Annotated in this window: 200 protein-coding genes, 2 tRNA genes, 4 pseudogenes and 1 riboswitch (1 of these 207 only partly in view); of the genes and pseudogenes, 97 read left to right on the top strand and 109 right to left on the bottom strand. The window is 72.9% G+C overall.

What is annotated here, in order from left to right; genetic code table 11:
- The 6 genes from ACIOD1_RS07100 to ACIOD1_RS07075 form a co-directional block, all read left to right on the top strand.
- Positions 1–393: the end of a GspE/PulE family protein gene (locus ACIOD1_RS07100; protein ID WP_401900756.1), read on the top strand. 1,254 nt of this gene lie to the left of the window's left edge; the window shows 393 of its 1,647 coding nt (coding positions 1,255–1,647); the start codon falls outside the window, past its left edge; it ends in the stop codon at positions 391–393.
- A 104-nt stretch (positions 394–497) separates the two neighbouring features.
- Positions 498–1,709 carry a type II secretion system F family protein gene (locus ACIOD1_RS07095; RefSeq protein ID WP_365619472.1) on the top strand — a complete coding sequence of 404 codons (1,212 nt, stop codon included), beginning with the start codon at positions 498–500 and terminating at the stop codon, positions 1,707–1,709.
- Positions 1,710–1,777: 68 nt separating this feature from the next.
- A complete protein-coding gene (locus tag ACIOD1_RS07090) occupies positions 1,778–2,143 on the top strand; it encodes a type II secretion system protein (protein WP_401900753.1) in 366 nt (121 codons plus the stop codon).
- Positions 2,140–2,664, top strand: coding sequence for a type II secretion system protein (locus tag ACIOD1_RS07085; protein ID WP_365619478.1), 525 nt, complete (start codon positions 2,140–2,142; stop codon positions 2,662–2,664). Before ACIOD1_RS07090 ends, ACIOD1_RS07085 begins: the two co-directional genes overlap by 4 nt.
- The gene (locus tag ACIOD1_RS07080) at positions 2,661–6,566 is read left to right on the top strand and encodes a hypothetical protein (RefSeq protein WP_401900751.1); all 3,906 of its coding nucleotides are present in this window, start codon (positions 2,661–2,663) and stop codon (positions 6,564–6,566) included. The genes ACIOD1_RS07085 and ACIOD1_RS07080 overlap by 4 nt, the downstream gene beginning before the upstream one ends.
- A complete protein-coding gene (locus ACIOD1_RS07075) occupies positions 6,563–7,675 on the top strand; it encodes a type IV pilus twitching motility protein PilT (protein WP_365619484.1) in 1,113 nt (370 codons plus the stop codon). The genes ACIOD1_RS07080 and ACIOD1_RS07075 overlap by 4 nt, the downstream gene beginning before the upstream one ends.
- Before the next feature lie 117 nt (positions 7,676–7,792).
- Here ACIOD1_RS07075 and ACIOD1_RS07070 read toward each other — a convergent pair whose 3' ends face one another.
- The 3 genes from ACIOD1_RS07070 to ACIOD1_RS07060 all read right to left on the bottom strand — a co-directional run bounded on the left by ACIOD1_RS07070 (position 7,793) and on the right by ACIOD1_RS07060 (position 11,122).
- Positions 7,793–8,317: a peptidylprolyl isomerase gene (locus ACIOD1_RS07070; protein WP_365619487.1), complete on the bottom strand. Its 525-nt coding sequence runs from the start codon at positions 8,315–8,317 to the stop codon at positions 7,793–7,795.
- 623 nt (positions 8,318–8,940) lie between these two features.
- Entirely contained in the window at positions 8,941–10,059 is a 1,119-nt protein-coding gene (locus tag ACIOD1_RS07065; RefSeq protein ID WP_365619489.1) for an acyl-CoA desaturase, read from the bottom strand.
- A 7-nt stretch (positions 10,060–10,066) separates the two neighbouring features.
- On the bottom strand, positions 10,067–11,122 hold the full coding sequence (locus ACIOD1_RS07060; protein WP_365619492.1) for a ferredoxin reductase: 1,056 nt from the start codon (positions 11,120–11,122) through the stop codon (positions 10,067–10,069).
- A gap of 86 nt (positions 11,123–11,208) precedes the next feature.
- Here ACIOD1_RS07060 and ACIOD1_RS07055 point away from each other — a divergent pair, with 86 nt between their 5' ends.
- Entirely contained in the window at positions 11,209–12,348 is a 1,140-nt protein-coding gene (locus tag ACIOD1_RS07055) for a helix-turn-helix domain-containing protein (RefSeq protein ID WP_365619494.1), read from the top strand.
- A gap of 301 nt (positions 12,349–12,649) precedes the next feature.
- On the opposite strand, the gene ACIOD1_RS07050 is transcribed toward ACIOD1_RS07055, so the two are convergent.
- A complete protein-coding gene (locus ACIOD1_RS07050; protein ID WP_401900747.1) occupies positions 12,650–13,615 on the bottom strand; it encodes a pirin family protein in 966 nt (321 codons plus the stop codon).
- A 173-nt stretch (positions 13,616–13,788) separates the two neighbouring features.
- Between ACIOD1_RS07050 and ACIOD1_RS07045 the strand changes: the two genes are divergently transcribed.
- The 3 genes from ACIOD1_RS07045 (at position 13,789) to ACIOD1_RS07035 (ending at position 16,162) form a co-directional block, all read left to right on the top strand.
- The gene (locus ACIOD1_RS07045) at positions 13,789–14,151 is read left to right on the top strand and encodes a tetratricopeptide repeat protein (protein WP_365619500.1); all 363 of its coding nucleotides are present in this window, start codon (positions 13,789–13,791) and stop codon (positions 14,149–14,151) included.
- A 186-nt stretch (positions 14,152–14,337) separates the two neighbouring features.
- A complete protein-coding gene (locus ACIOD1_RS07040; protein ID WP_401901382.1) occupies positions 14,338–15,534 on the top strand; it encodes a methyltransferase in 1,197 nt (398 codons plus the stop codon).
- A 28-nt stretch (positions 15,535–15,562) separates the two neighbouring features.
- Positions 15,563–16,162, top strand: a complete 600-nt coding sequence (locus ACIOD1_RS07035) for a MerR family transcriptional regulator (protein ID WP_401900745.1) — start codon at positions 15,563–15,565, stop codon at positions 16,160–16,162.
- A 43-nt stretch (positions 16,163–16,205) separates the two neighbouring features.
- Here ACIOD1_RS07035 and ACIOD1_RS07030 read toward each other — a convergent pair whose 3' ends face one another.
- Complete coding sequence (locus ACIOD1_RS07030; RefSeq protein ID WP_401901412.1) at positions 16,206–16,361, bottom strand: hypothetical protein; 156 nt, start codon at positions 16,359–16,361, stop codon at positions 16,206–16,208.
- On the opposite strand from ACIOD1_RS07030, the pseudogene ACIOD1_RS07025 reads away from it, so the two are divergent.
- The 5 genes and pseudogenes from ACIOD1_RS07025 to ACIOD1_RS07005 all read left to right on the top strand — a co-directional run.
- Positions 16,303–16,678: pseudogene (locus tag ACIOD1_RS07025) on the top strand (DUF6230 family protein); the annotation flags it as partial. The gene ACIOD1_RS07030 and the pseudogene ACIOD1_RS07025 overlap by 59 nt on opposite strands.
- Positions 16,669–17,097: a DUF6114 domain-containing protein gene (locus ACIOD1_RS07020; protein ID WP_401900744.1), complete on the top strand. Its 429-nt coding sequence runs from the start codon at positions 16,669–16,671 to the stop codon at positions 17,095–17,097. The pseudogene ACIOD1_RS07025 and the gene ACIOD1_RS07020, both read left to right, overlap by 10 nt.
- Positions 17,094–17,744: a hypothetical protein gene (locus ACIOD1_RS07015; RefSeq protein ID WP_365619508.1), complete on the top strand. Its 651-nt coding sequence runs from the start codon at positions 17,094–17,096 to the stop codon at positions 17,742–17,744. Before ACIOD1_RS07020 ends, ACIOD1_RS07015 begins: the two co-directional genes overlap by 4 nt.
- Before the next feature lie 71 nt (positions 17,745–17,815).
- Positions 17,816–19,357, top strand: a complete 1,542-nt coding sequence (locus ACIOD1_RS07010; protein WP_401900741.1) for a S1 RNA-binding domain-containing protein — start codon at positions 17,816–17,818, stop codon at positions 19,355–19,357.
- Between the two features lie 44 nt (positions 19,358–19,401).
- Entirely contained in the window at positions 19,402–19,713 is a 312-nt protein-coding gene (locus ACIOD1_RS07005; protein ID WP_365619513.1) for a DUF2087 domain-containing protein, read from the top strand.
- Here ACIOD1_RS07005 and ACIOD1_RS07000 read toward each other — a convergent pair.
- The 8 genes from ACIOD1_RS07000 to ACIOD1_RS06965 form a co-directional block, all read right to left on the bottom strand.
- On the bottom strand, positions 19,686–20,450 hold the full coding sequence (locus ACIOD1_RS07000; RefSeq protein WP_401900738.1) for a metallophosphoesterase: 765 nt from the start codon (positions 20,448–20,450) through the stop codon (positions 19,686–19,688). The genes ACIOD1_RS07005 and ACIOD1_RS07000 overlap by 28 nt on opposite strands.
- 213 nt (positions 20,451–20,663) lie before the next feature.
- Positions 20,664–21,200 (bottom strand): LPXTG cell wall anchor domain-containing protein, encoded by a 537-nt coding sequence (locus tag ACIOD1_RS06995; protein WP_401900735.1) that lies wholly within the window; start codon positions 21,198–21,200, stop codon positions 20,664–20,666.
- Positions 21,201–21,291: 91 nt separating this feature from the next.
- Positions 21,292–21,693 carry a hypothetical protein gene (locus tag ACIOD1_RS06990; protein ID WP_365619520.1) on the bottom strand — a complete coding sequence of 134 codons (402 nt, stop codon included), beginning with the start codon at positions 21,691–21,693 and terminating at the stop codon, positions 21,292–21,294.
- A 162-nt stretch (positions 21,694–21,855) separates the two neighbouring features.
- Positions 21,856–23,292 (bottom strand): dihydrolipoyl dehydrogenase family protein, encoded by a 1,437-nt coding sequence (locus ACIOD1_RS06985; protein ID WP_401900733.1) that lies wholly within the window; start codon positions 23,290–23,292, stop codon positions 21,856–21,858.
- Between the two features lie 42 nt (positions 23,293–23,334).
- Positions 23,335–23,736: a thioredoxin family protein gene (locus tag ACIOD1_RS06980; protein WP_365619524.1), complete on the bottom strand. Its 402-nt coding sequence runs from the start codon at positions 23,734–23,736 to the stop codon at positions 23,335–23,337.
- Positions 23,737–23,863: 127 nt separating this feature from the next.
- The gene (locus tag ACIOD1_RS06975; protein ID WP_401900731.1) at positions 23,864–25,303 is read right to left on the bottom strand and encodes an aldehyde dehydrogenase family protein; all 1,440 of its coding nucleotides are present in this window, start codon (positions 25,301–25,303) and stop codon (positions 23,864–23,866) included.
- Between the two features lie 184 nt (positions 25,304–25,487).
- Entirely contained in the window at positions 25,488–26,696 is a 1,209-nt protein-coding gene (locus ACIOD1_RS06970; protein ID WP_365619530.1) for a thiolase family protein, read from the bottom strand.
- Between the two features lie 234 nt (positions 26,697–26,930).
- A complete protein-coding gene (locus tag ACIOD1_RS06965) occupies positions 26,931–27,908 on the bottom strand; it encodes a LacI family DNA-binding transcriptional regulator (protein ID WP_365619532.1) in 978 nt (325 codons plus the stop codon).
- 367 nt (positions 27,909–28,275) lie between these two features.
- Between ACIOD1_RS06965 and ACIOD1_RS06960 the strand changes: the two genes are divergently transcribed.
- The 3 genes from ACIOD1_RS06960 (at position 28,276) to ACIOD1_RS06950 (ending at position 31,216) form a co-directional block, all read left to right on the top strand.
- Positions 28,276–29,589, top strand: a complete 1,314-nt coding sequence (locus ACIOD1_RS06960) for an MFS transporter (protein WP_401900727.1) — start codon at positions 28,276–28,278, stop codon at positions 29,587–29,589.
- 75 nt (positions 29,590–29,664) lie between these two features.
- Entirely contained in the window at positions 29,665–30,360 is a 696-nt protein-coding gene (locus ACIOD1_RS06955) for an alpha/beta fold hydrolase (RefSeq protein WP_365619538.1), read from the top strand.
- A 157-nt stretch (positions 30,361–30,517) separates the two neighbouring features.
- Complete coding sequence (locus tag ACIOD1_RS06950) at positions 30,518–31,216, top strand: DUF4328 domain-containing protein (protein WP_401900725.1); 699 nt, start codon at positions 30,518–30,520, stop codon at positions 31,214–31,216.
- 12 nt (positions 31,217–31,228) lie between these two features.
- Here the strand turns inward: ACIOD1_RS06950 and ACIOD1_RS06945 are convergent, their stop codons facing one another.
- The 12 genes from ACIOD1_RS06945 to ACIOD1_RS06890 all read right to left on the bottom strand — a co-directional run bounded on the left by ACIOD1_RS06945 (position 31,229) and on the right by ACIOD1_RS06890 (position 46,265).
- Positions 31,229–32,203: an endo alpha-1,4 polygalactosaminidase gene (locus ACIOD1_RS06945; protein WP_401900724.1), complete on the bottom strand. Its 975-nt coding sequence runs from the start codon at positions 32,201–32,203 to the stop codon at positions 31,229–31,231.
- Positions 32,200–32,862: a spherulation-specific family 4 protein gene (locus tag ACIOD1_RS06940; RefSeq protein ID WP_365619547.1), complete on the bottom strand. Its 663-nt coding sequence runs from the start codon at positions 32,860–32,862 to the stop codon at positions 32,200–32,202. Before ACIOD1_RS06940 ends, ACIOD1_RS06945 begins: the two co-directional genes overlap by 4 nt.
- Positions 32,859–33,767 (bottom strand): NAD-dependent epimerase/dehydratase family protein, encoded by a 909-nt coding sequence (locus ACIOD1_RS06935; protein WP_401900722.1) that lies wholly within the window; start codon positions 33,765–33,767, stop codon positions 32,859–32,861. The genes ACIOD1_RS06940 and ACIOD1_RS06935 overlap by 4 nt, the downstream gene beginning before the upstream one ends.
- 7 nt (positions 33,768–33,774) lie before the next feature.
- Entirely contained in the window at positions 33,775–34,488 is a 714-nt protein-coding gene (locus ACIOD1_RS06930) for a sugar phosphate nucleotidyltransferase (RefSeq protein WP_365619553.1), read from the bottom strand.
- 82 nt (positions 34,489–34,570) lie between these two features.
- On the bottom strand, positions 34,571–35,572 hold the full coding sequence (locus ACIOD1_RS06925) for a GDP-mannose 4,6-dehydratase (RefSeq protein WP_365619556.1): 1,002 nt from the start codon (positions 35,570–35,572) through the stop codon (positions 34,571–34,573).
- Positions 35,573–35,660: 88 nt separating this feature from the next.
- The gene (locus ACIOD1_RS06920; protein ID WP_365619559.1) at positions 35,661–37,067 is read right to left on the bottom strand and encodes a hypothetical protein; all 1,407 of its coding nucleotides are present in this window, start codon (positions 37,065–37,067) and stop codon (positions 35,661–35,663) included.
- Entirely contained in the window at positions 37,064–38,761 is a 1,698-nt protein-coding gene (gene pelF, locus ACIOD1_RS06915; RefSeq protein WP_401900721.1) for a GT4 family glycosyltransferase PelF, read from the bottom strand. Before pelF ends, ACIOD1_RS06920 begins: the two co-directional genes overlap by 4 nt.
- Before the next feature lie 83 nt (positions 38,762–38,844).
- Positions 38,845–40,980 carry a hypothetical protein gene (locus tag ACIOD1_RS06910; protein ID WP_401900719.1) on the bottom strand — a complete coding sequence of 712 codons (2,136 nt, stop codon included), beginning with the start codon at positions 40,978–40,980 and terminating at the stop codon, positions 38,845–38,847.
- 423 nt (positions 40,981–41,403) lie between these two features.
- Positions 41,404–41,928, bottom strand: coding sequence for a hypothetical protein (locus ACIOD1_RS06905; RefSeq protein ID WP_401900717.1), 525 nt, complete (start codon positions 41,926–41,928; stop codon positions 41,404–41,406).
- A 296-nt stretch (positions 41,929–42,224) separates the two neighbouring features.
- Positions 42,225–43,508, bottom strand: coding sequence for a VWA-like domain-containing protein (locus ACIOD1_RS06900; protein WP_401900715.1), 1,284 nt, complete (start codon positions 43,506–43,508; stop codon positions 42,225–42,227).
- Positions 43,505–44,791: an AAA family ATPase gene (locus ACIOD1_RS06895; protein WP_401901380.1), complete on the bottom strand. Its 1,287-nt coding sequence runs from the start codon at positions 44,789–44,791 to the stop codon at positions 43,505–43,507. The genes ACIOD1_RS06900 and ACIOD1_RS06895 overlap by 4 nt, the downstream gene beginning before the upstream one ends.
- A gap of 88 nt (positions 44,792–44,879) precedes the next feature.
- Entirely contained in the window at positions 44,880–46,265 is a 1,386-nt protein-coding gene (locus ACIOD1_RS06890) for a hypothetical protein (RefSeq protein WP_401900713.1), read from the bottom strand.
- Between the two features lie 202 nt (positions 46,266–46,467).
- On the opposite strand from ACIOD1_RS06890, the gene ACIOD1_RS06885 reads away from it, so the two are divergent.
- Entirely contained in the window at positions 46,468–47,937 is a 1,470-nt protein-coding gene (locus tag ACIOD1_RS06885; RefSeq protein ID WP_401900711.1) for an amidase, read from the top strand.
- Positions 47,938–47,998: 61 nt separating this feature from the next.
- On the opposite strand, the gene ACIOD1_RS06880 is transcribed toward ACIOD1_RS06885, so the two are convergent.
- From ACIOD1_RS06880 to ACIOD1_RS06865, 4 genes are all read right to left on the bottom strand, one after another.
- Positions 47,999–48,595: a hypothetical protein gene (locus ACIOD1_RS06880; RefSeq protein ID WP_365619579.1), complete on the bottom strand. Its 597-nt coding sequence runs from the start codon at positions 48,593–48,595 to the stop codon at positions 47,999–48,001.
- Entirely contained in the window at positions 48,592–49,794 is a 1,203-nt protein-coding gene (locus ACIOD1_RS06875; protein ID WP_401901378.1) for an MAB_1171c family putative transporter, read from the bottom strand. The genes ACIOD1_RS06880 and ACIOD1_RS06875 overlap by 4 nt, the downstream gene beginning before the upstream one ends.
- A gap of 31 nt (positions 49,795–49,825) precedes the next feature.
- The gene (locus ACIOD1_RS06870) at positions 49,826–50,536 is read right to left on the bottom strand and encodes a hypothetical protein (protein ID WP_365619582.1); all 711 of its coding nucleotides are present in this window, start codon (positions 50,534–50,536) and stop codon (positions 49,826–49,828) included.
- Positions 50,537–50,708: 172 nt separating this feature from the next.
- Entirely contained in the window at positions 50,709–51,227 is a 519-nt protein-coding gene (locus tag ACIOD1_RS06865) for an XRE family transcriptional regulator (RefSeq protein ID WP_365619585.1), read from the bottom strand.
- 359 nt (positions 51,228–51,586) lie between these two features.
- Here ACIOD1_RS06865 and ACIOD1_RS06860 point away from each other — a divergent pair, with 359 nt between their 5' ends.
- Positions 51,587–52,051 (top strand): type II toxin-antitoxin system PemK/MazF family toxin, encoded by a 465-nt coding sequence (locus ACIOD1_RS06860; protein WP_365619588.1) that lies wholly within the window; start codon positions 51,587–51,589, stop codon positions 52,049–52,051.
- Positions 52,052–52,203: 152 nt separating this feature from the next.
- Here the strand turns inward: ACIOD1_RS06860 and ACIOD1_RS06855 are convergent, their stop codons facing one another.
- Positions 52,204–53,016, bottom strand: a complete 813-nt coding sequence (locus ACIOD1_RS06855; protein WP_365619591.1) for a TIGR02452 family protein — start codon at positions 53,014–53,016, stop codon at positions 52,204–52,206.
- A gap of 108 nt (positions 53,017–53,124) precedes the next feature.
- Between ACIOD1_RS06855 and egtA the strand changes: the two genes are divergently transcribed.
- Genes egtA through egtD form a run of 4 tightly spaced genes read left to right on the top strand, consistent with a single transcriptional unit; the run spans position 53,125 to position 57,516 of the window.
- Entirely contained in the window at positions 53,125–54,441 is a 1,317-nt protein-coding gene (gene egtA / locus ACIOD1_RS06850; protein ID WP_401900709.1) for an ergothioneine biosynthesis glutamate--cysteine ligase EgtA, read from the top strand.
- Complete coding sequence (gene egtB / locus ACIOD1_RS06845; protein ID WP_401900707.1) at positions 54,438–55,769, top strand: ergothioneine biosynthesis protein EgtB; 1,332 nt, start codon at positions 54,438–54,440, stop codon at positions 55,767–55,769. Before egtA ends, egtB begins: the two co-directional genes overlap by 4 nt.
- Positions 55,769–56,527 (top strand): ergothioneine biosynthesis protein EgtC, encoded by a 759-nt coding sequence (egtC, locus tag ACIOD1_RS06840; protein ID WP_401900705.1) that lies wholly within the window; start codon positions 55,769–55,771, stop codon positions 56,525–56,527. Before egtB ends, egtC begins: the two co-directional genes overlap by 1 nt.
- Positions 56,524–57,516, top strand: a complete 993-nt coding sequence (egtD, locus tag ACIOD1_RS06835) for an L-histidine N(alpha)-methyltransferase (protein WP_365619602.1) — start codon at positions 56,524–56,526, stop codon at positions 57,514–57,516. Before egtC ends, egtD begins: the two co-directional genes overlap by 4 nt.
- Before the next feature lie 332 nt (positions 57,517–57,848).
- On the opposite strand, the pseudogene ACIOD1_RS06830 reads toward egtD, so the two are convergent.
- From ACIOD1_RS06830 to ACIOD1_RS06820, 3 genes and pseudogenes are all read right to left on the bottom strand, one after another.
- Positions 57,849–58,379: pseudogene (locus ACIOD1_RS06830) on the bottom strand (lysophospholipid acyltransferase family protein); the annotation flags it as partial.
- The gene (locus ACIOD1_RS06825; RefSeq protein ID WP_401900702.1) at positions 58,376–59,209 is read right to left on the bottom strand and encodes a GNAT family N-acetyltransferase; all 834 of its coding nucleotides are present in this window, start codon (positions 59,207–59,209) and stop codon (positions 58,376–58,378) included. The pseudogene ACIOD1_RS06830 and the gene ACIOD1_RS06825, both read right to left, overlap by 4 nt.
- 248 nt (positions 59,210–59,457) lie before the next feature.
- Complete coding sequence (locus ACIOD1_RS06820; RefSeq protein ID WP_401900700.1) at positions 59,458–60,723, bottom strand: extracellular solute-binding protein; 1,266 nt, start codon at positions 60,721–60,723, stop codon at positions 59,458–59,460.
- A gap of 198 nt (positions 60,724–60,921) precedes the next feature.
- Here ACIOD1_RS06820 and ACIOD1_RS06815 point away from each other — a divergent pair, with 198 nt between their 5' ends.
- The gene (locus tag ACIOD1_RS06815) at positions 60,922–61,137 is read left to right on the top strand and encodes a dodecin (RefSeq protein WP_365619607.1); all 216 of its coding nucleotides are present in this window, start codon (positions 60,922–60,924) and stop codon (positions 61,135–61,137) included.
- A gap of 47 nt (positions 61,138–61,184) precedes the next feature.
- Here ACIOD1_RS06815 and ACIOD1_RS06810 read toward each other — a convergent pair whose 3' ends face one another.
- Positions 61,185–61,679, bottom strand: a complete 495-nt coding sequence (locus ACIOD1_RS06810; protein ID WP_401900698.1) for a hypothetical protein — start codon at positions 61,677–61,679, stop codon at positions 61,185–61,187.
- 182 nt (positions 61,680–61,861) lie between these two features.
- Here ACIOD1_RS06810 and ACIOD1_RS06805 point away from each other — a divergent pair, with 182 nt between their 5' ends.
- Complete coding sequence (locus ACIOD1_RS06805) at positions 61,862–62,854, top strand: MsnO8 family LLM class oxidoreductase (RefSeq protein ID WP_401900696.1); 993 nt, start codon at positions 61,862–61,864, stop codon at positions 62,852–62,854.
- Between the two features lie 68 nt (positions 62,855–62,922).
- The gene (locus ACIOD1_RS06800; protein WP_401900694.1) at positions 62,923–65,424 is read left to right on the top strand and encodes an ABC transporter; all 2,502 of its coding nucleotides are present in this window, start codon (positions 62,923–62,925) and stop codon (positions 65,422–65,424) included.
- Here the strand turns inward: ACIOD1_RS06800 and ACIOD1_RS06795 are convergent.
- The 4 genes from ACIOD1_RS06795 to ACIOD1_RS06780 form a co-directional block, all read right to left on the bottom strand.
- Entirely contained in the window at positions 65,384–66,034 is a 651-nt protein-coding gene (locus tag ACIOD1_RS06795; protein ID WP_401900692.1) for a hypothetical protein, read from the bottom strand. The two genes, ACIOD1_RS06800 and ACIOD1_RS06795, sit on opposite strands and share 41 nt — an antisense overlap.
- 169 nt (positions 66,035–66,203) lie before the next feature.
- On the bottom strand, positions 66,204–66,944 hold the full coding sequence (locus ACIOD1_RS06790) for a succinate dehydrogenase/fumarate reductase iron-sulfur subunit (RefSeq protein WP_401900690.1): 741 nt from the start codon (positions 66,942–66,944) through the stop codon (positions 66,204–66,206).
- Entirely contained in the window at positions 66,941–68,992 is a 2,052-nt protein-coding gene (locus ACIOD1_RS06785) for a fumarate reductase/succinate dehydrogenase flavoprotein subunit (RefSeq protein ID WP_401900688.1), read from the bottom strand. Before ACIOD1_RS06785 ends, ACIOD1_RS06790 begins: the two co-directional genes overlap by 4 nt.
- A gap of 2 nt (positions 68,993–68,994) precedes the next feature.
- Positions 68,995–69,699, bottom strand: coding sequence for a succinate dehydrogenase cytochrome b subunit (locus ACIOD1_RS06780; protein ID WP_365619627.1), 705 nt, complete (start codon positions 69,697–69,699; stop codon positions 68,995–68,997).
- Positions 69,700–69,793: 94 nt separating this feature from the next.
- Between ACIOD1_RS06780 and ACIOD1_RS06775 the strand changes: the two genes are divergently transcribed.
- A complete protein-coding gene (locus ACIOD1_RS06775; RefSeq protein ID WP_401900686.1) occupies positions 69,794–70,672 on the top strand; it encodes a LysR family transcriptional regulator in 879 nt (292 codons plus the stop codon).
- A 65-nt stretch (positions 70,673–70,737) separates the two neighbouring features.
- Here the strand turns inward: ACIOD1_RS06775 and ACIOD1_RS06770 are convergent, their stop codons facing one another.
- Positions 70,738–71,382, bottom strand: a complete 645-nt coding sequence (locus ACIOD1_RS06770; protein WP_365619633.1) for a TetR family transcriptional regulator — start codon at positions 71,380–71,382, stop codon at positions 70,738–70,740.
- Between the two features lie 106 nt (positions 71,383–71,488).
- Here ACIOD1_RS06770 and ACIOD1_RS06765 point away from each other — a divergent pair, with 106 nt between their 5' ends.
- The gene (locus ACIOD1_RS06765; protein WP_401900684.1) at positions 71,489–72,613 is read left to right on the top strand and encodes an FAD-dependent monooxygenase; all 1,125 of its coding nucleotides are present in this window, start codon (positions 71,489–71,491) and stop codon (positions 72,611–72,613) included.
- 103 nt (positions 72,614–72,716) lie between these two features.
- Here the strand turns inward: ACIOD1_RS06765 and ACIOD1_RS06760 are convergent, their stop codons facing one another.
- Both ACIOD1_RS06760 and ACIOD1_RS06755 read right to left on the bottom strand, forming a co-directional pair.
- Positions 72,717–74,894: an EAL domain-containing protein gene (locus tag ACIOD1_RS06760; RefSeq protein WP_365620031.1), complete on the bottom strand. Its 2,178-nt coding sequence runs from the start codon at positions 74,892–74,894 to the stop codon at positions 72,717–72,719.
- 158 nt (positions 74,895–75,052) lie between these two features.
- Positions 75,053–75,883, bottom strand: a complete 831-nt coding sequence (locus ACIOD1_RS06755; RefSeq protein WP_365619638.1) for an SAM-dependent methyltransferase — start codon at positions 75,881–75,883, stop codon at positions 75,053–75,055.
- A gap of 913 nt (positions 75,884–76,796) precedes the next feature.
- Here ACIOD1_RS06755 and ACIOD1_RS06750 point away from each other — a divergent pair.
- The 3 genes from ACIOD1_RS06750 to ACIOD1_RS06740 all read left to right on the top strand — a co-directional run bounded on the left by ACIOD1_RS06750 (position 76,797) and on the right by ACIOD1_RS06740 (position 78,638).
- Positions 76,797–76,922 carry a hypothetical protein gene (locus ACIOD1_RS06750; RefSeq protein ID WP_401900681.1) on the top strand — a complete coding sequence of 42 codons (126 nt, stop codon included), beginning with the start codon at positions 76,797–76,799 and terminating at the stop codon, positions 76,920–76,922.
- Positions 76,923–76,975: 53 nt separating this feature from the next.
- Positions 76,976–77,746 carry a hypothetical protein gene (locus ACIOD1_RS06745; RefSeq protein ID WP_365619644.1) on the top strand — a complete coding sequence of 257 codons (771 nt, stop codon included), beginning with the start codon at positions 76,976–76,978 and terminating at the stop codon, positions 77,744–77,746.
- A 181-nt stretch (positions 77,747–77,927) separates the two neighbouring features.
- Positions 77,928–78,638, top strand: coding sequence for a hypothetical protein (locus tag ACIOD1_RS06740; protein ID WP_401900679.1), 711 nt, complete (start codon positions 77,928–77,930; stop codon positions 78,636–78,638).
- A gap of 86 nt (positions 78,639–78,724) precedes the next feature.
- On the opposite strand, the gene ACIOD1_RS06735 is transcribed toward ACIOD1_RS06740, so the two are convergent.
- Positions 78,725–79,225, bottom strand: a complete 501-nt coding sequence (locus ACIOD1_RS06735) for a hypothetical protein (RefSeq protein ID WP_365619650.1) — start codon at positions 79,223–79,225, stop codon at positions 78,725–78,727.
- A gap of 351 nt (positions 79,226–79,576) precedes the next feature.
- On the opposite strand from ACIOD1_RS06735, the gene ACIOD1_RS06730 reads away from it, so the two are divergent.
- On the top strand, positions 79,577–80,245 hold the full coding sequence (locus ACIOD1_RS06730) for a class F sortase (RefSeq protein ID WP_365619653.1): 669 nt from the start codon (positions 79,577–79,579) through the stop codon (positions 80,243–80,245).
- A 122-nt stretch (positions 80,246–80,367) separates the two neighbouring features.
- On the opposite strand, the gene ACIOD1_RS06725 is transcribed toward ACIOD1_RS06730, so the two are convergent.
- The 3 genes from ACIOD1_RS06725 to lysX all read right to left on the bottom strand — a co-directional run bounded on the left by ACIOD1_RS06725 (position 80,368) and on the right by lysX (position 85,325).
- Entirely contained in the window at positions 80,368–80,940 is a 573-nt protein-coding gene (locus tag ACIOD1_RS06725; RefSeq protein ID WP_401900677.1) for a hypothetical protein, read from the bottom strand.
- A 97-nt stretch (positions 80,941–81,037) separates the two neighbouring features.
- Complete coding sequence (locus ACIOD1_RS06720) at positions 81,038–81,940, bottom strand: polysaccharide deacetylase family protein (RefSeq protein ID WP_401900675.1); 903 nt, start codon at positions 81,938–81,940, stop codon at positions 81,038–81,040.
- Positions 81,941–82,022: 82 nt separating this feature from the next.
- Complete coding sequence (gene lysX, locus ACIOD1_RS06715) at positions 82,023–85,325, bottom strand: bifunctional lysylphosphatidylglycerol synthetase/lysine--tRNA ligase LysX (protein WP_401900673.1); 3,303 nt, start codon at positions 85,323–85,325, stop codon at positions 82,023–82,025.
- A 60-nt stretch (positions 85,326–85,385) separates the two neighbouring features.
- Between lysX and ACIOD1_RS06710 the strand changes: the two genes are divergently transcribed.
- A complete protein-coding gene (locus ACIOD1_RS06710; RefSeq protein WP_365619665.1) occupies positions 85,386–85,847 on the top strand; it encodes a universal stress protein in 462 nt (153 codons plus the stop codon).
- A 42-nt stretch (positions 85,848–85,889) separates the two neighbouring features.
- Here the strand turns inward: ACIOD1_RS06710 and ACIOD1_RS06705 are convergent, their stop codons facing one another.
- Together ACIOD1_RS06705 and ACIOD1_RS06700 are read right to left on the bottom strand one after the other, a co-directional pair.
- Positions 85,890–86,564, bottom strand: a complete 675-nt coding sequence (locus ACIOD1_RS06705) for a hypothetical protein (RefSeq protein WP_365619667.1) — start codon at positions 86,562–86,564, stop codon at positions 85,890–85,892.
- Between the two features lie 236 nt (positions 86,565–86,800).
- On the bottom strand, positions 86,801–87,997 hold the full coding sequence (locus ACIOD1_RS06700; RefSeq protein ID WP_365619670.1) for a CapA family protein: 1,197 nt from the start codon (positions 87,995–87,997) through the stop codon (positions 86,801–86,803).
- Positions 87,998–88,291: 294 nt separating this feature from the next.
- Between ACIOD1_RS06700 and ACIOD1_RS06695 the strand changes: the two genes are divergently transcribed.
- Both ACIOD1_RS06695 and ACIOD1_RS06690 read left to right on the top strand, forming a co-directional pair.
- The gene (locus ACIOD1_RS06695) at positions 88,292–88,825 is read left to right on the top strand and encodes a sigma-70 family RNA polymerase sigma factor (protein WP_401900670.1); all 534 of its coding nucleotides are present in this window, start codon (positions 88,292–88,294) and stop codon (positions 88,823–88,825) included.
- Positions 88,826–89,084: 259 nt separating this feature from the next.
- Positions 89,085–89,549, top strand: coding sequence for a hypothetical protein (locus ACIOD1_RS06690; protein ID WP_365620034.1), 465 nt, complete (start codon positions 89,085–89,087; stop codon positions 89,547–89,549).
- Between the two features lie 44 nt (positions 89,550–89,593).
- On the opposite strand, the gene ACIOD1_RS06685 is transcribed toward ACIOD1_RS06690, so the two are convergent.
- The 4 genes from ACIOD1_RS06685 to ACIOD1_RS06670 form a co-directional block, all read right to left on the bottom strand.
- On the bottom strand, positions 89,594–90,004 hold the full coding sequence (locus ACIOD1_RS06685) for a hypothetical protein (RefSeq protein ID WP_365619676.1): 411 nt from the start codon (positions 90,002–90,004) through the stop codon (positions 89,594–89,596).
- A 26-nt stretch (positions 90,005–90,030) separates the two neighbouring features.
- Positions 90,031–90,891 (bottom strand): DNA-formamidopyrimidine glycosylase family protein, encoded by an 861-nt coding sequence (locus tag ACIOD1_RS06680; protein WP_365619679.1) that lies wholly within the window; start codon positions 90,889–90,891, stop codon positions 90,031–90,033.
- A 71-nt stretch (positions 90,892–90,962) separates the two neighbouring features.
- Positions 90,963–93,029: a SpoIIE family protein phosphatase gene (locus ACIOD1_RS06675; protein ID WP_365620037.1), complete on the bottom strand. Its 2,067-nt coding sequence runs from the start codon at positions 93,027–93,029 to the stop codon at positions 90,963–90,965.
- Positions 93,030–93,036: 7 nt separating this feature from the next.
- Complete coding sequence (locus ACIOD1_RS06670; RefSeq protein ID WP_401900666.1) at positions 93,037–94,662, bottom strand: DUF6777 domain-containing protein; 1,626 nt, start codon at positions 94,660–94,662, stop codon at positions 93,037–93,039.
- 263 nt (positions 94,663–94,925) lie between these two features.
- Here ACIOD1_RS06670 and ACIOD1_RS06665 point away from each other — a divergent pair, with 263 nt between their 5' ends.
- From ACIOD1_RS06665 to ACIOD1_RS06655, 3 genes are read left to right on the top strand one after another with little or no spacing between them, the layout of a single operon-like run.
- The gene (locus ACIOD1_RS06665) at positions 94,926–95,795 is read left to right on the top strand and encodes a YndJ family protein (RefSeq protein ID WP_401900663.1); all 870 of its coding nucleotides are present in this window, start codon (positions 94,926–94,928) and stop codon (positions 95,793–95,795) included.
- 33 nt (positions 95,796–95,828) lie between these two features.
- Entirely contained in the window at positions 95,829–96,359 is a 531-nt protein-coding gene (locus tag ACIOD1_RS06660) for a DUF1990 family protein (protein ID WP_401900660.1), read from the top strand.
- Positions 96,360–96,370: 11 nt separating this feature from the next.
- Positions 96,371–97,855: a lipase maturation factor family protein gene (locus ACIOD1_RS06655; RefSeq protein WP_401900658.1), complete on the top strand. Its 1,485-nt coding sequence runs from the start codon at positions 96,371–96,373 to the stop codon at positions 97,853–97,855.
- On the opposite strand, the gene ACIOD1_RS06650 is transcribed toward ACIOD1_RS06655, so the two are convergent.
- Both ACIOD1_RS06650 and ACIOD1_RS06645 read right to left on the bottom strand, forming a co-directional pair.
- Positions 97,841–98,824 (bottom strand): NAD-dependent epimerase/dehydratase family protein, encoded by a 984-nt coding sequence (locus tag ACIOD1_RS06650; RefSeq protein ID WP_365619694.1) that lies wholly within the window; start codon positions 98,822–98,824, stop codon positions 97,841–97,843. The two genes, ACIOD1_RS06655 and ACIOD1_RS06650, sit on opposite strands and share 15 nt — an antisense overlap.
- A 197-nt stretch (positions 98,825–99,021) precedes the next feature.
- Positions 99,022–99,192 carry a hypothetical protein gene (locus ACIOD1_RS06645; protein ID WP_365620070.1) on the bottom strand — a complete coding sequence of 57 codons (171 nt, stop codon included), beginning with the start codon at positions 99,190–99,192 and terminating at the stop codon, positions 99,022–99,024.
- A gap of 332 nt (positions 99,193–99,524) precedes the next feature.
- Here ACIOD1_RS06645 and ACIOD1_RS06640 point away from each other — a divergent pair, with 332 nt between their 5' ends.
- On the top strand, positions 99,525–99,869 hold the full coding sequence (locus ACIOD1_RS06640) for a hypothetical protein (RefSeq protein WP_401901377.1): 345 nt from the start codon (positions 99,525–99,527) through the stop codon (positions 99,867–99,869).
- A 71-nt stretch (positions 99,870–99,940) separates the two neighbouring features.
- Here ACIOD1_RS06640 and ACIOD1_RS06635 read toward each other — a convergent pair whose 3' ends face one another.
- A complete protein-coding gene (locus ACIOD1_RS06635; protein WP_401900655.1) occupies positions 99,941–101,404 on the bottom strand; it encodes an SDR family NAD(P)-dependent oxidoreductase in 1,464 nt (487 codons plus the stop codon).
- Between ACIOD1_RS06635 and ACIOD1_RS06630 the strand changes: the two are divergent.
- Positions 101,364–102,485 (top strand): annotated as a pseudogene (locus tag ACIOD1_RS06630) (DMT family transporter); the annotation flags it as partial. The gene ACIOD1_RS06635 and the pseudogene ACIOD1_RS06630 overlap by 41 nt on opposite strands.
- 114 nt (positions 102,486–102,599) lie before the next feature.
- Here the strand turns inward: ACIOD1_RS06630 and ACIOD1_RS06625 are convergent.
- From ACIOD1_RS06625 to panD, 5 genes are all read right to left on the bottom strand, one after another.
- A complete protein-coding gene (locus ACIOD1_RS06625) occupies positions 102,600–103,961 on the bottom strand; it encodes a transglycosylase family protein (protein ID WP_365620043.1) in 1,362 nt (453 codons plus the stop codon).
- A gap of 137 nt (positions 103,962–104,098) precedes the next feature.
- Entirely contained in the window at positions 104,099–104,287 is a 189-nt protein-coding gene (locus ACIOD1_RS06620; protein WP_365619700.1) for a hypothetical protein, read from the bottom strand.
- A gap of 146 nt (positions 104,288–104,433) precedes the next feature.
- Complete coding sequence (locus ACIOD1_RS06615; RefSeq protein ID WP_401900652.1) at positions 104,434–106,617, bottom strand: DNRLRE domain-containing protein; 2,184 nt, start codon at positions 106,615–106,617, stop codon at positions 104,434–104,436.
- Between the two features lie 145 nt (positions 106,618–106,762).
- Entirely contained in the window at positions 106,763–107,104 is a 342-nt protein-coding gene (locus tag ACIOD1_RS06610) for a GNAT family N-acetyltransferase (protein WP_365619706.1), read from the bottom strand.
- 14 nt (positions 107,105–107,118) lie between these two features.
- On the bottom strand, positions 107,119–107,538 hold the full coding sequence (gene panD, locus ACIOD1_RS06605; RefSeq protein ID WP_365619709.1) for an aspartate 1-decarboxylase: 420 nt from the start codon (positions 107,536–107,538) through the stop codon (positions 107,119–107,121).
- A 451-nt stretch (positions 107,539–107,989) separates the two neighbouring features.
- Here panD and ACIOD1_RS06600 point away from each other — a divergent pair, with 451 nt between their 5' ends.
- The 4 genes from ACIOD1_RS06600 to ACIOD1_RS06585 all read left to right on the top strand — a co-directional run bounded on the left by ACIOD1_RS06600 (position 107,990) and on the right by ACIOD1_RS06585 (position 110,248).
- Entirely contained in the window at positions 107,990–108,442 is a 453-nt protein-coding gene (locus ACIOD1_RS06600) for a hypothetical protein (RefSeq protein ID WP_401900650.1), read from the top strand.
- A complete protein-coding gene (locus ACIOD1_RS06595) occupies positions 108,331–109,650 on the top strand; it encodes a sulfatase/phosphatase domain-containing protein (protein ID WP_401900648.1) in 1,320 nt (439 codons plus the stop codon). Before ACIOD1_RS06600 ends, ACIOD1_RS06595 begins: the two co-directional genes overlap by 112 nt.
- A gap of 124 nt (positions 109,651–109,774) precedes the next feature.
- Positions 109,775–109,999: a hypothetical protein gene (locus tag ACIOD1_RS06590; protein WP_401900646.1), complete on the top strand. Its 225-nt coding sequence runs from the start codon at positions 109,775–109,777 to the stop codon at positions 109,997–109,999.
- A gap of 93 nt (positions 110,000–110,092) precedes the next feature.
- Positions 110,093–110,248, top strand: coding sequence for a hypothetical protein (locus tag ACIOD1_RS06585; RefSeq protein WP_401900644.1), 156 nt, complete (start codon positions 110,093–110,095; stop codon positions 110,246–110,248).
- 180 nt (positions 110,249–110,428) lie between these two features.
- On the opposite strand, the gene ACIOD1_RS06580 is transcribed toward ACIOD1_RS06585, so the two are convergent.
- Both ACIOD1_RS06580 and ACIOD1_RS06575 read right to left on the bottom strand, forming a co-directional pair.
- Complete coding sequence (locus ACIOD1_RS06580; protein WP_401900642.1) at positions 110,429–111,130, bottom strand: hypothetical protein; 702 nt, start codon at positions 111,128–111,130, stop codon at positions 110,429–110,431.
- Between the two features lie 384 nt (positions 111,131–111,514).
- On the bottom strand, positions 111,515–112,468 hold the full coding sequence (locus tag ACIOD1_RS06575) for a DUF389 domain-containing protein (RefSeq protein WP_401900640.1): 954 nt from the start codon (positions 112,466–112,468) through the stop codon (positions 111,515–111,517).
- Positions 112,469–112,689: 221 nt separating this feature from the next.
- Here ACIOD1_RS06575 and ACIOD1_RS06570 point away from each other — a divergent pair, with 221 nt between their 5' ends.
- Both ACIOD1_RS06570 and ACIOD1_RS06565 read left to right on the top strand, forming a co-directional pair.
- Positions 112,690–114,510, top strand: a complete 1,821-nt coding sequence (locus tag ACIOD1_RS06570) for a glycoside hydrolase family 15 protein (RefSeq protein ID WP_401900637.1) — start codon at positions 112,690–112,692, stop codon at positions 114,508–114,510.
- A gap of 201 nt (positions 114,511–114,711) precedes the next feature.
- Complete coding sequence (locus tag ACIOD1_RS06565; RefSeq protein ID WP_401900635.1) at positions 114,712–116,292, top strand: GMC oxidoreductase; 1,581 nt, start codon at positions 114,712–114,714, stop codon at positions 116,290–116,292.
- Between the two features lie 102 nt (positions 116,293–116,394).
- Here the strand turns inward: ACIOD1_RS06565 and ACIOD1_RS06560 are convergent, their stop codons facing one another.
- The 5 genes from ACIOD1_RS06560 to ACIOD1_RS06540 all read right to left on the bottom strand — a co-directional run bounded on the left by ACIOD1_RS06560 (position 116,395) and on the right by ACIOD1_RS06540 (position 122,920).
- The gene (locus ACIOD1_RS06560; RefSeq protein ID WP_401900633.1) at positions 116,395–118,161 is read right to left on the bottom strand and encodes a cation:proton antiporter; all 1,767 of its coding nucleotides are present in this window, start codon (positions 118,159–118,161) and stop codon (positions 116,395–116,397) included.
- 107 nt (positions 118,162–118,268) lie between these two features.
- Positions 118,269–119,288, bottom strand: coding sequence for a cytochrome d ubiquinol oxidase subunit II (locus ACIOD1_RS06555; protein ID WP_401900631.1), 1,020 nt, complete (start codon positions 119,286–119,288; stop codon positions 118,269–118,271).
- Positions 119,285–120,748, bottom strand: a complete 1,464-nt coding sequence (locus tag ACIOD1_RS06550) for a cytochrome ubiquinol oxidase subunit I (protein ID WP_401900629.1) — start codon at positions 120,746–120,748, stop codon at positions 119,285–119,287. Before ACIOD1_RS06550 ends, ACIOD1_RS06555 begins: the two co-directional genes overlap by 4 nt.
- Positions 120,745–122,118: an NAD(P)/FAD-dependent oxidoreductase gene (locus ACIOD1_RS06545; protein WP_401900627.1), complete on the bottom strand. Its 1,374-nt coding sequence runs from the start codon at positions 122,116–122,118 to the stop codon at positions 120,745–120,747. The genes ACIOD1_RS06550 and ACIOD1_RS06545 overlap by 4 nt, the downstream gene beginning before the upstream one ends.
- 7 nt (positions 122,119–122,125) lie before the next feature.
- A complete protein-coding gene (locus tag ACIOD1_RS06540) occupies positions 122,126–122,920 on the bottom strand; it encodes an SDR family oxidoreductase (protein WP_401901375.1) in 795 nt (264 codons plus the stop codon).
- 744 nt (positions 122,921–123,664) lie between these two features.
- Between ACIOD1_RS06540 and ACIOD1_RS06535 the strand changes: the two genes are divergently transcribed.
- From ACIOD1_RS06535 to ACIOD1_RS06525, 3 genes are all read left to right on the top strand, one after another.
- Positions 123,665–125,023 (top strand): chloride channel protein, encoded by a 1,359-nt coding sequence (locus ACIOD1_RS06535; RefSeq protein ID WP_401900625.1) that lies wholly within the window; start codon positions 123,665–123,667, stop codon positions 125,021–125,023.
- Positions 125,024–125,226: 203 nt separating this feature from the next.
- Positions 125,227–126,321, top strand: coding sequence for a glutamate--cysteine ligase (locus tag ACIOD1_RS06530; RefSeq protein WP_401900623.1), 1,095 nt, complete (start codon positions 125,227–125,229; stop codon positions 126,319–126,321).
- A gap of 462 nt (positions 126,322–126,783) precedes the next feature.
- Positions 126,784–128,214, top strand: coding sequence for a DUF2252 domain-containing protein (locus ACIOD1_RS06525; protein WP_401900621.1), 1,431 nt, complete (start codon positions 126,784–126,786; stop codon positions 128,212–128,214).
- Positions 128,215–129,097: 883 nt separating this feature from the next.
- Here the strand turns inward: ACIOD1_RS06525 and ACIOD1_RS06520 are convergent.
- Entirely contained in the window at positions 129,098–132,784 is a 3,687-nt protein-coding gene (locus ACIOD1_RS06520) for a BTAD domain-containing putative transcriptional regulator (protein WP_401900620.1), read from the bottom strand.
- Positions 132,785–132,904: 120 nt separating this feature from the next.
- Here ACIOD1_RS06520 and ACIOD1_RS06515 point away from each other — a divergent pair, with 120 nt between their 5' ends.
- The 4 genes from ACIOD1_RS06515 to ACIOD1_RS06500 all read left to right on the top strand — a co-directional run bounded on the left by ACIOD1_RS06515 (position 132,905) and on the right by ACIOD1_RS06500 (position 135,885).
- Complete coding sequence (locus ACIOD1_RS06515) at positions 132,905–133,612, top strand: hemerythrin domain-containing protein (RefSeq protein WP_401900619.1); 708 nt, start codon at positions 132,905–132,907, stop codon at positions 133,610–133,612.
- A 47-nt stretch (positions 133,613–133,659) separates the two neighbouring features.
- Positions 133,660–134,094 carry a DUF4267 domain-containing protein gene (locus ACIOD1_RS06510; protein WP_401900617.1) on the top strand — a complete coding sequence of 145 codons (435 nt, stop codon included), beginning with the start codon at positions 133,660–133,662 and terminating at the stop codon, positions 134,092–134,094.
- Between the two features lie 46 nt (positions 134,095–134,140).
- Entirely contained in the window at positions 134,141–134,641 is a 501-nt protein-coding gene (locus tag ACIOD1_RS06505) for a cupin domain-containing protein (protein WP_401900615.1), read from the top strand.
- A 65-nt stretch (positions 134,642–134,706) separates the two neighbouring features.
- Entirely contained in the window at positions 134,707–135,885 is a 1,179-nt protein-coding gene (locus ACIOD1_RS06500; RefSeq protein WP_401900613.1) for a barstar family protein, read from the top strand.
- A gap of 87 nt (positions 135,886–135,972) precedes the next feature.
- On the opposite strand, the gene ACIOD1_RS06495 is transcribed toward ACIOD1_RS06500, so the two are convergent.
- Positions 135,973–138,138 carry a SpoIIE family protein phosphatase gene (locus ACIOD1_RS06495; RefSeq protein ID WP_401900611.1) on the bottom strand — a complete coding sequence of 722 codons (2,166 nt, stop codon included), beginning with the start codon at positions 138,136–138,138 and terminating at the stop codon, positions 135,973–135,975.
- Positions 138,139–138,468: 330 nt separating this feature from the next.
- On the opposite strand from ACIOD1_RS06495, the gene ACIOD1_RS06490 reads away from it, so the two are divergent.
- Positions 138,469–139,176, top strand: a complete 708-nt coding sequence (locus ACIOD1_RS06490) for a tRNA-dependent cyclodipeptide synthase (RefSeq protein ID WP_365619729.1) — start codon at positions 138,469–138,471, stop codon at positions 139,174–139,176.
- Positions 139,166–140,350: a cytochrome P450 gene (locus ACIOD1_RS06485; protein ID WP_365619732.1), complete on the top strand. Its 1,185-nt coding sequence runs from the start codon at positions 139,166–139,168 to the stop codon at positions 140,348–140,350. Before ACIOD1_RS06490 ends, ACIOD1_RS06485 begins: the two co-directional genes overlap by 11 nt.
- 126 nt (positions 140,351–140,476) lie before the next feature.
- On the opposite strand, the gene ACIOD1_RS06480 is transcribed toward ACIOD1_RS06485, so the two are convergent.
- Entirely contained in the window at positions 140,477–141,922 is a 1,446-nt protein-coding gene (locus ACIOD1_RS06480; protein WP_365619734.1) for a glyceraldehyde-3-phosphate dehydrogenase, read from the bottom strand.
- Between the two features lie 403 nt (positions 141,923–142,325).
- Here ACIOD1_RS06480 and ACIOD1_RS06475 point away from each other — a divergent pair, with 403 nt between their 5' ends.
- Complete coding sequence (locus ACIOD1_RS06475; protein WP_401900607.1) at positions 142,326–144,014, top strand: carbohydrate binding domain-containing protein; 1,689 nt, start codon at positions 142,326–142,328, stop codon at positions 144,012–144,014.
- A gap of 109 nt (positions 144,015–144,123) precedes the next feature.
- Here the strand turns inward: ACIOD1_RS06475 and ACIOD1_RS06470 are convergent, their stop codons facing one another.
- Positions 144,124–144,699 (bottom strand): dihydrofolate reductase family protein, encoded by a 576-nt coding sequence (locus ACIOD1_RS06470; RefSeq protein ID WP_365619737.1) that lies wholly within the window; start codon positions 144,697–144,699, stop codon positions 144,124–144,126.
- A gap of 317 nt (positions 144,700–145,016) precedes the next feature.
- On the opposite strand from ACIOD1_RS06470, the gene ACIOD1_RS06465 reads away from it, so the two are divergent.
- The 3 genes from ACIOD1_RS06465 (at position 145,017) to ACIOD1_RS06455 (ending at position 149,195) form a co-directional block, all read left to right on the top strand.
- The gene (locus tag ACIOD1_RS06465; protein ID WP_401900604.1) at positions 145,017–146,795 is read left to right on the top strand and encodes a DUF4173 domain-containing protein; all 1,779 of its coding nucleotides are present in this window, start codon (positions 145,017–145,019) and stop codon (positions 146,793–146,795) included.
- Between the two features lie 258 nt (positions 146,796–147,053).
- Complete coding sequence (locus ACIOD1_RS06460; RefSeq protein WP_365619743.1) at positions 147,054–147,806, top strand: DUF4142 domain-containing protein; 753 nt, start codon at positions 147,054–147,056, stop codon at positions 147,804–147,806.
- Between the two features lie 9 nt (positions 147,807–147,815).
- Positions 147,816–149,195: a DUF1996 domain-containing protein gene (locus tag ACIOD1_RS06455; RefSeq protein WP_401900602.1), complete on the top strand. Its 1,380-nt coding sequence runs from the start codon at positions 147,816–147,818 to the stop codon at positions 149,193–149,195.
- 101 nt (positions 149,196–149,296) lie between these two features.
- Here ACIOD1_RS06455 and ACIOD1_RS06450 read toward each other — a convergent pair whose 3' ends face one another.
- Entirely contained in the window at positions 149,297–150,562 is a 1,266-nt protein-coding gene (locus ACIOD1_RS06450) for a PucR family transcriptional regulator (RefSeq protein WP_401900599.1), read from the bottom strand.
- A 467-nt stretch (positions 150,563–151,029) separates the two neighbouring features.
- Here ACIOD1_RS06450 and ACIOD1_RS06445 point away from each other — a divergent pair, with 467 nt between their 5' ends.
- From ACIOD1_RS06445 to ACIOD1_RS06425, 5 genes are all read left to right on the top strand, one after another.
- On the top strand, positions 151,030–151,890 hold the full coding sequence (locus ACIOD1_RS06445) for a hypothetical protein (RefSeq protein ID WP_365619752.1): 861 nt from the start codon (positions 151,030–151,032) through the stop codon (positions 151,888–151,890).
- Positions 151,887–153,341, top strand: a complete 1,455-nt coding sequence (locus ACIOD1_RS06440) for an NADH-ubiquinone oxidoreductase-F iron-sulfur binding region domain-containing protein (RefSeq protein ID WP_365619755.1) — start codon at positions 151,887–151,889, stop codon at positions 153,339–153,341. The genes ACIOD1_RS06445 and ACIOD1_RS06440 overlap by 4 nt, the downstream gene beginning before the upstream one ends.
- A gap of 201 nt (positions 153,342–153,542) precedes the next feature.
- The gene (locus ACIOD1_RS06435) at positions 153,543–154,622 is read left to right on the top strand and encodes an SCO0930 family lipoprotein (protein WP_401900596.1); all 1,080 of its coding nucleotides are present in this window, start codon (positions 153,543–153,545) and stop codon (positions 154,620–154,622) included.
- A 106-nt stretch (positions 154,623–154,728) separates the two neighbouring features.
- Positions 154,729–155,343, top strand: coding sequence for a hypothetical protein (locus tag ACIOD1_RS06430; protein WP_401900594.1), 615 nt, complete (start codon positions 154,729–154,731; stop codon positions 155,341–155,343).
- 169 nt (positions 155,344–155,512) lie between these two features.
- The gene (locus ACIOD1_RS06425; protein ID WP_365619761.1) at positions 155,513–157,150 is read left to right on the top strand and encodes an alpha/beta hydrolase; all 1,638 of its coding nucleotides are present in this window, start codon (positions 155,513–155,515) and stop codon (positions 157,148–157,150) included.
- An 18-nt stretch (positions 157,151–157,168) separates the two neighbouring features.
- Here ACIOD1_RS06425 and ACIOD1_RS06420 read toward each other — a convergent pair whose 3' ends face one another.
- The 5 genes from ACIOD1_RS06420 to ACIOD1_RS06400 all read right to left on the bottom strand — a co-directional run bounded on the left by ACIOD1_RS06420 (position 157,169) and on the right by ACIOD1_RS06400 (position 161,255).
- Positions 157,169–157,621, bottom strand: coding sequence for an SRPBCC family protein (locus ACIOD1_RS06420; RefSeq protein ID WP_365619764.1), 453 nt, complete (start codon positions 157,619–157,621; stop codon positions 157,169–157,171).
- A gap of 53 nt (positions 157,622–157,674) precedes the next feature.
- Positions 157,675–158,049: a hypothetical protein gene (locus tag ACIOD1_RS06415; RefSeq protein WP_401900590.1), complete on the bottom strand. Its 375-nt coding sequence runs from the start codon at positions 158,047–158,049 to the stop codon at positions 157,675–157,677.
- Positions 158,040–158,726, bottom strand: coding sequence for an MFS transporter (locus tag ACIOD1_RS06410; protein WP_401900587.1), 687 nt, complete (start codon positions 158,724–158,726; stop codon positions 158,040–158,042). Before ACIOD1_RS06410 ends, ACIOD1_RS06415 begins: the two co-directional genes overlap by 10 nt.
- Complete coding sequence (locus tag ACIOD1_RS06405) at positions 158,723–159,136, bottom strand: PaaI family thioesterase (RefSeq protein WP_365619770.1); 414 nt, start codon at positions 159,134–159,136, stop codon at positions 158,723–158,725. Before ACIOD1_RS06405 ends, ACIOD1_RS06410 begins: the two co-directional genes overlap by 4 nt.
- Positions 159,137–159,212: 76 nt before the next feature.
- On the bottom strand, positions 159,213–161,255 hold the full coding sequence (locus tag ACIOD1_RS06400) for an NADPH-dependent 2,4-dienoyl-CoA reductase (RefSeq protein ID WP_365619773.1): 2,043 nt from the start codon (positions 161,253–161,255) through the stop codon (positions 159,213–159,215).
- A gap of 226 nt (positions 161,256–161,481) precedes the next feature.
- Between ACIOD1_RS06400 and ACIOD1_RS06395 the strand changes: the two genes are divergently transcribed.
- Positions 161,482–162,162, top strand: a complete 681-nt coding sequence (locus ACIOD1_RS06395) for an alpha/beta fold hydrolase (RefSeq protein WP_365619776.1) — start codon at positions 161,482–161,484, stop codon at positions 162,160–162,162.
- Positions 162,163–162,221: 59 nt separating this feature from the next.
- Here the strand turns inward: ACIOD1_RS06395 and ACIOD1_RS06390 are convergent, their stop codons facing one another.
- The 4 genes from ACIOD1_RS06390 to ACIOD1_RS06375 all read right to left on the bottom strand — a co-directional run bounded on the left by ACIOD1_RS06390 (position 162,222) and on the right by ACIOD1_RS06375 (position 168,541).
- Positions 162,222–165,254 carry a glycoside hydrolase family 38 C-terminal domain-containing protein gene (locus tag ACIOD1_RS06390; RefSeq protein ID WP_365619779.1) on the bottom strand — a complete coding sequence of 1,011 codons (3,033 nt, stop codon included), beginning with the start codon at positions 165,252–165,254 and terminating at the stop codon, positions 162,222–162,224.
- A gap of 55 nt (positions 165,255–165,309) precedes the next feature.
- Complete coding sequence (locus tag ACIOD1_RS06385; protein ID WP_365619782.1) at positions 165,310–166,167, bottom strand: carbohydrate ABC transporter permease; 858 nt, start codon at positions 166,165–166,167, stop codon at positions 165,310–165,312.
- Positions 166,164–167,057: a carbohydrate ABC transporter permease gene (locus tag ACIOD1_RS06380; RefSeq protein ID WP_401900581.1), complete on the bottom strand. Its 894-nt coding sequence runs from the start codon at positions 167,055–167,057 to the stop codon at positions 166,164–166,166. The genes ACIOD1_RS06385 and ACIOD1_RS06380 overlap by 4 nt, the downstream gene beginning before the upstream one ends.
- A 149-nt stretch (positions 167,058–167,206) precedes the next feature.
- Entirely contained in the window at positions 167,207–168,541 is a 1,335-nt protein-coding gene (locus tag ACIOD1_RS06375; RefSeq protein WP_365619785.1) for a sugar ABC transporter substrate-binding protein, read from the bottom strand.
- Positions 168,542–168,944: 403 nt separating this feature from the next.
- On the opposite strand from ACIOD1_RS06375, the gene ACIOD1_RS06370 reads away from it, so the two are divergent.
- A tRNA-Ala gene (locus ACIOD1_RS06370) sits at positions 168,945–169,019 on the top strand.
- Positions 169,019–171,343, top strand: a complete 2,325-nt coding sequence (locus ACIOD1_RS06365; protein ID WP_365619787.1) for a hypothetical protein — start codon at positions 169,019–169,021, stop codon at positions 171,341–171,343. The genes ACIOD1_RS06370 and ACIOD1_RS06365 overlap by 1 nt, the downstream gene beginning before the upstream one ends.
- Positions 171,344–171,361: 18 nt before the next feature.
- On the opposite strand, the gene ACIOD1_RS06360 is transcribed toward ACIOD1_RS06365, so the two are convergent.
- Positions 171,362–171,721, bottom strand: coding sequence for a hypothetical protein (locus tag ACIOD1_RS06360; protein WP_365619790.1), 360 nt, complete (start codon positions 171,719–171,721; stop codon positions 171,362–171,364).
- A gap of 184 nt (positions 171,722–171,905) precedes the next feature.
- Here ACIOD1_RS06360 and ACIOD1_RS06355 point away from each other — a divergent pair, with 184 nt between their 5' ends.
- Positions 171,906–172,361 carry a universal stress protein gene (locus tag ACIOD1_RS06355; protein ID WP_365619793.1) on the top strand — a complete coding sequence of 152 codons (456 nt, stop codon included), beginning with the start codon at positions 171,906–171,908 and terminating at the stop codon, positions 172,359–172,361.
- 43 nt (positions 172,362–172,404) lie between these two features.
- Here ACIOD1_RS06355 and ACIOD1_RS06350 read toward each other — a convergent pair whose 3' ends face one another.
- Positions 172,405–173,325: a serine/threonine dehydratase gene (locus ACIOD1_RS06350; protein WP_401900578.1), complete on the bottom strand. Its 921-nt coding sequence runs from the start codon at positions 173,323–173,325 to the stop codon at positions 172,405–172,407.
- A gap of 72 nt (positions 173,326–173,397) precedes the next feature.
- On the bottom strand, positions 173,398–174,078 hold the full coding sequence (locus ACIOD1_RS06345; RefSeq protein WP_401900577.1) for a TetR/AcrR family transcriptional regulator: 681 nt from the start codon (positions 174,076–174,078) through the stop codon (positions 173,398–173,400).
- Positions 174,079–174,268: 190 nt separating this feature from the next.
- Here ACIOD1_RS06345 and ACIOD1_RS06340 point away from each other — a divergent pair, with 190 nt between their 5' ends.
- The 7 genes from ACIOD1_RS06340 to ACIOD1_RS06310 all read left to right on the top strand — a co-directional run bounded on the left by ACIOD1_RS06340 (position 174,269) and on the right by ACIOD1_RS06310 (position 181,414).
- A complete protein-coding gene (locus ACIOD1_RS06340) occupies positions 174,269–175,954 on the top strand; it encodes a ricin-type beta-trefoil lectin domain protein (protein ID WP_401900575.1) in 1,686 nt (561 codons plus the stop codon).
- 301 nt (positions 175,955–176,255) lie between these two features.
- On the top strand, positions 176,256–176,477 hold the full coding sequence (locus ACIOD1_RS06335; RefSeq protein ID WP_401900573.1) for a hypothetical protein: 222 nt from the start codon (positions 176,256–176,258) through the stop codon (positions 176,475–176,477).
- Between the two features lie 141 nt (positions 176,478–176,618).
- Positions 176,619–177,191: an ECF RNA polymerase sigma factor SigK gene (gene sigK, locus ACIOD1_RS06330; RefSeq protein WP_401900570.1), complete on the top strand. Its 573-nt coding sequence runs from the start codon at positions 176,619–176,621 to the stop codon at positions 177,189–177,191.
- Positions 177,188–177,922 carry an anti-sigma factor domain-containing protein gene (locus ACIOD1_RS06325; RefSeq protein ID WP_401900568.1) on the top strand — a complete coding sequence of 245 codons (735 nt, stop codon included), beginning with the start codon at positions 177,188–177,190 and terminating at the stop codon, positions 177,920–177,922. Before sigK ends, ACIOD1_RS06325 begins: the two co-directional genes overlap by 4 nt.
- Positions 177,923–177,969: 47 nt before the next feature.
- Positions 177,970–179,586, top strand: a complete 1,617-nt coding sequence (locus ACIOD1_RS06320) for a molybdopterin-dependent oxidoreductase (protein ID WP_401900567.1) — start codon at positions 177,970–177,972, stop codon at positions 179,584–179,586.
- A gap of 141 nt (positions 179,587–179,727) precedes the next feature.
- Positions 179,728–180,810: an alpha/beta hydrolase gene (locus ACIOD1_RS06315; protein ID WP_401900566.1), complete on the top strand. Its 1,083-nt coding sequence runs from the start codon at positions 179,728–179,730 to the stop codon at positions 180,808–180,810.
- Between the two features lie 73 nt (positions 180,811–180,883).
- A complete protein-coding gene (locus ACIOD1_RS06310; RefSeq protein WP_401900564.1) occupies positions 180,884–181,414 on the top strand; it encodes a GNAT family N-acetyltransferase in 531 nt (176 codons plus the stop codon).
- Between the two features lie 53 nt (positions 181,415–181,467).
- On the opposite strand, the gene ACIOD1_RS06305 is transcribed toward ACIOD1_RS06310, so the two are convergent.
- The gene (locus tag ACIOD1_RS06305) at positions 181,468–182,736 is read right to left on the bottom strand and encodes a cytochrome P450 (RefSeq protein WP_401900562.1); all 1,269 of its coding nucleotides are present in this window, start codon (positions 182,734–182,736) and stop codon (positions 181,468–181,470) included.
- A gap of 130 nt (positions 182,737–182,866) precedes the next feature.
- Here ACIOD1_RS06305 and ACIOD1_RS06300 point away from each other — a divergent pair, with 130 nt between their 5' ends.
- Positions 182,867–183,796 (top strand): SDR family oxidoreductase, encoded by a 930-nt coding sequence (locus ACIOD1_RS06300; RefSeq protein WP_401900561.1) that lies wholly within the window; start codon positions 182,867–182,869, stop codon positions 183,794–183,796.
- 15 nt (positions 183,797–183,811) lie between these two features.
- Here ACIOD1_RS06300 and ACIOD1_RS06295 read toward each other — a convergent pair whose 3' ends face one another.
- Both ACIOD1_RS06295 and ACIOD1_RS06290 read right to left on the bottom strand, forming a co-directional pair.
- Positions 183,812–184,555, bottom strand: coding sequence for a class I SAM-dependent methyltransferase (locus ACIOD1_RS06295; RefSeq protein WP_401900559.1), 744 nt, complete (start codon positions 184,553–184,555; stop codon positions 183,812–183,814).
- A gap of 271 nt (positions 184,556–184,826) precedes the next feature.
- Positions 184,827–185,876 carry an enoyl-CoA hydratase/isomerase family protein gene (locus tag ACIOD1_RS06290; RefSeq protein WP_365619830.1) on the bottom strand — a complete coding sequence of 350 codons (1,050 nt, stop codon included), beginning with the start codon at positions 185,874–185,876 and terminating at the stop codon, positions 184,827–184,829.
- 111 nt (positions 185,877–185,987) lie between these two features.
- Here ACIOD1_RS06290 and ACIOD1_RS06285 point away from each other — a divergent pair, with 111 nt between their 5' ends.
- Both ACIOD1_RS06285 and ACIOD1_RS06280 read left to right on the top strand, forming a co-directional pair.
- Positions 185,988–186,419 (top strand): MarR family transcriptional regulator, encoded by a 432-nt coding sequence (locus tag ACIOD1_RS06285; RefSeq protein WP_365619832.1) that lies wholly within the window; start codon positions 185,988–185,990, stop codon positions 186,417–186,419.
- A gap of 67 nt (positions 186,420–186,486) precedes the next feature.
- Positions 186,487–187,083: a hydrolase gene (locus ACIOD1_RS06280; RefSeq protein ID WP_365619835.1), complete on the top strand. Its 597-nt coding sequence runs from the start codon at positions 186,487–186,489 to the stop codon at positions 187,081–187,083.
- Between the two features lie 88 nt (positions 187,084–187,171).
- On the opposite strand, the gene ACIOD1_RS06275 is transcribed toward ACIOD1_RS06280, so the two are convergent.
- Complete coding sequence (locus ACIOD1_RS06275; RefSeq protein WP_401900556.1) at positions 187,172–187,762, bottom strand: hypothetical protein; 591 nt, start codon at positions 187,760–187,762, stop codon at positions 187,172–187,174.
- A 333-nt stretch (positions 187,763–188,095) separates the two neighbouring features.
- Positions 188,096–188,169, bottom strand: a tRNA-Pro gene (locus tag ACIOD1_RS06270).
- A gap of 126 nt (positions 188,170–188,295) precedes the next feature.
- Between ACIOD1_RS06270 and ACIOD1_RS06265 the strand changes: the two genes are divergently transcribed.
- A complete protein-coding gene (locus ACIOD1_RS06265) occupies positions 188,296–188,772 on the top strand; it encodes a DUF309 domain-containing protein (protein ID WP_365619841.1) in 477 nt (158 codons plus the stop codon).
- On the opposite strand, the gene ACIOD1_RS06260 is transcribed toward ACIOD1_RS06265, so the two are convergent.
- The 4 genes from ACIOD1_RS06260 to ACIOD1_RS06245 are packed head-to-tail and all read right to left on the bottom strand — an operon-like array spanning position 188,752 to position 192,011.
- Complete coding sequence (locus tag ACIOD1_RS06260; RefSeq protein WP_365619844.1) at positions 188,752–189,147, bottom strand: VOC family protein; 396 nt, start codon at positions 189,145–189,147, stop codon at positions 188,752–188,754. The two genes, ACIOD1_RS06265 and ACIOD1_RS06260, sit on opposite strands and share 21 nt — an antisense overlap.
- 4 nt (positions 189,148–189,151) lie before the next feature.
- Positions 189,152–189,784, bottom strand: coding sequence for an LUD domain-containing protein (locus tag ACIOD1_RS06255; RefSeq protein ID WP_365619847.1), 633 nt, complete (start codon positions 189,782–189,784; stop codon positions 189,152–189,154).
- Entirely contained in the window at positions 189,781–191,259 is a 1,479-nt protein-coding gene (locus ACIOD1_RS06250; RefSeq protein ID WP_401900553.1) for a lactate utilization protein B, read from the bottom strand. The genes ACIOD1_RS06255 and ACIOD1_RS06250 overlap by 4 nt, the downstream gene beginning before the upstream one ends.
- Positions 191,256–192,011, bottom strand: coding sequence for a (Fe-S)-binding protein (locus ACIOD1_RS06245; protein ID WP_365619853.1), 756 nt, complete (start codon positions 192,009–192,011; stop codon positions 191,256–191,258). Before ACIOD1_RS06245 ends, ACIOD1_RS06250 begins: the two co-directional genes overlap by 4 nt.
- An 18-nt stretch (positions 192,012–192,029) precedes the next feature.
- On the opposite strand from ACIOD1_RS06245, the gene cobF reads away from it, so the two are divergent.
- On the top strand, positions 192,030–192,782 hold the full coding sequence (cobF, locus tag ACIOD1_RS06240) for a precorrin-6A synthase (deacetylating) (RefSeq protein WP_401900550.1): 753 nt from the start codon (positions 192,030–192,032) through the stop codon (positions 192,780–192,782).
- Here the strand turns inward: cobF and ACIOD1_RS06235 are convergent.
- The 5 genes and pseudogenes from ACIOD1_RS06235 to ACIOD1_RS06215 all read right to left on the bottom strand — a co-directional run bounded on the left by ACIOD1_RS06235 (position 192,769) and on the right by ACIOD1_RS06215 (position 199,853).
- Positions 192,769–193,926, bottom strand: coding sequence for an aminotransferase class V-fold PLP-dependent enzyme (locus ACIOD1_RS06235; protein WP_401900548.1), 1,158 nt, complete (start codon positions 193,924–193,926; stop codon positions 192,769–192,771). The two genes, cobF and ACIOD1_RS06235, sit on opposite strands and share 14 nt — an antisense overlap.
- 173 nt (positions 193,927–194,099) lie before the next feature.
- Positions 194,100–194,696 carry an anaerobic ribonucleoside-triphosphate reductase activating protein gene (locus ACIOD1_RS06230; RefSeq protein ID WP_365619862.1) on the bottom strand — a complete coding sequence of 199 codons (597 nt, stop codon included), beginning with the start codon at positions 194,694–194,696 and terminating at the stop codon, positions 194,100–194,102.
- Positions 194,693–196,453, bottom strand: a pseudogene (locus tag ACIOD1_RS06225) (ribonucleoside triphosphate reductase). The gene ACIOD1_RS06230 and the pseudogene ACIOD1_RS06225 overlap by 4 nt, the downstream one beginning before the upstream one ends.
- An 87-nt stretch (positions 196,454–196,540) precedes the next feature.
- A riboswitch (cobalamin riboswitch) is annotated at positions 196,541–196,694 on the bottom strand.
- Between the two features lie 64 nt (positions 196,695–196,758).
- A complete protein-coding gene (locus ACIOD1_RS06220; protein WP_365619868.1) occupies positions 196,759–198,486 on the bottom strand; it encodes an endo-1,3-alpha-glucanase family glycosylhydrolase in 1,728 nt (575 codons plus the stop codon).
- Between the two features lie 425 nt (positions 198,487–198,911).
- A complete protein-coding gene (locus ACIOD1_RS06215) occupies positions 198,912–199,853 on the bottom strand; it encodes a cation diffusion facilitator family transporter (RefSeq protein WP_401900545.1) in 942 nt (313 codons plus the stop codon).
- A 222-nt stretch (positions 199,854–200,075) separates the two neighbouring features.
- On the opposite strand from ACIOD1_RS06215, the gene ACIOD1_RS06210 reads away from it, so the two are divergent.
- The 3 genes from ACIOD1_RS06210 (at position 200,076) to ACIOD1_RS06200 (ending at position 203,155) form a co-directional block, all read left to right on the top strand.
- Positions 200,076–200,552 (top strand): hypothetical protein, encoded by a 477-nt coding sequence (locus ACIOD1_RS06210; protein ID WP_365619874.1) that lies wholly within the window; start codon positions 200,076–200,078, stop codon positions 200,550–200,552.
- A 225-nt stretch (positions 200,553–200,777) separates the two neighbouring features.
- Positions 200,778–202,199: a sulfatase gene (locus ACIOD1_RS06205; RefSeq protein ID WP_365619877.1), complete on the top strand. Its 1,422-nt coding sequence runs from the start codon at positions 200,778–200,780 to the stop codon at positions 202,197–202,199.
- Between the two features lie 29 nt (positions 202,200–202,228).
- Complete coding sequence (locus tag ACIOD1_RS06200) at positions 202,229–203,155, top strand: formylglycine-generating enzyme family protein (RefSeq protein ID WP_401900542.1); 927 nt, start codon at positions 202,229–202,231, stop codon at positions 203,153–203,155.
- Positions 203,156–203,200: 45 nt separating this feature from the next.
- On the opposite strand, the gene ACIOD1_RS06195 is transcribed toward ACIOD1_RS06200, so the two are convergent.
- The 3 genes from ACIOD1_RS06195 to ACIOD1_RS06185 form a co-directional block, all read right to left on the bottom strand.
- Positions 203,201–203,743: a GNAT family protein gene (locus ACIOD1_RS06195; RefSeq protein WP_365619883.1), complete on the bottom strand. Its 543-nt coding sequence runs from the start codon at positions 203,741–203,743 to the stop codon at positions 203,201–203,203.
- Between the two features lie 200 nt (positions 203,744–203,943).
- The gene (locus ACIOD1_RS06190; RefSeq protein ID WP_401900540.1) at positions 203,944–206,163 is read right to left on the bottom strand and encodes an NADP-dependent isocitrate dehydrogenase; all 2,220 of its coding nucleotides are present in this window, start codon (positions 206,161–206,163) and stop codon (positions 203,944–203,946) included.
- 199 nt (positions 206,164–206,362) lie between these two features.
- On the bottom strand, positions 206,363–206,719 hold the full coding sequence (locus ACIOD1_RS06185) for a DUF805 domain-containing protein (RefSeq protein ID WP_365619889.1): 357 nt from the start codon (positions 206,717–206,719) through the stop codon (positions 206,363–206,365).
- A 262-nt stretch (positions 206,720–206,981) separates the two neighbouring features.
- Between ACIOD1_RS06185 and ACIOD1_RS06180 the strand changes: the two genes are divergently transcribed.
- A complete protein-coding gene (locus tag ACIOD1_RS06180; RefSeq protein ID WP_401900538.1) occupies positions 206,982–208,103 on the top strand; it encodes an NAD-dependent epimerase/dehydratase family protein in 1,122 nt (373 codons plus the stop codon).
- 78 nt (positions 208,104–208,181) lie between these two features.
- On the opposite strand, the gene ACIOD1_RS06175 is transcribed toward ACIOD1_RS06180, so the two are convergent.
- Together ACIOD1_RS06175 and ACIOD1_RS06170 are read right to left on the bottom strand one after the other, a co-directional pair.
- A complete protein-coding gene (locus ACIOD1_RS06175; protein ID WP_365619895.1) occupies positions 208,182–209,306 on the bottom strand; it encodes a HAMP domain-containing sensor histidine kinase in 1,125 nt (374 codons plus the stop codon).
- Positions 209,303–210,103: a response regulator transcription factor gene (locus tag ACIOD1_RS06170; protein WP_401900535.1), complete on the bottom strand. Its 801-nt coding sequence runs from the start codon at positions 210,101–210,103 to the stop codon at positions 209,303–209,305. The genes ACIOD1_RS06175 and ACIOD1_RS06170 overlap by 4 nt, the downstream gene beginning before the upstream one ends.
- Before the next feature lie 130 nt (positions 210,104–210,233).
- On the opposite strand from ACIOD1_RS06170, the gene ACIOD1_RS06165 reads away from it, so the two are divergent.
- The 3 genes from ACIOD1_RS06165 to ACIOD1_RS06155 are packed head-to-tail and all read left to right on the top strand — an operon-like array spanning position 210,234 to position 212,367.
- A complete protein-coding gene (locus ACIOD1_RS06165) occupies positions 210,234–211,049 on the top strand; it encodes a glycosyltransferase family 2 protein (protein ID WP_401901374.1) in 816 nt (271 codons plus the stop codon).
- Positions 211,046–211,669, top strand: a complete 624-nt coding sequence (locus ACIOD1_RS06160; RefSeq protein ID WP_365619898.1) for a DUF2064 domain-containing protein — start codon at positions 211,046–211,048, stop codon at positions 211,667–211,669. The genes ACIOD1_RS06165 and ACIOD1_RS06160 overlap by 4 nt, the downstream gene beginning before the upstream one ends.
- Positions 211,666–212,367: a class I SAM-dependent methyltransferase gene (locus ACIOD1_RS06155; protein ID WP_401900533.1), complete on the top strand. Its 702-nt coding sequence runs from the start codon at positions 211,666–211,668 to the stop codon at positions 212,365–212,367. Before ACIOD1_RS06160 ends, ACIOD1_RS06155 begins: the two co-directional genes overlap by 4 nt.
- Positions 212,368–212,574: 207 nt before the next feature.
- Here the strand turns inward: ACIOD1_RS06155 and ACIOD1_RS06150 are convergent, their stop codons facing one another.
- Together ACIOD1_RS06150 and ACIOD1_RS06145 are read right to left on the bottom strand one after the other, a co-directional pair.
- Entirely contained in the window at positions 212,575–212,973 is a 399-nt protein-coding gene (locus tag ACIOD1_RS06150) for a hypothetical protein (protein ID WP_401900531.1), read from the bottom strand.
- Positions 212,974–214,185: a molybdopterin-dependent oxidoreductase gene (locus tag ACIOD1_RS06145; RefSeq protein ID WP_365619906.1), complete on the bottom strand. Its 1,212-nt coding sequence runs from the start codon at positions 214,183–214,185 to the stop codon at positions 212,974–212,976.
- A 112-nt stretch (positions 214,186–214,297) separates the two neighbouring features.
- Here ACIOD1_RS06145 and ACIOD1_RS06140 point away from each other — a divergent pair, with 112 nt between their 5' ends.
- Positions 214,298–215,719: a glycosyltransferase family 87 protein gene (locus tag ACIOD1_RS06140; RefSeq protein ID WP_401900529.1), complete on the top strand. Its 1,422-nt coding sequence runs from the start codon at positions 214,298–214,300 to the stop codon at positions 215,717–215,719.
- Here ACIOD1_RS06140 and ACIOD1_RS06135 read toward each other — a convergent pair.
- Positions 215,692–216,540, bottom strand: a complete 849-nt coding sequence (locus tag ACIOD1_RS06135; RefSeq protein ID WP_401900527.1) for a chitosanase — start codon at positions 216,538–216,540, stop codon at positions 215,692–215,694. The two genes, ACIOD1_RS06140 and ACIOD1_RS06135, sit on opposite strands and share 28 nt — an antisense overlap.
- A gap of 221 nt (positions 216,541–216,761) precedes the next feature.
- On the opposite strand from ACIOD1_RS06135, the gene ACIOD1_RS06130 reads away from it, so the two are divergent.
- The 3 genes from ACIOD1_RS06130 to ACIOD1_RS06120 all read left to right on the top strand — a co-directional run bounded on the left by ACIOD1_RS06130 (position 216,762) and on the right by ACIOD1_RS06120 (position 219,587).
- Positions 216,762–217,352 carry a sigma-70 family RNA polymerase sigma factor gene (locus ACIOD1_RS06130; RefSeq protein ID WP_401900524.1) on the top strand — a complete coding sequence of 197 codons (591 nt, stop codon included), beginning with the start codon at positions 216,762–216,764 and terminating at the stop codon, positions 217,350–217,352.
- A complete protein-coding gene (locus tag ACIOD1_RS06125; RefSeq protein ID WP_401900521.1) occupies positions 217,349–218,062 on the top strand; it encodes an anti-sigma factor domain-containing protein in 714 nt (237 codons plus the stop codon). The genes ACIOD1_RS06130 and ACIOD1_RS06125 overlap by 4 nt, the downstream gene beginning before the upstream one ends.
- A gap of 343 nt (positions 218,063–218,405) precedes the next feature.
- On the top strand, positions 218,406–219,587 hold the full coding sequence (locus ACIOD1_RS06120) for a methyltransferase domain-containing protein (RefSeq protein ID WP_401900519.1): 1,182 nt from the start codon (positions 218,406–218,408) through the stop codon (positions 219,585–219,587).
- 6 nt (positions 219,588–219,593) lie between these two features.
- Here the strand turns inward: ACIOD1_RS06120 and ACIOD1_RS06115 are convergent, their stop codons facing one another.
- The 3 genes from ACIOD1_RS06115 to ACIOD1_RS06105 all read right to left on the bottom strand — a co-directional run bounded on the left by ACIOD1_RS06115 (position 219,594) and on the right by ACIOD1_RS06105 (position 222,450).
- Positions 219,594–220,205: a GNAT family N-acetyltransferase gene (locus tag ACIOD1_RS06115; protein ID WP_401900517.1), complete on the bottom strand. Its 612-nt coding sequence runs from the start codon at positions 220,203–220,205 to the stop codon at positions 219,594–219,596.
- Positions 220,206–220,302: 97 nt separating this feature from the next.
- A complete protein-coding gene (gene corA, locus ACIOD1_RS06110; protein WP_401900515.1) occupies positions 220,303–221,385 on the bottom strand; it encodes a magnesium/cobalt transporter CorA in 1,083 nt (360 codons plus the stop codon).
- A gap of 123 nt (positions 221,386–221,508) precedes the next feature.
- Positions 221,509–222,450, bottom strand: coding sequence for a LysR family transcriptional regulator ArgP (locus tag ACIOD1_RS06105; RefSeq protein ID WP_401901372.1), 942 nt, complete (start codon positions 222,448–222,450; stop codon positions 221,509–221,511).
- Between the two features lie 69 nt (positions 222,451–222,519).
- Between ACIOD1_RS06105 and ACIOD1_RS06100 the strand changes: the two genes are divergently transcribed.
- Positions 222,520–223,182, top strand: a complete 663-nt coding sequence (locus tag ACIOD1_RS06100; RefSeq protein ID WP_365619927.1) for a LysE/ArgO family amino acid transporter — start codon at positions 222,520–222,522, stop codon at positions 223,180–223,182.
- On the opposite strand, the gene ACIOD1_RS06095 is transcribed toward ACIOD1_RS06100, so the two are convergent.
- On the bottom strand, positions 223,148–223,669 hold the full coding sequence (locus ACIOD1_RS06095; RefSeq protein WP_401900512.1) for a universal stress protein: 522 nt from the start codon (positions 223,667–223,669) through the stop codon (positions 223,148–223,150). The two genes, ACIOD1_RS06100 and ACIOD1_RS06095, sit on opposite strands and share 35 nt — an antisense overlap.
- Positions 223,670–223,840: 171 nt before the next feature.
- Between ACIOD1_RS06095 and ACIOD1_RS06090 the strand changes: the two genes are divergently transcribed.
- From ACIOD1_RS06090 to ACIOD1_RS06075, 4 genes are all read left to right on the top strand, one after another.
- A complete protein-coding gene (locus tag ACIOD1_RS06090) occupies positions 223,841–224,896 on the top strand; it encodes an NUDIX hydrolase (protein ID WP_401900510.1) in 1,056 nt (351 codons plus the stop codon).
- A 118-nt stretch (positions 224,897–225,014) separates the two neighbouring features.
- Entirely contained in the window at positions 225,015–225,794 is a 780-nt protein-coding gene (locus tag ACIOD1_RS06085) for a class I SAM-dependent methyltransferase (protein WP_401900508.1), read from the top strand.
- A gap of 85 nt (positions 225,795–225,879) precedes the next feature.
- Entirely contained in the window at positions 225,880–226,350 is a 471-nt protein-coding gene (locus ACIOD1_RS06080) for a DUF6153 family protein (RefSeq protein WP_401900506.1), read from the top strand.
- Positions 226,351–226,418: 68 nt separating this feature from the next.
- Positions 226,419–227,063: a DUF305 domain-containing protein gene (locus ACIOD1_RS06075; protein WP_401900503.1), complete on the top strand. Its 645-nt coding sequence runs from the start codon at positions 226,419–226,421 to the stop codon at positions 227,061–227,063.
- Positions 227,064–227,205: the final 142 nt, after the last annotated feature.

The raw sequence follows: 227,205 nt of genomic DNA, 5'->3' as shown, positions 1-227,205 counted from the left end.
GAGCCGTTCCTGATCACCTCCACGGTCGCCGGTGTGGTCAGCCAGCGACTGGTGCGGCGGATCTGCGATCAGTGCCGCGAGCCCTACCAGCCGGGCGTGGACGAACTGGCCTTCTTCGCGCAGGCCGGCGGGTCGACCGACACCGGGTTCTGGCAGGGCAGGGGCTGCAACTTCTGCTCCCGGACCGGCTACCAGGAGCGGATCGGTGTCTTCGAACTGCTTGTGATGACCGACTCGGTCAAGCGGTTGCTCGTCGAGAAGGCGCCGATCAACAGCCTGCGCAGGGCCGCCCGCGAGCAGCACATGGACAGCCTCCTGGACGGAGGCGTTCGTCTGGTGGAGGAGGGCGTCACGACCATCGCCGAGATCATGTCCAGCGTGTATGTGGTCTAGGTCGAGCGAGACGGCCTGGGGCATGTCCGCGAAGTCCCGCCTGCCGCCGCAACCACACAACGACGACGCGAACCTCTGACACTGGAAACCAGGAGAGCACCCGCATGGCCACCTTCAAGTACGTCGCGGTCGGCCCGGACGGGAAGCGGGCCACCGGCGAGCTCACGGGCACCAGTGTCGACGGCGTGACCGACAGCCTGACCGGGCAGGGCTACGACGTGCAGTCGGTCAAGGCCGCGGGCCGCAACCTGCTGCAGCTCGAACTCACCGCGAAAAAGGTCGACCTGGTCGAGCTGAGCAACTTCTCCCGCCAGATGGGCGCCTTCATCAAGGCCGGAGTACCGATCCTGGACGCCCTGGAGATCATCCGGGCCGAGACCAAGGACAAGAAGCTGGGCAAACTGCTCGTCGACGTCATGGACTCGCTGCGATTCGGCGAGAGCTTCGCCGCCGCGATGGCCGCCCACGCCACGGCGCTCCCCCCGTTCTACATATCCGTCCTCCGCTCGGCAGAGGCGACCGGTGAACTCGACGTGGTGATGGCCCAGTTGGGCCGCTACATCGAGCGTGACGTCGAGGCCCGGCGCAGCATCCGCTCCGCCCTGACCTATCCGAGCCTGGTGATGGGTCTGGCCATCGCCGTCATCCTCGTCCTCGTCATCTTCGTACTGCCCCGTTTCAAAGCGTTCTTCGACTCCTTCGACGCGCAACTGCCGCTGCCGACCCGCATTCTGCTGGGTTTCACCGACTTCGTCACGGCCTGGTACCCCGTCATCGCCGGCGTGCTCGCCGCGCTCGTCGTGGCCGTGATCGCCGGTTTGCGGACCGAGCGGGGACGGGTGCTGCGCGACCGCTTCCTGCTGGCGATGCCGGTGCTCGGCGACGTGGTCCGCTACATGATCATCGAACGGTTCTGCCGCATCCTGACGTCGATGATCAAAGCCGGCGTGCCCATCACGGAGGCGCTCAGCCTGGCCGGCTCGGGCGCCAACAACCTGGTGTACGAACGGTCCATCGGGACGGCCCGGATGGAGATGCTCGAAGGCGGCGGCATCTCCCGGCCGATCGCCCGCACCAAGCTGTTCCCCGGGACGGTCACCCAGATGATGCGCGTGGGGGAAGAGACCGGGACCCTCGACGACCAGCTGGAGAACGTGTCGGAGTTCTACGAGAAGGAACTGCAACACAAACTCAAACGGTTGACCAGCCTGTTCGAGCCGACCGTGGTGATCATGGTCGGGGTCATCGTGGGGTTCGTGGCGGTCGCCCTCGTCTCGGCGATCTACGGCGTCTACAACCAGGTCAACGTCCAGTGACCCGCCCGACACGCCGCCCGCGGCGCCTCCGCCGCGGTGAGGAGGGCGAGACCCTGGTAGAGGCTCTCGTGGCCGTGGTGCTCATGGGCATCGCCTTCGTGGCCATCGTCGGGGGCATCGGCACCGCGATCATCAGCTCGGTCACGCAGCAGAAGGTGACCGGCGCCGACTCTGTCATCCGCAGCGCCGCCGAGAAGGTCGTCAGCGAACCGTACGTCTCCTGCGCCAGTGGCTACGAGACTCCGACGCCGCCGGCCGGGTACACCGTGACCGTCGCGGTCGAGTACTGGGACGGGGTGGGTGCGTTCGGCCGGCCCTGCCCGACGGTCGATACCGGAGTGCAGAAGGTGACGCTCACCGTGCACTCGACCGGCCCGCACCCCGTCAAGGACGCGACGCTCGAAGTGGTCAAGCGGGAGTCGATGCTGTCATGACGACGCAACGGCCCACCGGCCGACCGGAGTCGGGGTTCACCCTGATCGAGCTGCTGGTCACGATCGTCATCGTGGGCATCATCGGGACCGTGCTGGCCAAGGCGACCGTCCTCGGACTGCGGTTCACGGCGGGCACCGAGCAGCGGGTGGCCGCCACCAGCGCGGCGGGCACCCTCAACCGCTACTTCTACGGCGACGTGCAGAGCGCGGACCACGTCACGACCGACCCCGCGTGCGGCGTTGCCGGCGTGATCGTCCACCTGAGCCGGCCCGGCACCGACGTCGTCTACACCTACGACCAGCCGACCGGCGCCCTCAAGCGGGTGAAGTGCACGGACGGAGGAGTCGTCACCACGTTGCTGGGCCGGATCGCCACCACCACATCGACCCGTCCGGTGGTTCTGAGCTGCGGTGCCGAGACCTCGTGCACCCCGCCCATGGAGGTAACACTGACCGTGCAGAGCGACCCCGCCGTGCCCCCGACGGCCCTCACCGCCGTCCGTCGATCGAGCTCGTCATGACCGGCCGGCCGGATCCACGCCGCCGGCGCGACGACGAAGAGGGCGCGACACTGATCCTCGCGCTGGCCTTCGTCGTCGTCTTCAGCCTGGTCACCGTGTCGGTCCTGTCCTTCGCCGGCACGGGACTGAAAGCCGCGAGCGTGTACGTCGACCAGGGCAAGCGGGGCTACAGCGCGGACGGTGCCACACAGCTCGCGATCAACGACTTCGCGCAGGGCAACCCGTGCGCCTACTACACCGCCCCGCCGGTCAACGACCGGCAGATGATCGTCCACTGCGACCCCCTCAACGCGTCTCCCGTCACCACGCGCGCGACCCAACCGCAGGACGCGCTGCGCAGCCTGGGCCGGGAGACGACGGACGGCATCAACGTGACGGCGCCCGGCCTGCGCGTACAGGGCAGCGTGTTCTCCCACTCGAACGTCACCACCGGCGCCGGCGCCTCGATGCTGGTGTCGGGCGACGTGTCCGCCGTCGGCGACTGCTCCGGTGCCGTGTCACAGACCCAACTGCCGCCGACCCAGGCGCCGTACGTCCACGACTGCGCCAACGACACCCCGTCGGCTCCCGCCGACCGGGTCATCGGCGCCGATCCGGACTACACCCCGCCGACCACGGCCGTCCCGGTCCGGCGAACGGTGCCCGCGTGCCCCGGCCCCGGTTCCTGGCTGGCGCGGTTGCAGCCCGGCTACTACGACGACGCCCGCGCCCTCACCCGCCTCACCGGCGGTGATTGCCCCGACGTCGTCGTCTGGCTACAGCCGGGTCTCTACTACTTCGACTTCACCTTCACCGGCGACACCGCGGTCTGGACGGTCGCCGACCCCACGGTCAGCGTGGTCGGCGGAACGCAGGCCGGCTGGGATCCCGGGGCCCCCACCCGCCCGACCATCCCCGACCCGGGCGGTTGTGACACGACACGGCCCGCGGGCGTCGAGGTCATGATGGGCGGCGGCAGCCGGCTCCAGGTGGACCGTGGACACGTCGAACTGTGTGCCCCGGTGACCCCGGACGCGCAGCAGGTGGCGGTGTACGGGGTCCAGCCGCCGAAGCCGTCACACACGCTGCGGCCGACCGCGGTGGTCACGAACACCGGCTTCGCCAACCCGGGCCATGCCCTGACCGGTGGCGAACAGCCGACCCTGCCCGGGTGTGCGCAGCCCACGGGCACCGCGGGCTGCACGGCCGACGCTGTCCTTGCGGTCCTTGGCACGACCAAACGCCAGTCGGCTTCGATGCAGCTCGCCGGCTTCACCCCGCAGGTACCGCCCGGCTCGGTCATCACCAGCGCGACGCTGCACGTCAAGCACCAGGACGACGGCAATCTGACCGCCCCCGGGGCGGTGACGGTCACCACCGCCGTCGGCGCGGACATCTGCCGCACCGACGACCTGCCCCGGCACACGGCGCTCGCCGAGGATCCCCCGATCAACCTGCTGGGCGCGTGCGGGCTCACCGACCCGGCCCGGCTCACCGGCCTGACAGTGACCTACGCCGCCACCCTGGACACCGACGGCACCACGGCCACGGAGCGCCTGGACGGCATCTGGCTGGAGGTGGCCTACCGCACGCCGACCACCTTCAAGCCGACCACCGTGGCCGCGTCGACCGGGTTCACCGCCACCGGCACCCGTCCCGACAACGCCCTGGAGATCGGCGAACAGCCGACGTCGTTGGTGGCCGGCGCCGACCTGACCACGGCCGCCCCGTCCGCGTCGATCGCCCTGGCCGGGTTCGACCGGCCGCCCTTGCCGCCGGAGTCGACGATCGTCTCCGCCGTGCTGCGAGTGGCCCATCAGGAGACCGGCGACGCGGGGGCGCCCAGAATCAACGTCACCCCCGCTCGCGGCGGCGGCAGTTGTACCAACCTGCCGCTCACGGCGCGGGCCGGCGCGGGCGAGGACCGCGTCGACCTGAAGGCATGCGGCATCACCGATCCCGCACAGCTGACCGGCCTGACCGCGACCTACGCCGCCGGGCTGAAGGCGGGCGGCACCGCGGGCACCGATGCCCTGGACGGCGTGTGGCTCGAAGTCGTTTACGACGCGCCGCCGCCCCGGCCGGCGACGAGCGCGGAGTCGACGACGTTCGTCCCCGCGACCAACGCCAAGGCGATCGACGGCGCCAACACGGCCCACGCCACACTCGACGCGGTGACCAGGCCGACCGCCACCATCGCCCTCGGCGGTTACGACACCCCCGCGCCGGCGCCCGGCTCGGTCCTGGACGGGGCCCTGCTGCACGTCGCGCACCGCGACGATCCCGGGGCGACCGGAGGACCGCCGCCGACGGTCGCGGTCACCCTGACCGGGCCCGGCATACCCGGCTCCTGCACCACCTCGCGCAAACTCGCCGCGCACCAGGGCGCCCTGGCCACCGACACCCTGGACCTGGTCGCCGTCTGCGGGCTGAACGACCCCGCCCATCTGACCGGCCTGGTGGTGACCTACACCGCCACCCTCGGCGCCGGCAGCACCACGGCCACCGATCAGCTCGACGGCGTCACCCTGGAACTGGCCTACCGACCCCCCATCGCGGCACGGCCCACCCAGGCGATCAGCACCGCGACACCCGGCGCCGCGGCGTTCCTCGACCCGACGAACGCGCAAACGATCGACACCAGCACCTCGACCGCGACGCTTGGCGCGGCCACCCCGTCTGCGTCCATCCGGCTCGGCGCGTTCACGATGCCTTCCCTGCCGACGGGGGCGGTGATCGACAAGGTCGTGCTGCGCGTCTCGCACCAGGACGACGACACCACCCCAGCAGCGCCCTCGCCCCCCGCACCTCCTTCGCCCCCGGAGCCCCCCGCTCCCCCGGACCCGGCCACGCCCCCGGCGCCGCCCTCGCCGACGGAACCACCCACCACCGCGCTGACCGTCTCCGGTACCGGTACCGCCTGCGACGCGAACCACGCCCTCACCCCCCGTCCAGGGACACTCGGTGTCGACGTGGTCGACCTCGGCGCCTGCGGGCTCCGGCAGGCCGACCAGCTGTCCAAGCTCGCTGTCGACTACGCGGCGAGGTTGGGGGCGGGCAGTGCCGCCGCCACCGACCGGCTCGACGGCGTCGAGCTCGACATCGTGTTCCGAGCCCCGTCCATCAGGGCCCTGTCCGGCTGTCTCACCACCGGCAGCCGCTGCGCGGTGCTGAAGTCGACCGACGACGCCGACACGGCCACCGCTCACAGCCGCCTGGTGATCAACGGCACCGTCTACGCGCCGACCGCCGCCGTCGACCTGTCGATGAGCCGGGTCGGCTCGCAGGTGGTCACCCGCGGCATCATCGCCCGGACCATCGACCTCGGCATCATCCCGGCCACCGGATACCTCCGTCCGGTGATCGGGATCCCACCGGAGCCGGTGCTGTTCACGACCTACCCGGCCGTGATGGCGAAGCCGGCCTCGGTCACCGCGCTCACCGGGTTCACGCCCCCGGCTCCCGGCGCACCCGTCGACGTCACGGACGCCACCGTCCCCGGCGGTGGCCGGGCGTCCCTCACGCTCGGCGGTTACGCCCCGCCGGCACCGGCCACGACCGGACCGCTCGACCACATCGTCCTCCAAGTGGCGCACCACGACGACGGCGACGTGAAGTCGGTGAAGGTGTCGGTGGACTTCACCGGCAGCACCTGCACCGGCGTCAACTCACCGGACGTGCCGGTCCATCTCGGATCGAGCGGCCCGGTGACCGACCAGATCGACCTGGCACCGTGCGGCCTGACCCATGCCTCCCAGTTGGCCGGGCTGACCGTGACCTACACCGTCACCGCCGGGAGCGGCGGCGCGACCGAGCACCTCGGCGGCACCCGGATCGACCTGCTGTCCGGACCGCTCCTCCAGGCCGCCGTGTCCTTCGACGGCCACACCAGCACCGTCAAGCAGTGGACGGTCCTGCCATGAACAAGCACGCCACCTTGGAGACCACCATGTCCGGGCCGAGTTCCTCGATCATCGACCACCTGCTCGGTGAGCTGTGGCAGCGGGGCGGCAGCGACCTGCTGCTCACCGCCGGATCGGCGCCGTTCCTCCGCGTCGACGGCGCCCTGCGACCGGTCGAGGGGGCCGCGCTGACCGAGCCGGAGGTCGATCGCCTGGTGACCGGGGTGCTGGGCGAGGAACTCACGGAACGGTTCCGCCGGGAGAAGCAGGTCGATTTCGCGTTCAGCTGGGGCGAGAGGGCCAGGATGCGCGGGAACGCCTTCGTGCAGCGCGGCTCATCGGCGTTGGCGCTGCGGATCATCCCGTTCGACGTTCCGTCGTCCCAGCAGCTCGGGCTCCCCCCGGTCGTCATGGGGTGGGCGGGCATGCCGCGCGGGTTCGTGCTGGTCACCGGGCCGACCGGATCGGGGAAGACGACGAGCCTGGCGGCGCTCCTCGACCACGTCAACACACACCGGCCGGTGCACATCCTCACCATCGAGGACCCGATCGAGTACCTGCACCGGCACAAGCGCTCGGCGGTCAACCAGCGCGAGGTCGGCACCGACACCGACTCCTTCCCCGCCGCGCTGCGCTCGGCGCTGCGCGAGGATCCCGACGTCCTGCTCCTCGGCGAAATGCGCGACCCGGAGAGCATCTCCGCGGCCCTGACCATCGCCGAGACCGGGCACCTGGTGTTCGCCACCCTGCACACCAACGACACGTCGCAAACGCTGGACCGCATCGTCGACGTGTTCCCGGCCGCGCAACAGCCGCAGATCCGGTTGCAGTTGGCGCACACCCTGGTCGGCATCCTCAACCAGACGCTCATCCCCCGGATCGGCGGGGGCCGGGTCGCCGCCTTCGAGGTGCTGGTGGGCACGTCGGCGATCCGCAACCTGATCCGCGAGGGCAAGTCTCGCCAGATCCGCAACATGGTCTCGACCGGCCACCGTGAGGGCATGCAGACCCTTGAGACCAGCCTCAACGCCCTCGTCGCGGCGGGCACCATCACCTACGAGGAGGCCGTGCTGCACACGGCCTACCCGGAGGACATCCAGCGACCCCACGCCCCGACCGGCCGCACCTGACCGTCCGGCACGAAATGTCGCCGGACCGGACAGGCGCCCGCCGGAATCCCGAGCCGAGCGGAAGAACCCCCCGTGGCCCGAGCCTGCTCATCGAGGACGTGGCCACGTCGCGGTGCGTCAATGCTCGCGGGACGGCCGGACGCGCAGCAGCTCGGTCGACAGGACGGGGGTGCCGTCGACCGGCGCCGGGTCCTCCGCGGTCGGCTCGATGCCTCCGGCGGCGACTTCGTCGAGGGTCGTCAGGCCGTCGGCCCCGACCGTGCCGAACACCGTGTAGTTCGGTCGCAGTGCGGAGTCGCCGTAGACGACGAAGAACTGTGAACCGTTCGTGTTCGGACCGGCGTTGGCCATCGCCAGCAGGCCGCGCCCATAGAGTCGGCGCGCACCGGTCGGATCGGTCGGCGCCGGCGGCAGGTCCACCGGCAGCTCGTCCTTGTACTTGTACCCGGGCCCGCCCTCACCGGTACCGGTCGGGTCGCCGCACTGCAGGACCTTCAGCGTCGGATACGCCGTCAGACGGTGGCACACCGTACGGTCGTAGAACCCGTGCCGTGCCAGGTGCAGGAAACTCTGCACCGTGCACGGCGCCTTGGCCCGGTCCAAGTGCAGCGGGAGCGGACCCTGGCTGGTCGGAACAGCCATGTCAACCGTGCCCCGACTGGGGGTGCGCCGCGGGTCGGGCGGCAGCGGAACGGGGCGCGCCGAAGGCTCGTCCGGGGTCTGTGCGTACTGGCAAGGGCCGTGCGTGGTCCGCGGCGGAGCGCCATCGGAAGCGCCGGCGACACTCCCCCCGGACACGACCAACACCACGGCCGCGCATGCGCTGATGAGTGCTCGTTTCATTCTGCACGCCCTCCCGATGAACGTCAGGTTTTGGAGCGGTCGCAGTCTAGGGCGTGGTGCGGTCGGCGGCAGTGGAACTTCCGGCCGACTGCGTCGTCGGGACCCAGCCCGTCGGGGAGCGGGACCGCGATCTTCCGCAGTGCTTGACCGACTACGAGAGCGGTGACCGCCAGTGCGCACCGGCCGACAAGACCCCGTCTGGAAGATCGGCCCGTGGATGCTCTGCGCGGAGCCGATTCACCGTTACGGCCGGTCGAGCGGTCTCGCCTGCGTCAGCTGCCGGGCCACAGCCTTGAGCAGGTGGCCGGCCGGCGCCGTGGACGACGCCACGCCCCTGCGGCGCCACGTTCGCCAACGCCCACATGCGGGTTCCCGTCCCTGGAGCCCACCCTCGGAGCTGCGGCGCCGGCCAGGACCGGGAATCAGGCCGCGGCGAGTTCCTGCTCGCGGTCCGGCATCGTGACCTTGGGCTGCTTGTTGGGCAGCGAGAGTCGGAAGACCTTGTGCCACGCCGAGTACACCTGCTTGGGCAGCGGCCCGGTGACGTAATTCAGCTCGTACTTCTCGAACAAGGCGCGCACCTTCACCGCGACCTCGGCGTACCGGTTGCTCGGCAGGTCCGGGAACAGGTGGTGCTCGATCTGGTGCGACAGGTTGCCGGTCATGAAGTGCATGGCCTTGCTGCCGCTGATGTTCGCCGAGCCCATCATCTGGCGCAGGTACCACTGGCCGCGCGTCTCGTCCCTGATCGACCGGCGCTCAAAGACCTGCACGCCCTCGGGGAAGTGCCCGCACATGATCACGGAGTGGGTCCAGACGTTGCGCACCAGGTTCGCGGTGAACGTGGCGGCGAGCGTGGTGAGGAACGACGGGCCCGAAAGGAGCGGGTGGATGACGTAGTCCTTGAGCACCTGCTTGCGGATCTTGCGGCCCACGGCCCTGGCCCGCGCACGGAACTCCGGGTTCTTGCGGCGGCGCTTGTGCAGGTTCTTGCCGAGCTCCAGGTCGTAGGCGGCGATGCCGTACTCGAAGAAGCAGGCGTTGAGGAAGTTCCACAGCGGCTGGCCGAGGTGGAACGGGTGCCACTTCTGATCCTCGTCGACGCGCATGATGCCGTAGCCGAGGTCGTTGTCCTTGCCGATCACGTTGGTGTACGTGTGGTGCAGCTCGTTGTGCGAGTGCTTCCACTGCTCGGCCGGCGAGACGTGATCCCAGTCCCAGGTGGTGGAGTGGATCTTCGGGTCCCGCATCCAGTCCCACTGGCCGTGCAGGACGTTGTGGCCGATCTCCATGTTCTCCATGATCTTCGCCACGGACAGGCCGGCGGTGCCGAGCAGCCACGCGGGTGGGAAGATCGAGAACAGCAGGACGCCCCTGCTGACCAACTCCAGTGTGCGCTGTGCCGAGATGACCTTGCGGATGTAGGCGGCGTCCTTCTCGCCGCGGCCGGCGATCACCTCGTCGCGGATCGCGTCCAGCTCGCGGCCGAGTTCCTCGATCTGCTCCGCGGTCAGGTGGGCGGTGGGGTCGATGGCGGTCAAGGTGCTCCTACCGTTCGATGTCGCAGGGGCCCGCCGCGGCGGACACACAGGTCTGGATGAGGACGCCCGGCTCGGCTTCGGTGATCTCGCCGGTACGCAGGTCGCGGACGGCCCCCGCCCTGAGCGGCGTGACACAGCCGAAGCAGATGCCCATGCGGCACCCGGACGGCATGAGCACGCCGGCCTCCTCGCCGACGTCCAGCAACGGCGTGGCGCCGTCCGCGTCGACGGTCTTGCCGCTGGTACTGAACGTGACCGCGCCACCGTCTCCGGTGACGACGACGCCGGGGCGGAAGCGTTCGGTGTGCAGGCGCTCCGGGACGCCGTGCGCGGTCCAGTGCGCTTCGGCGGCGTCGAGCAGGCCCGCGGGCCCGCACGCCCAGGTCTCGCGCTCGGCCCAGTCGGGGACGAGATCACCCAGACGGGCGATTTCGAGCATGCCGTCCGTGTCGGTGTGCAGCTCGGTGAGACGCAGCTTCTCGTCCGCGACCAGGTCGTGCAGGTCGTTGCGGAAGATCACGTCGTCCGGCTTCGGTGCGGAGTGGACCATGACGACATCGTCGAACTCGATGTCGCGCAGCATGCCCATCACCGGCGTGATGCCGCTGCCGGCCGTCAGGTAGAGCACCTTGGAGGGCTTGGCCTCCGGCAGCACGAAGTCGCCGGTCGCCTGGTCGAGCTGGATCAGCGTGCCCGGTCGCGCCCCGCGGACCAGGTGGTTGCTGACCTTGCCGTCCGGGATGGCCTTCACCGTGATCGTGATCCGGCCGTCGCGGCGGTTCGTCGGCGAGGTGACCGAGTAGGCGCGCCACAGGCGCACCCCGTCGACGTCGACCCCGATCCGCACGTACTGACCGGCCGTGTGGCCGCGCCAGCCCCGTCCCGGCCTGATCACGAGGGTCGCGGCGTCACCCGTCTCGGGGTGCACGGCCTCGATGCGCCCCCGCAGGTCGCCGCCCGCACGCAGCGGGCTGACCAGGTCGAGGTAGTCCGACGGCAGCAGCGGCGTCGTGACCATCTCCAGCAGTTTCCACGCCCTACTGCGGAGGGCTGCACTCGTCATGACCCCAGCTTGGTGTGCTTCAGGGGATAAAGTCCTGTCCGTAGGACGTGAATCTGATCAGTTGAATTGTTCGCAGGGAACAAAAAATGAGCCATGCAGTCCGGAGGGCCAGCGAACTGGTCCTGGATGAGACGACGGTCACCGCGCTTCGGGCCGCGCTGAGGACCACCGCCGACGAGGTCGTCCAGGCGATCATCGATGAGGTCCCGCCCTACGCCAACGCCCTTTCGGGCCGCATGGGCGCCACCATCCGCCGAGCCGTCCGCACCGCCCTGGGCCTCTACCTTGACCTCGCGAGCGGGAACGCCACGGGCGGCGACGCCGGCGACGCGGCCTACGAGCTGGGCCGCGGCGAGGTCCGCGACGGCCGTTCGATGGACGCCCTGCTCAGCGCCTACCGGGTCGGCGCCCGCGTGGCCTGGCGAGGCCTGGCCGCAGGCGCCGTACCAGCAGGTCTACCCGCCGCCCAGGTCGCCAAGTTCGCCGAGCTGACCTTCGCCTACATCGACGAGCTCTCCGCCGCGAGCGCCGCGGGCCACGCCGACGAACTGGCCGCGCGGGGCCGGGCCCACGAGCGCCACCTGGAACAACTGGCCCGCGACCTCCTCTCCGGCGCGAGCCCGGACGTGCTCCTTGCCGCTGCCGGGCGGGCCGGGTGGCAACCGCCGGTTTCGCTGACCGCGGTCCTGCTGCCCGCCGCCCACGCCCGGCCGGCCTACCGCGCGCTCGACCCGGGCACCCTCGTCCTCGACGATCTGCCGGACGCCTCCGGAGTGCTGCTCGTCCCCGATGCCGACCGAGCACATCTCCTGAGGCGGCTGCCCGACCGCACCGCCGTGGTCGGCCCGGCCCGGCCGTGGACGCTCGCGTCCGCCTCGTACGCACGGGCGGTACGCGCGCGCTCCCTCTCCTGCGACATCCGCGACACCGAGGACCACCTGCCCGAGCTGGTACTGAGCGCCGATGCGGACGCGTTCGCCGACCTGCGTGTCCGAGCCCTCGCCCCGTTGCGGACCTTGCCGGACGCGACCGCGCGGCGGCTGGAGGAGACGTTGCGGGCCTGGCTGCTGCACCAGGGCAGGCGGGACGAGGTGGCGGCGGCGTTGTTCGTCCACCCCCAGACCGTCCGCTACCGGATGGCGCAGCTGCGGGAACTTTTCCCGGATCTCGGGTCGCCGCACCGGGTCCTCGAACTGACGCTGGCGGTCGGTATCCGGGTGGGTTGACGTGCTCTTCGACCGTCCACGACCGCGTCCTCGAACGGTCCGGGAACCGTGCCTCGCCCTCGGTCCGGAGGTGAAGGAGCCAAGCAGTGATCCGGCGAAGCCGATGGCCCGGGCCATCGACCACTCCAACTCGACCTGGACCGGGCAGGGGCTCTCGCGCGACAACGCGTTGGGTTGGACCATCACCACGAGAGGCGCTCCGGCTCTGGCACTCCTCCAGGAGGCCGGCGGCCGTGGGCGGAACCAGCTCGTTCAGGATGCGGGATGGGCACCGCTGCCCCCGCCCCCGCAAACCGCCAGGTCAGCGCACCCTACCCCTGGGCTTCAGGTGGGTCGCGGGGAGCGCGGGAGCCGGAATCGGAGGGCCGTCGTAGCCCTTCACCTCGCCGTAGCGGGCGCCGTTCATCCAGTCTTCGCGGAAGCCTGCGATGTCCTCTTGGGACCGTCCGATCCAGTTCCAGAACATGACGATCTCTTCCTCGAACGGCTCGCCTCCCAGCAGCATCAGGCTCGCGTCCGACGCCGCGCGCAGGGGGAGTTCGGTGCGGCCGCAGCCCAGGTAGAGCATCGAGCCGGGGAGGACCGGGACGCCGTCCACGTGGGCCTCGCCCGACATCGACAGGACCGCGTACTCGAAGTCGGGGTCGAGCGGGAGGCGGGTCTCGGTGCCCGAGGCCAGGGTGAGGTCGGCGCCGACGATGGGGGTGTACGCCGTACCGGGCGAGGTGGCCGTGTCGAGGGTGCCCAGGATGACCGTCGCCGTCAGGCCCGGGGCCGTGACCCGAGGGAGTTCCGCGTGGTGCTGGAAGTGCGGGGCCACGTCGCGGTGGGCGTCGGGCAGGGCCACCCACAGTTGGGCTCCGTGCAGGAGGCGGGCGTGCGGGCGGGGGCTCTCCTCGGAGTGGCTGATGCCCCGGCCCGAGGTCATCAGGCCCAGCTCGCGCGGGCGGATCGTGGCGAGGCTGCCGACGCTGTCGCGGTGGAGCACCTCGCCCTCGTGCAGCCAGCTCACCGTCTGGAGTCCGGAGTGCGGGTGGGGAGCGACCTGCATGCCGGGCTCGTCGGCGATGTCGTCGGGGCCGTAGTGGTCGACGAAGCACCAGGCGCCGACCATCCGGCGACCCAGGTTCGGCAGGAGCCGGCGGACCTCGGTGGACTGCCCGAGCTTGACCGTGCGCGGGCTGAGGAGCTCGCGCACCGGTTCGGCGACGACGAAACCGCGGCCGCCGCAGGCGGCGAGAGCGGGCTGGCGATCGAGATTGCTCATACGGCACAACCTATCCCCGCGGACGGCGGCCCGGACCTGTCGCGCCTGCCGTCCTCGCCACCCCACCGTCCGTCCCCGCCGTTCCCGCCGTCCCCGCCGCCCGGCGGAATGTCCGGGCCCGCGGATGCGTTCGACTCGGCGACGCAACGAGACCGCCGAGCGGAAGGGACGCGATGAACGCGCCGACGACCCCGACGACCTACCACGAGCACGGAACCACGGCCGAGCGCTGGGCACGCGGGCAGCTCTTCTTCGACGCGAAGGAGTACGCGACCGCCGCCAAGGTCCTCGTCACGGTCGCCGAGGAGGCCCCCGAGCAGCTCGCTCCCCGCCTCCTGCTGGCCCGCGCCTATTACCACTCCGCCCAGCTCTCCCGCGCCGAGAGCGAGCTGCGCGCCCTGTTGGAGCGGTGGCCGGTGGAGGACTACGCCCAGTTGATGCTGGGCCGCACCCTGGAGCGGCAGGGCCGGGCCGCCGAGGCGGCGCCGTACCTGCGGATCGCCGCCGCGATGGCCGGCGAGTTCCCGGAGCGGTGATCCGCGGCCGTGATCCGCAGCCGTGATCCGGAGCACCATCCCGAACGGCGATCCGGGACCGGAACGCCGCCGGGGCGGCCCCGAGGGGCCGTCCGGAGGCGGGATCCGTACAGGTCAGGGTCCCCCGGCCCCGCGTGTGCGGGGCCGGGCGGGCGCCTGGGCTAGCCTGGGGTGCATATGAACCGCCTGACCACGCCATTCGGCTCCTACGAACTCAACCGCTTCCCCGCGGACCCGCGCGACCAGCTCCGTGCCTGGGACGCCGCCGACGAGTACCTGCTGCGTCATCTCGACGCGGGTACCGACGAGCGCGGCCCCGTGGACCTGGCCGCCGCTGCCGGGCGGATCACCGTAATCGGCGACCGCTGGGGCGCCCTGACGACGGCCCTGGCCGCGCACCGGCCCACGCAGATCACCGATTCCTCGCTGACGCGGGCCGCCACCGAGGGCAACCTGGACCGGGCCGGCATCGGCACGTCCAAGGCCACGGTGACCCTGCTGACGACGCAGGACGCGCCACCGGAGCGGATCGACGTGCTCCTCGTACGGGTCCCGAAGAGCCTGGCACTGCTGGAGGACCAGCTCTACCGGCTGGCCCCGCACGTGCACGAGGGCACGGTCGTCGTCGGCGCCGGCATGGTGAAGGAGATCCACACCTCCACCCTGCGCGTCTTCGAGAAGGTCTTCGGCCCGACGAAGACCTCCCTCGCGGAGAAGAAGGCCCGGCTGATCTTCTGCACCCCCGACCCGGCGCTCACGGCGAAGGCGGCCCCCGGCCCCTGGCCGCTGACGTATCAGGTCGACGAGCAGGGCGGCTCGGGCGCGGGCCTGACCGTGGTCAACCACTCCGGGATCTTCTGCGCGGACCGCCTCGACGTCGGCACCCGCTTCTTCCTCCAGAGCATCCCGACCAACACCGACGGGGCCCGGGTCGTGGACCTGGGATGCGGCAACGGCGTGGTCGGCGCGGCCGTCGCGGTCGCCGACCCGGACGCCGCGGTGGTGTTCACCGACGAGTCGTACCAGGCGGTGGCCTCGGCCAAGGCCACGTACGAGGCCAACGTCGGCGCGGGCCGGCGCACCGCCGAGTTCCACGTGGGTGACGGCGTCGCGATGCTGGATCCGGCCTCCGTGGACCTGGTGCTGTGCAACCCGCCCTTCCACTCCCACCAGGCGACGACGGACGCGACGGCGCTGCGCATGTTCGCCCAGTCCCGCAAGGTGCTGCGCGAGGGCGGGGAGCTGTGGGTGGTCGCCAACCGCCACATGGGCTACCACACGCACCTGCGCCGCCTCTTCGGCAACAGCGAAGTGGCAGCGAGCGAACCGAAGTTCGTCGTCCTGCGGGCGATCAAGCGCGAGGCACGACAGCGCCCCTTGTGACCTGCCGGTACGTCCTACACTCTGCCGCGTGAACAGCGAGGCGGAGCAGGACGGCAGGTCGGACGACGGGGTGTGCGAGGGCGGTCGTTACCGCCGAGAGGACGTGGCCCGGGCGGCCGGGGTCAAAGTGCGCAACCTGCGCTACTACCAGGAGCGCGGGCGGCTCCCGCCGCCCCGCCGCGAGGGCCGGATCGCCTGGTACTCGGACGACCACCTGACCCGACTCCGGTTGATCAGCGACCTGTTGGGGCGCGGGTACACCGTCAACGGCATCGGTGAGCTGCCGGCCGCCTGGGAGCAGGGCGGGGGGTTGTCCCAACTCCTCGGCTTCAAGCGGGAGATGACCAGGGACTGGGTCCAGGAGGAGCCGGTCACCATGACCCGGGCCGAACTGCGCGAGCTGTTCGGCCCGCAGGCGAGCGCCGAACACACCCGGCCGCGCAGTCGGGCTACGTACGCCTGGACGGGGACCGGGTCACCTATCCGAGCCGGCGGCTGCTGGAGGCCACGGTGGCGCTGGTGCGCCAAGGGGTGCCCCTGGGGGAGATCCTGGACGCCGGGGACTTCGTACAGGCTCAGGCGGCGGCGCCGGCGGACCGGTTCGTCGCACTGTTCCGGCGGCACGTGATCGGGACCGAGGGGCTGGAGCGACTTTCGGCCACCGATCTGGATCACATTCGGGAGGCCGTGGCGGCCCTGCGACCGGTGGCGGGTGAGGTCGTGGCCGCCGAGTTCTCGCGGGCGATGGCCCGGCGGGTGGAGGCGGAAGTGGCGGTCACCGCCATCAGGGAGGCCAAACTGCACAGTCTGTGCCAGTCGGTGGTCACGACCCTCCCCATCGTCGGACATCTCGCTCAACCTGACGGCCGGCCAGAAGGGCCCGGAGGAGACGAGCAACCTGTTCGTGGACGCCACCCAGCTCTCCGGTGACGCGGTCTTCACGAACATCGAGATCGGCCGCGACGCCTCGACCCTCGACAAGGGGCCGACGGAGGCCGTGGGCATGCAGGACCTCTTCGCCCAGCAGGCGGACACGGTCAACATCACCGGTCTCCGGCAGACGGCGTGGGCCACCAACGCGGGCACCTTCAAGCTCTCCGGCCTGAGCATGAACATCAGCAAGGGCAAGAAGGAATGCTTCTGAGCCGCTGGCGGCGGTGGAGGCGCGGCAGGCCCTTCTGGGGCGGGTTGTTCGCCATCCTGGCCGGGGCGTGGATCTGCGTACTGCCGCTGGCTCCACTGAAGATCATGCTCCAGCAGGGGGTGGCGGGCATCCCGTCGGTCCTGATGGGCGCCATCATGACCGTCCTCGGGCTCACCGCCTGGTTCTCCCCCCGGCAACGCCCCCTCGCCGGGTTCCTCACCACCCTGATCGCCACCGCCGCGCTGGTCCTGTCGAACCTCGGCGGGTTTCTGATCGGCACCCTGCTCGGCATCCTCGGCGGCGGGCTGATGTTCGCCTGGCAGCCGTACGCCGCCCCGCGCGCCGGGGGCTCCGCCGCCCCCGGGCAGTCCCCCGCTGCCACCCCGCAGCACCACGATCCCCAAGGAGCTCAGCCATGAGCCGTACGCGCACCTCGCTCGCCCTCGGGATGGCGGCCGCGGCCGCCCTGACGGTGGCCTCCGCCACCGCCTCCGCCGCACCCTTACCCCTCGCCGGGTCCACCACGGTCACCCCGGCCGGACACGCCTTCAAGGCCACCCTCCGCGGGAAGGCCACCCTCAAGGCCGGTTCGGTCACGGTGACGTGTACGGTCTCCGTCTCCACCGGCGCGGTGCCGGCCGCCCCCGGCAACCACAACGCGGCGGGGCCCGTCTCCTCGCCCATCTCGCCGCCGACCTACAGCTCCTGCACGTCCAGCATGCCGCGCGTGACCCCGACGGTCACCACCAGCGGCGCCTGGGCCGTGTCCATGCAGAACGGCTCGCCCATCACCGCCACCATGACGGTGCCGACCGGCGGGCTCGTCGTGCACACCACCGGTCTGGCCACCTGCACGGTCGCCGCTGCCCCGAGCGGCCCGGCGAACGTCGGGGGCAGCTGGGTCAACGGCGCCCCGTCCAGCCTGACCTTCACCAACGCCTCGGTCCCGGTCACCGTCACCGGCGGCTTCGGCTGCCCGACGAGCGCGACCTCCTCGACCTTCAACGCGCTCTACAAGGTCACCGACACCACCAACGCCGCCCAGCAGATCACCGTCACCTCCTGACCCACCCGCTCCACCGGGGCCCGCCGCCGCACCGACCGACCGGCGGCGGGCCCGCGCGTAGGCTTCGGACGATGCCCACCCCACCCAGCCACCCCCGACCCGCCAAGGCCCCCCAACCCGGCGCGTGGCACGCCGAGTCGGCGACCTCCGTCCTACGGATCACCCCGCCCTCCCCCGCCGCCGACCCCGACTCCCCGAAGGGGCGCGTCCCGTACGCGGAGCGCTCACGCGTGGCCGACGCGCACCGGACCCTCGTGGCGGAGGCCGCCCGGGCCCTCGGGATCACCCGGTTCACCCTCGACAACCCCATGGCCACGGGGTTCTTCGACTTCCGTAGCCGCTACCGTGACCAACCCCCGGTGCCAGAGGCCGAGTTCTACGACGGGTCCCGCGTGTCCCTGGAATCCGGGCTCGCCCTGCTGCGGTCGATGGTGCTGCGCGAGGGGCCCTGGGCCCGACTGTGCGGCGCCGACGGCTTCCACGTCCACGTCGGAGAGCGGGGCGAGATCTACCTCGTGTCGGGCCGTCCGGTGCCGGAACTGTCCCGCAGGGCAGGAGAAGTGGGCCTGGTCGTCGAGCCGGTCGCCCGCTCGCCCTACGATCCCGCGCTCGACGAGATCGAGCCCGCCCTGCCCGCCGACGACGCCTTCTGGGCCGAGGTGCGGCGCCTGCTCGCCGCGCGCGGTCGGCTCCTGCTGGAGGAACGCCCCGTCGACCACGCCTTCCACTGGCACCGCCTGCACGACACCACCGAACTGTCCGGCGTACGGGAGCGGCTCGCGCCCCGGGCCCGGCTCGCGCTGTGGCCCGACCTGACCGAGGACATCGACGCGGTGCGGGGCGCCCTGCTGCGCCTGGAGAGCCCGGCGCTCCTCGTGCGGCAACGTCCCGGCGACTCCCCTTCCGAGGGCCCGGCCCAGGCCTGGATGGGCCGCACCGACCTCGCGTACCCGCCGCTCCCGTCGGGGCCCGGTCACCTCGCGGCGCTGGTTCCGGTCGAGGAGGCCGACCGCCGTCCGCTGCTCGCCGCGGCGGTGCCGGACGCCGACGGGGTGCTGCGCGCACGCCGGCGCACCAACGAGACGCGGGGGCGCAGGTTGCGGACGTACCTCGGCTCGCTGCGGCGCGGGGAGGTCGTCACGGGGGTGGTCGCGACCGGGCTGGACGACATCGGGGTATACGTGGACCTCGACGAGCGGCCGGGCGACGGCCCCACAGCGGGGCTGGGAGAGGGCGTCGGGTTCCTGCGGGTCCCCGAGATGTCGTGGAGCCACTTCTCCGACGTGGACGAGGTCGCGCCCGTCGGCCGTCGGATCCGCGCCGAGATCCTCGACGTGGACCCGGACCGGGAAATGGTCAGCCTGTCCGTGAAGGCGCTGCTGCCCGACCCCTGGCAGGCGTACGTCGACGTACTCGCCCCCGGCCGCGTCCACACGGGTACCGTCGAACGGATCGTCCCCTTCGGGGTGTTCGTCCGGGTGGCCGGTGGCGTGACGGGGCTGGTGCACGGCGCGGCCGGGCCCGCCGTCGGGGAGCGGGTCCGCGTCAGGGTCACGGAGTTCGACCTCGCCGGGCGGCGGTTGGGCTTGACGCCGGTGGAGGGCCGGGAGTGAAAACCCGTTGCCCCGGGCGCGGCCCCCGCGCGAAGCTCGCAGGCATGTCACGGACCACTGAGCAGCAGCGACAACATCCGACCCCGGCCCGCGCCCCGAGGGACGTCTCGGACCTGTTCTCCGGGGGGCGGCTCGTCGCCATCCCGCGCAAGGCGGCCCGCCGGGAGCAGTTGCTCCTGCACCTCGCGGAGACCCTGTTCGCGGCGGACCGGAGCTATACGGAGCCCGAGGTGAACGAGGCGCTGCGGACGGTCCACGAGGACTGTTCCGCGCTGCGTCGCCACCTGGTCACCTCGGGGAACCTCACGCGCACCCGCGACGGCAGCAGCTACCGGCGCTCGACGACGATCCGGTAGTGGGTCGTCAGCCGGCCGTCGTCGCCCAGTACGTGGAAGGCGACGCAGGGCGGTTCGTCGAGGTGGATGTGGTGGTCCGGGCCCGCTTGGCGCTCCCACGGGAGGCGGATGGAGGACGCCACGCCGGGTGCGACGAGGAGCGGTCGGCCGGCGAAGGTGGTCACGGCGGCGGTGTGGGCGTGACCGCACAGGAAGGCCCGCACGTGCGGGTGCCGGTGGGCCAGTTCGGCCAGCCGCTCCTCCCCGAACTGGCGGATGTCGTCGACGTACGGGGTGTGCAGCGGGACGGGCGGGTGGTGGAAGGCGACCAGAACCGGGACCTCGTGCGGGGTCCGCGTGAGGATCGCGTCGAGCCAGGCCAGGGTGGAGTCCTCCAGGCGGCCGTGGTGCTCGCCGGGGACGGAGGAGTCGCACGCGGCCAGCACGAAGCCCTCCCCGTGGAGCACTTGGTTCACGGGCCCGAATCCCGGGTCCTCCTGGCCCAGCAGCCCCCGCCGGAACGCGGTGCGCTCGTCGTGGTTGCCGGGGCAGACGACCAACGGGTGCCGCGAGACGAGCAGTTCGCGCGCCTCCTCGTACTCGGCGGCCGTGGGCGTGTCGGCTATGTCCCCGCTCACCAGGACCGCGTCCAGGTCGTAGGGCAGGGCGTCGAGGTACTCCATGACCGCGCGGGTACGCGCCGCGGCCCGGGGGCCGCCGTCGATGTGGACGTCACTGAGCTGCGCGATCACCTTCACGGGCGGGTCTCCTCGACGGTCGTGGTGGGGCCGCCCGCGCGGCACGCCGGCCGATCGGCCGGGAGCCGGCCGCGTGCGGCACGTGCGACCGATTCAACAGGAGCCGCTCCGAGGCCCGGACACGGGGCCGCGCGGGAGTTTCCCGGTCACCGGGTGACGGGGAACTCCCATGGGCACGGGAGGGCCTGGGGGGCGGTACGGGGTGGAAGCCGCTCAGCGTGGATTCGCCGCGGCGCGCCTGCGCCGGACCAGCAGCCAGCCCGCTCCCGTGAGCGCGGCCGCCGCTCCGGCGAGGGGGGCGGCGACGGCGCCGGTGGAGGCGAGCGCGCCGCCGGTGGGGGTGGCCCCCGCGCCGCCGACGGAGCCGCCAGTGCCGCCGGAACCGCTGACCTCCGAGGAACCGGCGGAGCCCGGGGAGCCCGACGCATCGGCGCCGGTGGGCCCGGGGAGTTGGCCGACGGTGCCGCGTACGGATCCGTCGGCCGGGTTCAGGACGTACAGCCCGTTCTCGTTGACCTCGGTGGTGCCGGGGAGGTCCTCGGAGCCGACGTACAGCTTCTTCGATTCGGGGTGGAACAGCAGGTCCCGGGGTTTGCCGGTGGCGGTGAAGTCGGCCGCGCTCCGGTAGGCGACGGTCCCTTGCGGTACCTCGGCGCGCGGCTCCCCGCCGGCGGGCGCGGGCGCCACCGAGGCGGGCAGGGCGGGGGCGGCCCCGCACACAAGGACCGGCGCGAGCGCGGCCGAGACCACACCCCTCCGGACCGACCGCCCCCGCCCGGACCACACGCGTCCGGACTCCGGCCACGGCATGACGTGTCGTCACGAAACGAGGCCGGCCTGCCTAGTTGAAGGTGACGGGGACATGGACGTCGTACGTGCGGTTGGCGGAGTTGAAGTGGTCGGCGCGCGTGACGATGGCGCACTCGACCGTCTCGCCGCAGATCTGTCCGCCGCCGAGGTCGGCCTTGACGTGGATGCCGGCGCCGAAGGTGCCGCCGGCGCCGAAGGCGGACGTGTGGGGCAGGGTCCCGCCGTAGGTGTTGTCGACCCAGGGGGAGGCGCCGGTGGTGCCGGGCGCGGTGAGGCCGAGGTGGTAGGTCGCGCCGTCGGTGATCGTACGCGTCGAGGTGACGGCCGAGGCCGAGCCGGCGGCAGCGAGGGCGAGGGCCACGGCGGCCGTGGCGGCGAAGGCGGCGCGAGCGGTGAGCCGTATGGCGGCGCGGGGCAGGCGGGCAACGCGCATGGGAGGGCGCCTTTCCACGAAGAGGCTTGATCGACTTAGGTACGGCTAACCTAATCAATTTAGCCCTGGAACCCCGCGCCTCCCACCTGGCCGGTTCCCGCCTCACGTGTCCCGTTCCGCTCCTTCCGCGCTCTGCGCCGCCCTGCCCCGCCGGCCCGCGCCCTATCCCCGGTACGTCTCCAACAGGCGCAGCCAGACCTCGCTGATGGTCGGGAAGGCCGGAACCGCGTGCCACAGCCGCTCGATCGGCACCTCGCCGACGATCGCGATCGTGGCGGCGTGCAGCAGCTCCGCCGCCCCCGAACCGACGAAGGTGGCGCCGAGCAGCACCTCCCGGTCCAGGTCGACGACGATGCGGGCCCGGCCCCGGTACCCGTCGGCGTACAGACCGGCGCCCGAGACCTTGCCCAGGTCGTAGTCGACGGCGCGGACCCGGTGACCCGCGCGTTCGGCCTCCGCCAGGGTCAGGCCGACCGCGGCGGCCTCGGGGTCGGTGAAGACGGCCTGCGTCAGTGCCTCGGTGTCCGCGGTGGCCGTGTGCGCGCCCCAGCGGCCGGTGTCCTGCGCACCGCCCGCCCCGGCCACGCGGGCGGCGATGGCGGCGCCGGCGATGCGGGCCTGATACTTGCCCTGGTGGGTCAGGAGCGCCCGGTGGTTCACGTCTCCGACGGCATAGAGCCAGTCGATGCCGGGGACCCGGCAGCTGTCGTCCACCGGGATCCAGTGCCCGGGGGCCAGACCGACGGTGTCCAGGCCGATGTCCTCGGTACGGGGCGCGCGCCCGGTCGCCACCAGCAGCTCGTCGCCCTCCAGGACCTCCCCGCCCTTCAGGACCACGGAGACCGGGCCCGTCGAGCCGTCCCGGACCACCGACTCGACGTCCACCCCCGTACGGATCACCGCGCCTGCCTCGGTGAGGGCCTCGGTGACCAGCTCGCCTGCGAACGCCTCCATCCGCGGCAGCAGCCCGGAGCCCCGTACGAGGACGGTGACGCGCGAGCCGAGCGCCTGCCAGGCGGTCGCCATCTCGGCCGCCACGACGGAACCCCCGATGATCAACAGCCGGTCGGGGGCCTGGCGGGCGGACGTGGCCTCGCGGCTGGTCCACGGCCGGGCCTCGGCCATCCCCGGCACATCGGGAACGACGGCCCTGGTGCCGGTGGCGACGACCACCGCGTGCCGGGCCGAGAGCACGTGGTGCTCGCCCTCGGGGCTGGTCACGGCCACCTTGCGGATCCCGTAGAGCCGCCCGTGGCCCCGGTAGAGGTCGGCGCCGATGGAGTCGAGCCAGCCGACCTGCCCCTCGTCCTTCCAGTCGCTCGCCCAGTAGTCGCGGTGCGCGAACACCGCCTCCGCGTCCAGCGGGCCGCTCACGGATCCGGCGAGCCCCGGCACCCGGCGGGCATCGGCCCGCGCCAGCGCCGGGCGCAACAGCGCCTTGCTCGGGACACAGGCCCAATACGAGCACTCCCCGCCGACGAGTTCGCTCTCCACCAGGGCCGTGCTCAGCCCGGCGGCGCGGGTCCGGTCGGCGATGTTCTCGCCGGCCGGGCCCCCGCCGAGCACCACTACGTCGTACTCCACCGCTGCATCAGTCATACGGTCCAGTGTCACCGCAGTGCGGGGGTGGGGTCACCAATCTCAGGCCTCCGGCGTGCCGGGGGCCTCGCCCTGCTCCGCCGCCGGCTGCGAGTCGGCGATCTTCGCCCGGATCTCGTCCATGTCCAGTGCGCGGGCCTGACCGATGATGTCCGTCAGGGCGGCCTCGGGCAGCGCTCCGGGCTGCGCGAAGATGGCCACCTGGTCACGGACGATCATGAGGGTGGGGATCGACGTGATGTCGAAGGCCGCCGCCAGTTCCTGCTGCGCCTCGGTGTCGACCTTGGCGAAGACCAGGTCGGGGTTGGCCTCGGCCGCCTTCTCGTAGACCGGGGCGAACTGCAGGCAGGGACGGCACCAGCCCGCCCAGAAGTCGATCAGCAGGAACGGGCTCTCGCTGACCGTCCGGTCGAAGTTCTCCTTGGTGAGCTCGACTGTAGCCACGGTTTCCAGACCTCCTGTTTGCTGCGTGTCCTGCTTGAACGATCGGGCGGCCCGACACATTCCGGGCCGCCCGACACGCCGTGTCCGGGCCGGGACGACGGAAATCAGCGGCGCCGAAAGAGAGGGCCTAGAACGGGTGGCCGGGCGGGGTGGTGCGGGCCGTGGTCCAGCGCAGTTCGGTGAAGGCGTCCAGGTTCGCCTCGCCGCCGAAGCGGGCGCCCGTGCCGGAGACCCCGACGCCGCCGAAGGGAGCCACGGCCTCGTCGTTCACGGTCTGGTCGTTGACGTGCGCGATCCCGGTCGGGATGCGGTCGGCCAGGTCCAGGCCGTGGGCCGCGTCGCGGGTGATGATGCCGAGCGAGAGCCCGTAGGGGCCGGCCGAGGCCAGGAACACGGCTTCGTCCTCCGTCGCGAAGGAGCGTACGGGGGCCACCGGGCCGAAGACCTCCTCGGTGTAGGCCGGGGTGTCGTCGTCCACGCCGGCGAGCACCGTCGGCCGGTAGAAGAGGTCTTGGTGGGTGCCTCCGACGACGAGTTTGGCGCCCTGCTCCACACTGGCCTCGACCAGGCCGTGGACACGCTCCAGCTGACCCCGGTCGAGGAGCGGTCCGAGGTGGACGGGGCCCCGGTGGGGGTCGCCGACGGCGAGGGCCTCGGCGCGGGCGGCGAGCCGTTCCACGTACTCGTCGTAGAGGGAGGCGTGGACGAGGTGGCGGCCGGCGGTCATGCAGATCTGGCCCTGGTGGAAGAAGGAGCCCCAGGAGGCCTGCGCCACGGCGGCCTCGACATCGGCGTCGGCCAGGACGACGAGGGCCGAGTTGCCGCCCAACTCAAGGTGCGCCCGCTTGAGGTGACGACCCGCCAGTTCACCGACGGCGCGGCCGGCAGCGGTGGAACCGGTGAAGGACACCACGCGTACGCGCGGGTCGGCGACCACGGCCGCGCCCGTCTCGGATCCGCCCGGCAGGACGTGCAGCAGTCCCGCCGGCAGTCCGGCGGCGGCGAAGACGGCGGCGAGCGCGAAGCCCCCGCAGACGGCCGTACGGGGGTCCGGCTTGAGCAGGACCGCGTTGCCGAGCGCGAGCGCGGGTGCGACGGAACGGATGGACAGGATCAGCGGGGCGTTGAAAGGGGCTATGACCCCGACGACGCCCGCCGGCATGCGGCGGGTGAAGGACAGCCTGGGGGCCTCGCTCGGCAGGACCTGGCCGGTCGGCCGTGAGGCGAGGGCGGCGGCCTCGTAGCACTCCTGGGCGGCGACGTGCAGTTCGAAGGCGGCCTTGCCGGGGACGGAGCCGGACTCCCGGACCAGCCAGTCCCGCAGTTCGTCGGCGTGGGCGGCGAACAGGTCGCCGGCGCGGCGCAGCACGGACGCCCGCTCCAGGTGGGTGGTGCGGGCCCAGTCGCGCTGTGCGGCCCGGGCCCGTACGGCGGCCTCCGCGACGTCGGCGGGGGCGGCCAGGTCGAGGGTGGCGAGGATCTGGCCGGTCGCGGGTTCGACGACGGGAGCGGTGCCGCCGGTCAGGGTGGGTCCGTCCTGCCAGAGCGTCGGGTCGAGGAGCGGCATGGCGCGGGGCCTCCGGGGGATGGGCGCGGCGAGGGGGGCGGCAGCATGCGCCATCGTGCCAGACCGGAAGCGCCACTTCTCTTCTGTTATTGGGCAGTTGAGGATCCGGTTGACCGGAAACGATCGCCCGCCCCGCCCCGCGCCGGCCCGGCCCGACCCCGCCCCGCCCCAGCCCCGGCCCCGTTCAGCGCTCCAGTACGAGCGCGATCCCCTGGCCCACACCGATGCACAGGGCGGCCAGCCCCGTGCCCGAACCGGCCGCCGCCAACTGGTGTGCCACCGAGCCGGCGAGCCGGGCCCCGGAGGCGCCGAGCGGGTGACCGATGGCGATGGCGCCGCCGCGCGGGTTGACCACGGCCGGGTCCAGCTCGGGCCAGGCGGCCAGGCAGCCCAACGCCTGGGCGGCGAACGCCTCGTTCAGCTCGAAGACGGCCAGGTCACCGAGGCCGCGCCCCGCCTTGCCGAGCGCGCGGGCGACGGCGTCCACCGGGCCGAGGCCGAAGAGCTGCGGCTCGATCCCGGTCACGGCGCGGGCGCCGATCCGGGCGAGGGGCTCGCGTCCCGTGGCGGCCAGGCCCTCCTCGTCGGTCAGCAGCAGGGCGGCGGCGCCGTCGTTGAGCGGGGAGGCGTTGCCGGCGGTGACCGTACCGGAGCCGTCGGAGCGGAAGGCGGCCTTCAGTCGGGCCAGGGACTCGGGGGTGGAGCCGGCCCGGACAGACTCGTCGCGGGCCAGGTCGACCCCCGGGAAGGGGACGACCTCGTCCGCGTACAGTCCGGCGTCCCAGGCGGCCGCGGCCTTGCGGTGGCTGTCCAGGGCGAAGGCGTCCTGGGCCTCGCGGGTGACGCCGTACTTCTCGGCGATCAGCTCGGCGCCCTCGCCCAGCGAGCCCGCCCACTCGGGGGGCATGGCGGGGTTGGTCATCCGCCAGCCGAGGGTGGTGGACCACATCTGCTGGTGGGCGGCCGGGAAGGCGCGCTCGGGCTTCTGGAGCACCCAGGGCGCGCGGGTCATGGACTCGACCCCGCCCGCGATGGCGACGGAGGCGTCCCCGACGGCGATGGCGCGAGCCGCCTGGACCACGGCTTCGAGGCCCGACCCGCAGAGCCGGTTGACGGTCACCCCGGGCACGCTCACGGGCAGCCCGGCCAGCAGCACCGCCATGCGGGCCACGTCGCGGTTGTCCTCGCCGGCTCCGTTGGCGTCGCCGAAGACCACATCGTCGATGCGGGCCGGGTCGAGTGCGGGCGTACGGTCCACCAGGGCCCGGACCACGTGCGCGGCCAGGTCGTCCGGCCGGACTCCGGCGTAGGCACCGCCGAACTTCCCGATCGGGGTGCGGACGGCGTCGACGACGTACACGTCGCGGACGGAGCGGGCGGCGCGGATGCTCATGCGGGCTCTCCTGGGCGGATCCGTACGGGCGGTGACGCGCCGGGCGCCGTTGTGGGCACCGGGTCGCGCCCCCGGGGACGCCCGGTGGGGCGCGCCCGCAGTCTCCGTCCCCGCGTCACCGCCTGTCAACGGCCCCCGGCGGGCGCGACAGGGGCGTACGTCGGACGGACCGGGGCGCCGCCCGCGCGACAACGCAGCCCGTACCCCGGCACGGTCCGCGCCGGGCGATCCCCGTCAGGTCGACTCGCGCGCCACCGCCACCGCCCCCAACAGGTCGTGTCGTTCGGTGGCCTCCGACGGCTCCCGAACGACCCGGTCCACCAGCTCCGCCAGGTGGTCGCCGGTCGGCATCTCGATGCGGACCGTGCTCAGGCGCGGCCGCAGCAGGCGCCCGATGAGCAGGTCGTCGGCGCCCATCAGCGCCACGTCCTCGGGGACCCGCAGGCCCGCGTCCTGGAGGGAGCGCAGCAGGAGCATCGCGTACTCGTCGTTGTAGGCGAAGGCCGCGTCCAGGCCGAGCGTGGGCCAGCGGGCGGCCAGCTCCGCCGCCGACTCCTCGGTGTACGCCATCGGCAGCGCCACCACCTCGGCGCCCGCCACGGACCGGGCCCCCTCCAGACGGGGCGTCGAGAACAGGTCCAACCCCTCCTCGCGCGGTACGACCACCCCGATCCGGGGTCGGCCCCGCCCGACGAGGTGCGTCGCGGCCCGGGCCCCGACCTCGGCCTGGTCCATCACCAGGGCGTGCGCCCCGGACACTTCGGCGGGCCCCAGGGTGATGACCGCGCGGGCTCCGGCCCGCTTCAGGGTGGCGACGTTCTCCGGGGACAGGGTGATCTCTCCGAGCGAGATCACCGCGACCGGACGCAGTTCGGCCCAGGCGCGCACGGCCTCGTCGCCGGTGAGGCCGAGGCTGCCGTACTGCACGACCGTGTAGTCGAGACGGCGCAGGGCCCATTGCAGCTCGTTGAGGAAGTTGCTGTACAGCGGCCCGACCGGCACGTGTGAGGTGGGCATCAGCACGATCCGGGTGTGCCCGGCGCGCAGGCTGCGGGCGGCGGCGTGCGGGACGTAGCCCAGTTCCTCGGCGGCCTCGCGGACCTTGCGGCGGGTCGGTTCGCTGATCCGCACCGCCTCGGCGTTGTTCAGGACGTACGAGACCGTCGCGCGCGACACTCCCGCACGGCGGGCCACGTCGGCGCTGGTCGGCACGGGTGGGGTGGCCGGCGTGGAAACGGGTGGGGGGACCGCCGCGGGGGCCTGCCCCGGCGGTGCCCCGCGGCCGGACCGCCGGGTAGAGCCGGGCGGGTTCGGCGACTTCGATGACTGAGACATTGCCGTGGCATCTTTCCAGACCGGATGCGGCCGAGGGCTAGCGGATGGCCGGAAACCAATGCTACACAGTGGTTACACGATTCATTGACACGTGTAACCCAGGCGTCACGGGCTCTTCACAGGAGTGTGCCGCCGTACGTGTCCAGCCGTGCCGCCGCCCCGTCGCGCTCCGTCGCACCCCCGCCGTCGCGACGGGGCGGCGCGCACCCCCTCGTCCCTCGAATCACCTGCCCTGGAGGGCACCGTGGCCCTTTCCTCCCCCGGCGCCGGCAACGTCGGCGCCGCCCCCGACGCCACCGCCGCCGACCCGTCCGCCGCGCCCCCCGCACCGGGTCCGGCCCCCGCTCCCGCACCGGGCTCCGACCGCGCTCCCGCACGCGGGCTCCTGCCCCTGCTGCTGGTCGGCAACAGCGCCATGTACGCCCTGTACATCGGCGTCGCCGGCATCCTGCTGGCGCTCCAGGTCGAGGACATCGACCCCGCGAACAAGGTCGCCAACTTCGGCCTGATCGCGGGGGTCTCGGCGATCTTCGCGACGGTGTTCAACCCGGTCGCGGGCGCCCTGTCCGACCGCAGCGGACGGCGCAACCCCTGGATCCTGGGCGGAGGACTCGCCGCGATCCCGGCGATGTTCCTCCTCGGGTTCGCCGACACGATCCTGCTGATCACCATCGCCTGGTGCCTCGGCCAGGCCGTGATGAACGTCTACCAGGCCGCCATCACCTCCGTGGTCCCCGACCGGGTCCCGACCGGCGCCCGCGGCAAGGCATCGGCGGCCGTCGGCCTCGGCCTGCCCTTCGGTTCCACCCTCGGGGCGCTGATCGGCGCCGCCTTCTCCGATGACTACCGCACCGGATACCTGGTCTTCGGCGCGATGGTCGCGGGCGCCGCCGTGCTGTTCACCGCCTGCACCCGCGAGGAGAGACTCCCGGCCCGCGCCCCGCTCCCCGTCAAGGCGCAGCTGGCGGCCTTCGCGAGCGCCCTCAAGGACCACGACTTCCGCTGGGCGTTCATCGGCCGGGCCCTGCTCGTCCTCGGCTACTTCGCCGTCAGCGGCTACCAGCTCTACATCCTCCAGGACCACACCGTGCTGCCCGACGGGATGGAGCCGGAGGCGGCGGTGGCGATCATGATGCCGCTGACGAGCGTGGCGATGGTCCTCTCGACGGTCGTGGGCGGCTACCTGTCCGACCGCTTCGAGCGGCGCAAACTCTTCGTCGGCGCCTCGGCGCTGCTGTCGGCCGTCGCGCTGGTCATCCCGGCCGTGTCGACGAGTTGGACGGCGATGCTGGTCTTCGCCGTGGTCAACGGGCTCGCGTTCGGCTGCTACATGGCCGTGGACACCGCGCTCGTCACGATGGTCCTGCCCGCCGCGGAGGACGCCGCGCGCGACATGGGCGTGCTCAACATCGCGAACGCCGGTCCGCAGATCGTGGCGCCGTTCATCGCCTCCGTGATCGTGTCGGTCAGCGGCGGCTACACCGCCCTGTTCATCGTCGCCGCCGTGCTGGCGGTGGCGGGCGCACTCGCGGTGCGACCGATCCGCGGAGTGCGCTGAGCTGCTGCCGCCGCCCGCTCAACTCCTCTTCTCTTGTTCCCTGTTGCGCAGCACCGTTGAAAGAAGGGCACCACCGTGCGACTGCACACCCACACCTGGGGCGAGGGCGACCGTCTCGCCGTCCTGGTCCACGGCATCATGGCCGACCACCGCACCTGGCGCCGGGTCGGTCCCGCCCTCGCGGACCTCGGCTACCGCGTGATCGGCGTCGACCTGCGCGGGCACGGCGCGAGCGGGCGGGGCGAGTACAGCCCGCAGCTCTTCGCGGACGACCTCGTGGAAACCCTGCCGGCCGGCGCCGAGTTGGCCATCGGCCACTCGTTGGGCGCGCTGTCCCTGGCGTACGCGGTGGAGCGGCTGCGGCCCGCCCGCGCGGTGTTCTCGGATCCTGCCTGGCACCTGGCGGCGCCGGAGCCGGGCTTCGGGCCGGAGATGTTCGCCCTGTTCAAGGCGGCAGACAGGGAGCGGGTTCGGGCGATGAACCCGCGCTGGGAGGAGGCGGACGTGGACATCGAGCTGGAGACCCTGGCGGTGTGGGACGAGGTCACCGCGACGGCCTTGGGCCCGCTGGCCGGACTCGACCTGCTGCCGGCGGCCCCGGCCGTCCCCTCCCTGGTCCAGCTCGCCGACCCGAGTTTCCTGATCTCGCCGGAGCGGGCGGCCCTGCTCAAGGAGCGCGGGTTCGAGGTCCGCTCGGTCGCGGGGGCCGGCCACACGATCCACCGGGACGACTTCGACGGCTTCATGGCCTCGCTGGCCGGCTGGATCTAGGGCGCCTCTTTCGGATCGTGCCGGACGATCCGGGCCCGGCACGACCCGCCCCGGCCCACCTCTCCGTGGACGGGTGGACCCCCTCTGGCGTACCTTCCCCCTGCACGCCGATCCGCGGGCGATGTCCGTTCCACGCCCGTGAGGGGTCCACACCGTCATGTCCCGTTCCCAGGTCCTGCGTCCGCGCCCGCCGTTGCCCGTCCGGCCGCCCGGCTCCGGGCGCGTACTGCTCGCGGCGATGTGCGCGCTGCTGGCGACCGCCGGCGTCGCCGACCTCTTCTCCCTGTACATCGGCGCCCGGCTGCACTCCGAGGTGGTCCGGGACGACGGCTTCCTGTCCGTCGGGGAGGAGCAACTCCACACGGTCCAAGACCTGTTCGGAGTGGCCGACCAGCTCCACGCCTGGGCCTGGGTGGCCTGCGCGGCGGCCTTCGTCACCTGGTTCCACCGGATGCGGCGCGACGCCGGAGCGGTGGCCCCGGACCACTTCCGCAAGGGTCCGGGGTGGGCGATCGGTGCCTGGTTCGTGCCGGTCGCCTGCCTCTGGATGCCGTACCGGATCGCGGTCGACCTCTGGACGGTGGGCCTGCGGACACGGGGCGCCGTCGGGACCGCCGGCGGCTCCTTCTGGCCGGTGAACCTCTGGTGGGGCTCCTTCGCGGGCTCGATCCTGCTCCGTGCGTACTCCGGCTCGCGCTACGGCCGGGCCGAGGACATCGGGGCACTGCTGGACGCGGTGACCCTGGGCATGGTCGCGGACGCCCTGAACCTCGTCGCGGCGGCCGCGGCCGCGCACTTCGCCGTCCGCCTCACCGGCCTCCTGCGCCCTGCTGCCGCCCCGAAGGGGACCTCCTGAGGCCCCCTTCGGTCAGCAGGCCTTGCGCCAGGTGTCCAGCTCCAGGTTCTTCAGCATCGAGGACAACTTCAGACGGCGGGACTCGTCACAGAAGCCCGAGGTCGACCCCTTGTACTCGACGTGGAACACCGCCTTGCCCGCCTTGATGAAGGGGCTCAGCGCCTCGCACTCGCCGAACTGGGCGCACTCCTCGTTGACCGCGAAGTCGAAGTCGCCCACGAGCTGAGGGATTTGCGGAAGGTCGTTCTTGAGGCCGACCGACAGTCCGCGGGCGTGGGCGATCTCGGCGATCATGCGGTTGTAGGCGAGTTGGTGGTCCGCGGTCAGCGGGAAGCCGGTCTTGTTGCCGTAGCCCTCCATCAGGTCGGGTTCGACGGCGTCGAAGCCCTTGTCCCGGCACATGTCGAAGCGCCGTTCCATGATCGGACGGAGCAGGTCGATCCGCCGGATGTCCAACCACTTCTCGCCCTTCCACCCGTTGGGCTCCCCGAAGAGGGTGGCGGGGAAGGCGTCCCGGTCGGCCCGGAAGTCCTCCCAGGCCCCGACGTTGACGTAGCAGATCACCTTGCGGCCGTCCTTGTGCAGCCGGGCCACGTCGGCCGCCGTGTTCTCGAAGCCGTCAATGTCGTACACGGGGACGTCGACCGAGGGGTCGGACCGGCCGTCGAGCTGCCACTGCCACGCCAGACCGGGTTGCGGTTTCCAGCGGGGCTTCGCCTGGTCGCCCGGGGCCGGTGGTGTGGCCGGACCGCCGGAGCCGGACGGGGCGCCAGGTGACAGCGTCGCGCTCCCCGGCGTCGTGGACGGGGAGCCGCCCGGGGAGGAGGGGGCGGACGGGTCGGGCGCCGGATCCCGGGTGGCCGTGGGGCCGGACGGGTCCGGTGCGGCGTCGTCGTCATCGTCGTCGTTCGTGCCGGAGCAGCCCGTCAGGGCCAGGGCCGTCACGAGGGCCAGTAGGCCCAGGCGGGCCGGCAGGGTGCGGCTCATCGTTCCATCCCGGTGAGTGCGGGGGTCAACTGTTTCCATGGGTTCGGGAGTTCGCCCGTCACCGGCCCCGACACGGCCGCTCCGCGCTCGCGCGCGGTGCGGACGGCGAGCGGGACCAGGGCGTCGGGCACCCCGTAGACGAGGTGACAGAACCGCTCGGGGGCGTGGCGCGCCGTCCAGTCGGGTCTGGTGAACGCCGAGACGTACGTCGACCAGTGTCCCTCGAAGGTGACGGTCAGGTCGGCGAGGCGCACGTAGCCGGCCGCCGGATGGACGCCCGGGTTCAGGACCACGGGGGTCGCGCCCAGTCGCCGCAGCGATCGGACCAGCCGCCGGGTTCCGGGCAGTTCCTGTGGGGTCGCGGGCACCCGGTCGAGGAAGGCGCCGTCGGCCCCGTACCACTCCTGGTGGCGGATCATCTCGTGGATGACCTCGGCTCTGCCGCGCGCCCCGTACGCGGTGTCCACGTAGCCGAGGAGTCGGGCGCCGGCCGTGCGCAGGGCGGCGGCGGCCGCGGCGAAGGCCGGGTCGGGGCGCTCTCCCGGGCCGTCGGCCGGGTTGAGCACCACCCCGTACGTGGCGGCGGCGCCGGTGATCAGCCGGTGCCAGGCACCCGGGTCCTCGGCGGGGTGGACGTACAGCGGAACGAGCAGGGTCATGGTGTGCGGGATCCCGCCGCGGCGGTGGCCGCCCACAGCGTGGCGAGCGTGTCGCCGAGCCCGTGGACCGGGCGCCAGCCGAGGGCCTCGTCGGCGGCGGTGATGTCGGAGCACTGCCACGACACCTGGGCCGAGCGGGCCGATCCGCCCGCGTCCTCCTCGATCCGGCCGCGGAAGCCCGCCCGGTCGGCCAACACCCGGACCAGTTCGCGGACCGGGACGGCTTTGCCGGCGCCGATGTTCAGTACGGGCGGCAGCGGGCCGGGCGCGGTGACCGCGAGCGCCACGGCGTGCGCGACGTCGCGCACGTCGATGAAGTCGCGGTGGGCGGAGAGGTCGCCCAGCCGCAGCACCGCGTCCGGATCCGCGCCGGCGTCGCGCAGCAGGGCGGCGATCCGTCCCGGCAGGCCGCTCGGCGGGGCGCCGGGCCCCACCGGGTTGCCCACCCGCAGGACGACACCGTCCAGCCCGGAGGAGGTGACGGCGACGGTGCCGGCCAGCTTGGTAGCGCCGTAGGGGGTGATCGGGCGGGTGGCGGCCGATTCCGTCACCCGGCTGTCCGGCTCGCCGGGCCCGTACTCGGCCGCCGAGCCGAGGTGGACCAGGCGCGCCCGGGGCGCCGCCTCCCGCAGAGCGGCGCACAGTACGGCGGGGCCGCGGGCGTTGACCTCGGCGAGCGTCACGGCGTCCCCGCCGGTCGCGCCCGCGCAGTTGACCACCGCGTCGGGTGCGGCCGCGGCGATGACGCCCGCCAGTCGTTCGGGCCGATCGGCGGCGAGGTCGACGCCGAAGTCGGCGTCGGGTGAGCGACCGCCGTCGAACACCCGCGCGCCCGGGAGGGCGCGCAGGCGGTCGACGACATGGGCGCCCAGGTAGCCGGTTCGGCCCAGGACGAGAATGCGCATGAGGTGGTCAGGCTCCCTTGAGCAGCAAGGACTTGCGGCTGGTGAACTCGGCGTTGGCCCGGTCGTAGTCGTCGGGGCGTCCGATGTCGAGCCAGTAGCCGTCGAACGCATAGGACTGCGGCAGATTCTGACTGGCCAACAGGTCCAGGACGAGTTCGTCGAACCCGAGGGGCAGGCCGGGCGTGTACCCGTCGAGGGTGGACCGGCTGAGGCCGTAGACGCCCATGGAGACGTGGTAGTCCATGCTGGGCTTCTCGGTGAAGGCGACCACCCGGCTGTCGTCGGTGGTGAGCACACCGAAGTCGATGTGCACCTTGCGGGGGTACGTCGCGATGGTCAGCGGCGCTCCCGACCCCTCGTGGCGACGCAGCACGTCGGCGTAGTCGAGGTCGGTGAGCACGTCCCCGTTCATCACGAGGAAGTGCTCGGGGAGGCGGTCACGCAGGTTGAGCAGGGGACCGATGGTGCCGAGCGGGCTCTCCTCCGTCGCGTAGTCCACGCTCATGCCCCACTGGGACCCGTCGCCGACGTAGGCCCGGATGATCTCGCCCAGGTATCCGATGGCTATGGTGCAGCGGGTGAATCCGGCCTGCGAGAGCTGGCGCAGCACGATCTCCAGGATCGCGTGCTGGTCGCCGATGGGAACGAGCGGCTTGGGCAGGGCCGTGGTGTAGGGCCGCAGCCGAACGCCCTTGCCGCCCGCCAGGATCACTGCGTACATGGGTCTCCTCCTTGGGTCGCGTGGGGGGACGTTGAGTTGAGTGACGTGGGGATGTGGTGAACGTCGGCGGAGCCCGGCACGGTCAGATGTTGTAGATGCCGGTCTTGTAGCGGGCCAGGTTGGCCGGGTCGCGGAAGAAGTCGACGGTGTGCGCGAGGCCCTCCTCCAGGGTGTGTTCGGGCCGCCACCCGGTGGCGGCGGTGAGTCGGCTCGCGTCGGCGACCAGGCGCATCACCTCGGAGGCGGCCGGCCGCAGCCGTTCGCCGTCCTCGCGCACCTCGATGGGGACGTCCATGACCTTGCCGATCAGCGCGACCAGGTCCGCGACCGAGATCTCGCCCCCGGTCCCGGAGTTGAAGGTGCGGCCCACGACACGGTCCGCGGGCGCGGTGCCCGCGGCGAGGAAGGCCTGCGCGGTGTCCTTGACGAAACTGAAGTCACGGGTGGGCCGCAGGTCGCCCAGGGTGATGACGCGCTCCCCCGCCGCCACCTGGCCGATGACGGTGGGGATCACGGCGCGCATCGACTGGCGCGGCCCGTAGGTGTTGAACGGCCGCAGCGTGACCACCGGGGTCTCGAAGCTGGCGTGGTAGCTGTCGGCCAGCCGGTCGCCTCCCGCCTTCGAAGCGGCGTACGGGGACTGGGTGTTGATGGGGTGGTCCTCGGTGATGGGGACGGTCTGCGCGGTGCCGTACGTCTCGCTGGTCGAGGTGTGCACCAGACGGGGCGTGCCGAGCGCGCGGACGGCCTCCAGGACGTTGAGGGTTCCGGTGACGTTGGTGTCGACGTAGCTGTGCGGCGCCCGGTAGGAGTACGGGATCGCGATCAGCGCCGCCAAGTGGTAGGCGGCGTCGGCGCCTTCGAGGAGTCCGCGGACGGAGCCGGGGTCGCGGACGTCACCGAGGACGATCTCCACCTGGTCGAGGACGTCCGGGGCCAGCGTCTCCAGCCACCCGTACGAGGAGAAGGAGTTGTACTGGGCCATGGCGCGGACCCGGAAGCCCCGGGTGACCAGGGCCTCGGTGAGGTGAGAGCCGATGAAGCCCTCGGCCCCGGTGACGGCGGCGAGCGGTGCGGAGGTCAACTGAGGTGCCTTTCGAATGCGTTGGAAGGTCGTACGGGCATGGGTGGCCGGCCGGTCGGCCCGCTGGGCGCTCAGCCCCGCCGGGTCGTCAGGCGTGCCGGGCGGGGCGTCCGAGGATCCACAGGGTGCATCCGGCGAGGCCCAGCGCGGCGAGGCCGCAGGACAGGGACAGGGCCGAGGGGCCGGACGTCGGCGTCAGGAGGGCGACGGCGCTCGCGGCTCCAGCGGCCGCCAGACAGATGACGGCCGGCGGCCATGCCACCCCGAAGGCCTGGAGCAGCAGCGCGGTCCACAGGGTCGCGGCGAGCAGCAGCAGCGCGGCCGGTCCGGCCCCGGTCAGCAGGGCCACGGGCAGCAGGAGCAGCACGTAGCCGGCCAGGCAGAGGCCGAGGACTCCGGCCGACCGCAGCAGGAACCCGGCGGGGGTCGAGGCCGCGCCGAGGGCGGTCACGGACAGGCCGCGGAAGCGGTAGAGCAGCCACTCGGCGGGGCCCATGCTCACGGTCAGGGCGATCACGGCGTACGGCTCGGCCCGCCCCTCCAGCAGCACGAGCACCGCCGCCCCCAGCCCGAAGAGCCCGTACGGCAGGGACCGCAGCAGCGGGGGACGCTCGCCCCCGCCGGGGGCGGCCGGGGCGGCGTACGCGGTGCGCAGCGCGCGACCGACGGCCGCCGCGGTCGCGAGGAGCGCCACCAACGGCAGCCCCACGCGGGGCAGGGGTCCCGGTTCCCACCAGGGCAGGACTGCGCCGCCGGCGATCAGCGGGGTGAGTGCGAGCAGCAGCAGTCGCTCGCGACCCAGCACCAGGAGGATGCCCGCGGCGCCCAGGTAGAGCGACTGGGCGGCGGCCGCCCAGGTGGCGGCCCCGCCTCCGGTGGCCACCGCGGCGGCGGCGGTGGCGACGACGGCTCCGACCGGCGCCCCCACCAGCAGCGTGCGGGCCGCCTCGCGCTGTCCGGCCACCATGCGCAGGTAGGCGCGGTGCCCGAGGGCCTGTCCCCACGCCCAGGAGACGATGCCGGCGACGACGAGCCCGGTGGCGTGCCGGCCCGGGTTCCAGAGCGGGGCGGTGAGCAGGTAGGCCAGCCCGGGGAGGGCGAACAACACACCGCGCAGCAGGCACCGCACGGTGTCCGGCCGCCACGGGTCCGGTGTCCGGGCGGGCTCCGGGAAGATCCGGGGCACCCGCTCGTACAGCGCGGCGGCCAGCGAGAAGATGTTGGGGTGCCCGTACCGCTCCCGGATCACCTCGGCCGACAGGCCTTCGGCCTCCAACAGCGCGGCCACCTCGTACGGGTGGACGGCCGGGCCGACGCGGTCGGCCAGTTCGGCGGCGAGCCGACTGACCTCCTCCTCGTCGGGTCCGGGCATCCTGAGGGCGAGGGTGGTCTCGGCCCACAGCCGGCGCGGCGGACGCGCGGCGGTGTCCGCCAGCCTCAGGGCCAGCGTGTCCTGGTTCGTTCCACCCGGTTCGAGTGACATCGGCCCGCTCATCCGGCACGGCTTCCCGTGCCGGTGGCCGTGGGGGCCCCGGCCTCGTGGGCCGGCTGCGCACCGGGCTCGTGGGCCCACGAGGGCGCGACGAACGGTCGGGCCCGTTCGTAGCGGCGCGTGCGGCCGGCGGCGACGGCCACCGGGGTCAGGAGCAGGGGGACGGGAGCCGCGAGCGCGGGCTCCGGTGTCCGCACTGTGGCGCTCGCCGGGACGCGCGGGATCCGTGTGACGCGACGGGTGCGCGGGGTGCGGTCGAGCTCCGGCAGTTCCAGGTAGATGGAGCGGAAGGTGTCGATGGTCTGGCGCAGGGTGAACTGTTCGATGACGCGCAGTCGGGCCGCCTCGCCCATGGCCGCGCGGCGCCCGGAGTCGCCCAGGAGTTCCAGGGCGGCTTCGGCCATGGCCTGCGGATCCCGCGGCGGGACCACCAGGCCCGCTTCGCCGACGGCCTCCCGTACGCCGCCGACGTCGGTGGACACGGTCGCCCGCCCGCAGGACATGGCCTCGATGAGCGTGAACGGGAAACCCTCGCTGATGCTGGACAGCATCACGATGTTGCCCGCCGCGTAGGCGTCCTTGATGTCGTCGACCCGGCCCTCGAAGGTGACCGCGTCCGCGTGCCCGAGGTCGCGGGCCAGGGCCTCGCACCGCTCCCGGTACGCCTCCCCGCCGCGCGGCGTCCCGCCGAACAGCCGTAGCCGTGCCGTGGGTATGCGCTCGCGGACCAGGGCGAAGGCCCGGATCAGGGTCTCCAGGTCCTTGATCGGGTCGACCCGCCCGGCCCAGCTGAGGGTCGGCGCGTCCGGTTCCGGACCGGCGGGCGGGAAGGCCGCGGGGTCGACGCCGTTGTAGACCGTACGGATGGCATCCGGGTCGGCGCCGCCCTGTTCCTCCCAGAGCCGGTTGTAGCGGTTGCCGGGGGTTACCAGGGCGGCCCGACGGTAGCTCTCCTCGGCCAGCAGCCGGAAGAAGCCGAGGACCACGGCCTTCACCGGCCACCGGTAGGGGGCGGTGCGGTACCCGAGGTAGCGCTCGCGGAGGTAGACGCCGTGCTCGGTCAGGAGCAGCGGGACCCCGTGCCGCTCCAGGGCGGCGAGTCCCGGGAGCGCGGCGACGCCGCCGCTGACCGCGTGGGCCACCCCGTGTTCCGGCAGCGGGGCGGCCAGCGGACGCAGGGCGTGTTCCAGCAGCGAGGTCGCGGTGAGCGCGTCGTGCAGGGTGGGGCGGGCCTCGCGCACGGCGAGCCCGGGGCGGTTCCAGACCGCCGCGAGGACGGCGATGGCGTGGTCCCCGCGCAGGAACGGGCTCAGGGAGCCGTCGGCGGCGGCGCGCGCCATCGTGTAGAGCGCGGGGGCGAACCCGGCCTCGGCGCAGGGGTCGAGGAGCGCGGTCAGGAACTGTTCATAGGCACCGGAGAGTCTGCGGTGGCCGCGTCCGCGGGGGGCGCGGCCCTCCGGGGCGGGGCCCCACATCGGGACCGTGTTGACGTTGAGGACATGGCCGGGCAGGTCCCAGACCAGGGGTTCGCGGCCGGTGCCGGTGACGGCTATGACCTCGAAGTCGACGTCGGGCATGCCCTGGACGAGTTGATCGCACCAGACGCTGACCCCGCCGTGACTATGGGGATAGGTGCCTTCGGTGAGGAGGGTGACGTGCGTCGCGCGGCGGCGTCGCTCGCCGTGGTGAACGTGCATGGGCTGGCTCCACGGCCGATGTGTGGGGGTGGTCGGACCGGTCCGGGCCGCACGGTGGCGGGCCCGGACCGGTGGACGCCGGTTCAGCGCCGGTCGGTGTCCTCGGCGCCCTCGCGCACGGCCGGCGGTACGGGCGTGCCGGGTGCGGGGGCGCTCACGGGTGCCGGTCGGGCCGCGGCGACGGCGGACGGGGCCGCGGGTGTGGACGACGGCAGGGTGAGGGTGATCGGTGCGCCGGTGGAGGCGGTCCAGCCGGAGGCCCGGCCCGCGTAGGGGGTGCCGTAGGCGGCGCCGGCCCGCTGGGTGCCGGTGGGCAGGCTCGCGGTGACGTCGAGGCCGTTCGGCGCCACGACGGTCACGGTGTCGCCCACCCGGTAGGCGGTGACCTGGCCGGCCTGGACGGCGCTCTTCCAGAGTCCGCGGCGCTTGAGTTCGGCGCCGATGTCCCTCATCGGCTCGTTCACCAGGGGTGTGTTGGCGGCGAACAGGGAGTTGTAGCCGTCGATGACCCCGTTCAACACCGGGTAGGCGAGGCGTTCCTCGGCCAGGTTGGACTGGTGGATGAAGTGCGGCTTCGGGTCGTTGGCGAGCACGTGCCCGAGCGCCGTGTGGATCTCGGTCGGCACGATCCGACCGGCGTAGCCGGTGGCGGTGTCGAGGGGTGCGGACAGGCAGGTGGTGGTGTCCGCGTGGTCCTCGCAGATGCCGCTGCCGCCTTGGGCCCGGGAGGTGTAGATCCAGTTGTACTCGTCGACCGCCTCGACGGCCTTGCCCACGTTGTAGTAGACGTTCATCGGGTAGCGGGCGACGGTGGAGGCCGAGCCGACCTGGCGCTGCTCGGGGTCCCGGGAGTTGTCCGAGGCGAGCCACTTGACGCCGTTGCCGGTCAGGGAGAGCGCCAGGTTCGGGTTGTCCTGCGGCTGTTGGGGCAGGACGGCCATGCCCGAGTGCTCACCGGTGACCAGTTCGTCGTTCTGTAGGGGCAGTCCGAAGTTCTGGCCCCACACCCGGTTGAGGGCGATCTCGTCGTCGATGGCGTTGCGACTGATCCACTTGGTGCTGCCGTTGGTGTTGGTCGCGCACCGCCAGGGCACCACGCTGGTGTCCTGTTCGCAGCCGAGGAAGGCGTGCGTGTAGGTGTGGTTGATCCAACGGAACTGCGCGCGGTCGGCCTGGAGCTTGTCGGCCAGTGCGTCGACGCCGTTGTTGTCCTCGCGCTGGTCGAGGCTGCCGGCCCCGTTGTAGACCATGTCGAGGGTGATGCCCCGACCGGCCTGCCAGGACTTGGCGTACTCGGCGTCGGCGGCGGTCATCCGGATGGGGCTGGGCGTGCCCGCGCCGCCCGCGCAGTCGACGTCACCGGGCGTGCAGTTGAGCTGGGTGTCCCAGCGGTCGTCGGCGGCGAACACGTCGTCGACGTGGACGGAGAAGTAGTTGCGGGAGGCGCCCAGGTGCACGCCGCCGGTCATCCACTCGACGATGCCGCGGGCCAGCAGCCGGTACTGCTGCTGGTAGCGGTTGTACACGAAGGTCACGACGAGTTCGCGCCGGCCGTCGTGCCGGTACTCGCCGACGAGGGAGCCGCGCCGGGCGGTACCCGGTATGGGCGCGTCCACGTACGTGGTGAAGTCCGCGCCGGGGGCGGGCTGGGCGAGGTAGGCGTAACTCTCTCCGACGGTCGGTGAGTTGTCTTCGAAGGGCACCGCACCGTCGAGGTAGCCGAACGGGCCCGCCTGGCCGGCGGTGGTGACCGCCGCCTGGGCGCCGTCGACGCTGCCCGCGTACCCGCCGGCGACGAAGTACTGCAGCCCGACCTGGGGGCGCGCGTAGGTGTAGGCGTCGACCTGCGGGATCGCGTACGCCTGCTCGTAGGCCGTCAGGGCCGACATCTCCGCGGAACCCGGCGCGAACGGGTTGTCGTTGGGGAGGACGACCGCCTGGTACTTGGCGCGCGGCCGGCCGTCGACGGTGTCGGCGAGGAAGGTCGGGTCGATGGTGGGTCGGTCGGACCGGGTGAGGTCGACCTGCGTGTACGGCGTCCCCGCCGAGTCGAGCTCGGCCGTGATGGCCTGGACGGCCGGACCGCCGTCGGTCACGACCAGAACACGCAGGTCCACACGGGGCGTTGTCGTGTCGGCCTGCGCCGTGCCGGCCGGCAGGCCGAAGGCTGCGATGAGCGCGCCCACCGATAACACGGTGGTGCGTATGCTTCGCTTCATGCGGTGAAGTCCCCTCCCCGGGCAGGGGACAGCGCGGCTCCGCACGAAGCGGACGCCCCCCTTTGCGCGACGCCGGCATCCCCCTCAGAAACCAGTCGTCGACGCATCCGTCGGGTCACATAGTGATGCAGCTGTGTAGCTTTCGTGGGGATGTTGCGAAAACCGACGGAAAAACGCAGGTAACCAACTGGACTCGAACAGAGTCGAATCGAGGCCGTGCGCCTTTCCGACACTTTGCGATCAGAGGCTCCGGTCGGCTTCGAGTGCCGGTCCGGAGCCGAGCGGGGCGCCGGCGGACCGAGACGGTCCGCCGGCGCGTTGCTCTGGTGGTACACACCCTTGCGATGCTTGTTCGATGGCTCTTTCAAGCCACCACCCCGAGCGGGAACCGGAAGGGCGACCGGAGCGACGAGCGAGGCTCCGTCAGGCGCAGAGGACGCGCGTCTCGGGCGTGTAGGCGGGGCCCGCACTGATGCTCGAACTGTCGCTGAACTCGGCGTAGTAGTACGAGTAGAAGCCTATGTTCCCGTTACAACCGGAATCGGCGGCCACCTGGAGGGTCAGCGTCACCGTGCGGCTCTGGCCGGGCGGGATGGTCGCGCCGTAGTTGCCACCGAGGTCGGACGGCCCGACGCCGGAGCAGGAGGCGGCGCCGGTGGGCGTCGCCAGGCTGCAGCCGGTGAAGCTGTACTTCAGGTCGGCGCGCTGGGTGGTGAGCCAGGTCGGCGCGATCGACTGGTAGACGAACCAGATGTCGTAGGTCTTGTTGTTGGTGAGCGTCATCGAGAGGTTCACCGTGCCGCCGGGGGTGACGGTGGCGGCGCTGGTGCTGAACGTCAGGGCGGCCGGAGCCGGGTCGGCGCTCGCGGCGGGGGCGAGGCCGAACAGGGCCAGGACGAAGGCGAGGACGGCGGCGAGGCCGAGGCGGCTCTTCAGAGGTGATCGCATGGCCCGGGAGGCTAGGACGGCGGCTCGCGGGCCGTCTGCCCCCCGCAGGCGCACGCGGGCGCGGATCGGCCGGAAGTGTGCGCCCTGTGAAGGCGCTCTGGCGAACCTGTGAGCATCGATCACACAACGTATACGAGCAGCCCACGGACGGTTCCGCGCGCGACGGGCGCACCCCGCCGGCGCCACGACCCCACGGGGGCGGGAATGGCGCGTACATACCGTGGGCAAGGTGCGGAATGCCGGACACCGCTTGATAACGGGACGCAACGGCCCACTCCCCCCTTCACGGGCACGCCCTACCCGATCTCCACCACGCGGGCCCAGGTCGGTGGCGAGTTCGGGACGTACTCACCCTCCTCGTCCTCCTCGTACGTGGTCCGGGGCGCGCCGGCGCGGGCGAACAGGCCGACCACGGTCCGGCACGGGGGTCGGGTGGACGGCCAGGGGGTCTGGCCGTCGGTCAGGACCACGATGACGTCCGGGCCGGGCCGGGCGCGCAGTGCCCGGGCGAACCCCTCGCGCAGGTCCGTGCCCCCGCCCCCGATCAACGGGATGCCCTCGGCGAGGCACAGCGGGTGCAGGGCACCGGCCGAGGCGTCGCAGGACATCACGGTGACCAGGTCGCGCCGTCCGCCCACGGCCCGGGAGATCGCGGCGACCTCCAGGAGCGCGCTGCCCAGTTCGGCGTCGCTGACCGAGCCGGAGGTGTCGACGACCACACAGACCCGGGGCGGAGTGCGGCGCAGGCTCGGCAGGACCACGCCGGGGACCCCGGCCGAACGCCGCGCGGGACGCCCGTACGTGTAGTCCGTGCCCTCGCCGGAACCGCTCGCGGCCGCGCGCAGCGCCGCCCCGAGCAACTCCCGCCACCGCTGCGGCGGGTGGAAGGCCTCCTCCGCCCAGCGCCGCCACCCCTTGGGGGCGTCCCCCGGACGGCCCGCGATGCCCTGGGCGACCCGGAAGCGGACCGCGTCCCGCTCCTGCGCGTCGAGTCCGTGCGCGCCGTCCGGCCCCAGGTCCCATTCCCGTTCCAGGCCGTCGGCCCCACTGCCGCAGTCCAGCCAGGCGAGGTCGTCGGTGAGGGGGCCCAGCCGGAACTGTCGGAGGTAGTCCTCCATCAACTCCCCCTCGGGCAGCCCGAGGTACTGGGGCGTGACGGCGTCGGCGGGTGGGGTGAGGCCCTCTCCGTAGGCGTCGTCGTTGATCTCGCAGTCGGCGGCGATGTTCATCCGCAGCCGCTCCGCGCGGCCGTGCAGTCCGCGTTCCCGCGCGACCCGGTCGCCGCGCCCGTGGTGGTCGCGCAGGAGGTGGGACACCTCGTGCACCCACACTCCGGCCAGTTCCTCCACGGGGGTCCGGTCCACGAAGCCCGGGGAGACGTAGCAGCGCCAGTGCCGGTCGACGGCCATCGTGGGGACCCGGCGCGACGGGACGACGTGCAGCGCGAACAGGGCGGTCGCCAGGTAGGGACGGACGCGTACGGCGTGCAGCCGGGCGGCGTAGAGCTTGTCGAGGTCGACGGCGGGCTCGACGGCGTGGCCGACCGCGTGGTCGACCGCGTGGCCGACGGAGGGGGTCACCGGCGGGCCTTCGCCGCGGCTTCGGCCTCGGCCCGGGCGTTCGCCCGGACGGCGGCGGCGTCGGCCTTCCGGGACAGGGAGACCGCCCCGGCGAGCCGTTCGATGGCGGCGGGGACGTCCCAGTCCTCGCGGCGCAGGGAGGCGAGGGTGGTGGCGGGGACGACGACCAGGTCGGGGGCCCCGGTGTCCAGGGCCCGGACCAGGAGCTCCCAGGCCGCGTCCCAACGGGACTTCTCGGGACGCGCGCGGACGGCCGCCACCACCCCGTCGAGCACGGCCTGGCGCAGGTCCCCCCGCGCGGGCAGCTCGGCTCCGGCGGGGTCGGCCAGGAGGGTTTCGGGGTCCGGGAGGTCCATCCGGTCCAGGGTCGCCAGGAGTTCCAGGCCGGGGCCGTCCCCGACGGTGCCCCTGACCAGCTCCGACAGCACCGCGCGGGAGGATCCGGCGGCGGTCGCGAAGGCTACCAGGGACAGGGCCATGTCCCAGCTGCGGGGCGAGGGCCAGGGGCCGCCGCGGCGGGTTTCGCCGCTGGGCAGCCGGTGGACGAGCGCGGGGCGGGCGGAAAGCAGTCCGCACACGGCGCGGCGGGCGAAGGCGACGGCCTCGGGGAGCTTGTCGCGGTCGAGGTGGGGCAGGGTCGCCTCGGGCCAGGTGCCGCCGAGGCCCCGTACGACGACCTCGTGGTCGTGGGTCCACTGGAGGTGCACGAACCGGTTCGCCAGGGGCGGGCTCAGTTCCCAGCCGTCGGCCGCCGAGGACCGCGGGTTGGCGGCGGCGACGATGCGGACGTCGGGCGGCAGCCGCAGCGCGCCGACGCGGCGTTCGAGCACGAGACGGAGCAGGGCGGCCTGGACGGCGGGCGGGGCGGTGGACAGCTCGTCGAGGAACAGCAGGCCCCGACCGGCCCGTACGAGGCGCACGGCCCAGTCCGGCGGCGCCATCGGGACGCCCTTCTCGGCGGGGTCGTCTCCGATGATGGGCAGTCCGGAGAAGTCGGAGGGCTCGTGGACGCTGGCGATGACGGTGGTCAGCGGAAGGTCCAGGGAGGCGGCGAGCTGGGTGAGGGCCGCCGTCTTGCCGATGCCGGGCTCGCCCCAGAGCAGGACGGGGAGGTCGGCGGCCACGGCCAGGGCGAGGGCCTCCAGTTGGGGGTCGGGACGCGGTTCGGTCGTGGTGTCGCGCAGCAGCGCGAGGAGGTCGCCCGCGACGTCGAGCCGGCTGTCCGGGGACGGTGTAGAGGGAGCGGAGAGGGCGGAAGGGGCGAACGGGGTCTGCATGGGCATGGTGGTCACCTGTGGGTTCGTGGTGCGCGGGAAGGACGGTGCGACGGGGCCCGGAACGCGCGGGACCCGCTCCGGGGGCGGGGCGCCGTCAGGCGCGGCGGGGGGACGTACGGCGCGGGCGCGGGCTCGCGCCGTACGGGAGGAACACCCCGTTGCCGGGGGCCGGTCCTGTGAGGCCCGCCCTGAACAGGCCGTGGACGACCCGCTGTCGGGCGGCCGCCTCCAGCTCGTCCCGCAGGGCGCCGTCGCGCAGGACCGCCTCGGTGCCGAGGAGGCCCTCGACGACGGCCAGCGCGCCGGCGACGTCCCCGTGCCGGAGGCGTTCGCGTACGCCGGTGATGCAGTCGGGACGGCGGTGTGCCGTGTCGATCGCCTGGAGGCAGGGCAGCGGGGTGCCCGTGAGCGCGACGAGGAGCTCCTCGCGCCGGAGTTCGGCGGGGTCGTGGTCCAGCGCGGCGAGGACCCCGTCGACCAGGGCGATCCGGTGCTCGGCCCCGCGGCAGGACACCCGGTGCGGCGCCCCCGCGGGGTCCGGCGGCCCCGGGGAGGGCGCCGTCGGGGGGTGGTCCGGTACGAGCGCCCGGGCGACCAGCGGGTGCAGTTGCCCCGGGTCGATCGCGCCGGTGCGCAGGAGCGCCAGGTCGGGCGGCTCCCACGTCGCCGCGTCGGGCAGGACCGGCAGGGCGGGGTCCGCCGCGCTCACGGCGGCGCTCCCCACGATCCGCCACGCGGGCGGACCGTCCCCGCCGGCGGCACCGGCCGCGGCCCGTCGCGGGGCGACGTCGAGGAGGAGCAGGTCGCGGGCGCCGAGGCGTACGACGACGCGGCCGGCGGTCCGCCCCTCGGCCCGGAGCAGGATCCCCGCTTCGTCCGCCCACCGGTCGACGGCGGCGTGGCGCTCCCCCTCCCCCTCCCGCGCCCGTCCCGCGGAGCGGATCCGCAGCTCACCGGCCCGGCGGGCGTCCCACAGGTGGCGGTGCAGGTCGAGGCGGAAGCGCCGGTCGGGATGGGGGTGCGGGTGGCGGCGGGCTCCGGGGTCGTCCCGGGCGCCGTCCCACAGCCCGAGGTCGATCCGCTGCCCGGCGTCGGCCCAGGCCGGGGCCGTACGGACCACGAGGTGGGCCGGGTGCTCCGCGCCGGCCCGCCCGGCGCCCTCGTAGCGGGCCAGGGCGACCGTGAGCCCGGGGCGCAGGAGCCCGTGCGGAGCGGTCCTCGGCATGTGCCAGCGCAGCAGGTCGGGAGCGAGCGCGCGGAGGTCGTCGCGGACACGGGTGGCGAGTTCGCGTCCGTGGGTGTGCGCCAGGAGGCGCGGGTTGAGGTCGACGTCGAATCCCGCGGCGGCGCACGCCCCGGCCCAGTCCCCGGCGCGGCGACGGGCGGTCGCGGTCTCGATCATGGATGGCGGCACGGCGAACTCTCGTACGCGCGGCCAGAAGGAAGCGGGTGGATCCTCGTACGCGGTCTCGGTGGGCATCAGCACTCACCTTGCGCGGACGGGACCCCCGATCTGTGCGGGGTGTAGGTCGTCATCGTCGGGAAACATACCGGGCCGCGCCCGGCGGCGCCGGCGAATATGCGGCGATCCCACGAGGTCCGTGCGGGCACGGCCCGGGGCCTTGGCGGCGGGTGGGACGGGCGCCTACCGTCGTGCTACCGATCGGTAGGGGGGTGGTCCGATGTCGGGCACGGTGGATGCGGCGCGAGCGGCGTCGGCGGGGACGAACGGCGCGTGGGGCCCCGGTGGGCCGCGGGCACCCGAGGGGCTGGCCGAGATGGTCGCGGCCCTTCGAGAAGGCAGCTTGACGGCACGGCAGTTGACGGAGCGTTCACTGGCGCGGATCGCCGCGACCCAGGGTGGTCTCAACGCCTTCCGGATCGTCCGGGCCGAGGCCGCGCTCGCCGAGGCCCAGGCGGCGGACCGACGGCTGGAGCGCGGCGAACGACTGCCGCTGCTGGGGGTGCCCCTCGCGGTCAAGGACGACATGGACGTGGCGGGGGAACCCACGGCCTTCGGCCGCGCCGGGGACTTCCCGCCCCAGACCGTCGACGGCGAGGCGGTACGACGCCTGCGCGCGGCCGGGGCGGTGATCGTGGGCAAGACCCAGACGCCGGAGCTGGGCCAGTGGCCCTTCACCGAGGGGCCCGGCTTCGGCGAGACCCGCAACCCCTGGGATCCGCGCTACACACCGGGCGGTTCCTCCGGCGGTTCGGCCGCCGCCGTGGCCGCCGGGCTGGTGCCCGCCGCGCTCGGCTCCGACGGGGCCGGTTCCGTACGGATCCCCGCGGCCTGGACCCACCTGGTGGGCATCAAGCCCCAGCGCGGTCGCATCTCCACCTGGCCGGCGCCCGAGTCCTTCCACGGACTCACCGTCAACGGGGTGTTGGCCCGCACGGTCGCGGACGCGGCCCTGCTGTTGGACGCGGCGAGCGGGCCGGACCCCGGCGATCTGCACCGCCCGGAGCGCATCGCGGCGGCCGAGGCGGTCGGGCGCCCGCCGGGCCGGTTGCGGATCGCCCTGTCGTACGGGATGCCCTTCACGGCATCGCCCAAGTCGCTGGACCCCTCGGTCCGTTCGGCGGTGGACCGATTGGCGGGGCAGCTGGAGGCGCTGGGCCACGAGGTGGTCCCGGAGGACCCGCGCTACGGCCCCATCGGGCTGACCTTCGTACCCCGCGCGACCGCCGGCGTAAGGGAGTTGGCGGACCGGAGCCCGGATCACGCCCTGCTGGACCCGCGCACCCGCGGGGCGATGCGCACCGGCCGACTGTTGGGCGGGCGGGCCCTGCGGATCTCGCGCCGGGCCGAGGGAGCGCTGGCCCGCCGGGTCGGTGAGCTGTTCGGCCGCTTCGACGTCCTGCTCACCCCGACCACGGCCACTCCCCCACTGCGGATCGGAGCCCTTTCCGGGCTGGGGGCCCTCGCCACGGACCGGGCGATGATCGCGGCCTGCCCGTACGCCTGGACGTGGAACGTGCTCGGCTGGCCGGGCGTCAACGTGCCCGCGGGTTTCACTCCAGGTGGCCTGCCCGTCGGGGCTCAACTGCTCGGCCCGGCCCACGCGGAGCCGCGGCTGCTGTCCCTGGCCGCCCAGTTGGAGGCGGCGGAGGGGTGGGCGACGCACTGGCCACCTCCGCCCACCGCCTGACGCCCACCGCCCACTGCCTGACGCCCGCCGCGCGGTCCCGCGCGGCGGGCTGCGGAGACCCCTACCGGAGCCAGACGAAGACCGGGCCGGCGACCAGCATCCCGAGGCCGACTCCCGTGACGGCCTGCGCGAGGGTGTGGTCCTTCAGGCGTACGCGGGACCAGCCGACGGCGGCCACCAGGACCAGCGCGGCGAGCGGCCAGGGCCCGTAGGCGAGGGCCGACATGAGGACCGCGCCGCCCGAGACGGCGGTGTGGACGCTGATCTTCCACACGGTGGTGACGGCGAGGATCGCGGCGAGGGTGGAGAGCATCGCCAGGACGAGGGCGTTCATCTCCGACGGCGCTTCGAAGACCGCCATGGCCGTGACGCAGAGGATCACCGAGGCGATGACGCCGGGGAGGACGATCAGGCGGTCCTGCCGGCGGCGGACGTGCCGGTCCCCCCAGTAGCCCCGGCGCTGGCCCCACTTGATCCACAGCATCGGGACGACCCCGCAGAAGAAGGCCGCGAAGAGACCCCAGCCGACACCCGTGGCGCCGTCGGCGTGCCATCCGATCAGCAGGGTGACGGCGATGATCCAGGTGCGGGGTTCGAGGACGTCGGTGACGCGCTGGGCGGGCCGGGGCCGCGTGGGGGTCTCACGGAGCAGGGTCATACCGGAAGCTCCGTGTTGCGGGTGGCGGCGAAGCGGGCCGTGCGCGGGTCGGCGTAGGCCGTGGCCAGGGCCACGACCTTGCGGACCTCCGCGTCGAAGTCCACGTCCGCTTCGGCTCCGGCTCCGGCTCCGGCTCCGGCTCCGGCTCCGGTGTCGTTCCGGTGGGGCTCACCGTCCGGGGGCGGGCCGTGGTGGTCGGCGCCCCTCAGGCAGTCCTGTCGGGCGACACGGAGCCAGAACGCCTCGGCGAAGGCCTCCCGCACGCCGTCTTCCTCGCCCGCCGCCCGCGCCGTGGCGTCCGCCTCGGCGCGGGCGGCGGCCACGAGTTCGGCGGGCGCGTACGCGCGCAGCACCAGGACGGCGTCCCAGATCTCGATGAGGCGCCGGTGCAGCCGCAGGCGCGGGCCCCGACCGGTGGGTTCGGTCAGGACCACGCCCGGGACGGCCTCGATCAGCGCCGCCCACAGGGGCTCGACCCGGCGCAGGGCCCGCCGGTGGGTCAGGGAGCGCCACTGGACGCCGAGGGCGGGAACGGTGTTGCCCAGCAGGATCAGGGCGATGCCCGTGAACTCCAGCAGGTCGGCGACGAGCTGCGTGGTCGCGTCACCGGCGGGGAACTCGCCCCCGGCCAGGCGGGTCAGCATGTGGGCGGTGCGCCAGGTCGTGTACAGGGCTCCGAAGGCGGTGCCCGCACCGAGGAGGGCGAGGCCCGCGCGCAGCGGGGCGCCGGCGGCGCGGCGCGCGTAGGACCAGAACAGCCGGCTCGACACGGACATGGCGGCCGTGAGGTACCCGAGGAAGACGAGGCAGTAGAGGGTGCCGTACAGGTTCCCGAGGTTGGCCTCGAAGAAGTTGTCGACCTCGGACGGGCGCGGGGTCAGGAAGAAGAAGGTGGTGAGGAGGACGGTTCCGCCGGCGGCGGCGAACAGCAGGCGCCGCTTCCAGGCGTCGACCCCGTCGGGCCGCGCCATCGTGATGACGAACAGCAGGACGGCCGAGGACCCGCCGATGCCGAGGCCGTGTTTGCAGAGCGTGGCGAGGTTGTTCACCCCGATCGGCTCGAAGAGGAGGCGTTGCGCCGGGGGGCTGCCGATCGAGCAGGCCAGGGCGATGCTGGCGAAGGCTGCCCACAGGGGCCGCTGCCGGGGGATGCGGACGGCTGCGGGCAGCCGCCATATCGCCACGACCCAGAGGGTGATGACTATTGCGGTTTTGATGAGACGGTCTTTCTCACTCGGTGGGGTGGCCGAAGGCGTCGCTGAGGCGTTCCACCACGTCGGCGCCCTTGGCCGTCCGTGACCGCGCCTCGGTACGGCTGGCCTTCTCGTGGATGAGGGTGGCGAGGTTCTCCGCGTCCGCCTCCTGGGGGCCCGAGTACTTGGTGCGGCCGAGCAGGGCGAACATGGTGTCGGGGGAGATGCCCGTCTCCTCGTCGAGCCGGGTCGTCGCCGAGACGGCGGCCCGGATCCGGGCCGCCTCGGCCCGCATGAACGCGGCGACCGGCACCTCGGGTTCGGACGCGTCCCCGGTGTCGCGCCCGCACGGCGCGGGTCCGCCGAACTGCTCGGCGGGGGTCGTGAGGGCGCGCAGCGAGGTCGAGGCGGCGGCGAGGTCGTCGTCCCGGGGCGTTCCGGCGAGGTCGTAGTGCGGCCCGACGTGTCCGAGGAGCATGTGCGAGACCTCGTGCAGGATGATCTGGCGGCGCAGGATCGTGCTGGCGGCCGGCTGGTAGAAGACGAGGTCGGCCTCGTCCAGGCTCACCCAGATCCCGCAGGGCACGTCCGGGTTGACTCCGTCCAACTCCTGGAGGACCAGCGGCCTCCCGCGGTCGGCGGCGACGGCTTCGCAGAACTGTCTCAGGTCGAACGGGATCGGGATGTGCAGTCGGGCGACGACTTCGGCCAGCGGATCGCCGGCCCGGCGCTTTGACCTCCACCACATCGGCGTCACTCGACCGGCCTGGTGCGGCCGGCCCCCCTCGGGATCGCTGTGCCGCGCGGCGGATTCTCCACCGCGCCGCCGACCAGACTAGTGCCTGCCGACCCCCGCCGCCCCGTCGTTTCGGCTGGTGAAATGTGTGAAGACCGTCGTCACCGTCCCCTCACAACCCCGATCACGGGCGGCGTCGGCCCCGGCGCGCGGCCTTCTCCTCCACGGCCGGCAGGCCCTCGGAGTCCCGGGCGCCTTCCACCACGCCCTGGATCCCGCGCAGCGCCTTGGCCGACAGGCCCTTGAGGCGGAAGGCGATGGCCCGTACGTTCCCGTCCTGGAGGACGTCGGCCAGGTCGTCACTGGCCCTGGCCAGCTCGGCGCCTTCCTTGAGCTCGCGCATCCGGCGGTCGGTGGTCTCCGCCACGGAGTCGTCGAAGAAGTAACTCACCGGCACGCCGTAGAACTTCGCGAGCGCGCGGAGTGAGTCCACCGAGGGGTTGGTCACCTTCTCGGTGTGGATGTTGTTGACGGTGGCGTGCGTCACGGTCGGATCGCCCGGCCCGGCCGTCTCCTTGATGCGGGCTTCGATCTCCCGGTAGTTGAAGGGCCCGCGGCCCGGCGGGTGCAACTCCTTCATCAGGTGGTCGAGTCGCCGCGCGATCGTGTGCGGGCCCTGAGCGTCCTCACCCATGGCCGCCATCACTACTCCTCGCCCCTCGCGGGGGCCGTTGTCTGTCGGAACCGGTCCAGTATCTCCTTCACTTGACGGGATCGTCCAATCAACCTGTGAATCTGTCTCGTCTATTTGACAGGATGGGGCGTCGTCCACGTATGTTTCACCCGCCCCGATCGCTGGTCGTCGCCGGACGAGCACACGGGTGGGGCCGGTGGACCCGCCGAGGAGCAGTGGTGGCGCGAGCGCATGGACGGGGGTCAGGCGCTCGTGGCACCGGAGGGGGACCGAGGGGTGCGGAGACGATCCGACACCCCTCGGTTTTTCGCCGGACCGGGCTGCGCGCTGCCCCCGGCGGGCCGCCGCAGAGCAGTAACCTCGGCCGAATGACGGCACTTTCACATCACGGCAACAGTCACGTCGAGCAGCCCGGCCGGGACGGTGTCACCGCCACCGCCGAGGCCGACCCGCGTTCCGTCGGGCCCGTGCGGACCGAGTACGCGCCCGACAAGGACGGCGATCCGGATCCCGGGGAGATCGTCTGGACCTGGGTCCCCTTCGAGGAGAACGACGGCCGCGGCAAGGACCGGCCGGTGTTGGTGGTCGCGCGGGAGGCCGGCGGGAGCACGCTGCTCGCCGTCCAGCTCTCCAGCAAGCGGCACGACGAGGACCGCGAGTGGGTGCCGATCGGCTCGGGCCCCTGGGACGGAGCCGGGCGGGAGTCCTGGGTGGCCGTGGACCGCGTTCTACGGGTCCACGAGTCGGGGATGCGGCGCGAGGCGTGCGCCCTGGACCGGGGCCGGTTCCAGCTGGTCGTGGACCGTCTGCGCGAGCGCTACGGCTGGCGCTAGCGCCCCCTGAGGGCCCTGCCGGCCCTACCGGCCCCCGACTCGGGCCCCGACCGGCCCCTGACGGCCCGCGCGCGGCCTGCTGCGCGGCCAGGAGCACCGCGGCGCCGCCCGCACGGCCTGCCCTTGCCGCCCGCCGCCCACCGCGGGGCGGATCAGGCCGGGAAGGCCCGGGCGAAGGCCTCGCGGGGGCCGGGGGCCCGGTCGAGGATGCCGAACGCCACCCGCTCGAACGCGCCCGCGAAGCGGCCGGTCAGCAGCGCCCGGAAGGCCTCCGCCACCTGCGCCGGGTCGTTCCGGAAGACCCCGCACCCCCAGGCGCCCAGGACCAGCCCTGGGTAGCCGTGCAGCGCGGCCACCTCCAGGACCCGCTCGGCCCGGCGGGCCAGGGCGGCCGGGATCTCGTGGACGCGCTCCGGTTCCTGGCGGCGGATGGTGCCCGCGTTCGGGGCCGGGGAGGTGAGGAAGCCCGCCCGGAACGGGGTGTCGAGCAGTTCGCCCCGGTCGTCGCGGAACACCGGCACCCCGGGCGAGTGGATCACCCGGTCGGTGTAGAAGGTGCTCTTCCCCGCGCGGTGCGTCTCGTAGTACTCGGGAGCCTCCAGCAGGGTCTCGTACAGCGCCGAGGCCCGGCAGAGGGCCTCCTCCTGCGCCTTGGCCCCGCGGACGTAGCCGCCCCCGGGATTGCGGGCCGAGGCGAAGTTCAGCACCGCCACCGGGCCGTGGGCCGCGAGGCGACGCGCCGCGACCGTGCTGCTCTCCCCCGTGACCTCGTAGACCGTCGGTCGCGCTCCCCCGACGGCTCTTTCGTCTGGAATGACCTGGTTCGGTCCATATATTCTGGTTCCGGCCCTGGCTTCCGCCAGGGCGTCGGCGAGGAAGATCCGCCGTCCCGACCGCGTCCGGTACTCCCCGGCCGCCAGGATCAGCGCGTTCGTCCGCGCCACTTCACGCAATCTGCTGCTCACGCCGCAATCCTGCGGCGGAGCCGGTGGCCACGGCAAAGGATTTTGCCCTCCGAGGACGGGTAGGCACGGGTGAAGAAACGGCCGACAACAGGAGACGAGGAGCCGGACATGCCCTCCGATTCACCCGCTCGACCCACCCCCGAGCGCGAGCACGCCCCCTTCAGCGAGGCGGCCGCCGAGGATCTGCTCCACGGCATATGTTTCAAGACCGGCCCGCCCGCACTGATCGGCGCCGAGCTGGAATGGCTGGTGCTCGACGCCGAGCGTCCCTGGCTGCCGCTGCCGCCCGAACGGCTCAGCGCCGCCCACGAGAGCGCCCGCTCCCTGCCGCTGAACTCCCGGATCACCGTCGAGCCGGGCGGCCAGCTGGAATTCAGCTCCGCCCCGGCCGCCTCCCTCCGTGCCTGCGTGGGCGGCCTCCAGGCCGACCTCGCCGCCGTGCGCGGGGTGCTCGACGCCCAAGGGCTGGTCCTGCGCGGCCTCGGCCGCGATCCGCGCCATCCCCCGCGCAGGCTGCTGGCCAGCCCCCGCTACGACGCGATGGAGACGTACTTCGACCGCACCGGCCCGGCCGGCCGCGCCATGATGCGCGCTTCCGCCTCCGTGCAGGTTTGCGTGGACGCCGGCACCGAGGAGCCGGGCCCGTTCGGGTACGGTCGCCGCTGGCGGATGTCCCACCTCCTCGGGGCCGTGTTCGTGGCCGCCTTCGCCAATTCCCCCGCGCGCGAGGGACCGTACGCGGGCTGGAAGTGTGCGCGCCAGGGCATTTGGAGCGACATCGACGCCCGGCGCGCGCTCGCCCCGTCGCTGGAGCTCGAACCCCGGCGTGCCTGGACGCGGGCCGCGCTCGACGCCGAGGTGATGTGCGTACGGTCCGACGCCGAGGAGGTGTGGGCGGTGCCGCGCGGTCTGACCTTCCGCGACTGGCTGCGCCGGGGCGCGGGGCCGGTGGGGCGCGGGGCCGGCCTCGGGGACCTGGAGTACCACCTCACGACCCTCTTCCCGCCGGTCCGACCGCGCGGGCACCTGGAGATGCGGATGATCGACGCGCAGCCGGGCGACGACGGGTGGCTGGTGCCCACCGCGGTGGTGCACGCGCTGTTCGACGACGCGGAGGCCGCCGAGACCGCCTACCGCGTGGCGAAGGGGCTGTCCGACCGTTACGGCGACGCGCCCGCGCCCCGCAACGCGCTGTGGCGCACGGCCGCCGAGTCGGGCCTCGCCGATCCCGAGTTGCGCGCGGCGGCCGGGGCCTGCTTCCGGGCGGCCCGCGAGGCCCTGCCCCGGCTCGGGGCGGGCAGTCGGGTGCGGGACGTCGTCGGCGAGTTCGAGGAGCGCTTCGTACGCCGTGGGCGCTGTCCGGCCGACGACGCCGCGGAACACGACCTGAGGCGGCAGCCCGCCGGGAAGGGGCAGCGCCCGTGACCACCGAGACCCACCACGAGAGCGCCCCGACGGCCCCGCCGGACCTGCGCGAGCGGGCCGTCGCCGCGCTGAGCGCCGCACGGGCCCGTACGGCCGGGCTGACGGATCCCGTGAGCGACGCGGACCTGACCGCGCAGCACTCTCCCCTGATGTCGCCGCTGGTCTGGGACCTGGCGCACATCGGCAGCATGGAGGAGCTGTGGCTGCTGCGGGAGGTGGCCGGCCGCGAGTCCATGCACCCCGAGATCGATCCCCTGTACGACGCGTTCGAGCATCCGCGCTCCGAACGGCCGAAGTTGCCCCTGCTGGGCCCGGAGGCGGCCCGTCGGTACGCGGCCGAGGTCCGCGGACGCGTCTTCGATCTGCTGGAGCGGACTCCGCTGGAGGGCACGGCCCTCCTGGACGGGGGTTACGTCTTCGGGATGATCGCCCAGCACGAACAGCAGCACGACGAGACGATGTTGATCACCCATCAGCTGAGGCAGGGCGCGGCGGTCCTGACCGCCCCGGACCCGGAGCCCTCGCGGGGGCCCGCGCCCGAGGGCCCCGAAGTGCTCGTGCCCGGCGGCCCGTTCACCATGGGTACGTCCGCCGAACCCTGGTCGCTGGACAACGAACGGCCCGCGCACGTACGGGACCTGCCGCCCTTCTGGATCGACACCGTGCCGGTGACCAACTCCGCCTACCAGGCCTTCATGGCGGACGGCGGCTACCGCGAGCCCCGCTGGTGGGCCCCCGAGGGCTGGGAGCAGATCCGCACGCACGACATCGGGTCCCCGCTGTTCTGGCGACAGGAGGGCGGCCAGTGGCTGCGCCGTCGCTTCGGGGTGACCGAGCCGGTCCCGGCCGACGAGCCGGTGCTGCACGTCAGCTGGTACGAGGCCGACGCCTACGCCCGCTGGGCGGGGCGCCGGCTGCCGACCGAGGCCGAGTGGGAGAAGGCCGCCCGGCACGACCCGGCGACCGGCCGCTCCCGCCGCTACCCCTGGGGCGACGCCGACCCGACCCCGGCCCACGCCAACCTGGGCCAGCGGCACCTGCGTCCGGCCGGCGCGGGCGCCTACCCGGCCGGCGCCTCCCCGCTCGGAGTCCGCCAGTTGATCGGCGACGTGTGGGAGTGGACCTCCTCGGACTTCCTCCCCTACCCGGGCTTCCGCCCCTTCCCGTACCGGGAGTACTCGGAGGTGTTCTTCGGGCCGGAGCACAAGGTGCTGCGGGGCGGCTCCTTCGCGGTGGACCAGGTGGCGTGCCGGGGCACCTTCCGCAACTGGGACCTGCCCGTGCGGCGGCAGATCTTCTCCGGCTTCCGCACCGCGAGGGACCTCTGATGTGCCGTCACCTCGCCTACCTGGGGCCGGTCATATCCCTGGGGAGGATACTGAGCGAGCCCGAGCACTCCCTGGTGCGGCAGTCGTGGGAACCCCGCCGACAACGCCACGGCACCGTCAACGCGGACGGCTTCGGGGTGGGTTGGTACGCGGACGGGGACCCGGTCCCGGCCCGCTACCGGCGTGGCCGGCCCGTCTGGGGCGACGAGGGCTTCGCGGACCTGGCGCGCGTGGTGCGCAGCGGGGCCTTCCTGGCCGCCGTGCGCGACGCCACCTTCGCCGGGTCGGACGGCGAGGCCGCCGCCGCCCCCTTCGCCTCGGGTCCCTGGCTGTTCAGTCACAACGGGGCCCTGCGGGACTGGCCGGACGCGGTGGCCCCGGTGGCCGGCACGCTGACGCCCGGCGAGCTGCTGCAACTGGCCGCGCGCACCGACTCGGCCCTGGTGTGGGCGCTGGTGCTGCACCGCCTGCGGGCCGGTGACGATCTGGGCAGGGCGCTGGCCGAGGCGGTGCACGAACTGGCCGCCGCCTCTCCGGGGTCCCGGTTGAACCTGCTGCTGACCGACGGCCGGGCCATCGCCGCGACCGCGTGGGGCGACTCCCTCTGGTACCGGGCCGACCCGCCCGCCGGCCGGGTGATCGTGGCCTCCGAACCGCACGACGACGATTCCCGGTGGTACGAGGTGCCCGACCGGACCCTCCTGACCGCCACCCGCGCGGGTGTGGTCCTGACCCCCCTCAAGGAGACTTCCACGTGAGCGACTTCCGTTTGACCCGGACCCTGGACGAGCACGCCGCCGAGACGGCACTGCGCGACGACGTCTCCAGGGGGCTGACCCGCTCGCCGAAGGAGCTGCCGCCCAAGTGGTTCTACGACGCTCGGGGCAGTGAACTCTTCGAGGAGATCACCCGGTTGCCGGAGTACTACCCGACCCGCGCCGAGCGGGAGATCCTCCTGGAGCGGGCCCGGGAGATCGCCTCGGCCAGCGGGGCCAGGACCCTGGTCGAGCTGGGGTCCGGCTCCTCGGAGAAGACCCGGCACCTGATCGAGGCGATGCCCGCGCTGGAGACGTACGTCCCGGTGGACGTCAGCGAGAGCGCGCTGACGGGGGCGGCGCGGGTGCTGATGGAGGAGCATCCGGGGCTCCGGGTGCACGCCCTGGTGGCCGACTTCACCCGGCCCCTGCGGCTGCCCGAGTCGGAGGGTCCCCGGCTGGTGGTGTTCCTGGGCGGTACGGTCGGCAACCTGCTGCCGCCGGAGCGGGCCGCCTTCCTGGCCTCCGTACGGGCGATGCTGTCGCCCGGGGACGCCCTTCTCATGGGCACGGACCTGGTGAAGGAGGAGGACGTGCTGGTGGCGGCGTACGACGACGCCCAAGGGGTGACGGCCGAGTTCAACAAGAACGTCCTGACCGTGATCGACCGGGAGTTGGGTGCGGACTTCCACACCGCCGACTTCGCCCACGTGGCGGTGTGGAACCGGGAACACGAGTGGATCGAGATGCGGCTGCGGGCCCGCAAGCCCGCGGTGGTGAAGATCCGGGCGCTGGACCTGGTGGTGGCCTTCGAGGAGGGTGAGGACATCCTGACGGAGATCTCCGCGAAGTTCCGTCAGGAGGGCGTGCGGCGGGAACTGGCCGCCGCCGGACTTGAGTTGACCCAATGGTGGACGGACTCGGCGGGCCGTTTCGCGCTGTCCCTGTCGGTGGCCGACGGAGTGCCGGAGGTGGGCCCGGCACAGGTCTGACCGGCGCTCCGCTGTCGGGGCACGCGCCCCGGCAGCGGTCGCCCGTCGGCCTCGCCCAAGACGGCCCGTCGGGCGGCGTCCGCCAACTCCCGCCGGTCGGCGTGCCGGCCCGGTGGGATCCGCGGCAGCAGCCACACCTCGGCGTGCACCCCGCGGGCCCGTGCGATCCGCCACAGGGACGCGGTCAGCGGGTCGTCCCCGACGAAGGCGGGCGCCCCGGACAGACCGCCGTCCGACGCCGACGCGGGGTCCGCGTACGTCAGCCGGTAGTCGATCCGTACGGGCTGTACGGGCACCCGTGCGTCCAGCGCCGACTGGAACGCGGCCCGCCGGAAGGGCCCTTGGGCTCGCCCGCACCAGGTGGAGCCCTCGGGGAAGACGGTGACCCGGTCGCCGGCCAGCAGGGCCCCGGTGATGCGCTCGACCGTGTCGGGCAGGGCCTTGATCCGGTCGCGTTCGATGAAGAGGGTGCCGGCTCGGGCCGCGAGTCGGCCGATCACCGGCCAGGCGCCGATCTCGCTCTTGGCGAGCATCCGGCAGGGCAGGACGGCGGTGACGAGGGGGATGTCCAGCCACGAGATGTGGTTGGCGACGATCAGCCGGCCCCCGTCCGCGCCCGCCGACCCGTGCACGGTGATCCGGATGCCCAGGGATCCCACGAGTGCGGCGGACCAGGTCCGGATCAGGGCGTGCCGGGGTCGTGGGGGGAGCAGCCGTACGGGGGCCGCGACCAGGACGGACAGCAGGACCAGGGCCAGGGCGCCGGCGAGGCGGAGCACCGCGCGCGGGACGCCCGCCGCCCGGCCGGTGTGTCCGGCGCAGGACTGCGGGGTGCAGGGCGAGGTCGGCAGCCAGGTGCTCATGCGCCCGGGGCGAGCGAGAGGAAGTGCTTCAGGTAGCGGGGGTTGGTCCGCCGCAGGTCGAGCAGGACGTACAGGTCCGCGCAGCCGAACCCGGCGTCGAGGGCGGGCTCCCCGCAGACCCAGGCGCCCAGGCGCAGGTAGCCGCGCAACAGCGGGGGCAATTCGGTGCGGCCGGCGACGGCGATGCCCTCGGGGTTCCACGGGAGGTGCGGGGTGACCCGGTACTCCTGCGGGGCGAGGTTGCGGGCGAGGACGCTCTCTCGGGTGGCGGCGGCCAGGGCTCCGCCGTCGGACAGCGGGATCGAGCAGCAGCCGGCGAGCCAGTTGTGGCCGGAGCGCTCCATGTAGCGGGCGAGGCCGGCCCAGATCAGGGCGATGACGGCGCCGTTGCGGTGGTCGGGATGCACGCAGGAGCGGCCGACCTCGACGAGGTCGGGGCGGATCGGGTCGAGGGCGGACAGGTCGAACTCGCCCTCGGAGTAGAGGCGTCCGGCGATGGCGGCGCGCTCGGGGGGCAGCAGCCGGTAGGTGCCGACGACCTCCCCGCGCTCCTCGTCGAGGACCAGGAGGTGGTCGCAGTAGGCGTCGAAGGCGTCCACGTCGAGGCCGGGCTCGGGGCCGTCGAGGCGGGCGCCGAGTTCTCCGGCGAAGACCTGGTGGCGCAGTCGCTGGGCGGCGCGGACCTCGGCCTCGTCACGGGCGAGGCGGACGGTGTACTGCGGGGTCCCGGGGGTGGCGGGGGCCGTCGGTGCGAGGGGGGCGAGAGACGCGGGTGCGAGCTGCGGGGCGGGCGGTGCGAGGGGGGACGGGGACAGGGGGGCGATGGTCATGGCTGCTCCTGATCCGGGCACGGGTGGCCGGCCCGCAGGGGCGGACCTGGCTCCTTTACTTCTTCCGTGACCGGCTGGATTCGACATGACCGCTCAGCGGCCCTTGGATGTGCGGAGGCTTAACTCGCCGGACAGCCCGCTCGGAGGGCAGGCGGAGTCGGCTCCGCGGGCCCTCCCCCGGGCCCGTACGGCCGACTGTCCGGCGGTGCCGCACGGCGACTCCCCGGCAGGGCCGTCCGGCGCGGTGTTCAGTTGGCGGGCTGCTTGAGGAGCTTGGTGATCGCGGCCGCGGCGGTCTTGGAGGCCGTCCGGGGGTCCTGACCCGTGAGCACGGCCGTCATGTACGGCTTGATCGGGTTCTTGGCCTCCACCTCGGCCCAGCGCGCCGAATTGGGAGTGGCCCGCCCCTGGGCGGCGCCCGGCGCCATGGCCGCGGCCCCCTCGTTGCCCTCGACCACGTGGGCCAGCGAGGTCTTGTTCGGCACGTAGCTCATCGTGCGGGCCAGTTCGGTCTGCCACTTCTCGCTGACCAGGGCGCTGATGACGTCGACGGCCTGGCCACGGTGCCGCGTCTTGTCCGGGATGATCAGGTCGGATCCGCCGGTGAAGACGGCGCCCGCCTTCTCTGAGGTCTTGCCGGGGATCGGGAAGAAGCCGAGCTTGCCCTTCAGGGCCGGGTTGGCGGCCTCGATCTGGGCGGCCTGGCCGGGCGGGGCGATGATCTGGGCGACCTGGCCGCGGGCGAAGACGTCCGACTGCGGCGGTGTCTCCTCGTCGGCGTCCTTGGGGCCGTGTCCGAGGACCTGGAGCTGCTTGTAGAACTCCATCCCGGCGACGGACTTCTCGTCGTCGAGGGCTCCGGACCATTCGCCGCTGTTCTCGACGGCCAGCTCGCCCCCCTCGTCCCAGATGAACCCCGCGAGGACGTACCAGTTCTGACCGGCGAGGTAGATCCCCTGCTGTTCGCCCTTGTCGAGCTTCTGGGTGTTCGCCAGCCACTCCTGCCGGTTCTTGGGCGGGGTCTTGATCCCGGCGTTCGCGAACAGCTCCTTGTTGTAGATCACCACCCGGTTGGCGGCGTACCAGGGGACTCCGTACTGGGCCCCCTCGACCGTCCCCGGCTCGGAGAGGCCCTTGAGCCAGTCGGAACTCCCCCATTCGCGCAGGCCTTCGAGGGTGAGCTCGGAGACGCCGCCGGTCTCCACGTACTGGGCGACCTGGGTGTTGCCGACCTCGATGACGTCGGCGCCCTCCTTGCTCTTGCCGGCGAGGACGTCGTTGACCTTGTCGCCGATGCCCTTCCACTCCTGGATGCGCACCTGGAGGTCGATGCCGGGGTGTTCCTTCTCGAAGTCGGCGCTGAATTTCCCGATGAAGTCGTCGGAGGCGCTGCCCTTCATCAACCAGAGGGTCACCCGAGTGGGAGCCGCGTCCGCCCCTCCGGACTGACCGCAGCCGGTCAGGGCGGCCGAGGCTGCGAGAGCTGTGCACACGGCGAGGAAGCGCATCTTCACGGGGGGTCACCTTCTGGGGGATGGTTCCTGGAGATGGCTTGAAATTGGCATAGACCAATGGTCCGGTCAACCCCCTTTCGCCCGGGACTGTTCGCACAAAGTTCGCGGACCCGCCCTTACTGGGGCACCGTGGAACAAGGCAACAGCAAGGCAACGGCAAGTACGTCACGCCAACGGCGACGACCGGCGGGAGACCCCATGTCCAACCACACCTATCGGGTGACCGAAATCGTCGGCACCTCGGACGAGGGCATCGATCAGGCCATCCGGAACGGTCTGGCCCGCGCGGGCCAGACCGTGCGCAACCTGGACTGGTTCGAGGTCACCCAGATGCGCGGGCACATCGAGGAAGGGCGGATCGCGCACTACCAGGTCGGCCTGAAGGTGGGGTTCCGCCTCGACGGCGAGGAATGAGCGCGGCGCGGAAGCGACGGGGCGGGGCCGCGGCGGGGCTTCGGCCCTCAGGTGCGGCCCTCACCCTCCTGCGCGGACTTGAGTTCGGGCGCGTCCGCGGCCCAGTCGGCGAGGACCACGCGGAAGCCCGCCGCCCTGGCGGCCTGGCGGACGAGTTCGTCGTCGTCCACGAGCATCCGCACCTCGCGACCCCGCGCGATCCGCTTCAACACCTCCAGCTTGGTCAGCCTGGCGGGACGCCGATCCTGGTCGCCGCGCATCCACACCCGGCCCTCGGGCAGCCCGTACCGGGTCAGCCACGCGACGGTGTCGGCGCGGCAGCGCTCCGGACGCCCGGTCAGGTAGACCACCTCGCAGTCGGCGGCGCTCTCCACGGCCAGCGCCACTCCCCGTGCGAGCGGCGGGTCGGCCGGGGCGGCGCCGAAGAAGCCCGCCCAGTCCCGGGGGCGGCCCTCCAGGAAGCGCTGCCGGTGGGCGGTGTCGGCCAGGGTGTTGTCGATGTCGAACACGGCCAGCGGTCGGCGGGGTGCGGTCTCGGTCATACCGGCCAGCGTAGGCCGTGCGGGCCGGAGCCCTCCGGGCGGACCGGGCGACCGTCGAGGCGCCGGGCGCGGAGCCGAGACGCGGAGCCCGAGACGCGGAGCCCGGGTCGCGGAGCCGAGACGGAGCCCTACGTGGACCGGGTGCGCGGGAATCCTTGGCGCCGCCACGCGTTGAGACCTGTGTGATCCAGCGCATCTCGATACTCGACCGGTCCCGCACCCGCGAGGGCCACACCGCCGCGGAGGCCCTCCGGGACACCGTGGAACTCGCCCGGCGGGCCGAGGACCTCGGCTACCACCGCTTCTGGGTCTCGGAGCACCACAGCGTGCCCGGCGTCGCGGGCTCCGCGCCCACGGTGCTGGCCGCCGCGGTGGCCGCCGCCACCCGGCGGATCCGGGTCGGCACCGGCGGGGTGATGCTGCCGAACCACCAGCCGATGGTCGTCGCGGAACAGTTCGGGGTCCTGGAGGCGCTGTTCCCGGGCCGCGTCGACATGGGCCTCGGTCGCTCGGTCGGCTTCACGGACGGCATCCGGCGGGCCCTGGGCCGTGACACCGGGGACGCCGACCGCTTCGAGGAACAGCTGGCCGAGCTGCTCGGCTGGATCGACGGCAACCAGCGCGCCCACCCGGGGGTGCACGCCCACCCGGCGGAGGGGCTGCGGATCCCGCCGTTCGTGCTGGCCACCGGGCAGGGGGCGGGAATCGCCGCCCGCGCGGGGCTGCCGATGGTGGTCGGGGACCTGCGCGGACGCGCACGGGTCGCCGAGGCCGTCGCGCGCTACCGCGAGGAGTTCCGGCCGTCCGCCTGGGGCGCGGAGCCGTACGTGGTCGTCTCCGGGTCGGTGGCCGTCGCCGCCACCGAGGAGGCCGCGCGGCGGATCCTGGTCCCGGAGGCCTGGGCGCTGACCGTGTCCCGCACCCGGGGAAGCTTCCCGCCCCTGAGGCCGGCCGAGGAGGTCCTCGCACTGGAGATGACCCCCAAGGAGCGCGAACTGTTCGAGGGCGCCCTCCAGGGGCACCTGGCGGGCACGGAGGAGCAGGTCGCGCGGGACCTCGCCGAGGTCGCCGCCGCGACGGGCGCGGACGAGCTGTTGGTCGCCACCTCCACGTACGACCGCACCGCCCTGGCGGACACCTTCACCCGGCTGGCCCGCGTCGCCGGCCTCGCCTAGGCCCTGTCGTCAAAGTCTCGCCGGGCCCGGCCCGCCCCGGGCGGGGTCGGGGCCCTAAACTGGGGCGAATGCACCCGCCGAGCCTTCCCTCCACCCCCGACCGCGACGCCGTCGTCCGAGATGCCCCCGTCCGCGACGCCCTCGACCCCTTCGTACGGGTGCGCGGCGCGCGGGAGCACAACCTGCGCGGGGTCGACGTGGACATCCCGCGCGACACGCTCACCGTGTTCACCGGGGTCTCCGGCTCCGGGAAGAGCTCCCTGGCCTTCGGGACCCTCTACGCGGAGGCCCAGCGGCGCTACTTCGAGTCCGTGGCGCCGTACGCACGGCGGCTGATCCACCAGGTGGGGGCGCCGAAGGTGGACTCGGTGACCGGGCTGCCGCCGGCGGTCTCCCTGGAACAGCGGCGCTCCTCGCCGGGCTCGCGCTCCTCGGTCGGCACGGTCACTCTGCTCTCCAACTCCCTGCGCATGCTGTTCTCCCGCGCCGGTGTCTACCCGCCGGGCGCCGCCCGGCTGGACTCCGACTCCTTCTCCCCCAACACGGCCGCCGGAGCCTGCCCTTCCTGTCACGGCCTGGGCCGGGTGCACGGCACCAGCGCGGAACTCCTCGTGCCCGACGACGGTTTGTCGATCCGTCAGGGAGCCATCGCCGCCTGGCCCGGCGCCTGGCAGGGCAAGAACCTGCGGGACGTCCTGGAGGCCCTGGGGTACGACGTCGACCGGCCCTGGCGCGAGCTCGCGGAGAAGGACCGCGAGTGGATCCTGTTCACCGAGGAGCAGCCGGTGGTCACCGTGCACCCGGTGCGGGACGCGGATCGGATCCAACGCCCCTACCAGGGCACGTACATGAGCGCCCACCGCTACGTCATGCGCACCTTCTCCGACACCAAGAGCGCCACCCTGCGGGCTCGCGCGGAGAGGTTCCTCACCGACGCGCCGTGCCCCCTGTGCGCGGGGCGGCGGCTGCGGCCGGAGGCCCTGGCGGTGACCTTCGCGGGCCGTACGATCGCCGAGCTGGCCGGGCTGGCGCTGACGGATCTGGACGACCTCCTGGACGGCGCCCTGAGCGGCGCGCGGGCCGACGCGCCGGCGGGCGGGGAGGCGGCCCGGGTCCTGACCGAGGACCTGCGCTCACGGATCGCCCCGGTCGTGGAGCTGGGGCTCGGCTACCTGAGCCTGGACCGGACCGCGCCGACGCTCTCCTCGGGCGAGCTGCAAAGGCTGCGGCTGGCCACGCAGTTGAGGTCGGGCCTGTTCGGGGTGGTGTACGTCCTGGACGAGCCGTCGGCGGGGCTGCACCCGGCCGACACCGAGGCCCTGCTGGACGTACTGGACCGGCTCAAGGCGTCCGGCAACACGGTCTTCGTCGTGGAGCACCACCTGGACGTGGTGCGGCGCGCGGACTGGCTGGTGGACGTGGGGCCGCTGGCCGGGGAGCGCGGCGGGCGGGTGCTGCACAGCGGACCACCGGCCGAACTGCGCGACGTGGCCGACTCGGTGACGGCGCGACACCTGTTCGCCGAGCCGACTCCGGTCCCCGCGCCGGGGCGCACCGCCACCGGTTCGGTCACCTTGAGCGGTGTGCGCCGGCACAACCTCCGGGACGTGAGCGTCACGTTCCCGCTCGGGGTGTTCACAGCCGTGACGGGGGTGTCCGGTTCGGGGAAGTCCACCTTGGTCGGGCAGGTCCTCGCGCGGGAGGTCGCCGAGCGGCTGGCCGAGCCCGACTTCCCGGTGCGGCGGCTGGTGGAGGTGGACCAGAAGCCGATCGGCCGTACGCCGCGCTCCAACCTGGCGACGTACACGGGCTTGTTCGACGTGGTGCGCAGGCTGTTCACCGCCTCGCCGGAGGCGAAGGCGCGCGGCTGGAAGGCGGGGCGGTTCTCCTTCAACGTGCGGGGCGGTCGCTGCGAGACCTGCCAGGGCGAGGGCTTCGTCTCCGTCGAGCTGCTCTTCCTTCCCAGCACCTACGCCCCGTGCCCCACCTGCGCGGGCGCCCGCTACAACGCCGAGACCCTGGAGGTCCGTTACGCCGGGCTGAACATCGCGGAGGTCCTGGGACTGACGGTGGAGGCGGCCTCGGAGTTCTTCGCCGAGGTCCCGGCGGCGGCGCGCAGCCTGCGGGCGTTGCAGGACATCGGCCTGGGCTACCTGCGACTGGGCCAGCCGGCCACCGAGCTGTCGGGCGGCGAGGCGCAGCGCATCAAGTTGGCGACGGAACTCCAGCGACTGCGTCGCGACCACACCCTGTACGTGCTCGACGAACCGACGACGGGGCTACATCCGGCCGATGTGCGGGTGCTGCTGCGGCAGTTGCACGGGCTTGTGGACGCGGGCCATTCGGTCGTGGTCGTGGAACACGACATGGAGGTGGTGGCGGGCGCGGACTGGGTCGTCGACCTGGGGCCGGGCGGCGGCGCGCGCGGTGGGCGCGTCACCGTCGCGGGCCCGCCGGCGGAGGTGGCCGCCTGCGCCGAGAGCCGTACGGCCCCGTACCTGGCGCGCGCCCTGGGACGGGCGGCCGGTGCTACGCGTCCCCCGGCAGCAGGTGCTGGGACGACTCCTTGAAGGTCCAGATTCCCTGGGTGCGGGTGAAGGTCCAGACGAGGTCGTAGCGGTCGGGCCAGGCCGCCGGGAGCCCCAGGACACGGTCGGCGCCGAGGGCGCGGACCAGGCGCGGGATGCCGGGGTGCTCCCAGCAGACGAGTACGGGGGTCCGGGCGGCCAGGACGGCGGCGGCCAGGGCCGGTTCCGCGCCGAGGGCGAATTCACCGCGTACGGGGATCCGCAGGGCGGCGGCCAGGGGCGTCAGGGTCTGCCGGGAACGGGCGGGGGCCTTGGCCCCTCCCCCGGTCGCGAAGAGCGCGGCGGGCCGGGGCAGGCGGGCGCCGGCGGTCGGGGCGAAGAGACGGCTCAGCTCCTCGGCCCGGCGGCGGCCCCGCCCGGCGAGCTCGCCGGGGTGCTCGTTGCCGTCGTCGTCCTCGCCGGTGTCCCCGGCGTAGGGCTTCTCCGCGTGCCGGACCACCATGACCAGGGCGTCCTTGGCGGAGGCCGGTGGCCCGGGGGCGGCAGCGGGGTCGCGGGCCTCGGCACAGCCGGCGAGGACCAGCGGGGTGGCGAGGGCGGCGGCCAGTACGGTGCGGCGGCGCGGTCCGGACCCTGCGGGGGCTTCTGGCATGGGGTCCACTGAACCCCACCCGCCCGTGGCGCCCGCCGCACGGCACGGGGTACGGCCCGTACGAGCGCCCGGTCGGCGGATCGGGTCAGCCGATCGGCCCACGCGGTGGGGCCGCGCGGGCGCCCGTACGGTGGTTCGGGAGGGTGACGGTGGCGGTGACGGTGACGGGTCAGCGCTTGCGGACCGCCCGCAGCCACTCCTTGTTCATCGCCGCGATGGACGGCAGCGGGATGCCCTTGGGGCAGGCCGTGGCGCATTCGCCGGTCAGGGTGCAGCCGCCGAAGCCCTCGTCGTCCATCCGGGCCACCATGTCGAGGACGCGCGTCTCGCGTTCGGGCGACCCCTGCGGGAGCACGTTGAGGTGGTTGACCTTGGCGGAGGTGAACAGCATCGCGGAGCCGTTGGGGCAGGCCGCCACGCACGCCCCGCAGCCGATGCACTCGGCGTGCTCGAAGGCGAAGTCGGCGTCGGGCTTGGGGACGGCGGTGGCATGGGCCTCGGGCGCGGCGCCGGTGGGGGCGGTGATGTAGCCGCCGGCCTGGATGATGCGGTCGAAGGCGCCGCGGTCGACGACGAGGTCCTTGACCACGGGGAAGGCCGAGGCCCGCCAGGGTTCGACGTCGATGGTGTCGCCGTCGTCGAAGGACCGCATGTGGAGCTGACAGGTGGTGGTCCGCTCGGGTCCGTGGGCGTCGCCGTCGATGACGAGGCTGCACGCGCCGCAGATGCCCTCGCGGCAGTCGTGGTCGAAGGCGACCGGGTCGTCGCCGCGCAGGATGAGGTCCTCGTTGAGGGTGTCGAGCATCTCCAGGAAGGACATGTCCTTCGAGATGCCGTCGACCTGGTAGGAGGCCATGGCGCCGGGGGCGTCGGCGTTCTGCTGGCGCCAGACGCGCAGGGTGAGCTTCATGCGTAGCTCCGCTGGGTGGGGTGGACGTACTCGAAGACGAGGTCTTCCTTGTGCAGGACGGGGGCGGCTCCGGTGCCCTGGTACTCCCAGGCGGCCACGTAGGCGAACTCCTCGTCGCGGCGGGCGGCTTCGCCGTCGGGGGTCTGGGACTCCTGGCGGAAGTGGCCGCCGCAGGACTCGGCGCGATGGAGGGCGTCGAGACACATCAGCTCGGCGAGTTCGAGGTAATCGACGATGCGGTTGGCCTTCTCCAGGGACTGGTTGAACTCCTCGCCGCGGCCGGGAACCTTGATCCGCGTCCAGAACTCCTCGCGGATCTCGGGGATGCGGGCGAGGGCCTTGCGCAGCCCCTCCTCGGTGCGGGCCATCCCGCAGTACTCCCACATGAGTTCGCCGATCTCGCGGTGGAAGGAGTCCGGAGTGCGGTCGCCGTCGACGGCGAGCAGCTTGGCGAGGCAGTCGCGGACCTCGCGCACGGCGGCCGCCGCCTCGGGGTGGCTGTCGTCGATCGCGTCGTGGTGGGGGTGGCGGGCGAGGTAGTCGTTGATGGTGGCGGGCAGGACGAAGTAGCCGTCCCCGAGGCCCTGCATGAGCGCGGAGGCGCCGAGGCGGTTGGCCCCGTGGTCGGAGAAGTTGGCCTCGCCGATCGCGAACAGGCCGGGGACCGTGGTCTGGAGGTCGTAGTCCACCCACAGTCCGCCCATCGTGTAGTGGACGGCCGGGTAGATCCGCATGGGGACCTCGTAGGGGTTCTCCGCGGTGATCCGCTCGTACATCTCGAAGAGGTTGCCGTACTGCTCGGCGACCTTGTCCTTGCCCATGCGGCGGATGGCGTCGGCGAAGTCGAGGTAGACGCCCTGGCCGCCGGGACCGACGCCGCGACCCTCGTCGCAGACGTTCTTCGCGGCGCGGGAGGCGATGTCGCGGGGGACGAGGTTGCCGAAGGAGGGGTAGATCCGCTCCAGGTAGTAGTCGCGTTCCTCTTCGGGGATCTGCGCGGCGGGGCGGGTGTCGCCGTGGGCCTTGGGGACCCAGATCCGGCCGTCGTTGCGCAGGGACTCGCTCATCAGGGTGAGCTTGGACTGGTGCTCGCCGGTGCGCGGGATGCAGGTGGGGTGGATCTGGGTGAAGCAGGGGTTCGCGAAGTGCGCGCCGCGCCGGTGTGCGCGCCAGACGGCGGTCGCGTTGGAGTTCATCGCGTTGGTGGAGAGGTAGAAGACGTTGCCGTAGCCGCCGCTGGCCAGGACCACCGCGTCCGCGTAGTGGGTGGAGACCTCGCCGGTGACGAGGTCGCGGGCGACGATGCCGCGCGCCACTCCGTCGACGGTGATCAGGTCGAGCATCTCGGTGCGGGCGTGCATCTCGACGTTGCCGGCGGCGATCTGCCGGGACAGCGCCTGGTAGGCGCCGAGCAGGAGCTGCTGGCCGGTCTGGCCGCGGGCGTAGAAGGTGCGGGAGACCTGGACGCCGCCGAAGGAACGGGTGTCGAGGAGACCGCCGTACTCGCGGGCGAAGGGGACGCCCTGGGCCACGCACTGGTCGATGATCTCCACGGAGATCTGGGCGAGGCGGTGGACGTTGGACTCGCGGGCGCGGAAGTCGCCGCCCTTGACGGTGTCGTAGAAGAGGCGGTGCACGGAGTCGCCGTCGTTGCGGTAGTTCTTGGCGGCGTTGATGCCGCCCTGCGCGGCGATGGAGTGGGCGCGGCGAGGGGAGTCCGAGAAGCAGAACTGGACGACGTGGTAGCCCTGCTCGGCGAGGGTCGCTCCGGCCGCGCCGCCCGCGAGGCCGGTGCCGACGACGATGACGCGGTGCTTGCGGCGGTTGGCCGGGTTGACGAGCTTGGCCTCGAAGCGGCGCCGGTCCCAGCGCTCGGCGATGGGGCCTTCGGGGGCCTTGGCGTCGACGATCGGTTCGCCGGTGGTGTAGTCGGCGTAGGCCGGGGTCTCGGGGGTCTCGGGGTGCTCGGGGTGCTCTGTGTACTCGATGTGCGCGGTGTACTGGGTGTGTTCGGTGTAGTGGGTGTGTTCGGTGTGTTCGGTGTGCATGATCAGCTCACCACTCCGGTCATGACGGCGACGGGGACGGACACGAAGCCCGCGAAGAGGACGAGGGCGAGGGCGTTGGCCAGGAACTTCAGCGTCCGCTCGCGCCGGGCGCTGCCGGCGCCGAGGGTCTGGGCGGCGCTCCAGAAGCCGTGACGCACGTGCAGGCCGAGGGCCGCCATGGCCACGAGGTAGATCGTGTTCCCGTACCAGGTGGAGAAGGTCGCGAGGACGTTCTCGTACGGGTGGCCGGCCCAGGCGCGCTCGTTGACGGTGAGCGTGGTGAGGTCGAGGAGGTGCCAGACGATGAAGAGGGCCAGGATGATCCCGCCCCAGCGCATGGTGCGGGTGGCGTAGCTCGCACGGCGGCGCTTGTGGGCGTACTTCACCGGGCGCGCCTTGATGTCGCGCCGGCTGAGCTGGTAGGCGCAGACGGCATGGGCGACGACGGACGCGACGAGGGCCAGCCGGACGATCCACAGGGCCCACTCGTGGTGCAGGAAGGGCGAGCCGAGGGTGCGCAGCCAGTGGGCGTAGCCGTTGAACTCGTCCGCCCCGAAGAAGATCTTGAGGTTGCCGAGCATGTGCACGACGAGGTAGCCGAGCATGATCAGGCCGGAGACGGCCATCACGGACTTCTTGCCGACGGTGGAGTCCCAGAGCGTGCGCGAGGTGGACGGCCGTCGATCCGTCCGCGTTGCCAGAGCCATGGATCGACCGTAGGGACCAAAGTCCCGAAAGGTCCAAGACATGGTGGAGCTGATCGCGATAGCCCCTGCCTATCGACGTGCCTAGACTGGGGTCATGCAGTTCCAGCAGCTCGTCTACTTCGTGGCCGTCGCCGAGACCCGGCACTTCACGCGCGCCGCGGAACGCGAGCACGTGGCGCAGCCCTCGCTCTCCCAGCAGATCAAGGCCTTGGAGCGGGAACTGGGCGCCGAGCTGTTCAGCCGGGTGCGGGGGAACATCACCCTCACGGACGCGGGCGAGGCGTTGCTGCCGCTGGCGAGGCGGATCCTGGCCGACGCCGACACCGCCCGCCTCGAAGTGCAGGAGCTGGCGCAACTGCGGCGGGGGCGGATCCGACTGGGGGCCACACCGAGCGTCTGCACGGGCATGCTGCCGGCGGTGCTGCGCGCCTTCCACACCGCACACCCGGGGATCGAGCTGCTGATCGAGGAGAGCGGCTCGTTGGACCTGGTGCGCGAACTCGCGCGCGGTGCGCTGGACCTCGCCCTGATCGCACTGCCGCTCCCTCCGTCGGCGCCCGCACTGACCACGGTGGAGTTGTTGACGGAGGACCTGGTGGTGGTCTCGGCGGCCACCCTGCCGCCGCCGGCGGGCGGTGGGGAGCTGACCCTCGCGGATCTGCGCGAGGAGCCGATGGTGATGTTCCGGCACGGCTACGACCTGCGGGACCTGACGGTGGGGGCCTGCCGGGCGGCGGGCTTCGAGCCGGTGTTCACCATCGAGGGCGGGGAGATGGACGCCGTACTGGGCTTCGTGCGGGCGGGACTCGGCATCGCGGTGGTCCCGGCGATGGTCGTGGACAACGGCGGACCCGGCCTGCGCGCGACCCGCCTCGCGGGGTCCCCGCTGCGCCGCACGATCGCCTTGGCCCACCGCACGGACGTGGCTCCCCCGCGCGCGGCCCGCGAACTGATGCGCGTCCTCGTCGGCTGACGTCGCGTCCTCGTCGGCTGACGCCCCCGGGGCCGGGGCCAACCACTCCCCGTCGGGCCGGGCGCTCAGGCCCCGCGTATGGGGAGGGCGGTGTCGAGCCCGCCGGCCAGCATCCCGAAGGCTTCGTCCGCGTCGGTCACGGCCCCCGCATAGACCTCGTCGGCGCTCCGGCCGGCAGCGATGCGGCGCCAGTTGCGCCGGCCCAGCTCCTGTCGGACCGTCACCAGGTGCAGCGCCGCGAGCCGGGCGGCGAGCGGGTGCACGGCCTCCTCCTCCAGCACCGCGGCGAGGAGCTCGACCTCGCGGGCCGTGTAGTGGGTGAGTCTGCTCTCCAGACTGCTAGTCGAGTAGAGCAACCCCATGAAGGCCAGCACGTTCGGGTGGTCGCAGAGCCCGGTGATCGGGTCCCGCTCGGCGAGACCCACCAGGAAGCGCTCGTGGACCGCGCGCTGGGGGGTGAGACCGGGATCCCGGTCGCGCACGATGCGCGCGGCCTCGTCCTGGTGGTCGGCGAACCGGTCCAGGACCAGGTCCTCCTTGCTCGGGAAGTAGCGGAACAGGGTGGGTTTCGACACCTCGGCCGCGGCCGCCACATCGGCCACGGACACGGCGTCGAAGCCCCGTTCCAGGAAGAGTTCCAGCGCCGTGGCCGCCAGCTGGCGACGCGTACGCAATTTCTTGCTCTCGCGCAGTCCCGTCGTGTTCTCCATGACGCACAGCGTAGCACAAAATCTTGACTTGGTTAATTTTGTAACTGGGTTGCTTTTTCTTCGCCGAAGCGCTTTCCTTGGGGCAACGACGAAGTGAGGACATCCGATGACCGACGTACTGATCGCGGGCTCCGGCCCCACCGGACTCACCCTGGCCATCGAACTGGCCCTGCGAGGCATCTCCGTTCGGATCCTCGACCGGCGCACCGGACCCCACCACGAGTCCCGGGGCAAAGGCCTCAACACGAGCAGCCTGGAGGTCTTCGACCGCCTCGGCGTGGCCGAGCGGATCCACGCCCGCGGCACCCGGGGCCTGGTCCTGCGCAAGTACTACGACGGCGCTCACATCAACGACAGCCCCTCCGGGGACGGCGTCCTGATCGGCCAGTGGCAGACCGAGGAGATCCTCCGCGACCGCCTCGCCGATCTGGGGGTCCGGGTCGAATACGGGACGGAGATCGTCGGCATCGACCAGTCCGACGACGGGGTCACCGCACGCCTGGCCGACGGGAGCGCGGTCCGGGCCGGCTTCCTCGCGGGGTGCGACGGGGGCGGCAGCACGACCCGCAAGAGCCTCGGGATCCCCTTCGAGGGGTACACCGACGACACGCAGATGATGGTGATCGGCGATGTGACGGCCCCGGGGCTGAGCCGGGACCGCTGGCACCAGTGGTTCACCTCCGACGGCGGGGGCGTGATGCTCTGCCCGATACCCGGGACGGACAGCTTCCAGTTCCAGGGCTCACCGGAGGTGGACGAGCACGGCGAACCACTGCCGCCCTCCCTGGAGAGCTTCCAGCACCTCTTCGACCGGCACGCCGGCACGGACGGCATACGGCTGGCCGAGCCGACCTGGCTCTCGGTCTGGCGGGTCAACGTCCGGATGGCCCCCCGGCTGCGGGAGGGCAGGGTCTTCCTCGCCGGGGACGCGGCCCACGTCCACCCGATAGCCGGCGGGCTGGGCATGAACACCGGCGTCCTGGACGCCGTCGCCTTGGGGCGGACCTTGGCCTCCGCCCTGACCGGCGAGGGCGGTCGGGAAGGCCGGCGCGGTGGGGGCGGCGCGCACGGCGAGGGCCGCCGGGACGCTCTCGACGGCTACGAGGCCGAGCGTCTTCCCGCAGCCGCGGCCGTATTGGCCGACACCGCCGAGCGGTACACGCGGGTCATCGCCGCGGTGCGCGAGCCCGGGCGCGGCACGGAGGCGGGCATGGAGACGGCCATGGACTGACCCCAACCGCCCGACAGCCCAGCCCTCCCGGCAGCCGTCCCACTCAGCCGCCCACCCGCCCGACAGCCCTCGGGGCCACCTCCCAGTCGGCCGGCCCGCCGGGTCAGGGGGTGGGTGTGGGGACCGCGTCCGCGAGGGTGAGGGTGTGGATACGGTCCGGGGAACCGGGGCGGGCGTAGTACCAGCCCTGGGCGGTGTCGCAGCCGAGGGCGCGCAGCTGGGCCGCCTGGACGCCGGTCTCCACGCCCTCGACCGTGACGGCCAGTTCGAGGCTGTGGGCCAGGGCGACGATGCCCTCCACGATCTTGACGTCGACGGGGTTGGCGGGCTGTTGCTGCATCCCCTGGGTGAAGGAGCGGTCCAGTTTCAGCACGCTCACCGGAAGGCGGCGCAGATTGGCGAGGTTCGAGTAGCCGGTGCCGAAGTCGTCGAGGGCGATGTCCACGCCGAGGGCGGCGAGCCGGCGCAGCGGTTCGAGGAGTTCGTCGTCGGCGCCGATCAGGGCCGACTCCGTGACCTCCAGGCACAGGGACCCGGGGGCCAGGCCGGAGGACTCCAGGACGCGTACGGTGTCGGCCACCAGGCCGGGGTGGTGGAGCTGGGTCGGCGAGAGGTTCACGTTGACCCGCAGGGCGGCCCCGCCGTGTTCGAGCTGCCAGCTGCGGGCCTGACGTACGGACTCCTCCAGGACCCAGCGGCCGAGCGGCACGATCAGGCCGGTCCGTTCGGCGAGCGGGATGAAGCGGTCCGGGCCCAAGACCCCGTACTGCGGGTGCGACCAGCGGACCAGGGCCTCCGCGCCGTGGACGCTGCCGTCGTGGAGGTGCACCAGCGGCTGGTACTCGATGAAGAACTCGCCGCGCTCCAGCGCCGCCGGCAGGGCGTTGGTCAGGCCGTGCCGGGTGATGGCGCGGGCGTCGGCCTCGGCGTCGGCGAACTCGAAGCGGTTGCCGCCCGCCGCCTTGGCCCGGTACATGGTGATGTCGGCGCTGCGCAGCACCTCGGCCGCGGTGCGTTCGCCCGCACGGCCCTCGACGATGCCGATGCTGCCGCGCACGGTCAGCTCCCGACCTTCGATCCGGATCGGGGTCGACAGCGCGGACAGGATGCGCAGCGCCAGGTCCGTCACCTTCTCCGCGGTGTCGCCGGCGGCGCTGCCGGCGCCCGGTCCCGTGGTCAGGGCCACGAACTCGTCGCCGCCCAGGCGTGCGACCACCTCTCCCGGTCCGGTGGCGCAGCTCTGGAGCCGGTCGGCGACCTCCACCAGCAGCCGGTCCCCCGCCGAGTGGCCGAGACTGTCGTTGACCGCCTTGAAGCCGTCGAGGTCGAGGTAGCACAGGCCGAAGCGGCTGTCGGCCGGGCCGCCGAGGGCCTTCTCCAGCCGCTCGAAGAACAGGGTCCGGTTGGGCAGGCCGGTCAGCGCGTCGTGGGTGGCCTCGTAGCGCAGGCGCAGGTTGAGCAGCCGGCGTTCGGTGGTGTCCTCCATCAGGGCGAGCTGGTACTGCGGGGCGCCTTCGGCGTCGCGCAGCAGGGACACCGTCAGGTTGGTCCAGAGAACCGTTCCGTCGTGCCGGTAGTAGGGCTTCTCCACCCGGTAGTGCTCGCGCTCGCCGCGCACCAGTTCCCCGTACATCCGCCAGACGTGCGGGGTGTCGTCGGGGTGGCCCCACTCGCTGACGTTGCGGTCGCGGACGTGCCCTTCGAGGCCGCCGAACATCTGGAGCAGCGCGTCGTTGGCCTCCAGGACGTTGCCGTCGAGGTCGGCGATGCCGATGCCGATCGCAGCGCCCTCGAAGACGGCGCGGAAGCGTGCTTCGCTGGCGTGGAGGGCCTGTTGGGCGTCGCTGCGGGCGGTCAGCGCGGAACGGGCGATGGCCTCCTGCTCCGTGAGGGTCCGCTCGCGCAGGGCCCGGGCGAAGCCGGCCGCGATGCCGTGCTGGAGGCGGGCGCAGCGGGAGCGGTACTCCTCGGTGCCCTCGGTCCCGGATCCGTCCGGGCCGCAGTACAGGACGAGGTAGGACTCGACCACGCCGAGGGTCCCGGCGAGGGCCTCGGGGTCGGTGCAGTGCACGGCGACGAGTTCCTCGCCGACCCGCTGGCCGACGCCCGCGTCGAAGGGGCGGGCGTGCAGGGCCTCGGCGAGGGTGCGGGTCAGCGGCAGGAGGTGCCGCTCGAACTCGGGGCGGGTCAGGGAGGTGGCCGTCACCGGGAAGATGGCGCGGCCCCAGATCGTGGCGAAGCGGGCGATCCGGTCTTCCAGGCCGCTGCGCAGCTCGCGCAGGGGCGCCGACGCCCCCTCGGGGGCGGGCCGCCGCTCCGACGCCGCCGAGCCGCGCGGGGGCAGGGCCACCCCGGCGTGCGCGGGGTCGACCGGGACGCGGGCGGCCGGGACGCCGGCGGGTGCCCGGCTCGCCGGTGGCGGGGTCGGAGCGGGAAGTCTCACGGCTTGCGCCCCACGCCGCCGAAGCCGGAGAAGGCGTACGGGTCCTCGGGGGCCTCGCCGTCCGCGAGCGGTCCGCCGCGGTCCGGGCGCCAGTCGGGCATGGAGACGAGGCCCGGCTCCAGCAGCTCGAACCCGTCGAAGAAGCGGGTGACCTGTTCGTGGCCGCGCATGACGAGGGGGTTGCGGATGTCCCGGTAGACGCCGACGGTCCCGCCGGCGACCTCGGCGGTGACCGGGATCCCCTCGTAGGACGCGTGCGTGAGGATGAGCATGCTTCCCGGCGCCAGCGCCTCGCGCAGGGTGGCGACGGCGGCGTAGGGCTCGTCGGTGTCCTCCAGGAAGTGGAGGACGGCCACCAGCAACAGGGCCACCGGCCGCTTGAGGTCCAGCAGTCGGGCGACCTCGGGGGCGGCCAGGATGTCCTGCGGCTTGCGCAGGTCGGCGGCGACCACTCCGGCGCGGTCGTTGCCGGCGAGCACGGCCTGGCTGTGCGCTACGGCCACCGGGTCGTGGTCGACGTAGACCACGCGGGCCTCGGGGCTCGCGGCGTGGGCGACCTCGTGGACGTTGCCGAAGGTCGGGATGCCGGAGCCGATGTCGAGGAACTGGGTCACGCCCTCGTCGACGGCGTGCCGGACCGCGCGCCGCATGAATGCCCGGTTGGCCTGCATGATCTTCGGCAGTCCCGGGATGAATTCCATGGCGCGACGGGCGGCCTGCCGGTCGACCTCGAAATTGTGGGAGCCGCCGAGGTAGTAATCGTAGATGCGGGACACGCTCGGCACCGATATGTCGATACCTGCCGGGGCCCAGGCGGGGCGCTCCATAGGGGTCTCCAAAGTGTCGTCGTCGATGTCGTCGCGCGGTCATCGCACCCGGTCCGTCCAGCGGGCGGGACGGGGCTCGGACGCCTGTCCGAGCCGAATGTACTGATCATTGCCCAACGGAGCGAGCGAAAGCGGAAATTGGCGGTCCGTTCTTGGTCACACACCAAAGGTGGACACGCTCTCAACACGAGTGGCTAAGAAACCGACAAATACCATTTGGGATTCGCCAGGTTACCGATCAGTTCTGATCTCCGCCTGGCTCAAACCTATACGGTCCCACCTCCACCCGTTCAGGCGAACCAACCCTGGGCCCCGCGTGCGCGGGCGCGCGTGGCCCCATGATCCCGGGGTGAACAGAGCCTGTGCCAGGCGCCTGCTGGCGGTCCCGGTCCTGCTGTGGGCGGCGCTGTCCGTCACGCCGGCCGTGGCCGATAGCCGCGCTTACGCGACGATCGACGCCGACGACGGCAGCGGCGCCCTCATCGCGTTCGCGACCGCCGGAACCTCCTTCGCGGGAGCTTCCTCGGGTGGCGGACATCACGGTGGCGGCCATGAAGACGGCCATGAAAACGGCCACGGCAACGGGCACGACCACGGCGGCCACCACGGCGGAGGGCACCACTGCCCGCCGCCGCCTCCCCCGCCGTGCCCGCCGAAGCCGACCCCGACGCCCACCCCCACCCCGCCCCCGAAACCGACCCCCACGCCCACACCCACGCCCACCCCGAAACCGACTCCCCCGCCGAAGCCGACCCCGCCGCCCGCGCCGACGCCTCCCGCGCCCCGGCCCGCGGTGAAGCCCCCCGCGCCGGCTCCGCCCGCGCCCCCGGTCCGCGAAGCGCCCGCTCCGCCCCCGCCCGCGCCGGAGCCGCCGACCCCGGCGCCGACCCCGCCGCCGGCCCCGAAGAAGCCGGTGGCCCGCCCCTCTTACCACTCCACCGCCCGCAAGCCGGTCGAGCACCACATCTCGCCCGTCACCTTCACCCTCATGACCGCCGCCCCCGCCGTGCTCGCGATCGTCGCGCTGCGCCCGCGGTAGGCCCGCCCCGGACCGGGGGCCCACCCCGAACCGCCCTTCGATTGGGAGTCATCTTGTCGGAATGGCTCGTCCTGTCCCTCGCGATGGCCGCGGCCTGCGCCGTGGTCCTCACCATCGCCTTCTTCAACCACCGCAGGATCGGCGAGGACGACGATCCGAACGAAACCCCGGACGTCATCGAGTACATGACGATGATGATCGGAGTGATCTACGCCATCGTGCTGGGCCTGGCCATCGCGGGCGTCTGGGAGGGCCGCGGCGCCGCCCAGGAGTACGTGCGCCAGGAGTCCCAGGCCCTGCACGAGATCAGCGTGCGCTCCGAGGTCTATCCCGTCGAGGTCCGCAAGAAGATCCGCTCCGACGTGGACGCCTACGTGACGTACGTGGTCGACACGGAGTGGAAGTCGATGGCCGACCACGGCACCCTGACGGACCGCAGCGGGGAACTGCTGGAACGCGTCCGCCGTGACGTCACCGACTACGAACCGCGGACCGACCACGAGGGCCAGGCCTACCAGCCGCTCGTGGACCAGGTGGGCGTCGTGGACGACGCCCGCAACGCACGGGGCCAGAGCGCCGGGGCCACCATGCCCGGAGTCGTCTGGTTCGGCCTGATCGCCGGAGCCCTGGTGACGGTGGGTCTGATCTTCACCCTGCAGATCCGCCGCTCCTTCCGCGAGCTGCTCCTCGCGGGTCTGTTCAGCGCCCTGATCGCCTTCCTGCTGTTCCTGATCTGGGACTTCGACGCCCCCTTCGGCCGGGGGGTGGCCGCCACCGCCGAGCCCTTCTTCGCCCAGTTCCCGCACCTGGGGCTGGAGAAGTAGCCGTCCGTCGGCAAACCGGGGGCGGAGGTCCGTCCCCGGTTCGGCCTACGCGCGTGCCCCATTCGCACGCTCCTGATCGCGGGTCACCACCGGCGCACCTAGCGTGGCGGACATCGAGGTGCACGACCCTCCACGTGCGGAATCCCGCGCGGGTGCTCCTCGGGGATCCGGAGAACCGACCATGGGTGCGATACGCAGCTCCGCCACCGCCCTGCTGAGCGTCGGCGCCACGGGCGTCGTAGTCGCGCTCGGCGCTTTCGGCGTGCCCGCCGCACTCGCGGCCGAGGCGGCCCCCATCACTTCCTTCGGCTTCGCCATCACCCCCTCCACGGTCGCCCCCGGCGGCCAGACGGTGCTCTCCGTCAGCGGCTGCGGTTCCGCCTTCGCCAGCGCCTCCTCCGGGGTCTTCGACACCGTGAGCATCGCGCGGGGAAAGACGGCCCGGGTCACGGTCGACCGTGACGCCCGGCGCGGAGCCCAGTACTCCGTCTCCTTCACCTGCAACGGGGAGACCGGCTCCGCCGACCTCACGATCACCGGCGGTACGACGCGGCCCACCACCAGCTCCACCAACGGCCCGCGCACCACCCCGCCCGCCACACCCCGTACCACCGCGCCCCGCACCACCGCGCCCGGCATCACCCCGCCCCGCGCCACTCGCGTGCCCACCCCGCCGCGCACCACCGCACCCCGTGTGACCACCGTGCCCACCCCGCCGCGCACCACGGTCGGCGCCTCGCGGGGCGCGACCCTCGGCGTACGGGGCGGACTCGGCGGCAGCGTGGCCGGGATGGACCCGCTGGAGATCGGCGCGGGCGCCGCCCTGGTGCTCGGCGGCGCCGGTGCGACCGCGTACGCGGTGCGTCGTCGGGGCTCGACCCGCAGCCACTGATCCGAGGCGACGGCCGCAACGACCACCGCCGGTCGCCTCCGATCCCGGGCGGGATCCGAGGCGACCGGCGGTGGGCCGGCGGTGGGTCAGATCCGGCCGGCGAGCGGCCGACGGCGGCGCATGACGTGCACGCCGGCCCCGAGTGCCGCGGTGCCGACGAGCCCGGCCCCGATGGCGGTCTCGACGGTGGACGGGCCGAACGAGCCGCCGATGCCGCCCTGAGCACCGTTGCCCGGCAGGATCGTGAAGCGGTGGGTGGCGACCAGGCTGTTGTCGTGGCACTTGACCGACAGCGTCTGGTGGCCGGGCGAGGCGTGGTTGAAGATCCGGACGGTCGCGAAGCCGATGGAGCCGGCGGACAGGTTCGTCTGCGGAAAGTTGCCGTGCGACCAGACGGTGCCGCCGTTGCGGCAGCCCGCCGCACTGACCTGCATCGAGGCGCCCTGGTGGACGGAGTACGGGTTGACCGTGACGTTGCTGGGCCCGTTCCCTCCACCCTGTGGGGGGTTCGCGGTGGCGAACGAGGCACTGAGCCCGATCGCGGCGCAAGCGGCCGCGGTCACGGTGAGAGCGCGGAAAACACGCATGGTGGAACCTCCAGCGGGAAACGCCCCGGAGCGGTGGCCCGGGCAGATCGACGAGAACGTCTCCCATCACGAACCCTCGGGGTGGTGCGCGGCGGGCGCATTTCCGCCTTTGGGCCGCACGGGGAGCGACACGCCGAAGCGCGAGCCGATGATCTGACGGATCCGCAGGTCACGAGCCGTCAGACATTTATGTGACGATTACCTGGATGGGCGCACCCCTTCCGGACGCACCACCCGTTCGCCCCTCCCCGATCGCCTACCGACGTGCACACCCTTAGCGTGCGTGAAGAAGGGCGTACCGGGGTGGGACTGGAACGCGGGTCGGGACCCCCGCGTTCGGAAGGGAGAGCCATGACCGAGGACGAGTACGAGCAGCCACGCAGGAGGAGGTACTCCCCCTGGGGCCCACTCGCGCTGGTGCTGCTCAGCGGCCTCGCCATGATGCGCAACGGGGCGAACCTGGAGGACGGGCCGCCGCAACCCACCGCCGCCGCGGCGGTCGCGGTACGGGCGGACCAGCTGCCGGCGAACCCGCCCACGCCGCCGCCGGACATGGAGGTGCTGGAGCACTCGTCGGTGCAGCGCATCCGGATTCCGACGATCAACGTGGACGCGCCGGTGATGACGGTGGGCCTGGACGCGCAGGGCTGGATCGACGCCCCGCCGCCGCAGGACCGCAACCTGGCGGGTTGGTACCTCAACGGCATCTCGCCCGGTCAGCAGGGCTCGGCGGTGATCGTCGGCCACGTGGACAACGCGCAGGGGCCGGCGGTCTTCTACGGCCTCGGCTCGATCAAGCCGGGCAACCACATCGAGGTCGAGCGGTACGACGGGCGCACGGCCGTGTTCGAGGTGTACGGCGTGGAGGTGTTCTCCAAGGACGCCTTCCCCGGCGCCCGGGTGTACGGGGACACCGGGCACGCGGAACTCCGGGTGATCACCTGCGGCGGCGGCTACTCGAAGGCGAAGGGCTACGACGGCAACGTGGTGGTCTTCGCCCGGATGGTCCAGTCCCGCTGAGGAAACGTTCCGCCGCGCGTCTCCCCCCGCCGCGCGTCTCCCCCGCCCCGCACCCTCCCGCCCCTCACGGCCGGAGGGTGCGGGGCGTACGGGGCGTACGGGGCGTACGGGGCGAGCACCCCTCAGGGCCCCACGGGCCGCCCCTGCCCCGGGGCCCGGACCTCGGACGCCGGGGTCTCCTGCCGCACCCCGAGGTCCAGGCGCATGACGTACCTCATGGAGCGAAGCAGGCCCCAGATCGCGTACTGGGCCCGCGCCGCGCCCTCCGGGGTCTCTCCCGGTTCGGGCTCACCTCGTTCGAGGCGCTTGACGGTGCCGTAGACCGCGCTCAGCGCCAGGTTGACGGCGCTCGCCCGGTCCAGCACCGCGTCGGGCAGGATCATCTGCGCCTCGGAGTAGCGGTCGCGGTGCGCGGCCTTCGCCCCGTCGAGCGCGTCACGGTCCGCGTCCTCGACCGCGCGTTCCCGCATGACGTGCAGGTGCCGTCCCAAGGCCGTGGTGAACTGCCGTGCCTCGCGGTTGAGTTCCACGCAGCTGGTCCGCCGCAGGGTGTGTTCCTCGCGGACCTCCTCCTGGGTCCGCGCGAGTTCCATCTCCCGCCGGCGCGCGCGCTCCGCCGTCCGTTGGGTCAACAGGGACCCGCCCAGGGTTCCCGCGACACCCGCCACCGCGATGATCACCGCACTGAGATCCACCGACGCACTCCGTGTGCTCCTGCGGCCGCGCGCCCCACCGCGCCCGGCCCCCCGCCACCAGTGTGCCGTCCGGGCGGGAGAGCCGGGGAAGGGGGGCTCAGCGGGGTGGCAGCACCGGGAGGGTCATCTTGTAGCCCCGCGCCAGGAGTTGGGGCAGGTACGTGGCCACGGCCTGGACGCTCTGCGAGCGGTTCCCGCCGGCGTCGTGGTTCAGCACGATCGCCCCGGGGGCGGCGCCGTCCAGCGCCCTGGAGACGATGGCCCCGGTCCCGGGCTCCTTCCAGTCGAGGGTGTCGACCGTCCAGGCCATCGGCTCCATCCCCAGGTCGGCGCCGATCTCGAAGGCGGCCCGGTTCCATGCCCCGTAGGGGGCGCGGAACCACACCGGCGCCTCCCCCACGCTCTGTCGCACGACGTCGCTGGTGCGCCCGATCTCCGATGCGAGGGCGCCCCGGTTCAGGCTCGGGATCAGCGGGTGGGTCCAGGTGTGGTTGCCGATGACGTGTCCCTCGTCGACCATCCGGCGCAGCAGGTCGCGGTTGTCGGTGGCCATCTCCCCGCAGACGAAGAACATCGCGCGGACCCCGTACCGGGCGAGGGTGTCGAGGATGGCCGGGGTGTAGCGGGGGTCCGGGCCGTCGTCGAAGGTGAGCACCATGGCCCCGGTGGCACCGAGCCCGCCGCCGGCGGCGTCGGGGGGCAGTTGCAGGATGGGCCGGGTCCGTACGGCGGGCTTCACGGCCGGCGGCCGGGCGGGCGCCTCTGCGGTCATGGGCCGCAGCCGGTAGGACTTCTCGGGGAGCGCCCCGGCCCGTACGCCCGGTGCGCCGAGGGCGCCCACGGATCCCGAGCCCGGCCCGGCGCCCGGCCCGGTCGCCGCGCCGGGGACCGGGCTGCCGGTCTCGCCTCCCGAAAGGAGGGCTGAGGCGCCGGCGATTCCGAGGAAGACGGCGGTACGCAGGAGCACGCGTCGCCCTACTGTCTGCTCGTCATTTGTCATTATTACTACGTATCAACGACATCGCCGAAGTGGGCGGGGGGCGCGGTCGTGCCCCGCTCCCCTCACCCGCTCGGACCACCGATCAGCCGCGGCGCACCAGCGGGAACGGCAGCGTCTCGCGGATCGTCAGACCGGTGAGGAACATGACCAGCCGGTCGACGCCGATGCCGAGGCCGCCGGTCGGGGGCATGGCGTATTCGAGGGCGTCGAGGAAGTCGTTGTCGAGTTCCATCGCCTCGGGGTCGCCGCCCGCCGCGAGGAGGGACTGCTCGGTGAGGCGGCGGCGCTGCTCGACGGGGTCCGTCAGTTCCGAGTAGGCCGTGCCCAGTTCGGTGCCGAAGGCCACCAGGTCCCAGCGTTCGGCCAACCGCGGGTCCCTGCGGTGCTGGCGGGTCAGCGGGGAGACGTCGGTGGGGAAGTCCTTGTAGAAGGTGGGGAGCGTGGTCCGTTCCTCCACCAGCCGCTCGTACATCTCCAGGACCACGTCGCCGCGGGTGTTCTCCGGTCGGTGCGGTACGTCCGCGCCGTCGCACAGGCGGCGCAGCACGTGCTCCTCGGTATCGGCGTCGACCTCTTCGCCCAGGGCCTCGCTGATGGCCCCGTACATCGTCTTGACCGGCCAGGTCCCCGAGATGTCGTGGGCGACGAGCTTCCCGTCGGGCCCCGCTTTGAGGGCGATCGGCGAGCCGTTGGCGGCGGTGGCGGCGCTCTGGATCAGTTCGCGGGCGAGGTCGAGCATCACGTCGTAGTCTGCGAAGGCCTGGTAGGCCTCCAGCATCGTGAACTCGGGGTTGTGCTTGTAGGAGACGCCCTCGTTGCGGAAGGTGCGGCCCATCTCGAACACCTTCTCCATACCGCCGACGCACAGCCGCTTGAGGTACAGCTCGGGTGCGATCCGCAGGTAGAGGTCCAGGTCGTAGGCGTTGATGTGGGTGCGGAAGGGCCGAGCGTTGGCTCCGCCGTGGATCTGCTGGAGCATCGGGGTCTCGACCTCCAGGTATCCCCGGTCCAGGAGGTTCTGGCGCAGGGCCTGCACGGCGTGGGAGCGGGAGCGTACGACGTCCCGCGCGGCGGGGCTCGCGACCAGGTCGAGGTAACGCCGCCGAACCTTGGCCTCGGGGTCGGCGAGGCCCTTGCGCTTGTCGGGCAGCGGGCGCAGGCACTTGCCGGTGAGCTGCCAGGACGTGACCACCACCGAGAGCGCGCCGGCGCGGCTGGAGCCGACCTCGCCGGTGGCCACGACGTGGTCCCCGAAGTCGACCTGGGAGGTGAAGGCGTCCATGACCTCGGGTCCGGCCTCGTCCCGGGTGAGCATCAGCTGCGTGTCGCCGGTCCAGTCCCGCAGGACGGCGAAGACCACCCCGCCGAGGTCGCGCACGACCATCACCCGCCCGGCGAGGGTCACCTCCTCGCCGGTGCGGGCGGCGGGCGGGTAGCCGGGGTGGGCTGCCTTCAGCTCGGCGACGGTGTGGGTGCGCTGCCGGATCCCGACCGGGTAGGGGTCGGTGCCCGCGGCCCGGATCCGGTCCAGCTTGGCGTGGCGCACCCGGACCTGCTCGGGCAGCCGCTCCTCGGTCGTCGCCCCGTCGCCCTCCCCGACGAGGTCCAGCCCGAGGGAGTCGATGGAGGGCAGCGCGGAGGTGTTGGCGGGAGCCGTCAGCCCCCTGGGGTGGCCCTTGCCCCACAGGGTGCGCAGGCTCGGCACGGAGACGAAGCCCTCGGCGATGCCGGAGGCGAGGCTGACCCGGGCGAGGGAGCCGGCGTCCTGGTAGCAGAGGAAGCGCGGGTACCACTCGGGCCCGTACTTCACGTTGGAGCGGTACAGGGCCTCCAACTGCCACCAGCGCGAGAAGAAGAGCAGCAGCTTGCGCCACAGCTTCAGGACGGGGCCGGCGCCGATGCGGCCACCCTCCTCGAAGGCGGAGCGGAAGACGGCGAAGTTGAGGGAGATCCTGCGCACGCCCAGTCCGGGGGCGGCGGCGCACAGCTCGGCCACCATGAACTCCATGACCCCGTTGGGCGCGGCGCGGTCGCGGCGCATCAGGTCCAGGGAGATGCCGTCGCGGCCCCAGGGCACGAAGGACAGCAGGGCGATCAGCTCGCCCTCGGAGTCGAAGGCCTCCACCAGCAGGCAGTCCCCGTCCTCGCGGTCGCCGAGCCGGTCCAGGGCCATGGAGAAGCCCCGTTCGGTCTCGGTGTCGCGCCATTTGTCGGCACTGTCGACGATGGTCTGCATCTCGTCCTCGGAGAGGGCCGAGTGGCGGCGGATCAGGGTGGTGGCGCCGGTGCGCCGGACCCGGTTGACGGCCTGGCGGGTGACGCGCATCTCGCGGCCGTCGAGGTCGAAGTGGGCGACCTGGAGGATGGCCTCGTCGCCGAGCTGGAGGGCGCCGAGCCCGGAGCGGGCGTACGCGGTCGCCCCGTCCTCGGAGGCGCCCATCACGGCGGGCTGCCAGCCGTAGCGGCGGGCCACGGCCAGCCAGGCGTCGACGGCGGGGGTCCAGGCGGCCGGGTCGCCGACCGGGTCGCCGCTGGCGAGGCAGACCCCGGCCTCGACCCGGTAGGTCACCGCGGCCTTGCCGTTCGGGGCGAAGACGACGGCCTTGTCGCGGCGGGTGGCGAAGTAGCCGAGGGAGTCGTTGCGTCCGTAGGCGCCGAGCAGGGCGCGCAGCCGCGGTTCCTCGTCCCCGTGCAGGGCGGCCGTCAGGCGCTGGGAACGGAAGAGGGTGGCGGCGGCGTTCAGCAGGGCGAGGGCGCCGAAGAGGCCCAGCAGGAAGTACAGCGGGCGGGGCGGGCGGCCGTCGAACTGTCGGGCGGAGAAGAGTCCGCCGAAGACCTGCTTGGCCGCCCAGTCGAGCCACTGACCCTTGGGCAGGGTTCCGGGGAACAGCGCGACCAGGCCCCAGCCGAGCAGCACCGCGCCCAGCAGTCCGAGGCCGAGCACGAGCATGGCCCGCCAGACGGCGCCGGTGCGGGAGGCGGCGTAGAACTCCTGGCGGCCGGCGATCAGGACGACGAACGCGGCCACCGCGATGGCCATCGAGGGTCCGCCGATCCAGAGGTCCCCGTCGGCGATGATCAGGACGTCGACGAGCACGAGCAGGGCCAGGTAGGTGATGACGATCCACCAGGCGATCTTCTTGCGGGCGCCGAGGGCGGCGGCCAGCAGGAAGAGGAACACGGCGTACGCCAGGTTCTCGCTGACCGGCACCACGAAGGCGTCGAGGAACCGCACGACGGGCCGCAGCAGTCTGCGCAGCGCCGGGGAGAGCGCCAGCAGCGCGCACAGCAGACCGAGCGTTCCGAAGAACGCCCCGAAGGCGTCGGGGACGCGGTTCAGGAAGCGGTTGCGGGTTCCTCGGGTCTCCGTCGGCGTGGCACTCATGCTTGGCACTGTAGGGAGGGGGGCGTCGGTCCGCGCGGCGAGCCGGATAGCCTCGGGAGCGTGACAGAGCACGTGAACACGGGATTCGAGCGCGGCACGGACGGCCCGAAGGTCATTGTCTCCGGCATTGACGGGTCGGATTCGTCCCTGCGCGCGGCCGCCTACGCGGCCGGACTGGCGCGCCGGCAGAACGCCCTCCTGGCGCTGGTGTACGTCCAGCCGGTGATGGCCGCCGGGGCCTCGATGGGGGTGCCCGTCGGGGACACCACCTCGGAGATCGCGGAGGGCATAGTGGCCGAGGTCCGCGCCTCCGCCGAACGCCTCAAGGGCATCTTCGAGGTGCGCTGGCAGTTCCACACCTTCCACGGAGACCCCTACGCGGGCCTCGTGAGCGCCGCCGACGAGCTGAAGGCCGACGCGGTGGTCGTCGGCGGCTCCGAGCAGGCCGGCCACCGGATCGTCGGCTCGGTGGCGGTGCGCCTGGTCAAGGCGGGCCGCTGGCCGGTGACGGTGGTGCCGTAGGCCTGCGGCACCACCGTCGAAGCGGCGCGGTGGGGCCTACGGTCAGGCCTTGTTCCAGACGGTGATCTGGAAGACGCCCTGAGGACTGATCACGCTGCCGCTCAGCTCCTTGACCCGCAGTCGCGCGACCCGGCCCTCGTTGGTGACGGCGCACAGCACCATGCCGGCCTTCAGTTCGATGGTCGCGGTGGTCGCCCGGGTGACGACGGCGGCGGCGCAGTCGGCGTACGTGGGCACCGCGCCCTCGGTCTCCCACACCAGGGCCTTGGTTCCGCGCTGGGGGCTCAGCTGCGGGCCGGCGAGGTCGTAGAGGGAGAAGTCGTTGTGCGCGTTGGTCGGCGAGGTCACGGGCGGCGAGGAGTCGAGGTCCCGGTCCTCCGCGTAGGCGAGGACCAGCGGGCCCTCCCAGCGGAGGGTGCCGCCGGCCTGCGCGGCGGGGGCGGTGGGGGCCGAGGGCTGCGCGGCGGTAGCGGGTGCCTGAGCGGCGCCGGACGCGTTCGGGGCGCCCGCGGCCTTCGTGGCGGGGTCGGCGGGCGCGAGGGGCCCGTTCGCCGTCGACGGCTGCTTCGCGGCCTGGTCGGGCGCCATCAGCCAGACCCCGGCCAGGGTGACCACGGCGGCCAGCATCGTCGCCCCGGCTCCGATCCACGCCCCGCGGTGGGAGGTTCCGCTCCCGCCGGCCGGCTGCGCGGGGGCCGTGAGGGGGTAGGGCGGCATCTGGACACCGGAGGGCGGTACCTGTGCGCCGACCGGCGGCGTCCGCCAGTCGGCCGGGGGCACCGGTCCGCCGGGGGGCACCGGCCCGCCGGCCGGTGGAATCCGTCCGCCGGCGGGTGGTATCTGCCAGTCCTGGCCGTGTTGTTGGTCGCTCACCGTTGCTCGTCCCCCGTTTTGGATCTTTCCAGAGACCGGTAGGTTAACCGGCCGGCCGGCGAGATCCGAAAGCGGTGGTTTCAACGGCCCATCGTCAGACCGTCCTTCGCCGCGTCGCGGCTCAGGACGGCTTCGGAGACGGCCTCTTGGGCGGTCTCGTACGTGTCGTTGCCCGGGTGTTGTGCGAGGGCGGCCGGGAGGTTGACGACCTTGCCCGCGTCGAGGTCCATCATCTGCGGGACGAACTCGGCCTTGGCGACCTTCCAGCGCTGCCCGGGCGCCGCCGGCGGGGCGAAGGTGAAGCGGGCGATGGAGCCGTAGTTGCCGCGCATGTCCCGCGCGCCCGAGTGGTCGAACATCTCGCCCGCCACCTGGTCGCCCATCCCGTAGACGATCCACGTGCCGTTGACCTTCTCGTAGGCCTGCGGAATGTGCGCGTGGGTGCCGAGGATCATGTCGACGTCGGGGCGGCCGTCCGTCCGCGACGCGGTGAGCTCCTTGCCGAGGGCGAGCTGCGTCTCGTCCGGTTCCGTCTGCCACTCCGTGCCCCAGTGCAGGCTGACCAGCACCACGTCCGCGCCGGCCTTGCGCGCGGCCCGCGCGTCGGCGAGGACGCGCTCCCGGCGGGTGACGTTGACCGCCCAGGGCTGTCCGTCCGGCATCGGGTAGCCGTTGGTGTCGTAGGTGTAGGCGAGGTGGGCGACCTTGGCGGAGCCCGCCTTGTAGAGGGTGGTCCTGGCCGCCTCCGCGGCGGTGCGCGCCGTGCCGGCGTGGCCGAGGCCCACCTTGTCGAAGCGGTCGAGGGTGCGTTTGATCCCGTCGGCGCCGTCGTCGAGGGAGTGGTTCGAGGCGGTGGAGCAGCCGTCGTAGCCGGCGTCCTTCAGGGCGTCGGCGACCGAGGGCGGGGAGACGAAGGCGGGGTAGCCGCTGAACGGGCCGCCGTCCTCCCCGTAGGTCGTCTCCATGTGGCACAGGGCCAGATCGGCGGCCGAGACCACGGGTTTGACGGCGGAGAACATGGGGCGGAAGTCGTGGCCGTCCCCGTCCGCGTCGGCCGCCGCGCGCCGGATGACCGAGGTGTGGGGCAGTACGTCGCCGCTCGCGACCAGGGTGAAGCCCTTGGCGGCGGTCCCGGACGGGGACGCGGCCCCCGGGGCGCCCGCGCTGGGGCCGAGCCGGGCGGGCGCCCGCTCCCCGGAAGCGGAACAGCCCGCGGCGGCGGCCGGCAGGAGGACGGCGGAGAGCAGCGCGAGGGCGCGCACGGTGCGCTTGGTCATCTGTCCCGGCCTTCATTTGTACGACTGTCGGATGAAAGGCAATCCATAAGAGATGGGGAGTCAAGTCAAGGAACGCTGCCGCCCGCCCGCGCGGTCCCACTCCGATGGCCCACGGCCGTTCGCCGCGCCGTTCGACCGTTCACCGCCAGGCCGGGCCGCCCACCGGTCGACCCGGGTGCTTGGGCGCACCGGCGCCACCGGACGGTTCCCGGAGGGCTCCGTGCAGGTCAGGGTGAGGGTGTCCGCGCCCCAGACGAGACCCGAGGCCCCAGCGGAGCCCGGAAGGAGCCACTCGTGCCGTTCTCCCCCACCCTCCGGCGCACGGATCCCGAGGCCCTCGCCGAACTCCAGCGCGACCACGGGCGGGCGCTGTTCGGTTTCCTCCTCGGCCTGACCGCCGGGGACGCGCAGCGCGCCGAGGACCTCGTGCAGGAGACGCTCGTACGGGTCTGGCAACACCCGGAGGTGCTGTCGAGCGGCCACGAATCCATGCGACCCTGGCTGTTCACCGTGGCCCGCCGGCTCGCGATCGACGCCCGCCGGGCACGACTGTCACGGCCCCAGGAGGTCGATCCGGAGGGCTTGGAGCAGGCGCCGGCGGCCCAGGACGCGGTGTCGGGCTCGGTCACCGCGATCGACGTCCGCCGGGCCGTGGGCAGCCTCGGTCAGGAGCACCGCGACGTACTGCTGGAGGTCTACTTCCGCGACCGCTCGGTGGCCGAGGCGGCGGCCCGGCTCGGCATTCCGGCCGGAACGGTCAAGTCCCGTACCTACTACGCCCTGCGGGCGCTGCGCAAGGGCCTCGACGGGTACGGGCTGGGCGCCTGAGGCACACGCCCCTCGGCGCCCGCACCACAGGTTCCGGCCGGCGGCGAGGCACTCACGGATCGTCCCCCATGCGCAGGAATCGGACAGATAGCGCATCCAAATCGGCACCAGACCGTTCAAGTTGCGTAAACATGCCCCGCGAGCCGAGCCCGGCGGTGAAGGCTCGGGGTGACAGTGGGAAGCTCATCGCACGGGAGAAGGTGGAACGGTGCAGCCCGAGGGTTCGAACGGCACCAGTGACGGCGGACTGGCAGTGCCCATGGCATGGCTCTACGCGGAGTACATCGCCGACGAGCTGCTGCGCACGGGCCGGCTCATCCCGGCCAGCACACTGGAGTTCCGTGCCGGGCGGGACACGCTCGCTCTGACCATCTACCTCTCGGACGCGGCCGGTGAGCTCTCCGGGATCCGGGTGGTCTCCCAACTGGACGAGTGGCTGTCCCTGACGGCGTACGGGCACCCGTGGCGGGACTGGGTCCACACCCGCTTCCTCGCGCTCGGCGAGGAGGCCAGGGAGCGGGGCGACGACGAGGACCCGGACCTCGAACTGGCCCGGGCGGCCTGGCGCTGGCTCGACCACACCGAGCTGTTCGCCACCAACCTCGACCCCGCACGCCTCGAACTCCTCGACGCACCGGTCGGGTTGGACGAGAACGCCCGCGTCTGGACTCCGGCGTGGCAGCTCGGGCTGCCGTTGGGGCACCTGGCGATGCACCTGTTCTGACGCGGCGCGACGCGCCCCGCCGCTCCGGGCTCCGGGCTCCGGGCTCAGCGCGGGGGTGGCACGTGGCCCGGCGGGAGGTCCGCCGCTTCCGTGACCAGGCCGGTGAAATCGGCCTCGTTGCGTTCGGCGCGGGCCACGTACCGGCGGGCGATCAACCACATCGCGGGGTACGCCGCCACCCCGAGCGCGATCCAGACCAGCGGGCCCGAGGCCGCCCGGGGCAGCAGGAAGGCCAGCGGCAACAGGCCGAGCAGCAGCGCGAGGACGGCGAGCGCGCCCAGCCCGGCGCGGAGCTGACTGCGCATCAGCGCCCGTACGTACGTGGCGCCCAGGGTGGTCTGCTCGGAGATCTCCGAGCGGGCCGGGGTGTGCCCGGGCGGCCGCCTGCGGGCACCGCGCGGCACCCCGGTGACGGTCTCCCGCCGGGGCGGCGGCTGCTGGAGGGGGTCGGCCATGGTCGCGGAGTCTACGCAGGGCCCCGCTATTTGAGGAGGCGCGAAAGCCTGCGGTCCGCGAGGGGCTTGCCCCCGGTCTGGCAGGTGGGGCAGTACTGGAGCGAGGAGTCCGCGAAGGACACCGAACGGACGGTGTCCCCGCACACCGGGCACGGCTCGCCCGTCCGGCCGTGCACGCGCAGCCCGCTCTTCTTCTCGGCCTTGAGCTGCCGGGCGGCCACGCCGTGGGCCCGCTCGACGGCCTCGCCCAGGGTGTCCCGGACGGCTTCGTAGAGGTGGGTGATCTGCTCCTCGTCGAAGGAGGCCGCCAGCTTGAAGGGGGACACCTTCGCCTGGTGGAGGATCTCGTCGCTGTACGCGTTCCCGATGCCCGCGATGACGCCCTGGTCGCGCAGCACCCCCTTGATCTGCCGCCGTTCCCCCGCGAGCAGCGCCGCGAAGGCCTCCCGGTCGAAGTCGGCGCCGAGCGGGTCCGGGCCGAGCCGGGCGATGCCCGGCACCTCCGCCGGGTCACGCACCACGTACACGGCGAGGCGCTTTTGGGTGCCCGCCTCGGTGAGGTCGAAGCCGCCGTCGCCCTCCAGTACGAGCCGCAGCGCGAGCGGGCCCTTGCCGGGGCGGGGCGGCTGGGCGGGGAAGGTGTCGTGCCAGCGCAGCCAGCCGGCCCGGGCCAGGTGGGTGACGAGGTGGAGTTCGCCGATCGGCAGGGCCAGGAACTTCCCGAAGCGGGCCACGGGACCCACCGGGCCGCCTTCGAGGGCGGTGACGGGCGGGTCGTAGGTCTTGAGCACGCTGATGGCGAGCGGGACGACGCGCGCGACCACCCGCCCGGCGAGGTGTTCGTCGAGGAACACCCTCAGCGCCTCGACCTCCGGCAGCTCCGGCATCCTCCCAGGGTGGCGCCCCGTCGGCCGAAGCGCGAGCCGGGGAGGGTGAAGGAGAGCCGGCCGGGGGCGGGTCAGCCCATCACGAACTCGCACCAGACGCACTTGCCGCTGCCCCGGGACTCCACCCCCCAGACGTCCGCGAGCCGGTCCACCAGCATCAGGCCGCGCCCCGAGACCCCGGAGTCACCCGCCTCTCGGCGTCGGGGAAGGGCGCTGGAGCGGTCCTCGACCTCCACGCGGAGCCTGCGCTCGGGGCCGGTCAGCACGCGCAGGGTGACGATGGCCGGCCCGTCGGTGTGCATCAGGGCGTTCACGATCAGCTCGTCCGCGACGAGCTCGATCTCGTCGGCCCGACCGCGCGCACCCCAGGCGCGCACCGCCGCGCCGATCATGTGGCGGGCGGCGACGAGGGCCTCGGGGTCCCCGGGGGCGACGTGCTGCTGGAGCCGACCGCCGCCCTGCGGGGCCTGCGTCTCCTCGCGGCGCAGCAGGAGGAGGGCCATGTCGTCGTCGCCGCCCCGGTCGTCGACCACCTCGCACAGGCGGTCGGCGAGCGATTGGAGCTCTGCCGGTCCGCTGCGGATCAGGGCGGTGAGCAGGGCGATGCCGTCGTCGAGGTCGGCCCCGGGCTGTTCGACCAGCCCGTCGGTGCACAGCAGAAGCGTTTCCCCCGGATCGAGTTCGACGGTGGTCACCGGATACTCCAGGCGGCCGAACTCGGCCGACAGGCCCAGCGGCATGCCGCCCTCCGTGAGCACCCGCCGACAATCGCCGTCACGGGTGCGCAGCAGGGGGTCGAGGTGGCCCGCCCGCACCAGTTGGAGGACGCCGGTGGACAGGTCCGCCTCCACGTAGGTGCAGGTGGCGAAGCGGTCGGTGTCGAGTTCGTGGAGGAAGACGGAGGCCCGGGCGATCACGGTGGCCGGCGAGTGCCCTTCGGCGGCGTAGGCGCGCAGGACGATGCGCAGCTGACCCATCACGGCCGCCGCGTGGGTGTCGTGGCCCTGGACGTCCCCGATGACGGCGCCGACCCGGCCGCCGGGGAGCGGGATCACGTCGTACCAGTCGCCGCCGATGTCCTGGCCCATCCGGGCGGAGCGGTAGCGGACGGCGATCTGGGCCCCGGGCACGGCCGGGATGCGGCGGGGCAGCATGGCCTGCTGGAGGCCCTCGGCCAGGTCGTGTTCCTGTTCCAGCAGCATGGCCCGTTGGAGGCTCTGCGCGATGCTGCTGCCGAGGGCGACGAGGAGGTTGCGCTCCTCCTGGGTGAAGCCGTCCTTGTCCTGGTAGAGCAGGCCGATGGCGCCGATGGGGCGGGCCTGGGCGATCAGCGGCAGGTAGGCGGCGGAGGAGATCCGCATGGACGAGATCTTCGCCCAGAGGCCGGGGTAGTCGTGGGCGAACTCCTCGGCCGAGTCGAGGAAGCGGGGCTGGAGCGAGCGGACGACCTCGCTCATGGGGTACTGCTCGTCGATGCGCGTGTAGCGGGTGCCGGGGACGAAACTGCCGGCCGGGCCCTCGGCCACCAGGTGGATCCGGCCGGCTTCGACGAGGCCCATGACCATGCCCATCGAGCCGAGCCGTTCCAGACCGTGCGCGTCGCCGAGGGCGTCGATGACGTCCTTGACGGTGCGGGCGTGCGCGAGGGCGGCGGTGGTGCTCTCGACCACGGAGGTCTGCCGCCGCCGTTCCTCGTCCAGACCGAGCCGCTCGGCCGAGTGGCTCAGCTCCTCGGTGGCGTCCCGGACGATCCCGATGATTCGGTACGGGCGCCCGTCGTCCGGATCGCGCATGACGCGGCCCTGGGTGTGGGTCCAGCGCAGGTTGCCGTCACGGCAGCGGATCCGGAAGTAGGCGCCGTAGGTGTCGACGCCGCTCTTCAGTGCGGCGGAGACGAGGGCGTCGAGCCGGGTGGACTCGGCGGGCGGAACGCGCGGGGACAGGGACTCGGGGCGCCCGTCGTACTCCTCCGGGGTGGTGTCGAAGACGTCGAGGGCCGCCGCGTCCAGGTGCATGAGCCCGGTGACCAGGTCCCAGTCGAAACTGCCCATCCGGTTCAGCGAGAGCGACCGGTTCGGATGTGCGGGCCAGTCGTCCGGAAGCGATGTGGTGCTCGGCACCGGTCCACCATGACACAGCGGCGGATCAGGCGCTCTCCAGGTTGGGGGCGCTGTCGGCGGACTGATGCAGCGGGTCCGGGAAGCCGAAGGGGTCGTCCGGGACCGCGGTGTCGGGGCCGGTGCGCTCGTCCGGGTACGGGGTCATGGCGGGGTCGTCGGGGAGCTGTCCGGGCTGGTCCTGGGACCGGTCGCCGGGCACGTCGGACGGGGGCGCCCCCGGTACGTCCTGCGGCACGCCCGGCTGCTCGGGCTGGGGTCGCTGCTGGGGCTGCTGCGGCTGGTCCTGGGCGCGGGGCGGGGCGGGCGCGGTCGGCGACGGGCACGGGGTCACGGGGGCGGACGGTGCGTCGGGGCGTCCGTCGGCGGCCGGCGGGCCCGCGGCCGGAAGATCGCCGGACGGCGCGTCGCCGGACGGCGCGTCGCCGGACGGCGCGTCGCCGGACGGGGGGCCGGCGGCCGGCGGGTTGCCGGGCAGCAGGCCGCCGGAGGCGGGATTGCCGGGGAGGACGTCCAGGGGGAACAGGTCGCCGGACAGGACGTCCTGCGGAAGGTCGCCGACCGGGAGGTCCCCGGACGCGGCACCCGAGGACGGACGGTCCGCGGCCGGAGGACCGGCGGCCGGAAGGTCGGCGGGCGGGAGATCGGCAGCCGGAGGACCGGCGGGCGGAAGGTCGGCGGGCGGGAGGTCCGCGGCCGGCGGGCCGGCGGCCGGGGGCCCCGCGGCGGGTGGGGCGACGCCGGACGGGAAGTCGGCGGGCGGGAGGTCCGCCGGCGGGGGCCCCGCGGCGGGTGGGCCGGCTGCCGGGGGTGCGGAGGGCGTCCCGGGCGGGGTGGTCCGGGCGAGGCTGTTCGGGTCGGGCCCGGCGCAGGGGTCCGCCGGATCGGGTTGGGTCGCGGGCCCGTCCGGGATGCCGTCGGCGGGATCGTAGGGGGGCACCACCCGCGGGGGCTTGTCCTGGGCCCCGTCGTCGCCGCTCCTGCGGTCGATCCAGGTGTTGTCGGCGACGTTCACGATGACCAGGTTCTTGATCGGTTGGGCCGTCGGCTCGATGACGATCACCTGGTTGGGCTGGTAGCCGTTCCACTGGTCGCCCTTGAGCACCGGGTTTCCCTTCCCGCCGCGCGGCGAGGACAGGGGGTTCCCGCAGGCGCAGCGGACCCGGGGCATGCCGTGGTCGTCGACGAGGACGGCCGTGCCCGCCTGGAGCACCGCCTGGTAGCCGGCGGGCCGGCCGGCCCGGAAGCCGTGGTCGGTGACGCGGGTGTCGGCGCGCAGGACCACCGGAGTGAGCGCGCGCAGGAAGTCGGGGAGCTTTTCGCGCTCCACCCCGGAGGCCTCGGCGAAGGCGCGGGTCTTGCCGTCGTCGGAGGTGAGGAGGCCGATCTGGCGTTCCACGTCGCAGCTGCCGAGCCGGTTGGTGCCGCCGTAGAGGCCCGGGGTGGCGGCGCCGACCGTACGGATGCCCTTGCCGCTCGCGTTGGGCAGCGGGGGCTGTACGGGTGCGGACTCGCCGGTGGCGGAGGAGGCCGTGAAGGGCTCGGGGCCGGGCGATCCGACGGGTTGCAGGGTGAGTTCGTGGCTCTCTGCCGCGGCTCCCTTGGTGGACTCGGGGGCTCCGCCGCCGCAGCCTGCGGCGAGCAGGCCGACCAAGGCGAAGACGGCGGCGCAGGCCGGTCCGTGACGGCGTGGTACCTGACGGTCTGGGGCGTGCCGGCGCCGCGACTGACGAGGTGTCGGTGCGGGCACGTCTCTCACGTCTTTCACACTGCTCTCCCTTTTCGCCCCGATTGCTTCCTCCTGTCTGCCGCATCTCCCGCCACCCCGCAAGTGGAACGCCGACGAGCGTGTTGAACATGTTCAAACAACGGCGTAGGGTCAACCCCGAGAGTTGAACACGTTCAAAGGAGTGGTTCGTGACGGTGATCGTGCGTCTCATCGTGACCCTCGGGATGTTCTACGTGGTCCCCGCGGGCCTGCGCCTGATCGACCCCACCGGGCTGCGCCGAGCCGCCCGCCTCTGGCCCCTGGCCGCCGTGCCGGGGGCGCTGTGCCTGTGGCTGCCGCGCGGGGGTCCGGCCACGGCGCTCGCCGCACTGTACGCGGCGGCCACCCTGGCCCTGGCCGCGACCGGGGGCGCCCGACTGCTGCGCGAGCGCTCCCTCGCCCCGGCCGAGGTGGCCGCGCTCACCGCGCTCGCCGCGCCCTCCGTCGCCGGGACCGCGCTGGTCGCGGAGCGGGCCGGACACCGGCTCTTCGGCTTCGACCTCGACGTCTTGGCGCTGACCGTCCCGCACTTCCACTTCGCCGGGTTCGCCGCCGCCCTGGTCGCCGGGCTGGTGTGCCGGGCCTCGCCCGGGGCGCGGGGAGCGCGCTGGGCCGCGTACAGCGTCCCGGCCGGAACGCTCCTGGTGCTGCTCGGCTACTTCGTGGACGACTGGGCCGAGCTGGGGGGCGCGCTGGTGCTGACCGGCGGCATGTGGGCGGTGGCGCTGACCACCTGGCGCGAGGTCCGGCCCGGGGCCCGCGACCGCGTCACCGGGACGCTGCTCGGCGTCTCGGCCGTCGTGCTCGTGGCCACCATGCTCCTCGCACTGTGGTGGGCGGTGGGCGAGGCCACCGGCGTGGTCCACCCGACCCTGACCTGGATGGCCGCGACCCACGGGGTCGGCAACGCCCTCGGCTTCGCCCTCTGCTCGCTCCTGGCCTGGCGCCGCCTGGGCGCGGACCGCCCGACCCCCGCCCCCTCCCCCGCCGACACCCCCACCGTCGCCGCCCACCACTGACGGCCTCGCGGCCGTCCGAACGGAGAGCACCCCATGACCCGCCTCAGCGCCACCGGCCGGAGCGTCCTCAGCTACCCCGAGCGGGGAGCGACCGCCCGGCGGCCCCTGCCCGACGGCTACCACCACCTGCACCACCGCACCCGCGTCGGGCAGGGTCGCGAGGTATTCGAGGCGGCCGGAGCGGCCGTCCGCACCTTCGCCCTGCACCGCGCGACCGGGGCGACCGTCCGGGCGGACGGGCCCGCGGCCCCCGGGGTGCGGGTCGAGATCGCCCTCGGGGTCGGCCCGCTGCGGATCGGCGTGCCGTGCGAGGTGATCTGGGTCCCCCAAGAGCCCGACCGGGCCGGCTTCGCGTACGGAACCCACACCGGACACCCCGAGAGCGGGGAGGAGTCCTTCCTCGTGGAGATCGACGGGGACGGCACGGTGTGGTTCGAGGTGACGGCCTTCAGCCGCCCCGTCGCCTGGTACACCCGCCTCGCCGGGCCCCTCGTCCCCGTCCTCCAGCTCGCCTACGCCCGGCTCCTGGGCCGTCGCCTGCGCGGCCTCGCGGCGAGCGCCTGATACTGGAGGGGATGCACTGGTTCACGGAGCCCGGATACTGGACGGCCCGGCTGGTCTTCCAGCGGGCCCTGGCCGGTGTCTACCTCTTCGCCTTCGTCGGGGCCGCCCTGCAGTTCCGGGCACTGATCGGGGCGCACGGCATGCTGCCCGTCCCGCGATACGTGCGGCACGTGCCTTTCCTGCGCGCCCCCAGCCTGTTCCAACTGCGCTACTCCGACCGGCTCTTCGCCCTGTGCGCCTGGAGCGGCGGCGCCCTGGCGGCGGCCTTGGCGGCGGGCGCGGGGGACCTCGTACCGCTGGGCGCGGCGATGGGGATGTGGGCGCTGCTGTGGGCGCTCTACCTCTCGATCGTCAACGTCGGCCAGACCTGGTACTCGTTCGGTTGGGAGTCGTTGCTGCTGGAGACCGGGTTCCTGGCCGTGTTCCTCGGCAACGCGCGCGTCGGCCCGCCCGTGCTGGTGTTGTGGCTGCTGAGGTGGCTGCTGCTGCGGGTGGAGTTCGGCGCCGGGTTGATCAAGATGCGGGGCGATCCCTGTTGGCGCGAGCTGACCTGCCTCTACCACCACCACGAGACCCAGCCGATGCCCGGTCCCCTGAGCTGGTTCTTCCACCACCTGCCCCGCTCCCTGCACCGGGTGGAGTGCGCGGCGAACCACGTGACGCAACTACTGGTCCCGCTGCTGCTGTTCACCCCGCAGCCGGTGGCCTCGTACGCCGCCTGGACCATCGTGGCCACCCAGCTGTGGCTGGTGCTGTCGGGGAACTTCGCCTGGTTGAACTGGATGACGATCACCCTCGCGCTGTCCGCGGTCGACTTCGCGCGGTTCTCGGGGCCCCCACCCGCCGCCGCCTCGCGCGGCGCGCCGCTCTGGTACGCGGTCCTGGTCTGCGCCGTCACCGTCCTGGTGCTGGTCCTGAGCCGGCACCCGGTGGCCAACATGCTCTCGCGGCGCCAGGTCATGAACCGCTCCTTCGACTCCCTCCACCTCGTCAACACCTACGGGGCCTTCGGCACCGTGGGCCGGATCCGCGAGGAGGTGGTGGTCGAGGGGACCTCGGACCGGGTACCGCGCGAGGACGGCGACTGGCGGGAGTACGGCTTCAAGGGCAAGCCGGGGGAACCGGGGCGGATGCCGCGCCAGTTCGCCCCGTACCACCTGCGCCTGGACTGGCTGATGTGGTTCGCGGCGCTCTCGCCCGGCTACGCCCGGGAGTGGTTCGGGCCGTTCGTGGAGAGGCTGCTGGCGGGCGACCGGGACACACTGCGGCTGATCCGCCACAACCCCTTCCCGGACGCCCCGCCGCGGTTCGTCCGGGCCCGGCTGTACCGCTACCGGTTCACCACCTGGCGGGAGCTGCGCGAGACGGGCGCCTGGTGGCACCGCACGCCGGTACGCGAGTACCTCCCGCCGACCCGGCTCTCGCCGGTGGCCGGGCCGGTCGGCGAGCCGGACGGCGGGCGGGGAGGCGGCCGGGGCGCCTCAGAGGCCGAGTAGTTCCGCCTCCCGCTCGGCGGATATGCCCTTCTTCGGGCGGTCCGGGCGCTGCGGGGCGACTCCGCCGATCGAGGTGAGCCAGGCCCAGGTGTCGGCGACGGTCTCCTCGACGGGACGGCAACGCAGGCCTGCGGCATGGGCCTTGCTCACGTCCCCGCCGAACATGTAGTCGTGCAGTTCTCCCTCGGGGAGCCAGATCGGCAGCTCCACCCAGGGCTCGATCCCGGCCTTCTCGATCGCGGCGTCGCCGGTCCAGCGCGGTTCGGCGTCGGCCCCGGTGGCGGCGGCGCAGGCGTCGAGGAGGCTGCCCATCGTGGCGTGGCCGACCGGGGAGACCAGGTTGTAGGCGCCGCCCAGCCCGGCCTCGGCCGCGTCCAGGGTCCAGCGCGCCAGGTCGCGCGCGTCGATGTACTGGAGCGGGAGATCGGGCCGGCCGGGGGCGAGGTACGGGCCTCCCCGGGCGATCCGGCCCAGCCACCAGGGCAGCCGCCCCACGTTCTCGTAGGGGCCCAGGATCAGGCCGGCGCGCACCGACAGGGCGCGGTCGCCGAAGGCGGCCTCGGCGGCGAGTTCGCCACCACGCTTGTCGGCGGCGTAGTCGGTGGCGTCCGCGTCGGGTGAGCCCTCGACGACCGGGCCGTCCTCGGCGAGACCGGCGGGCGCGGGGTAGGTGTACACCGACCGACTGGAGACGTACGCGTACCCGCGGGCGCGGCCGGCCAGCAGCCGGGCGCTGTCGCGGACGGCGGAGGGGGCACCGCTCCAGGTGTCGGCGACCAGGTCCCACTCCCCCTCGGCGAGGGCGTCCAGTCCGCCGGGGGCGGTGCGGTCCCCGAGCAGCACCTCGACGCCCGGCGGCGAGGGGTGGTTCCCTCGGTGGAAGACGGTCACGTCCCAGCCCCGCGCGAGGGCCTCCTCGGTGATCGCGCGCCCGACGAACTCGGTTCCACCCAGCATCAGCAGCTTCATGGAACGAGCCTGCCCGCCGCGACCCGTCGGGGAAAGGTGTGATCGCCGAGAGCGATGACGCTCAGGGCGTACGCACTACGGGAACCCCGCGGCCGAGCCGGGGCGGGCGAGGCGTCGGCCGGGTCCCCCTCCTCGGGGACCCGGCCGACGTCGTTCACGTGCGCGTCCGTTCGTTCCGACGGCGACGTGCGGCGCCTCTAGTCGATGCCGGGCAGGATGTGCGGCTCGGCGAGGTCGTCCTCGTAGCCGGCCAGGCGGATCGGTGCGGAGCGGGCCCAGACCTCAAGGCTTCCCAGCTCGTCGGACCGCTTCTTGGTGGCCCGTGCCGGTCGCTCCGTTGCGGGCTCGGACGTCGTCATTTCAGTCACCGCGCACTCCCTTGTGTCGCGTAACCGGCGGGCTCGTCCGCGCGCCGGATAGGGAAATCAGAATGTTTTCCGGACGCGGTGGCGCCATGGTGGAGCGGAGCCCGGGTGGGGCTCCGTGCGGATCAGATTACACATGTGAGCGGGGTAGCGCTCAATGGAACGGCAAAGTTCACACTGGACGGCATGTTTTCGCCGCGAGTTCAGGATGTCGTGGACCGGCGTGTCCTGCCGGGCGGTCCACTCGGCGGCACGGGAAGTGCGCGGACGCGGACGACGGAGGGGGCGCGGTGGCGAGGTCGGGGGTGCCGGCGGTCGAGAGTGTCGACGCGCTGATGGAACTGCTGCACGGACACCGCGGGCACGGGCTGCGGACGGCGGCGCTGTTGCGCCGCTCGCACCCGTTCGACAAGGAGCTCCAAGTAGCCGGGCTGCTCCACGACTTGGGGCCGCTACGGGCCGCCGGGGGCCCCGCCGGACACCCCGGCGAAGTGCTCGGAGCGCTGCTCGGCGACCGGGTCGCCCGGCTGATGCTCCTGGCCGGCCCGGACGAGGATCCGGCGCAGGACGCCCTGCGTCAGGCGGCCCTCAACGGGCACCACGCGGGTCTGGACGCCGGGGTCGTGGAGGACTGGCGCCCCGTGCTGGAACTGGTCGCCGCAGGGGCGTACGACTGCTGACGTCGGCTCGCCCGAACGGGTGAGGACCCCGCCGCGCGCCGGTCTCCCGGTGCGCGGCGGAGGCGTGGTTCCTACCAGTTGGCGGGGGCGTAGTCCTTGAGGAAGACGCCGAACAGGTCCTCGCCGGCCTCGCCGCGCACGATCGGGTCGTATACGCGGGCCGCGCCGTCGACCAGGTCGAGGGGGGCGTGGAAGCCCTCCTCGGCGAGGCGGATCTTGTCGGGGTGGGGGCGCTCGTCGGTGATCCAGCCGGTGTCGACGGCGGTCATCAGGATCTGGTCCTTCTGGAACATCTCCTGCGCGCTGGTGCGGGTCAGCATGTTCAGCGCGGCCTTGGCCATGTTGGTGTGCGGGTGGCCGGCGCCCTTGTAGCCGCGGCTGAAGACGCCCTCCATCGCGGAGACGTTGACCACGTAGCGGCGGCCGGCCTCGGCGGCGGCCATCGCCGGGCGGAGCTTGCTGATCAGGATGAACGGCGCGGTGGAGTTGCAGAGCTGCACTTCGAGCAGCTCGATCGGGTCCACCTCGGACACCGTCTGGATCCAGCTGTTGGTGTCGTGCAGGTCCGGGACCAGGCCGCCCGCGTCGATGGCGGTGCCGGCCGCGATCCGTTCCAGGGAGGCGGAGCCGGAGACCAGCGCAAGATCGGTGACGTCCTGCGCGCTGAGCTTCTCGCCGTGGCCGGTGGGCAGGGCCGCGACCCGGTCCACGGTGCCGCTGCCGAAGGTGCCGATGACCTCGGAGGCGGGCAGCTCGCCCGCCGGCAGGGGCGCGTTCTCGGCGGTCACCAGCTCGCTGTAGGCGCCCGGGGAGCGGCGCACGGTCTGGGCCGCGTTGTTGATCAGGATGTCGAGCGGGCCGTCGGCGGCGACCGAGTCGGCGAGCGCGACGACCTGGGCCGGGTCGCGCAGGTCGATGCCGACGATCTTCAGTCGGTGCAGCCACTCGGAGCTGTCGGGCATCGCCTTGAAGCGGCGGACCGCGTCGTTCGGGAAGCGCGTGGTGATGGTGGTGTGCGCGCCGTCGCGCAGCAGCCGCAGCGCGATGTACATGCCGATCTTGGCGCGACCGCCGGTGAGCAGGGCGCGGCGGCCGGTGAGGTCGGTCCGGGCGTCGCGGCGCGCGTGGTTGAAGGAGGCGCAGTCCTGGCAGAGCTGGTGGTAGAAGGCGTCGACCTCGACGTAGCGCGTCTTGCAGATGTAGCAGGAGCGCGGCCGCTGAAGTATTCCGGCGATGGGGCCCTTGGTGGCGGCGGTCAGGGCGTTGCCCTGGGTCTCGTCGTCGATGCGTTCGGCGGAGCCGGTCGCGGTGGCCTCGGTGACGGCCTTGTCGTTGGCGGTCTTGGCGGCGCGGCGGTCCTGGCGGCGGCGCTGCTTGACCGTGCGGTAGAGGCCGGCGGTGGCGCGGCGGACGGTGACGGCGTCCGGGTGGTCGACGTCGATCTTGTCGAGTTCGTCGAGAACGCTGAGGCAGAGCGCCAGCCGGTCCGGGTCGATGCCCGGTCCGTACACGTGGTTGTCTTCGGTCACCGTCATGGCCGCTGCCGTTCCCTGTTCGCTCGTCCGCGTCCGCCTGCTGCGGAAGCCGCTGCGGAAGTCCTCAAAACCGCCACTGTACGGAGCCGACACGCCCGGGACCAAACCCGCGCTCGTGCGCCTCACCCAGCGCCAGCGGAGTGTCACGGTAAGGAGCGTTTCGTGGGGTTCGGGTCGCTTCGTACTGTCTTTCCTCGGCGGACCGGTCGGCGCGCGGGCGGCCCGGTCGGCGTGCGGGCCGGACGTACTGCGAAAGGTGTATGCCTGGAGGACTACACGGGTGTCGATCAAGGGGACCTCTGGGCGGATGAAGAGCCCGCCCGGGTGGGGCATGGTGGATTTCATGAGTGCTCTGGCCCTGTCGGTCCTCCTCTGCGCGGTGTCCGCCTTCTCCTACGCGGGTGGTGCGATCGTCCAGGAACACGTCGCGGTCGGCTCCCCCGACCGTCCCTACGCTCCCGTGCGCCGGGCGGGCTGGTGGGCCGCGGTCGCGCTGAACGGCCTCGGCGCGGCGCTGCACGTGGTGGCCCTGGCGTACGGGCCGCTCAGCCTGGTCCAGCCGCTCGGGGCGCTGACCATCGTGTTCGCCCTGCCGATGGCCGCCTTCCTGATGGGGCGGCGGGTCGGCGGAGCGGCCTGGCGGGGCGCGCTGACGGCCACCGTGGGCCTGGCCGGGCTGCTGGCCCTGACCGGCGGAGACGGCGCGGGGCGGGCGACCCTGGCCGGCGGTGAGCGGAGCCTGCTGTTGACGGTGACGGCGGCCGGGGTGGCGGCGCTGTTCCTGGCGGCCCACCGGGCGCGGCGCGCGGTCGTGCGCGGTGTGCTGCTCGCGGCGGCGGCCGGCACGGCCTTCGGGATGGGGTCGGTGTTCACGAAGTCGGCGGCGGAGGGCTTCGAGGTCGGCGGGTGGGCCGCCGTGGACGGACTGTGGCCGGATCTCGCCGCCATCGCGGTACTGGCGGCGGGCGGGCTGCTGCTGTCCCAGGCCGCCTACCGGGGCGCGGGGCTGACCGCCCCCCTCGCCACCGTGACCGTGGTCAATCCCGCCGTGGCGGCGGCCGTCGGCATCTCGCTCTTCGACGAGGGCTTCCGCTACGGGACCGTCGGGACGCTCGCCGCGCTGACGAGCGCCGTGTTGGCGGCGGCCGGCCTGGTCCTGCTCACGGCCGTGCCGCCGCACGTGCGCGGGTCAGGTTCAGATGCCGACGCCCTTGCCGCGGAGGTACCTCAGCGGGTCGATGTCGGAGCCGTAGCCGGGGCCCGTGCGCATCTCGAAGTGGAGGTGCGGGCCGCTGGTGTTCCCGGTCGATCCCGAGCGGCCGATGCGCTGGCCCCCCGAGACCTGCTGTCCGGCCTTGACCGACAGCGCGGAGAGGTGGGCGTACTGGGAGTACCGGCCGTCCGAGTGCCGGATGACCACCTGGTAGCCGTACGCCCCCGCCCAGCCGGCGGACTCGACGGTGCCCGGGCCCACGGACTGGATGCTGGTGCCGGTGGGGACGGGGAAGTCCACGCCCGTGTGGTAACCGCTGGACCAGGACGATCCGGCCACGTGGTAGGCGGTGCCGAGGCCGGCGGACACGGGCATCGTGAAGCCCCCCGACACCGGCTTCGCTGAGGCGGGCTCCGGTTTGGGCTTCTCGGCCTGCTTGCTCGGCGTGGGCTTGGCCGACGGGGTCGGGGTCGGGCTGGGTGTCGGCTTGGCCGTCTCGGCGGGCTTGGTCTGCTCGGGCTTCGGTGCGGCCGGTTCCACCGGTTTGACCGGATCGGCTGTGCGCGGCGGCTTCTCCGGGTTCTGGCTGGGCGGCGCAACCGGGGCGGTGGTGACCCTGAGGGTGAGGCGCTGGCCCGGGAAGATCATGTTCGGGTCGGCGCCGACGGTGGACCGGTTGGTCTCGTAGAGGGCCTGCCAGCCGCCCTCGACGTGCTGACCGGTGGCGATGGCCGAAAGGGAGTCCCCGGGCGCGACGACGTACGGGTTCGGCAGGACCGAGGTGCCGGTCGGTTCCGGGGTGGTGCCCTGGGTGCCGGAAGGGGTCCCGGTGGTGGCCTTGGTCGGCACGATCAGGTCCTTCGGGGCCTGCCCCTGGGGCTTCGCCGACGGTGTGGCGGAGGACTGCGCGGGGACCTTGGGCGAGGTCGTCGCCGGGGTCTTGGTGTCCACGGCGGGCGCGGGGCCGCTGCGGCTGAGTCCCGACTGCGGTCCGCAGACCGGCCAGGCCTGCGGGCCCTGTCCCTTGAGGACCTTCTCGGCCACCGCGATCTGCTGGGCCTTGGTGGCCTGGTCGGCGCGGGCGGCGAAGGCGGTGCCGCCGAAGGCGCGCCAGGTGCTCTGGCTGAACTGGAGGCCGCCGTAGTAGCCGTTGCCGCTGTTGATCTGCCAATTGTTGGTGGACTCGCAGGTCGCGACCTTGTTCCAGGTGTCGATGGAGGCCGCGTCCGCCACCCCCGCGCCGACCAGGGGAAGGGCGATCCCGGCACCACCCGCGGTGACGACGAGCGACGCCCGGTTGATGCTGCTCGGCTGGTACCGGCGATGCCGGCCCCGTACACCCATGGGAGCCCCCTTGAAGACGTGCAGGAACCGCACAACCTAACGGTGTGCCACATTCCTGACAAGGGCCACAACCAGCCGCCGTCAAGCGCAAGTTGAACGTTCCGTCGCCGCGTCGGGGGCGGCGGCGACCCGAAGCCTCAGCTCAGCGGGCCGGGCTGCGGTACCGGCGCGGGTCCGGGCGGCGGCGGGATCGGGTCGGGCTCGGGGAAGGGCGCCGGTACGGGCGGCACGGGGCGCGGTACCGGTCCGGGCTCCGGCGGGACCGGCGGGGGCACCGGATCCGGCTCGGGGACCGGGGGCTGCGTCTGCTCTTCGTTTCGTCCCATGTACCCCAGCTTCCCGCGATCGCGCCGGATACGCCCTTCGCGATCGGCCGGGCGGCGGCGCGGTCCCGTGGCGTCCGGCGCCGGACGTGACGGCGCCCCCGCGCGGCCGGGGGCCGTACGGGGGCGCCGTGGTGCGGGGTCGGGGGTCAGCCCAGGACCACCGGGGTGGCGTCGAGGCCTGCCGTCGTGCCGCGGAAGTACACGGCGCGCCCGTCGGCGGTGACCGCACTCAGGTCGGTGATCGCGTCACCGGTGAGGTCGGCCGCCGCGCCGAGGTGCGGGTAGGCCGCCGCGGTGAACCCGGAGCCGATCTTCGTACGGGGGGCGGTCCCCCAGCTCGTGGCGTCGAGGCGGCCGTCGGCGCCCGCCGTCCCGAGGACCAGGAAGAGGTCGCCGCCGACGTCGTCACGGACCCAGAGGTCGGCGGCCCCGTCCCCGTTGGTGTCGCCCGGGGCGATGACGGTGGTGTGCGTCCAGTCGGCGCCGCCGACCTCGACGGGGGCCGCCGTCCAGTCCAGGTACCCCATGCCGTTGGCGGTGTAGAGCCACAGCCGGCCGCCCTCCCCGATCAGCAGGTCGGACAGGCCGTCGCCGTCGATGTCGCCGGCGGAGGTCGCCTGCCGGGCGTCGGCCCAGTGCGCGTTCGCCTCGTCGAGGACCGACAGTTCCTGACGGTTGAGGGCGTCCGCCCCGCCGAGCCCCGTGTTCGGGTAGGACCACAGCCGGGGCGCGGCGCCGCTGCCCCGCGGAGTCAGGACGAGGAGGTCGTTGTAGCCGTCCTCGCCCCAGTCCCCGCCCGTGACGAGCTGGGAGCCGGGCTCCAGGGACACGCCGCCGTCGGTGGGGGCGGCGAAGGTGCCGTCGCCGTGGCCGGCGCGGAACTGGAGGCGGCCGTCGGGGGCCAGGGTCCACAGGTCGCGGCGCCCGTCGCCGTCGAGGTCGCCCGCCGCGTCCGGCTGCGCGGGGCGCTTGACGTAGAAGCGGTAGCTCGTGGTGTCGGAGCGGTTGCCCGCCTTGTCGACGCCGTAGGCCTGGAGGGTTTCCGGCCCGGCCCGCAACGGGACGAGGACCGCGGCGGCGCCGGGGGCCACGCTGCGCTGCCGCGGGTCGGAGTAGGTCCAGTAGACGATCTCCGCCAGGTCCTCGACCCCGCCGTCGGCGAAGGTGAAGGTGCCCGGGGTGCGCACGGTACCGGTGTGCTCCGGCTGCCCCTGGTCGGCGTTCGGGTACTCGACCGAGGAGACGACCGGAGGCGCGGAGGGTCGGACGCGGTCCACCGAGAAGGCGCAGCTCGGTGACCACGCGGAGGCGGCACCGGCCTCGTCCACGGCGCGGACGTCCCAGGTGTAGCGACCGTCGGGCAGGTACTCGTCCGGCACGGACCAGGTGGTGGACGCACCCCGGGTGGCGGACACGGACTGGGTGCGCAGCGGGCCGCTCCCGCCCTCCGTGAAGATCCGGAACTCCGCGGTGAGGCCGCCCGCCGACCCGCCGGCGGTGGCCGACAGGCTGATCCGGGTGTTGCCGATGAGACCGCCTGTGCAGGCGGTGGCGGGGTGGGTGGTCGGGTCGGAGACGGTGGGCGGCGTGGTGACGGTGCTCTCCAGCGTCGCGGCCTTGGCGTCGAAGCGCTTCCACGCCGTGGTGTCGCCCTCGTCGGCGGCGTAGAGACCGACGGTGACGCTGCCCCGCTTCGTGGCCGCCGCGTCCTTCAGCAGGGCGGTGACGTCGAACTCCAGGTTCCCGGCGGCGCAGGCCGGACGGCCCTTGGCGGCGGTCACCGTGGCGATCTTCGTGCGCTTGGCGGGCTGCCCGTTCCAGGTGGTGTTCGCCGAGAAGGGGTCGACGCTCCACAGTTCGACGGGCTTGGCCGTACAGCTTCCCGCGCCGGTGTTGGCGATGCGGAAGGTGGCCTGTGCGACCTGGCCGGCGCCCAGGTTCGCCGTACCGAGTTGGAGGAAGGAGCGGGAGAGCCCCTGCGATCCGCCCTCCTGGCCGACGCTCAGGGCGTCGGCGGACTTCCAGTAGCCGGCGTTCGGGTGTTTCCTGGCCACCCGGGTCCACGTCTCGACGGCGCCGAAGACCGTGGTCGAGGCGACGGCGGTGGCCGGCGCCTCGGCCGTGGACGTGCCCGTGGCCGTGGACGTGGCCGTGGACGTGCCCGCCGACGTTCCGGTGGTCGTGCCCGTCGGTGTACCCGCGGGTGCGGCGTTCGCCGCCGGCGCCAGTGCGGCGAGGCCCGTCGCGGTCGCGGCGGCGGCCAGCGCGAGCGCGACCGTACGTCTGGACCGGCCGCCTTCCCGGCCCCCCGACCTGCTGTTCTTGTACATGAAACGCCTCCCCTGCCCTATGACGATCAGAGCGGACCCTAGTCAAGATCCTCGGGGAGGGGTATCGAAATACGGGCGGGCGGAAGCGTCGCTCCCGCGGTGGCCGCGGAGCGCCGACGGGACGCGCTCCGGGGCCGAACGCCGATCACCACAAGGTCGAGTCGCTGTCCAACTGCGCCTTGGCCGCCTCGACCAGCGCCGCCGGCGCCTCGGGGGCCACGTCGGGGTGGCGGGCGGCCCAGCTCGCCGCGTACGGGCACAGCGGCACGACGGGGACGCCCTCGGCGGCGGCGATCCCGTAGAAGGTCTTCACCAGGTCGCCGGCGATGCCGCGACCCTCGTGGCCCGGCTCGACCACCGTGTGGACCGCCACCAGGGCATGGGGCTCCGCGGCCAGGACGAAGTACGCGATGAACCCGACCACCGCCCCGTCCTCGACGGCCAGTAGCCGCCCGGCCTCGCGGTCGTCCTTCAGCTCGATCGTCATCGTCCCGACTCCCCTCAGACAGCCACCGCGTGGGGGCTGCGCTCCTGGTCCGTGCCCGGCACGGGCGCGGACGGATCCGCACCCAACTCGATGATCTTATTGTCGGCGTCCACGTGGACGACGCGCGGAGTCAACGCGCGGGCCTCCGCGTCCTCGACCTGCGCGTAACTGATGAGGATCACGAGGTCCCCGGGGTGCACGAGGTGCGCGGCGGCCCCGTTGATCCCGATGACCCCCGAGCCCCGCTCCCCCTCGATGACGTACGTCTCCAGGCGGGCGCCGTTGGTGATGTCGACGATGTGCACCAGTTCGCCGGGCAGCAGGTCGGCCGCGTCGAGCAGATCGGCGTCGATGGTCACGGACCCGACGTAGTGCAGGTCGGCCTGGGTGACGGTGGCCCGGTGGATCTTGGACTTGAACATGGTGCGCAGCATTTTGAACTCCTAGAAGACGGCTCCCTGCCAGCTTTCTGCAGGTCAGGGGCGGTCTCACCCTACACTGACACCCGTCGGATCGAAGATTGAGAGGAACATCAATTCCCGCTGGCGAGAAGGCTCCTTGCCTGCACGTCCATGCGAGCCGGGCTGTTGTGGCGCCGCCGAACAGGCGTCGAATCGGACAGCCACTTCGGAATGTTTGGGGAATGATTTGGGGAATGATGCTGACCCGATGCCGATTTACCTGACGACACATCAGGCGTGTCAGGGATGCAGGACGACTCACTTCCCCCTGGGAGTACCTCAGGCTTCCCCAACGTGATCAAGTAGCCGGTCGCCGCGGGCGGTTTGTGTCACGGCAGTTCGCACCCCCCGCCTCCGGGGCAGTTGCCGTGCCGATGTATCCGGCTCTTCGGCCTGCCCGCAGGGGATCTCGCGGGAGCAGGCCGTGACCCCGCGCGAGCTCAGGGAGGACGTGGGCGGGGACAAGCAGCAGCTCGTGCCGGCGTTCTTCCCCGACGAGGACTCCGCCGACCAGGCCGCGCAGGCACTGCGGGACTGGGAGAAGGCCACCGAGTACATGAAGGTCGACGCGATCGGCGTGCTCGTGAAGGACGAGCAGGGCCAGGTCAAGGAGCACAAGCTCGGACGCAGGGCCGGCAAGAGGGGAATGGGGATCGGCGCGGTCCTCGGCGTGATCGCCGCGATCCCCACTGGCGGCCTCTCTCTGGTCGGCGGAGCCGTCGCGAGCGGGGTCGGCTGCTCGACCACCTTGAAGAAACCGATCAGTTGGACAACACCATCATCACGGTGGTCTCCGACAACGGGGCCGGCGGCGAGGGCGGTCCGAACGGATCGGTCAACGAGAACAAGATCGCCAACGGCGTCCCGGACGACCTGACCGAGGACATGGCCATGCTGGACGAGCTGGGCGGCACCAAGTCCTACGGCCACTACCCGAACGGCTGGGCGATGGCCTTCAACGCCCCGTTCAAAATGTGGAAGCGCTACTCGTTCAACGGCGGCACCTGCGACCCCCGCGTCATCTCCTGGCCGGCCGGCATCAAGGCCCGCGGCGAGACACGCGACCAGTACCACCACGCCGTCGACCTCGTCCCGACCCTGCTGGACTGCCTGGGCATCGAACTCCCCGAAGAGGTCAAGGGCTACACCCAGCACCCCATCGAGGGTGTGAGCATGCGCTACAGCTTCGACACCGGCAGCATCCCGACCGCCAAGCACACCCAGTTCTACTCGGTGCTCGGCTCCCGGGGCATCTGGCACGACGGCTGGAAAGCCGTCACCACCCACCCCACGCTCAGCGGATGGAGCCACTTCCCCGACGACACCTGGGAGCTCTACAACACGATGGAGGACCGCGCCGAACTCCACGACCTCGCCGCGCAGGAACCCGGCAAACTCGCCGAACTCGTCGGCCTGTGGTTCCACGAGGTGGGCGCCCATCAGGCATTCCCGCTCGACGGCCGCTCCGCCGTCGAGATCATCACCAACCCGCGGCCCCAGCTCGCCCCGCCGCGCAACCGCTACATGTACCGCCCAGGCGGCACGGAAGTGCCCGAGTCGGTCGCGGTCTCCATCCGCGGGCGCTCCTACTCGATCGGCGCCCTGGTCGACCTGCCCGGCCCGGACGCAGCCGGCGTGCTGTTCTCGCACGGCGGCCGGTTCGGCGGCCACGCCCTCTACATCAAGGACAACCGGCTGCACTACGTCTACAACTTCCTAGGCAGCCAGGAGCGGCGGATCAGCGCGACCGAGCACCTGCCGGCCGGCCGCGACCTGCTGCTGGCGGCGTCCTTCGACAAGGACGGTGAGGACCCGCCCGGCACGGCCCACGGCACCCTCAGCCTCTACTACGGCGAGCGCAAGGTCGGCGAGGGCCGGATCAGGACCCAGCCGGGCAAGTTCAGCGTCGCGGGCGAGGGCCTCAACATCGACCGCGACGGCGGCGACGCCGTCACCGACGACTATCCCGGAACCCGCCCCTGGGCCTTCACGGGCGGACGGATCGAGCGGGTGGTCATCGACGTCAGCGGCACGGCGTTCGTCGACCTCGAACGCGAAGCCGCCGCCATGCTCTCCCGCGAGTGAACGGGGCCGCCCGCACCCCGGCCGTTGCGGCTGGGGCGCGGGCCGTTGACCTCTCAACCGCGTCGGGTGACGAACGCGGGCGCCCGCCGCCCTGCCCGAGGCGAGAGTCAGGGGTGGTGATGGGATGACCGGCGTAGACCTCTCCACTTGGCGTGATGGCGACTCCAGACGCGCGATCGTCGCGTTCGTCGAGTCGGTCACGCGGCCCGGCGCAGCGTTCGTGCCGGCGGCGGACCGGATCGCCACGTTCGACAACGACGGCACCCTGTGGGTGGAACGGCCGGCGCCCCCGCAGTTCGACTTCCTCCTACGCGTCTGGTCCCAGGCGGTGCGCGAAACACGCGCATGAAGTCCCGGCCGCCGCAGGAGCAGACGAACACCCTGAATTGCGTAGATGTGTTCCGGCTTGCCGGCGCCCAGGGCGAGTCCGCCGAACATCGAGATGCTCACCACCGCCGCGTTCTGCCTGCTGATCAGCCACGACGACGCGGAACGCGAGTACGCCTACACGAAATCGGCGGACACCGCCCTGGCCAAGGCCGAACAACTCGGCTGGGTCGTCGTCAGCATGAAGGACGACTGGACCACCGTGTTCTAGGGCCGGTCGAGGCACCAACGGACGGCTTCCTCTCGCGCCGCCGACCGGCTCGCGCTGCCCCCGCGGCTGCGCGGTCGCCTGTTTTCCGGCGTCCTGCGGTGGATCCCGGATGCGGTTCCGCCCATGCGGGTGGGCGTTGTGGTCGGGTGTGGCGCACGAGTGCAGTGTTTCGGCGGTCTGTCAGGCGAGGACGTTGACGGCCCGGGCGATGACGAGTCCCAGGATGACCAGAGACACGATGGACTGAAGGATCATGACGCACTTGGCCCAGGGGGCGAGCGGCATGACGTCGGTAGGACTCAACGCGGTGGAATTGGTGAATCCGAGGTAGAGGTAGTCGATGTAGCGGGGACGCCAGCGCAAGGCGTTCAGTTCGGGACTGAGCTGTTGGGGAAAGGCGAGCGCTGGAGTGGCGGGCATGTGGTGCGCCCGGGCGGCCGGCCCGCCGCTGTCGAGTTCGAAGTACAGCAGGGAGAACGCGAGAACGGTGGAGGCCCAGACGCTCCCGCCGGCCAGCAGGAGGGCACTGGCCGAGTTGGTCTCCGTCCCGCCGTGGATGAGATCGTCGATCAGTCGGACGGTTGACCAGATGGCGCCGCATGCCAGCACGGTGGCCAGGACGATCGACACGGCGCGCAAGGCAGTCGAGCGGCGGCTGATCCGAAGGGGGTCGCCCGAGATCAGCGCCACCAGGAGCAGTCCTTCGGCGAGGGGAAGCGCCCATCGGGGCCCCAGGCGCAAGTCGTCGGGCAGGAGCAGGGTCAGCACCGCGGAAGCGATGACGGCTCCGGCCATCGGCCAGCGGCTCTCGGCGGGCTGCGCAGGCTGCGGCTCGTGCGGATCGCTCGTACGGTTCGTATCGGAGGCACTGTGTCCGGTCACGGCCGACTGCTGCCCGGGCTCGGTGGCGGGTCAGATCGCGGTGTCAGCCGCGGCAACGGCACTGCCGGTGGCGGCGGTCGCCCATGATGTCGCGCTCATCTGCGGCTCCTCGAAGGTGCAGGCGTGTGGCGGCGGCTGCCACCACGACCGTTCCCCGCTCGCTCGCCCGCCGCGAGGCTGGGATCTTGGTTCCCACCGTAGACCGAAGTGAATGCGGCGGTATGACCGACACGCTCCGCACCCACATGCCTGCCGAAGCCTCGGGCCTCGGGCCAAGACGGACCTTAGACGGACGATACGAACGCCATCCCCGCAACTGACACTTCCGTGATCGCGCTCTCTGACCGGAGACCCTCCGTCGGGGTTCACGGCCTGGGAGCACCCCTACTGGCGGGCTGCGCATGCGCGCCGTGCACCGACCCGGCGCCAGATCTCCCGCTGGCAGCGGAGCGTACCCGTGCCCACCACGATCAGCACCACGATGTTGATCACCAGCTGAACGAACGAGCCCCAAGCCTCGCTCCAGCTGGTGAAAGCAACGGAGACCGCGATGTCCGCCGCGGCTGGAATGGTCGTGACCGAGATGAAAACGCCCAGCAGCGCACTCGTCCTCGCCTCGGTGAGGGAGACGATACCGACGACGCCGGCCAGCCCGGCGACGGCGAACGAAAAGAAGTTGGGCGAGTCGATCAGCTGGGAGACCGGCCGAACGCCCAGGCTGAACGCCCTGGACTCGAAGCCGCACCAGCGGATCAGCAGGCTGAAGAGAAGGGTCACGACGATGGCCAGGAGAAAGCCCGAAAGCAGCGCCCGCAGCCCCTGCCGGACCCGGGACCGGTTCCCGCGGTCGATACCGAGCGCGATGCTGACGATGGCCCCGTACTCGGGGCCGACGACCATGGCAGCGACGATGAGGATCTGGGAGTTGGTGACGATTCCGACCGCACCGATGAGTCCTGCGACGACCAGGTAGAGGTAGAAACTCGGCGCATACGTCCCCTCGGCCCGGATCCGTGCCTCGACCTGCTCCCAGACGGGTGCGTGGATGAGTGCACCGTGCCCGCCCGCCCTGGCGCCGGCGTCCCCGCCGACGAAGGCCATGTCCACCGGTTCGATGACAACGGAACCGCGCTTGTCCAGGTGCAGCGCACGCAGGGCCCGCAACACGTCGTTCGCCGCGCCGGTCAGCACGTCACAGGCGAGCGAGTCGCCGTCCGGGTGACGCACGGCGCCAGGCTGCACGATCAGGTTCAGGACCGAGGGGTCACCCGCAAGGAGGTCGACGACCCGGCCGGTGAGATCCGGCGGGCTCACCGCGCGGACATGGATCATCTCCAACCCTGAACCCTCACGTCTGACGGGATCCCGGCTTGCTGCCGGCCTCTGCAGGATCGCTCATACGGACCGCACAACCACGGCAACGCCGCGCGCCGGGCGCCGGGCATTGGACGCCCCCCCAGAGACCCGGGCCGACGGTCGGCCGCGCCCGCCTCGACGGGCGCTTCCGGCGGTCCTGGCCGATAGTGATCCCAAAGGACCACACTGACCTGGGGACACTCATGGACCGCTACCCGCCCATCGCCGAGCACGGCCTCATAGGCGACCTGCAGACCGCGGCGCTGGTGACCTCGCGCGGCGTCGTCGACTGGTTCGCCGCACCCCGATTCGACTCCCCCAGCATCTTCGCCGCCCTGCTGGACCACGATCGCGGCGGCTATTTCCGGATCGCGTCGGCGGACCCGGAGGCCAGCTGTAAACAGCTGTACTACCCGGACACCGCCGTCCTGGTCACCCGCTTCATGTCCCCCGACGGGGTGGGTGAGGTGCTCGACTGGATGCCGCCGAACACCAGCCGCACCCCGACCGACCGGCACACCCTGATCCGGACCGTGCGCACCGTGCGCGGCACCGTCCGATTCGATATGGAGTGCCGCCCCCGGTTCGACTACGGCCGGGCCGCCCATGACCTCGACCTGCGCCCCGAAGGGGCCGTGTTCCGGGCACCGGGAGTCTGCGCGCACCTCCAGAGCACCTTTCCGGTGGAGCGTGACGCCGACGACCTGCGGGGCTCCGTCACCCTGAACGTGGGCGAAGCGGCAGCAGTCGTCTTCACCGTCTGCGACGCCGACGGCCAGGCCCCGCCACCGCCCACCATCGACGGGATCACCCAACAGCTCTGGGGCGCCGTCGACTTCTGGCAGCGCTGGGTTCGCGGATCCAACTATCGCGGCCGGTGGCCCGACATGGTCAACCGCTCCGCCATCACCCTCAAGCTCCTCACGTACGCGCCCACCGGCGCCCCGGTCGCCGCCGCCACCATGGGCCTGCCCGAACAGGTCGGCGGCGAACGCAACTGGGACTACCGCTACACCTGGGTACGCGACGGCTCGCTCTCCGTACGCGCGCTGCTCGACCTCGGCTTCGTCGAGGAGGCCACCGACTTCACACACTGGCTCGGCGACCGGCTGCGCGAGTCCGCGGACAAGGACGGCGAACGGCTCCAGATCATGTACCGGGTCGACGGCGAACCCCTGTTGACCGAGGAGATCCTCAGCCATCTGGAGGGGTACCGGGGTTCCGCGCCGGTCCGGCTGGGAAATGCGGCCGCCGATCAGTTGCAACTGGACATCTACGGCGAGGCACTCTACGCCCTGTCCGAGGGGCCCGAGATCGCCATCCAGGCCGGCTACCGGGGCTGGAAGGTGCTCTCCCGGACGCTGGACTGGCTGGCCGATTCCTGGGACCGTCCCGACGAGGGAATTTGGGAGACTCGTGGCGGCCGCCAGGACTTCACCTACAGCCGGGTCATGTGCTGGTCCGCCTTCGACCGCGGCCTGCGGCTGGCCGCCGAGTTCAGCCGGCCCGCCGACACCGACCGCTGGACGAAGACCCGCGACGCCATCCTGGAGCAGGTCATGGAGCGCGGCTGGAGCGAGTCCAGCCAGGCCTACGTCCAGCACTACGGCGACGATGCCGTCCTCGACGCCTCCCTTCTGCTCATGCCCCGCGTCGGCTTCGTCGCGCCCAGAGACCCGTCCTGGCTCTCCACCCTGGACGCCATGGACCGCACCCTGGTCTCCGACAGCCTCGTCTACCGCTACGACCCGGCCGCCTCCCCCGACGGCCTGCGCGGCTCCGAGGGCACCTTCAGCCTCTGCACCTTCCTGTACGTGGACGCGCTGGCCCGGGCCGGGCGCCTGCGTCCGGCCCGGTACACGTTCGAGAAGATGCACACCTACGCCAACCACGTCGGCCTCTTCGCCGAGGAGGTGGGCCCCAGCGGCGAGCAACTCGGCAACTTCCCGCAGGCCTTCACCCACCTGTCGCTCATCATGGCGGCGAGCACCCTGGACGAAGCCCTCGACCGGCAGCGCGACTGAGACGACCCGGGGAGCGATGGCCATGCAGGCGCACCGGCGAACCGCCGCTCTGCGAGGAGGCGGGCCGCTGGTCGTTTCTCTGCGTGACCGAACAACTGCGACCCCCCCGGGGGCCGCCGGCTCGCCCGTCGTCCCCATGGCCGTCCTTTGACCTACCGATCCACCGGCAGACCCCACTCCGACGACACCGAGGTAGCCGCCATGGCCGACGACCCGCATTACGACGTCATCATCATCGGCACCGGAGCAGGCGGAGGCACCCTCGCCCACCGCCTCGCCCCCACCGGCAAGCGCATTCTGATCCTCGAACGCGGCGGCTTCCTCCCCCGCGAGCGCGACAACTGGGAGTCGACCGCTGTATTCGTCAGGGGAAAATACCGGGCTCCCGAGTTCTGGTACGACAAGCACGGCGACCAGTTCCCGCCCGAGGTCAACTACTACGTCGGCGGGAACACCAAGTTCTACGGCGCAGCGCTGTTCCGCCTGCGCCCCGAGGATTTCGGCGAGTTGCGCCACCACGGCGGCATCTCCCCGGCCTGGCCGATCCGGTACGAGGACCTGGAGCCCTACTACACCCAGGCCGAGCACCTCTACCTCGTACACGGTCACCACGGCGAGGACCCCGGTGAGGGGCCGGTCAGCGCCCAGTACGCCCACCCGCCGGTGCTGCACGAGCCTCGGATCCAGCAGCTCAGCGACGACCTGGAGAAGCACGGTCTGCACCCCTTCCACCTGCCGATCGGCGTGAACCTCACCCAGGACGCCAAGGGTGGCGCGACCCACGGGAGCGTGTGCATCCGCTGCAACCGGGTGGACGGATTCCCCTGCCTGGTCCGCGGCAAGGCCGACGCCCAGGTGATCTGCGTCGAGCCGGCGTTGGAGTACGAGCACGTGCGCATGGTCACCGGTGCCAACGTCCGGCGGCTGGAGACCGGCCCCACCGGACGCACCGTCAACGGCGTGGTCGCCGAGATGGAGGACGGCTCCGAGGCCCGCTTCCGCGGCGACATCGTGGTGGTGGCCTGCGGGGCGGCGAACTCCGCCGCACTGCTGCTGCGTTCGGCGAACGAACATCACCCTCGCGGCCTGGCCAACAGCTCCGACACGGTCGGCCGCCACTACATGCGACACAACAACCTGGCGCTGATGGCAGTTTCGAAGGAGCCGAACGACACGCAGTTCCAGAAGACGCTCGCGCTGAACGACTGGTACCTCGGAGCGGACGACTGGGACTTCCCGCTCGGCGGTATCCAGATGCTGGGCAAGTCGGATGCCGACCAGATCAAGGGCGAGGCACCGCACTGGGCCGGACTGGCCTCGCCCGACATGCCGTTCGAGGTGCTGGCCCACCACGCGGTGGACTTCTGGCTGTGCGGCGAGGATCTCCCCCTGCCGGAGAACCGCGTCACCTTGGACGGCAACGGCGACATCCACCTCACGCTGGACGAGAAGAACAACATCGAAGGACTGAAGCGGCTGCAGCACAAGCTGCGCGGCATGCTCGGCCAGCTCGGCATGCATCCGCACCACCTGCTGCCGCACAGCCTCTACCTTCACAAGGGCATGCCGATCGGCGCGACTGCCCACCAGGCCGGCACCGTGCGCTTCGGCACCGACCCGCAGACCTCCGCGCTCGACGTCGACTGCAAGGCCCACGACCTCGACAACCTCTACGTCGTGGACACCAGCTTCTTCCCGAGCATCGGCGCCGTGAACCCGTCGCTGACGGCCATCGCCAACGCGATGCGCGTCGGCGACCGCATCGCCGAGCGGATTCGCTGAGGGACATCCGCACAGCCGTCGGTCATGGCGGCAAAGGCACGTTGCATGCCGAATGGCCGTGCCTGCACGCGGGCATCGGGCAGCGAGTCCTCCCGCGGCGCACTACGGCGGGGACTTGGCCGGAGGTCTCAGAAGGATGGCGATGTCGCCGCCGCCCGGTGTCGGCGCGCCGGCCTCGGTGGCGGCGCTGATCTGTCCGTCCGGCCCTACCAGGAACAGCATCTCGTGTCCGGCCGGAATGCCCTCGTCGACCCGGTGGGTAACGATGCGGGCGCCATCCGCGTACCGGCGGGCCAGTTCTGGCCGGTTGAGGCCACGGCCGAACAGCGCCTCGCTGCCGGTGCAGGGGGCGACCACGCCGTGGCTGCGGGTCGGCGGCGCCAGGCAGTGGACGGGGCCCTCCACAGTCTCCTTGAGGGTCGTGAACGCGAGGGCGTTGAAGTCGTCCTCGTCGGTGAGCAGCAGTACGTCCGTAATTCCTTCGCGTTCGGCGCCGACGCCGGTGGCGGCGCCGAGCAGTTCACCGGGGGCCAGGTCGAGGCCGGCGTCGGTGATGCTGCGGCGTTGGCCGTCGGGGCCGGCCCACAGGAGCACGTCCAGGCCCGCGGAGCGCAGGGCGCGCCCCAGTTCGACCACCCAGGGGTCGCCGCCGACCAGGAGTGGTCGGGAGCGGGCCGAGCGTCGCACGTCGAGCCGACGGGCTACCGGGATCGCTGTCAGGCCGTACACCATGACGGTGGCGACGATCACCGCGAAGGTGGCGGGAAGGATCTTCTGTGCGCCACCGATGCCGGCCTGGACGAGGGAAACGGAGAAGGTGGAGGCGGTGGCCGCGGCGACGATGCCGCGCGGCGCCATCCAGCCGATGAACCATCGCTCCCGGTAGGGGACGTCGGTGCGGGCGGTGGAGAGCACCGCCACCAGAGGTCGGACCACCAGGACGAGGGCGGCGACCAAGCCGATGGTGGGCAGCGCCACGTGGCGCAGGGACTGCGGGGTGACGGTGGCCGAGATGGAGATGAACAGCAGGCCGATGATCAGCGAGACCAGCGCCTCGAAGAAGGGCCGGCGGGCGGGCATGTCCAAACCGGGCAGGTTGGCCAGTGCCACCCCCATGACGACGGCGGCGATCAGGCCGGTGTCGTCGCGCAAGGCGTCGCAGGCCGCTGCCACCGAGACCACCGCGGCGAGCTGCACCGTCGTGCCGAGTACTTCGTCGAGGGCGAGGTGGCGCAGGAGCTGCCAGAGCAGAGCGGCTCCGGCGGCGCCGCCGGCCAGCCCGAGTGCTGCGCTGCCGAAGAACGTGGCGAGCTGGCTGGCGAGGCCGTGTTGTCCGCTGGCCATGACGCCGTGGAAGACGAACGCTCCGAGGATGCCTCCGAGCGGGTCGATCAGCGAGCCCTCCCAGACGAGGATGCGTTGCAGCCGTTCGCTCGGGCGGACGAACTTGAGCAGCGGTCCGACGACGGTCGGGCCGCTGACCACGAGGATCGCGCCCAGCATCAGAGCCGCGCTCAGCGACATGCTCATGATGGGGACGGCGAGGAGCGCCGCCGACACGAAGGTGATCAGTGCGCCGAGCCAGATGAGCCTGACCACGACCGTGCGGGTGTGGCCTTTGAGAAGGTGCAGGTCCAGGCCGAGCCCGGCGTCGTAGAGGATCACTGCGACGGCGAGCGAGACCAGCGGGGAGAACGCGTCGCCGAGCAGCTTCTCGGGGTTGACGTCGTCGGTCAGGACGCCGGCGATGAATCCGGCCGGCAGCAGCAGGAGGATCGCCGGCACCCGCAGCAAGTTCGCCAGGAGCTGGCATCCCACGGCAAGGGCCACGACCATCCCGACGCCGATCAGTACCTGGCTCGATGTCATTGCGGCCCCTCCCGGTATGCCATGCCGGACGTGACCGTGCTAACCGGTGATCTGATGGACGCCGCGGCCGTCGGGAACCGACGTTGTCCGCTCGCCGCGGTGAGTCGTCATTGGGTTACGTCCTCGTCGGTGAGGGGTTCCAGCACACCGTGGGTGTCGAGGCGGTACAGGACGACCAGCGCGGGGCCGATCAGTACCAGGGCGACGACCGCGACGATGAGCATCCATTGCAGCGGGGCGCTCGCGCCGGCGGCCTGCTGAACGGTCAGCGAGGTGGGCACCAGGTAGGGCCGCTGGGCGAATCCCCAGGCGGCGACGAGCAGTGCCACGACGGCGACCGAGGAGTACCGCGCCCACCCTGCGGCCTTGCCGGCCACCAGCCAGGCGGTCACCGCCAGAGCCACCACGGCGAGAAGGAGGAGGACGAGCCCGGCGCCGTGGGTGAGTCCGTGATGGACGTACGAGGCGCGGGGGTCGGTCACGGTCAGGCCGAGCACGCCGACGATCAACAGTGCGCCGCCGCTGATCCATGCCCGGAGCCGGAAGTAGCCCATCAGGTCGGCGGCGTCGAACCGGCGGGCGTCCACGGTGAGGAACACCGCGCCGAGGAAGGCGGTGGCCGCCACGGTGACGAGTCCGGCCATGATCGAGGTGGTGTTGGCCCAGGCGTGGGCCGTGGCGGGGGTGCCGGGTGCGACTCGCCCGGAGGCCACCGAGCCGATGGCCGTTCCCAGGAAGAACGGCGTGAGCAGGGACGAGACGGCGAACATGGCGCCGTAGATCCGGCGTCCGGCGAGTCCCCGGGTGGGCTTGCGCAGCGCGAACCCGGCACCGCGCAGCACCATGCCGATGGCGGCGAGTGCCAGGGGCAGCCAGAGTGCGGTGAACACCGTCTGGAAGAACACCGGGAATCCGGTCCACATCAGGATGAACGCGAAGATCAACCAGACGTTGTTGACCTCCCAGACCGGGGCCATGGCATGGTCGATCAGCCAGCGGGCTCGTTTGCCGCGCTCGGCCCCACCCGCCAGCAGATCCCAGAATCCGGCGCCGTAGTCGACTCCTCCGCCGCAGGCGTAGGCGGCGATCACGAGCAGCAGGATCCAGGCGACGATGCTCGCGGTCACAGTTCGCTCCCGGGGTCTCGACGGGTACCTGGTGCGCCCGCGGCCGTCTCCGGACGGGGACCGTACGGCGTGTCCGTCTCCGGGGCATCAGAGAGCACGCGCGCGGATTCCGCGTCGGCGAGCCGCCAGCGGGTGCGCATCTTGAGCAGCACGCCGAGGAACGCGCCGAAGATCAGTACGTAGATCACGACTACGAGGCCGAACATGATCCACAGGGAGGAGGCTGGGGTACTGGTCACCGCCTCGGAGACCCGCATGTTCTGGTAGACGATCCAGGGCTGGCGCCCCACCTCGGTCATGACCCAGCCGCACTCCACGGTCACGATGCTCGCGGCGCCGGCCATGGCCGCGCACCGGAAGAACCACCGCGACTTCGGCAGGTCGCGGTGCCTCCACCAGCACCAGGCGTACCAGAGCGCCAGCAGGATCAGCACACTCCCGATGGTCGCCATGATGTCGAAGGCCCAGTGCGCGATGGTCGCCTGGGTGGCTGTGGGGCGGTCGGAGGCGGGTACCGAGCTCAGCCCGGTGACCTTCGTATCGGGACTGAAGCCGGCCAGGATGGAGTCCAGCTGGGGGATCTTGAGCCCGCCCTTGACACTGCCGTCCTCCTGTAGCCGGCCGAACAGGTACTCGGGCACGTGGGTGTCGGTCTTCCAGACCAGCTCCGCGGCGGCGAACTTGATCGGCTGTTTGAGGAAGACCTGCCGCGCGATGTTGTCGCCCAGAATGAACTGCACGGGGGTGAGGATCGTGGCGATGGTGAACGGCACGGTGAAGCCGAGGCGGTGGTAGCGGTCGCGACGGCCGCGCAGCCAGCCGACCGCGTACACGCCGGCCACCACGTAGCCGGCGGTGAGGAACATCGCGACCACGAAGTGCCAGTACTGCGGGCCGAACATCGGGGTGAAGATGGCCTGCTGGACGTTGACGTTCACGGGCCGGCCGTCGGCGTCGAGGGTGAAGCCCTGCGGGGTGTTCATCCACGAGTTGGCGGCGATGATGCCGAAGGCGCCCATCAGCGCCGCCAACGGCATCGGGACGCCGAGCCAGAAGTGCGTTTTCGGCTTCAGGCGGCGCCAGCCGTAGAGGTAGATGGCGATCAGGATCGCTTCAAGGAAGAAGGCCCACGCCTCGATCCCGAAGCCGAGACCGAAGACATCGCCCCAACGGCCCATCATGCCCGGCCAGAGCAGCCCGAACTCGAAGGAGAGCACGGTGCCGGTGACGATGCCGATGGCGAACTGGACGGCCATCACCGCGGACCATCGACGGGCCAGCAGCAGCGCCACCGGGTCGGACGTGCGCAGGCCCCGGTAGTGCATGACCAGGGTGATGAAGGGCAGCGCCACTCCCAGTGGCACCAGGATGATGTGCGAGGCCAGGGTGAACGCCATCAGCTGCCGTGCGGGCAGAAGTTGTGCGGGGGCATCCGCCAAGAGGTGTGCCGTGGTGCTCATACGGGTCTCCGTGGCTCGTTCCGGGTGACCGCGGGGTCGGCCGGTGGGCTGGACGGGGAGAGGGGCGGGGCAGCCGTGGCGTCCGGGTCCGCCGCGGTGAAGGCGCGCTCGCGACGCGAACCGGAGGCGAAGACCACGGCCCAGCTGAGCAGGGCGCCCGCCCGGCTGCGGAAGCCGGTGAGAAAGACGATGTGGATGAACAGCCAGATGAGCCAGCCGATCAGCCCGGAGGCGTGGAAGCGGCCCATCTTCACCACTGCCCTGCCACGCGAGATGTAGGCCGCACTGCCGAGGTCCAAGTACCGGAAGGGTCGGGGCTCACGGGTCCTGCCCTCGACGGAATGTCGGATCCGGCGGCCCGCGTAGGCACCGCTCTGCATCGCGACCTCGGCGAGGCCCGGCAGCTTGTCCAGGCTCATCAGGTCGCCGACCACCCGGAGCTCCGGATGGCCGGCGATGGTGAGGTCGGGCTGGACGCGGATGCGGCCCGCCCGGTCCTGCTCGGCGCCCGTCGCCCGCGCCAGCGCCGTCGCCAGCGGTGGTGCCTCGACCCCGGCGGTCCAGAGCACCGTGCGCGCCTCCACCCGGTCGCTGCCGCCGTCCTTGCGGCTCACCGTCAGTCCCTTGTCGTCGACCCGGGTGACGATCGACCGCAGGTGGACCTCGACGCCGAGGTCGTCCAGGGTCCGGGCGGCGCGGCGGGACAGCACCGGTCCGAAGGCGCCGAGCACTCCGTCCGAGCCGTCGAAGAGCAGGACCCGGGCCTGGCCGGGGTCGATGGTGGAGAACTCCCGTTCCAGCGTGTGGCCGGCGATCTCCCGGATCTGCCCGGCCAGCTCGACCCCGGTGGGGCCGCCACCCACCAGGGCGAAGGTGAGCCACTGCGCGCGCTCCAGCGGATCCGTGCTCGCCTCAGCCATCTCGAACGCCTGGTAGATCTTGGTCCGTACGGCCAGCGCGTCCGCCAGTGTCTTCATGCCGGGCGCGTACGACGCGAATTCGTCGTGCCCGAAGTACGACTGCCGTACGCCGATCCCCACGATCAGATCGTCGTAGGGCAGCTCCAGCGAGCCGCCGTCAGGTCTCCGCGCGTGGACGACCCGCCCGGCGACGTCCACGTCGGTGGCCGTCGCCAGTACGCACCGCACCTGGGGGTGGCGGCGCAGGACCGCCCTCAGCGGCTGGGCGATCTGCCCCTCGGAGAGGATGCCGGAGGCGCACTGGTACAGCAGCGGCTGGAACAGGTGGTGGGCGCAGGGGTCGACCAGGGTGACCGCGACGGGGGCGCTGCGCAGAGCCCGCACGGCGAAAAGGCCGGCGAAGCCGCCGCCGAGGATCACCACCCGGCGGGGCCTGACGTGATCGTCCACGGTTCGGTCAGCCTCCGGTGGCGAAGCCGGGGAAGAGCGTCATTCCGCCGTCGACGTAGAGGGTGGTACCGACGACGTAGTCCATCAGATCGGAAGCCAGGACGGTCACGGCGTTGGCGATGTCCTCGGGGTCACCCACACGTCGGTAGGGAACCAGTCGCAAGAGATCGGCCTCGGCCTCGGGGGTGTCCCAGGCACTGCGGTTGATGGGAGTGCGGATCGCGCCGGGCGCGACCGCGTTGACCCGGATCCCGCTGGGCGCGAGTTCCTGCGCCAAGGTCTGCATCAGCATCAGCACGCCGCCCTTGGAGGAGGCGTAGTTCACGTGGCCGGACCACGGGATGAGCTGATGAACCGAGCTCATGCAGACGATCTTCCCGGCCGAACGGGAGACCTCCGGTACGACGCCCCGACGGATGAACTCCTTGGCCGCCTCCCGGGCGCAGAGGAACTGCCCGGTGAGGTTGACGTCCAGCACCTTCTGCCATTGGGCGACGGTCATCTCGGTGACGGGGGCGTCACGCTGCAGCCCCGCATTGGCCACCATGATGTCGATGGTGCCGAACTCCTCGACCATGCGGTCGACCATCCCGACGACCTGGTCCTCCTGGGAGACGTCCGCCTGGTGCGCGTACGCCCGCACCCCGAAGGACTTGATCTCCTGGACCACTTCCTCAGCCGCCTCCGGCCCGAAGACGTAGTTCACGACGACATCGGCGCCCGCTCGGCCCAGACCGATCGCGGTCGCCTTGCCGATACCGGAGTTCGCGCCGGTTACCAGGGCCTTCTGGCCCCGGAGAATCGCCGGCACCGGCCGTCGCCCCTCGTCCACAGCTGAGCTCACCGATCTCTCCCGTCGCTGGCCATATGCAGACCCCGGGGGACAACACTTCCCGGCGTCGACCTGCGCGAGGGCGGGCGGCTCGCCCAGGTCGGCCATACGGGGCGGTGGTGTCCCTCGAACGACGCAACGAGGCCGGCTGGTTCACTCAGACGGCGGGGGGGGCGGCTCGACCACGAGAAGGCGCTCCGACCGCGTGCGGACCGGCACGGAAACATCTGGACGAATAGCATCTGCGCGTACGCGTTCGAGCCCCGGCCGCACCAGGCCGAACCACTGTGCCCTTCGGGCGCCCGCCGACATTCCAGCTGCCGGTCAAGCCGAGCACATGACGCGGGACACCCCCCCCTGCTGCACTCCCGCCGCCGTAGGGGGCCCGGCGAACGCGTCCGGTGACGCCTCCAAATTCCACGGATGAGGGAACCCGCGGGGCCGGTGTAGCCCCCACCAACGGGGCTGAGGCCACGCCCACAATCCCTTGTGCGCCGCCTGCTTGCCACGACCGACGGACCGCGCCGACGGCGCGGGACCGATCGGGTGAACCTCCCGGCGGGGTTTGGGCCGGCCGAGTGACCGTCACACCGACGCCGAACGGCAGCGGTGCGCACGCCAGGTGCGCAGCGATGCCACGTGGTATCACGTCGGGCAGACGCCGGTGAATCACCACGTTTCCGACGGACATCGATGCCGAGGAGTTGATTCGCAATGTCGGCCGATAGTCCCGTCGGAGCACCGGGGGCGTCATCGACTGATCCCTTCGCCCAGGTCAGGACTCGCGGCTACATCGGGCTCCTGATCATGGCGGCGGTGCTCGGAGTGCCGATCTCCGCAGGCGCGTACGGCTTCCTCGCGCTGGTCGATGCGCTCCAGCCCTGGACCTACACCGCCCTGCCCAAGGCGCTGGGTTTCCGGGGGACCCCACCCTGGTGGCCCCTTCCACTGCTCGCCGTGGCAGGACTGCTGGTCGGAGTGACCATCCGCTACCTTCCCGGGATCGGCGGCCACAAGCCGGCCGAGGGGCTGTCGACGGCGGGCCCGCCGAAACCGCGTGAGCTTCCCGGAGTCCTCCTCGCGGCCGTGGCCACGCTGGGCCTCGGCGCGGTCCTCGGGCCCGAGGCGCCGCTCATCATGCTCGGCAGCGGCGTCGCCCTCTGGCTGGTACGCCTGCTCAAGCCGGACATGCCCCCGCAGGCCGGGGCCGTCGTCGGAGCCACAGGAAGCTTCGCAGCGGTCAGCACCCTGCTCGGGTCCCCCATCACCGGTGCCTTCCTGCTCATGGAGGTGTCGGGGGTCGGCGGGCCGATGCTCGGGGTCGTGCTGGTGCCGGGCCTTCTCGCCGCCGGCATCGGTTCGCTCGTCTTCATCGGCCTGGACAACTGGACCGGTCTCGGTACTTTCTCGCTGGCCATTCCGGACGTGCCACACGCCAACTCGCCCACCGTCGCCGAATTCGGCTGGGCACTTGTCATCGGACTCGCGATGGCCCTCGTCGGCACGGGCATCCGACGGCTCGCCCTGTGGCTGCAGCCGCGCGTCGAACGGCGCCTGCTTCCCGCCACCGTACTGATGGGCCTGGTGATCGGCGGGCTCGCCATCGCCTACGCCCAGGGCACCGGGAAGGCCGCGACCGAGGTGATGTACTCGGGGCAGAGCGCTCTGGGCCCGCTGCTCGCGAACAGCGCCGATTACACCGTCGGCACGTTGACGCTTCTCGTGGCCTGCAAGGGGCTGGCGTACTGCGTCTCGTTGAGCGCCTTCCGGGGCGGCCCCATCTTCCCCGCGATGTTTCTGGGGGCGGCGGGCGGGATCGCCATGTCGCACCTTCCAGGGCTGCAGCTCATCCCGGCGTTCGCCATGGGCATCGGGGCCATGTCGGTCACCATGCTTAGGCTCCCGTTGACGTCGGTGCTGCTGGCCACCCTGTTGCTGGGATCGCAGGGCCTCACCGTCATGCCTCTGGTCATCGTCGCGGTGGTGGTCGCCTACGTCGTGATGCTCAGGCTCAGCCCGCCTCCGACCGGCAGGTCCCAGGCCGGCGCTCGGACAGGCCCTGCCCCGGCATGACGCACCGCAGGAGTTGCCGGCCGGCGTCGCAGTAGAAGACGCACAGGATCCCCTGCGGACACGAACGGGCCGGCCGCTGACCGTGGGGCCGAACGTCCTCGTCCCCGCTCCACCGCCGAGCGCTCGCGCACTCACGAGGGGCCATCGGTGCCGTGGTGGCCCTTTAGGTGGGTGATCACTGCGGGTTCGGGGTACCACCCAGCATGATCACTGTTGGGGTCGAAGAGGAGTACTTGCTGGTCGACCCGGAGACACTCCTTCCCACACCGCTCGTGCAGGAGGTGCGTGCCACGGCCCGCCTGGCACCCATCGCGGAAGAGCGAGAGGTCCAGGACGAGCTGCTGCAGGCTCAGATCGAAGTCGCCACCCCCGTGTGCACGGCTCTCGAAGAGGTGGGAGGGCATCTTCTGCGGTTGCGTCACGCAGTCGCCTCCGCCGCGCAGGCGAACGGCTGCCGCATCGCCGTCTCCGCCACCTCGCCAGTCAGGAATGCCGTACCCGTACCCATCACCAGCACGGCGAGATATGTGAAGATGCAGCAAGAGGCCCGATTGCTGGTCGACGAGCAGCTGATCTGCGGAATGCACGTCCATGTGGGGATGCCCGACCGCGAGACCGGGGTGGCTGTCCTGAACCGGCTACGCGTCTGGCTTCCCACGCTGCTGGCGATGTCCGCGAACGGCCCCCTGTGGGACGGTCGAGACACCGGCTTCGCCAGCTGGCGCACGATCATCTTCGGCCGCTGGCCGGTCAGCGGCCCACCGCCGCACTTCGCGGGGCTCGCGGACTACGAGGCGCGGGCCGACGAACTGGTGGAATCCGGGCTGATCCCGGACCGGGGGCAGCTGTACTGGCACGCCCGGCTCTCCGAGCGCTACCCGACCATCGAGGTGCGCTGCTGTGACGTGCAACTGGAGGCGGACGACGCGGTCATGCTCGCCAGCGTCGTCCGCGGGCTCGCCGCCACCGCTATCTCCGAGGAAAAGTCGGGAGTCGCTCACACGCCATGCCGACCGGAACTCCTGCAAGCGGCAACATGGCATGCGGCCCGGCACGGGATCAGCAGCACGCTGATGGACCCGAACGGGCGACTGCGAAGCAGCGGGGACGCACTATGCGCGCTCCTGCGGTACATCGGCCCCGCCCTTGAAGACAACGGTGACCACCGCGAGGTGACCTCGCTCGTTCATCGGCTGCTCCAGCGGGGAACGTCGGCCGACCGCCAGCGCCGCGCCCTGGCGGAAGCCGGCCTCCCGGCGGTCGGCGCCCTGATCACCTCAGGAGCCACCACCGCCTGAGTCGCCCGCCGACTGTAACCGGGATGCCCACGGAACCGGGCGTTGCAGGCTCCGCTGGGAATCCTTCGGCCGAGCCGTCCGGATGACGTGCCTGCAAAGCCGGACGCCCCTGGCGGCCCGCGCCGTCGACGAGTTCCGCGGGGCGCAGGGCGGTGAACGGCATCGCGCGGCGCACACGGGCCGCTCGAACCCTGCCCCGCGCGCGGAATCGGGAGGGGTTCTAGAGTTGAAGCAAGGCATGCGGGTGATCTGCGGGCACGCACTGTCACATGTCGTTCACCTGCCCCTTGCAGGATGTGCTGATCTCCCCCGTCGTGGGCACCGCCCGCAGCGTGACGGCCGCCGGCAACACCATCGCGGCACTCGGCACCACCGATGCCGTCGCCGATGCCCAAGGACAGCTCTCGCAGAGCAGGGAGCCGTTCCCGTCCTGTGGGCAGCAGAGCAGGCAGGAGTGCACCGATGTCCCAGAGTGCGACCACCGCGATGCGCGCGGTACCCCACAGCACACCCCAGGAACGCGCGGACCACGGCAAGGAGGCCCGGCGCCGCTCGCCGCGGTCCGGGCACGCCGAGTACCGGCCGTCTCCGGACAGACGGGACCCACTGGCGATACTGGAGGAACAGTCTGCGGCCCGGGTACCCGAGCTGGTCCCCATCCGCTACAGCAGGATGACGGAGTCCCCCTTCCGGTTCTACCGGGGAGCCGCCGCGATCATGGCCTCCGACCTGGCCGGCAGCCCGGACTCGGGAATCACGGCCCAACTGTGCGGGGACGCGCACCTGCTGAACTTCCGGCTGCTGGCCTCTCCGGAGCGTCGGCTGATGTTCGACATCAACGACTTCGACGAGACCCTGCCCGGTCCCTGGGAGTGGGACGTCAAACGGCTGTCGGCGAGTCTCGTCATCGCCGGCCGGGCGAACGGATTCGACGACGCCGAGCGCGCAGGCATCGTGAGCTCTGCCGTGCTCTCGTACCGCGAGGCGATGCGCGGCTTCGCCGGCATGGGCAACCTCGACGTCTGGTACGCGAAGATCGACGCGGACCGCCTCGAAGCCCTGACCACCGGTCGGCTCGGCAAGAGCGGGCGGAAGAAGCTGACCGGTGCCATGGCGAAGGCCCGCACGCATGACACCCTGCAGGTCTTCGACAAACTCACGGAGCTGGTCGACGACCGGCCGAGGATCGTGGCGGACCCTCCACTGCTGGTACCGCTCGCGGACCTGCTGCCGGACGCCGAGCGCAGCACATTCGAGCGCCGGCTCCGCCGGCTGGTCGAACGCTACGGCCTCACGATGGCGAGTGACCGGCGAGCGCTCCTGGAGGACTACCGGCTGGTCGACGTGGCCCGCAAGGTGGTCGGCGTCGGCAGCGTCGGAACCCGCTGCTGGATCCTGCTGCTGCTCGGCCGCGACGGCCAGGATCCTCTCTTCCTACAGGCCAAGGAAGCCGACACCTCCGTGCTCGCCGCCCACATCGGCGCGAGCAGATACCGCAACCAAGGCGAGCGCGTGGTCTCCGGACAGCGGCTGATGCAGGCGGCGAGTGACATCTTCCTCGGCTGGGAGCGGGTGGACGGGATCGACGGAAAGCAGCGCGACTTCTACATCCGCCAGTTGCGCGACTGGAAGGGCATCGCCCTGCCTGAGACGATGTCCCCCGCACAGTTGCAGACGTTCGGCGAGGTGTGCGGCATCACCCTCGCCCGTGCGCACGCGCGGTCGGGCGACCGGATCGCGATCGCCGCGTACCTGGGCCGCAGCGAATCCTTCGACCGGGCGGTCGCCGCATTTGCCGAGGCCTACGCCGATCAGAACGAACGCGACCATCAAGCTCTGGTCGACGCTGTCCACGCAGGCAGGCTGCCCGCACAGGAACTCCCCACAGCCTGACCCAGTCGACACAGCCGGCGCCTGGCCACACCGGGGCCCACCGGTGCTCGCGCCGCACTCGCTCCGGCCCGCCCCGCTACCGGCGATCGAGGCCCGAACCATGAGCCCACGCCGTCAGGTCGAGTTCACGCGGTGCCGGAAATCAGGCCTGGCGGAAAGGGACAATAGCGTGTGGGGAACGGAACCTCGATGATCAGCAGTCTTGGCGGACCACCTGACCAACGAGACTCCGTTGCCCGTGTTCCGACTTGACGCCTGCGCCCCTTGCCACCAGCGGAAATACGTTAACTATCCGGCATTGGGTCAAGGCCCCAGCACTGGCGTCAATGCCGAATCGCGCCACCGCTGTGTGCGGATCAGGGAAGAACGGCAAGACGACCCCCAGACACGCACGGGGCCTGCGGGCTCGTCGGTTCATCGGGCAGCCACGAGCGACCGGCGGACCAAGGTCTCGGGCCAGATGCGGGCACCACCAGTACACGAAGACCCTGCTCTGACCAGCAGGGCATGGGGTCAAGTCACCGTTGCGGAGCGGGCGGCCGGCGACATCGCCCACTGCCGTCACTGAGGTCAGCAACGACGGGACGTGATCGGGACCGATGCTGACCACTTGCTGACCTGGACCCCGAAAGCACGGCTCTGACCTGCGCGAATGCCCAAATACTAGGTGTTGGACTTGAACATGGTGCGCAGCATCGAGGTACTCCTGGATCTAGGCTCCCTGCCTGCGTTTCTGCAGGTCAAGTGCGGTTTTCCCACCCTATTGCACGTCGCGGCCCCGGTCGGCTCCCCGCAGCACCACGGCGACGGAACCAGCCTACGCAACCGCCCGCGCCCACCCTCGGCCGGCGTCGTGTTCGACGGCCGCCGGCCGGCGTCGCGTTCAGGTCCCGGACCGGCCCCACGGGCTGTCCCAGGTCTCGGCGATCTCCGCCGAGCGCGCGAAGTGGCCGGCCGCGTCCGCGTCCCGGCCCAGGAGGGCGGCCAGTTCGCCGAGGGTGTACGCGACCGGCCGGACGGCGACGGTGAAGCCCGAGGACGGCGGCGCCGCGTCCCGGTACGGAAGCAGTTCCGCGTACAGCTCCTTCGCTCCCCGGGACTCGCCCAGGGCCACCAGGGTCATGGCCCGGAAGGTGCCGAACACCTTGAAGAAGTAGTTCGCCGGCAGCGGCCCGCTGCGCGCCAGGACGGCGCGGGCCTCGTCCGGCTCGCCGCCGTGTGCCAGCGCCACGGCCAGGATGTCGCCGGCGAGGGGACCGAACTCGGCGAAGAGGCGGCGCGCCCACGGCACCGCCTCCCCCAGCCGGCCCTCGCTCGCCCGCAGCGTGGTCGTGGCGATGGCGAGGTAGCCGCCGGCGTGCGGGGAGCCCTGCCGGGCCATCCGGGCGGCGGCCCGTCCGTACATCCGGTCGGCGTCCTCGGTCCGGCCCGCGATGTGCGCGAGGGTGGCCAGGACGCTGTCGCCGACCGTCTCGGGCTGGGCCAGGCCGTAGCTCCGCGCGTACGCCACGAACTCCTCCACCAGGGTGTGGACCGCGGCGACGTCCCCCCGGGCGGCGGCGGCCGTGGAGCGTGCGAAGAGCCCGTACCAGCGGTGGTCCGGCAGGTCCCGCTCGGTGGCGAGCTGCTCCAACCGCGCGCCCAGTTCGGCGCGTTCGGGCCACTCCAGGTCGGCGTCGAGTTCCTTGATCAGGGCGGCCAACGACGCCGCCCGCAGCGCCGGATCACCCAGTTCGTCCGCGAGCGCGAGGGCCTCCCGGGCCGCCGCGCGCACCTTCGGGTCGCGGGTGTCGGACAGCTCCGCCGCGTACGCGCCGAGCAGCCGACCCCGGTCGGCCGGCGCCAGACCGGGCCGGACCAGCAGCCCTTCGAGCAACGTCACGACGGGCCGGTCCACGACCCCATAGGGCCGGGTCTGCCACGGGGTCGGGTCCCGCCAGTCCGTGAACGCCCGTACGAGCAGGTCCTCGCGGCCCGCCGCGACCGCGTGCCCGACGGCGGTGCCCCGGGTCGTCCGGGCCGCCGTGACGGCCCCGGCGCGCACCTGGGCGCGGAGCAACCGGCCCAGCAGTTCGGCCCGTTCGGCGTCGCGGTCCGCACCCGGGGTCATCGGGACGCGCTCGAAGCTCGCGACGGCGTCGACGAGCAGGGCGGCGGCGCTCTCGTAGGCGTAGCGGCCCTCGGCGAGCCCGGCCGCCCGCACGCAGTGGGCCACCGCGCGTGCGGCGGTGGCCACGGAGCCGGCCCGGACAAAGTGATGGGCGAGCGAGGACACGTCGTCGGACCCGGCCGCCTCCAGGGCATCGCCGATCCGGGCGTGCATCCGGGTGGCGCGTACCCGGCTCAGGTCGGCCAGCAGGGTGTCGCGGACCAGCGCGTGCGCGAACCGGACGCGGCCCGGCGCGGGTTCACCGAGCAGTCCGGCGAGGACGGCCGCCTCCAGCGCGCCGAGGACCCCGTCCTCATCGGTGTCGGCCGTGGCGACCAACAGGTCGAGGGAGGTCTCCCGACCCGCGACGGCGGCCAGCCGCAACACGCCGACGACCGGCTCCGGCAACCGTGCCAGCCGGCGGCGCAGGACGTCCCGGACCCCCTCGGGCACCTCGGACAGGGCGACGAGGGCGCCCTCGCTGCCCAGCAGGCGGGCGCTCTCGCGGACGTGGAAGGGATTGCCGCCGGTGCGTTCGAAGAGCGCGGTCAGCGTCTCGGGGTCGACCGTCGCGCCGCTCACCGCCCGCACCACCTCCGCGACGGCGCCGGCGGCGAGGCCGGGCAGCGCCACCCGGACCGGGGAGCGGCGGGCCACGGCGGCCAGGGTGTCCGCGAGTCGCCCCTCGACCTCGTCGGGCCGGTACGCGCCGACGAGCAACAGGCGAGCGGGTGGCGGCAGTTCCGCCGTGGCCGCCAGCAGCGCAAGCGTCTCGGGCTCCGCCCAGTGCAGGTCGTCCAGGACCACGCAGACGGGCCGTTCCCGGGCGGCCTCGCACAACCAGGCTCCGACGGCCCGGTGCAGCCGGAACCGTCCGGCGGCGGCGTCCTCGCCGCCGATCCGCGGGGCGGCCGGGGCGACCGGGGCATCGGCGAGCAGGGGTTCCACGACGGGGGCCACCCCGGGCGGGGGCGGGGCCTCGGCCGCGACGGCACGCAGGGCCTCGACCCAGGGCCAGGCGGGCGGGGCGCCCTCGGCGTCGGTGGCGCGGCCGTGGGCGACGAGCCAGCCCTCGCCGCGCAGCCGGGCGCGGAGCCGGCTCAGCAACGCCGACTTGCCGAGCCCGGCCTCACCGGCGACGAGGGCCACGACCGGCCCGCCGGCGAGCGCCCGCTCCGAGGCCCGGCCCAGCGCCGCCAGCTCGGACTCCCGCCCGACGAACAGGGCCTCGGGATCGCCGAACGCCCATGCACCGGGCGCGGATTCGGGTCCGGGCTCGGGTACGGGCCCGGGTCCAGGCTCGGGTCCAGGCTCGGGTACGGCTCCGGCACCCCACTCGGCCCCGCCCCGGACTCCGTACGCCGCTGCGGGCTCGACCGCCGGCCCGACACCACTCCGGGCGACGTGTCGGGCCGGGGCGCCGACGCCGGCTCCGAACCCGCCCCTCGGCAGCGCGGCCGGCGGCGGGCCGGGCGTGGGGCCCGGCGCCGCCGGGGATCGGGTCGGCGGGCGGGCTCCCGCGCCCCTCCCGGGACCTTTGAGGACCGGGCCTCGGCTACCGCGGCCGGGGTCCGGTGTGGCGCTGCGGGCCTCGGGCGTGGCACCGCGAAGGTCGGGCGTGGCGCCGCGAAGGTCGGGCGTGGCGCCGCGGGCCTCCCGTAGCGGTCCGTCCTCTTGGGCCAGGATGGCCCGTTCGAGCGCGACCAGCGCCGCCCCCGGGTCCAGGCCCGCCTCCTCGGCCAGCACCTCGCGCGCCCGCCGCAGCGTCGCGAGGGCATCGGCCTGCCGACCGGCGGCCAGCAGGGCCAGCGCGTGCAGCCGCCACCCCTCCTCACGCAGGGGCTCCTCACGGGTGAGGAGCGCCGCTTCGGCGACCGCCCCCGAGGGATCCGGTGCGCGCAGTCCCGCCCGGATCTTCAACTCCCGCGCTTCGGACCGGAGTTCGTCGAGCCGCAGGATCTCGGCATGGCTCCACCGCTCGTCGGCCGCGTCCGCGTACGCGGACCCCCGCCACAGCGCCAGCGCCTGCTCCACCAGGGCCCGTGCCTCCTGCGGGGCCTCGTCGAGCCGCGCGCGGGACGCGCCGAGCAACCGCTCGAAGCGCCAGGCGTCGACCCCGTCGTCCGGCAGCCGCAGCGCGTACCCGGGGGGCGAACTCACCAGCAGCCGCGCCGCCGCCCGCGGGGCCCGGCCCGGCTCCAGCAGGCGGCGCAGGTTGGACACGTAGGCCTGGAGCGAGGCGACCGCCCGCGCGGGGGCGGCGCCCTGCCAGAGCTCCTCGATCATCCGGTCGACGGACACGACGCGGCCCCGCGCGGAGACCAGCAGGGCCAGGACGGAGCGCTGCCGGTGGCCGCCGAGCGGCAGGGGTTCACCGTCCCGCTCCGCCTCGAAGCTGCCGAGTACGCGTATGTACACCATGACGCGGTCCAACCTAGGCCCGGAGCCCACGACTCCGCCCCACTGGTCCCGTGTGACGCTCCCCCGACCTTCCAAGTCCCTTCCAAGAGCGTTCCATGAGCCGGCCGCCAGTCTCTTCCCATGAAGACGACGAGGACGACCCCGAGGCAGCCGGCGCCCACCACGGCCCCGACTCCGGCCCCCCGCCCCGACACCCACGAGATGGTGGTCATCCACCGCGGTCTGCGCCGGGAAGCCCGCCTGCTGGTGCGGATGATCGCCGAGGTGGCCCCGGGGGACACCGCACGTGCCCGGGTCCTGGCCGACCACTTCCGCATCTACCGGCTCGGGCTGCACCAGCACCACACCGGCGAGGACGCGTACCTGTGGCCGCCCCTCCTGGCCCGCGTGGACCTGAAGGCCGACGTGGTCCTGCGCATGGAGGCCCAGCACGAGCGGGTGGCCGCGACCCTGGTGGCCGTCGAGGCCGCCGTGACCGCCTGGGAGGCCGGCGCCGGCGAGACCGAACGGGACACGCTGACGGCGCTGCTCGCCGAACACCGGGCCGTCCTGGTGGAGCACTTGGACGAGGAGGAGAAGTCGCTGCTGCCGCTCGCCGCGGAGCACCTGTCGGTGTCCGAGTGGAAGGCGATGGGCGAGCACCTCGTGGCGACCACGCCCAAGCCCGAGCTGCTGTTCCTCCTCGGTGTGGCCCTGGAGGAGGCCGACGCGCAGGAGCGTGCGGCGATGCTCCGCGGGCTGCCCCTGCCGGGCCGGCTGATCTGGCACCTCGTCGGCCGGCCGGCGTACGCCCGGAAGGTCCGTTCCCTGCGCCGGGGCCACCGCTGACCCCTACTCGCCCGCCCCCTCCCCCATCAAACTCCAGGAGAGTCGTCATGACCGTCAAGAAGCTCGCCACCGTCCTCGCCGGCCTCGGGGCCGCGTTCATCCTCTACGTCGGCGTCTCATACCTGATCGCGCCGCAGTCCATGGCCTCCGACTTCGGCGCGCCCACGTGGCCCCGGCACGAGGGCACCGCCTTCCTGGCCGCCAAGGGCGTACGGGACATCGCGACCGGGCTCGTCATCGTGGCCCTCCTGTTCACCGGGCAGCGCCGTGCCCTCGGCTGGGCGATGGCGGCGATCGCCTTCGTACCGCTCGGGGACATGACGATCGTGCTCGGCAGCGGCGGACCGGCCTCGACGGCGTACGGGATCCACGGAGCCACCGCGGCGGCCGTGGCGCTGACCGCGGCCCTGCTGCTGCGCGAGCCGCCCACCGCCGAGGCGCCGACGGGTTCCCGCGCCTCGGCCGGGACCCCCGCCCCCTGACCTCCCGCACCGCCGCCCCGCACGCCCCTGCCGAGGAGACGACGCCATGTCCTTGATCGTGCCCACCTTCGACGACTCCGTGGTCGTCCGGGCCGCCGACGCCGAGACCGTCGGCGCCGCCCCCACCACCCTGCGCCTGCTCGCCGACAGCGGCTCCACCGGCGGCGCCCTGTCCGCCCAGCGGGTGAGCCTGCTCGACGGGGCCAACGGCGCCGCACCCCACCACCACACCCGCTCCGCCGAGCTGTTCTACCTGCTGGACGGCACCGCTCAGCTCCTGTCCGGGGAGCAGGTCGTGACGGCGGAACGCGGCGACCTGGTCATCGTCCCGCCCGGCCTGCCGCACGCCTTCGCGGCGGCCCCGGGCGAGGACGCCGAGATCCTGATCGTCATCACCCCGGGCGTGGAACGCTTCGAGTACTTCCGCCACCTGGCGCGGATCGCCTACGGCAAGGTCCCCCCGGAGTCCCTCCTGGAGGTCCAGGAGCTCTACGACACCTACTTCGCGGAAAGCCCGACCTGGAACCGGACCCGGACCCGGACGTGACACTCCGTCGTGTCCGGTCCGCGCAGTACCGTGGGGCCGGAGGCAGGGTGAGGTTCGGGGGACGGGTGGGCATCGCGGATCACGCGCAGTGGGACCGGGGGTTCCCGGTGCGGTACCTCCTGGTGCAGGAGGACGAGGACGGCGTCGAACGGCTCTGGGGGCGGTGCGCGGGAGTCGAGGGGTTGTTCGTCGACCCGGTCCCGCTGCCCCGGGAGGTCCTCACGCTCCGTGGTTGCGACCCGACCGGCCCCCTGGCCGACGCCCTCGCCGGGCCCGACGTGTCGGGCCGGGGTCTGGGCGACCTGTGCGTCGAGGTCGGGGACGGGGAGCGGCCCGTGCAGTGGTGGACCCTGGTGGACGCGGTCGTGGTGGCCGGGTTGCCACACCCGGGCGACCCCGCGCTGTACGACGTCGTCCTCGGCGCCGGCGTCATCGTCGAGGAGCGGTTCGCCGGGCCTCCCGTCGCGCCGCGCTTCGAGCTGTTCGCGCCCGGGGCGGGCGCGGGCCGGTGCGCCGCCGTGGACGGCCTGTTCGCGCCGCGAGCCGAACCGGCCCCCGTCCCCTTGGAGTTGATCGGCTGCGAGGCCGTGGAGCCGCTGCTCGTGGGGACGCAACGGCCACGCCGGTGGAGCGGCGGGGCGGCCCGTCTCCTGGTCCTGGACCGGCACAGTGCGGTGATGGCCTCCCGCGGCGTGGACCTGGCCGTCAGCGGCGCGCGACCGTCCGTGCTCGGCGCCGGGTTGGAGGACATCACCCTCGCCGACGGCGGCGGGGACCGGCCTCCGCCGGCGGTCCGCCCAGTATGGGAGCACTGGTACCGGGGCGCTCCGACGGAGCCCAACCAGTGGGCGCCGTACGACGCTCGGGGCCGGACCGAGTGGCTGGAACTCACCACCCGCGCCTGGCGGGCGCGCTCGGACGCCCCGGACCGGACCGGTGGTGAGCACCACCTCGACGGGCGGTTCGTCACGGACGTCCCCGGTCTGTACTGCGCGGTCGCCGAGGCCCTCGTGGGGCCCGGCCGCTACTTCGGCCGGGAGTGGAACGCCTTCAGGGACTGTCTGGGCGGCGGTTTCGGTGTCGCCCCGCCCTTCACCCTGATCTGGCACGACTCCGATGTCGTACGCCGCGCGCCCGCAGGCGTCACGGCGGGTGTCACAGCGGGCCCGGACGGCGTCCTCCCCCTCTTCGAGGAGGTCGTGCGCCTCCTCGAACGGGGTGGGGTCACCGTCGTGCTCCGGTGACGGTCCCCACACCACCGTAGGTCCCCGGCACACGGGCCGCGCGGCGAGGCCCCGCGCAGGCGTGCGTCCTCGGCAGCGGGCCCGGGATCAGGGGTCGGGGTGCGCGGGGCCGGGGTCGGCCTCGTGGTGCGCGGGGTCGATGGCCTGCTCCGTCCAGATGGTCTTCCCGTCGCCGGTGAAGCGGCTCCCCCACCGGTCGGCGAGTTGGGCGACGAGGAAGAGCCCGCGCCCGCCCTCGTCCGTGTCCCGCGCGCGGCGCAGGCGCGGCTGGGTGCTGCTCGGGTCGGACACCTCGCAGACGAGCACCTCGTCGAGGAGCAGTCTGAGGCCCACTGGGCCGCCCGCGTAGCGGATGGCGTTGGTGACCAGTTCGCTGACGACGAGTTCCGTGACGAAGGCGAGGTCGTCGAGCCCCCACGCGGCGAGCCGGTCGACGACGGCCTCGCGGGCGTGCGCCACCTCGGCCAGGTCGGCGTCGAACTCCCAGGTGGCGATGCGGTCGGGCGGAACGCGGCGGACCCGGGCCAGCAGCAGGGCGACGTCGTCGTCGGGGACCTCGGAGACCAGGGAGCCGAGGACCTGGTGGCAGACCTCCTCCAGGGGGAGGTCGGGGGTGGTGGCGGCGAGGCGCTCGCGCAGTGCGGTCATGCCGTCCTCGATGTCGCGGCCCCGGTTCTCGACGAGGCCGTCGGTGAAGAAGGCGAGCGTGCTGCCGGCGGGTACGTCGAGTTCCGCCACCTCGAACGGCATGCCGCCGACGCCGAGCGGCGGCCCGGGCGCCATCTCCAGGTAGTGCGCCCGGCCCCGCGCGGAGAGGACCACGGGTGGCGGATGGCCGGCGCCTGCGGCCGTGAGCCTTCCGGTCACCGGGTCGTAGACGGCGTAGAGGCAGGTCGCGCCGATGACGGCGAGCTCCGAACGGGAGGCGCCGCTCGCGCGCTCCATCGCGAAGCCGAGGACCAGGTCGTCGAGGTGGGTGAGGATCTCGCCCGGGTCCAGGTCCAGGTCGGCCAGGGTCTGGACCGCCGTGCGCAGCCGCGCCATGGCCGCGGTGGCGTCGAGGCCGTGGCCGACGACATCCCCGACCACGAAGGCCACGCGCAGGGAGGGCAGGGGGATCACGTCGTACCAGTCCCCGCCCACTCCGACGCCGCCGCCCGCCGGCTGGTAGACCCCGGCCGTCCGGGCGCCCGTCAGGTCCAGGGCCGAGCGCGGCAGCAGGCTCCGTTGCAGGGCGAGGACCGAGCGGTGCTCCCGGGTGAAGCGGCGGGCGTTGTCCACGCCGAGGGCGGTACGGGAGACGACGTCCTGGAGGAGGGCGGCGTCGCTGTCCTCGAAGGCGGCGAGCGGGTCGGAGCGCCAGACGGTGACGCAGCCGAGGATCAGGCCCCGGGCGTAGAGCGGGACGGCGATCGAGGACCGGGCGTCGCGCGGGACGAAGGACCGCAGGGCCGCGGGGTCGGCGCCCAGGGCCGTACGGAGCGCCCCGATGTCGGTCACCAGCACCGGGCTGCCCGCCATCAGCGGTCTCATCAGCACGTTGTCCGGTACGGGCGGCAGGGCCTCGCCCTCGGCCAGGAGGCCCTCGACGGTGACCCCGGGGCTCCGCGCGATGGCGATCCGGCGCAGGCGGACGTCCCCGCCGGCGGCGAGTTCCGGGGGTTCGTCGCCCGCGAGCACCGGCTCGGCGAGGTCCACCGTCGCGAGGTCGGCGAAGACGGGCACGAGGAGGTTCGCGAGCGAGCGCGCCGTGTCCTCGACGTCCAGGGACGCTCCGATGGTCGCCGCGGCCGCGTGGGAGAGCTCCCGGCGGCGCCGCTCCCCCTCGCGGCGGGCCGCCGAGGAGCCGTCCTCGGTGGGGGTCACGAGGACGAGCCACCGGCCGGCGGCATGATCGTGACCGGGGGCGCTGTCCGGCACGGGGGCACCGACGGGGCTCCCCGGGAGGGGGCCCGGGCCGCACTCCGACGCCGCGTCCTCCATGAGGTCCGAGGCGATGGGTGTCAGGACGCAGTCCAGGGTGACGGCCGGCCCGGCCCCGGCGGGGATCACGACGTGGCGTCGGCCGCCGGTCCCCAGGCGCGGGAGCGCGTCCGCCAGCGGTGCGTAGACCTCGCCCGGCTCACACGCCATGAGGGACGAGCCCGTCGTCGTGCAGGACAGGACCACACCGCGGTGATCGAGGATGACCGCCGCAGTGTCGCCGACGGGGGCGGAGTCCGAACTCTGACCGCCGCTGTCCGATTCGCGCATGTCGCCTCGCTCGTCATTGCCGGCAGCCTTCATTATCGTCCGGCCCCCGCCCGGGGGCGACAGGGCCGGCCGGGGGCCTCCCACCCGGCGCTCCGCCGCTTGTCGTCCGTTGTTCACAAGACGGTCACATAGCCGCCCACCTGGGCATCTACCCCCGCATAAAAGGAGGCCCCGCTTCCGATGCCCCAGGCAACTACGGTGTCCATCAGGTGAGTTACTCACCAGACTTCGTGGAACGACGGTCACTCTTCGGGTACGTTCCATCACGTCGCCGCCACACCTTGGGCACAGGGCCCCTAGGGACTCGCGGCGCAAAGGACCCGACACCTGTTGACGACAGCGACCGAAGTCTTCACAGTCCGGCCGTACACCTCTCACTGCCAGGTGATCCACACCGAGGGCGACCACGCGGTCATCGGCATCTCGCCCGGTAACAGCTACTTCTCCGCCCAACGTGTGATCGATCTGGCCCAGTGGGGCATGCACAACTTCCGTCAGGTCGACATCATTTACACCGACCTGCACGTCGCGGACATGTACGAGGCCCTCGGATACGACGAGGACGAAGCACGACGCAAGGCGGTCAAGAACCTGCGCGGAGTCCGCGCCAAGGTGAACAACGCCGCCGCCGAGGTCGACCCCGACGGCACCCGTCTGCGCGCCCGCCCGATGTCGTCCCTCACCGACATCCCGGCGTACCGGACGATCCGCAGCGGCCTGAACACGCTGCTGGAGACCGACCCCGAGTTCCGCACCATCTGCAACTCCCTGATCGACTCGTTCCTCTCCTCCAAGGTGTTGAACGGTCAGACGGCCACCAGCCGTCAGCGCGAGGTCTGCCTCCAGTACGTCTGCGCGGAGGCGCCGCTCTTCCTCGACACGCCCGCCATCCTGGGCGTGCCGTCCTCCCTGAACTGCTACCACCAGCTACTGCCGATGGCGGAACTGCTCTACTCGCGCGGTTCCGGTCTGCGCGCCTCGCGCAACCAGGGCCACGCCATCATCACCCCCGCCGGAGGCGAACCCGATGACCACTGACACCATCCTCGACTTCCCCTTCTCCGCGCGCGGCGACCGCATCCCCGCCGAGGTCGAGGCACTCCGCTCCGAGCCGATCAAGAAGGTCCGCACGATAGCCGGCGACGAAGCCTGGCTCGTATCGTCCTATGAGTACTGCAAGTTGGTCCTGGAGGACCCCAGGTTCAGTCTCAAGGACACCTCGGCCCCCGGTGCGCCGCGCCAGTACGCGCTGACGATCCCGCCCGAGGTCGTCAACAACATGGGGAACATCACCGGTGCGGGGCTCCGCAAGGCGGTGCTGAAGGCGATCAACCCCAAGTCGGGCGGGCTCACCGACTGGATGCGCGCCCACGCCTCGGCGCTGGTCGACGACATCCTGGCCTACGGGGCGCCCGTGGACCTGCGCAGCCAGTTCACCAACCCCTACGCCGAGAACCTGCACTGCCGCATCCTGGGCATCCCGCAGGCCGACGCCCCGCGGCTGGCCGCCAGCCTCGACATCGCGTTCATGAACTCGGCCTGCCCCGTCACCGGCGCCAAGCTCAACTGGGACCGTGACATCGCGTACATGATCGAGCGGCTCGACGACCCGGCCACGACCGGCCTGATCGCCGAGCTGGCCGCGCTGCGCGAGGACCCGGACTACGCGCACCTGACGGACGAGATGCTGGCCACGGTCGGCGTGACGTTCTTCGGGGCCGGGGTCATCTCGACCATGGGGTTCCTCACCATGGCGATCTTCTCGCTGCTCCAGAACCCCGACGTGTGGGAGCAGTTGCGCAAGGCTCCGGAGAAGATCCCCGGCGCGGTGGACGAGTTGCTTCGCGTCAACCTCTCCATCGCCGACGGTCTGCCCCGGCTGGCTCTGGAGGACGTGACCTTCGGCGACGTCGAGGTGAAGAAGGGCGAGCTGATGCTCGTCCTGGTCGAGGCCGCCAACACCGACCCGTCGGTGTTCCCGGACCCCGAGGTGGTCGACATCGACCGGGAGAACGCCGCGCAGCACCTCTCCTTCGGCGGCGGTTCGCACTACTGCCCCGCCACCGCCCTCGGCAAGCGGCACACGGAGCTGGCCATCGAGGTGCTCCTGGAGAAGATGCCCAACCTCCAGCTCGCGGTGCCGGTCGACCAGCTCGTCTGGCGCACCCGCTTCATGAAGCGCCTCCCGGAGCGCATGCCCGTCCTCTGGTAGTCGCCCCCGACCGGTTCCCCGGTCCCCCCGGCCACAGGGGGGCCGGGGGGACCGAGAACACGACGAGGCCCCGCGGTCACCTGGTGACCGCGGGGCCTCGTCGTGTGGTGCGGGGGTCGGGCGGGGTCAGGCCGCCGGGACCGGGAAGGTCGGGTACTCGACCCCGGAGACGTGCTGGACGACCCGGATGACCTGGCAGGAGTAGCCGAACTCGTTGTCGTACCAGAGGTAGAGGATGGCGTTGTCGCCGTCGACCTTGGTGGCGCCCGCGTCGACGATCGAGGCGTGGCGCGAGCCGATGAAGTCGCTCGACACGGCGTCGGGGGCGGTGGTGAAGTCGATCTGCCGCTTGAGCGGCGAGTGCAGCGAGACGTCGCGGAGGTAGTCGAGGACCTCTTCGCGGGTGGTCTCGCGGCCGAGCCGCAGGCTGAGGATCGCGATCGAGACGTCCGGGACCGGCACGCGGATGGAGCTGCCGCTGATCGGCGCCTTGAGGTCCGGGAGGGCCTTGGCCACGGCGGAGGCGGCCCCGGTCTCGGTCATGACCATGTTCAGCGGCGCGGAGCGACCGCGGCGGTCGGCGCTGTGGTAATTGTCCAGCAGGTTCTGGTCGTTGGTGAACGAGTGGACGGTCTCCACGTGGCCGCGCAGCACGCCGTACTCGTCGTCCATCGCCTTCAGCGGCGGGACGATCGCGTTGGTCGTGCAGGAGGCGCAGGAGATGATCTGCTCGTCCGGCTTGATCATGTCGTGGTTGACGCCGTGGACGATGTTGGGGACGTCGCCCTTGCCCGGGGCCGTCAGGACGACCTTGTCGACGCCGGGGCGCAGGTGCTTCGAGAGGCCCTCGCGGTCGCGCCACTTGCCGGTGTTGTCGATGAGGATGGCGTTCTTGATGCCGTACGCCGTGTAGTCGACCTCGGTCGGGTCGTTGGCGTAGATCACCTTGATCGAGTTGCCGTTGGCGATGATCGTGCTGCTCGCCTCGTCGACGGTGATCGTGCCCTGGAACTGGCCGTGGATCGAGTCGCGGCGCAGCAGGGAGGCGCGCTTGACGATGTCCTGGTCGCCGCCGCCGCGCACGACGATGGCGCGCAGGCGCAGCCCGTTGCCGGAGCCGGCCTTCTCGATGAGCAGGCGGGCGACGAGGCGGCCGATGCGCCCGAAGCCGTAGAGGACGACGTCGCGGGACTCGCGGCGCTCGATCTTGTTGGCGCCGGTGGCGCCCACGACGGCCTCGGCGGTGTACTCGGCGACCGACAGACCGCGGTCGTCGGTTTTGTACGTCGCGGCGAGCATGCCGATGTCGATCTGGGACGGGCCGAGATCGAGGGTGGTGAGCGCCTGCAGGAACGGCAGCGTCTCGGTGACCGAGAGCTCCTCACCGTCGATCTGCCGAGCGAACCGGTGGGTCTTGAGGAGGCTGATCACCGACTTGTTCACCAGGGAGCGGCTGTGGAGGAGGACGGTGACGTCCCGCTCCCGCTGCAGCTTCCCGATGATCGGGATCATCGACTCCGCGATCTCCTCGCGGTTTATCCAGTTGGTGAACGAGTCCTCGTTGACAGTCACAGATTTATCTTTCGAGCTAGGCGGCGCTCATATGCTAACCCGCCCTTCTTTTGATCTTTCCGCCGGTATCCCCGGGTAAGGGGGCACACCTGCCGGACCGGTCCGCCGGCGGGCTCCCGCCGCCTGCCGGAACACGACCCGCGCGAAGGGTGACGGCCCCAACCACCGCCTGTCAACAGCACAGTTAAGAAACCCAACAAATTTCGCGAGTCTGGTCCAGACCAGTTGACGGGGGCCCTCCGGGAGCAATAGGTTCCCGGCCACGAGGCGGCCCCCGACGTCATCCCGCGCACCCCCGCCCGGCCCCCGGCCGAGGCGGGATTCCCCCCCGTCCCCCCATGCCCGCGCGCCCTCGTACGTCCCCCACACGGCCGCCCGTCCGACTCCTCGGGAGGTACTTCCCTTGCGCACGCGTACTCGTACCAGAACCCGCACCGGCACCCGGCTGGCCTGCGGCCTCGGCGCCACCCTGCTCGGCGCCGCGGCGGTGCTCACCGCACCCGGCTCGGCCTTCGGCGCCAACCTGCTGTCGAACGGCGACTTCGAGACCGGCTCCACGGCGGGCTGGTCCTGCCCCGGCGGACTGGGTTCGGTGACCGGCTCCCCCGTGCACGGCGGGTCCAAGGCCCTGGCCGGCGCGACGACCGCCTCCGACGTGGCCAAGTGCACCCAGACCGTCGCCGTCCGGCCGAACACCACCTACGCCCTCTCGGCCTGGGTGCGCGGATCCTACGTCTACCTCGGGGTCACGGGCGGCGCCTCCACCTGGACCAACTCCGCCGGCGCCTACTCCAAGCTCACCGTCTCCTTCACCACCGGCGCCTCCCAGACCAGCGCCGAGGTCTACCTCAACGGCTGGTACGGGCAGGGCACCTACTACGCCGACGACATCGCCCTGGACGGGCCGGGCGGCAGCGCCGACACCGTCGCCCCCACCGTGCCCGGGAACCTCACCTCCACCGGCAAGACCGCCACCACCGCCACGCTGACCTGGTCGGCCTCCACCGACAACGTCGGCGTCACCGGCTACGACGTCTACCAGGGCGCGACCAAGGTCGCGACGGCCACCGGCACCGGCGCCACCGTGACGGGCCTCAACCCCAACACGGCGTACGGCTTCTCCGTCCGCGCCCGGGACGCGGCGGGCAACACCTCCGCGGCCTCGAACACGGTCTCCGTCACCACCGACAACGGCACGGTCCCGACCGGCTTCAAGCAGGCCGCCCCCTACCTCTACATGGGCTGGGGCAACCCCCCGAGCGCGACCACGGTGATGAACGCGACCGGCGCGAAGTGGTTCACCATGGCGTTCATCCTCTCCTCCGGCGGCTGCAACGCGGCCTGGGACGGAGAGCGCCCCCTGACGGGCGGCGTCGACCAGAGCACCATCGCCGCCATCCGGGCGGCCGGCGGGGACATCGTCCCCTCCATCGGCGGCTGGCAGGGCAACAAGCTCGGCCCGAACTGTTCCACCCCGCAGGCGCTCGCCGGGGCGTACCAGCAGGTGATCGACGCCTACGGCCTCAAGGCCATCGACGTGGACATCGAGAACACCGACGAGTTCGAGAACGCGGTGGTCCAGGACCGCGTGCTGGGCGCCCTGAAGATCGTCAAGCAGAACAACCCCGGCCTGAAGACCATCCTCACCTTCGGCACGAGCACCACCGGGCCGACCTCGTGGGGCAACCGCCTGATCGAGCAGTCGAAGGCGCTGGGCGCCGACATCGACGTCTTCACGATCATGCCGTTCGACTTCGGCAACGCCTCCACCGACATGTACGCGAGCACCATCAGCGCCGCCGAGGGCCTCAAGACCAAGCTGAAGTCGACCTTCGGCTGGGACGACGCCACCGCCTACGCGCACCTCGGCATCTCCGGCATGAACGGCGTCAGCGACAACCAGGAGGTCACGACCGTCCAGAACTGGACCGGCATCCGCGACTGGGCCAACACCCACCACATCGCCCGGCTCGCCTTCTGGTCCGTCAACCGCGACCGGGGCTGCGCGGGTGGCGGCCTCCAGGAGACCTGCTCGGGGATAGCCCAGAGCGACTGGCAGTTCACCTCCATCACCGCCGGGTTCACCGGCTGATCCCGGACCGGCGGCCGGGGTCCGGGCGGCATCCACCGCCGCCCGGACCCCGGCCGTCGCACGTGGTGGCACGCGCCCGCGGCCCCGCGGGTCCCCGCCCGCGCACGGGTCAGTGGAGGGTCGGTCGGTAGACCAGCTCGTGGACGCGCCCGTCGAGCGTCCGGCTCTCGATCAGCTCCAGGTCGAAGTCGGCCGCGCCCCGGAAGATCGGTTCCAGCCCGCTCCGACCGGTGATGACGGGGAAGAGCGTCACCTGCAAGCGGTCGACCAGGCCGGCGGCCATCAGCGCCCGGTTCATGGACAGGCTGCCGTGCGAACGCAACGGCACCTCGGACTCCTCCTTGAGCCGGGCGACGACGTCCACGGCGTCCCCGCTCACGACGGTCGCATCCGGCCAGTCGAGCGGGCCCTCCAGCGTCGAGGACACCACCGTCGCCGGCATGCTCCTCATCCGCGTGACCCACGGGTCGCGCACGTCGGAGTCCTCGGTGCTCGACGCCAACATCCGGGCGAAGGCCCGGTAGGTGTGGGCGCCGAAGACCATCCGCTGCTCCTCCTCGTAGGAGGCGAGCCGGTGGTCGAGCAACTCGGGGCCCTGCTTGCCCCAGTAGCCGGTCCAGTCGGCGCCGGCGGCGCCGTAACCGTCGAGGCTGGAGAAGACGTCGAAGGTGTAGGTGGCGGTCATGGCGTTCTCCTCGTGTGCGGTGGATCCGTGGACGTGGCCGTATCCGTGCCCGTGCCCGTGTCCGTGCCTGTGTCCGTCGGCGTGCGGCGGACCCGTCACACCCTTGGACCCCGCCCGGCGGCGAAACTCATCGCCACGCCGCCGCAGGGCTCCGACCACCCGAACCGCAGGTCCGCACGGTGGATCCGTTTGTCACGGTCCTGACACAAGCGGTTGTTGAATCTGTTCAAAACCGTGGGACCCGGGCCTACTCTGTCCGCCTCGCCGCCCTCACTTCTCCCGTACGTCCGGGGGCGGCCGACAGGGGAGGGATCCGCATGTCCGACCACGCCGACAAGGCGCAGAACGAAGAGGCCGCCCACGCGGCCACCGCCGGACCGGCGTCCACGACGAACCCGTTCGCCACACCCGGAACCGGGACCGGGCCAGGGGCCACCGCCACGGCTGCCGGACCGGCCCAGGCGCCGCCCGGCCCGCCGCCCGCCCAGGCGCCGCCGCCCGCACCCGGACTGCCCGGCCACGACCCGGCCGCCTGGCACCTCTGGCTGGTGCGGCAACAGCAACTGCGCCTGGATCAGGCGCGGGCCGAAGCCGCCGCGCAGGCGGCGAGGTCCATCAGCGCGCGGGTCAGCCCCGCCCGGGCGGCCCCCATCGGAACCGCCACGCTGGTGGCCGTGCTCGCCGCCGGTCTCGCCACCGCGCTGTTCCTCGGCGACGGCCTGGGGCCCGGGCTGCTGCTCGCGGCGCTGCCCGCCATGGTCGCCGCGTACGTCGCGGCCCGCACCGCCGGCCGCGCACCCCGCCCCTGGACCCTGCTCTGGATCCTCGGCGTCGTGGCCCTGCTCGCCGTCCCCGCCCTACGGGACTCCGCCTGGCCCGCCACGCTCGCCCTGCTCGGCGCCGTCCTGCTGGCCGCGCTGGCCCTGCACGGCAGCCGGAGGTGGCCCGGCGTGCTGCTCAGCCCGCTCGGGTTCCTCCGTACCGCCGTCACGGGTGTGGGCTGGGCCTGGGAGGGAGTGCGCGAGCGCGGGGGCGGCCTGAGCCGGGAGCGCTGGCTGCCCGTCGCCAAGGCGGCCGCGGTCGCCGTCGGCCTGCTGCTGGTGTTCGGCGCGCTGTTCGCGTCCGCCGACGCGGCCTTCGCCGACCTGCTGGGCGACCTCACCCCCGACGTGTCCCCGGGCGACGGCCCGCTGCGGGTCGTGCTGTTCCTGCTCGGCGCGGTCCTCGCGCTCGCCGCCGCACGCACCGCCGCCGCCCCGCACCGTTGGGACCGCGTCACCGTGCCCCCCGGCCGGGCTCGCTCCCGGGTGGAGTGGGCCCTGCCGCTGATCCTGCTCAACCTGCTCTTCGCCGGCTTCATCGCGGTGCAACTGGCCGTGCTGTTCGGCGGCTACGACAGGGTCCTGGAGAGCACCGGTCTGACCTACGCCGAGTACGCGCGCCAGGGTTTCTGGCAGCTGCTCTGGGCCACCGTCTTCGTCCTCGGCGTCATCGCGCTCGCCCAGCGGTGGGCGCCCCGCGGCCGCCCGGGCGACCCCCTCTTCGTCCGGCTGGTCCTGGGCACCCTGTGCCTGTTGACCCTGGTCGTGGTCGCCTCGGCGGTGCGCCGCATGGACCTGTACGTGGACGCGTACGGGCTGACCCGGCTGCGGCTGTCGGTGGTCACCGCGGAGCTGTGGCTCGGGGTGGTGCTCGTGCTGCTCATGGTGGCCGGCCTGGCCGGGGGCCGTTGGCTGGCCCGCGCCGTGACCGCCAGTGCCGCCGCGACCGTACTGGCCTTCGGGCTGCTGTCCCCGGACGGCATGGTCGCCGAGAACCTCGTGACCCGCTACGAACAGGACGGCAAGATCGACCTGTCCTACTTCCAGTACCTGTCCGCCGACGCGGTGCCCGCCCTGGACCGGCTGCCCGAACCACACCGCTCCTGCGCCCTGTTCACCATCAACGAGGAGCTGCGGGAGTCCGCGGGCTCGCCCTGGTACGCCACGAGCCTCGCCGAGTCCCGGGCCCGCGAGATCCTGCGCGCGCGGCCGGTGACGGCCACCCGCCTGGACTGCCGCCCCCTCGGCACGTTCGTCGAGCGCGCGGAGTACTGAGCGACCAACGGACGCCAGGACAAGCCTCGTTGCCCCCTCTCCCCCGACTGCGCCAGGGCGGAGACGGGGCAACGTAGCAGCCTTTCCGGGGGTTGCCGGGATGTTTGTCCGATGGTGATGGTCCTTCCTCAGTGGCGCCACGGCAGGCACTAGCGTCCCGTGGCACCCCGGCAGTGCGGGCAGCACCCGCACGGTGATGTGTACGGCCCCTCGCGCCCCGCACTCCCTGCCGGCCGGTCCACGGAGCAAGGAGGCACTGTGCTGTCATTTCGGCGGCGATCACCCGGCGGCCTGTCGGTGGCCACGAGGTACACGATCGGCAGCGGTGTCGTCATGGCGGCGCTCGCCGTGACACTGATCGCGATGCTGATCCCGGTGGCGAAGTTCGGCGACCGGCCACCCGCCGCGACGGCCGCCGCGGCGTCGGTGGGTTCCCTTCCGGCGAGCGACGACGACGGCGGCGGGATCATGAGCACGGCCTACGGGCCACTGACCCCCGCGGACCGGGACTTCGTCCGCAAGGTCCGCCTCGCCGGCCTGTGGGAACTGCCCGCCGGACGGCAGGCGCAACTGCGCGGTACCCGCCCCTCCGTACGCACCGCCGGGATGCACCTGGTGGAAGGCCACGCGGCGCTGGACCGACAGGTCCTCCAGGTCGGCGAGGCCCTCGGCGTGAACCTGCCCGACCAGCCCTCGGCGCAGCAACAGATCTGGCTGAACCAGCTCTCGCAGGCTCCGGACGACCAGTACGAGCGGTTGTTCGCGCAGTTGTTGCGCCGGGCGCACGGCAAGGTCTTCACCCTGCTGTCGGGGATCCGGGCGCAGACCAGGAACTCGATGGTGCGCGCCCTCGCCACCTCGGCCAACAACACCGTGCTGGACCACATCACGGTGTTGGAGGACACCGGGCTGGTCGATTTCGACGGCCTCTCCGACGCTCCCCCGTCCTCGCGGCCGTCCGCGCCCGCCGCGCCTCCCGCTCCTTCCTCTCCCGTCCGATCGACGAAGTGAAGTGATGACATGAGCCAAAAGGGCCACAGGCGCCCCCGGTTGTCGAAGAAACTCCTGGCCTCGATCGCCGCTCTGGCACTCGGCGGCGGCGGAGTGGCGTTCATCGCCGGCAACGCCTCCGCCGGCCAGGACTCCGGCCGCACCGGACAGGTGACGGCCACCATCGACTGCCCCGACGTGGGCGACAAGCTCACCGCCGTCCCCGACCAGGCCCGCCAGGAGGTGGACGAGAACCTCGCCCAACTCGACGTGCAGGTGGCGGACGCCTATCGGAAGCTCTCCTCGGGCACGGCCCGCGAGGACGCCCTCCTCGGCGGTCTGGAGAAGCAGCGGGGGCAGACCATCGGACGGGTGTCGGAGGCGATAGGCCGGGTCTCCGGCCGTCCTGAGGGGCTGGACTCCCTCAGCTCCTGCGCGATGAAGGAGGCCTCCTCGCAGGAGGACGTTCCCGCGCCCGACGCGGTGGCGGCCGCCGGGAAGGACGCGACCGGCGAGGTGGCCCGCAAGACCGGCCCCGCGAAGAGCGACTTCGTCGCCATCAACAAGGTCAAGCCGAACGTGCGCATACCGGCGGCACAGCGCGGGGCTTCGAAGGGTTCCTTCAGCTCCGAGTGCGGCCGCAACGAGAACGGGCACTTCAACCCGGACAACGTGATCGTCGCGCCGGGCGTCTCCAACGGCGCGCACCACATGCACGACTACGTGGGCAACAAGACCACCAGTGCCTTCTCCACCAACAACAGCCTGGCCGCCTCCGGCACCACCTGCACCAACGGCGACCAGTCCACCTACTACTGGCCGGTGCTGCGCCTGCGCGACGGGAAGGCCGAACGCGACGCCCAGGCGCCGGGCGGCGGCCAGGACGCCAACGTCGGCACGATCCTGCGTCCCAAGCAGGTGACGACGACCTTCAAGGGGAGCGCCGTCGGGCAGGTCACGGCCATGCCCCGGTTCCTGCGCGTCATCACCGGTGACGCCAAGTCCCTGACCAACGGCACGGCGAACGCCAACGCGTCCTGGAGCTGTACCGGCTTCGAGGACCGGCAGTTGAAGGACAAGTACCCGATCTGCCCGAAGGGCAGCGACGTGGTGCGCACCTTCAACTTCCAGAGCTGCTGGGACGGGCGCAACACCGACAGCGCCAACCACCGCACGCACATGGCCTTCGCGGACGGCAACGGGCGCTGCCCGAAGGGGTTCAAGGCGGTTCCGCAGTTGGTGCAGCGGATCGTCTACGGGGTGTCGCCGGGCGCGCGGATCGCCGTGGACAGCTTCCCCGAGCAGTTGCACAAGCCGGTCACCGACCACGGCGACTTCATCAACGTGATGTCGAACGGCCTGATGGCCAAGGCCGTGGGCTGCATCAACGGCGGGCGCACCTGCCGCTGACCGACGCTCCGGCCCCCGGATGAGGGGCCCCCGGTACGACAGACGCCCGGCCCCGGTGGACACCGGGGCCGGGCGCTCGTGTACGTGCGGAGGGGGAGGGATCAGAGGCCGTTGACGCGGGCCATCCGGCCGACGACCAGGGGGGTGAAGTCGGCGGTGACCACGCGCCCGGAGCGACGGCCCGCCCGGGAGTGCTGGCGGCGGACCTGCGCCATGAGGCGCCGGCTGCGCAGGGCCATCTCCAGCTCGAAGCGGGTCCGGGGATCGCGCAGACCGGGGCCGAAGAGCTTCTCCAGCTGTCGCATGCGGTAGCGCACGGTCTGCGGGTGCACGCTCAGGGCCTTGGCGGCCTCGGGGGCACCGCCCCCCTCCAGCCAGGCCAGCAGGGTCACTTCCAGGCGCTCGCTCTGGCGGGGGGTGAGGTCGGCCAGCGGACGCAGCCAACGGGCGGCGAGCGCGTGGGCCAGGGGTTCGTCCTGGAGCAACAGGAGGGTGGAGAGGTGGTCGTCGACGAAGACGGTACGGGCGTCGAGGCCGCCCCGGTTCGGGGTCAGGGCGAGCAGGCGCATCGCCCAGCGCAGCGAGGAGGCGGTGTCGCGGAGGGGCACGGTGTGGCCGACGGCCGCGAGGCGGCCGCGCAGGGGGGCTTCGAGTTCGGCTCGGCTGTCCGGGTCGGGGCTGGGGATCAGCAGGCAGGGCCGGCCGGCGAACATGCCGGCGAGGGCGCCGTCGAGCACGGCGGCCAGTTGCTGGGTCTCGCCGGGGGTGGCGAGCGCGACGCCGCGCACGGCGGTGGGGAGGGGCCAACCGGCGGCTTCGGCGAGTTCGGCGAGCGAGCTCTCGCAGGTGGCCCGGTCGTCGGTGAGGGCCTTGAAGAGTTCCTGACGGGCCCGGTCGACGGGCCCGTTGACGGGGGTGCGCTGGGCGACCACGCCGCGCAGGACCCGGACGGCCCCGGCGGGATGCCGGCCGCCGACGCCGGCGACCAGGTCGCCGAAGTCCTCCTCGACCTCCGCCTCCGCCTCGGCCTCGTCCGGCTCTTCGTCCGACTCTTCCTCCTCCTCTTCCTCCCCTCCCTTCGCGTCGGGGTCCGTGCGGGCGCCCGCACCGCGGGTCGCGTCGGCTTCCGGGGCGGGAGCGGTGGTCCCGTCGCGGTAGCCCAGGAAGGTCAGCAGGGCTTCTTCGACCCGCTGTCGGAGCAACTCGTCACCGATGGCATCGTTGTCATCGATAAGTGCCGAAAATTCCGGAATTCCATGCAGGAGCTCCTCCACTATCTCGGCGGCCAGCGCGGGGAGTTCTTTCCGCAGGACGCGGGTCCACTCGCCTCGGGGGCGGGACCAGATGCGGTTCAGAAGTTCGCACATCGTTTCCTCGTTCTTGCCGGGGTGAGGCCTGTCCAGTGGAGGGGAGACCGGCCCGCCCAGGTTGTCTGCCTCGCCGACAACCTTGCCTGTCAAAAGAGTTGCAGCTCCCGTGCACCGTTCCGGAGGGTTCCGGCCAGATCCGTCCCCGGACTCTCTTCCTCGTTCTCCACGTCGGGGACGCGTACTTGACGGGTGGCACGGAGGCCTGTCGCTGCCTCCACTGGAGGGGAATCTTCCGGGGTTGTTCGACGCGCAGGAGACGCGGTGCGAGAAATTATCACGTTTCGATAAATCCTGTGGAGATGCTGCGTAGCTCCACGATGCTGCTGCACTCCGGCCCCAAACCTCACCTGGGCCCCAGCCCAACGCGGGGACTCCACGGCGGTCCCGGGCCACGATCGACGACAACACCCGGGTGCCGAGCGCCAGGTGGAGGTGCTCGGACACCGGGTGCACAGGAGAACCGGATGCCCTTGCCCCAGCCCCACATGCCCCGCTCGCACAGAGCCCGACCCAGGAGCCGTCACGCGGCGGCCGCTCCTGCCGCCGGGCGGCGGGCCGTTCGGCGGCCCTCCCTGCTCCCCGCCGCCGGACGGCTGCGGCCCAGCGTGGTCAGCGCCGCCGCCGCGGCCCTGGTCTCCCTCGTCGTGGCGGCGCGCGCGGGAGCGCTGACCCGCCTCTGGGACTTCCTCGACTTCGGGGCGGGCGTGCTCTCGCTCGTCTCCCTGACCGCCACCGTCCTGTGGGGGCTGGCGGCCACCGACCGGGCGGTGCTCGGTTCGGGGCACCGACTGCTCGCCCAGGGCGTGCACCGGGGCCTGGCGGTGTCGGGGCTCGGCTTCCTCGCCCTGCACATATGGGTCAAGGTCGCCGAGGCCAGGACGACTCCGGCGGGCGCCGCGGTGCCCTTCGCCGATCCGGACCGGCCCGTCGTCATCGGCCTCGGGACCCTGGCCGGATATCTCTTCGTGTCCGTCGCCGTCTCGGGCGCGGTGCGTAGTGTGTTCGCGACCCGCAGCCGCTCCCTGTGGTGGCGGGCCCTGCACTTCGGCGCCTACCCGGCGTGGGGGGCCTCCCTCGTGCACGGGCTGAAGGCCGGCCGCGCGGCCGACGTGTGGGTGACGGCGGCCTACGGCCTGTGCCTCCTCGGCGTCATCGGCGTCCTCGCCCTGCGCCTGCGCAACCGGCGGCGCGGCGCCGACGTCCGGCCGCCGGCCCAATTGAGCCTGGTGGAGGAACCGGTCCCCCGACGCCGGCGCGTGGAACCGGAGTTCGTTCCGGGGCTGTCCCTGGTGGATCTGGGCACCGCACGAGAGCGGTCGGCATGAGCGGGCTGCCGCGCCCCGGCCTCGGCTCCGTGGGCGCCCCCCGTCTGCTCGCCGGGCTCGACCGGTCCTCCCGGCTCGACCGCGACGCCCATCTGGCCACGCACGGTGCGCTCCCCCGCTACGGCACGGACGAGCTGCTCGCGCTGGCCGCCGACATCGACCTGCGCGGTCGCGGCGGCGCGGGCTTCCCCTTCGTGCGGAAGTTGAAGTCCGTGATCGACTCGGCCCGCAACCGCGAGGGGGGCACCGCCGTCGTGGTCAACGGCAGCGAGGGCGAGCCCAGTTGTCTCAAGGACACCGCCCTGTTGCTGCACTCCCCGCACCTGGTGCTCGACGGCGCGCTGCTCGCCGCCGCCGCGGTGTCGGCGGAGGAGGTCGTGGTCGGCGTCACCCGGCCCGACGTGGAGCGTTCGGTGCGCGACGCCGTCGCGGAACGCGGGCCGGGCGGGCGCCGGGTGCGGGTGACGCGCCTGCCCGAGCGGTTCGTGACGGGTGAGGGAACCGCCCTGACCAGCGGGTTGAACGGCGGAGCGGCGCTGCCGTCGGGCCGGCGGGTGCGGACCAGCGAGCGGGGTCTGGGCGGGATGCCCACCCTGCTGTCGAACACCGAGACCTACGCGCAGCTCGCGGTCGCCGCCCGCCTCGGCGCGCCCGGCTACCGCTCGGTGGGCCTGCCGGACGAGCCGGGCACCGTCCTGCTGACGGTCTCCGGGTCCACCGTCGTCGAGACCCCGACCGGAACCTCACTGGCCTACGTGCTGGACCTGTGCGGCACCTCGCCGGGTCAGGGGGTCCTCGTCGGCGGCTATCACGGCCGCTGGCTGTCGGCCGACTCGGCCCGCGGCGCGGAGGTGTCCCGGCAGTCCCTCACGGCGTGGGGCGCGGTGCTGGGCGCGGGGGCGGTGCTGCCGCTGCCCGAGGACACCTGTCCGGCGGGCGAAGTGGCCCTGGTGACACGGTGGATGGCGAAGGAGTCCGCCGGCCAGTGCGGGCCGTGCGTACGGGGCCTGCCCGCGCTGGCCGACGTACTGGAGGACGCCGTCCGGGGCGGCGGGCGCGGGGCCCTGGAGACGTTGGAGGCGCGGATGCGAGCGGTCCGGCGGCGCGGTGCCTGTAGCCATCCCGACGGCACCGCCTCCTTCGTCGCCTCCGCGCTCACCGCCTTCCCGGAGGAGTTCAGCGACCACGCCCTCGGCAGCGGCTGTGGGCGGAGCGTGCGCGGGGCGCTGGCGCTGCCCGCACCGCAGGACGAGCTCCCGGAGCGCCTCGTCGTGGACTGGACCCTGTGCAAGGGGCACGGGTTGTGCGTGGACATCCTCCCCGACGTCGTACGGCTCGACGCGGACGGCTACCCGTCGCAGGCCTCCATGCCGGTGCCCGTCCCCCTGCGGACCAAGGCCCTTCGGGCGGTGCGCCGCTGCCCCGCGCTGGCGCTGCGCATCCAGGACTGAGGGCGGTGCGCCGGCCGCCCCCGGGGCCGGCGCACGATCACGGGCGGCCCCCGAGTTCATTCTTGGCGCGATATGACAAATTCCCGAGGATATCGGCATCGGCTCACTCGGGCCCCGTATGAATGACGAAGGCAGGAAACGCGGGAAACACACGAAAACGCGGGGCCGCAAGAACGCGGTATTGGATCTGAAGGAGAGATCGTGAAGAAGATGCGTCGTGAGATATTCGCCGGGTCGGCGGTCGCGGTACTGCTGCTGACGGCGGGCTGCGGCCTCTCCGACAAGCCCTCCGGGAAGAATCCCGCCGTGCAGCCGGTCAGCGACAGCAAACAGCTCGGATCGGCCTATCCCGGCGCCGACGCGTACGGATCCGGCGCCGGATCGGGTTACGGCGATGCGAGCGCCTCTCCCGCCGGCGGCGCCGCGAAAAACTCGGCGGCCGGACAGTTGAAGGTCAGCCAGATCGCCAACCTGGGCGCGGCGGTCACCGACGGCGAGGGTTTCACCCTCTACCGGTTCGACAAGGACACCGCCAAGCCCCCGAAGTCCGCCTGCGAGGGGGACTGCGCGAAGGTCTGGCCGGCGGTGTCCTCGGACGACGCCTCCGCAGGTGAGGGGATCGAGGCGGGCATGGTCGGGTCGGTGACCCGGGCCGACGGGTCCAAGCAGCTCACCCTCGGCGGCTGGCCCGTCTACCGCTACGCCAAGGACACCAAGGCGGGCGACACCCTGGGCGAGGGCGTGGGCGGGACCTGGCACGCGGTGGGCCCGACGGGGAAACCGGCCACGGCGGGCGGGAAGGCCGCGGACGCGCCCGCGAATTCCGGGGGAACGTCCATGGACATGGGCTCGGGATACGGATCGGGATCGGGATCCGGAACGGGAACCGGAACCGGTGCGGACGCTGCCGCGGGCGCCGCCGATTCGCTGTGGGTGCGCAAGAATCCCAAGCTCGGAAACATTCTCGCGGACGGGCAGGGCCGTACCCTCTACCGATTCGACAAGGACAGCGCCTGGCCGATGAAATTCGGCTGCCTCGACTCCTGCCTCGACACCTGGAAGCCGGCCGCACCGACGGACAAGAGCAAGGTCGCGGGTATTTCCGCCGAACTGGTCGGATCGGTGAAGAGGCCCGACGGATCGGAGCAATTGACGATCGACTGCTGGCCGGTCTACACCTTCACCGGCGACAAGACCCCCGGTGACATCAACGGACACAACAAGCAGGGCCTCTGGTTCGCCGTGACCGACCAGGGCAAGAAGGCGAAGGCCACCGGCTGACGACCGCCCGGACCCGGACCGCCCTCCCCCAGACCCGTGGTGCCCGGCCCCCCTCCCCGCCGGGCACCACGGCCACTTCCGCCCCGTCCACCCCAGTGAGGTTGCCATGCGCGTGCCGCCGACCGTCCGTAGCCGTCCGCTCCGTCGCGGAGCGCTCCTCCCCCTCGCCGCCGCCGTCTGCGCGGCGCTGTGGTGCGGGGGCTGTTCGGCCGGCGCGGGGGAAACGGGGAGCGCGCGGGGCGCCGCCGCCGCGTCCGCCCCGGCGGCCGCCTCCGCCCCGACCTCCGCTGCCGCGGCCGCGGCCGGCTCGGCGCCTTCGGCCCAGGGCGCGCCCTCCCGTTCGATCGAGGACATCGCCGCCGTCATCGGGTGCACCGCCGACGTGGGCGTCCAGGCCGAGGAACTGCGGGAGGGCGGCTGCGAGACCGCGGCGGGCGCCTACCGGATGACCACCTTCGCCACCGGCACGGGGTTGCGCTCCTGGCTGACCGAGGCCCGTGCGTACGGGGGCGTCTACCTGGTCGGGGACCGCTGGATCGTCACCGCGCAGTCGCCCGACACCCTCACCCCGCTGCGCGAGCGGCTCGGCGGCGCCCTCGAATCCGGTGACGACCACACGGCCCACGCCGCCGCCCCCTCCGAGGGCGGCAGCCCCCCGGCGGAACACCCGGCGGACCAACCGGCGGAGCACTCGACGGCACACCCGGCGGACCACCACTGACCCGCCGACAGCCCGATGGAGACCCACAACCTCTCCGGCGTGTCGGCCACTTGACCGGTTTTGGGCTCATTCGTGAGGAGCAGGCGATCCGCCCGGAGGGATGATTCGCACGGCTTCGGGATGGTCCAGGGTGGGCAGCGATCCGCACCCTGCGAAAGGAACGGCCTTCGTGCGCACGCACCGCTTAGCGCCCCTGCTCGCCGCCGGCGTCCTGCTCACCTCCCTCCCGCTCCTGGCCGCGACCCGGGCCGCCGCCGACCCGGTGGCCGATCCGGGCGTCTCCGCCTCGGCCGCCGCCGACCACGAAAGGCAGCGGCCCTCCTGGCAACGCTGCTCCGCCGAACAGCCGGCCACGTACGAGTGCGCGACGGTCAAGGTCCCGCTCGACTACCGCGCCCCCCGGGGACGGACCCTCGACCTCGCGATATCCCGGATCAAGAGCCCGAACCCGGCGAAGCGGCACGGGGTGATGCTGGTCAACCCGGGCGGCCCCGGCGGCTCCGGGCTCGATCTGCCGCTGATGCTGGACCCGTTGATGCCCCGAGAGGTCCGGGAGCGCTACGACCTGATCGGCTTCGACCCGCGCGGGGTCGGCGCGAGCAGCCCGATCACCTGCGCGTTGAGCGACGCCGAGCAGAACATCGACCGGCCCTACCGCGCCGAGTCCTTCCCCTCGGACGTCGCGTGGGCGCGTACGGTCGCCGACAAGTGCCGGGAGCGGGCCGGTTCGGTGTTGCCGTACATCACCACGCGCAACACGGCCCGCGACATGGACGTGATCCGCGCGGTGTTGGGCGAGCGGAAGATCTCCTACGTCGGCTACTCGTATGGGACCTACCTCGGCGCCGTGTACACGCAGATGTTCCCCTCCCGCACCGACCGCTTCGTGCTGGACAGCGGGGTGGACCCCGAGCGGATCTGGCGCGGCATGATCCAGGTGTGGGCCTCGGAGGCGGAGCCGGCGTACGCCCGCTGGACCCGGTGGACCGCCGAGCGCGACGGGCGGTTCGGGCTGGGCGCCACCCCGCAGGCCGTTTCCGCGACGTTCTGGGGGTTGGTGGAGCGGGCCGACCGCGATCCGATCGACCTCGGGGGCACGAAGCTCACGGGTGACGACATCCGCGCGGGGCGGGCGCTGTTCTTCTCCCCCGAGCAGGCCGCCACGGCCGTGATGCGGCTCAAGGCGGCCGCCGAGGGACTCCCCCTCCCGGCGGGCGCCCCGTCGGCCCGGACCGACGACCTGGCCGCCGCCCTGAACACCCTGCGGGGGAAGGCACCCCGTACCACCGGACCGGCCGGCGAACCCGCCGCCGACAACGGCACCGCCGTCTTCTGGTCGGTGGTGTGCGGGGACACCGACGCGTGGCCGCGCGATCCCGCCCGGTACCGGCGGGACGCGGTCAAGGACAAGGCCCGCTACCCCCTGTACGGGGACTTCGCGTCCAACATCAAGCCGTGCGCCTTCTGGCAGCGGCCGCTGGAGGCGCAGACGCCCATGAAGACCCGGGCCGAGGTGCTGACCGTGCAGAACGAGTGGGACTCGCAGACCCCGCTCGTCAGCGGCCAGGGCCTGCACCGTGCCCTGCGGGGCTCGCGGATGGTCCTGGCTCAGGGCGGTGAGGGCCATGGCGTGTACCTCGCCGACGGCGCCTCCTGCGCGAACGCCCCGGTCAACGCCTACCTGGCCACCGGCCGGCTGCCGTCCGCCGACGTGACCTGCCACACCACACCGCCCCCCGCCTCCCGCGAGGCAGCTCCCGGCCCGACCATCCCGCTGCCCTTCCCGGTGGCGCCGCCGCGGTTCTGACCGGGCGGCACCGCGGCCTCAGGGGCGCGGGGACGCCTCGACGGCGGCCTTGATGCGGCGGCCGAAGTCCGGGGCGTCCCTGCGGGCCGCGCCGAGCGCGAAGGAGGTCAGCAGCTTGCCCAGGCCGTGGCCTTCGAGGGTGTTGAAGATCCTGACCCGGGTGCGACCGCCGGGCAGCGCCTCCAGGTCGTAGCCGCCCTCGGCGGTGATCAGGTTGCGGCTCTGCTCGCTCCAGCGGATCAGGGTCGGCGGCTCGAAGCCGGTGACGCGGAACTCGCGGCCCGTCTTCATCCCGGCGTCCTTGACGGTGCTGCGGAACACCGTTCCGACGGCGGTCGGTCCGCCCGGGGTCCGGGTGATCGACTGGACGCGGGGGCTGAATTCTGGGTCGTGGCGCCCGTCGGCGAGGTACGCGAACACCTCCTCGACGGGCCGGTCGATCTCGACGTTGGCCTCGAACTCTCCGGCCATCTCGCCACCTCCGGGCCTGGGTCGTGCGGTGTGGGGCTCCGGGCCCCGGTCGCTCACTCCTGCGGGCCCACGCGTTCACGATCCCAGACCCGCCCCCCGGGCGCTCGGCGGCCGGATTCGGGCCTGCTCCCGCGCAGCGGACTCGCCAGTCCCCCCACGATGACCAGCAGGCACACGGCCCCGGCGCCCCAGCTGACGGCCGGGACGCCGTGTCGGGTGGCGAGCCCCATCAGCACGGCCGCGCCGATCGGGCCGGAGGCGTTGTGGACGGTCCAGAACGCCGCGGTGACCCGGCCGAGCAGCGGCGCGGGGGTGACCTCCTGGCGCAGGGTCATGGAACAGACGCCGCCGAGGGTGAGTCCGAACATGAAGACGACGGCCGCGCCCGCCACCACGAACAGGCTCCGGCCGACCCCGATCACCACCATCCCGAGGCCGATGAGCGCGACGGCTCCGAGCCAGCAGCCGCCGAAGCCGAAACTCCGGCGCAGCGGTCCTGCGGCGAAGGCGGCGACGACCGCGGTGCGGCGCCGTGGCGGCCGAAGCGGACCCACCGCAGGCTGGCGGCGGACACGGCGAAGGTGACCCCGTCCGCGACGAGGGCCAGGCCGGCGCCCGAGGCGGTGGTGACGAGCCCGGCGGCCACCGGCCCCAGGAGGGTGCCGAAGGCGAAGGTGCTCATCAGCCGCCCGTTGGCGGCGGTGAGGTCGCGGGGCGGGACCAGGTCGGGCACGGCGGTCACGTACGCCACGTCGAAGAGGGTCTTCAGGAAGGTGACGACCACCGTCAGGAGGTAGAGCAGCCAGATCCGGGGCCAGGCGAGCCACAGCACGGGCACCGCGCACAGCAGTACGGCGCGCAGCAGGTCGCACCGGATCATCAGGCGCCGCCGGTCGGACCGGTCGACCACCGACCCGGCGAAGGTGCCGGTGGCGATGGCGGTCACCCCCGAGACGGCGGTGACCAGGCCGAGCTGGGTGCCGCTGCCGGTGGCGTCGAGCACCAGCAGCGGCAGGGCCAGCAGGGACATGGACCCGCCGACCACGGAGAGGGCCTGCCCGAGCCAGAAGACGTTGAAGTCCCGGTTGCGCCCGAGCGCGGTCAACCGAGCAGGGCGTAGACGGTGGAGGCCTTCGCGGCGGGTTCCTCCGCGCCGTCGGGGGTCATGGTGATGTCGGCGAAGGCCATCCGCCGGCCGAGTTTGGTGACGCGCACGTCGATCAGGACGTCGGCGCCGGTCACGGGCCGCTGGAAGCTCGTGGACTGCTGGACGGTGGTCATCGGCCCGTACGCCCCCCGGGCGGCGGAGATCGCGATGACGGTGGCGGTGTCGGCGGCGGCCATCAGCGCCTGCCCGCTCAGGCCCCCGCCGTCGCGGGCCAGGGAGTCGGACCAGGGCAGCCGCAGTACGGCGTGCCGCTCGCCCGTCTCCTCGACGGTGAGGCCGAGGGCCAGCACCCAGGGGGCGAAGTTGTCGTGGAGGATCTTGTCGGCGTCTGCGGGTGTCAGCGTCACCGGGAAAGTGTGGCGGCCCGGTCCGGGCCGCCACAACTCCTTTGCCCCGAAGGGGTGTCGCGCTCGCGCGGTCCCGTCAGAGGCTCGCGGCCAGCTCCGTGCCCTGCTTGATGGCCCGCTTCGCGTCGAGTTCGGCGGCGAGGTCGGCGCCGCCGATCAGGTGCGCCGCCACGCCGGCGGCGCGCAGCGCCTCGTAGAGGTCCCGACGGGGCTCCTGGCCGGTGCACAGGACGACGGTGTCGGCGGCAACGGTGCGCTGCTCGCCGTCGACGGTGATGTGCAGGCCCTCGTCGTCGATCCGGTCGTACGTGGCGCCGGCGACCGAGACGACCCCGCGGTGCCTCAGCTCGGCGCGGTGGATCCAGCCGGTGGTGGTGCCGAGGCCGGCGCCGACCTTGCCGGCCTTGCGCTGGAGGAGGTGGACGCGGCGCGGCGGGGCGGGCCGCTCGGGGGTGGTGAGGCCGCCGGGGCCGGCGTAGTCGGTGTCGACGCCCCAGTGGCGGAAGTAGACGGCGGGGTCCTGGGAGGCGCCCTCGCCGCTGTCGGTGAGGAACTCGGCGACGTCGAAGCCGATGCCGCCGGCGCCGACGACGGCGACGTTCTCGCCGACGAGGGCTCCGTCGCGGAGCACGTCGAGGTAGGTGAGGACGTTCTCGCGCTCGACGCCCTCGATGGCGGGGGTGCGGGGGGTGACTCCGGTGGCGACGACGACCTCGTCGTAGCCGGCGAGGGTCTCGACGTCGGCGCGGGTGTCGAGGCGGACGTCGACGCCGGTCTCGGCCAGCTGCGTGCCGAAGTAGCGGATGGTCTCCTCGAACTCCTCCTTGCCGGGGATGCGGCGGGCGATGTCGAGCTGGCCGCCGATGTGTCCGGAGGCCTCGAAGAGGGTGACGGCGTGGCCGCGCCCGGCGGCGGCGACGGCGCAGGAGAGGCCGGCGGGGCCGGCGCCGACGACCGCGACGCGCTTCTTCGAGCGGGTCGGGGAGAGGACGAGTTCGGTCTCGTGACAGGCGCGCGGGTTGACCAGGCAGCTGGTGATCTTGCCGCTGAAGGTGTGGTCGAGGCAGGCCTGGTTGCAGCCGATGCAGGTGTTGATGGCCTCGGGGCGGCCGGCGGCGGCCTTGGCGACGAACTCGGCGTCGGCGAGGAAGGGGCGGGCCAGCGAGACGAGGTCGGCGCGGCCGTCGGCGAGCACCTCCTCTGCGATCTCGGGGGTGTTGATGCGGTTGCTGGTGACGAGGGGGACGGAGACGGCGCCCATCAGCCGGCGGGTGACCCAGGTGTAGGCGCCGCGCGGCACGGAGGTGGCGATGGTGGGGATGCGGGCCTCGTGCCAGCCGATGCCGGTGTTGATGATGGTGGCGCCGGCCGCCTCGACCTCCTTGGCGAGGTGGACGACCTCGTCGAGGGTGGAACCGCCGGGGATCAGGTCCAGCATGGAGAGCCGGTAGATCAGAATGAAGTCCTCGCCGACGGCGGCGCGGGTGCGGCGGACGATCTCCAGGGGGAAGCGGACGCGGTTCTCGTACGCCCCGCCCCAGCGGTCGGTGCGCCGGTTGGTGGCGGCGGCGATGAACTCGTTGACGAGGTAGCCCTCCGAGCCCATGATCTCGACGCCGTCGTAGCCCGCGAGCTTGGCGAGGCGGGCGGCGCGGACGAAGTCCTCGACGGTCCGCTCGACCTCGATGTCGGTGAGTTCGTTCGGCGCGAAGGGGCTGATGGGAGCCTGGAGGGGGCTGGGGGCGACCAGGTCCTTGTGGTAGGCGTAGCGGCCGAAGTGGAGGATCTGCATGGCGATCTTCCCGCCCTCGGCGTGCACCGCCTCGGTGATCACCCTGTGCTCGGCGGCCTCCTCCTCCGTGGTGAGGCGGGAGCCGCCCTCGAAGGGGCGGCCGGCGTCGTTGGGGGCGATGCCGCCGGTGACGATCAGCCCGGCGCCGCCGCGGGCGCGCTCGGCGTAGAAGGCGGCGAGGCGTTCGAAGCCGCCCTCGTGCTCTTCGAGGCCGGTGTGCATCGAACCCATGATCACCCGGTTCGGCAGGGTGGTGAATCCCAGGTCCAGGGGGCTCAGCAGGTGCGGATAGCGGCTCTGGGAGCCCTGGGCGCTCTGCGGGTTCATCTGGGGTGCCTCCTCGCACGGGGTGATGAACCTGTTCTAGCGAGGCTCTGGAGGTTTTGCAACTAGGTGCATAACCAGTTCGGGGCCGCTCCGGGGCCCGGATCAGGCAACCAAGGGCCCCGGAGCCGGGACCTGTGGCGCAGTTCACGCCCGGTACCGGCCCGAGCCGCCCCGTACCGCCCCGGAGCGCTGCCCCGCCGGGGCCCGTCCCGGTAACGTCTGCCGGATGACCGACCACCCCACCGTGACGGTGAACGGCGTCCGGCTGGCCTACCTGGTCAGCGGCCCCGAGGACGCGAAACCTCTGCTCCTGCTGGCCGCGTTGGGCGAGAGCGCCGAGGACTGGTCCCCCGTACGGGAGCGACTCGCCCGGGACCGCCGGGTGTACGCCCTCGACCTGCGCGGGCACGGACGCAGCGAGTGGACCGGCCCCTACGGGCTGGAGCGGCTGCGCGACGACGTGCTCGGCTTCCTCGACGCCCTCGGCCTGGACCGGGTGGACCTCGTCGGGCACTCCATGGGCGGCGCGGTGGCCCACCTCCTCGCCCAGCACCGCCCCCGGCGGGTGGTCCGCCTGGTCCTGGAGGACCCGCCGGCGCCGCTGCCCCGCGAGGCGGTGCCCCCGGTGCGTCCGGAGGGCGAACTCGGCTTCGACTGGGCGATGGTGCTCGCCCTGCGGGCCGAGCTGGACCGGCCCGACCCGGCCTGGCTGGAGGGGCTCGCGAGGATCACCGCCCCGACCTTGGTGATCGCGGGCGGGCCGACGAGCCACGTGCCGGCGACCGCCGCCGCCGAGCTGGTCCGCCGGATCCCCGACGCCCGGTCGATGACGATCCCGGTGGGGCACCTCGTCCACGCCGCCGCGCCGGAGGAGTTCACCCGGGCCGTCACCGCCTTCCTTTCCTGAGGGCCGTCCCGTAATCCGTGGGGGGCCCGCCCCGCAGGCGTGGGCGGCGTTCGTACGGTTCAGCTCCGGCTCAGGCGCACCGTCAGGATCTGGAACGGCCTCAACGTGAGGGTGACGGCGCCTTCCGGGGTCGGGACACCGACGCCGGCGTCGTCGAGGGGGCGTTCGAGGAGGTCGGTCCCGGTCGCCGCCGTCACCGCGAACCCGGGCGTGAGGGTCGCCGTGGCCCGGCCGCCCCGGGACTCGTAGAGGCGGACGATCACGTCGCCGCTGCGGTCCTCGGCCGACTTCACCGCCTCCACCACCACCGCGTCGTCGTCCACGGTCAGCAGCGGGGCGACCGGCGCCCCGCCGCGCACCACCCGCTCGGGCAGGTTGAGCGCGTGTCCCTCGCGGACGGCGTCGCCGATCGTCGCGCCGGGGGCGAGGTGGTAGCGCAGGGTGTGGTGCCCCTGGTCGGTCTCCGGGTCGGGGTAGCGCGGGGCGCGCAGCAGCGAGAGGCGGATGGTGGTGGTCTGGCCGCCGTCGGCCCGTACGTCGCGGGTCACGTCGTGCCCGTACGTGGAGTCGTTGAGCAGCGCCACGCCCCAGCCGGGCTCCTCGGCGTGGATCCAACGGTGGGCGCAGATCTCGAACTTGGCCGCCTCCCACGAGGTGTTGGTGTGGGTGGCGCGCTCGACGTGGCCGAACTGGGTCTCGGAGGAGGTCCGTTCGGCCTTCACGTCGAGGGGGAAGGCCGCCTTGAGGAACTTCTCGCTCTCGCGCCAGTCCACGTCGGTGACGATGTCGACGCTCTTGGAGCCGGCGCGCAGGGTGAGGGTCTGGGAGACCGTGGAGGAGGAGCCGAAGGAGCGGGTGACCGCGACGGTGGCGCGTTCGGGCCCGCTCGCGGTGACCTCCAGGCGGTCCGCGGTGTCGAGGTCGGTGACCCGGTTGCGGTAGAAGGCGTCGATGTCCCAGGCGTCCCACATGTTGGGGAAGTCGGGGTGGACCTGGAGGAGGTTGGCGGCGGCTCCCGGGGCGAGGGATTCGCGGCGCGCCTCCAGATCGTAGGCGGAGACGATCAGGCCCCGGCCGTCGATCTCGACCGACAGTCGGCCGTTCGCGAGGACGTGGCCGCCGCCGTGCCGCTCCTCGACGGTGACCGGCCGGCCGGCCGCGGCGGGGTCCGGGACGCCCGCGCCGCCGGCCGGGATGCCGCGCCGGGTGTGCGGGGCGCAGTTGAAGACCAGCTCCCGCTCGCCCGGTCCGGCCAGTGCGCTCTGCGCGGCGAGGGTGAGGGCCCGCAGTTCCTCGCCCACCCGGGCGTAGGTGGCGCGGGCCTCGCGGTGCACCCAGGCGATGGAGGAGCCGGGGAGGATGTCGTGGAACTGGTGGAGCAGGACGGTCTTCCAGATCCGTTCCAGTTCCTCGTGCGGGTACGCGTAGCCCGGGACGCGGACGGCGGCGGTGGTCGCCCACAGTTCGGCTTCGCGCAGCAGGGACTCGCTGCGCCGGTTGCCCTGTTTGGTCTTCGCCTGGGAGGTGTAGGTGCCGCGGTGGAGTTCGAGGTACAGCTCGCCGGCCCAGACGGGCGCGTCCGGATACTCGGCGCGGGCCTTCTCGAAGAAGGCGTCGGGGCGCTCGATCTCGACGCGCGGGGAGCCTTCGAGGTCGCGTTGGCGGGCGGCCCGGGCGAGCATCTCGCGGGTGGGGCCGCCACCTCCGTCACCCCATCCGAAGGGTACGAGGGAGCGCGAACCACGCCCCTTCTCGCGGTAGTTGCGGGCCGCGTGGGCCATCTGGGCGCCGCCGAGATCGGAGTTGTAGGTGTCGACGGGCGGGAAGTGGGTGAAGACCCGGGTGCCGTCGATGCCCTCCCACCAGAAGGTGTGGTGGGGGAAGGGGTTCACCTGGGACCAGGAGATCTTCTGGGTGAGGAACCAGGTGGAGCCGGAGAGCTTCACGAGTTGGGGCAGGGCGGCGGTGTAGCCGAAGGAGTCGGGCAGCCAGACGTTCTTCGTCTCGATGCCGAACTCGTCCAGGAAGAACTTCTTGCCGTAGAGGAACTGTCGGGCCATGGCCTCGCCGCCGACCATGTTGGTGTCGGACTCCACCCACATGCCGCCGACCGGCACGAACTGTCCGTCGGCGATCTTCTTCTTGACCCGTTCGAACAGCTCGGGCCGGTGGGTCTTGATCCAGTCGAGTTGCTGGGCCTGGGACATGGCGAAGACGAATTCGGGGTGCTCGTCCATCAACGCGACCATGTTGGAGGCGGTACGGGAGACCTTGCGAACGGTCTCGCGCAGCGGCCACAGCCAGGCGGAGTCGATGTGGGCGTGGCCGACCGCGCTGATCCGGTGCGCGGAGGCCCGGGCGGGTGCGGCGAGCACGCCGGCGAGGCGGGCGCGGGCGGCGGCGGCCGTGCCGGGCACGTCGGTGAGGTCCACCTCGTCGAGGGCGGAGTCGACGGCCCGCAGGATCTGGTGGCGCCGGGCGTCGGTCTCGTCGAGCTGCGTCATCAGGTCGTGCAGGACCTCGAAGTCCTGTACGAGTTCCCAGACCTCGGCCTCGAAGACGGTGAGGTCCATCCGGGCGAGCCGGTAGAGGGGTTGGTCCCCGCTGGTCGCCAGGTCGCCCTCGTAGGTGGGCGCGTGCGCGACGAGGACCGGGTTGGCGGCGGCCTCGACGTACCACTCGATCCGCTCGCCGCCCCGGGCGCCGTCGGCCACGCGCACCCAGTCGTTGTACGGGTTCAGCGCCTTGACCTCGCCTCCGTCGGCGCGGTGGACCAGGCCCTCGCACTGGAATCCGGGCATCATCCGGTCGAAGCCGAGGTCGAGCACGGCCTCGACGGTCCGGCCCGCCCACTCGGCGGGGACGGTGCCGGTGACCTTGAACCAGGTGGTGCCCCATGCCGGACCCCAGGCCGCGCCGACCTCGCAGGGCTCGTAGGGCGCGGCCAGTCCGTCCGCCACGGGGACCGGCTCGCCGGGGGCATCCCAGCGCTCGACGGCGAACGGGAGACAGCGGGTACGGACGGCGGGTCGGACGCGTTCGTTGAGGACGCGGCGCAGACGGTGTTCGGTGACGCTGCGGTCGTCGTGCATGACGGCGGCTCCCAGGGGGGGTCGGAGTATCCGGTGAGCGAGGGGTGCACGGGGCTCAGGTCTTGACGGCTCCCTCGCCCACGCCCCTGAAGAAGAAGCGCTGGAGGGCGAAGAAGAGCAGCGTCATCGGCAGGAGCGCGGCCATCGCCCCGGCGGCGATGATCCGTTGGTCGCTGGTGGTGGTCGCGCCGGCGAGGGTCTTCAGGCCGAGCTGGAGGGTGTAGTGGTCGCTGTTCGTCAGCACCAGCAGCGGCCACAGGAAGTCGTCCCAGGCACCCATGAAGCTGGTCAGGCACACGACGGCCAGGGCGCCCCTGGCGGCCGGGAGGAAGACCCGGGTGAAGCGGGTCCACTCGTTGGCCCCGTCGAGGACCGCTGCCTCCTCCACCTCCCTGGGCACGGACAGGAACGCCGCCCGCATGATCATCACGTTGAGGACGGAGACGGCGCCGGGCAGCCACACCCCGATGAGGGTGTCGACCAGGCCCATCTCCCGGATCGTCAGGAACATCGAGATCATCACGGATTCGAAGGGGAACATCAGCGTCGCCACGAGCAGGGTGAAGACCGCTTTGCGCCCCTTCCAGCCGGCCCGGGACAAGGCGTAGCCGCCCATGGCCGCGAACAGCGCGTTGGAGGTGATCGCGAGGGCGGCGACGATCAGGGTGTTGCCCACGTACTGGAGGAGCGGGAAGGACTCGGCGACGCGGACGTAGTTCTCCAGGGTGGGACGGGAGGGCAGCACCCCGTCGTACACGTTCTCCGTGCGCCCCCGGATCGAGGTCAGGAACTGCCAGACGATCGGCCCGAGCATGACGACGAGCACCAGGACGAGGGTGGCGTAGCGGGCCGCGAGGCCGGCCGGGCGGTGCCTGCGGGCGCCCTTCGCTGCGGGAAGCGGCGTGGCGCTCATCCCTCGTCCCCCCTCGACAGGCGCCGGCCGAGCAGGCTGAAGACCAGCGTGAGCAGGAACAACAGGAGGGAGATGGCGGCGGCGTAGCCGGTCTCGCCGGCGAAACCGAGGCCGACCTGTCGGATCAGGAACGGCAGGGTCCGGGCGCCTCCGCCGGGCCCGCCGCTCTCCCCGCCGAGGATGTAGATCTCGGTGAAGACGCGCAGCGCCGAGATCGCCGCGAGCGTGCCGACCAGCATCATCATCGGTTTGACCTGGGGAACGGTGATGCTGAGGAAGCGGCGTACGGCCCCGGCCCCGTCCAGCGCGGCGGCCTCGTAGAGGGAGGCGGGAACGTTCCCGAGGGCCGCGAGGTAGAACACCATGTAGTACCCGAGGCCCTTCCACACGGTGACGATCATCGCGGAGACGAGCAGCATGGTGGAGTCGGTCAGGAAGGGGATCGGGCCGGAGATGACGCCGATCTCCTGGAAGACCGTGTTGACGAGGCCGTCGCTGCGCAGCACCCACTGCCAGATCAGGCCGACGACCACGGCGGAGGCGATCACCGGGGTGTAGAAGGCGGAGCGGAAGAATCCGATCCCCGGGATCTTCGTCTGGACGAGGACCGCGAGGGCCAGCGGCAGCAGGACCAGGCAGGGGACGACGACGATCAGGTAGAGCACGCTGTTGCCGGTGGCCACCCAGAAGTCGGGGTCGGCGAAGGCGCGGCGGTAGTTGTCAAGGCCCACGAAGCCTCCGCCGCGCAGGATCCGGGCGTCGGTGAGGGACAGGACGACGGTGTTGAGGAAGGGCCAGAGGCTGAACAGGGTCACCATGACCAGCCCGGGGGCGAGGAAGAGGTAGGGCGTCCACCAGGTCCGGTGGGGCAGACCCGTCTCGGCGTCCATGGCCTTCCCGGCTTTCACGGTCTTCCCGGCTTTCACGGCCCTCACGGCCCTCACGGCCCTCACGGCCTTACGGTCGCGGCGACCGGGGCGGCCGGGGTGGTCCGGGCGACCGGGGTGGTCCGCCCGGGGGTGGGGCGTGCCGGTGGGGGTCATTCGCGCACCGATGCGGCCAGCAGCTGGTTGGCCGCCTCCTGCGCCTTGCGCACGGCGGTCCTCGGATCCTGCTCGCCCTTGATGGCCTTCTGCACCTCCCGCACCACGGCGTCGCCGACCTGGTTGGTCCACTGCACCGGGGTGTTGGCGTCGAGGGCGGCCGACCGCAGTTGTTCGGCGCCGACGGCGCGGGCGAGGGTCTCGGCGTCCGTGCCGTCGCCCCGGTCGGAGAAGTAGGGGTCGGCCAGGCCCTTGGCGTTGGAGGGGTAGATCGTGGTCTGTCGGGAGAACGCCACCTGGTTGGGGCCGTTGGTGACCCACTTGGCGAACTCGGCGGCCGCGTCCACGTGTGCGGTGTCCTTGCGGATGCCGAGGGACTGCGCGTAGACGCCGATGTGGCCGAGGGTGCCGGTGACGGCTCCCGCCACCCGGGTGCGGGCGTAGACCTGCGGGGAGTTCTGCTTGACGTCGCGGACGAAGCCGGGGGATCCGGGGCCGAAGACGAGCTTGCCGGCGCCGTAGAGCTGGTTGGTGTCGTCGGACTTGAGGAGGGACTCCTTGGGCATGGCACCCTTGGCGTAGAGGTCCTTCATCCGTTCCAGCCAGACGACGGCCTGGTCGGTGTCGAAGGTGAAGCGGTCCTTCGCACCGTTCAGGAGCGGCACGCCCATCTTCTGCCAGTCCCCGGGGAGCCGCCCCTTGGGGTCGGCCATGAAGGCGGCGTACCGGCCGCCGGAGCGGGCCGCGATGCGCTCGGCGTAGTCGAAGAACTGCTCGACGGTGGTGGGCGGACGCGCCGGGTCGAGGCCGGACTCCTCGAAGAGCGCGGTGTTGTAGGTGAGCACCTCGGGGGTCACGTACCAGGGGTAGGCGAACACCCCGTCGCCCTTGCCGGGCAGCTTGAACTGCTCCCACGCGCCGGGGACGTACTCCGCGGCGATCTGCCCGTCGAGTCGGGCCACGTCGGCGAGCATGCCGCGGTCGCCGAGGAGTTGGAAGGAGTCGGTGGAGAGGTTCACCACGTCGGGCAGGGCTCCGGCCTGGGCATCGGCCACGAGCTTCTCGTTGTAGCCGTCGCCCGGCACGTCCTCCCATCTCACCTCGACGTCCGGGTGGGCGGCCTCGAAGGAGTCGATGACGCCTTGGACGTACGCGGTGAACTTCGGCTTCAACTGGAGCGTGCGGAAGGTGATCTCGCCGGAGACCCGACCCGTCTTTCGGGCCTCCTCCGCCTCCCCCGGGCCGCCGGACACACCGCAGGCGCAGACCGCGAGGAGGGCGCCGGTCGCGAGCGCGGCCACCGCCGTGCGCGAAACGTTCGAACGGGTCATCGTCGCCGCCTTCGGAGGGAGTTCCGGCCTCATCACCGGAGCGCGCCGACCACGCTGTCCGCAATCCGGGAACGCGTCAACGTGCCCGAAATCGCTTTGGCCGACAGTGCGTACCCGTCGAAAGGAATCCGGTCGGTCTCCATAGAGTCCGATCAGGTGCTCACATCACAGCCGAGCTGGACTGATGCGCTTTAGTCGGAAGGCGTGAAATCGGAGCGGGACCGAGAGGTCACACCCCCGCACCGGCGACGGTTTGACCTCTTGTCGCCGGTGCGCACGACGGCGCACTAATGCGCTTTACTCGCAATCCCGCACGGGCGAGCCGATCGTCGGCGAGGCCGCTCGCGGTCGCGAAATGCCGTTGTGTCGGCGCCGGGGCTCCGGTTGACTTCGTGGATCACCACGACGTGTAGCTCAGCAGCAGAGCGCCGGGCTTGCTTCCCGGAGGGCGCAGGGGCGACACCTGCCACGTCGGCCATGAACACGCACGCTGAACAGCAGCTTCCCCAGCACCCGGAAGGGCCTGCCGGCCCCGTCTCCCCCTCTCCCGCCTACGCGGCCGGACAGCTGACCCGGGCCCTGCGGACCTCCGTGGTCCACGAGGACCCCGCCACCCGCGAAAGCGCGCGCTCCCGCGCCGACCAGTGGCGCCAGGTCCTCTCCGGCATCGCGGACGGTTCCCTGACCGTGGGCTCGCGGACCCCCGTCGCCGGCCTGCCCGCGTGGGTCACCCCGGACGTGGTCACGGGCGGCTTCGCCACCGGGAACCCCTCGGCCGGCGGACCGCTGCTCCCCCACGAGGTGCGGGCCGCCCGATTGGCCGGCGTACCGGCGACCCGCGCCGCCCTCTTCGCGCACGCCCTCACCGACGACGGACTGACCCGGTTGTGGTCACTGCTCGACAGCGGGCACTACGAGGTCCGCGTGCCCGAGGAGGCCGCGCTGGCCGTGACGGCCTGGCTGGTGCGCGCCGGGGACTACGAGGGCGCCGCCGAACTCGTCTCGCTGTTGGAGCCGTTCGCGGACCGGCTGCGCTTCCTGCCGCGCCCGAACGACCGACCCGCACCCGGCGCCGACACGGTGCACCGCCGCAGTGTCGGCGAGGCCGGCGTGGCGCTGGCCCGACGGCGGCCCCACCCGGCCGTGGAGGCGCAGCGCGAAGCCCTCACCGTGTGGCGGCCGTTCGAGGACGAACTGCTCACGCACCGGCTGGCGGCGTGGTCCGCCGCGCCCGGAGCGGACTGGAACGTCGAGGGCGCGGCCCTGTTGGCGCGGCACGCGGTCCTCGCCGCCACCCACACCCGGTGCACCAAGCACCTGAACCCGAAGTCGAACGCCGCCGTCCTGCGCCGCGCGTTGGAGGAGGAACTGACGGGCCGCCCCCTGGACCCGCGTACGGCCGGACTACTGCGGGTGGCCGTCACCGCGATGCTCGCCAAACGGGGCGCGCCCGGCTCTCCCGAGCACGTCCGGCTGCGTCGGGCCCAGGCCCTCCAGGCCGGGCTCCCCGCGCACCACCGGCTGGCCGCGCTGGTCCTGCGCAGGCTCGCCCGCCTCGACCAGGGCGCCGGCACGACCGACGTGGACACGCCGCTGGCTCCCGTGAGCGCCCAGGAGGCCCGCGAGACCGGGCTGCCCGAAGGCGCGTCGGTCCCGGCGTCGATCGGCGCACCGGTCCGGGCGGCCCTCAGCGCCCCCCTCGACGTGCTCGTCGAGCGCGGGGTGGTCCCCTCGGCGGAGGTGCTGGCCGAGCTGGTACCGCAGTTGGTGGCGGCCGTCACCGCCGAGCGGTACGCGGACGGGCCCCTGCGGAACCTGATGGCCGCCGCCTACCGCGCCTTCCGGTCCCGCCGGTCCCTCCTCCTGCTCGACCTGCGACAGCAGGTCCGGCTCGACGAACTCCCCTGGGTGCGGGCGGCATCCGCGCACCGGAGCAGCGGCGACGCGGCCTTGGAGCCGGCCCACGAGGCGCTGCGACGCCTCGGCGAGTTGGCCGTGACGGCCTTCCCCGGGACCCTGCTGCCCAATCCGCTGGTGCGGGAGCTCGCGGAACTGGGCCGGCAGGCGGAGCTGGGCACGCCGTTCGTGGAGGAACTCGCCGCCGACATCTTCATGGGCACCTTCACCCCGAAGTTCCTGGTGGCCGGGCGGATCGCCGCCGATCTCCTGGAGGGGAGCCTGTACGCGCGCTACTACGGCATCGACTACGCGGCCCTGCGCCGGGCGGCGGTGGCGGAGGCGGCCGAGGGGGCCCTGCGCGGCCGGAGGAGGACGAGCCCGTACTTCGCCGCGCTCTGCGTCGAGCGGGCCGGTGTCGGGACGGCGTGGTCGACGGGAGCCAACGGGGCGGTGATCGAGCAGGCGCAGATCCTCACCACGCACAACCTCGCCACCCTGGTCTCCCGCGTGGGAATCGCCCCGCCTTCGGGCTGGGCCGGCCTGGCCCGGGACTGCTTCGCGTCGGTGTGCCGGCTCGTGGCCCGGGTGGAGGGCAACCCGCGCCCGCTCTCCGCCGTCAAGGACGCGGCGTACGCGTGGCGGCAGATGCTGTTCCACCTGTCGCTGTGCGGGCCCGTCGAGCGGGAGGCCGTCCTCGCCTGGATCGAGGAGTACGCGGCGCGCCGCCCCGCCCACGTCCGGGCCGGGCTCGCGCCCGCCCTCGCCGGGCTCCGACGGGTGGACGGGGGCGGCTCGTTCGACGCGGACGGCACGGCCGAGGGCGGCCGGGCACGGCGACTGCTCGGCCGGGCCACGACCGGACACTGGATGCTCGCGGCGGCCACGGTGGCGGCCCGGTCGTGAACCGGGGTCGCACCGGGGCTACTTCATGCGGTACTCGGCCTTGTCGGCGAGCTTGCCGTCCTTGAAGCAGAAGCGCAGCACGTCGTTGCCGTTCTTGTCCTCGGTGGACACGTACCAGGCGCACGCGCTGCCTTCGGGCTCGGCGGGGCCGCCCTCCTTGAGCGCGCCCGTGATGACGGTCTCGCCCGAGGGCAGCTTGGCGCGGACCTCGCCCTCCGCGTCGCCGATCCGGACCTCCGCGTAGACCTTCGGATCCACGAGGGTCTTGTCGGCCATGTCGAGGACCTTGGAGGCGCCGAAGAAGAGGGCCACGAGGAGTCCCACGCCCAACACCAGCGCCACTCCACAGCCGATGAGACAACCCTTGCGCTGAGCCATGTGCCCGTTCCCTCTTGTCCTCGTGCGTTTCCTGTTGACGTCTCAGACCTTCGCAGGGGGCCGGGCACCGGCGCTGTCCCCGAAAGTCTCGGGTCGCCGCGACGATCGTCGTTCGAGGTCGCACCCCCTCGGCCGTGTATACAAGGAGAGAAGGACGATCCGGACGAAACGAGAGGAACCCCCTGTGAGTGAGGCCGTCGAGCCCCTGATCGTCGTCGGTGTGGACGGATCCCGGCATTCGAAGGAAGCCCTGCGCTGGGGGGTCGCTCAGGCCAAGCTCATCGGCGGTCGGGTGCACGCCGTCATGAGCTGGGAGTGGAACACCAACCCCTTCGCGATGGGCCCGAGCGCGCAGGAGGAGCTGGTGTCGGCGGAGGAGGCGGCCCGTCAGAAGCTGGCGGACACCGTGGCCGAGGCAGTGGGCACCTCCCCCGGGGTGCCGGTCTTCCGCCGGGTCGAGAAGGGCCCGCCGGGCCGGGTCCTGGTGGAGGCCTCGCAGGAGGCGCAGCTGACGGTGGTCGGCACCCGGGGCTACGGCGGCATCAAAGGCGCCCTGCTGGGCTCGGTGAGCCAGCAGGTCGTCCAGTACGCCGCCTGCTCGGTGGTCGTGGTCCGCGACACGGAGCGCGACGGGGCCTGACCCCGTGGAGCGCCGGGCGCGATCCGACAGGGGGCCCTGGCCCCTAGAGGTCGCCCGGGTCGGTGTTCGCGCCGCAGAGGACGACCGCCACGCGTTCGCCCAGCGGTCGCGGCGCGGTGTGCAGGGCGGCGAGGGCGGTGGCGGCGCCGGCTTCGACGACGATCCGGTGGTCGCGCCAGAGCGCGCGACGGGCGGCGGTGATCGCCTCGTCCGGGACCAGCACCGAGGTGGCGTTGTCCCGTCGCACCGCGGTCAGGGCGTCGGCGGAGGCGCGGGTGGCCCCGAGGGAGTCGGCGGCCACGGAGGCGACGGGGACGTCGATCGGCCGGCCCGCCTCCAGGGCCGCGTTCAGGGCCCGGCAGTGCTCCGGTTCGACGGCGACGACGCGGATGCCGTGCGCGTGCGCCGCGGTGGCGACCCCGGCGAACAGACCTCCGCCGCCGACCGCGACGACGACCGTGTCCAGGCCGGGCAGGGCGGCCCGGATCTCGTCGAGGAGGGTGCCGGCGCCGGCGGCGACGAGGGGGTTGTCGTAGGCGTGGGCGGCCAGGGCTCCGCTGTCGGCCGCGAACTCCCGGCAGGCGGCGAGGGCTTCGGCGTACCGGTCGCCGACGAGGCGTACGTCGGCCCCGTAGCCGCGCAGTCGCTCCACCTTGACGCGGGGCGCGTTGGCGGGGAGGAACACGGTGGCCGGCACTCCCTGGGCGCGGGCCGCCCAGGCGCAGGCCAGGCCCGCGTTGCCGCCGGAGGCGATGGTGACGCCGGCGGCCGGGACGGTGCCGGCGGCGCGGTGGGCGGCGAGGAAGTTGTGGGCGCCGCGCGCCTTGAAGGAGCCGGTGTGCTGGAGGTACTCCAGGGCGTACCAGACCCCTTCGGCGGCGGGCACCACCGCGGCGGGGCGAACGGCACCGGATATCCGGCCCGCGGCGGCGCGTACGGCGGCGTAGTCGAGCTGCTGTTCCATGGCGGGAGCGCCTTTCGGGAGGCGGGAGAGCGGGGGCGAGGCGACGGGACGGTGGGACGGCGGGACGGCCGGTCAGGCGGCGCCGGGGCGTCCCGGACGGTCGGGACCGTCGGAACGGTCGGGACGGGCGGCTTCGATGAGCTGGCGCAGGGCGCCGTAGTACACCTCGTGGTCGGTCAGCGGCGGCAGCACCTCGGCGACGGCGCCCGCGAGCGCGGGGAACTCGGCCGGGTCCAGCGCGGCGAGGGCGGCCCGGGAGGCCGCGGTGGCCCCGGCCGGGTCCCGGTGGTCGACGAAGGCGGCGCTGCCCAGGGTGAGGAGGTACATCCGGCGGTAGACGGTCATGGCCTCGGCGGGGTCCATCCCGGCGGCGACGCTGTCGGCGATCGCCGGTTCCACGAGCCGGGCCAGCAGGTGGCGGCCCAGCCAGGGCCGGCCGCCGCGCAGGACGAGCAGCCCGGGGTGGGCGGTGAGGAGCCGGTAGAACGCCCCGAACCGCTGCTCGGTCGCCTCGGCCCAACCGGTCCCGGCGGGGACCTCGGGGAGTTGCGCCGCGAGGTGCTCGGTGCACAGGTCCAGGAGCCCGGCGAGGTCCACGCAGCGGCGCTGGACGGTGGCGTGGGAGACCTTGAGCCGCTCGCCCAGGGCGCGGAAGCTGAGCGCGTCGGGCCCCTGCTCGTCGAGGATCCGCAGGGCGGCGAGGGCGATGGCCCCGGGAGTGGCACGGTCCAGGGCGAGTGATCTCATCGGCATGAGATACAACGTATCAGCCAATGTCACGTACGACGTATCGAATGACCGCACCACAGGCTCCTCGACCCCGCGTACGTCTGACTACCGCCAAATTGCTGGTCATTGAGCGATAACCATCGACTTATGTTGACAGCGGGTAGTCGCACCGCTGCACTGGGCGCACACCGACGCCCCACGTCAAGGAGATCCCGTGCCGCCTCGCCCGCGTGCCTTCCTCCCCTGCCTGACCGCGGCCGCCCTGCTCGCCCTCGTGTTCACCCCCGCCCCGGCCGTCGCGGAGCCGACCGCGACCTGGGACACCCCCCTCGCGCTGACCCCGCCCATGGGGTGGAACAACTGGGCGCACTACATGTGCGACATCGACGAGGCCAAGGTCGTCGCCAACGCCGAGGCCCTGGCGTCCTCGGGGCTCGCCGCCAAGGGGTACGACACGGTGACCGTCGACGACTGCTGGATGCTCAAGGAGCGCGACGCCGGGGGGAGCCTGGTCGTCGACACGGAGAGGTTCCCGCACGGCATGGCCTGGCTCGGCGAGCATCTGCACGCCAAGGGGCTCAAGTTCGGCATCTACGAGGACGCCGGCTTCCTCACCTGCGAGCGCTACCCGGGCAGCGGCTCCCCCGACGGCGGCGGCCCCGACCACTACGCGCTCGACGCCCGCCAGTTCGCCTCCTGGAAGGTGGACTACGTCAAGATGGACGGCTGCAACCTCTGGGTGCCGCCGGGCCGGACCAAGGAGCAGGCCTACCGCGAGGCCTACAACGCGGTCGCGCGGGCCCTGCGCGACAGCGGCCGACCGATGGTGCTGTCCGCCTCCGCGCCCGCCTACTTCCAGCAGGGCGAGTGGGGCGGCGCCGACTGGCACAAGGTCCTCGACTGGGTGGGCGAGACCGGGCAGCTGTGGCGCGAGGGCAAGGACATCAAGGTCTACAAGCCCACCGCGCCCGAGACCTCCCGCTGGAGTTCCGTCCTCGGCAACTACGGCTACAACCGGTGGCTCGGACACTACGCGGGCCCCGGCGACTGGAACGACCCCGACTTCCTGATCGCCGGCGCCCCCGGGCTGACCGAGGCGGAGAGCCGCAGCCAGGTCGGGCTGTGGGCGATGATGGCGGCCCCGTTCATCCTGTCCTCCGACGTCTCCGCGCTGACGCCCGCCGGGCTCGCCGCCCTCGGCAACGAGGCCCTGATCGCCCTCGACCAGGACCCCCTGGGCCGTCAGGGCGCGGTGGTCTCCTCGAACGCCGCCTTCGACGTGCTGGCCCGCCCCCTCGCCGGTGGCGACCGGGCGGTGGCCGTCCTCAACCGTACGGGCAGCACGCGGGACGTCTCCGTACCCCTGGCCGACATCGGGCTGACCTCCTGCACCGTCGACGCCGCCGACCTGTGGAGCGGGGAGCGCACGGAGGTCTCGGACGCGCTGACCGGGCGGCTCGCCGCCCATGACACGGCGGTCTGGCGGCTCACCCCCAAGGGGTGCGCCGAGGCCCTGCCCACCGGCCAGGTCAACGGCCTCGGGTCGAAGTGCGTCGACGGGGACGACACCGCCGGCGTCGGCGCGGTCGTCCTGGCCGCGTGCACGGCGGGCGCCGACCAGCGGTGGACCCTGCGCGGCGGCGGCCGGATCCGGCTGGACGCCGCGTGCCTGACCGCGACCGCCGACGGCGCCCTGGTCGGCCTCGACCCGTGCGGGTCCGGCCGGCAGGCGGGGCAGAGCTGGAGCCACCGCCAGGACGGGGCCTTGGTCGAGGAGACGAGCGGGCGGTGCCTGACCGCCCCGCCCGCGCCGGCGTCCGCCGACACCCCGGCCGACCGACTGCGGCTGGAACCCTGCGGTGACCACCGCGCCGACCAGGTCTGGTCCCTGCCCGTCTGAGCGGACCGATCGGGGAGCGGACTCGGGAGAGGCCGCGTCCGGGGGCCCGCCCCCGACGCGGCCGTCCCGAGCGGGACCTCCCGTACACCCCCACCGGCCGCCGCGCCCGCGCCGCGCCGTAGGCCTCACCCCTCCGGGGGAATCGCCCTACCCGTGCGGGGGAGATCCGTCCGGGCGGCTCCCGGCCGGCGGCGGCCCTGGGTTCACTGGCCCGAAACGCCAGGGGGCGGTCGCCACAACGATCCGGCGGCCGCCCCTTTCCCACGCCCACGGGCTCAGCGGCCGACAGGAGCGCACCCAGATGTCCGAGACCGAACAGGAGCGGCCCGGGCCCCACCTCGCGGAGCCGGCCCCGCCGCCGTCGACGTCCCCGGTCGCCGGGATCGTCGGGATCGCCGACGGGGTCGTGGAGCTGCGCAAGCGCGGGGAGCTGACCGCCCGGCAGGCCGGGCCCGACGCCGGGAGCCGCCTGGAGACGATGGCCCGCCGGGCGGCGGAGCGGGCCGGGCGTCCTCGTGCGTGACCCCTTCCCGCGCGGCCCCTTCGTGCGTGACTCTGCGCGAACGGGCGCGTACGGGGCCAATCCGGTGGCGCGGCGGCTCCGAATCGCTCATGAAGTGAGCGGATGCGGCAGAACGGGGGCCGGTCCCCGCAGGATCGGTCCGTGGATGACCTGACACGGACCGACGGGGACCTGGCCGTCCTGCTCGGCCGCGTCGCCGAGGGCGACGAGGCGGCCTTCGTCCCGCTGTACGAGGCGGTGTGCGGAGCCGTACTGGGCGTGGCGCGCGCGGTACTGCGCGACCGGGCCCAGGCCGAGGAGGTGACCCAGGAGGTGCTCGTCGAAGTGTGGCGCACCGCCGGGCGCTACCGGGCGGACCGGGGCAGCGTACGGACCTGGGTGTTGACGATGGCCCACCGCCGGGCGGTGGACCGGGTGCGTTCGGCGCAGGCGGCGGCCGATCGGGAACGGCGTGCGGCGCGGCTGGAGTCGGCGCTGCCGGAGTTCGACGAGGTGACCGAGGCGGCGCTGGCCGGGGAGGAGCGGGAGCGGGTACGGCGCTGCCTGGGTTCGCTGACCGAGATCCAGCGCCAGGCGGTGGGCCTGGCCTACTACCGGGGCCTGACCTGCCGCGAGGTGTCGGAGACCCTGGCCGTGCCGCTGGGTACGGTGAAGACCCGGCTGCGGGACGGACTCCTGCGGCTGCGCGACTGTCTGGGGGTGAGCGGCGGATGAACGGGCCTGACGTGCACGAGTCGACGGGCGCCTACGTCCTGGACGCGCTGCCGGGTCCGGAGCGCGAGGCGTTCGAGGCGCATCTGGAAACCTGCACGGCCTGCGCCGAGGAGGTGCGCGAACTCGCGGCCACCGCGGCCCTGCTGGGCCGGGCCGTCGCCGTGGAGCCTCCGCCCGGCATGCGGGAGGCGGTGCTGCGCCGCATCCGGGAGGAGGCCGCGCCGCCGCCGACCGCCCGGCACGCCCGGGCGGGCCGGCCGTGGGCCCGGTGGGCCCTGGCCGCGTGCCTCGCGGCGGCGGTCGGACTCGGCGGAATCTCGGTGTGGCAGTACCAGCGGGCCGAGCAGGCCGGGCAGGACGCGCGCCGGGCCGAGGCCCGGGCGGACGCGCTCACCGGGGTGCTGTCCGCCCCGGACGCCCGGCTGGCCGGGGGGCGGCTCGCGGACGGCGGTACGGGCACGGTGGTGGTCTCCCGCGCCCGGGACCACGCCGTCTTCGTGCCCTCCGGGATGGCGCCGCCCCCGCCGGGCCGGGTCTACCAGCTGTGGTTCGCCGACCCCGGCGGCATGCGCCCGGCGGGCCTGATGGACCCCGCCCGCCCCGACGCCCCTGCCCTCTTGGCGGGCCCGGTGGGCGCGGCCACCGGGGTCGGCGTGACGGTGGAACCCCCGGGCGGCTCCACCGCACCGACCACGACCCCGCTCCTCGTCCTCCCCCTGCCGGCGGCGTAGCGCCCGGTCGTCACCCCGCGCCCTCCCGGAGGGGGCGCGGGCGGGGGATGCTGGAGGGGCAGGGGGACGACGGGCTGGAGGTGGTCCGCGTGGCATCCGGGAAGCAGCCCCGCACGGTGCTCGGCGCCGTCGCGGGTGTGGTCGCCGCCGGGGCCGGGCTCGCCTGCGCGCAACTCGTGGCGGCCTTCGTACGCCCCGAGGCGAATCCGGTGACGGCGATCGGCGGGGCGGTGGTCGACCGTACGCCGGTGGCCGTCAAGGAGTGGGCGATCCGTTCCTTCGGCACCTCCGACAAGACGGCCCTGGCCGTCGGGATCCTGGTCGGGCTCGCCGCGGTCGCCGCGGCGACGGGGATCCTCGCCCTGCGCCACCCCCGAACGGGCGCCGCCCTCGCCGGGGCGGTCGGCCTGCTGGGGGCGGTGGCGGCCCTGGGGCGGCCCGGGGCGGGCGTCAAGGACGCGCTGCCCTCCCTGGCCGCCGGGCTCGTCGCCGCCGGGGTGCTCCGCCTCCTCGTCTCGGCCGCCCGCAGGCCGACCCCGGTCGGCGGGCGGCCGGGCGGTACCTGGCCGATGGACCGGCGCGCCTTCGGCCGGCTGGCGGGGGCCACCGTGGCGGCCTCGGCGGTGGCCGGCTACGCGGGGCGGCGGCTCGGCGCGCACGGCGCGGCCGGGGCCACGGCCTCCCGTACGGACCTCGTCCTGCCCGCGCCCGCCCGCCCGGCGCCGCCCGTCCCCGCCGGGGCGGACCTGCGCGTCCCCGGTACCGGCCCCTTCCTCACCCCCGCCCGGGACTTCTACCGCGTCGACACCGCGCTGGTCATCCCCCGGATCGACGCGGGCGCCTGGCGCCTGCGGATCCTCGGGGAGGGGGTCTCCCGCCCGCTGACGCTGTCCCTGCCCGACCTGCTGGCCCGGCCCCTGGTGGTCCACGACATCACCCTGACCTGCGTCTCGAACGAGGTCGGCGGCCCGTACGCGGGCAACGCGCGCTGGCTCGGCGTACGCCTGGCGGACCTGCTGCGCGAGGCCGGCGTACGGCCCCCGTCCGAGGGCGGGCCCGCCGACCAGTTGGTGGCGCGGTCGGTGGACGGGATGACCCTCGGCACGCCCGTGGAGACGGTGATGGACGGCCGGGAGGCCCTGCTGGCCGTCGGGATGAACGGCGAGCCGCTCCCCTTCGCCCACGGTTTCCCGGTCCGCATGGTCGTCCCGGGCCTGTACGGGTACGTGTCGGCCTGCAAGTGGCTGCGCGAGCTGCGGCTGACCACCTTCGCGGCCTACGACGCCTACTGGGTGCGGCGGTCCTGGGCGGCGCGGGCTCCGGTCAAGACCCAGTCGCGGATCGACACCCCGCGCCCCTTCGCCCGGGTGGCGGCGGGGCGGGTGGCCGTGGCGGGGGTGGCGTGGGCCCAGCACCGGGGCATCGCGCGGGTGGAGGTCCGGGCGGACGGCGGCCCGTGGCAGGACGCCCGGCTGGGCACGGCGGACGGCGTCGACACCTGGCGGCAGTGGGTGTGGGAGTGGGCGGCGCCGTCCGGGGAGCACCGGTTGGAGGTCCGGGCCACGGACGGCGACGGGGCGGTCCAGCCCGAGTCCCGCTCGGGCACGGTGCCGGACGGGGCCACGGGATGGCACTCCGTCACGGTCCGGGTCGGACCCTCGTAGCGGGCTCCCGACCGGGCGGACCGGGCTCGCGACACGCCCGCACCCCGCCGCCCGGGGCGGGGGCGCCCCCGTACATTGAGGAACGGTCAGGAAGCCCGTCCGCCTGCCGTCCCGTCCTCCCGTACGTCAGGAGCCGACGCCGTGGAGCTGACCAGCACGTCGTTCCTCGTCACACTGATCGCCGTCACCGTGCTCGCCGTGCTCCTCGCGCTGTTGTTCTGGAACCGCGTGCCCGGTCCCGGGGTGGTGCGGTGGGCGGCCCGCGTCCTGATGATCGGACTGTGCCAGCTCACGGCGATCGCGGTGGTCGCCACCTGGATCAACGGGAGCTACGGGCTGTACGCCTCCTGGGACGACCTCCTCGGCACGCCGAGCGGGCAGAGCGCCTCCGCGATGACCGGACCGCCGGTCGGCCGCGCGAAGTTCACCGCCGGTGGGGACGGCACCCGCGCCACCTACTTCCGGGGCAGCCACTCCAAGCTGGCGGGGCAGGTCATCGTCTGGACTCCGCCCGAGTACGACGCGCCGGGCGCGGACAAGGCCCGCTTCCCGGTGCTCGTGCTGCTGCACGGCTACCCGGGCACCCCCCGCTCCTGGATCGACGTCGGCGGCATGCCGGGCGCCCTGGAGCAGCAGGTGCGGCTCGGCGCGGCGCACCCCTTCATCCTGGTGATCCCGGAGATCTACCCGGGCGGGGTGAACACCGACTGCAGCGACACCCCGCAACGCAAGATCGCCACCTGGCTGGCGAAGGACGTGCCCGACCTGGTGGCGCGGAACTTCCGCACCCTGCCCGAGCCCGCGGGGTGGGGGCTGATGGGCATCTCCACCGGAGCGTTCTGCGCGGCGAAGCTCCCCTTGCAGTACCCGAAGGTGTTCCGGGCGGGCGCCGCCCTGGACCCGGATCCGCTGACCGGTGACCCTGAGGTGCTGGCGGATCCGGCACTGCGGGAGCGCAACAGCCCGATGTGGCTGGTCGGCCGGGCCAAGGGTGCGGACGTCGGCCTGTTCCTGGCCACCTCCGCGCAGGACAAGGACAGCCCGCCACAACAGTTGGCGGCCTTCGCGAAGGCGGCGACGGGCACCGGGGTCCGGGTGAAGACCCTGGTCCGCCCGAGCGGCGGCCACAACTTCCAGACCTGGACGGGAATGTACCCCGACGCCCTGGCCTGGCTCAGCACCGAGATCTCCCCACCCTCGACCCCACCCGCGGACACACCCTGACGCCGCCCCGGTCGGCGTTGGCCACCGGGCCACGGTGGGAGAAATGCGTTGTCCTGCCGTCACTCCGGTCGGCATGCTCCATGGCGTGACCACTCAAGACGACCCCACCGACGCCGGCGACGCCACCGTCGTCATGCCCGTCAGCGTGCGCGATCTACTGCCCCGGGACCTGCCGGCGTGTACCTGGTCCGGCTCGCCCGTCCACCTGCGCGGCGTCGAGCGCGAGTTGGCACGCGCTGCCGCGGGTGAGGTGGACTACCTGGCGGTCTGCACCCCCGCTGACCTGCCCGTGGCGATCGGCGGCATCGACTACCGGGTCTCCGCGGCGGCCGGAACCCTGTGGCAGCTCGCCGTGCTCCCCGCGTTGCAGTCCTGCGGCTTGGGAACGCTGCTCGTCGGAGCCGCCGAACAGCGGATCCGCGAGCGCGGGTTGCACAGGGCGGAACTCGCCGTCGAGGAGGACAATCCCCGGGCCCGCGCCCTGTACGAGCGCCTGGGATACGTCGCGTACGGCCGGGCACCGGACGCCTGGGACGAGGAAGGACCCGACGGGGCGGTCCGTCGCCACGAGACGATGTGCGTCCTCATGCGAAAGGGCGTCTGAGCCCCCGCCCGGTGCCCCGCGCCCAACGGGGTGTTCGCGCCGGTCCGCCCCTCTCAGCGTCGATCGAGACGGACCGGGAGGGACTCGACGCTGTTGCCGATGAAGCTGCGCTGGTGCGGGAGCCGGTCCTCGGGAACGGCGAGGTCGAGGTCGGGGAAGCGGGTGAAGAGCCGCTCCAGGGCGATGGTCGCCTCCAGTCGGGCCAGCGGGGCGCCCACGCAGTAGTGGGCCCCGTGCCCGAAGGACAGGTTGCGGGCGGCCGTGGGGCGGGTGACGTCGAAGTCGTCGGCGTCGGGGCCGTGGTAGGCCTCGTCCCGGCCGGCGGCGGTGTAGCCGGCGAGGACGGGGGTCCCCTTCGGGATCACGGCGCCGCCGATGGTGAGGTCGCGGGTGGGGTAGCGGAAGGGGAACCAGCTGACGGGCCCGTCCCAGCGCAGGGTCTCGTCCACCACGTCCGACCAGCTCGCGCCGCCCTCCAGGACCAGCGCGAGCTGGTCGCGGTGGGCGCACAGGGCGCGTACGGCGTTGGCGATCAGGTTGAGGGTGGTCTCGTGCCCGGCGACGAGCATCAGCCGCATGGTGCCGATGAGTTCGGCCTCGCTGAGTCGGCCGCCGTCCGCGTCGCGGGCGGCTATCAGCGCGCTGGTGAGGTCCTCGCCCGGGGCCGCCCGCCGGGCGGCGGCGATGGTGCCCATCAGCTCGACCAGCTCGCGTACGGCGGCCATCGTCTCGGCGGGGGTGTTGTCGGTGGCGACGATCACCGCGTAGGAGAGGCGGTGCAGTCGGCCGCGGTGCTCGGGGTCCACGCCGAGCAGCTCGCAGATCACGCTCATCGGGAGCGGCAGCGCGAAGTGCTCGCGCAGGTCGACGACGTGGCCGGCGCCCTCCCCCGCGGTCGCTCCCGAGCCCTGCGCCGCGGCCCGTTCGAGGTCGTCGAGGAGGCCGTCGGTCAGCTTCTCGACGCGCGGGCGCAGCCGCTCCACCTGGCGGGCCGTGAAGGCGTTGCCGACCAGGGAGCGCAGCCGGCGGTGGTCGGCCCCGTCGGCGGTGTGCATGCCCTGGGCGTTGGCGAAGACGCACAGGGGCCAGTCCGGGGGGATGCCGCCGTCGTGCAGGGCGGGGAAGTGCCGGGCGTCCTTGCCCACGTCGGGGTGGGAGAGGAACTCCCGCAGCGCCTCGTGTCCCAGGACGACGGCGCCGGGCACCCCGCCGGGCAGGACGACCTCGGCGACGTCGCCCCGGGCGCGCAGCCGGGCGTTGAGCGCGTGCGGGCAGCCACCGGCGGGATCGATGGCGTACGGGGTGGAGGAGTCGGATGACAAGGAGGGCTCCTGATCTGATGAACGCGTCTCGCCCAACAGTGCGTCCTGGGGGGCCGGTTGTTCAAGACCGGACCGGCCCGTCTCATGTGTCCGCCGGGCCGGGAGGCACCGCCGGAGGTAGGGTCGGACCATGGCTGTCGCCGATGGAACGCGGACCCTCGAAGGCAAAGTGGCCCTGGTGGCCGGAGCGACCCGGGGCGCGGGCCGGGGCATCGCCGTCCAGTTGGGCGCGCGGGGCGCGACGGTCTACGTGTCGGGCCGCAGCACCACCGGGCGACCCTCGGAGTACGGCCGCCCGGAGACGATCGAGGAGACGGCCGCGCTGGTGACGGCGGCGGGCGGACGCGGTGTCGCGATGGTCGCCGACCACCTGGTGCCGGAACAGGTCGAGGCGCTGGTGGCCCGGATCGACGCGGAGCAGGGCCGGCTGGACGTCCTGGTGAACGACGTCTGGGGCGGGGAGCGGCTCTTCGAGTGGGACGGCACCGTCTGGGAGCACGATCTGGACAACGGTCTGCGCCTTCTCCGGCTCGCGGTCGAGACCCATGCCGTGACCAGCCACTTCGCCCTTCCGCTGCTGCTGCGGCGCCCGGGTGGGCTGGTGGTGGAGATGACGGACGGCACGGCCGAGTACAACGCGACCCGCTACCGGGTGTCGTTCTTCTACGACATCGCCAAGGCGGCGGTGTTGCGGATGGCCTTCGCGCTCGGCCACGAGGTGGGCCCGCGCGGGGCGACGGCGGTGGCGCTGACCCCGGGGTGGATGCGCTCGGAGATGATGCTGGACGCCTTCGGGGTCACGGAGGAGAACTGGCGCGACGCTTTGGCGAAGGTGCCGCACTTCGCGATCTCCGAGACCCCCTCCTACGTGGGCCGCGCCGTCGCCGCGCTGGCCGCGGACCCGGAGGTGGCCCGCTGGAACGGGCGGTCCCTCTCCAGTGGGCAGCTCGCCCGGGTCTACGGCTTCACGGACCTCGACGGGAGCCGACCGGACGCCTGGCGGTACATGGTGGAGGTCCAGGACCCGGGCCTCCCGGCGGACCCCACGGGCTACCGCTAGGGCGTGTCGTGGGACCTAGCGGTTGTCGGGGCGGCGGAAGAGGGCCGTCCAGAGGAAGGGCTCGCCGAAGTGCGCGGAGTCGGCGGGCTCGTCGCTCATCCGGCGCAGCTCGACCTCCTCCAGCTCCGAGAAGATCCACCGCAACGACTCGGGCGTGTAGGCGAGTCCGCCACCGAGCCCGCCCTGTCGGTAGAACGCGGCGTCGGGCAGTTCCGAGCCCATCGCGCCGGCCGCGAAGCAGGTCAGCGCGAGGTGTCCGCCGGGTGCGAGGACCCGCTCCAAGAGCGCCAGGTAGCTGATCCGACGGTGCGGCGGGAGGTGGTGGAAGCAGCCCGAGTCGTGGATCAGGTCGTACGGGCCGCCGAGTTCCGCCCCGGCGGCGGTGAGGGCGAAGGCGTCCCCGCGGTGGAAGCGGACGTCGGCTCCGGCCTCGCGGGCACGGCCGGTGGCCCACTCGATGGCGACCGGGGAGAGGTCCACGGCGTCCACCTCGTGGCCCAGGGCGGCGAGGTGGAGGGCGTTGCGGCCGGGTCCGCAGCCGAGGTCGAGGGCGCGGCCGGGGGTGATCAGGCCCCGCTCCGCGTAGGAGACGAGGTGTTCGTCGGGCTTGGCCACGAAGAACGGCACCGGCTTGGAGCGGTCCGCGTAGAAGCCGTCCCACCACGCGGAGCCGTCCGCGCTCCAGCGGTCGGCCTCCGTGGCGAACAGTCCGTCCAAGAGGTCGAGCACGTCCTCCACCGAGCGTATGTCGCGGTCCATCAGCTCCCCTTTCCCGAGGTGACGATCTTAGGCCGTGACGGGGTGAAAGCCCAGGTCGGAAGGGGTACGACCAGGCTCCGTACGGCCCCTGGACGCCGGTCGACGGACCGACCGGACCCGCCCCGCCGGGTCGGGGGCGTACGGGCCTCCACGCCCCCGCACAGGGCCCTCCCGGGGTCGGTTCGGGGGGCGCCGGAGCCCCTTTCCGAAGCGGTCGGCGCTCCGGGCCGGCCGATCCCTCCCGGACCCGCCGGGGATCCGCGAACGCCCCTCAGGGGAAGGTCAGTTCCCGCCCGTCGGCCGGGGCCTCGAAGTAGCGCTCCACCTCCGTCTCGTCGACCTCGGCGAGGGTGGCCGGCTTCCACTGCGGGTTGCGGTCCTTGTCGATGACCTGGGCCCGTACGCCCTCCACCAGGTCGGGGGCGAACAGGGCGACGCACGAGACTCGGTACTCCTGCGTCAACACCCGCTCCAGCGAGCCCAGTTCGCGCGCCCGCCGCAGGGCGGCCAGCGTCACCTTCAGGGAGGTGGGGGACTTCGCGTCCAGCAGGGCGGCGGTCCCCCGGGCGGCCGGCAGGCCCGTGGCGAGCAGGCGGGCGTGGATCTCCTCGACGGTGTCGGCGGCGTAGCAGTGGTCGATCCACTCCCGCTCGGCCGCGAGCACGCCCTCGGGCACGGCGGGGAACACCTGCCCGGACAGGACCTCGCCCGCCGGGCGCGCCTCCAGCTCCCGGGCGAGCCCGGCCAGCTCGCCGGCGGGCAGGAAGTGGTCGGCGAGCCCGCACAGCAGGGCGTCCGCCGCGCCGACGGCGGTCCCGGTCAGGGCGAGGTGGGTGCCGAGTTCGCCGGGGGCCCGGGCGAGCAGGTGGGTGCCGCCGACGTCGGGCACGAAGCCGATGCCCGTCTCCGGCATGGCGACGCGGGAGCGCTCGGTGACGATCCGCACGCTGCCGTGGGCCGAGACGCCGACCCCGCCGCCCATGACGATCCCGTCCATGAAGGCGACGTAGGGCTTCGGGTAGCGGGCGATGTACGCGTTCAGCCGGTACTCGTCGCGCCAGAAGTCCAGGGAGGCCTCGCTGCCCGCCTTGGCGTCGTCGTGGATGGCGCGGATGTCCCCGCCCGCGCACAGCCCGCGCTCCCCGGCGCCCCGAATGAGGACCTGATCGACCTCCGGGTCGCGCTCCCACCGCGTCAGCGCCCCCGCGATCCGCAGCACCATGGGGTGGGTGAGGGCGTTGAGGGAGGCGGGACGGTTGAGGGTGATCCTCCCGGTCCGGCCCCGGTTCTCGATCAGCACGGTGTCGTCGTCGGTCTTCATACCGGCGAGTATGTACCGTCCCGGCCCACACGGAAGATCACCATGGTGATGGCGGCCTCGCTGTCGACAGGCAGACTTGCAAGTCTGCCTGTCGTTTCCTAGGGTCGTCCCATGCCATCTGACCCGAACCCGCGCGATACCGCCGAGGAGCTCCAGCTGGCCCTCGGCATGCTGGTCCGCCAGATGCGGGCCGCGTCGCAGGGCGGGATCAGCCTGTCGCAGATGTCGGTGCTCAAACGGCTCGACCGGCTCGGCCCCTCCACCGCCGCCGAGCTGGCCCGGGCGGAGAAGATCCGCCCCCAGTCGGCGATCGCCACCGTCCACTCCCTCTTGACCGAGGGGTACGTCCTGCGCACCCCGCACCCCACCGACGGCCGCCGCCTGCTCATCTCCCTCACCGAGCGGGGCCGGACCCTGGTGCGCGAGCGCCGCGAGGCGGGACAGGGGCGGATCGCCGAGCTGATGGCGGGGCGGCTGAGTCCCGAGGAGCAGGTGCGCCTGGCCGAGGCCGTGCCCCTGCTGCGCAGGCTGGCCGAGGACTGACCGTCACCGCACGGGCCGGCCGTCGGCACGCCGTCCCACCCCCGAACCCCCCAGAGGAGCCCCGCCCATGACCACCTCTCCCGCCCCGTCCTCCCTGACGCTGGCCTCCGACACCGCCTTGGTGCTGATCGACCTCCAGCAGGGCATCCTGGCCATGCCCACGACCCGTCCGAGCGCCGAGGTCCTGCGCAACGGCATCGCGCTCGCCGAGGCCTTCCGCGCCCACAAACTCCCTGTGGTCCTGGTCAACGTGGCCTGGTCCGCCGACGGCGGCGACCTGCCCGGCACCGACGTGGACACCCCCGGCCCCGCCGCCGCGCCGCCCGCGGCCTTCTCCGAGATCCCGGCCGAGCTGGCCGCCCTGGGCGACGTCCGGGTGACCAAGCGGCACTGGGGCGCCTTCACCGGTACGGAGCTGGACCTCCAGCTGCGCCGGCGCGGGATCCGCCGCATCGTCCTGGCCGGCATCTCGACCAGCATCGGCGTCGAGTCCACCGCCCGCTCGGCCTGGGAGAACAGCTACGGGCTGGTCTTCGCCGAGGACGCCACGGCCGATATGGAGCCCGAGGCCCACGCCCACAGCTTCACGCGGATCTTCCCGCGCATCGGCCGGGTACGTTCCACCGCCGAGGTCATCGCGGCCCTGGACGCCCTGGACTCCTGACTCCATGACGCGGCCGGGGCCGTTGACAGCACGGCCCCGGCTCACGCCGGTATCGCCCGGCATCGGGGAGACGTTCCCTGCGGAGCGCCTACTGGTTCAGCTTGTCCTGGCAGAACTTCGAGTTGATGGCCGCGTCCGAGCCCTGCTTGTAACCCTTTTCGAAGTTGGGGTCGAGCGGGGCAAGGCCCTGCTGGGGCGCCTTGGCCGTGCAGGCCTTCTTGGTGTCGGCGAAACCTTGGGCGAAGCCCTTGCTCAACTGCTGCTGTGCGCCCTGCTCTTGGGCCTGCGCAGCCGTACCGCAGCTGATCCGGGTGCCCTTGCTCTGGTTCTGCTTGTTCTGGTTCTGCTTGTTCTGGTTCTGGTTGTTGTTCTGCTGGGTGGTGGCCTTCTCCTCGAGGGTCACGACGCCAGACGCCGGGAACACACCCTTCACGGAGACCTTTCCGGTGGTGTCGGCAGTGGCCGATACACGGTTGCCACCCCCACCTCTGAGGGTCACCGTGGCACCCGGTGTGAGGTCCTTGCCCGCAACGTCGAACTTGCCTTCGGTGACCGACTTGGTCACGGTGCACGTGGCGCTGGGTACGGCGGCCTGCGCGGACCCGGTCAGAACCACGACCGGCCCGATCACGAGGGACGTCACCAGCAGGGGGGCGGCTATACGGACGCACCGGCTCATTGCTGTTTCCTCACTGTGTGATGGTCTCGGGGAAACGGAGAGAGGGCCGCGGGCCGCGCACACGGGGGCGGTCCGGCATTCCCGCGGGCGTCATGTGCCTCGCGGCCCCGCTCCCCTGGCGCCGCGTGGGCGGTATCCCCGGGGAGGCTCGGGAACTGCTCCCATCCTCTCCCGATCTCCGCGAACGGGCCACCCAGCGGAAGCGCGGGCGGGGAGACCTGGGTCGTACGACCCGCGACGGGGGGCGACCCCGTGGGCCGGGGGGCGGGGGAACGACCGAGGGGCCGTTTCGGATTTCTCCGAAACGGCCCCTCGATCTACGACTCTTTCGAGTCGGGACGACAGGATTTGAACCTGCGACCCCTTGACCCCCAGTCAAGTGCGCTACCAAGCTGCGCCACGTCCCGTTGTGCTTGTGCCTGTCACTGTTCCTGCTCTGCGAGGTTTCCCCCTCGCGCCGGGCACATGCAGAACATTACCCCACGTCGAGGGGTGTACGTGCACGGGTGACCGGCGCCGGGCAGGATGGCCGGATGAGCGGACGGGACCGGGACGAAGAGGGGCGGGCGCGCAGCGCGCGGCCACGGGACGGGCTGGGGCGACCCCTGCCGTACGGAGCCTCGGGCGTGGAGCGGCAGCCCGAGGGCGTGGTGCGCACCCCGGCCGGGACGGTGACGGAGGCCCAGCGGCTGCTGGACGCCGGGATGCCCTTCCACGCGCACGAGGTGTTCGAGGACGCGTGGAAGTCCGGGCCCGACGCGGACGCCGACCTGTGGCGGGCGCTGGCGCAGCTCGCGGTGGGGCTGACGCATTCCGCGCGGGGGAACTCCGTCGGCGGGGCGCGGTTGCTGCGGCGCGGGGCGGAGCGGTTGGCGGGGGTGCGGGAGGCGTACGGGATGGATCCGGCGGGGCTGGCCCGGTGGGCCGGGGAGCTGGCCCACCGGGTGGACGCCGGGGCGGTCGTGGACGCGGCGCGGGAGGCTCCGCGGCTACGCGGCGGCGGGCTGTAGCAGGTCCCAGCGGTTGCCGTAGAGGTCCTCGAAGACGGCGACGGAACCGTACGGCTCGTGGCGCGGCTCCTCCAGGAAGCGGACGCCCTCGGCGGTCATCCGGGTGTGGTCGGCGGCGAAGTCGGCGGTGTAGAGGAAGAAGCCGACGCGTCCGCCGGTCTGGTCGCCGACGCGGGCGAGCTGGGCGTCGCCCTTGGCCCGGGCCAGCAGCAGCGCCGACTCCTTCGCGGCGGGCGGGCGGACCACGATCCAGCGGGAGCCGTCGGGGCGGGCGGTGTCCTCGACGAGGTCGAAGCCGAGGGCGCGGGTGTAGAAGTCGAGGGCCTCGTCGTAGTCGCGGACGAGCAGGGCCGTGAGGGCGATGTGGGAGGGCATGCCCCTATTCTGCCGCCGCGTCGAGCAGGACCACGTCCAGGGTGCGCGGGCCGTGGACACCCTCCACCCGGTCGAGTTCGATGTCACTGGTGGCGGAGGGGCCGGAGATCCAGGTCAGCGGGCGGGTCGGGTCGAGGCGCTCGAGGGCCCGCGGGACGGAGTCCACCACCTGCTCGGGGACGCGGACCACGCAGACGTGGTGGTCGGGGATCAGGGTGATGCGCCTGCGCCCCTGGTCGGGGCCCCCGTCGAGGACGATCGTGCCGGTTTCGGCGATGGCCAGGGCGCAGCCGGTGACCACCCCGCCGACGCGGTCCAGCTCGGCCCGGGTGGAGGCGGCGCGGTCGTGGACGCGGGTGGGGTCGGCGGCGGAGAGCCAGTGCGGGGGCAGGGCGGGCGGGACGAGGATCTCGCGGTGCGGGGAGAGGAGCCGCCCGAGCAGGGTCGGGAGACCGTGCTCGTCGGTGCGGTGGACCCGCGCCCGGTAGGCGGTGAGGTGCGCGGCCAGGAGGTCGACGCGCTCGGCGGGGGTGCGCCGGCCGTGGACCCCGAGGTAGTCGCGGGGGACGGCGGGGTCCGGGCCGGTGTCGGCGGCGGCGCGGCGGATGCGGGCCAGGACGCGGTCCTTGCTGCTCACTGCGGGGTCTCCCGTTCTCTCGCCCACCAGTCGCGGAAGGACTCGGCCGGGATGTCCGGCAGTTCGCGGATGTCGGTCCAGGCGCGGCCGGGTCCGGGGAGCCGGCGCGGGCGCAGTCGCCGGGCCCGGGACAGCAGTCGCTCCCCCGCGCGCAGGGCGCCGGGGTGGTCGAGGAGGAGGCGGGCGGCGCGCATGGCGGCGCGCTCGGCGGTGTGGCCGTGGGCGGGGCGGATGCGGACGCGGACGCCCTCGCGGGTCACGGCGCCGCCCTGGGCCACGCGTTCGCGGAGGTGGACGAGCACCTCGGGGATGTCGATGGCGACGGGGCAGACCTCGTAGCAGGCCCCGCACAGGGTGGAGGCGTAGGGCAGGGTGGCGTCGATCTCGCTTTCGGTGCCGCGCAGTTGGGGGCTGAGGATGGCGCCGATGGGGCCCGGGTAGACGGAGCCGTAGGCGTGGCCGCCGGCGCGTTCGTAGACGGGGCAGACGTTGAGGCAGGCGGAGCAGCGGATGCAGCGCAGGGCTTGGCGGCCGACGGGGTCGGCGAGGGTGTCGGTGCGGCCGTTGTCGAGGAGGACGAGGTGGAAGGCGGAGGGACCGTCGCCTTCGGTGGTGCCGGTCCACATGGTCGTGTACGGGTTCATCCGCTCGGCCGTGGAGGAGCGCGGCAGGGTCTGGAGGAAGATCTCCAGGTCGCGGAAGGTGGGGATGACCTTCTCGATGCCGACGACCGAGATCAGGGTGTCGGGGAGGGTCAGGCACATCCGGCCGTTGCCCTCGGATTCGAGGACGACCATGGTGCCGGTCTCGGCGACCATGAAGTTGGCGCCGGAGACGCCGACCTTGGCGCGCAGGAACTTCTCGCGCAGGTGCAGGCGGGCCGCTTCGGCGAGTTCGCGCGGGTCGTCGCCGAGGTCCTCGGGGGCCGGGCGGCCCCAACTTCCCATCTCGGAGCGGAAGATGTCGCGGATCTCCGCGCGGTTGCGGTGGATGGCGGGGACCAGGATGTGGGAGGGCCGGTCGTGGCCGAGCTGGACGATCAGTTCGGCGAGGTCGGTCTCGTACGCGGCGATGCCGGCGGCTTCGAGGGCCTCGTTGAGGCCGGTCTCCTGGGTGGCCATGGACTTGACCTTGACCACCTCCCGTTCGCCGGTGGCGCGGACGAGGTCGGTGACGATCCGGTTGGCCTCCTCGGCGTCGGCCGCCCAGTGCACGGTGCCGCCCGCCGCGGTGACGGCGGACTCCAACTGCAGCAGGTAGCGCTCCAGATGGCGCAGCGTGTGGTCCTTGACGGCCTTGCCCGCGGCGCGCAGCCGGTCCCAGTCCTCCAGTTCGGCGACCGCGTGGGCGCGTTTGTCACGGATGGTCCGGGTGGCGTGGCGCAGGTTGCCGCGCAGCACCTCGTCCCGTACGGCTTCGCGGGCCGCGGCCGGGAAGGCGGGGAAGGCGGGCATGCCGAGGTGGGTGCGGCTCATCGCAGGGGTTCCTCCTCGGTGGCGGCCAGGATCTCGGCGAGGTGCAGGGTGCGCAGGGGGGCGCCGGAGCGGCGCAGGGTGCCGTCGAGGTGGACGAGGCAGGAGTTGTCGGCGCCGCACAGGACGGAGGCTCCGGTGCCGGTGGCGTTGCGGATCTTGTCGGCGGCCATGGCGGCGGAGACGTCCGGGTTCTTGAGGGCGAAGGTGCCGCCGAAGCCGCAGCACTCCTCGGCTCCGGGCAGTTCGACCAGGTCCAGGCCCTTCACGGCGGTGAGGAGCCGGCGCGGGCGCTCGCCGAGGCCGAGGGAGCGCAGGCCGTGGCAGGAGGGGTGGTAGGTGACGGTATGCGGGAAGTGGGCGCCGACGTCGGTGACGCCGAGGACGTCGACGAGGAACTCGGTCAGCTCGTACACGCGCGGTACGAGGTCGTGCGCGAGGTCGGCGAGCGCGTTGCCGCGGCCCTCCTCGGCGGCTTTGCGGCCGATGCGCGGGTAGTGCTCGCGGACCATCGCGGCGCAGGATCCGGAGGGGGTGACCACGTACTCGTGGCCCGCGAAGGCCTCGGCGGTGCGGCGCAGCAGGGGTTCGCTCTCGCGCCGGTAGCCGGTGTTGTACTGCGGCTGCCCGCAGCAGCTCTGGGCGGCGGGGAAGTCCACGTCGACTCCGAGGCGCTCCAGGAGGCGTACGACGGCGATGCCGGTCCGGGGGTGGATCGCGTCGTTGACGCAGGTGACGAACAGGGCGGCGCGCATGGTGGGCACAATAGCGGGGTGAAGAAGTTCTCAGTGATCGGCATCGGCGCGGGCGACCCGGACCACCTGACCCTCCAGGCGGTACGGGCGATCGGCGCGGCGGACGCATTCCTCATCCTGGAGAAGGGTGAGGAGAAATCGGATCTGACGGGGTTGCGGCGGGCCATGCTCGACGAGCACGCCCGGCCGGGTCACCGGCTGGTGGAGGGCCGGGACCCGGACCGGGACCGGGATCCGGCGGCGTACGCGCCGACGGTGGACGGCTGGCGCAGCGCGCGGGCGGAGATCTTCGAGCGGTTCATCGCCGAGGACCTGGCCGAGGGCGAGACCGGTGCGTTCCTGGTGTGGGGCGATCCGTCCCTGTACGACTCCACCCTCGCGATCCTCGACGAGGTCCTCGAACACGGCCGGGTGGCCTTCGAGCACGAGGTGGTGCCCGGGATCAGCAGCGTCTCGGCGCTGCTGGCCCGGCACCGGACGAACCTGAACCGGGTGGGCCGGCCCGTCCAGATCACCACCGGCCGGCGGCTCGCGGAGGGTTGGCCGCAGGACGTGGACGACGTGGTGGTGATGCTGGACGCCCGGCACGCCTTCACGGCCCACCTCGACCGGGACCTCTACATCTACTGGGGCGCCTACGTGGGCACCCCGGACGAGATCCTGGTCTCGGGGAAGCTCTCGGAGGTGGCCGGCCGCATCGAGGAGCTGCGGACCGAGGCCCGTGCCCGCAAGGGCTGGATCATGGACACGTACCTGCTCAGGCGCCCTTGAGGTAGGCGGGCAGGGCCGCCGCGAGGCGCTCGTACTCCTCGGCGCGGTTGTAGACCTGGCCGCAGACGCGGATGCCTCCGCCGCCGGGTCGGGGCCAGATCAGGACGCGCGTACGGAGCTTCGTGGCGAGTTCCTCGCGCAGGGCGTAGGCCTCGTCCTGGGTCTCGGCGTTGCCGGGCGGCAGCAGCAGGGAGCGGAAGGGCAGGCCGGGGGTGTACGGGAGGGCGGTGAGCCCGGGCAGGGCGGCGAGCAGCCCGGCGCCGTAGGCGGCCAGGGCGCTGTTGTGGGCCCGCACCTCGGCCGCCCCGAGGCTCTCCAGGAGGTCGAGGCCCTCGGGGGCGGCCAGCCAACCGGTGTAGTCGGTGGTGGCGCGGTACTCCACGGAGCGCGGGAAGCCGTGGTGGTCCTCCCAGGAGGGGGACAGCGCCCGTACGCGGGCCCGGTGGGCGGGGGCGACGGCGAGGACGGCGCTCCCGGAGGGGGCGTAGCCCCACTTGTGGAGGTTGCCGAACCAGAAGTCGGCGCCGGCGGCGAGGGGTTCGGCCAGCATGCCGGGGGTGTGGGCGCCGTCGACGACGGTGGTGACGCCCCGGGCGGCGAGGTCGGCGAGGAGGCGGGGTCCCGCGATGAGTCGGGCCGTCGGCGAGCTGACGTGGTCCAGGAGGGCCACCTTGGTGCGCGGGGTGAGCGCGGCGAGCACGGCCTCGCGGACGGCGTCCTCGTCGGGGAGGTGGGGGTCCAGGGCGACGGTGGTGACGGGCGCGCGGCGGGCCGCGGCGGCGACGACCGTTCCGTAGCCGTGGTCGGTGACGAGGATCTCGTCGCCTGCGGCGAGGGGGACGGCGTCGAGGGCGAGGTTGGCGCCTTCGGTGGCGTTGGCGATGAAGCCGATGCCGTCGGGGTCCGCGCCGAGGTGGGCGGCGATCCGGGCGCGTGCGCCGACGAGCCGTTCGGCGACGGAGTTGAAGAAGGCGTCGGGGTCGGCGTGGAGTTCGGCGCGGAGCGTCTCCTGGACCTGTTGGACGGGGAGCGGGACCGCGCCGTAGGACCCGTGGTTGAGGTGGGCGACGGCGGGGTCCAGCCGGAAGAGGGCGGCGCCCCCCGGGAAGGCGGGCGGGGCGGACGGAGCGGGCAGGTCGGGCACGGGGACCTCCGGTCGGCGTGGGGCTTCCCCCGGATGGTGCCCCGATCCGGCGCCCCGGGGCAGGGCCGATTCGGTCGAAGTGGCCTGGATCGGGGCCGGTCGGCCCGTGTTCCGGGCGCGCCGCACGGCCCCGCCCCGGGCGCGCCGCCGGAGGTCAGGCTGCGCTCCGGCTCCTACGGTGTGGCCGCGCGGGCGGGTTGGCGTACGGGCGGGGCGGCTCCGAGGGAGGCGAGCCAGGCGTCGAGGTCGGTCAGGGCCCGCCCGTCGAGGAGGGCGGGGTCGACGGTGGTGCGGAGTTGGTGCGGCACCCCGGAGGCGAGCAGCAGGCGCAGGCTGCGTTCCGCCGAGGCGGCGGCGTGGCCGATCCCGGTGACCCGCTCGTAGCGGCCGGGCGGCGCCTTCACGTCGAAGCCGACCCAGTCCAACAGGCCGGCGTCCAGGAGCCGGGCGAAGCGGCGCGGGAAGGCACCGCCGGTGTGCAGCCCGACCTCCAGGCCCAGCGCGCGGGCCTCCCGTACGGCTTCGGGCAGGCCGCGCTGGAGGAGGGGTTCGCCGCCGGAGAAGACCACGCCGTCCAGGAGCCCGGTGCGGCGGGCCAGGTGCCGTGCGACCTCGTCCCAGCCGGCGGCGGCCGGCGCTCGGGCGGGGAGCAGTTCGGGGTTGTGGCAGTAGCCGCAGCGCCAGGGGCAGCCCTGGCAGAACACGGTGGTCACCAGGCGGCCGGGCCAGTCGCAGGTGGACAGTGCGAACCAGCCGCCGATCCGGATCACAGGGCCGCCTCGGGAGCCCGGGAGGGGGCGTCGGCGGGGGCGCCCGAGGAGGCCCGGAAGGGGACCCGTTCGGCGTGCTCGCCCTTCTTGCCGATGTTGAGGGAGGAGACGGGGCGGTGGTAGCCCATCACGCGGGTCCACACCTCGCACTCGGCTCCACAGGTGGGGCAGGCGGGCCTTTCGCCGTCGAGGTAGCCGTGCTCGGCGCAGATGGAGAAGGTGGGGGTGACGGTCAGGTAGGGCAGGCGGAAGTTCTCCAGGGAGCGCCGCACCAGCTTGCGGCAGGCCTCGGCGGTGGGGATCCGTTCGGGGGTGTAGAGGTGCAGGACGGTGCCGCCGGTGTACTTGGTCTGGAGTTCGTCCTGGCGCTCCAGCGCCTCGAAGGGATCGTCGGTCCATCCGACGGGCAGCTGGCTGGAGTTGGTGTAGTACGGGTTGGCCTCCGTGCCGGCCTGGAGGATGCCGGGGAAGCGGGCCCGGTCCTCCTTCGCGAAGCGGTAGGTGGTGCCCTCGGCCGGGGTGGCCTCCAGGTTGTAGAGGTGTCCGGTGCGCTCCTGGAACTCGGTCATGCGGGCCCGCACCCGGTCCAGGAGCCGGAGGGCGAGGGCGTGGCCGGCCGGGGTGGTGATGTCGTCGGCGTCCGCGGTGAAGTTGCGGATCATCTCGTTGATCCCGTTGACCCCGATGGTGGAGAAGTGGTTGCGCAGGGTGCCGAGGTAGCGCTTGGTGTAGGGGAACAGGCCTCCGTCGATGAGGTCCTGCACGGTGACCCGCTTCAACTCCAGGCTGTCCCTGGCCAGCTCGCACAGCCGGTCCAGTTCGGCCATCAGGGCGTCCTCGTCGCCGGCGTAACGGTGGCCGAGGCGGGCGCAGTTGAGGGTGACCACGCCGAGGGATCCGGTCTGTTCGGCGCTCCCGAAGAGGCCGTTGCCGCGCTTGAGGAGTTCGGTGAGGTCGAGCTGGAGGCGGCAGCACATGGAGCGGATCATGTGGGGTCGCAGTGCGGAGTTGATGAAGTTCTGGAAGTACGGGAGCCCATACTTGGCGGTCATCGCGAAGAGCCGCTCCGCGTTCTCGCTCTCCCAGGGGAAGTCCGCGGTGATGTTGTAGGTGGGGATGGGAAAGGTGAACACCCGCCCCGTGGCGTCGCCTTCGGTCATGACCTCGATGTAGGCCCGGTTGAGGAGGTCCATCTCCGCCTGGAGGTCCCCGTAGGTGAAGTCCACCTCCTCGCCGCCGACGACGGGCACCTGGTCGCGCAGGTCCTCGGGGCAGGTCCAGTCGAAGGTGAGGTTGGTGAAGGGGGTCTGGGTGCCCCAGCGGGAGGGGACGTTGAGGTTGTGGACCAGCTCCTGGACGCACTGGCGGACCTGCTCCTACGTCAGCGCGTCGAGGCGGACGTAGGGCGCGAGGCAGGTGTCGAAGGAGGAGAAGGCCTGGGCCCCGGCCCATTCGTTCTGGAGGGTGCCCAGGAAGTTCACCATCTGACCGACGGCGGAGGACAGGTGCCGGGGCGGGGCGGAGTCGATCTGCCCGGGTATCCCGCCGAGTCCCTCGGTGAGCAGGGTGCGCAGGGACCAGCCGGCGCAGTAGCCGGAGAGCATGTCCAGGTCGTGGAGGTGGAGGTCGCCCTCGCGGTGGGCGCGGGCCACCTCGGGCGGGTAGACCTGCTCCAGCCAGTAGGTGGCGGTCAGTTTGCCCGCGGCGTTGAGGATGAGGCCGCCCAGCGAGTATCCCTGGTTGGCGTTGGCGTTCACCCGCCAGTCACGGCGTTCCAGGTATTCGGTCACGGTCTCTACGGCGTCGACGGACGTCACGGCAGCCCTCCCACGAGGCTTCGCACGGATGTGTGGATCGGCGCCGGCAGGTGTCGGACTCGCACGCCCGGGGGCGCGCTCACCGTTGCGGGGCAGTCCCGGATTCCCACCGGATTCCCTGTTGCCTCGGTCGGGGCGGACATGAGCGAGGCCCCGCCGAACCGGCAGGGCCAACACTACATATGGATGTGACCGCAAGCCGCGACCACTAGATATTGGGTGACCAAGGTCCTCGAAGGGAGGACTTAGGGCCTGCGTCCACTGCTCGCCGCGTAGTACTGGAGGTCCTGCACCTCGACCTTGCGGTCGACCGGATAGGGCAACTCCACCCCGGCCAGGGACCGGCCGCCCCGGACCACCGCCGCCGAACTGGTGCCCGGCCCCAGCGGCAGCAGGCGGGAGTGGACCCCGGCCGGGGCCTCGTGCTCGCCGTTGACGGAGCCGACGGTCGTACGGACGGTCCCGGACTCGGCGAGGAAGCTCAGCACCTCGACGGTGTCGCGGGGGGCGGCGCTGCCCTTGCGCGGGGACATCACCACCTTCTGGTCGCCGGACGGGTCGGCGGCGGCGAACTGGGTGCGGCCGGTGAGGTAGAGGGTGTCGCGGACGATCTCGGGCCATGCGCCGGTCTTGAAGCGGGTCAGGTAGTAGGAGGTGAGGTCCAGGTAGGTGTAGCCGTTGTGCAGGGACGGGGCGAACTGGCTGCCCTCGGAGTAGTCGTTCCAGGTGGTCAGTTGGACCCAGTCGGCGCCGTCGTCGATGGCGTGCGTCCAGGTGGAGCGCAGGGTGGCGGTGTTGCCGGCCTCGTCGTAGATCCCCTGGTTGGGGCGGGCGTCCTGGACCGACACCGGCTGCATCCAGATCTTGCCGAGGTCGTGGGCGCGCCGGGCGTCGCGGGCGGCTCCCTCCTGGCCGACGTAGCTGCGGCTGCCCCATTCGGAGAACCCGTAACTGATGGGCGCGAAGGACTCGTTGTTGGCCCCGTAGTCGAGGAAGAGTGGGACCAGCGCGGTACGGACCTGGTACTTCGACGTGAGCACTTCCATGAACCGGCTCCACCAGGCGGCGCTCTTGGCCTCCGCCTTGAAGGGGGACACCACGAGCCGCCCGTCACCGAGCCGGTGCGCGGCGGGAGCCGCGGCGAGGGTGGCGACGGCGTCGGCGAGCACGCCCGGGTCGTCCGTGCCGAGGGAGGTCATGTCCGGCATCAGCATGATCCTGAAGGCGGGATCCACCGAATGGGCCGCCCGCATCAGGAGGTTGGAGCGTTCCCAGTTCTTCCCGGAGAGGGAGAGCAGGTCGAGGGTGAACCCGTCGATGCCGGCGGCGCGGGCGGTGCGGACCTCCTGCTGGAGGTTGGCGTACTCCCACTCGCCCTGCCGGGGTGCCACGGGCAGCGGGCGGTCGCGCAGCAGGCCCCCGTAGCGCTCGTGCTTGCCGTTCTCCCCGTCCGGGTCGAGGTAGTTGCGGGTGTAGTAGTCGGCGTCGGCGCTCGCGTTGTCGAGGGAGAGCGGGTACGGGGTGAAGTAGTGGGCGAACACCAGCTTCCGGCCCGCGGCCCCGGTGCGCAGTGCGGTCGGGTCGGGGAGGTCGAAGGGCAGGACTCCGGCGGGCCGCTCGCCCGCGCCGTCGCTCCGGACCCGCAGGGCCGCGGACGGTGTCGGCTTGGCACTGCCCGGCGAGGCCGCCCGGTCGGCCTCGGCGCCCGGGGAGACCCCTGCGGAGGCGTCGGGCGCGGAGGAGGGCCCGGTGGTTCGGGACGCCTCGGCGGCCGGGCGCGCGTCGTCCTGTCCGGCGGCGGCCCGGAAGGGGTCCCAGAGGATGCCGGTGACGGCGCAGAGGCCGACGAGGAGGAACGTGGAGAGGAGCAGGGTCAGTAAGGGGCCGCGTCTGCGGAGGCGGGAGCGGCGCCGGTGCGAGGCGGGCCCCGCCCGTCCCCGCGCGCGCCGGTCGGCTCGCCGGTCCGGTGTCATCGTGGAGCCCCTCCCAGGAATATGCCCCGGTGCCGGGACTGCACAGCAGTAGAGCCGATTCCCCTGCTCCGGACAACTGTTCAGGGGCGGGCGGGGTCGCGGCGCGTACGTCACGGGGACCACAGGAGCTACGCCCGCCGCTTTGCCGGCGCCAAGGGGGCCCGGGCCCCGACCGCCTTGGCGCGACAGGGCGCGGGGGCCTCACGGCGCTCGGGCGGACGCACGGGCAACGCCTCCCCCGGTGGCCCGCGTACCGCTCGCGTGCCCGGTCGGGACCGTCGGCGGGGTGTTCTCCCGGCCCCGACGCGCCGCGTCCCGCGCGTCGTCTACACGCGCTCCACCATCCGGCCCAGCCGGCTCGTCCCCGTGATGGACCGGGCGGGCCCTCAAGCCGGGCCGGGAATCCGCCGGACCCAGGGCCCGCGTCAGGCGTGCAGGGCGTTCCCGTCCTCCACGTGGCCCTTGGGCTCCAGTTGGAGGGTGGAGTGCGCGATGTCGAAATGGTCCCCGACACAGGCCTGCAAACGGGTGAGGAGGTGGCCGTGGTCCTCGCCGCGCAGGATGTCCTCGGCCACGACCACGTGCGCGGTGAGCACCGGCATGCCGGAGGTGACGGTCCAGGCGTGGAGGTCGTGCACGTCGAGCACGCCCGGCTCTTCGAGGAGGTGCCGGCGCACCTCGGTGAGGTCCATGTCCTGCGGGGTGGCCTCCAGCAGGACGTGGCCCGCGTCGCGCAGCAGCCCGTAGGCCCTCGGGACGATCATCAGGCCGATCACGAGGGAGGCGATCGGGTCGGCGGCCTGCCAGCCGGTGAGGACGATGACCAGGCCGCCGACGATGACGGCCACCGATCCGAGGGCGTCGCCGAGCACCTCCAGGTAGGCGCCGCGCAGGTTGAGGCTCTGGTCCTTGGCGTCGCGCAGCAGCCACAGCCCGACCGCGTTGGCGGCGAGGCCCACCACGGCGACGGCGAACATCAGCCCGCCCTTGACCTCGACGGGCTCGCTGAACCGGCGCACGGCCGAGTAGAGGACCCAGCCGAAGATGCCGAGCAGGAGCAGGGCGTTCAGGGCGGCCGAGAAGATCTCGACCCGGTAGAAGCCGAAGGTGCGGCGCGGGGTGGGCGCCCGCTGGGCGAGGGTGACCGCGCCCAGCGCCAGGGAGACGCCGACGGCGTCGGTGAGGCTGTGGGCGGCGTCGGCGAGCAGGGCGAGACTGCCCGACAGCACGGAGCCGACCACTTGGACGAGGGTGATCGCCGCGCTGATCCCGATCGTCCACAGCAGGCGCTTGCGGTACGTGCCGGTGAGGGTGCCGCCGCCTGCGGCGGCGGAGGGTGCACCGTGGTCATGGCCCATGATCGCCATCGCACCACGAGGAGGGGCCGCTCGCCCGTCCGACGGGCCGGGCCCGACGCCCCGTAGGGCGCCGGCGCGGCCCCGACGAGTGCGGTGATCATGGGACGGCACCGGCCATTCGGCGGAATGCGACATTCCCCTGGTCATGCGACGGAAATGGCGGATACTCATCGTCATGCGGCTCGAACATCCCTCTTGCCGCACTTGGTCACGCATGCAATGGGGGGCATCGTGAACATGGGGGAATCCGGGCCTGTCGGCTCCCGGGGCGGTACGGGAACGCTTCCGACCACCTCGGCCGAACTGTCGCTGCTGCTCACCGCCGTACGACGCGGCAGGGTGTTGACCGTGACCGGTCCCGACCGCGAGGCCCGGAGCGTCCTCGTACGGGACGTCGCGCGGCGGCTCTCGTCCAACTTCTGCGACGGGACGGCCGTCCTGACCGTGCCCGGGGACGGAAGCGTACGCGGGCTCGTGGCCGCGCTGGGCTGTCTTCCCGGCATGCCCTTCCTGCCGTGCGCGACGGCCGACGCCGCCTCCCAACTCGCCGAGCGGGACATGCTGCTGGTGCTGGACGGGGGCGAGCGACTGAGCCCCGGGGCCCTGGAGTGGCTGCGCGGACTGCTCGCCGTCGCCCCGGGCCTGCGCATCCTGGCCGCCGCCCGCGACCCGCTCGGCGTGGGACAGGGCCGCGTGCACCGGCTCTGAGGGGTGTCGCGGGGGGGCGGGGTCCGGACGGGCCGCGTGCGCGTGCGCGTTACACGCGCGGTACACGGACGCCACAGCACTGCCACGGCACTGCCACGGGGGATCCATTGAGTGGGGGAGTTCCGAATTCTAGGGTCTGACCTGCGGGTTTCAACCGCCGGGGCACTCCGGCCGGGCGAGCCCGGTACGTACGTCACACTCCCCCGCACGTACAGGAGACCTCTCGTGAGCGAGCACCCCAGCACAGGCGCGTCCCGCAAGTCGTCCGTCGGCCGACGCGGCTTCATCGCCGGCGCGGCAGCGGTTGCCGCCTCGGCCGCCACCCCGGCCCTGGCCCAGGCGGCCACGGGCGCCGGCGCGACCGCCGGCGCGCGGCCCAACATCCTGCTGATCGTCACCGACGACCAGCCCAAGCACACCGACTGGGCCATCCCCAAGGTCATCGACTGGCTCGGTGGGCAGGGCGTCACCTTCACCCACGGCCATTCCGCGACCCCGCTCTGCGCACCCTCGCGGTCCTCGATCTTCTCCGGCCGCCACGCGCACCACCACGGGGTGCGCAACAACGGGGCCTCCTACAGCCTCGACCAGTCGACCACCGTGCAGCGCCACCTCAAGCAGGCCGGCTACCGCACGGGACTCTTCGGCAAGTACCTCAACTCCTGGACGCTGGCGGACAATCCGCAGCACTTCGAGGAGTGGGCGCTCCTCCAGCCCGCCTACAACAACGCCCGCTGGAACGTGAACGGCACGGTCCAGGAGATCGAGGGCTACACGACGAACATCGTCAAGAACAAGACCCTCGCCTTCCTCGACAAGGCCGCCACCGACAGCCGCCCGTGGTTCGCATACGTGACCCCGTTCGCCTCCCACTCGCCGAACGTACCGGCGCCCAAGTACGCCCAGACACCGGTCCCCGCGTGGAACGGGCGCCCCTCCGTCCCCGAGGCGGACCGCTCCGACAAGCCGGCCTACATCCGCGACGCGACGGCCACCCTGGACGACGCCCGTGAGCTGCGCACCCGCCAACTGCGCAGCCTGCTCTCCGTGGACGACGCCGTCCAGGCCCTCCGCGACAAGCTCGCGGCGCTGGGCCAGTTGGAGAACACCCTCGTCATCTTCACCGGGGACAACGGCTACACCTGGGCCGACCACGGCTGGTTGAAGAAGTCGGTGCCCTACTCCCCCTCCCACGAGGTGCCGTTCTACCTGTCCTGGCCTGCCGGCGGACTCGGCGGCGGGACCACCGACGACCGGATCGTGGCGAACATCGACATCGCGCCGACCATCCTCGAAGCGGCCGGGATCCCCCGGCCCGCGGGCCAGGACGGGCATTCGCTCCTCGGCACCACCGACCGGGACCACCTCCTGGTCCAGTGGTGGAAGCAGGGCACGGGCGGCGAGGGGCCGAAGACCTGGGCCTCCTACGTCGCGAAGGACAAGCAGTACACGGAGTACTACGACCTGCACACCGACGCCACGGGAGCGGTCTCCGGCACGGGGCAGGTCGCCTTCCGCGAGTACTACGACCTGGCAGCCGACCCCCACCAGTTGAAGAACCTGCTGTACCAGGCCACGCCGGCACAGGAGCGTGACCTCGGGATACCGGCGCTCGCCGCGCGGCTGGCCGCCGACCGCACCGGCTGATCCCCGTACCGGCCCTCCAGGAGACCCCCATGGCACCGAAGTCCTGCTGCTCCCCCGCCCGCGCCACCGGCCCGCTCGACCTGTCGCCGGTGGCGCCGCCCCCGCCGCGGGTCGTGGCGGACCCGGCGGCGGGGCGGGCCGCCCGGGGCCTCCTCGGCCTTCCGGGGGGCCGGTTCCTGATGGGAACCGAGGACGCCGACGCGTTCGCGCGGGACGGGGAGGGGCCGGTCCGGGAGGCGGTGGTCGGGGCGTTCCGCATCGCCCCGACCACCGTCACCAACGCCCAGTACGCCTCGTTCGTGAAGGCCACCGGCCATGTCACCGAAGCGGAGTCCTTCGGCTTCAGCTTCGTCTTCGCCGGGTTCCTGGAGCCCGAACTCGCCTCCGTCTCACCGGCGGTGGCCGGAACCCCCTGGTGGCGGGCGGTCTCCGGGGCCGACTGGCGCCGCCCCGAGGGGCCGGGTTCCGCCTTCGCCGCCCGGCAGGACCACCCGGTGGTCCACGTGTCCTGGAACGACGCCCGGGCGTACTGCGCCTGGTCCGGCACCCGGCTCCCCACCGAGCCCGAGTGGGAGTACGCCGCGCGCGGCGGGCTGGAGGGACGGCGCTACCCGTGGGGCGACGAACTGCGCCCGGGCGGGCGGTACATGTGCAACATCTGGAACGGCGACTTCCCCCGCCACAACACCCGCGCCGACGGGTACGCGGGAACCGCGCCCGCGAAGTCCTTCCGGCCCAACGGGTTCGGGTTGTACAACGCGGTCGGCAACGTGTGGGAGTGGAGCGCCGACCGGTTCGCGCCGGTCGGGCCGGAGCGGACCATGCGGGGCGGCTCGCACATGTGCCACGACTCGTACTGCAACCGCTACCGGGTCGCGGCCCGCACCCGCAACACCCCGGACAGTTCGGCCGGCAACATCGGCTTCCGGGTGGCGGCGGACCCGCTGCCGGCCTGACCGGGCACGGGCCCGATCCGACCGGTTCCGATCCGCCCGCGCCCGTCAGGTCCGACCCGCTGCCTCCCCCTGCCATTCCTCGGCCGTCAGACCCATGATCACCTCGTCCACGAAGGCCCCGTACACCCACGCGGACCGCGACAGGGTGCCCTCGACCCGGAATCCGGCGCGCCGTCCGGCGCCGATCATGGCCGGGTTGTCGGCGAGGGTCTCCAGCTGGAGCCGGTGCAATCCGCGCACGGTGAACCCGTACGCGCACAGGAGCCGGACGGTCTCGCCGCCGAGCCCGCGGCCCCGGAAGTCCGGGCGCAGGGACATCCCGAGGTGGGCGCCCCGGTTGTGCAGGTCGATCCCCCACAGGAGGGCCTCTCCCGCGAGCTCCCCGGAGGCCAGGTCCACCACGGAGAAGACCGCCTTCTGCGCGGACGGCTCCTCCGTCCCGTACGGGGAGTGGCCCGCGTCCAGCGGGCGCCAGGGGCGCGAGTCCGCGCGCGCGTGGCCGGGTACGTCCTCGTAGAGCTCGGCGTGCAGGATCGCCACGTCGTCGGGATGACGGGCACGCAGCCCGGCCAGCTGTCCAGTGATCACCCCGTATTACTAGCCCGCGGCACCGCCCCGCCACAACGGAATATCCCCGTCCGGACGCGACCCTGTGCCGGACGGGGATCCGCGTCCGGGCCCGATCCCGGGCCGGGCCCCCGGACGCGCCACCGCCCCGGCCGGAGACTTCCCGGCCGGGGCGGTGGCGGTGGTGCGGTGGTGCGGTGGCGGTTGACGCCGGGGGGCGGTCAGCCCAGCAGCGCGAGCGCCTGGTTCAGGGTCGCGGACGGGCGCATGATCGCGGCCGCCTTGGTGGCGTCGGGCTGGTAGTAGCCGCCGATCTCGACCGGCGAACCCTGGACCGCGATCAGCTCGGCGACGATCTTCTGCTCGGACTCGGCGAGCGTCTTGGCCAGCGGGTCGAAGGCGGCCGCCAGCTTCGGGTCGTCGGTCTGGCGCGACAGCTCCTGCGCCCAGTACAGGGCGAGGTAGAAGTGGCTGCCGCGGTTGTCGATGCCGCCCAGCTTGCGGCTCGGCGACTTGTCCTCGTTGAGGAAGGTGCCGGTGGCGCGGTCCAGGGTGTCGGCCAGCACCTGGGCGCGGGCGTTGCCGGTGGTGGTCGCGAGGTGCTCGAAGGAGACGGCCAGCGCGAGGAACTCACCGAGGGAGTCCCACCGCAGGTAGTTCTCCTTGACGAGCTGCTGGACGTGCTTCGGGGCGGAGCCGCCGGCGCCGGTCTCGAAGAGGCCGCCGCCGTTCATGAGCGGAACGACCGACAGCATCTTGGCGCTGGTGCCCAGCTCCAGGATCGGGAAGAGGTCGGTCAGGTAGTCGCGCAGCACGTTGCCGGTCACCGAGATGGTGTCCTCGCCGCGGCGGATCCGCTCCAGGGAGTACGCGGTGGCCTCGACCGGGGACAGGACCTTGATGGTCAGGCCCTCGGTGTCGTGGTCGGCCAGGTAGGTCTTGACCTTGGCGATCAGCTGCGCGTCGTGTGCGCGGCCCTCGTCCAGCCAGAAGACGGCCGGAACGCCGCTGGCGCGGGCGCGGGTGACGGCGAGCTTGACCCAGTCCTGGATCGGGGCGTCCTTGGTCTGGCAGGCGCGGAAGATGTCGCCGGCGGCGACCTCCTGCTCCAGGACGGTGTTGCCCTCGGCGTCGACGAGGCGGACGGTGCCCGCGCTCGCGATCTCGAAGGTCTTGTCGTGGCTGCCGTACTCCTCGGCCTTCTGGGCCATGAGGCCGACGTTCGGCACCGAGCCCATGGTGGACGGGTCGTAGGCGCCGTGCGCGCGGCAGTCGTCGACGACGACCTGGTAGACGCCCGCGTAGCTGCTGTCCGGGAGGACGGCGAGGGTGTCGGCCTCGGCGCCGTCCGGGCCCCACATGTGGCCGGAGGTGCGGATCATGGCCGGCATGGAGGCGTCGACGATGACGTCGGACGGCACGTGCAGGTTGGTGATGCCCTTGTCGGAGTCGACCATCGCCAGGTCCGGGCCCTCGGCGATCTCGGCGTCGATCGAGGCCTTGATCGCGTCGCCGTCGGGCAGCTTGCCCAGGCCGTTCAGGATGGAGCCGAGGCCGTCGTTCGGGGACAGGCCGGCGGCGGCGAGGGTCGCGCCGTAGCGCGCGAAGGTGTTCGGCAGGAAGGCGCGGACCACGTGGCCGAAGACGATCGGGTCGGAGACCTTCATCATCGTCGCCTTGAGGTGCACGGAGAACAGGACGCCCTCGGCCTTGGCACGCTCGATCTGGTCGTTGAGGAAGGTGCGCAGCGCGTCGACGTGCAGGACGGACGCGTCCACGACCTCGCCGGCCAGGACCGGTACGGACTCGCGCAGCACCGTGGTGGCGCCGTCGGCGGCGACGTGCTCGATGCGCAGGGTGCCGGCCTCGGCGATCACGGTGGACTTCTCCGTCGAGCGGAAGTCGTCGGCGCCCATGGTGGCGACGTTCGTCTTCGACTCGGGGGTCCAGGCGCCCATGCGGTGCGGGTGGGCCTTGGCGTAGTTCTTGACCGAGGCGGGGGCGCGGCGGTCGGAGTTGCCCTCGCGCAGGACCGGGTTGACGGCGCTGCCCTTGATCTTGTCGAAGCGGGCGCGGATCTCGCGCTCCTCGTCGGTCTTCGGGTCGTCCGGGTAGTCGGGAAGGGCGTAGCCCTGGCCCTGGAGCTCGGCGACCGCGGCCTTGAGCTGCGGGATCGAGGCCGAGACGTTGGGCAGCTTGATGATGTTGGCGCCCGGGGTCTTGGCGAGTTCACCGAGCTCGGCGAGGGCGTCCGCGATCCGCTGGCCCTCTTCCAGGTGCTCCGGGAAGCTGGCGATGATCCGACCTGCCAGGGAGATGTCACGGGTCTCGACATTCACACCGGCCGTCGACGCGTACGCCTGGATCACAGGCAGGAACGAATACGTCGCGAGGGCCGGGGCCTCGTCAGTGTGCGTGTAGATGATGGTCGAGTCAGTCACCGGATGCTCCGCTCCACAGTCTGCGTCTCTCGTCTGCAACATTGCTCGACATCAAGATATCTCGTGATCGGGGCGGGATGGACAGCCCCCTGCCGCAAGACGGACGAGACCCACGTCACCCCGGGCGCGCGGACCCCGCACGCGAAAGCGCCGCCGCCCGGTGGGCGGCGGCGCTCGGCCGGGCGATCGGCGGGATCGCTCAGGCGGCGGCCGGCTGCTTGGGGTCGGACCCGTACGCGTTCGGTCCGCGGTTGCCCTCGGTGGCCGCCAGGACGATCAGCCAGATCGCGCCGATGAACGGGATGAAGCTGATCAGGTACCACCAGCCGGACCTGCCGGTGTCGTGCAGCCGCCGGACCGTGAGGCCGAGGGACGGCAGCAGGAGCGCGAGGGTGTAGATCCAGGTGATGACGGGGTAGCTGCCGAGCGCGAAGTCGATGACGGTGAGGACGATCACGATCGGGATGTTCCACAGGACGAACATCCAGTACTCCTGGCGGCGGGCTCGACCGTCGAAGTCGGCGTACCTCTTGATGACGTCGGTGTAGTAGTTCACGGGTCCCCCCTAGGACGGCGCGTACGACCCCTCCCAGTGGAATGGGCCGGGCCGGGCTTATGCCCTCCCTACACACCCCCCAAGCCACTTCCGGTCGCCTGATTTTGGCCATTTCCCTTGGTTTCAAACGGAGTTGACTTGGGACGGAGCCGCCGTGCGCGCGGCCGACCCGGGCGGTCCGGGCGCCGTACGGGATGACGGAAGTCTTACGGCGGGGCGCGGCGGCCCCCGCTCGGGCCCGCGGCTCCGTAGCGTCGCTCCCATGCGCGTACTCGTCACCGGAGGAGCCGGGTTCATCGGCTCGCACATCGTCACGGCACTGCGTCGGCGCGGGCACGATCCCGTCGTCCTGGACGCCCTGCTCCCCGCCGCCCATCCGGCCCCGCCGGGCCCGCCACGGGCGGCGGAGCCGCCACCGTCGCCCGCGTCGTCCGACGGGTTCCTCCGGGGTGACGTGCGCGATCCCGAGGCCGTACGGGCGGCACTGCGCGGGGTGGACGCCGTGTGCCATCAGGCGGCGATGGTCGGCCTCGGCAAGGACTTCGCCGACGCGCCGGAGTACGTCTCCGCGAACGATCTGGGGACGGCGGTACTGCTGGCCGCGATGGCCGACGCGGGGGTGCGCGGGCTGGTGCTGGCCGGCTCGATGGTGGTCTACGGGGAGGGCCGCTACGTGTGCCCGAGCCACGGGGTGGTCCGCCCGGGGCCGCGCCGCGCGGCCGACCTGGAGGCCGGCCTGTTCGAACCCCACTGTCCTGTTTGCGGCGCCACCCTGGCCCCGGGGCTGGTCGACGAGGACGCCCCGACCGACCCGCGCAACGTCTACGCCACCACGAAGCTGGCCCAGGAGCACCTGGCCGCCGCGTGGGCGCGGAGCGTGGACGGCCGGGCGGTGTCGTTGCGCTACCACAACGTGTACGGGCCGGGGATGCCGCGCGACACCCCGTACGCGGGGGTGGCCTCCTTCTTCCGTTCGTCGCTGGCCCGGGGCGAGGCGCCGCGGGTCTTCGAGGACGGGCTCCAGCGGCGGGACTTCGTCCACGTGCGGGACGTGGCGGAGGCCAACGTGGTGGCGCTGGAGGCCCTGGGCACCCGGGAGCCGGGGCTCTGCACCGCGTACAACACGGGCAGCGGCACACCCCGCACGATCGGCGAGATGGCCCGCACCCTGGCCGCCGCCCACGGCGGTCCGGAGCCGGTGGTCACCGGGGAGTTCCGGCTCGGGGACGTCCGCCACATCACCGCGGACTCCGCGCGGCTGCGCGCCGAGCTGGGCTGGCTCCCGGCGACGGACTTCGAGACGGGGATGAAGGAGTTCGCCCACGCCCCGCAACGCGACTCGGCCACCACCCCCGTTGCCGGGGCCACCGCCGCCGGGGCCTGAGGACCCGACCGCCCGGCGGCCGCGCCCCACCCGTCCGCGGGGACGGCGGGGCCGCCGGGGCGGGACCGCCGAGAGGCGTCAGGATCCGGTGGCCGCCACGGGCAGCGGGAGGGTGACCTCGAACCGGCACCCGCCCGGCACGTTGCGCACGTCCGTCCGCCCCGCGTGCGCCTCCACGATGCCCCGTACGATCGCCAGCCCCAGCCCCGCCCCCGCCGGAGGGGTCCGCGCGGCCGCGCCCCGCCATCCGGTGTCGAACACCCGGGGGAGGTCCTCCGTCGGGATGCCCCCGCAGCCGTCCGTCACGGACAGCACCAGCGCTCCGGACCGCCGTTCGGCGGCGATGGCGACGGTGCCGTCGGCGGGGGTGTGGCGGATGGCGTTGACCAGCAGGTTGGCCAGGACCCGGGTCATCTCCTTGCCGTCGACCTCGACGGGCACCCGTTCCACCCCGTCGCCCACCAGCCGTACCCCGTGCTCGCGGGCGAGCGGGTCGACCCCCGAGAGGGCGTCCCCGATCAGGTCGTAGACCGACATCCGGCTCATGCTCAGCGACAGGGCGCCCGCGTGGATGCGGGACAGCTCGAAGAGGTCGCCGACCATTCCGTTGAGCCGCTCCACCTCGGTGCGGATCTGCCGGTGGTAGCGGGCCGGGTCGGCGGCCATGCCGTCCTCCAGCGCCTCGGACATCGCCCGGAGCCCGGCGAGGGGGGTGCGCAGGTCGTGGGAGATCCAGGCGACCAGCTCCCGCCGCGAGGCCTCCAGGGCACGCTCCCGCTCGCGCGAGGCGGCCAGTTTGGCGCTGGTGGCGGCCAACTCACGGGAGAGCGAGTCCAGTTCGGCGGTGGTCTGCCCCTGCGGCGCGGCGAAGCTGCCACCGTCGCCGAAGTCCCGCGCGGCCAGGGACAGTTCCCGACTGCGGGCCACGACCCAGCGGCCCAGCAGCAGGGCGGTCGCCAGGGAGACCACCGCCGCCATCGCCACGACCAGGGTGACGACGCCGAGGTCGTGCGCCGACAGGAACATCGCCTGCGCCACGGCGAGCGTCCCGGCCAGCATGGCCGTGACGGTGACCCCGGCGATCACGGTGAGGGATACGGCCACCGAACGGCGCCGCACCAGCCGCAGTACGAGCGCCCCGAGGAGCCCGGCGCAAGCGGCCCCGCCGAGGGCGAACAGCGCGATGAGCAGTATGTCCTTCACGCCGCCACCCCGGTCGGCTCGAAGCGGTACCCGACGCCCCACACCGTCTGGATCAGTCGCGGCCGACCCGGGTCCTCCTCGACCTTGGCGCGGAGCCTGCGCACGTGGACGGTGACCGTCGACAGGTCGCCGAAGTCCCAGCCCCACACCTCCCGCATCAGGTCCTCCCGCCCGTGCGCCCGGCCGGGGAACCGCAGGAAGTAGGCCAAGAGGTCGAACTCCCGCAGGGTCAGGCAGAGTTCCAGACCGTCCCGGGTCGCCCGGTGCGTCGCGGGATCCAACGCCAAACCGGCGCCGGTCAGCGGCCGCGGCGACGCCTGTGCCGCATCCTGCGTCGAACCCTGGGTCGGATCCTGCGTCCGCGCCCCCGGTACGGCGTCCCGCGCCGCGGCCCGGCTGCGCCGGAGCACGGAGGAGACCCGCAGGACCAGCTCGCGCGGACTGAACGGCTTCGTGACGTAGTCGTCCGCGCCGACCTCCAGGCCGGTGATCCGGTCGTCCTCGTCGCCCCGGGCCGTCAGCATGATCACCGGGACGGGTCCGGTCGCGCGGAGCCTGCGGCAGACCTCCAGCCCGTCGATCCCGGGCAGCATCAGGTCGAGGACCACGAGGTCCGGGCGGGCCCGGTCGGCGGCCCGGAGGGCGGTCGGGCCGTCGGCGGCCTCCTCGACCTCGTACCCGGACCGCCGCAGGTATCCGGCGACGACCTCGGAGACGGTGGGGTCGTCGTCGACGACGAGGATCCGCGCGGGCGGTGCGTCGAGGTCCCGCGCGGGCGGTGCGTCCATGGTGCTCATGTGTTCCAGCGTCCCATCCGACGGACCCCCTCGGGGTGGCCGGAGGGGCCCGCAGGGGTTGACGTCCGCGTTTCGTAAGGAGTCCCGGCCCCATTTCGGGCGCCGGGATTCCTACGGTGAAACCGTGACCATGACCGTGAGTGTTGATGTCGTACTCCCCTGTCTGAACGAGGCCGAGGCGCTGCCCTGGGTGCTCGCCCGGATTCCCGCCGGGTGGCGGGCCCTGGTCGTGGACAACGGGTCCACCGACGGCTCCGCCGAGATCGCCCGCGCCCTCGGCGCCACGGTGGTGACCGAGTCCCGGCGCGGGTTCGGCGCGGCCTGCCACGCCGGCCTGCTCGCCTCGAAGGCGGACATCGTCTGCTTCTGCGACTGCGACGCCTCCCTCGACCCCGGCCTGCTGGCCGGCTTCGCGGCGCGCGTGGCCGACGGTGGGGCGGACCTCGTCCTGGGGCGGCGCAGGCCCCGCGGCCGGGGCAGTTGGCCCGTCCACGCCCGTGTGGGGAACTTGGCCCTCGCCCGGCTGTTGCGCCGCCGCACCGGGCTGAAGCTGCGCGACCTGGGGCCGATGCGGGCGGCCCGCCGGGAGGCCCTGCTCGGACTGGAGCTGTCCGACCGGCGCTCCGGCTACCCGTTGCAGATGGTCGTGCGGGCGGCGGACGCGGGCTGGCGGATCCGGGAGGTGGACGTGCCGTACCTGCCCCGGTCCGGGAAGTCGAAGGTGACCGGCACCTGGCGGGGGACCTGGCAGGCGGTGCGCGACATGAGCCGGGTCCTCGCCGAGCCGGCCGCGACCCTCACCACGTCCGTGTCCGCCGCTGGGGCCGGGGCCGGGGCTGGATCTACGTCTGCCTTGGGGTCGGGGCCCGGGTCGGGGTCGGGGTCCGGGTCCGGGTCGGGGTCGGCGTCCGGAGCGGGCCACCGCCCCGCCGGAGGTGCCCGATGAGCGCCACCACCCTCCTCGTCATCGCGAAGGAACCCGTCCCCGGCCGGGTCAAGACCCGCCTCACCCCGCCCTACTCCCCCGCCGAGGCGGCCTCGCTGGCGGAGGCCGCGCTCGCCGACAGCCTCGCCGCCGTGGCGGCGGCCCCGGCCGCGCGGCGGGTCCTCGTACTCGACGGGCGGCCCGGACCGTGGCTGCCACCGGGCTTCGAGGTACGCCCGCAGGCGGCCGGAACCCTGGACGAGCGGCTCGCGGCGGCCTTCGCGGACTGCGCCGGGCCCGCGCTGCTGATCGGGATGGACACCCCCCAGGTCACCCCGGAGCTGCTCACGGTCGACTGGGAGGGGTACGGGGCCTGGTTCGGGCCCGCCCTCGACGGCGGGTTCTGGGCACTCGGCCTGCTGCGGCCGGACCCCGCCCTGCTGCGCGGGGTCCCGATGTCCCTGCCCGGGACGGGAGCCGCACAGTACGAGCGGCTGCGCGCGGCCGGGCTCCGCGTCGGGCGGCTGCCCGCGCTGCGGGACGTGGACACCGCCGAGGACGCCCGGGTGGTGGCGGCCGAAGCCCCCGCGAGCCGTTTCGCGGCGCGGCTGGCCTCCCTCCCGACGGGGGTGCGCGGATGACCGCGGTGGCGGCCTGGACGGCCGACCCGTACACGGTGGCCCTGCGCAGCGGTCGGGGCCCGCTCTACCTGAGGCGCGGGGACGGCTGGTTGCTCCCGCTCGACGTGGAGCGTTGGTGCGAGGCCCCCGACCCGGCGGACTGGACGGTCCTGGGGCGCTGCCGGGGGGCGGTGCTCGACATCGGCTGCGGCCCCGGGCGGCTGGTGTCGGCCCTGGCGGCCCGGGGACACCGGGCGCTGGGGATCGACGTCAGCCCGGAGGCGGTGGCCCGTACGGCCCGGTCGGGCGGCGCCGCGTTGCACCGGTCCGTCTTCGAGCCGTTGCCGGCCGAGGGGCGTTGGGACACGGCCCTGCTGATCGACGGGAACATCGGCATCGGCGGGGATCCGGCGGCGCTGTTGACCCGGATGCGCGAGCTGGTGGCCGTGACGGGCACGCTCATCGTGGAGTGCGTGGACGCGGAGGTCGACGAGCGCTGCGAGGTCAGCGTGGCGGACGGCCGGGGCGCCCTGGGCGCCCCCTTCCAATGGGCCCGGCTCGGCGCGGACGCGCTGATGGCGCGGGCGGGGGCGGCGGGCTGGGACCGCCCGGAACGCTGGACCGTGGACGGCCGGGTCTTCGTCGCCCTGCGCCGCCGGCCCGTCTCCCCCGGGTGGGGGAGGCGTCTCCCCCACGTGGGGGAAGTGGACGCCGGCTGAGTGCGGGACGCTCGGATTCCTGAGGGTGCGCGGAAGCGGGAGGGGATCCGAATGAACCGTGGGGAGCGGGTCGGGTGGGCCGGCATGGTCGGCGGGATCGGATGGGCCGGGCGGGCCGGGCGGCTCGGATGGGCCGGGCAAGCCGGTCTGGTCCGGCGGCCCGGCAGGCCCGGGTGGGGTGGCCGGGCCGGCCGGGCGGACGGCGGGTCAGGGGCGCGGGCCCCGGCGGCGGTGGCGCCGGGCGAGGGCGAGGGCGGCGGTGACGACCGCCACCGCCGCGAGGACGATCAGCAGGTTCCGCCCGTACGGCAGCGGCAGGGCCGAGGGGTTGACGGGGCTGCCGGGCCGCAGCAGGGCAGGGAGCGTGACGAGCACCAGCGCGCCCCCGGTGACCAGGGCCCCGCGCAGGTGACCGCGGGCGGGGACGGCCGCCACCAGCAGGCCGGCGGCCAGGACCACGGGAGCGATGATCCCGTCGTGCAGGACGAGCGCGCCGGCGAGCCAGACCAGGACGCCGAGGGGATCGGGCACGCCCGCCACCAGACGGGCCCCGATCGCGATGGTCAGCACTCCGAGCCCGCCCAGTACGTACCGGAAGACCTTCATTCAGATCACCTCCAGCAGCGTGACCCACTTGGTCTGGAGCACCCCGGGCCGGTTGGGGGCGATGATCCGTGCCGGATAGCCGTGGTCGGGCGTGAGCACCCGGCCGTCGAGTTCCAGGGCGAGCAGGGTCAGTGGGTCCTCGGCGTACTCGCGGCCCATCTCCATGACCCGGTAGGCGCCGCTCGCCTCCAGCGAGGTGACGCGCAGTCCGGCGCCGCTCGGGGCGCCCGCGAGGGCCAGGAGATCACGGACGCGGACGCCGCTCCAGGTGGCCTGGGCGCTCCAGCCCTCCACGCAGGCGATGGGGAGCGCGGCCCGGGTCCGGGGCAGGGCGCGCAGCTCGGGCAGGGTCAGGGTGTAGGGCTTCGGCCCGCGCACTTCGAGGCGCCAGTCGCGCAGCTGGTCGGGGCCGACCCCGGCGGCGACGGCCGTCCGGTTCACGGGGAGTCCCTGCTGCCCGAGGTCGGGGTGGCGCGGGCCGAGCAGGTCCAAGGCCTTGAGCGGGGTGAAGGCCTGTCCGACCGTCGTCAGGGTGACGGCCCCGACGGCCGCCCCGACCCCGAGGAGCAGGGAGCGTCGGTCCGGGCCGTCCTCGGCGGGCAGTCGGAGGGTGCCGGGCGAGCGGCGGCTCCAATGCGCGCTGATCTCAGGGGCCTTGAGGGCGATGTGGAGGAGGATCGAGCCGATGGCCACCCAGGCGAGGGCGAAGTGGACCTCGATGAAGCCGAAGGGCCAGGGATACCACTGGACGATGTTGAGGAGTCCGGTGAACACCTCCAGGACGGCGGAGGCCACGAGGAGCGCCACCGACAGCCGTTCCAGTCCGTGGCGCAGCCCGCGCACGGGCGGCCAGGTGAAGAGCTTCGGATAGACGGTCCACAGCTTCGCGAGCAGCAGCACGATCGCGGCGATCCCGGTGGCGATGTGCAGGCCCTGGGTGAGGCGGTAGCCCCAGTAGGGGCGGCTCGGCAGGGAGTTCGCGGCCCAGGACGGCGGGTGCTGGAGATAGTGGCTGATCAGCCCCGTCACGAAGCACACGGCGAAGGCGACTCCCAGCCACCGCCCCAGGGAGGTGGCGGTGCGGGCGTCGTGCAACCGGCCCGAGAAGGTGGGCGGCCGCACCGCGGGCAGCTTCAGCCCCGCGAGGGGCCCGCGCCGCCGGTGCGGCTGTTCGGACGGTGTTCCGTCCTTGGCTGGTGGGTCGGGAGTCATGCCTCCATCTCACCCCCGGCCGGCCCCGCGCGGGGCGTCGGACACCTTACGAAACGCGGACACCGGGCCGGTCGGAGCCTCGCGGGCGGTCCGCGCTGCGAGGCTGGCGGGCATGGACCAGTCCCGCCCCCAGCGCGCGGTCGCCGTGACCGTGCTGCTCCTCGCCGCCCTGACCGCCGTGCTCGTTCCGACCGTCCGCAATCCGGGGTACTTCACCGATCCCGCGTCGTTGACCGGTTGGTACGCGGCCTCCTGGCTGCTGTTCGGCCTGGCCGCGTTGTCCTTGCGGTGGGTGCCGCTGCGGCACGTTCCCGGGCTGGTCCTCGCGGGGGCGCTGGCGGTGGCCGCCACGGGTCTGGCGGGGCCCCCGCTGACCAGTACCGATTCCTTCCGCTACGCCTGGGACGGGCGGGTGCAGAACGCCGGGATCTCCCCGTACGACCACGCCCCGGCGGATCCGGCGTTGCGGGGGTTGCGCGACGACTGGCTGTTCCCGCACACCCCCGCCTCGTGCCGGGGCCGGGACCGGGTGGTCGTGGAACCGGGCGTGTGCACCAGGATCAACCGGCCCACGGTGCACACGATCTACCCGCCGGTCGCAGAGGGCTACTTCGCGGTCGTCGACCAGGTCTCACCGGCCGGCGTGCGCCACAAGGCCCTACAGATCGGCGGGGCGCTGGCGGCGCTCGGCGTCACCGGGGCGCTGCTGGCGATCCGGCGCCGGATCGGAGCGGACGCCCGTACCGTCGCCTACTGGGCCTGGTGTCCGGCGGTGGCGGTGGAGGCGGTGAACAACGCGCACGTGGACGTGCTCGCCGTCCTGTTGTCGGTCGCGGCCCTGGGGGTGGTGACGGGCCGGCGGGTGCTGGGCGGGACGCTGTTCGGGTTGGCGATCGCGACGAAGCTGCTGCCGGCCGTGTTGCTGCCCGGCGCGTTGGCCGGTGTCCGGCGGTGGCGGGACGCGGCGGCGGTGCTGGTGCCCGCGGCGGCGGTGGTCGGGCTGAGCTACCTGCCGTACGTGTGGGCGTCCTCCTCGTCGGTGTTCGGCTACCTGGGCGGCTACGCGCAGGAGGAGGGGTACGACGATCCGGGCGCGGGCCACCGTTACGCGTTGCTGCGGCTGGTGCTGCCGGACTCCTGGTCGGTGCCGGCGGTGGCCGTGGGGATGCTCGCGGTGGTCGCGTACGTCTGGCTGCGCGGGGATCCGGAGCGGCCGTGGAGCGCGGCGCTGTTGGTGACGGGGACGGCGTTCCTGCTGACGACCCCGGGCTACTCCTGGTACGCGCTGCTGCTGATCGCCCTGGTGGCGCTGGACGGGCGCGCGGAGTGGCTGGGCGTGGCCCTGGCGGGGGCGGCGGCGTACCTGGGGTGGCGCTTCCTGGGCGGGGCGACGGTGCAGTGGGCGTACGGGCTGGCCGGCGCGGCGGTGCTCGCGGGTTGGGCGGTGCGCCGCCGCGCCGGGGCCCGGAACGGGGAGGGGATCCGTCCCGGGCCGCTCGGGGAGCGTCAGCCGATGTGGAAGGAGTCTCCGTAGACCTTCCAGTCGAGCGGGGTGTTGAGGTTGAGGTTGCCCTTCTTCAGGAAGACCCGCTGGGCGGTGTCGACCCGGCTGGTGTCGCTGTGGGCCTCCTCCTGCTTCATCGCCCAGACGCGGGCGTCGAGGAAGGCGTTGAGCCAGGTGGTCTCGTTGCCGCCCTGGGCCGGGGGCTTGGCCTTGGTCAGGGCGCGCTTGCGGATGTTGCGGAAGCTGGTGGAGTCGGTGCCGTCGCCGTGCATGACGATGGCGTCGTAGTAGGTGAACTGTCCGAGCGTGCCGACGCCGTCGGTCTTGCCCTGCTGGACGGCCGGGTTGAAGTAGACCCGGTCGCGCTCGTGGTCCTGCGCCTTCTTGAAGTCGGCGTCCTGGGCCGCCTTCGCCCAGTCCTTGGTGAAGTTCGGGTCGAGCCCGGTGTGGGAGTCGGTCCCGTCGACCTTGCGGAGGGCGGGCAGGTACTTGGCGAGCACGTTGCCGGGCTTGACCTGCGTGTAGTACTCGACGAGGTCGAGCATGTCGCCCGTGCCGGAACAGAAGCCGATGATCCCGGCCGTGTAGCCGCGCCCGTCGCCTATGTCCTCGATGTACTTGTACTGGGCCTTCCAGTCCAGCGAGGAGTTCTCGGCGCTGGAGACGATCTGCATGGCGATGTCCTTCTTCGCCGGATCGTCGAGTCCGGTGGCCGCGGCGGCCGCCTTCACGGCTGCGGAGGTCGCCGCCGGGCCGGCCAGGGCGGTGGCGTGCGCCGCGACGGGCGCGGCGAGAAGGGCGGCGCCGAGGAGCGCGCCGATGGTCAGCGTCTTGCGGTGGGGGGTGAACACAAGGCCTCCAGAGGGGGGTTGAGCCTTACCGATTCCGTTAGGAAACTTTCCTACCAGACATCTGAGGCCGGGAACACCCTTCGGAAAGAAGTCCGGAGGAGACCAATCCATCCGGGGTCCCCGCTCCGAAGTCCCTCATGACCGCCGCCGTCACCTCCCGGAGGACCCCACATGAGCCGAACGCGCCGCCGCCCCGCACCCCACGGGCCGAGGGGGACCGCGTGAGGCAGTCCGTCCCCTTCGGGGCGCCGCAGGAACGGTCCGCCGCGGCCGATCTCCCCGCCCTCATGGAGCACGTCGCCCGTGGCGACCAGGACGCCTTCGCCACCCTGTACGACGTGGTCGCGGGGCCGGTCCACGGCATCGTCGTCAAGGTCCTGCGCGACCGGGCGCAGTCCGAGGAAGTGGCCCAGGAAGTGCTCATCGAGGTCTGGAAGCAGGCCCCGCGCTACCGCCCCGACAAGGGCAGCGTCATGACCTGGGTGCTGACGATCGCGCACCGCCGGGCCGTGGACCGGGTCCGTTCCGCCCAGGCCGCGACCGCCCGCGAACAGGACACGGCGGCGCGCGAACACGCCCGCCCGTACGACGAGGTGAGCGAGCAGGTGGAGATCCGATTGGAGAGCGAGCAGGTACGGCGCTGCGTGCGCGGCCTGACCGAACTCCAGCGACAGGCCGTCAGCCTCGCCTACTACGGCGGGCTGACCTACCGCGAGGTCGCGGAGAGACTCGACACCCCGCTGCCCACGGTCAAGACACGGCTGCGCGACGGACTGATCCGGCTGCGCGACTGCATGGGGGTCACGGCATGAGCCGCACGAGAACCGACACCGAACAGCTCCACGCGCTCTCGGGCGCCTACGCCCTGGACGCGCTGGACCAGGCCGAACGGGACGCCTTCGAGCGCCACCTGGAGCGCTGCGCGCAATGCACCCAGGACGTACGGGAGTTCACGGCGACAGCCGCCCGGCTCGGCGCGGCGGCGTCCCTGCCGGCCCCGCCCGGGATGCGGGCGACGGTGCTGGCCCGGATCGACGGGGTTCGACAACTCCCGCCCCAGCGCCGGGGCATCGTGGCCCTGCGGCGCCGCGCCCTGCCCCTGGCCCTCGCCGCCTGCATGGCGGGGGTGCTCGCCGTGGGCGGCACGGCGCTGCACGAGCACCGACAGGCCCAGCGGGCGACGGCCGCCCTCCAGAACCTGACGGCGGTGCTGGCGGCCCCGGACGCCCGCACGGTGGCGGGCCGGTCGGCGGCCGGCGCCCGGGCGACGGTGGTGGTCTCGGCGGCCAGGGACCGCGCGGCCTTCGTCAGCTCCGGGCTGCCGGACGCCCCCGCCGGACGCACGTACCAGCTGTGGCTGGCCGACGGGACGGTGATGCGGCCGGCCGGGCTGGTCCGCGGGGACGGCGCCTCCGTCCTGACGGCCCCCCTCGGCCGGGCCACCGCGGTCGGGGTGACGCTGGAGCCGGAGGGCGGCTCGGCGCGGCCGACGAGCGCCCCCCTGATGCTGATGCCCCTGTGACGGCCCGGTGACGCCCCGGTGACGCCACCGCCCCTGGAGCATTGACCAGGCAGGACCGGTCCGGGCCACGGAATTCCGTGGCCCGGACCGGTCCCGTGGCACATCCGCCCCTTGGTTCACTGGCGGTACGGCCCGGGTCCGGCGCGGAGTGGGCGGCTCCGCCCCGTGCGGGATCGAGGGTGAGGGGAGTTCCCCGCGGAGGAGTTCCCCGCGCGCCGATCGCGGTGTTTCGACGCGCGGGCCCCGGATCCGGCGTGGACACACCCTGGCACATGCGGCCCCTGGCAGGGCATCCTTGCGCATATGCGGCCCGAATCGGCCGCGTGGGCTGTCATGCACAGCCGTGAACCTGAGCAAGGAGGTGCCGATGCCCCTCGTCGTGATCCGCCACGCGCCGGCGCCCGGACCGGACCCCCTGGACCCCGCCCCGGGCGGTCCGTACTCCCCGGATGGCGTCGGTTTCCCCGACCCCCGTTTCCCCGACCCCCTGGACGTGTTCGGCTCGGCCGGGTCGGAGGTCCGCCGCTGTGACCCCTGGTCGGGAGACCCCGTGCCGCCCGGGCTCATCGGCATCGAGGGCCTGGTGCTGACGGGGGACACCCCGGAGGCGTTGCCGCTGCTGCGGGAGGCCCTCGCGGCCGAGGTCCCCGTACTGGCCCTCGGGGACGCGGCGGCCCTGTTGGCGCGCGCGGCGGACGACGGGACCCGGATCGGGACCCGGGGGCCCGAAGGCACCGATCCGCTGCTCGGAGACGGAGCCGGCCCGGTCGGCGGCGCCGGGGAGACCGGCCCGGCGGGCGGGGCCGAGGCCGTTGGGGCGCTCGCGTTCCGCGTCGGCGGCAGCGCGTGGGGCCTGCCCGTACCGCTCGGGGACATCGGCGCCGCGGGGCTGCTCGGGCGGTTCGCGGAGCTGGTGGCCGGGCGGGCCGAGCACACCGCCACCCGGACGTTCTTCACTCCGCGCGCCGAGGCCTGGGAGGAGCGGTTCGCCTACCAGACCCCGGCCTACGAGGCGGCCGTGGCCCGGATGCGGTTGGCGCCGGGCCAGACCGCGCTGGACCTCGGCTGCGGCAGCGGTCGCGCCATGCCCGCGCTGCGGGAGCGGGTCGGGGCGAGCGGCACGGTGCTCGGCATCGATCTGACCCCGGCCATGCTCACGGCCGCCGCCCGGGTGGGCCGGGAGGGGCCGGGCCGGCTGCTGCTGCTGGCCGATTGCACGCGCCTGCCGCTGGCCTCGGGGACGGTGCACGGCATCTTCGCCGCCGGGCTGCTGGACCACCTCCCCCAGCCCCGCACGGCCCTCGCCGAATGGGCCCGCGTGTGCGCGACCGGTGGGGAGCTGCTCGTCTTCCACCCCTCGGGCCGGGCCGAACGCGCCGCCCGGCACGGCCGCCCGCTCAGCCCCGACGACCCCCTCGCCGCGCCGAACCTCGCCCCGGCCCTCGAAGCGACGGGCTGGCACCTGGCGGAGTACGAGGACGCCCCGTCCCATTTCGTGTGCCGCGCCCACCGCCTGCCGGCGTAAGGCGGCCTACGCGGGGCCGGCGGCCAGGCGGGCGGTCAACGCGCTCTTGGCGGCGGGCCATTCGGGGCGGGTGAGGGCGTAGAGGACGGTGTCGCGGACGTGACCGTCGGGCATCACCATGTGCGCCCGCATGACGCCCTCCTCCGTCGCGCCGAGCCGGGCTATCGCGGCGCGCGAGGCACTGTTGCGCAGGTCGGTGAGCAGCTCGACCCGGTTCACGCCGAGGTCCTCGAAGGCGTGGGTGAGCATCAACAGTTTGGCCTCGACGTTGATCCCGGTCCGCTGCCGGGACCGGCCGATGAAGGTCCAGCCGATCTCCAACCGCCGGTGCTCCGTGTTGATCATCATCAGACGGGTGGAGCCCACGATCCGACCCGTGGCCAGGTCGACGGTGGCGTACGGGCGCGCCGTGCCCGCCTCTCGGGCCTCGATGCCCGCCGCGATGAACTCGCGTACGTCGTCCGGGTGCGGGACCATCGTCACCGCGAGTTCCCACAGCTTCCCGTCACGGACGGCCTCGCACAGTCCGTCGTGGTGCCGGTGGTCGAGGGGCTCCAACCGCACCCGCCGACCTCCGAGTTCCCCACCGACCGACTCCGCCACCGCTGTCTGCCCCATACCGCTGCTCCGTTCCACGCTGCCGATCCTTCGGTGGCGGACGCTACCGGGGCTCGGGCCCGGGCGGCCACCGGGATTCCCGACGCGCGGGACGCCCTCAGAGCCAGCCGTTGCGGCGAAAGCCCCGATGGACGACGAAGCAGGCCACGGCCATGACACCGACGATGAGGGGGTAGCCGTACGTCCAGTGCAGTTCGGGCATGTTGTCGAAGTTCATGCCGTAGACCCCGCAGACCATCGTCGGAATGGCGACGATCGCCGCCCAGGCCGTGATCTTGCGCATGTCCTCGTTCTGCGCGACCGTCACCTGCGCCAGGTGGGCCTGGAGGACGGAGTCGAGGAGCCCGTCGTAGGCGTTGATCTGCTCGGTGGCGCGCGCGAGGTGGTCGGCGACGTCGCGGAAGTAGGCGCGGGCCTCCGCCGGGATGACCGCTATCGGTTGGGTGGCCAGGTGTTGCAGGGGACGGCTCAACGGGGCCACCGCGCGCCGCAGTTCGAGGAGTTCGCGCTTGAGTTGGTAGATGCGGCCCGCGTCACCGCGGTTGCCGCCCTCGCTGAACACGGCCGTCTCCACCGCGTCCATGTCGTTCTGCACGGCGTCCGTGACGGCGACGTAGTCGTCGACCACGTGGTCCGCCATCGCGTGCAGCACGGCCGCGGGCCCCTTGGCCAGTTGCTCCGGCTGCTCCTCCAGCGCCTCGCGGACCGGGCCGAGGGTGCCCCGGCCGCCGTGCCGGATGGTGATCACGAAGTCGCCGCCGACGAAGGCCATCAGCTCCCCCGTCTCGACCACCTCGCTGGTCGCCGTCAGCTCCTCGTGCTCGACGTAGCGGACGGTCTTGAAGACGGCGAAGAGGGTGTCGTCGTAGCGCTCCACCTTGGGACGCTGGTGGGCGTTGACGGCGTCCTCGACGGCGAGGGGGTGCAGGCCGAACAGCTCGGCGAGCCCGGCCAGTTCCCCCTTCGAGGGCTCGTGCAGTCCGATCCAGACGAAGCCCTCGCCCGACTTGCGGACCCGGCGCAGGGCCTCTCCGACCTGCGCGCAGTCCTCCTGGCGGACGCCGTCGCGGTAGACGAGGCAGTTGACGACCGCGCTGCCGAGGGGGGAGCGGGCGGGGTGGCTGAGGTCGACGGCCTGGCGGTAGCCGCGGCGCACGGCCCGGCGCAGGTTGCTGAACATGGACAAGGACGTACTCCCCTTCGGCGGATCAGCGGCCAGTCTGCCACCGCCTCGCCGACCCTCCGCCACGGCCGCCCCGCTCCGCCACGGCCACCGCGCCCACCAGGGAGCACGGGACAGCCCTCAGTCCCCCCGCACCGCGCCGCCCGGGGCCGAGTCCGGGGCGAGGAGGGCTTCGCGGGCGGCTTCGGCGACCGCCCCCGCGACCCGTGCCAGCGCGGGCGAGTCCAGCTTCCACTGCTGCCAGTACAGCCGTACGTCCAGCGGCCGGCCCGCCCCCACCGGCACCACCGCCCCGGCCCGCAGCAGCGGCTCCGCCTGCGCCTCGGGCACCAGGCCCCAGCCGAGCCCGGCGGCGACGGCGTCCCGGAAGCCCTCCGAGGTCGGCATCCGGTGGCGGGCGGGGGACGCCGCGGCGCCGGGCCCGGCCAGGGCCCGTACGTAGGCGTCCTGGAGGTCGTCGCGCCGGTCGAAGGTGATCACGGGGGCCTCCCGGAGGAACCGGTCCGGCGCTCCGGCGAGGTACCGGGCCGCGAAGGCCGGGTTCGCCACGGGCAGGTACCGGGCCAGGCCCAGCGCGCGCACCGTGCACCCCGCCACCGGGACCGGGGAGGAGGTGACGGCGGCCATCACCCGCCCCTCGCGGAGCAGGGCCGTCGTGTGGCCCTCGTCCTCGCGGTACAGCTCGAAGCAGACCTGCGGCTCCTGCGGTACGCGGGTCAGCGCGGGCAGGAACCAGGTCGCGAGGGAGTCCGCGTTGACGGCGATCGGCAGCCGCACCGGGCCGGCCGCGCCCTCCGCCGTGTCCATGCCCAGCTCGGCCCGGGCGTCCCGCTCCAGCCGGGCCAATTGACGGCCGAAGCGGACGAGCACCTCCCCCGACTCGGTGGGCCGTACCGGCTTGGACCGCATCAGCAGGACCCGTCCGGTCCGCTGTTCGAGGGCCTTCACGCGCTGGCTGACGGCGGAGGGCGTCACGTGCAGGGCCGCGGCGGCCGCGTCGAAGGTGCCCTCGTCCACGACGGCGAGCAGGGTCCGCACCTGTTCGGGCGGGAGGTCTTCCATCACGAGCGCTAATGGTACGTAAAAATCTTTAGCTGTACTGATCCCTGCCGTCTCCTTACGGTCGAAGACATGACACACGGCACCCACGACATCGGCGCCATCGCGGCGGCCGCGCTGGCCGGCTTCGGCACCGGCCTCTCCCTCATCGTCGCCATCGGCGCCCAGAACGCCTTCGTCCTGCGCCAGGGAGCGCGCCGCCACGCCGTCCTCGCCGTGGTCGCCATCTGCGCCGTGTCGGACGCGGTGCTCATCTGCGTCGGCGTGGCCGGGGTCGGCGCGTTCGTCACCGCCTGGCCGGCCGCCCTGACCGCGGTCGCGATCGCCGGCGGCTGTTTCCTGGTCTCCTACGGGGTCCTCGCCGCGCGCCGGGTGCTCCGGCCGGCCCCGGGCGCGGCACTGACCGCCGAGGGGGCCACCGGCCCCGGACGCGGCCTCGCCGGCGGTTCGGTCCGTGCGGCGGTGCTGACCTGCCTGGCCATGACCTGGCTGAACCCGCACGTCTACCTGGACACCGTCCTGCTGGTGGGCTCCCTCGCCGCCGATCGGGGCGACCTGCGCTGGGCCTTCGGCTGCGGCGCGGTCCTGGCCAGCGTCGTCTGGTTCGGCGCGCTGGGCTACGGGGCGCGGCTGCTGAGCGGCCCGCTCGCGCGACCGGGAGCCTGGCGGGTGCTGGACGGGCTGGTCGCCGCGACGATGGTCACGATGGGCGGGATGCTCCTCGTACGGGCCTGAAGTCCTCCGGGGTGGCCCGGCGGAGCCTGCGCACCTCGCGCGGGTCCGGCGGGAGCGTCGGGACCGTCAGCACCGGGCAGACGGCCCGCCCGCGCAGCCCGCGCCCCACCCGGCCGCCCCGCCCGAACCGGCGGGGTCGCGGTCGGGCCCCGACGACGAGCAGGTCGCCGGGCTGGGCCGCGACCGCGCACAAGGCCCGCACCGCGTCGTCACGGACCACCAGCCGTGTCGGCGTCAGCCCCGGCGGCGTCCCGCCGAAAGCCTGCTCGAAGGCCCGGTCCAGGGTGCGCCGCGCCTCGACCTCCCACACGGCCGCCCAGGCCCGGTCGGGGCTGCGCGCGTACATCCCCTCTCCCTCCGGCGGGGCCCAGGCCGTCACGGCCACCAGCTCCCGCCCCGCGAGCCGGGCCTCGCGGGCACCGGCGCGCAGTGCGGCGAGGCTCCCGAGGGAACCGCTCACCCCGACCACCACCCGGCCCTCGGCCATGACGTTCTCCCTCCACGGCGCACGGCCACGGCGGGCCGGCGTACGACCCCTCCAGTCTGCTTCCGGGGCGACCGCGTCAGGAGGGCCAATCCCGGACCTCTGGCCTGCCGGCATCCGCGGGGCGTGGTACTGATTCCGGTACCCCTCCCCCGACCCACAGGAGCCGCCACCGTGTCGGACCGCCCGTCGCCCGAGGCCGTGCGCGCCCACTTCGCCGCCCGACCCGCCCCGCTCGTCGCCGCGACCGGGGTCGTCCTCGACCACCGCGGGCGGGTCCTCGTCCTGACCACCTCCGGCCAGGACGACCCGGAGCTTCCGTGCGGCACGGTCGAGGACACGGAGACCCCGGAGACGGGGCTGGCCCGAGCGCTCGCGGAGGAGTTGGACCTGAGGGTCCCCGTCGGCCGGCTCCTGGCCGTCGACTCCTGCCCGCCGGGCGCGCTCGGGCGCTCCCTCGTGATCCACCTCCACCTGGTGGGGCCGCTGACGGCCGACGAGGCGGAGGACGTCTCCTTCGCGGACGGGGAGGGCGGCGGGGTGCACTGGCTCAGCCCGGACGACGCGGCCGAGCGGCTGCCCGAGCGGCTCGCGCCGCGACTGCGCGCCGCCCTCGCCGCCCTGCGCACCGGCTCCTTCGCGCACCTGGTGGCCGGTGTTCCCCAGCCCGGCTCCCCCGCCGGTCTGGACCCGGCCGACCGGGCGGCCCTGGAGCGCGCGGGAACCTACGACGCCGCCTCCCACCGGGCCGCCCGCCCCAAGGCGCTCACCGCCGCGAACGTGGTGTTCACCGACGAGGACGGCGCGGTCCTGCTCGTGCAGCCCGGCTACGGCGAGCCGGACCGCTGGCTGCTCCCCGGCGGCGGCGTCGACAGCGACCTCGGCGAGACGCCGCGGGAGGCGGCGGCCCGCGAGGTCCGCGAGGAGATCGGCCTGGAGCGCGATCCCGGCCGCCTCCTCGCCGTCAACTGGTCCCACCGGCCCGGCCACCCGGCCCGGATCCGCTTCCTCTACGACGGCGGGGTGCTCGACCCGGCCGCCCTCGCCCGCATCCGGCTGCCGCGGCACGAGCTGCTGCGCTGGAGCACCGTTCGACCTGCCGAACTGCGCGGACTGGTCTCGCCGGTGCTGCGCCGCCAGATCGAGTCCTGCCTGGCGGCGCGCGCCGAGGGCGAGGGGCCCCTCGAACTCCACGAGGGGCGCCCGGTGAAGCCCCACCGGGGGGCGTAAGGGACAAACATCTGCAAGCCAATTGGGCTATTCCGAGAAGAAATTGGCACCCTGTTGCTCTCATCTGCCTCGCAGATGCAGGATGTTGAGGACGCGGACCGATCTGGCGAGGTGGATCATGAACGAGCGCACGACGGACGGCAGTGCGGGGGACGTCGACTACGGTCGCATCGGCTCGACCTCCTTCGGATACCGGCGACCGGACCCCCGGATCGCCCGCGCCATCGCCGCGGCCCTGGGCGACGCCCGCTCGGTCCTCAACGTCGGAGCGGGCTGCGGGTCGTACGAGTCGGTGGCCCGTTCCGTCACGGCGGTCGAGCCCTCGCGCTCCATGCGCGACCGGCGACCGGCCGGCCCGGCGCCGGCGGTGGACGCCGTCGCGGAGGACCTGCCCTTCGGGGACGGGGAGTTCGAGGCGGCCATGACCCTGTTCAGCGTGCACGAGTGGAACGACGTCAAGGCGGGACTGCGCGAGGTGCGGCGCGTGACGCGCGGCCCGATCGTCATCCTGACCTGCGATCCGCAGCTGGTCCGCGATTTCTGGCTGTACGAGTACGCGCCCGAGGTCCTGGACGTCGAGGCCCGTCGCCATCCGGCGATCGAGGACATGGCCACCGCGCTCGGGGGCACCGGGAGCGTGGAGTCCCTACCCGTCCCGCTCGACTGCACGGACGGATTCAACGAGGCCTACTACGGCCGCCCCGAGATGCTCCTCGACCCGGCCTCCCGCGCGGACTGCGCGGCGTGGGGCTTCGTGGACGACGCGGTGCGGGGCCGCTTCACCACCGCCCTTTCCCGCGACCTGGAGTCCGGCGCGTGGGACGAACGCCACGGCCACCTGCGCACCCGGCCCACGTACGAGGGCTCCCTGGTCCTCCTGCGCGCCGTCCCCCTCTGAGCAGCGAGGGGACCTCCCGCCCTCGGCGCGCGCATACCCCCTACCCCTTTGGAGTATCCCGCCCACGTCGCCTACGATGCCCGGCATGAGGACGGCGACGGGTCTGACGGGACCGGCGGGGCGGGTGGCGCCATCGCCCGGCCCTTCCGCGCGCCGCCCCGCCCTCCTCCTCTGCGTCCTCGCCGTGCTCACCGGCATCCTGGCCATGCACGGGCTCACCTCGACGCCCGCTCCCCCGCCCACCGCGCACACCACGCACACCGTCCGGGCCGACCACAGCGTCCGGGCCGATCACACCGTCCGGGCCGACCACGCCGCCATGGCCGCCGATCCGGGCGGTTGCGCGGACGAGGGCCCCGGCGACGGTCACGGCCGGCACGCGGACCCCACCTGCGCGGCGGCCGGCACGAGCGGCGCCCCGATCCTGGCCGCTCCGGCGGCAGCCCCGGACACCGCGCCGGCCTCGGCGGCCCCCTCGTGGCAAGCGGCGCCCCCGGCGACGGCGTGCGGACGCGCGCCCCCCTCCCTGAGCGAACTGCAACTCCTGCGCGTATAGGCCGGCTTCGGCGTTCCCGCCGACGAGCCGACCCCCGTACCTTCGTACAGCACAGGAGCAGTACCGCCATGACCAAGACCACCCGCACCACCCGCACCACCCGACTGGCCGTCGCGACGGCCGCCGGCCTCCTCCTCCTCGCCGCCTGCGGTTCCGGGACCTCCGACAACCCTTCCGACGGCTCCGCGCACGGTTCCCACCAGGCCGCGGGCGCCACGCCCACCGCGAAGAGCACCACCACCCCCACGGGCGGCGCCAACGCGGCGGACACCGCCTTCGCGCAGGGGATGGTCCCGCACCACCGTCAGGCCATCGAGATGGCCTCCCTCGCCCCGACCCGGGCCGAATCGGCCGAGGTCAAGGCGCTGGCCGAGGAGATCAAGAAGGCCCAGGACCCCGAGATCGCCACCCTGTCGGGTTGGCTGACCTCCTGGGGGCAGCAGGTCCCCGCGGCGGACTCCGGACACGAGGGGCACGACATGTCCTCGATGATGAGCTCCGCGGAGATGGACCTGCTGGCCAAGGCCTCGGGCAAGGCCTTCGACACCGAGTTCCTCCGCCTGATGGTGAAGCACCACGAGGGCGCGGTCGCCATGGCCCGGACGGAGCGGACCGAGGGCGCCCACCAGCCGGCCAAGGACATGGCCGACGCCATCATCCGCTCCCAGGGCGCGGAGATCAGCCGCATGAACGCCCTCCTCGCGAAGAACTGACGCCGACGCGGCCGGGCGGGCCCCCCCCCGGGGCGGGGGGGGGGCCGGCGGGGGGGGGCCCGGGGGCCGCCGGGGCCCACTGAAACCGGGGGGGGTCGCCCCCCATGGCGGGGCAGACCGGGGCTGCCACCCACGCGAGAGA

The organism is Streptomyces sp. NPDC088097, from assembly GCF_044741845.1.
In the GTDB taxonomy this organism is placed as follows: domain Bacteria; phylum Actinomycetota; class Actinomycetes; order Streptomycetales; family Streptomycetaceae; genus Streptomyces.
This window is presented reverse-complemented; position numbering and strand designations above follow the sequence as displayed.

Coding starts and splice junctions, on each gene's coding strand:
- ACIOD1_RS06360 (WP_365619790.1), bottom strand. CDS start 171,721: ATGGCTCAGCGCAAGGGTTGTCTCATCGGCTGTGGAGTGGCGCTGGTG.
- ACIOD1_RS06280 (WP_365619835.1), top strand. CDS start 186,487: ATGACCACCTCTCCCGCCCCGTCCTCCCTGACGCTGGCCTCCGACACC.
- ACIOD1_RS06095 (WP_401900512.1), bottom strand. CDS start 223,669: ATGGCCGAGGGCCGGGTGGTGGTCGGGGTGAGCGGTTCCCTCGGGAGC.
- egtC (WP_401900705.1), top strand. CDS start 55,769: ATGTGCCGTCACCTCGCCTACCTGGGGCCGGTCATATCCCTGGGGAGG.
- ACIOD1_RS06860 (WP_365619588.1), top strand. CDS start 51,587: ATGACGGCACTTTCACATCACGGCAACAGTCACGTCGAGCAGCCCGGC.
- ACIOD1_RS06770 (WP_365619633.1), bottom strand. CDS start 71,382: ATGGAGAACACGACGGGACTGCGCGAGAGCAAGAAATTGCGTACGCGT.
- ACIOD1_RS06940 (WP_365619547.1), bottom strand. CDS start 32,862: ATGACCCTGCTCGTTCCGCTGTACGTCCACCCCGCCGAGGACCCGGGT.
- ACIOD1_RS06970 (WP_365619530.1), bottom strand. CDS start 26,696: ATGAGCATCCGCGCCGCCCGCTCCGTCCGCGACGTGTACGTCGTCGAC.
- ACIOD1_RS06730 (WP_365619653.1), top strand. CDS start 79,577: ATGACCGAGGACGAGTACGAGCAGCCACGCAGGAGGAGGTACTCCCCC.
- ACIOD1_RS06165 (WP_401901374.1), top strand. CDS start 210,234: ATGACCGTGAGTGTTGATGTCGTACTCCCCTGTCTGAACGAGGCCGAG.
- ACIOD1_RS07015 (WP_365619508.1), top strand. CDS start 17,094: ATGAGCCGTACGCGCACCTCGCTCGCCCTCGGGATGGCGGCCGCGGCC.
- ACIOD1_RS06440 (WP_365619755.1), top strand. CDS start 151,887: ATGAGCGGGCTGCCGCGCCCCGGCCTCGGCTCCGTGGGCGCCCCCCGT.
- ACIOD1_RS06395 (WP_365619776.1), top strand. CDS start 161,482: ATGACCGACCACCCCACCGTGACGGTGAACGGCGTCCGGCTGGCCTAC.
- ACIOD1_RS06550 (WP_401900629.1), bottom strand. CDS start 120,748: ATGAGCACCACGGCACACCTCTTGGCGGATGCCCCCGCACAACTTCTG.
- ACIOD1_RS06895 (WP_401901380.1), bottom strand. CDS start 44,791: ATGCCCATGCAGACCCCGTTCGCCCCTTCCGCCCTCTCCGCTCCCTCT.
- ACIOD1_RS06795 (WP_401900692.1), bottom strand. CDS start 66,034: ATGCCAGAAGCCCCCGCAGGGTCCGGACCGCGCCGCCGCACCGTACTG.
- ACIOD1_RS06910 (WP_401900719.1), bottom strand. CDS start 40,980: ATGAAGCGAAGCATACGCACCACCGTGTTATCGGTGGGCGCGCTCATC.
- ACIOD1_RS07050 (WP_401900747.1), bottom strand. CDS start 13,615: ATGAGCAATCTCGATCGCCAGCCCGCTCTCGCCGCCTGCGGCGGCCGC.
- ACIOD1_RS06485 (WP_365619732.1), top strand. CDS start 139,166: ATGACCACTGACACCATCCTCGACTTCCCCTTCTCCGCGCGCGGCGAC.
- ACIOD1_RS06720 (WP_401900675.1), bottom strand. CDS start 81,940: ATGACAAATGACGAGCAGACAGTAGGGCGACGCGTGCTCCTGCGTACC.
- ACIOD1_RS06100 (WP_365619927.1), top strand. CDS start 222,520: ATGACACACGGCACCCACGACATCGGCGCCATCGCGGCGGCCGCGCTG.
- ACIOD1_RS06985 (WP_401900733.1), bottom strand. CDS start 23,292: ATGACTGATGCAGCGGTGGAGTACGACGTAGTGGTGCTCGGCGGGGGC.
- ACIOD1_RS06275 (WP_401900556.1), bottom strand. CDS start 187,762: ATGAGCCGGTGCGTCCGTATAGCCGCCCCCCTGCTGGTGACGTCCCTC.
- ACIOD1_RS06145 (WP_365619906.1), bottom strand. CDS start 214,185: ATGACTCCCGACCCACCAGCCAAGGACGGAACACCGTCCGAACAGCCG.
- ACIOD1_RS06180 (WP_401900538.1), top strand. CDS start 206,982: ATGCGCGTACTCGTCACCGGAGGAGCCGGGTTCATCGGCTCGCACATC.
- ACIOD1_RS06155 (WP_401900533.1), top strand. CDS start 211,666: ATGACCGCGGTGGCGGCCTGGACGGCCGACCCGTACACGGTGGCCCTG.
- pelF (WP_401900721.1), bottom strand. CDS start 38,761: ATGCACGTTCACCACGGCGAGCGACGCCGCCGCGCGACGCACGTCACC.
- ACIOD1_RS06260 (WP_365619844.1), bottom strand. CDS start 189,147: ATGCCCTCCCACATCGCCCTCACGGCCCTGCTCGTCCGCGACTACGAC.
- ACIOD1_RS06640 (WP_401901377.1), top strand. CDS start 99,525: ATGGAACTGCTGCACGGACACCGCGGGCACGGGCTGCGGACGGCGGCG.
- panD (WP_365619709.1), bottom strand. CDS start 107,538: ATGCTGCGCACCATGTTCAAGTCCAAGATCCACCGGGCCACCGTCACC.
- ACIOD1_RS06755 (WP_365619638.1), bottom strand. CDS start 75,883: ATGGAGCGCCCCGCCTGGGCCCCGGCAGGTATCGACATATCGGTGCCG.
- ACIOD1_RS06880 (WP_365619579.1), bottom strand. CDS start 48,595: ATGACCCTGCTCCGTGAGACCCCCACGCGGCCCCGGCCCGCCCAGCGC.
- ACIOD1_RS06295 (WP_401900559.1), bottom strand. CDS start 184,555: ATGGACCGCGACATACGCTCGGTGGAGGACGTGCTCGACCTCTTGGAC.
- ACIOD1_RS06420 (WP_365619764.1), bottom strand. CDS start 157,621: ATGGCCGGAGAGTTCGAGGCCAACGTCGAGATCGACCGGCCCGTCGAG.
- ACIOD1_RS06700 (WP_365619670.1), bottom strand. CDS start 87,997: ATGACCAAGCGCACCGTGCGCGCCCTCGCGCTGCTCTCCGCCGTCCTC.
- ACIOD1_RS06945 (WP_401900724.1), bottom strand. CDS start 32,203: ATGAGCCGCACCCTGCCGGCCCGCCTGGGCCTACTGGCCCTCGTGACG.
- ACIOD1_RS07095 (WP_365619472.1), top strand. CDS start 498: ATGGCCACCTTCAAGTACGTCGCGGTCGGCCCGGACGGGAAGCGGGCC.
- ACIOD1_RS06525 (WP_401900621.1), top strand. CDS start 126,784: ATGTCCCAGAGTGCGACCACCGCGATGCGCGCGGTACCCCACAGCACA.
- ACIOD1_RS06810 (WP_401900698.1), bottom strand. CDS start 61,679: ATGACCGAGACCGCACCCCGCCGACCGCTGGCCGTGTTCGACATCGAC.
- ACIOD1_RS06515 (WP_401900619.1), top strand. CDS start 132,905: ATGAAGACGACGAGGACGACCCCGAGGCAGCCGGCGCCCACCACGGCC.
- ACIOD1_RS06650 (WP_365619694.1), bottom strand. CDS start 98,824: ATGAAGCTGCTGATGCTGGGTGGAACCGAGTTCGTCGGGCGCGCGATC.
- ACIOD1_RS06635 (WP_401900655.1), bottom strand. CDS start 101,404: ATGACGGTGACCGAAGACAACCACGTGTACGGACCGGGCATCGACCCG.
- ACIOD1_RS07060 (WP_365619492.1), bottom strand. CDS start 11,122: ATGACGAGTGCAGCCCTCCGCAGTAGGGCGTGGAAACTGCTGGAGATG.
- ACIOD1_RS06300 (WP_401900561.1), top strand. CDS start 182,867: ATGGCTGTCGCCGATGGAACGCGGACCCTCGAAGGCAAAGTGGCCCTG.
- ACIOD1_RS06450 (WP_401900599.1), bottom strand. CDS start 150,562: ATGTGCGAACTTCTGAACCGCATCTGGTCCCGCCCCCGAGGCGAGTGG.
- ACIOD1_RS06140 (WP_401900529.1), top strand. CDS start 214,298: ATGGACCAGTCCCGCCCCCAGCGCGCGGTCGCCGTGACCGTGCTGCTC.
- ACIOD1_RS07070 (WP_365619487.1), bottom strand. CDS start 8,317: ATGGCTGTTCCGACCAGCCAGGGTCCGCTCCCGCTGCACTTGGACCGG.
- ACIOD1_RS06160 (WP_365619898.1), top strand. CDS start 211,046: ATGAGCGCCACCACCCTCCTCGTCATCGCGAAGGAACCCGTCCCCGGC.
- ACIOD1_RS07005 (WP_365619513.1), top strand. CDS start 19,402: ATGTCACGGACCACTGAGCAGCAGCGACAACATCCGACCCCGGCCCGC.
- ACIOD1_RS06470 (WP_365619737.1), bottom strand. CDS start 144,699: ATGACCGCCACCTACACCTTCGACGTCTTCTCCAGCCTCGACGGTTAC.
- ACIOD1_RS07085 (WP_365619478.1), top strand. CDS start 2,140: ATGACGACGCAACGGCCCACCGGCCGACCGGAGTCGGGGTTCACCCTG.
- ACIOD1_RS06935 (WP_401900722.1), bottom strand. CDS start 33,767: ATGCGCATTCTCGTCCTGGGCCGAACCGGCTACCTGGGCGCCCATGTC.
- ACIOD1_RS07080 (WP_401900751.1), top strand. CDS start 2,661: ATGACCGGCCGGCCGGATCCACGCCGCCGGCGCGACGACGAAGAGGGC.
- ACIOD1_RS06510 (WP_401900617.1), top strand. CDS start 133,660: ATGACCGTCAAGAAGCTCGCCACCGTCCTCGCCGGCCTCGGGGCCGCG.
- ACIOD1_RS06685 (WP_365619676.1), bottom strand. CDS start 90,004: ATGGCCGACCCCCTCCAGCAGCCGCCGCCCCGGCGGGAGACCGTCACC.
- ACIOD1_RS07020 (WP_401900744.1), top strand. CDS start 16,669: ATGCTTCTGAGCCGCTGGCGGCGGTGGAGGCGCGGCAGGCCCTTCTGG.
- ACIOD1_RS06345 (WP_401900577.1), bottom strand. CDS start 174,078: ATGCCGATGAGATCACTCGCCCTGGACCGTGCCACTCCCGGGGCCATC.
- ACIOD1_RS06950 (WP_401900725.1), top strand. CDS start 30,518: ATGTCCCGTTCCCAGGTCCTGCGTCCGCGCCCGCCGTTGCCCGTCCGG.
- lysX (WP_401900673.1), bottom strand. CDS start 85,325: ATGAGTGCCACGCCGACGGAGACCCGAGGAACCCGCAACCGCTTCCTG.
- ACIOD1_RS06125 (WP_401900521.1), top strand. CDS start 217,349: ATGAGCCGCACGAGAACCGACACCGAACAGCTCCACGCGCTCTCGGGC.
- ACIOD1_RS06655 (WP_401900658.1), top strand. CDS start 96,371: ATGCACTGGTTCACGGAGCCCGGATACTGGACGGCCCGGCTGGTCTTC.
- ACIOD1_RS06885 (WP_401900711.1), top strand. CDS start 46,468: ATGTCGGGCACGGTGGATGCGGCGCGAGCGGCGTCGGCGGGGACGAAC.
- ACIOD1_RS06390 (WP_365619779.1), bottom strand. CDS start 165,254: ATGCACGACGACCGCAGCGTCACCGAACACCGTCTGCGCCGCGTCCTC.
- ACIOD1_RS06775 (WP_401900686.1), top strand. CDS start 69,794: ATGCAGTTCCAGCAGCTCGTCTACTTCGTGGCCGTCGCCGAGACCCGG.
- ACIOD1_RS06530 (WP_401900623.1), top strand. CDS start 125,227: ATGATCACTGTTGGGGTCGAAGAGGAGTACTTGCTGGTCGACCCGGAG.
- ACIOD1_RS06790 (WP_401900690.1), bottom strand. CDS start 66,944: ATGAAGCTCACCCTGCGCGTCTGGCGCCAGCAGAACGCCGACGCCCCC.
- ACIOD1_RS06170 (WP_401900535.1), bottom strand. CDS start 210,103: ATGAGCACCATGGACGCACCGCCCGCGCGGGACCTCGACGCACCGCCC.
- ACIOD1_RS06680 (WP_365619679.1), bottom strand. CDS start 90,891: ATGCCGGAGCTGCCGGAGGTCGAGGCGCTGAGGGTGTTCCTCGACGAA.
- ACIOD1_RS06740 (WP_401900679.1), top strand. CDS start 77,928: ATGGGTGCGATACGCAGCTCCGCCACCGCCCTGCTGAGCGTCGGCGCC.
- ACIOD1_RS06335 (WP_401900573.1), top strand. CDS start 176,256: ATGTCCGAGACCGAACAGGAGCGGCCCGGGCCCCACCTCGCGGAGCCG.
- ACIOD1_RS06375 (WP_365619785.1), bottom strand. CDS start 168,541: ATGACCCGTTCGAACGTTTCGCGCACGGCGGTGGCCGCGCTCGCGACC.
- ACIOD1_RS06495 (WP_401900611.1), bottom strand. CDS start 138,138: ATGCGCGAATCGGACAGCGGCGGTCAGAGTTCGGACTCCGCCCCCGTC.
- ACIOD1_RS06285 (WP_365619832.1), top strand. CDS start 185,988: ATGCCATCTGACCCGAACCCGCGCGATACCGCCGAGGAGCTCCAGCTG.
- ACIOD1_RS06365 (WP_365619787.1), top strand. CDS start 169,019: ATGAACACGCACGCTGAACAGCAGCTTCCCCAGCACCCGGAAGGGCCT.
- ACIOD1_RS06565 (WP_401900635.1), top strand. CDS start 114,712: ATGGCCGACGACCCGCATTACGACGTCATCATCATCGGCACCGGAGCA.
- ACIOD1_RS06320 (WP_401900567.1), top strand. CDS start 177,970: ATGCTGGAGGGGCAGGGGGACGACGGGCTGGAGGTGGTCCGCGTGGCA.
- ACIOD1_RS06415 (WP_401900590.1), bottom strand. CDS start 158,049: ATGGTGGTGATCGGGGTCGGCCGGAGCCTGTTCGTGGTGGCGGGCGCG.
- ACIOD1_RS07010 (WP_401900741.1), top strand. CDS start 17,816: ATGCCCACCCCACCCAGCCACCCCCGACCCGCCAAGGCCCCCCAACCC.
- ACIOD1_RS06105 (WP_401901372.1), bottom strand. CDS start 222,450: ATGGAAGACCTCCCGCCCGAACAGGTGCGGACCCTGCTCGCCGTCGTG.
- ACIOD1_RS06620 (WP_365619700.1), bottom strand. CDS start 104,287: ATGGGACGAAACGAAGAGCAGACGCAGCCCCCGGTCCCCGAGCCGGAT.
- ACIOD1_RS06735 (WP_365619650.1), bottom strand. CDS start 79,225: ATGCGTGTTTTCCGCGCTCTCACCGTGACCGCGGCCGCTTGCGCCGCG.
- ACIOD1_RS06625 (WP_365620043.1), bottom strand. CDS start 103,961: ATGGGTGTACGGGGCCGGCATCGCCGGTACCAGCCGAGCAGCATCAAC.
- ACIOD1_RS06930 (WP_365619553.1), bottom strand. CDS start 34,488: ATGTACGCAGTGATCCTGGCGGGCGGCAAGGGCGTTCGGCTGCGGCCC.
- ACIOD1_RS06290 (WP_365619830.1), bottom strand. CDS start 185,876: ATGAAGACCGACGACGACACCGTGCTGATCGAGAACCGGGGCCGGACC.
- ACIOD1_RS06535 (WP_401900625.1), top strand. CDS start 123,665: ATGTCGGCCGATAGTCCCGTCGGAGCACCGGGGGCGTCATCGACTGAT.
- ACIOD1_RS06905 (WP_401900717.1), bottom strand. CDS start 41,928: ATGCGATCACCTCTGAAGAGCCGCCTCGGCCTCGCCGCCGTCCTCGCC.
- ACIOD1_RS06765 (WP_401900684.1), top strand. CDS start 71,489: ATGACCGACGTACTGATCGCGGGCTCCGGCCCCACCGGACTCACCCTG.
- ACIOD1_RS06610 (WP_365619706.1), bottom strand. CDS start 107,104: ATGACGATCGAGCTGAAGGACGACCGCGAGGCCGGGCGGCTACTGGCC.
- ACIOD1_RS06400 (WP_365619773.1), bottom strand. CDS start 161,255: ATGAACCCGCAGAGCGCCCAGGGCTCCCAGAGCCGCTATCCGCACCTG.
- ACIOD1_RS06560 (WP_401900633.1), bottom strand. CDS start 118,161: ATGACATCGAGCCAGGTACTGATCGGCGTCGGGATGGTCGTGGCCCTT.
- ACIOD1_RS06115 (WP_401900517.1), bottom strand. CDS start 220,205: ATGGGGCAGACAGCGGTGGCGGAGTCGGTCGGTGGGGAACTCGGAGGT.
- ACIOD1_RS06245 (WP_365619853.1), bottom strand. CDS start 192,011: ATGCGCGCCGCCCTGTTCGTCACCTGCGTCAACGACGCGATCCACCCC.
- ACIOD1_RS06325 (WP_401900568.1), top strand. CDS start 177,188: ATGAACGGGCCTGACGTGCACGAGTCGACGGGCGCCTACGTCCTGGAC.
- ACIOD1_RS06430 (WP_401900594.1), top strand. CDS start 154,729: ATGCGCGTGCCGCCGACCGTCCGTAGCCGTCCGCTCCGTCGCGGAGCG.
- ACIOD1_RS06815 (WP_365619607.1), top strand. CDS start 60,922: ATGTCCAACCACACCTATCGGGTGACCGAAATCGTCGGCACCTCGGAC.
- ACIOD1_RS06445 (WP_365619752.1), top strand. CDS start 151,030: ATGCCCTTGCCCCAGCCCCACATGCCCCGCTCGCACAGAGCCCGACCC.
- ACIOD1_RS06890 (WP_401900713.1), bottom strand. CDS start 46,265: ATGCCCACCGAGACCGCGTACGAGGATCCACCCGCTTCCTTCTGGCCG.
- ACIOD1_RS06265 (WP_365619841.1), top strand. CDS start 188,296: ATGAGCGGACGGGACCGGGACGAAGAGGGGCGGGCGCGCAGCGCGCGG.
- ACIOD1_RS06570 (WP_401900637.1), top strand. CDS start 112,690: ATGGACCGCTACCCGCCCATCGCCGAGCACGGCCTCATAGGCGACCTG.
- ACIOD1_RS06585 (WP_401900644.1), top strand. CDS start 110,093: ATGCTCACCACCGCCGCGTTCTGCCTGCTGATCAGCCACGACGACGCG.
- ACIOD1_RS06785 (WP_401900688.1), bottom strand. CDS start 68,992: ATGCACACCGAACACACCGAACACACCCACTACACCGAACACACCCAG.
- ACIOD1_RS07045 (WP_365619500.1), top strand. CDS start 13,789: ATGAACGCGCCGACGACCCCGACGACCTACCACGAGCACGGAACCACG.
- ACIOD1_RS06780 (WP_365619627.1), bottom strand. CDS start 69,699: ATGGCTCTGGCAACGCGGACGGATCGACGGCCGTCCACCTCGCGCACG.
- ACIOD1_RS06975 (WP_401900731.1), bottom strand. CDS start 25,303: ATGCCGCTCCTCGACCCGACGCTCTGGCAGGACGGACCCACCCTGACC.
- ACIOD1_RS06615 (WP_401900652.1), bottom strand. CDS start 106,617: ATGTACAAGAACAGCAGGTCGGGGGGCCGGGAAGGCGGCCGGTCCAGA.
- ACIOD1_RS06690 (WP_365620034.1), top strand. CDS start 89,085: ATGGCATGGCTCTACGCGGAGTACATCGCCGACGAGCTGCTGCGCACG.
- ACIOD1_RS06870 (WP_365619582.1), bottom strand. CDS start 50,536: ATGTGGTGGAGGTCAAAGCGCCGGGCCGGCGATCCGCTGGCCGAAGTC.
- ACIOD1_RS06920 (WP_365619559.1), bottom strand. CDS start 37,067: ATGAGCGGGCCGATGTCACTCGAACCGGGTGGAACGAACCAGGACACG.
- ACIOD1_RS06085 (WP_401900508.1), top strand. CDS start 225,015: ATGAACGAGCGCACGACGGACGGCAGTGCGGGGGACGTCGACTACGGT.
- corA (WP_401900515.1), bottom strand. CDS start 221,385: ATGTTCAGCAACCTGCGCCGGGCCGTGCGCCGCGGCTACCGCCAGGCC.
- ACIOD1_RS06705 (WP_365619667.1), bottom strand. CDS start 86,564: ATGCCGCCCTACCCCCTCACGGCCCCCGCGCAGCCGGCCGGCGGGAGC.
- ACIOD1_RS06455 (WP_401900602.1), top strand. CDS start 147,816: ATGAGCCAAAAGGGCCACAGGCGCCCCCGGTTGTCGAAGAAACTCCTG.
- ACIOD1_RS07055 (WP_365619494.1), top strand. CDS start 11,209: ATGAGCCATGCAGTCCGGAGGGCCAGCGAACTGGTCCTGGATGAGACG.
- ACIOD1_RS06150 (WP_401900531.1), bottom strand. CDS start 212,973: ATGAAGGTCTTCCGGTACGTACTGGGCGGGCTCGGAGTGCTGACCATC.
- ACIOD1_RS06310 (WP_401900564.1), top strand. CDS start 180,884: ATGCTCCATGGCGTGACCACTCAAGACGACCCCACCGACGCCGGCGAC.
- ACIOD1_RS07075 (WP_365619484.1), top strand. CDS start 6,563: ATGAACAAGCACGCCACCTTGGAGACCACCATGTCCGGGCCGAGTTCC.
- ACIOD1_RS06465 (WP_401900604.1), top strand. CDS start 145,017: ATGTCCGACCACGCCGACAAGGCGCAGAACGAAGAGGCCGCCCACGCG.
- ACIOD1_RS06200 (WP_401900542.1), top strand. CDS start 202,229: ATGGCACCGAAGTCCTGCTGCTCCCCCGCCCGCGCCACCGGCCCGCTC.
- ACIOD1_RS06865 (WP_365619585.1), bottom strand. CDS start 51,227: ATGGCGGCCATGGGTGAGGACGCTCAGGGCCCGCACACGATCGCGCGG.
- ACIOD1_RS06350 (WP_401900578.1), bottom strand. CDS start 173,325: ATGGAACAGCAGCTCGACTACGCCGCCGTACGCGCCGCCGCGGGCCGG.
- ACIOD1_RS06075 (WP_401900503.1), top strand. CDS start 226,419: ATGACCAAGACCACCCGCACCACCCGCACCACCCGACTGGCCGTCGCG.
- ACIOD1_RS06250 (WP_401900553.1), bottom strand. CDS start 191,259: ATGAGCCGCACCCACCTCGGCATGCCCGCCTTCCCCGCCTTCCCGGCC.
- ACIOD1_RS06825 (WP_401900702.1), bottom strand. CDS start 59,209: ATGACCATCGCCCCCCTGTCCCCGTCCCCCCTCGCACCGCCCGCCCCG.
- ACIOD1_RS06505 (WP_401900615.1), top strand. CDS start 134,141: ATGTCCTTGATCGTGCCCACCTTCGACGACTCCGTGGTCGTCCGGGCC.
- egtA (WP_401900709.1), top strand. CDS start 53,125: ATGCCCTCCGATTCACCCGCTCGACCCACCCCCGAGCGCGAGCACGCC.
- ACIOD1_RS06520 (WP_401900620.1), bottom strand. CDS start 132,784: ATGGTGTACATACGCGTACTCGGCAGCTTCGAGGCGGAGCGGGACGGT.
- ACIOD1_RS06660 (WP_401900660.1), top strand. CDS start 95,829: ATGACCCGCCTCAGCGCCACCGGCCGGAGCGTCCTCAGCTACCCCGAG.
- ACIOD1_RS06380 (WP_401900581.1), bottom strand. CDS start 167,057: ATGGACGCCGAGACGGGTCTGCCCCACCGGACCTGGTGGACGCCCTAC.
- ACIOD1_RS06080 (WP_401900506.1), top strand. CDS start 225,880: ATGAGGACGGCGACGGGTCTGACGGGACCGGCGGGGCGGGTGGCGCCA.
- ACIOD1_RS06990 (WP_365619520.1), bottom strand. CDS start 21,693: ATGCGCGTTGCCCGCCTGCCCCGCGCCGCCATACGGCTCACCGCTCGC.
- ACIOD1_RS06590 (WP_401900646.1), top strand. CDS start 109,775: ATGACCGGCGTAGACCTCTCCACTTGGCGTGATGGCGACTCCAGACGC.
- ACIOD1_RS06220 (WP_365619868.1), bottom strand. CDS start 198,486: ATGACACCGGACCGGCGAGCCGACCGGCGCGCGCGGGGACGGGCGGGG.
- ACIOD1_RS06385 (WP_365619782.1), bottom strand. CDS start 166,167: ATGAGCGCCACGCCGCTTCCCGCAGCGAAGGGCGCCCGCAGGCACCGC.
- ACIOD1_RS06800 (WP_401900694.1), top strand. CDS start 62,923: ATGCACCCGCCGAGCCTTCCCTCCACCCCCGACCGCGACGCCGTCGTC.
- ACIOD1_RS06215 (WP_401900545.1), bottom strand. CDS start 199,853: ATGGCGATCATGGGCCATGACCACGGTGCACCCTCCGCCGCCGCAGGC.